At 39.2% G+C, this 170,105-nt stretch carries 151 protein-coding genes, 1 tRNA gene and 2 riboswitches (1 of these 154 cut by a window edge); of the genes, 72 read left to right on the top strand and 80 right to left on the bottom strand.

Translation table 11 applies throughout. From position 1 onward, the window contains the following. Positions 1-218: 218 nt before the first annotated feature. The gene (gene istA / locus IQ31_RS03815) at positions 219-1,796 is read left to right on the top strand and encodes an IS21 family transposase (RefSeq protein WP_232475728.1); all 1,578 of its coding nucleotides are present in this window, start codon (positions 219-221) and stop codon (positions 1,794-1,796) included. Positions 1,797-1,835: 39 nt separating this feature from the next. Beyond that, the gene (gene istB, locus IQ31_RS03810; RefSeq protein WP_120333812.1) at positions 1,836-2,552 is read left to right on the top strand and encodes an IS21-like element helper ATPase IstB; all 717 of its coding nucleotides are present in this window, start codon (positions 1,836-1,838) and stop codon (positions 2,550-2,552) included. 5 nt (positions 2,553-2,557) lie between these two features. On the opposite strand, the gene IQ31_RS03805 is transcribed toward istB, so the two are convergent. Further along, complete coding sequence (locus tag IQ31_RS03805; RefSeq protein WP_145327135.1) at positions 2,558-3,031, bottom strand: hypothetical protein; 474 nt, start codon at positions 3,029-3,031, stop codon at positions 2,558-2,560. 405 nt (positions 3,032-3,436) lie between these two features. On the opposite strand from IQ31_RS03805, the gene IQ31_RS03800 reads away from it, so the two are divergent. From IQ31_RS03800 to IQ31_RS03765, 8 genes are all read left to right on the top strand, one after another. Continuing rightward, positions 3,437-4,258: a helix-turn-helix domain-containing protein gene (locus IQ31_RS03800; RefSeq protein ID WP_145327134.1), complete on the top strand. Its 822-nt coding sequence runs from the start codon at positions 3,437-3,439 to the stop codon at positions 4,256-4,258. 77 nt (positions 4,259-4,335) lie between these two features. Next, complete coding sequence (locus IQ31_RS03795) at positions 4,336-4,935, top strand: NAD(P)H-dependent oxidoreductase (RefSeq protein WP_075993120.1); 600 nt, start codon at positions 4,336-4,338, stop codon at positions 4,933-4,935. Positions 4,936-5,162: 227 nt separating this feature from the next. Next, the gene (locus tag IQ31_RS03790; protein WP_145327133.1) at positions 5,163-6,155 is read left to right on the top strand and encodes an SDR family NAD(P)-dependent oxidoreductase; all 993 of its coding nucleotides are present in this window, start codon (positions 5,163-5,165) and stop codon (positions 6,153-6,155) included. Between the two features lie 143 nt (positions 6,156-6,298). Next, a complete protein-coding gene (locus tag IQ31_RS03785) occupies positions 6,299-7,108 on the top strand; it encodes a helix-turn-helix domain-containing protein (RefSeq protein ID WP_075993122.1) in 810 nt (269 codons plus the stop codon). A 141-nt stretch (positions 7,109-7,249) separates the two neighbouring features. After that, positions 7,250-7,717 (top strand): hypothetical protein, encoded by a 468-nt coding sequence (locus tag IQ31_RS03780; RefSeq protein ID WP_075993123.1) that lies wholly within the window; start codon positions 7,250-7,252, stop codon positions 7,715-7,717. 76 nt (positions 7,718-7,793) lie between these two features. Next, positions 7,794-8,345, top strand: coding sequence for a hypothetical protein (locus IQ31_RS03775; protein ID WP_075993124.1), 552 nt, complete (start codon positions 7,794-7,796; stop codon positions 8,343-8,345). Positions 8,346-8,609: 264 nt separating this feature from the next. Then, positions 8,610-9,158: a hypothetical protein gene (locus IQ31_RS03770; RefSeq protein WP_075993125.1), complete on the top strand. Its 549-nt coding sequence runs from the start codon at positions 8,610-8,612 to the stop codon at positions 9,156-9,158. Positions 9,159-9,182: 24 nt separating this feature from the next. Continuing rightward, positions 9,183-9,962, top strand: a complete 780-nt coding sequence (locus tag IQ31_RS03765) for a DUF4241 domain-containing protein (protein ID WP_083663668.1) — start codon at positions 9,183-9,185, stop codon at positions 9,960-9,962. 161 nt (positions 9,963-10,123) lie between these two features. Here IQ31_RS03765 and IQ31_RS03760 read toward each other — a convergent pair whose 3' ends face one another. After that, entirely contained in the window at positions 10,124-11,209 is a 1,086-nt protein-coding gene (locus IQ31_RS03760) for a DUF4274 domain-containing protein (protein ID WP_145327132.1), read from the bottom strand. A 149-nt stretch (positions 11,210-11,358) separates the two neighbouring features. Here IQ31_RS03760 and IQ31_RS03755 point away from each other — a divergent pair, with 149 nt between their 5' ends. The 5 genes from IQ31_RS03755 to IQ31_RS03735 all read left to right on the top strand — a co-directional run bounded on the left by IQ31_RS03755 (position 11,359) and on the right by IQ31_RS03735 (position 16,016). Beyond that, positions 11,359-12,036: a hypothetical protein gene (locus tag IQ31_RS03755; protein ID WP_088161933.1), complete on the top strand. Its 678-nt coding sequence runs from the start codon at positions 11,359-11,361 to the stop codon at positions 12,034-12,036. 25 nt (positions 12,037-12,061) lie between these two features. Next, positions 12,062-12,745, top strand: a complete 684-nt coding sequence (locus IQ31_RS03750) for a hypothetical protein (protein WP_075993129.1) — start codon at positions 12,062-12,064, stop codon at positions 12,743-12,745. A 263-nt stretch (positions 12,746-13,008) separates the two neighbouring features. Next, complete coding sequence (locus IQ31_RS03745) at positions 13,009-13,938, top strand: alpha/beta hydrolase (protein ID WP_088161934.1); 930 nt, start codon at positions 13,009-13,011, stop codon at positions 13,936-13,938. Positions 13,939-14,017: 79 nt separating this feature from the next. Further along, positions 14,018-14,749, top strand: coding sequence for an SMI1/KNR4 family protein (locus IQ31_RS03740; RefSeq protein ID WP_145327131.1), 732 nt, complete (start codon positions 14,018-14,020; stop codon positions 14,747-14,749). 538 nt (positions 14,750-15,287) lie between these two features. Further along, positions 15,288-16,016, top strand: a complete 729-nt coding sequence (locus IQ31_RS03735) for an MBL fold metallo-hydrolase (protein ID WP_075993132.1) — start codon at positions 15,288-15,290, stop codon at positions 16,014-16,016. A 180-nt stretch (positions 16,017-16,196) separates the two neighbouring features. Here IQ31_RS03735 and IQ31_RS03730 read toward each other — a convergent pair whose 3' ends face one another. The 3 genes from IQ31_RS03730 to IQ31_RS27835 form a co-directional block, all read right to left on the bottom strand. Then, the gene (locus IQ31_RS03730; protein ID WP_145327130.1) at positions 16,197-17,042 is read right to left on the bottom strand and encodes a GNAT family N-acetyltransferase; all 846 of its coding nucleotides are present in this window, start codon (positions 17,040-17,042) and stop codon (positions 16,197-16,199) included. Between the two features lie 131 nt (positions 17,043-17,173). Beyond that, complete coding sequence (locus tag IQ31_RS03725) at positions 17,174-17,980, bottom strand: hypothetical protein (RefSeq protein ID WP_145327129.1); 807 nt, start codon at positions 17,978-17,980, stop codon at positions 17,174-17,176. 215 nt (positions 17,981-18,195) lie between these two features. Further along, a complete protein-coding gene (locus IQ31_RS27835; protein WP_232475804.1) occupies positions 18,196-18,342 on the bottom strand; it encodes a winged helix-turn-helix transcriptional regulator in 147 nt (48 codons plus the stop codon). A 644-nt stretch (positions 18,343-18,986) separates the two neighbouring features. Here IQ31_RS27835 and IQ31_RS03715 point away from each other — a divergent pair. Together IQ31_RS03715 and IQ31_RS03710 are read left to right on the top strand one after the other, a co-directional pair. Further along, complete coding sequence (locus tag IQ31_RS03715; protein ID WP_088161977.1) at positions 18,987-19,928, top strand: hypothetical protein; 942 nt, start codon at positions 18,987-18,989, stop codon at positions 19,926-19,928. A 284-nt stretch (positions 19,929-20,212) separates the two neighbouring features. Further along, the gene (locus IQ31_RS03710; protein WP_208734102.1) at positions 20,213-23,074 is read left to right on the top strand and encodes a response regulator; all 2,862 of its coding nucleotides are present in this window, start codon (positions 20,213-20,215) and stop codon (positions 23,072-23,074) included. 336 nt (positions 23,075-23,410) lie between these two features. On the opposite strand, the gene IQ31_RS03705 is transcribed toward IQ31_RS03710, so the two are convergent. Beyond that, a complete protein-coding gene (locus IQ31_RS03705; RefSeq protein ID WP_088161979.1) occupies positions 23,411-24,232 on the bottom strand; it encodes a helix-turn-helix domain-containing protein in 822 nt (273 codons plus the stop codon). Positions 24,233-24,651: 419 nt separating this feature from the next. Then, a complete protein-coding gene (locus IQ31_RS03700) occupies positions 24,652-25,551 on the bottom strand; it encodes a helix-turn-helix domain-containing protein (RefSeq protein ID WP_088161980.1) in 900 nt (299 codons plus the stop codon). A gap of 157 nt (positions 25,552-25,708) precedes the next feature. On the opposite strand from IQ31_RS03700, the gene IQ31_RS03695 reads away from it, so the two are divergent. From IQ31_RS03695 to IQ31_RS03660, 8 genes are all read left to right on the top strand, one after another. Then, positions 25,709-26,563 (top strand): aldo/keto reductase, encoded by an 855-nt coding sequence (locus IQ31_RS03695; protein ID WP_232475549.1) that lies wholly within the window; start codon positions 25,709-25,711, stop codon positions 26,561-26,563. 20 nt (positions 26,564-26,583) lie between these two features. Further along, positions 26,584-27,567: an aldo/keto reductase gene (locus tag IQ31_RS03690; protein WP_088161981.1), complete on the top strand. Its 984-nt coding sequence runs from the start codon at positions 26,584-26,586 to the stop codon at positions 27,565-27,567. A 10-nt stretch (positions 27,568-27,577) separates the two neighbouring features. Then, positions 27,578-28,666, top strand: coding sequence for an alpha/beta hydrolase (locus IQ31_RS03685; RefSeq protein ID WP_145327128.1), 1,089 nt, complete (start codon positions 27,578-27,580; stop codon positions 28,664-28,666). A gap of 81 nt (positions 28,667-28,747) precedes the next feature. Further along, positions 28,748-29,395, top strand: a complete 648-nt coding sequence (locus IQ31_RS03680) for a flavodoxin (protein WP_088163593.1) — start codon at positions 28,748-28,750, stop codon at positions 29,393-29,395. 30 nt (positions 29,396-29,425) lie between these two features. After that, a complete protein-coding gene (locus IQ31_RS03675; protein ID WP_244294324.1) occupies positions 29,426-30,244 on the top strand; it encodes an alpha/beta hydrolase in 819 nt (272 codons plus the stop codon). 257 nt (positions 30,245-30,501) lie between these two features. Beyond that, positions 30,502-30,942 carry a nuclear transport factor 2 family protein gene (locus tag IQ31_RS03670; protein WP_145327127.1) on the top strand — a complete coding sequence of 147 codons (441 nt, stop codon included), beginning with the start codon at positions 30,502-30,504 and terminating at the stop codon, positions 30,940-30,942. A 99-nt stretch (positions 30,943-31,041) separates the two neighbouring features. Then, positions 31,042-31,770, top strand: a complete 729-nt coding sequence (locus IQ31_RS03665) for a carboxymuconolactone decarboxylase family protein (RefSeq protein ID WP_145327126.1) — start codon at positions 31,042-31,044, stop codon at positions 31,768-31,770. Between the two features lie 108 nt (positions 31,771-31,878). Next, entirely contained in the window at positions 31,879-32,361 is a 483-nt protein-coding gene (locus IQ31_RS03660) for a cupin domain-containing protein (protein ID WP_088161984.1), read from the top strand. A 196-nt stretch (positions 32,362-32,557) separates the two neighbouring features. Here IQ31_RS03660 and IQ31_RS03655 read toward each other — a convergent pair whose 3' ends face one another. The 7 genes from IQ31_RS03655 to IQ31_RS03625 form a co-directional block, all read right to left on the bottom strand. Further along, the gene (locus tag IQ31_RS03655) at positions 32,558-33,691 is read right to left on the bottom strand and encodes a hypothetical protein (RefSeq protein WP_145327125.1); all 1,134 of its coding nucleotides are present in this window, start codon (positions 33,689-33,691) and stop codon (positions 32,558-32,560) included. A 309-nt stretch (positions 33,692-34,000) separates the two neighbouring features. Next, entirely contained in the window at positions 34,001-34,840 is an 840-nt protein-coding gene (locus IQ31_RS03650; RefSeq protein ID WP_145327124.1) for an AraC family transcriptional regulator, read from the bottom strand. Between the two features lie 81 nt (positions 34,841-34,921). Continuing rightward, on the bottom strand, positions 34,922-35,623 hold the full coding sequence (locus tag IQ31_RS03645; RefSeq protein ID WP_145327123.1) for a peroxiredoxin-like family protein: 702 nt from the start codon (positions 35,621-35,623) through the stop codon (positions 34,922-34,924). 164 nt (positions 35,624-35,787) lie between these two features. Next, positions 35,788-37,086 carry a spondin domain-containing protein gene (locus IQ31_RS03640; protein ID WP_088161988.1) on the bottom strand — a complete coding sequence of 433 codons (1,299 nt, stop codon included), beginning with the start codon at positions 37,084-37,086 and terminating at the stop codon, positions 35,788-35,790. A 102-nt stretch (positions 37,087-37,188) separates the two neighbouring features. Next, entirely contained in the window at positions 37,189-37,752 is a 564-nt protein-coding gene (locus IQ31_RS03635) for a dihydrofolate reductase family protein (RefSeq protein ID WP_088161989.1), read from the bottom strand. A gap of 273 nt (positions 37,753-38,025) precedes the next feature. Then, complete coding sequence (locus IQ31_RS03630) at positions 38,026-38,238, bottom strand: PepSY-like domain-containing protein (RefSeq protein ID WP_075993143.1); 213 nt, start codon at positions 38,236-38,238, stop codon at positions 38,026-38,028. Between the two features lie 74 nt (positions 38,239-38,312). Then, complete coding sequence (locus tag IQ31_RS03625) at positions 38,313-38,894, bottom strand: hypothetical protein (RefSeq protein ID WP_088161990.1); 582 nt, start codon at positions 38,892-38,894, stop codon at positions 38,313-38,315. A 347-nt stretch (positions 38,895-39,241) separates the two neighbouring features. Here IQ31_RS03625 and IQ31_RS03620 point away from each other — a divergent pair, with 347 nt between their 5' ends. Next, on the top strand, positions 39,242-40,351 hold the full coding sequence (locus IQ31_RS03620) for a serine hydrolase domain-containing protein (protein ID WP_158638790.1): 1,110 nt from the start codon (positions 39,242-39,244) through the stop codon (positions 40,349-40,351). A gap of 68 nt (positions 40,352-40,419) precedes the next feature. On the opposite strand, the gene IQ31_RS03615 is transcribed toward IQ31_RS03620, so the two are convergent. The 6 genes from IQ31_RS03615 to IQ31_RS03590 form a co-directional block, all read right to left on the bottom strand. Further along, positions 40,420-41,190 (bottom strand): hypothetical protein, encoded by a 771-nt coding sequence (locus IQ31_RS03615; RefSeq protein ID WP_088161992.1) that lies wholly within the window; start codon positions 41,188-41,190, stop codon positions 40,420-40,422. A gap of 80 nt (positions 41,191-41,270) precedes the next feature. Then, complete coding sequence (locus IQ31_RS03610; RefSeq protein WP_088161993.1) at positions 41,271-41,738, bottom strand: SRPBCC family protein; 468 nt, start codon at positions 41,736-41,738, stop codon at positions 41,271-41,273. A gap of 180 nt (positions 41,739-41,918) precedes the next feature. Next, positions 41,919-42,557 (bottom strand): hypothetical protein, encoded by a 639-nt coding sequence (locus IQ31_RS03605; protein WP_088161994.1) that lies wholly within the window; start codon positions 42,555-42,557, stop codon positions 41,919-41,921. A 252-nt stretch (positions 42,558-42,809) separates the two neighbouring features. Further along, positions 42,810-43,238: a DinB family protein gene (locus IQ31_RS03600; protein ID WP_145327121.1), complete on the bottom strand. Its 429-nt coding sequence runs from the start codon at positions 43,236-43,238 to the stop codon at positions 42,810-42,812. A gap of 84 nt (positions 43,239-43,322) precedes the next feature. Further along, positions 43,323-43,931 (bottom strand): GrpB family protein, encoded by a 609-nt coding sequence (locus tag IQ31_RS03595; RefSeq protein WP_088161996.1) that lies wholly within the window; start codon positions 43,929-43,931, stop codon positions 43,323-43,325. Between the two features lie 138 nt (positions 43,932-44,069). Next, positions 44,070-44,960: a DMT family transporter gene (locus IQ31_RS03590; protein ID WP_145327120.1), complete on the bottom strand. Its 891-nt coding sequence runs from the start codon at positions 44,958-44,960 to the stop codon at positions 44,070-44,072. Positions 44,961-45,071: 111 nt separating this feature from the next. Here IQ31_RS03590 and IQ31_RS03585 point away from each other — a divergent pair, with 111 nt between their 5' ends. Then, positions 45,072-46,487 (top strand): aminotransferase-like domain-containing protein, encoded by a 1,416-nt coding sequence (locus tag IQ31_RS03585; RefSeq protein ID WP_145327119.1) that lies wholly within the window; start codon positions 45,072-45,074, stop codon positions 46,485-46,487. Between the two features lie 63 nt (positions 46,488-46,550). Here IQ31_RS03585 and IQ31_RS03580 read toward each other — a convergent pair whose 3' ends face one another. Further along, on the bottom strand, positions 46,551-49,187 hold the full coding sequence (locus tag IQ31_RS03580) for an alpha-L-rhamnosidase (protein ID WP_145327118.1): 2,637 nt from the start codon (positions 49,185-49,187) through the stop codon (positions 46,551-46,553). Between the two features lie 160 nt (positions 49,188-49,347). Beyond that, a riboswitch (TPP riboswitch) is annotated at positions 49,348-49,443 on the top strand. A gap of 60 nt (positions 49,444-49,503) precedes the next feature. On the opposite strand from IQ31_RS03580, the gene thiS reads away from it, so the two are divergent. From thiS to IQ31_RS03540, 8 genes are all read left to right on the top strand, one after another. Then, positions 49,504-49,710, top strand: coding sequence for a sulfur carrier protein ThiS (thiS, locus tag IQ31_RS03575; RefSeq protein ID WP_112376243.1), 207 nt, complete (start codon positions 49,504-49,506; stop codon positions 49,708-49,710). A gap of 47 nt (positions 49,711-49,757) precedes the next feature. Beyond that, positions 49,758-51,572 (top strand): phosphomethylpyrimidine synthase ThiC, encoded by a 1,815-nt coding sequence (gene thiC, locus IQ31_RS03570; RefSeq protein ID WP_145327117.1) that lies wholly within the window; start codon positions 49,758-49,760, stop codon positions 51,570-51,572. Continuing rightward, positions 51,569-52,186, top strand: a complete 618-nt coding sequence (locus tag IQ31_RS03565; protein WP_145327116.1) for a thiamine phosphate synthase — start codon at positions 51,569-51,571, stop codon at positions 52,184-52,186. Before thiC ends, IQ31_RS03565 begins: the two co-directional genes overlap by 4 nt. Continuing rightward, complete coding sequence (locus IQ31_RS03560) at positions 52,132-52,764, top strand: thiamine phosphate synthase (protein ID WP_244294322.1); 633 nt, start codon at positions 52,132-52,134, stop codon at positions 52,762-52,764. The genes IQ31_RS03565 and IQ31_RS03560 overlap by 55 nt, the downstream gene beginning before the upstream one ends. Further along, complete coding sequence (locus IQ31_RS03555; RefSeq protein ID WP_145327114.1) at positions 52,761-53,531, top strand: thiazole synthase; 771 nt, start codon at positions 52,761-52,763, stop codon at positions 53,529-53,531. The genes IQ31_RS03560 and IQ31_RS03555 overlap by 4 nt, the downstream gene beginning before the upstream one ends. A gap of 10 nt (positions 53,532-53,541) precedes the next feature. Further along, a complete protein-coding gene (gene thiH / locus IQ31_RS03550) occupies positions 53,542-54,666 on the top strand; it encodes a 2-iminoacetate synthase ThiH (RefSeq protein WP_088162005.1) in 1,125 nt (374 codons plus the stop codon). A gap of 4 nt (positions 54,667-54,670) precedes the next feature. Further along, positions 54,671-55,381: a HesA/MoeB/ThiF family protein gene (locus IQ31_RS03545; RefSeq protein WP_088162006.1), complete on the top strand. Its 711-nt coding sequence runs from the start codon at positions 54,671-54,673 to the stop codon at positions 55,379-55,381. A 146-nt stretch (positions 55,382-55,527) separates the two neighbouring features. Beyond that, positions 55,528-56,769: a YaiO family outer membrane beta-barrel protein gene (locus IQ31_RS03540; protein WP_088162007.1), complete on the top strand. Its 1,242-nt coding sequence runs from the start codon at positions 55,528-55,530 to the stop codon at positions 56,767-56,769. Here IQ31_RS03540 and IQ31_RS03535 read toward each other — a convergent pair. The 9 genes from IQ31_RS03535 to IQ31_RS03495 all read right to left on the bottom strand — a co-directional run bounded on the left by IQ31_RS03535 (position 56,766) and on the right by IQ31_RS03495 (position 70,758). After that, the gene (locus IQ31_RS03535) at positions 56,766-60,188 is read right to left on the bottom strand and encodes a sulfatase-like hydrolase/transferase (RefSeq protein WP_088162008.1); all 3,423 of its coding nucleotides are present in this window, start codon (positions 60,186-60,188) and stop codon (positions 56,766-56,768) included. The two genes, IQ31_RS03540 and IQ31_RS03535, sit on opposite strands and share 4 nt — an antisense overlap. Next, complete coding sequence (locus IQ31_RS03530; protein ID WP_145327113.1) at positions 60,182-61,249, bottom strand: hypothetical protein; 1,068 nt, start codon at positions 61,247-61,249, stop codon at positions 60,182-60,184. The genes IQ31_RS03535 and IQ31_RS03530 overlap by 7 nt, the downstream gene beginning before the upstream one ends. A 4-nt stretch (positions 61,250-61,253) precedes the next feature. Next, a complete protein-coding gene (locus IQ31_RS03525; RefSeq protein WP_088162010.1) occupies positions 61,254-61,610 on the bottom strand; it encodes a response regulator transcription factor in 357 nt (118 codons plus the stop codon). 4 nt (positions 61,611-61,614) lie between these two features. Continuing rightward, a complete protein-coding gene (locus tag IQ31_RS03520) occupies positions 61,615-65,535 on the bottom strand; it encodes a response regulator (RefSeq protein WP_145327112.1) in 3,921 nt (1,306 codons plus the stop codon). A gap of 322 nt (positions 65,536-65,857) precedes the next feature. Then, positions 65,858-67,012 (bottom strand): TIGR03364 family FAD-dependent oxidoreductase, encoded by a 1,155-nt coding sequence (locus IQ31_RS03515; protein ID WP_088162012.1) that lies wholly within the window; start codon positions 67,010-67,012, stop codon positions 65,858-65,860. Between the two features lie 32 nt (positions 67,013-67,044). Next, complete coding sequence (locus tag IQ31_RS03510) at positions 67,045-68,385, bottom strand: DUF5690 family protein (RefSeq protein ID WP_088162013.1); 1,341 nt, start codon at positions 68,383-68,385, stop codon at positions 67,045-67,047. Between the two features lie 184 nt (positions 68,386-68,569). Beyond that, a complete protein-coding gene (locus IQ31_RS03505; protein WP_075994857.1) occupies positions 68,570-69,148 on the bottom strand; it encodes a helix-turn-helix domain-containing protein in 579 nt (192 codons plus the stop codon). Between the two features lie 164 nt (positions 69,149-69,312). Continuing rightward, on the bottom strand, positions 69,313-70,137 hold the full coding sequence (locus IQ31_RS03500; protein WP_145327111.1) for a glycoside hydrolase family 16 protein: 825 nt from the start codon (positions 70,135-70,137) through the stop codon (positions 69,313-69,315). Positions 70,138-70,272: 135 nt separating this feature from the next. Next, the gene (locus IQ31_RS03495; protein ID WP_088162015.1) at positions 70,273-70,758 is read right to left on the bottom strand and encodes a nuclear transport factor 2 family protein; all 486 of its coding nucleotides are present in this window, start codon (positions 70,756-70,758) and stop codon (positions 70,273-70,275) included. Positions 70,759-71,124: 366 nt separating this feature from the next. On the opposite strand from IQ31_RS03495, the gene IQ31_RS03490 reads away from it, so the two are divergent. From IQ31_RS03490 to IQ31_RS03480, 3 genes are read left to right on the top strand one after another with little or no spacing between them, the layout of a single operon-like run. Then, complete coding sequence (locus tag IQ31_RS03490) at positions 71,125-72,051, top strand: ring-cleaving dioxygenase (protein WP_088162016.1); 927 nt, start codon at positions 71,125-71,127, stop codon at positions 72,049-72,051. Beyond that, positions 72,033-72,389 (top strand): GNAT family N-acetyltransferase, encoded by a 357-nt coding sequence (locus IQ31_RS03485; protein WP_342212502.1) that lies wholly within the window; start codon positions 72,033-72,035, stop codon positions 72,387-72,389. Before IQ31_RS03490 ends, IQ31_RS03485 begins: the two co-directional genes overlap by 19 nt. Before the next feature lie 23 nt (positions 72,390-72,412). Next, on the top strand, positions 72,413-73,030 hold the full coding sequence (locus tag IQ31_RS03480; protein WP_088162017.1) for an alpha/beta hydrolase: 618 nt from the start codon (positions 72,413-72,415) through the stop codon (positions 73,028-73,030). Positions 73,031-73,111: 81 nt separating this feature from the next. Here IQ31_RS03480 and IQ31_RS03475 read toward each other — a convergent pair whose 3' ends face one another. Then, complete coding sequence (locus IQ31_RS03475) at positions 73,112-74,395, bottom strand: Gfo/Idh/MocA family protein (RefSeq protein WP_145327110.1); 1,284 nt, start codon at positions 74,393-74,395, stop codon at positions 73,112-73,114. A gap of 563 nt (positions 74,396-74,958) precedes the next feature. Here IQ31_RS03475 and IQ31_RS03470 point away from each other — a divergent pair. Next, positions 74,959-75,150: a cold-shock protein gene (locus IQ31_RS03470; protein WP_046672944.1), complete on the top strand. Its 192-nt coding sequence runs from the start codon at positions 74,959-74,961 to the stop codon at positions 75,148-75,150. A gap of 187 nt (positions 75,151-75,337) precedes the next feature. Then, on the top strand, positions 75,338-76,462 hold the full coding sequence (locus tag IQ31_RS03465; protein WP_145327109.1) for a DEAD/DEAH box helicase: 1,125 nt from the start codon (positions 75,338-75,340) through the stop codon (positions 76,460-76,462). Between the two features lie 50 nt (positions 76,463-76,512). Here IQ31_RS03465 and IQ31_RS03460 read toward each other — a convergent pair whose 3' ends face one another. The 3 genes from IQ31_RS03460 to IQ31_RS03450 all read right to left on the bottom strand — a co-directional run bounded on the left by IQ31_RS03460 (position 76,513) and on the right by IQ31_RS03450 (position 80,409). Next, positions 76,513-78,780, bottom strand: coding sequence for a cation:proton antiporter (locus IQ31_RS03460; RefSeq protein WP_145327108.1), 2,268 nt, complete (start codon positions 78,778-78,780; stop codon positions 76,513-76,515). 176 nt (positions 78,781-78,956) lie between these two features. Then, complete coding sequence (locus IQ31_RS03455) at positions 78,957-79,679, bottom strand: LytR/AlgR family response regulator transcription factor (protein WP_075993168.1); 723 nt, start codon at positions 79,677-79,679, stop codon at positions 78,957-78,959. Beyond that, complete coding sequence (locus IQ31_RS03450; protein WP_120332790.1) at positions 79,669-80,409, bottom strand: histidine kinase; 741 nt, start codon at positions 80,407-80,409, stop codon at positions 79,669-79,671. The genes IQ31_RS03455 and IQ31_RS03450 overlap by 11 nt, the downstream gene beginning before the upstream one ends. A 304-nt stretch (positions 80,410-80,713) precedes the next feature. On the opposite strand from IQ31_RS03450, the gene IQ31_RS03445 reads away from it, so the two are divergent. Next, positions 80,714-80,932, top strand: coding sequence for a hypothetical protein (locus tag IQ31_RS03445; protein ID WP_046672939.1), 219 nt, complete (start codon positions 80,714-80,716; stop codon positions 80,930-80,932). A gap of 123 nt (positions 80,933-81,055) precedes the next feature. Here the strand turns inward: IQ31_RS03445 and IQ31_RS03440 are convergent, their stop codons facing one another. Next, a complete protein-coding gene (locus IQ31_RS03440) occupies positions 81,056-82,234 on the bottom strand; it encodes a thiolase family protein (protein WP_088162024.1) in 1,179 nt (392 codons plus the stop codon). 320 nt (positions 82,235-82,554) lie between these two features. On the opposite strand from IQ31_RS03440, the gene IQ31_RS03435 reads away from it, so the two are divergent. After that, positions 82,555-83,730, top strand: a complete 1,176-nt coding sequence (locus IQ31_RS03435; RefSeq protein WP_075993171.1) for an acyl-CoA dehydrogenase family protein — start codon at positions 82,555-82,557, stop codon at positions 83,728-83,730. Between the two features lie 30 nt (positions 83,731-83,760). Beyond that, the gene (locus IQ31_RS03430; protein ID WP_145327107.1) at positions 83,761-85,872 is read left to right on the top strand and encodes a 3-hydroxyacyl-CoA dehydrogenase NAD-binding domain-containing protein; all 2,112 of its coding nucleotides are present in this window, start codon (positions 83,761-83,763) and stop codon (positions 85,870-85,872) included. A 197-nt stretch (positions 85,873-86,069) separates the two neighbouring features. On the opposite strand, the gene IQ31_RS03425 is transcribed toward IQ31_RS03430, so the two are convergent. The 8 genes from IQ31_RS03425 to IQ31_RS03390 all read right to left on the bottom strand — a co-directional run bounded on the left by IQ31_RS03425 (position 86,070) and on the right by IQ31_RS03390 (position 95,376). Then, positions 86,070-87,521, bottom strand: coding sequence for a bifunctional 2-methylcitrate dehydratase/aconitate hydratase (locus tag IQ31_RS03425; protein WP_145327106.1), 1,452 nt, complete (start codon positions 87,519-87,521; stop codon positions 86,070-86,072). Between the two features lie 122 nt (positions 87,522-87,643). Continuing rightward, on the bottom strand, positions 87,644-88,795 hold the full coding sequence (prpC, locus tag IQ31_RS03420; RefSeq protein ID WP_145327105.1) for a bifunctional 2-methylcitrate synthase/citrate synthase: 1,152 nt from the start codon (positions 88,793-88,795) through the stop codon (positions 87,644-87,646). A gap of 10 nt (positions 88,796-88,805) precedes the next feature. Next, positions 88,806-89,681: a methylisocitrate lyase gene (gene prpB, locus IQ31_RS03415; RefSeq protein WP_145327104.1), complete on the bottom strand. Its 876-nt coding sequence runs from the start codon at positions 89,679-89,681 to the stop codon at positions 88,806-88,808. Between the two features lie 300 nt (positions 89,682-89,981). Then, positions 89,982-90,605 (bottom strand): peptide chain release factor H, encoded by a 624-nt coding sequence (prfH, locus tag IQ31_RS03410; RefSeq protein WP_145327103.1) that lies wholly within the window; start codon positions 90,603-90,605, stop codon positions 89,982-89,984. 4 nt (positions 90,606-90,609) lie between these two features. Next, positions 90,610-92,001, bottom strand: a complete 1,392-nt coding sequence (locus IQ31_RS03405; RefSeq protein ID WP_145327102.1) for an RtcB family protein — start codon at positions 91,999-92,001, stop codon at positions 90,610-90,612. Positions 92,002-92,523: 522 nt separating this feature from the next. Beyond that, a complete protein-coding gene (locus tag IQ31_RS03400; protein ID WP_088162029.1) occupies positions 92,524-93,837 on the bottom strand; it encodes a PDZ domain-containing protein in 1,314 nt (437 codons plus the stop codon). 607 nt (positions 93,838-94,444) lie between these two features. Next, positions 94,445-94,524: transfer RNA gene (locus IQ31_RS03395), tRNA-Leu, on the bottom strand. A 114-nt stretch (positions 94,525-94,638) separates the two neighbouring features. Then, a complete protein-coding gene (locus tag IQ31_RS03390) occupies positions 94,639-95,376 on the bottom strand; it encodes an SIMPL domain-containing protein (RefSeq protein ID WP_145327101.1) in 738 nt (245 codons plus the stop codon). Between the two features lie 94 nt (positions 95,377-95,470). On the opposite strand from IQ31_RS03390, the gene IQ31_RS03385 reads away from it, so the two are divergent. Together IQ31_RS03385 and IQ31_RS03380 are read left to right on the top strand one after the other, a co-directional pair. Then, positions 95,471-98,290: a S9 family peptidase gene (locus IQ31_RS03385; protein ID WP_088162031.1), complete on the top strand. Its 2,820-nt coding sequence runs from the start codon at positions 95,471-95,473 to the stop codon at positions 98,288-98,290. A 175-nt stretch (positions 98,291-98,465) separates the two neighbouring features. Continuing rightward, entirely contained in the window at positions 98,466-100,655 is a 2,190-nt protein-coding gene (locus tag IQ31_RS03380) for a glutamine synthetase III family protein (protein WP_088162032.1), read from the top strand. 106 nt (positions 100,656-100,761) lie between these two features. Here the strand turns inward: IQ31_RS03380 and IQ31_RS03375 are convergent, their stop codons facing one another. Beyond that, positions 100,762-103,212, bottom strand: coding sequence for a TonB-dependent receptor (locus IQ31_RS03375; protein ID WP_145327100.1), 2,451 nt, complete (start codon positions 103,210-103,212; stop codon positions 100,762-100,764). Between the two features lie 343 nt (positions 103,213-103,555). On the opposite strand from IQ31_RS03375, the gene IQ31_RS03370 reads away from it, so the two are divergent. From IQ31_RS03370 to IQ31_RS03355, 4 genes are all read left to right on the top strand, one after another. Next, a complete protein-coding gene (locus tag IQ31_RS03370) occupies positions 103,556-105,583 on the top strand; it encodes an FUSC family protein (RefSeq protein WP_088162034.1) in 2,028 nt (675 codons plus the stop codon). Positions 105,584-105,764: 181 nt separating this feature from the next. Then, positions 105,765-105,877: riboswitch (SAM riboswitch) on the top strand. A gap of 255 nt (positions 105,878-106,132) precedes the next feature. Then, positions 106,133-107,443 (top strand): O-acetylhomoserine aminocarboxypropyltransferase/cysteine synthase family protein, encoded by a 1,311-nt coding sequence (locus IQ31_RS03365; protein WP_088162035.1) that lies wholly within the window; start codon positions 106,133-106,135, stop codon positions 107,441-107,443. A 32-nt stretch (positions 107,444-107,475) separates the two neighbouring features. Beyond that, positions 107,476-108,519 (top strand): homoserine O-acetyltransferase family protein, encoded by a 1,044-nt coding sequence (locus tag IQ31_RS03360; RefSeq protein WP_145327099.1) that lies wholly within the window; start codon positions 107,476-107,478, stop codon positions 108,517-108,519. A gap of 37 nt (positions 108,520-108,556) precedes the next feature. Beyond that, positions 108,557-109,738 (top strand): homoserine dehydrogenase, encoded by a 1,182-nt coding sequence (locus IQ31_RS03355; RefSeq protein WP_088162037.1) that lies wholly within the window; start codon positions 108,557-108,559, stop codon positions 109,736-109,738. Positions 109,739-109,803: 65 nt separating this feature from the next. Here IQ31_RS03355 and IQ31_RS03350 read toward each other — a convergent pair whose 3' ends face one another. Continuing rightward, positions 109,804-112,134, bottom strand: a complete 2,331-nt coding sequence (locus tag IQ31_RS03350; protein WP_088162038.1) for a GH92 family glycosyl hydrolase — start codon at positions 112,132-112,134, stop codon at positions 109,804-109,806. A gap of 354 nt (positions 112,135-112,488) precedes the next feature. On the opposite strand from IQ31_RS03350, the gene IQ31_RS03345 reads away from it, so the two are divergent. After that, positions 112,489-113,820: a glucosidase family protein gene (locus IQ31_RS03345; RefSeq protein WP_198385929.1), complete on the top strand. Its 1,332-nt coding sequence runs from the start codon at positions 112,489-112,491 to the stop codon at positions 113,818-113,820. 68 nt (positions 113,821-113,888) lie between these two features. Here IQ31_RS03345 and IQ31_RS03340 read toward each other — a convergent pair whose 3' ends face one another. Next, a complete protein-coding gene (locus tag IQ31_RS03340) occupies positions 113,889-114,626 on the bottom strand; it encodes a GntR family transcriptional regulator (protein ID WP_232475551.1) in 738 nt (245 codons plus the stop codon). Positions 114,627-114,716: 90 nt separating this feature from the next. Here IQ31_RS03340 and IQ31_RS03335 point away from each other — a divergent pair, with 90 nt between their 5' ends. From IQ31_RS03335 to IQ31_RS03325, 3 genes are read left to right on the top strand one after another with little or no spacing between them, the layout of a single operon-like run. After that, a complete protein-coding gene (locus IQ31_RS03335; protein WP_088162039.1) occupies positions 114,717-116,054 on the top strand; it encodes a sugar porter family MFS transporter in 1,338 nt (445 codons plus the stop codon). 54 nt (positions 116,055-116,108) lie between these two features. Then, the gene (locus IQ31_RS03330) at positions 116,109-117,863 is read left to right on the top strand and encodes a class I mannose-6-phosphate isomerase (protein ID WP_145327098.1); all 1,755 of its coding nucleotides are present in this window, start codon (positions 116,109-116,111) and stop codon (positions 117,861-117,863) included. 30 nt (positions 117,864-117,893) lie between these two features. After that, positions 117,894-119,192: an amylo-alpha-1,6-glucosidase gene (locus IQ31_RS03325; RefSeq protein ID WP_145327097.1), complete on the top strand. Its 1,299-nt coding sequence runs from the start codon at positions 117,894-117,896 to the stop codon at positions 119,190-119,192. A gap of 348 nt (positions 119,193-119,540) precedes the next feature. Here the strand turns inward: IQ31_RS03325 and IQ31_RS03320 are convergent, their stop codons facing one another. The 4 genes from IQ31_RS03320 to IQ31_RS03305 all read right to left on the bottom strand — a co-directional run bounded on the left by IQ31_RS03320 (position 119,541) and on the right by IQ31_RS03305 (position 126,243). Further along, positions 119,541-120,953, bottom strand: coding sequence for a c-type cytochrome domain-containing protein (locus IQ31_RS03320; RefSeq protein ID WP_244294319.1), 1,413 nt, complete (start codon positions 120,951-120,953; stop codon positions 119,541-119,543). Continuing rightward, on the bottom strand, positions 120,950-121,822 hold the full coding sequence (locus tag IQ31_RS03315) for a sugar phosphate isomerase/epimerase family protein (RefSeq protein ID WP_145327096.1): 873 nt from the start codon (positions 121,820-121,822) through the stop codon (positions 120,950-120,952). The genes IQ31_RS03320 and IQ31_RS03315 overlap by 4 nt, the downstream gene beginning before the upstream one ends. A gap of 4 nt (positions 121,823-121,826) precedes the next feature. Then, positions 121,827-123,326, bottom strand: coding sequence for a DUF1501 domain-containing protein (locus IQ31_RS03310; protein ID WP_145327095.1), 1,500 nt, complete (start codon positions 123,324-123,326; stop codon positions 121,827-121,829). A gap of 160 nt (positions 123,327-123,486) precedes the next feature. Then, positions 123,487-126,243, bottom strand: a complete 2,757-nt coding sequence (locus IQ31_RS03305; protein ID WP_145327094.1) for a DUF1553 domain-containing protein — start codon at positions 126,241-126,243, stop codon at positions 123,487-123,489. Between the two features lie 518 nt (positions 126,244-126,761). On the opposite strand from IQ31_RS03305, the gene IQ31_RS27830 reads away from it, so the two are divergent. Together IQ31_RS27830 and IQ31_RS28150 are read left to right on the top strand one after the other, a co-directional pair. Then, positions 126,762-127,769 (top strand): glycoside hydrolase N-terminal domain-containing protein, encoded by a 1,008-nt coding sequence (locus IQ31_RS27830; RefSeq protein ID WP_244294316.1) that lies wholly within the window; start codon positions 126,762-126,764, stop codon positions 127,767-127,769. After that, entirely contained in the window at positions 127,729-129,000 is a 1,272-nt protein-coding gene (locus tag IQ31_RS28150; RefSeq protein WP_342212501.1) for a glycosyl hydrolase family 95 catalytic domain-containing protein, read from the top strand. Before IQ31_RS27830 ends, IQ31_RS28150 begins: the two co-directional genes overlap by 41 nt. An 87-nt stretch (positions 129,001-129,087) precedes the next feature. Here IQ31_RS28150 and IQ31_RS03295 read toward each other — a convergent pair whose 3' ends face one another. Next, positions 129,088-129,723 carry a nitroreductase family protein gene (locus IQ31_RS03295; protein ID WP_145327093.1) on the bottom strand — a complete coding sequence of 212 codons (636 nt, stop codon included), beginning with the start codon at positions 129,721-129,723 and terminating at the stop codon, positions 129,088-129,090. Positions 129,724-130,058: 335 nt separating this feature from the next. Here IQ31_RS03295 and map point away from each other — a divergent pair, with 335 nt between their 5' ends. Together map and IQ31_RS03285 are read left to right on the top strand one after the other, a co-directional pair. Next, positions 130,059-130,820, top strand: a complete 762-nt coding sequence (gene map, locus IQ31_RS03290; RefSeq protein WP_088162047.1) for a type I methionyl aminopeptidase — start codon at positions 130,059-130,061, stop codon at positions 130,818-130,820. Between the two features lie 579 nt (positions 130,821-131,399). Then, the gene (locus tag IQ31_RS03285; protein ID WP_198385930.1) at positions 131,400-132,254 is read left to right on the top strand and encodes a helix-turn-helix domain-containing protein; all 855 of its coding nucleotides are present in this window, start codon (positions 131,400-131,402) and stop codon (positions 132,252-132,254) included. Positions 132,255-132,336: 82 nt separating this feature from the next. Here the strand turns inward: IQ31_RS03285 and IQ31_RS03280 are convergent, their stop codons facing one another. Continuing rightward, positions 132,337-132,891: a cysteine hydrolase family protein gene (locus IQ31_RS03280; protein ID WP_145327092.1), complete on the bottom strand. Its 555-nt coding sequence runs from the start codon at positions 132,889-132,891 to the stop codon at positions 132,337-132,339. Positions 132,892-133,112: 221 nt separating this feature from the next. On the opposite strand from IQ31_RS03280, the gene IQ31_RS03275 reads away from it, so the two are divergent. Continuing rightward, positions 133,113-133,898: an alpha/beta fold hydrolase gene (locus IQ31_RS03275; RefSeq protein ID WP_145327091.1), complete on the top strand. Its 786-nt coding sequence runs from the start codon at positions 133,113-133,115 to the stop codon at positions 133,896-133,898. 75 nt (positions 133,899-133,973) lie between these two features. Here the strand turns inward: IQ31_RS03275 and IQ31_RS03270 are convergent, their stop codons facing one another. The 6 genes from IQ31_RS03270 to IQ31_RS03245 form a co-directional block, all read right to left on the bottom strand. Further along, on the bottom strand, positions 133,974-135,272 hold the full coding sequence (locus IQ31_RS03270) for a cryptochrome/photolyase family protein (RefSeq protein ID WP_145327090.1): 1,299 nt from the start codon (positions 135,270-135,272) through the stop codon (positions 133,974-133,976). Positions 135,273-135,431: 159 nt separating this feature from the next. Beyond that, entirely contained in the window at positions 135,432-136,487 is a 1,056-nt protein-coding gene (locus IQ31_RS03265) for an NAD(P)-dependent alcohol dehydrogenase (protein ID WP_088162051.1), read from the bottom strand. Positions 136,488-136,729: 242 nt separating this feature from the next. Continuing rightward, positions 136,730-136,960 (bottom strand): hypothetical protein, encoded by a 231-nt coding sequence (locus tag IQ31_RS03260; protein WP_046674596.1) that lies wholly within the window; start codon positions 136,958-136,960, stop codon positions 136,730-136,732. Between the two features lie 7 nt (positions 136,961-136,967). Further along, entirely contained in the window at positions 136,968-137,261 is a 294-nt protein-coding gene (locus tag IQ31_RS03255) for a hypothetical protein (RefSeq protein WP_088162052.1), read from the bottom strand. A gap of 153 nt (positions 137,262-137,414) precedes the next feature. Then, entirely contained in the window at positions 137,415-138,002 is a 588-nt protein-coding gene (locus IQ31_RS03250) for a TetR/AcrR family transcriptional regulator (protein WP_070565398.1), read from the bottom strand. 249 nt (positions 138,003-138,251) lie between these two features. Beyond that, positions 138,252-139,055, bottom strand: a complete 804-nt coding sequence (locus IQ31_RS03245; RefSeq protein ID WP_145327089.1) for an AraC family ligand binding domain-containing protein — start codon at positions 139,053-139,055, stop codon at positions 138,252-138,254. Positions 139,056-139,128: 73 nt separating this feature from the next. On the opposite strand from IQ31_RS03245, the gene IQ31_RS03240 reads away from it, so the two are divergent. Further along, positions 139,129-140,184, top strand: coding sequence for an SDR family oxidoreductase (locus IQ31_RS03240; protein ID WP_145327088.1), 1,056 nt, complete (start codon positions 139,129-139,131; stop codon positions 140,182-140,184). Positions 140,185-140,324: 140 nt separating this feature from the next. Then, positions 140,325-141,008 carry a dihydrodipicolinate reductase C-terminal domain-containing protein gene (locus IQ31_RS03235; RefSeq protein WP_145327087.1) on the top strand — a complete coding sequence of 228 codons (684 nt, stop codon included), beginning with the start codon at positions 140,325-140,327 and terminating at the stop codon, positions 141,006-141,008. Positions 141,009-141,747: 739 nt separating this feature from the next. Here the strand turns inward: IQ31_RS03235 and IQ31_RS03225 are convergent. Further along, on the bottom strand, positions 141,748-142,887 hold the full coding sequence (locus tag IQ31_RS03225; protein ID WP_088162057.1) for an acyltransferase family protein: 1,140 nt from the start codon (positions 142,885-142,887) through the stop codon (positions 141,748-141,750). Positions 142,888-142,992: 105 nt separating this feature from the next. Next, positions 142,993-143,790: a hypothetical protein gene (locus tag IQ31_RS03220; protein ID WP_158638788.1), complete on the bottom strand. Its 798-nt coding sequence runs from the start codon at positions 143,788-143,790 to the stop codon at positions 142,993-142,995. A gap of 589 nt (positions 143,791-144,379) precedes the next feature. On the opposite strand from IQ31_RS03220, the gene IQ31_RS03215 reads away from it, so the two are divergent. Both IQ31_RS03215 and IQ31_RS03210 read left to right on the top strand, forming a co-directional pair. Continuing rightward, positions 144,380-145,438, top strand: coding sequence for a transglutaminase-like domain-containing protein (locus IQ31_RS03215; protein WP_157698512.1), 1,059 nt, complete (start codon positions 144,380-144,382; stop codon positions 145,436-145,438). Between the two features lie 75 nt (positions 145,439-145,513). Then, the gene (locus tag IQ31_RS03210) at positions 145,514-145,966 is read left to right on the top strand and encodes a DUF1569 domain-containing protein (RefSeq protein ID WP_088162060.1); all 453 of its coding nucleotides are present in this window, start codon (positions 145,514-145,516) and stop codon (positions 145,964-145,966) included. A gap of 60 nt (positions 145,967-146,026) precedes the next feature. Here IQ31_RS03210 and IQ31_RS03205 read toward each other — a convergent pair whose 3' ends face one another. Further along, positions 146,027-146,473, bottom strand: coding sequence for a GNAT family N-acetyltransferase (locus IQ31_RS03205; protein ID WP_145327084.1), 447 nt, complete (start codon positions 146,471-146,473; stop codon positions 146,027-146,029). A 247-nt stretch (positions 146,474-146,720) separates the two neighbouring features. Between IQ31_RS03205 and IQ31_RS03200 the strand changes: the two genes are divergently transcribed. Then, positions 146,721-147,266 (top strand): hypothetical protein, encoded by a 546-nt coding sequence (locus tag IQ31_RS03200; RefSeq protein ID WP_088162062.1) that lies wholly within the window; start codon positions 146,721-146,723, stop codon positions 147,264-147,266. Positions 147,267-147,376: 110 nt separating this feature from the next. Here IQ31_RS03200 and IQ31_RS03195 read toward each other — a convergent pair whose 3' ends face one another. Next, the gene (locus tag IQ31_RS03195) at positions 147,377-147,580 is read right to left on the bottom strand and encodes a hypothetical protein (protein ID WP_145327083.1); all 204 of its coding nucleotides are present in this window, start codon (positions 147,578-147,580) and stop codon (positions 147,377-147,379) included. Positions 147,581-147,866: 286 nt separating this feature from the next. On the opposite strand from IQ31_RS03195, the gene IQ31_RS03190 reads away from it, so the two are divergent. Beyond that, positions 147,867-148,067 (top strand): YqaE/Pmp3 family membrane protein, encoded by a 201-nt coding sequence (locus IQ31_RS03190; RefSeq protein WP_075994862.1) that lies wholly within the window; start codon positions 147,867-147,869, stop codon positions 148,065-148,067. Positions 148,068-148,101: 34 nt separating this feature from the next. Here IQ31_RS03190 and IQ31_RS03185 read toward each other — a convergent pair whose 3' ends face one another. Beyond that, on the bottom strand, positions 148,102-148,887 hold the full coding sequence (locus IQ31_RS03185; RefSeq protein ID WP_088162063.1) for an alpha/beta fold hydrolase: 786 nt from the start codon (positions 148,885-148,887) through the stop codon (positions 148,102-148,104). A gap of 45 nt (positions 148,888-148,932) precedes the next feature. Then, on the bottom strand, positions 148,933-149,367 hold the full coding sequence (locus IQ31_RS03180) for an SRPBCC domain-containing protein (protein WP_088162064.1): 435 nt from the start codon (positions 149,365-149,367) through the stop codon (positions 148,933-148,935). A 304-nt stretch (positions 149,368-149,671) separates the two neighbouring features. Here IQ31_RS03180 and IQ31_RS03175 point away from each other — a divergent pair, with 304 nt between their 5' ends. Continuing rightward, a complete protein-coding gene (locus IQ31_RS03175) occupies positions 149,672-150,121 on the top strand; it encodes a hypothetical protein (RefSeq protein ID WP_145327082.1) in 450 nt (149 codons plus the stop codon). Position 150,122: 1 nt separating this feature from the next. Here IQ31_RS03175 and IQ31_RS03170 read toward each other — a convergent pair whose 3' ends face one another. The 6 genes from IQ31_RS03170 to IQ31_RS03150 form a co-directional block, all read right to left on the bottom strand. After that, positions 150,123-150,569: a hypothetical protein gene (locus IQ31_RS03170; protein WP_088162066.1), complete on the bottom strand. Its 447-nt coding sequence runs from the start codon at positions 150,567-150,569 to the stop codon at positions 150,123-150,125. A gap of 114 nt (positions 150,570-150,683) precedes the next feature. Further along, positions 150,684-151,886, bottom strand: coding sequence for a hypothetical protein (locus IQ31_RS03165; RefSeq protein WP_145327081.1), 1,203 nt, complete (start codon positions 151,884-151,886; stop codon positions 150,684-150,686). Positions 151,887-152,096: 210 nt separating this feature from the next. Further along, a complete protein-coding gene (locus tag IQ31_RS03160; RefSeq protein WP_088162068.1) occupies positions 152,097-152,591 on the bottom strand; it encodes a hypothetical protein in 495 nt (164 codons plus the stop codon). 21 nt (positions 152,592-152,612) lie between these two features. Then, positions 152,613-152,780: a hypothetical protein gene (locus IQ31_RS27265; protein WP_158638787.1), complete on the bottom strand. Its 168-nt coding sequence runs from the start codon at positions 152,778-152,780 to the stop codon at positions 152,613-152,615. A 10-nt stretch (positions 152,781-152,790) separates the two neighbouring features. Continuing rightward, positions 152,791-153,549, bottom strand: a complete 759-nt coding sequence (locus IQ31_RS03155; RefSeq protein ID WP_088162069.1) for a DUF1266 domain-containing protein — start codon at positions 153,547-153,549, stop codon at positions 152,791-152,793. Between the two features lie 33 nt (positions 153,550-153,582). Then, positions 153,583-154,230, bottom strand: coding sequence for a hypothetical protein (locus IQ31_RS03150; RefSeq protein WP_145327080.1), 648 nt, complete (start codon positions 154,228-154,230; stop codon positions 153,583-153,585). Between the two features lie 224 nt (positions 154,231-154,454). On the opposite strand from IQ31_RS03150, the gene IQ31_RS03145 reads away from it, so the two are divergent. From IQ31_RS03145 to IQ31_RS03130, 4 genes are all read left to right on the top strand, one after another. Beyond that, positions 154,455-154,979 (top strand): Crp/Fnr family transcriptional regulator, encoded by a 525-nt coding sequence (locus IQ31_RS03145; protein ID WP_088162071.1) that lies wholly within the window; start codon positions 154,455-154,457, stop codon positions 154,977-154,979. Between the two features lie 51 nt (positions 154,980-155,030). Further along, positions 155,031-155,588, top strand: a complete 558-nt coding sequence (locus IQ31_RS03140) for a DinB family protein (RefSeq protein ID WP_088162072.1) — start codon at positions 155,031-155,033, stop codon at positions 155,586-155,588. Between the two features lie 168 nt (positions 155,589-155,756). Next, complete coding sequence (locus tag IQ31_RS03135; RefSeq protein ID WP_088162073.1) at positions 155,757-156,383, top strand: hypothetical protein; 627 nt, start codon at positions 155,757-155,759, stop codon at positions 156,381-156,383. A 40-nt stretch (positions 156,384-156,423) separates the two neighbouring features. Further along, on the top strand, positions 156,424-157,332 hold the full coding sequence (locus tag IQ31_RS03130) for an alpha/beta fold hydrolase (protein ID WP_145327079.1): 909 nt from the start codon (positions 156,424-156,426) through the stop codon (positions 157,330-157,332). A gap of 161 nt (positions 157,333-157,493) precedes the next feature. On the opposite strand, the gene arsC is transcribed toward IQ31_RS03130, so the two are convergent. Beyond that, complete coding sequence (arsC, locus tag IQ31_RS03125; protein ID WP_088162074.1) at positions 157,494-157,844, bottom strand: arsenate reductase (glutaredoxin); 351 nt, start codon at positions 157,842-157,844, stop codon at positions 157,494-157,496. Positions 157,845-158,027: 183 nt separating this feature from the next. Between arsC and IQ31_RS03120 the strand changes: the two genes are divergently transcribed. Together IQ31_RS03120 and IQ31_RS03115 are read left to right on the top strand one after the other, a co-directional pair. Beyond that, complete coding sequence (locus IQ31_RS03120; RefSeq protein WP_088162075.1) at positions 158,028-158,936, top strand: helix-turn-helix domain-containing protein; 909 nt, start codon at positions 158,028-158,030, stop codon at positions 158,934-158,936. An 82-nt stretch (positions 158,937-159,018) separates the two neighbouring features. Beyond that, positions 159,019-160,020, top strand: coding sequence for an aldo/keto reductase (locus tag IQ31_RS03115; RefSeq protein WP_088162076.1), 1,002 nt, complete (start codon positions 159,019-159,021; stop codon positions 160,018-160,020). A gap of 128 nt (positions 160,021-160,148) precedes the next feature. Here IQ31_RS03115 and IQ31_RS03110 read toward each other — a convergent pair whose 3' ends face one another. The 9 genes from IQ31_RS03110 to IQ31_RS28045 form a co-directional block, all read right to left on the bottom strand. Next, complete coding sequence (locus IQ31_RS03110) at positions 160,149-161,885, bottom strand: HAMP domain-containing sensor histidine kinase (RefSeq protein ID WP_075993223.1); 1,737 nt, start codon at positions 161,883-161,885, stop codon at positions 160,149-160,151. Positions 161,886-161,909: 24 nt separating this feature from the next. Beyond that, on the bottom strand, positions 161,910-163,031 hold the full coding sequence (locus tag IQ31_RS03105) for a histidine kinase (protein ID WP_075993224.1): 1,122 nt from the start codon (positions 163,029-163,031) through the stop codon (positions 161,910-161,912). 62 nt (positions 163,032-163,093) lie between these two features. Continuing rightward, on the bottom strand, positions 163,094-164,179 hold the full coding sequence (locus tag IQ31_RS03100) for a porin (protein WP_088162077.1): 1,086 nt from the start codon (positions 164,177-164,179) through the stop codon (positions 163,094-163,096). A gap of 47 nt (positions 164,180-164,226) precedes the next feature. Next, positions 164,227-164,793, bottom strand: coding sequence for a K(+)-transporting ATPase subunit C (locus IQ31_RS03095; protein WP_145327078.1), 567 nt, complete (start codon positions 164,791-164,793; stop codon positions 164,227-164,229). Positions 164,794-164,818: 25 nt separating this feature from the next. Then, positions 164,819-166,828: a potassium-transporting ATPase subunit KdpB gene (gene kdpB / locus IQ31_RS03090; protein ID WP_145327077.1), complete on the bottom strand. Its 2,010-nt coding sequence runs from the start codon at positions 166,826-166,828 to the stop codon at positions 164,819-164,821. A gap of 25 nt (positions 166,829-166,853) precedes the next feature. Continuing rightward, a complete protein-coding gene (gene kdpA, locus IQ31_RS03085; RefSeq protein ID WP_075993228.1) occupies positions 166,854-168,539 on the bottom strand; it encodes a potassium-transporting ATPase subunit KdpA in 1,686 nt (561 codons plus the stop codon). Between the two features lie 141 nt (positions 168,540-168,680). Continuing rightward, the gene (locus IQ31_RS28185) at positions 168,681-168,758 is read right to left on the bottom strand and encodes a potassium-transporting ATPase subunit F (RefSeq protein ID WP_075994865.1); all 78 of its coding nucleotides are present in this window, start codon (positions 168,756-168,758) and stop codon (positions 168,681-168,683) included. After that, positions 168,759-169,136 carry a DUF7674 family protein gene (locus IQ31_RS03075; protein WP_075993229.1) on the bottom strand — a complete coding sequence of 126 codons (378 nt, stop codon included), beginning with the start codon at positions 169,134-169,136 and terminating at the stop codon, positions 168,759-168,761. Positions 169,137-169,163: 27 nt separating this feature from the next. Further along, positions 169,164-169,286: a hypothetical protein gene (locus tag IQ31_RS28045; RefSeq protein WP_257786997.1), complete on the bottom strand. Its 123-nt coding sequence runs from the start codon at positions 169,284-169,286 to the stop codon at positions 169,164-169,166. Positions 169,287-169,967: 681 nt separating this feature from the next. On the opposite strand from IQ31_RS28045, the gene IQ31_RS03070 reads away from it, so the two are divergent. Next, positions 169,968-170,105, top strand: the 5' end (the start) of a protein-coding gene (locus IQ31_RS03070; protein ID WP_075994866.1) for a 3-keto-disaccharide hydrolase. Its footprint extends 594 nt past the window's final position; only the first 138 of its 732 coding nucleotides appear in the window; its start codon is at positions 169,968-169,970; its stop codon lies off the right edge, out of view.

Here is a 170,105-nt window from a genome sequence, read left to right as displayed (position 1 = left end):
TGGATATACTTGAACAAGCTGACCCCTCAAAATTGAAATAGAATTAGGGATGCGTAGTGCGTTTAAAGCTGTTATTCAACTGCCATACTGGCTGATGTTGACCCCCTAATTTATTTTTTCAGTTCATTGCGCTGGAGCATGCTGACCCCTTAGCAAGTAGTTTTTGTTACTTAGTGATCAAACAATTCGGATCACTGATGGCTGGAAAACCAAAACGAATGAGTCAGATAAAGCAATTAATCAGATTGTACCAGAGCGGTAGCGGGATAAAAACAATCGCCCGCATCCTTGGTATGAGCAAGAATACGGTGAAGTCCTATCTCAAAAAGATGGCCGACGGCGGTTTCAATACGGAAGAACTTCTTAAACAGGAGGACCCCCTGTTGGAAAAGTCGTTCTACGCAGGGAATCCTGCTTACAAGGCAGACAAGTTTGAGTACCTAAAAAGCCGTCTTGACTATTATGAAAAAGAACTTAAGCGTACCGGAGTTACCAAGCTGCTGCTCTGGCAGGAATATATAGAAAGTGATCCCACCGGTTATAGCTATCCACAGTTCAACTATCATTTAAGGCAACAGCTTGTCTCGCGCAAGGGCAGCATGGTGCTTGAACATACCGCCGGCGATAAATTATATATTGACTTTTCCGGAAAAAAGCTCCATTATATTGACAGGTCCACTGGGGAGCTGGTCGCCTGTGAAGTATTTGTGGCCTGCCTGCCCTTTTCAGACTATGCGTTTGCAATCGCTGTACCATCTCAGCAGACCCCTGACTTTTTTTATGCACTGAGCAGCTGCCTGGAGTCTCTTGGCGGTGTACCAAAGGCCATTGTCCCCGACAATCTCAAAGCAGCGGTCATCAAGGCCGATAAATATGAGCCGGTCCTGAACCAGTCCATGGAAGACTTTGCCAATCACTACGGCACAGCTGTGGTTCCAGCACGTGCAGGCCGCCCAAAAGACAAATCATTGGTAGAAAATCAGGTAAAAATGATCTATACCCGTGTTTTTGCACCACTGAGAAACAGGCAGTTCTTTGATATCCATACGCTCAATGAAGCCATAAAGGTCTGTATGTTAAAGCACAACCAGACCCGGATGCAGCAAAAGCCATACTGCCGGGAAGAGCGGTTCTTAAGTTCCGAAAAATCAACATTGGGCGAACTTCCCAAAGAACGCTTCGAGCTGAAGAGCTACGCTGAACTCAAAGTTGGAGATAACGGACATATCTACCTGCAGCGCAATAAACACTATTACAGCGTACCCTTCGCTTATATCGGAACAAAGGTAAAGATCATTTACACACGCAATATGCTCTGGATCTATTGTCGGGGCAAACAGATTGCCTCGCACATACGCAGTTACAGGGAAAATGCGTACACCACTCTGGCGACACATTTAAAGTCCGAACATCAGGCGTATAAGAACCGCTCGCATGAAACGTACCTGACAAGGGCAAAAGCACACTCTGCGGAGTTCGCCAGACTTCTGGAGATACTCTTTGAGCGGGCGCATTATCCCGAGCAGTTATTCCGTACCTGTGACGGACTGTTCAGGCTAAAACGGGACTTCCCGGCAGAACAGTTTGACAAAGCATGTAGTTACGTACTAAAAAATAAGCTATATACCTACTACTACTTTAGGAATGTACTTGAAAATGGAACAGCAAACAGTCAGCAGGAAACTTCCGTAAAAAGCTCCCTGCCAGAGCATGCCAATATCAGGGGAAGAGGGTATTATGCAGGCAGCCAGCCGACACTGTTTGATCAGTCAAACGATGGATCCGCAATACAGTGATGAATAGAATAGAATAAAATAAACAAATAATAAAATAAGATGAATATTGAAACACAGATGAGAGCGTTGCGCTTACATGGTATGGAGCGTAACTGGAAAGCATTGAATGAAACCCGCCGCAGTACAGAACTCACCCTTTCCGAAGGACTGTCCCTATTGCTGCAGGCAGAATCAGATGAACGGGATGAAAAAAGGTTTGAGCGTCTCAAACAGAATGCCGGGTTCCGCTATCAGGCTTCCATAGAGGAAATAAACATGGTCGCTACCAGAGGTTTGGACAAGGGATTGATCACTACGCTGGCTACCGGCGAGTACATCAAAAAAGGAGATCCGATACTCATCAGCGGTGCTACGGGCTGTGGGAAGAGCTTCCTCTCTTCAGCATTGGGCCATCATGCCTGCGCACAGGGGTATAAAGTCCTGTACTTTAACCTGCAAAAACTACTTCTAAAGACTAAAATGGCCCGCCTTGAAGGTACACTGCACAAGCTGATGGACAGGATATCAAAAGCAGACCTACTTATTGTCGATGACTTCGGCCTGGTAAATCTAGACCAGCAGCAAAGGCTGGATCTGATGGAAATAATTGAAGATAGACACGCTAAGGCCTCGACAATAATTGCCAGTCAGTTACCTGTGGCCAGCTGGTATGATGTAATCGGTGAAGATACAATTGCAGACGCAATACTCGATAGACTGATCCATGGATCTTACAGAATCGAACTTAAAGGCGAAAGTCTAAGAAAAAAGAAGTAATATTGTCAGGTCATCAGTTGGACTGAAAAAAGCCTTGTTAGAGGGGTCAGTATGTCCAGCGGAGGGGTCAACTTCAACATTATATCCACCTTTTTCCCAGATTTCAATTCATTCTCTATCGCTTGAAAAAGACTGTCCACCGGAAAACTTTCATCCCGTGGCAAATTAAATTTCTGGGAAAAAGTAATTCCGTATAATTCCTTTTTATCAAAGTCGCGAAAAGAACCATCCGTTTTATTTTGCCATTTAATTTGCAAGTCATAAAAATTAAAATCCACCACTTTGCAATACTTTAGCACCATTTCGATCGCCGAAGGGATACCTGAAGCCGGAAAGATTTGATTGTGGTTGTTTACAACAGTATCAAAAAAATCGTAATTGTTGTTGTTGTTGTTGTTGTTATTATTTGTTTGAGCCTTCGCATGAAAAATAACCGCTGTGGATATTAGCATGACTAAAATAAAGTGCATCCTTTTCATAATTAACGTATTTTTGATTAATTGACCTTCCACGTGGCAGACAAAAACTTTGATGTGCGAAAGTAACAAAATGGAACAGCTTGCTTTAAAATCTTCATTGGTTATCTGATGTTTTCTCAAATATTTTGAGATATCGTTTAAAGTTTTACAATTATAGAAAAATACATTAAAAGCAAAAATTTTAGTAGCCTTTCTGTCTCAATTTTTTGTCGATTTTTATCATTATTAAGCCGCTGTGAAGGACAAATAAGAATGCACTGTTCAGATAGTCAAAAGTGGAGTTTCCGGCTTTGTCTCCCTGTGGTAGGAAAAATACTGGGCGGGTTATAAAGGAATAAAGAGCTTTTAAATAATCCAAACTATGAGGATCAAAAACATAGATTTTTCTTATATTGGTAGTTATAAATGAAACCAAAGGAAGAAACATATCGTAGTTTCAGAATTTCTGCTCCTAAAGAGTTTGAAACAGTGTTCTCTCATTTCTATTATGCTGAAAATAAGTCTGAACATACCATAACCAAAACCCTTCTCCCTTCTTTTCAAACCATTATGGTTTTTAATTTCGGAGTTCAGGCATTTTTGGTTTCCAAGCAAAAAACAAAAATTGAAGTTGACAAATGTATCGTTTTGGGACCTATTAAATCAGCATTTGAATACAGCCTTCCCCCCGATTCCATTATCCTAGTTGCTAATTTCAAGGCTGATGCATTTTATCGTTTTTTTGGCAAAGCATTTCTATCTGATCATTTGCCTGTTCACCCAGATGAAGCTATGGAAGAAAATTGTTTTACCCGTTTATGGTTTCAATTAGATAGTATTTCCGCCACAGAAGAAAAGGTAGACCATATTCTTAATTTCTGCAAACCCTATCTTAATCAGCAGAATGCCACCTCTACGCTATTGGCTAATTTCAGATCGGATACGATGAACTCCATCAAATCCATTGCTGAAGAAGCTAGACAAAGTGAAAGAAACATCCAATTGATCCATAAAAGGCACTTTGGCTTCAGTGCAAAGGAAGTGAATCGATACCATCGTTTTGTTAAAGCCATTGAATTGATTCAGCAGACAGATTTTTCTAAAGAAAAAGTCAACTGGTTTGAAATCATCGATCAATGTGGTTATTATGATCAAAGCCAGCTTATTCACGACTTTAAACATTTCATTAATCTTTCGCCTAAGAATTACCTAAAATTCCAGCAGGATATTTGCCGGGCTAATGAATAACCCGTTTCGTTTTCTTACAATTTTTGAGGTGTTCCCTATTTTACTTTTGTACTGTTCAATCAATTAAAAGTAACGGTATGAAACATCTTATTATTTACGCCCATCCCAATCAGGAAAGTCTGAATGCTCAGTTTAAACAATCTATTGAAAACGTTCTGCAACAACAGAAGCATAAAGTAATTACCAGAGACCTGTATCAACTGGGATTTGACCCTGTATTATCATTGGAAGATATGGACGGACAACGAAAAGGCTACGTTAATGAACTTATCAGACAAGAACAGGAGTATATTTCCTGGGCAGATGTGGTCACCTTTATCTATCCGATTTGGTGGACCGGCATGCCGGCCATTATGAAAGGGTATATCGACAGGGTATTCAGCTACGGGTTTGCCTATCGTTATGATCAGGGAATACAAAAAGGATTATTAGCCGGAAAACAGGCTATAATTCTCAATACCCACGGAAAATCCCACGAAGAATATACCGCTATCGGTATGGATAAAGCATTATTACTGACATCTGATAAAGGTATCTATACGTACTGCGGTTTTCAGATCAAAGAGCATCTCTTTTTTGATAAAGCTGACCGGGCCACTCCTGAAGTCGTTGAAATGTGGCTTGCTACAATCAGTAATGTATATACGATTATGGATCCTCAACTTTCTAATCATTAAAACTGATGTATTTTGCTTATGAGGATTCATGGCTTGGGAGTAATGTAACACTTGCCCAAAACATCGAAATAGAAGGCAGAATTTTGAAGATCCTGCCTTTTTTCTGCTTATATCCTGATCAAGATCCCCTGCCCTTTTGAACAAAGTTAATTAGGCCTTTTGAACAAAACAGAACACATTGATCCGTCCTAATTTTGTCTCAGTAATAACAATTAAATGTATCCAAAATGGAAAAGAATAATTATCAGGGAGCTCAACAACAACCTATAGGTTCGGGCTTCAATGTAAAATCAACGGCTAATGATGTGATTCAAAACATCGATCTTACCGGCAAAACAGCTATCGTAACAGGCGGCAACACAGGGATTGGACTGGAAACCACAAGAATACTCGCCGCAGCCGGAGCTACCGTAATTGTCGCTGCACGTGATATCGACAAAGCAAAGAAAAATCTGGAAGGAATATCCAATATTGAAATTGCAGCAATGGATCTAATGTCTCCCGCCTCTATTGATGTTTTCGCAGAAAATTTTGTCGCTTCAGGAAGACCTTTACATTTACTCATTAACAATGCAGGTATTATGTGGGTCCCTTTGCGTAGAGATGAACGGGGTATAGAATCACAACTCGCTACCAACTATTTAGCCTTGTTTCAGCTCAGCTCCAGATTATGGCTTTCCCTTAAAAAAGCCAACGGAGCGCGAGTGGTTAATGTTTCCTCTCATGGCCACTATTTCGCACCTTTTAATTTTGATGATCCTAATTTCCTGCACAGAGAATATGAAACATTACAGGGCTATGGACAATCCAAGACCGCAGTCAATCTTTTTTCAATGGAATTGGACGCTCGAGGACAATCTGTTCATATCAGAAGTTATGCGGTTCATCCCGGTTCTATCGGCGACACAGAATTGGGCAGAGAAGTCCCATTGGAGCTATTCCACAAAATGGGGTTTGTGGATGCAGACGGTAATATGTTACCCGAAGTAGCTGCATCGCTAAAAACGATCCCACAAGGAGCTGCCACAACGGTATGGTGTGCAACAAGCCCTATGCTTGATCATATTGGCGGCGTTTATTGTGAAGACGGAGATATCGCAGTAGTCTCATCAGATATTACTGTCCAAAAAGGGGTACATCCCTATTCACTGGATGAAACTAACGCCAAAAGACTTTGGAAACTCATCGAAGAGATGACAGGTATCCGTTTCAATCCATAAATCCATTTATTACTTTCAAGCATAAAAGAGAGGCAAGATGGCCCTTCTGCCTCTCTATTTTCAGCAATGAACTTTTAAACAAAGTAAATTATGTTATTTCTTATATTTACCTCATTGATTTCTTTCATAAAAAAGCAAAAATCATGGAATACCAAGCCCGATACATCACCGAAGATATAAAGCTTTCCAGCTACGAAGACCAATTTTTTAAATCGGACATTATGTTTGACCAACATATGTTGGTCTGGTTTCTTTCCGGAGAAACCAAGATTGTACAGGCTGATGCCACCTATCTATTTGGAAAAGGGGATATCTTTTTAATTCCCAGAAACCAATTGGCTACAATAATTAATTACCCTAAAGATGGCGAACCTCACAAGACGGTAGTCATGCATTTATCATTAGAAACATTAAAAAATTTTTATGCTGGTAAGACCATAGATCCCCAAGCACAAAATTCACCGAAGATTTTTTGTTTCAATAATCATCCTCTCCTAGAAAGCTGTCTAGCTTCGCTTATCCCTTATTTTGACATGAAAGATATCCCTGAGGATATTGCTGCGATTAAAATTACCGAAGCCATCAGCATTCTCAGAACCCTGGATAAAAGGATCGATCAATTACTTGCTAATTTTGAAGAACCCGGAAAGATCAACCTAGTCGATTATATGGAGAAGAATTTTATGTTCAATCTTCCGCTGGAAAAGTTTGGTTACCTCACTGGCAGAAGCCTCACAACATTTAAACGGGATTTCAAAAAAGCATTTACCATGACCCCACAACGATGGTTAACTTATAAACGTTTGGAGCTTGCCTATTATCAACTAACAGCAAAGAAAAAAAAGCCTCTGGAAGTTTGCTATGAGGTAGGCTTTGAAAACCTTTCCCATTTTTCATTCGCCTTTAAGAAGCAGTTTGGATTTGCACCAAGTCTGCTGAAAAGTATTTCCTGACGCCAATTCAATTTGAATTAATCAAAATCCATTGCTTAATCCCTACTACGCTTTTCGAGTACTGGAACAGATCCAGTTATTTCGTAAAAATTTGTATAAAACCGTTGGAACAATATTCCCATTATTCTTTATTTTTAGACTATGAGTGATTATACTATTTCGCTTGTGCCAAGAGTGTCCAGGTACGCTTTCGCTGAAATTGCTGTAGATGATATTTTAAAGTGGTTAGTTTCGAAAGATATCGTCAAAGCTGAATTATCGGAATGCACACTGGGCAACCTTGGATATGCATTTTCTGACGGTGCTCAATACATTGTATTTGAGCCTCATTTCCTTCCACACCAACTTGATGTAAATGGTCTGGAAATAACAACTGAGCGTACTATATTTAATACCGGACAAAATGGTATCGATCGTATAGTATGCCCCAATTGTACTGGAAATATTGTAGACAATGAATGGGATCTGGATCCCTGGTACCAGGGTTTTACCGATAACTTGTTGTGTCTCCGATATGCGGCACTGAAAGTGACATCCATCAATATGTTTTCGAACCACAGTCGGGATTCAGCAATCTTGGATTTACATTTTGGAACTGGCCTGAATTGAAACCTGAATTTATAGTTGAATTGCAGGAAAAGTTAAACTGTGACCTGGTAGTTGTAGGGTCCCACATTTAGTCATCATGGAAAAAGACAACAATGAAGGAAGAAGTATCATTAGAGGAAGTGGTATGCTCCATGTCAATTGGGGTGATGAAAAAAATGGATCAGTACTATTTTTTCAGGGGGAAACGATCTTATTAGGAATTTGTAATGTTCCCTTTGCTTTATACACAACAACTCGGTTTGACAGAAATACCTTGCCAAATGAACATGTTAAACACCTTGACCAGCTTGAAAAACTATTTCTAACAGGTGATTATAGCAGTAGAAGGGTAAAAGAAAACAGTCCATATGATATCCCGTTATGGATAAATGACCTTGAAAATATAAGTTTGTTGTATTTGGATCATTTTGATTTAATTGGTTTGACCAACCTAAGGATAAAAAACCTAAAAACACTGGTTCTTAAAAATGCTCATATTATTGATATTCCAAACCTTCTAATTGAGCTATTAACTTACAAAAACCTAACTCATATTGCTTATGATGCGTCTTGTATTCCATTAATCGACCAATTAAGAAAGCATCATGCTGGAGGGATTACTTTTGAGCTCTTAGATGGTTCGAGCTAAATTTATCCACCAATCTAAAAAGTGACGCTGCAAATTTGATTGCAAATGACTGATAAGCTCGATCTCTTTTTAAATGAGAAAATAAGTTAAAAAAACGCTAAGAGTTATGATCTGGGATAGCACCAAAAGTAAGACAGAAAATTTCTTAGCGATTTTTTAAAAGTTCTATTTGAAGAAGCGTATTAAGATTCTTATTAGCTACTACAATCTATTTTTTATACTTTTATCGTTAGGATTTAGAGAAATAACCGTTCACTTTCAAAGATGAAAAGGATCACGAATTCAATCACATCTTCTCATTATATACAGAGTTTTGCATTTGACCAGGTTGAGACCTATTCCCTCCAGCGCGGAGAGGAATACAATGCGGTGATCCAAATGCTAAAACCAGAACGTAATGGGTTAAAAGTGAGAAAGGAGAAACGAAACAATCTGACCGAAATCGAAGAAATTCGACTGAGCGAATTGGACAAGCTATTAGGTGTAACACAATATTTAATTGATGATACAGGGCAGTTTCATTTTTCGAGTCAAAGAATCAATACTTTTCAGTATGATAATGAGGTAGTCGGTCTACTAAAGAATATTTTACTTACGAAAACAACTGACGTGCCCAACTGGATGTGTGCCCCCATTTACAGGGATGCTATCGTACTCTATAATAGTTCGGGCGAAATTGTATCAGCACTGAATATCTGTTTAAGTTGTGAAGCAATGGCAATAGATAGCTCCAATCAGGTTGTCGCTGATTGCAGCACATATGAAATGCTCAGAAAGTTTTTTCAGGATGTTTCTCATCCTATAGAGATATGAACTAAATAAAGAAAATTATTTCCCATGCACAAAATAACAATAACAATATGTCTGATGGCCGTTGTGCTATTTTTATACATTTCAAGAAACAAAGTTCCACGTAATACTAACGATGTCATTGTACAAACAGCCAAATTTGACCTGACGGATACCATACCGAAAATAACCATTAAGGATACATCGCTCACATTCCCACAGATATTTGAGGGAAGTTTCACGAAGGCCACAAAAGTAGCGCAATTCGGTACGGAAATAACTTTTGATAAGATAGCTTTAGGAAATCTAAAGGTATCATCAGGCCAGATTATCGCAACTGATCCCGTTACCTTAAGGGATGCGGCAGCTTTTAGTGAAAATTTTCCTGTTGGAGAGTTTCCAGTCGAATTGGCAATGGCCAATATTAATGCCAATAAGGATCGAAGGGTCGCATTTGCACGCGTAAAATTCTCAGATAAGCCCATCCAAGAATGGGAGTTTGCGTTATTACCTGGAGAGACTTCTATCCCCCTCAAATCCAAAGAAATATATGGATATGGAGTAGACGCAGGACTAGGTCTTTTCGTTGATCAGGCAGCTAAGAATAGTCTGAATACGCTGCTCGGTAAAAATTGGGACATTATATTCTCCGAAAAATTCGAGGATTATTTAAATTACAGCTTTCAAAATCACAATGCCATCTTTTTCTCCACGGGGTATGGAGATGGTTTTTATGCGACTTACATCGGAAAGGACAGCGAGGGTACAATTTGTCAGCTGTTGACTGACTTTAATATTGTACTGTGGCGGAATGTTGCAGAATATTGATATTTATTATAGTCCGTAGTTTAGCTGGAGATTTCAAGCATTGAGACCATGCGATTCCGAAGCGAATTGATTGGTCATCAGTTTTCGAATCTGGAGGGTCAATGGCATCGAAATATCCAGCTAAGTCACTAAAGTCACTGTAATATTTCAATTCATAGCGATTACTCCAATGAACAATTGCTGATCAAATTTTTAATCACTTCGTTATTCAGATTTTGCTGCTGATCTGAAACAACTGAGAATGAAAATAAAACGCCGCCTTTTTCCACTAAGATGAGCCTCAGGAATTTTAAATTTCCGACATCATTTATTTTGACCTGCATGCCTTTACTGACAGCAAACCAAGTATCACTATGTTTGATGCGGGCTATCTTATCAAAATTTTCTTCAACAGCAACTATTTCAATAAAAGCCGGAATATAGAAAAACTCATTGCGCATCATTGTAGAAACATTGGTGGCCGCATTTTCCAGCTGTATTGCTTGGCTATTAAATAGAAAAAGAACCACTAGAATATCATCATTCTCAATGACAAGATCCGGCTGCATAATGACCTTTCTTAGTTTCTTTTCATTTGCTCCAAAACGGTCTTTTATAACCGAAGGAAAAGTATAACAATCTATAAAACTCTTTATCGTATTGTCCTTTACTATCCTAAAATCTCCTTCAGGTACCTTAAAAATAAAATTACATCTGTCAGTTATCAGCTTTAGAGCTTGAGATGATTTTACAGTTTTTATTGTGCCATTATAGAACTTCAGATCCCTGCGGTGAAAATTATCTGCAAATGATGTTTCGAGTTTTTTTCCCCTGGGTTTATTAAACAGAACAGCATCCTCCTTAATGTATTTTTTTAACTCTTCTACATCAAAAGATAAAGCACCAGGGTCACTAACGGGATCATAATAGAATTTTTCATGCTTGTAGAATCCATTATCTAAATGGGTAATAATAGCCTTGATCAGTTCGAAATCACCTGACCTCTCAGCATCCGTTAAATAACCTTCAACATCAGCTCTATGCAAGATCATCTTAACAGTCGAAATATCACAGTAAGGATGGGTTACAATAGCAAGTAGCAGATCATTCCCATCGTCGTAATTGTGATTTTTTGCAATAAAATCAAGTTCGATAGGTTCGTTGATTTCCTCCAACAGCTCCCTATCAAGCACATTTTCTTTAAAACTGTATTCAAAAAATGCTTTGCTTAGAAAAGCTGCTCTTTTTTCTGATATCTTATACTTCATCTACTAAAATTCTATTAAAATTTTGGCTAAAGATAGTTGGAAATTTACCGACTATTGTCGGCAAAACTATTTTACACTATTTCGTTTAAAAAGCACAACATAGTAACCAAAGTGATATATTTGCAACCTTAAACAATTAACTAATATTTATGAAATTAAAATTAGCCTATTTAATGCTTATAGCGATAGCATTTGTATCTTGTAAGAAAACAACCGAGGTAGAGATGTCTCTCTCCAATAGTGGAAAACTTACTTACAAATTAACTGACGCAAACGGTAAAGGCCTATCTAATGTAAAGATATCCTTGTTTGATCACTTGGACAGCTATTATGCAAGCAACAGTATATTAATCGATGAGCGTCGCACCGACGGAAACGGCCAAGTTGATTTTGGTGATCTAAATCCGAAAAGTTATCTAATAGTCGCTGATTCGGCAAAAGTAAACAATGTAAATTATACTGTTAGAGATTATGTTCAGGTCACCACTGGTATGACAAAGAACAAAGAGACCAAAGTGACAGACTTTTCAGGAACATTAGTCGTTAAAGTAACTTCCTATAACACGAATCAACCCGCAAAAAATATAGGTGTTCTCATCATTCCTGTTAATAACTACGAATATGAGCAATATATTTCAAAAAACTTAGCTAACGCAGAATTTAAAGGTGTGACTGGCGAAAATGGAATTGCTACATTAAAGATCGCATCTGGCAAAGATTATGTCGTCTTACTCTATAATATAACAACCTTGTCAAACCTTAACTGGGGCACAACATCCATTCAAAAAGGTATGACGATGAACTATTTTGCAGGTTTTTATCAATAATTAGCTGATAAAAAACTTTAATGATATGAAAGGCTATTTTTTTATTGTGCTCACACTGTTGATTGCAACAGTCTCCTGTCAGAAGGAGGTCGTTGTCAAACTGGCGGAAGGGGAAATTACGGGAAAACTAAACTACAAATTGACAGACGATACTGGTAAGGGATTGTCTGGTCTCAAAGTTTACATTTATAACCCTGGGAGCAAGCAAGATCCTAATTCACCGATAGATTCAGCTATTACGAGCAGTGTTGGCGAAATCAATTTTACGGATTTGTTACCTAATAATTATCAACTAAGGACAGATTCTATAAAATTAAATAACAACGATTACAGCGTCGATGAATATGTACAGATTACAGCGGGTATAGAACGTAAAAAGACAACAAAGGTAACTGATTTTTCGGGCACCCTGATAATTCAGTTACTATCGTACGAAACCCGCACCCCTATCCAAGATCAGGGAGTCGTGGCATTTCCTGTCAATAAGATCCATGTCACCTCTGATAATATCGCGGATATAGTAAAAAGCTCGACGCTGAAAGGGCTGACGGATAAAAATGGATGCGTAAGCCTAAAAGTACCAGCTAACCAAATTTTTGATTTTATTGTTCACCACAAGACATATGGTAACTATGGCTGGGGGTTTGGTTCTTACCAGGTAGCTAAGGGTAAAACGTTAAATATAACACTCTACAGCAGTTTTCTTTAACACAGTAACATTTCTTCATAACACTTACTGCCGCCTGAAAGGCAATCGACTTTTATAAAAAGAACGCTTTTGAACGAGCAGGTCAAACAGAGCCGATGTGGATCTATGCGGTGATGATTGACTTACGAAGATAAACTTACAATAAGCGTCTTGGCAAAACAGCTCCTCTTTCGTATCTTCGATACGGCTACACTACTTCGCCAAGTCGTTGCCCCATTGCCGATAATTTTATCTGAATTCATAACTGAACATAGCACCTTAAAATGAAAAAAATTTTTTTACTACTTTTTTGTACGCTAACATCAATAATTGGAAAAGCTCAAACGGAAAAGATTTACTCAAAAACATACGGAAAGAGTGAAAATCCGACAATAATTTTCATTCACGGCGGACCAAGAGGAAACTCGACACTCTTCGAGGGAACAACTGCAGAAAATTTAGCCGGAAAAGGTTTTTATGTTATCGTTTATGACAGACGTGGTGAAGGTCGTTCAATCGACACAACTGCAACATTTACTTTTCAAGAAGCAATTAGTGATTTAAATAGCATTTACGAAAAATATAACATCAAAAGAGCAAATATCATTGCTCATAGTTTTGGTGGTTTGGTTGGAACACTTTTTACAGAACAAAATCCTGAAAAAGTAAGTTCATTAATTCTTGCAGGTGCACTTTTTTCCCAACAAGAAACGTATAACCATATTTTGGAAACGACACGAAAAATCTACAAAAAAAAGAATGACACTTTAATGCTTTCCAAAATTTCTGAAATTGAAAGATTAGCTAAAAATTCGGCTGAATACAGAAAGCAATGTTATGAAATTGCAAGTATGAACAACTATTTCAAAATGCCATTTCCGACAAATGAAGCAAACCAATTGCGGGAAAATTATGAAAATAGTGAATATGGAAAAAGCAATATCCGAAATGACGACGCCCCTATTTTGTTCTATAAAAATGAAAACAAAAATAATATTGACACCAAACCTATTTTAAAAAAACTAGAAAAAGAGAATGTAAAATTATTTGCAATTTATGGTTTGCAAGACAAAATCTTTTCAGAAAAGCAATTAAGTGATATGAAGAAAATAGTTGGAAAACAGAATTTCAAGACAATTGACAATTGCTCGCATTATCCATTTGTTGACCAGCAAAACCCATTCATTGAAATAATAGAAAAGTGGATTAAATAAAAAACTACCACCAACAAGGTATTAGCAAAAAGTTAGCTGCAAGCATAACAAAACACACCAAGACAACAAAATTGAATTTATGACACCAATAGAAAGACTGACGTCCATTTTGACAGAACAATATATTTCAGAAGATGGTGACGAATATAAAGTAGAACTAAAAGAAGGTTTGACCAACCAGCAGATTGACGAATTAGTCAGACGACTGCCGACAGGACAAATTCCGCCAGAGATAAGAGAATTACTAAAATTTGCAAGCGGTTTTGAATTTTTCGGATTTGAAGAAGTCACATTTGACGGAGTAGGTCAATTTGGATTTGAAGAGTTTTTTCCTAATTCAGTTCAACTTGCGGGAGACGGACTCGGAAATTTTTGGATTTTAGATGTTGACAACAGTGGAAGTTGGGGAAGCGTGTTTTATGTGTGCCACGCCCCAGCTGTAATCGTAAAACACTCGGACAACTTAACTCAGTTTATAGAACAAATCGACGATTTTGGAAAAAATGGGAATAAGTCAAACCTTGATATTATTCACGAAAAAGTGGTTATGGATATTTGGAGCAAAGGAGATGGATTTATTGAACTTGAAAATGCAAGACAATCTAAAGACACAACTTTGAAAAACTTTGCACTATCACTTCCTGACAATTTTGTAATTGCAGACTTGAGAAACAAACAAATTCAGAGCGGATTTGCGTGGGGCAAATTCGGGCCGAACATTGACAAAGCAAAACGACACGAAACGGAATTAATTTGGGGAATTGAGAAGCCAATTAAAAAAGGATTTTTATCAAAATTATTTGGACGATAATGATATCTGACAATTTTTAGGCGTAGCCAAAGTCAGATCAAGTAGTGGTGGTTACACTCATGCTACCTGCGGTAAGTCTTGTCTTCTCTTTACCCACCCTACTTATCTATTTTAGTCATCTACGGGCTTAACAAACATAGTAAAATGGGCACAAAATGGTTACAACTAATTTTGGTTTCTACCACAATTCTTGGCATTGGCGCCACAATCTATTTATTTAATACCGTTGGAGTTATGTAACCAATAATCTGCTATTCAATCGCTGCAATTCTCTCTAGTTACTTTCTTGAGTTAGAAAAGGATGATTTGGAAAATTCAATAAACTTTCAAATCCAATAGCTTTTTAGACCATTCTTAAACATGTATTAAGGGTAAATGTTGAAAAATCAAGAATTGGGTATTCCGTCTTGAAATTTCGTTGATATCTCTACGGGAACCGTAATTAATTCAATAGAATGAGGATTTTGCTTTTGGGATGTTTAGTTTTGTTTAATACGCTTTATCGGTCAATAGCATAAGTGAGATTAAATAACAACAAATGAAAATATATCCTTTAAAAGACGGTGATTTCAGTGTAGATAAGAACAAAAATTTCACCTATCTAGAAGATACGGAAAACGATAAAAATTTAAAGATGGCGGTGCAGCCTTTTCTTATTGAAACAGCTGGCAATCTAGTGCTACTAGATGCAGGATTAGGCTGGATGGGAAACGGTATCCCAAAAATTCATAGCAACATGATAAAAGCAGGTTTCCAACCAAAAGATGTCAAGCTAGTTATGCTTTCTCATTTGCACAAAGATCACATTGACGGACTTGTGAATAGAGAGAAAAATGATTGGACGCTTAATTTTCCAAATGCCGAAGTCTATCTGCAAAAGCGTGAATATGATTTTGCGCTCTCAAAAGAAGGGAGTCCTTCTTTTGATTTGGATGTTTTGAAGTTCATTGTTGAGAATGCCAATATTGTCTGGATGGATTCTGATAAAGGAAGTATTACTTCAGAAATTGATTTCGAAGTGACTGGCGGACATACCCCTTATCATCAGGTTTTCTGGATTAAGGAAGATGGAGAAACCGCTTTTTATGGTGCAGACAATCTTCCTCAAATGGGATATCTAAACTATCAAATAGCATTTAAAACTGATTATGATGGCAAAAAAGCAATGGAAAAACGGATCATTTGGAAGCAAAGAGCACAAGAAGAACAATGGAAAATCCTGCTTTACCATGATATTGAAAATGAAATAATTAGACTTGGTAAATAGTTTCCTATTTCAAATCCTCACTCATCAACGTTAATTTTTTAGAAAAGACAATAAAAAAATCATCTGCATCGTTACCTGATATTTAAATCAACAAGTAGTTTTGCATCCCTATTAATTTCCTTTTTTTAAACAAAAAAGAAAATGGGATCGTGAGAAAAGAAAAAAGGAATCGGAAATTTGTCACAGCCTTTTGATCGTTTCATATTGCTTTCCAACTGGTTCAATATTCACGGATTTCAGAAAAGCTGTCATAGATTCACAGCTAATGTCTGTATTGATAATTTTTATAGCGTCAGTTTGCATAGTCTCTATTATATGCTGAAGCAATAGGGTACCAGCACCTTTTCTTCTGTGTTCTTTATTTACCGCCAGTTGTGTAATATCTCCTGATCCTGGCTCAAATACGCAATATCCAATCAGCTTATCCTCTGAAAAAACGCCTGTGCAAATAAAATTGTCGAAAGACCTACGAATTGATTCAATGCTATTTTGCCAGGATGGTTTAAAATCCCAAAAAGTTTCAATTTCAGTATATTCAAAAATATCTATTGGTTTTATATTAAAGGTTGAACTTTTGGCCAATAAAGTAATTGCCTCAATCTTTTGCTTAAAATAAAAGAACTTTCGGACCACAGTAAAGCCGATCTTTTTATAAACCGATACGGCACTTTTATTATGCTGCAGTACTTCCAGCAGATAATTATGGACTCCAGCCTTCTTCAGATAGGGAATCGAATAATTAAATACCGATGTGGCAAGTCCTTGTCCCTGATAATTTTTAAGAGTACCTGTCCCCGTATCATAAGCCGTTAAAACCTCATCGAAATCACCGATCCCGTTAAAGGTGAAAGATACGATAGCATCACCGTCAAAAACCCCAAAGGAAAGATCAGGCCTAAAACCGCGCCTCTTGAGCATAGCCAAGAGCTGACTTTTATCCAATTGCATTTCATATTCGGCAAAAGCTCTCTGAAATGCATAAAACAAAATTTCAGGATCTATTTTTTCCAGGGATCTAATTTCCATAATCAAAGTGGCCGACGGTAAAAATTGAAATGAAATATAAGACAATTTTTACAAACAGCTGCTTTTTAAGTAGAAATCTCCAAGCAGAAACCAGTTTAGACATTCTAAATTAATCCTGTAGTACGCAAACTTTACCTGTTTTCATAATAATCTGTACGACGGTAATAATGAATGGTCGAATTAGATTTTTTCATCCTATTATTGTAGTCTTTTCTAAACAAAAACGCGATGATTACAATGAATAAGAATAGTAATAAATAGACAAACAATATATCGTACAGCCAAGATCCCTGCAGATAAAAAGAATCGTCTGCAAGGCAAAACTTCTGCTGTTCAGTATTTTGTGGATTGTAAAACAATATGTATTCCTTATTAGTTATTATTCCATTTGCTCTATCCAGCAGTTCGGTTCGCATCTGCTCAAAACGTCGCTGGCTCACAATAGGTAAAAATGCATACTGCTTTTCCGCCTTATCTAATTTCCGCAAGTATAGCTGTCCATTGGCAGTATATCGGTGTTCGACATTTAAATAGGCGTATTTTGTCTTGCCTCTATGTATTTTAGATTCGAAGTTTATGATAGCGGGCGCTGTTGCAATCCAGCTCGGATGCGTCCGCGCAAACTCTTTACGCTCCAAAGATGGACTTACAGAAAAAACGGAAATTATTAAAACATACACTGCTGCCAACAGAACAACAAACGCTATGCGATTGCCACTTCGCATTGTTATGCGCTTTCCATTCACATTATAGCGGACTTCATCCCGACCATCTCCTTTACCTAATTTGCTAAGGATTATTTTTTGCAAAGGGAAATAAAGCAGAGAAGAGCATACCAGCGCGTAAACAAAATAACGGTAACTGTTGCCCCAGAAAACGATGACAAAGATGAAGGCAGCAGCCACAGACCATTGAAGAAATTTGCCAATTGATTTCATAACCCTTTGTTCAGATGTAAGCACTAAGCATAGCAATAACTTTTTTAGTTTATTCCGTTGCAGCTCTCTATTATTCCAAAATAAAAATAAGGTATTCGACAATACCCATGGCCCTCTATTTAAAATCCGTGAGCAGAAAATTACGATTCGCTGAACAGTGGTAAATTTTGCATACCCACCTATTCTGAAAAAGGCGACTATCCTCACCCTTTTTATCATTCTGAAATTCTTTTTAAAATTACTCTTCTCAGTCTATCTTCATTCTGGTCTCCCCAATATCCAAGTGCGGAAATTACTGGGATCAGCGTCATTCCAAAATCTGTGAGTGAATATTCTACTTTTGGTGGTACAACAGGATAAATTTTCTTGCTGATAAGTTCATGGTCTTCCAGTTCTTTCAGCTGGGTATTTAAAACCGTCTAGAGGCATCTGGTATTTTATGCTGCAATTCACTGGGGCTTTTATGCCCCTTTAAATTGACAATGGCCTAAGAACTTATAATAAAACTTAAGTATACCTCATTTTATCGCATAATATATCGTCCTATATAAGACTCATATCGTCCTGAAAGGTCTAAATCAAAATATTTCTGTCCGTAAATCATGCATGAGAAGCAAGACAGTCTAATAATTAGTATCATCAAAAAAATAGTATTTATTGATTTTTTCACAGAGAACTGTTGCATTAAGATACAAATTAGTTATGTAAATTAGCTACTTAGTTATATAGAAATACAATGGGAATTTCCTGGGTTCGTAAGCTATTATTTATGTGTATTGTATCGATAAGTATGTTATCACAGAACAACATATGAAATTGAATAACATCCTTTTTAACGAATTTTAAACGATAGTCAGCGAATTGTAAACGGTTTACACTGCAAAAATTGATATTTTTACATTTGACAATTACCAATACTTCTTAAGCAATACGGCTAGTATATCGGAAAGCTGTTGAATAGCGTTGGCCGAAATATTAAACCAACACGCTCCAACAAAATTGACTTATGAAAAAATATATGTTATCAATTATTGTTTTACTGACTTTAGCCTCTTGTAAAGGACAAGAAAGTAAGACAGAAATTTTGGATAAACTAAAATATAATGCGGACAAGAGCAACTATGGTATCCAACCGACGTTTTATTATCCTACTGAAATCTCAATAAATGATTATCCTGTAGTCAAAGGGCTTGAATTCTTTGGAAACACAATTCCAAACTTTATTGACATTGCGATCAACAAAAATGGCGAACAAGAGTTAAAAATACTAATTGACTTATCCAATTATAAAAAGCAAGGAAATCCGATTTTAAAAATTCTATTAGTCAGGTCAGCCCAAGGAATATCAATCATTTCCAATGAATCAGATTTTCCCAAAGAAAATATTTTAGTAAATTATGAATTATCAGATGATGATATTACTCAAGAAAACATTAAAAGTGGTTACTTCTTGAAAACGATAAAGTTTAATGCCAAAATTCCTGTCGAACTATCTTCCTTAAATAAATCAGTTCAATTAAAGAATTCAACAGAACTACTTGACAACCTGTATAGTGCTCTTACCAACCTGACGAAAGATTTAAATGATAAAAATAGCAATAACGTTTTGGAAATTATCCAAAACGCAGAATTTGAGGTGGCACAATTACGAGGGATGAAAAAAGAATGGATATTAAAAGAAAGAGAAGCTCTTCTATCAAATACTTTTACATTGCTACCAAAGGATAGTTGCGACGTCAAAATTTATGGAAACGGAACAATGGCAACTCTTGTGAAAAAGAATTCAGAAATAATCAAACAATCGGCAATAACTTCAAAATTTACCAAAGGTTTCCCTAGCGGTAAAGTTGTTCAATTTTATAACTTTTATTACAACATACCGAAAGGAAAGGAAGAATTAGAATTAATAAGATTTGACGGTTATGCAATAACAAAATACAAAAAATAATAAACGCTATCGGCAGAAAAGCTGTTGTTTCAGGCTAGCTAAAGTGGAATCGCATGATCTCAATAGGTGAAATCTCCAATATCAGCTATCTCGTAGAAACATGATGAAAGCCATCAAATATTACTGACTGATTAGAGATACAATTCTACTTTTTTAGTATCTTAACAGTAAACTACCGACCAATGCCAAAAAAAATTATAAGAAATCTCCAGATAGGTGTAATGCTTTCTTTGATACTACTGATTGCGGGTTCTATAGCATCTTATATTAGCATACATAACCAGATGGAGAGCAGGAAAAGCCTCTTAAAAACGAAGGAGTCTATCAGTTTAATAAAAGATATTGTAAACACGCTGTTAAATGCCGAAACAGGCAATCGGGGATATCAGCTTACCGGCCGTGAAAATTTTCTTGAACCTTTCAATAAAAGCAGGAATGAATATCCGCTGCTTGTTGCTAACAAAGATAAATTTAATCTTAACGATAAACGCCAGATTAATATCCTTCATGAACTGCTGCATACCTCAGACAGGTTGATGAAAGAATATGTCTTGTTGATTGATAATCGTACTAAGGGAATAGTAATGACTCCAGAGGAACTTGTTCAAAACAAGATGGCCATGGATAAATGCCGAATGCTCGTTCAGGAATTTGTAAAACACGAGGAAGTTCAGCTTGCCCTAAAAAATGAAGATCTGAATAACTCCACCAAACGGACCGTTTTATTCATTATCTTTTCAGCGGTTGCGGCCATTGGCGTCACCATTTTCGTTTATATTCAACTAAAATCGGACATTATGCGCCGCGATAAGTTGGAAAAAGATCTGTTTTATACGAAGGAAATGCTCGAGGAAACAAGCGCGGTTGCCCAAGTGGGAGGCTGGGAAGTCAATATAAAGAGCGGAAAGCTCACCTGGTCTCAAAGTGTACGAGAAATTCATAAAACTAACATTAATTTCCAACCAACCTTTGAAAATGCCCTTGGATTTTACGAAGGAAAAAACAGAGAGAGAATAGAATTTCTATTCAACAGAGCAGTACAACAAGGGATCTCTTTTGATGAGGAGCTACAACTTCTGCGTAATGACGGTGTCACCATCTGGGTAAGAGTAAAAGGAATTCCCGAATTTGAAAATGAAGTTTGCCACAGGGTTTTTGGAATTATTCAGAACATTGATGCCTTCAAAAAAATGTTTCTGGAAGTTGCTCAGAAGGAAGCTATGATGCAGTCCTGTGCTACAGATGTTCCTATTCCTTTGGCGATGCTTGACAAAGCCCTTAACTACGTTGCCGTCAGCAGCAGATGGCGAGATGAATTTAGTATGAATAATGTCGACCTTATCGGCAATAACCTGTTTACAATATCGCCCAATATTCCCGAAGAAAGAAAAAAGATTTACAGGAATGCGCTTTTGGGAGAAACGTACATCGACGGGGATTTTGCACTAAAGGTGGAAGGAAAAGAAGAAATTCAACATTACGATCTTAAAGTCGGACCCTGGTATCTTACAAAAGATGAGGTTGGAGGTATAATTATTTCCATACAGAATATTACAAATGCCGTAAAAATAAACGAGGAACTGAAAAATGCCAAGGAAACTGCAGATATAGCCAGCAGGGCAAAATCCGAATTCCTGGCCAATATGAGTCATGAGATCCGTACTCCCTTGAACGGAGTTATTGGTTTTTCAGACCTCCTCCTCCGGACACCACTGAATGAAACACAGACGCAATATCTAAATTACATCAATGAATCAGGGGAAAACCTCCTTAGCATCATCAATGATATACTGGATTTTTCTAAAATAGAATCCGGAAAAATGGACCTTTTGATTGAAAAAAGTGATGTGTATGATATGTTAAGCCAAGTCATCAATGTTATTCTTTATCAATCCCAGAAAAAAAACATCGAACTTCTTCTCAACGTTGAGCCTGGCCTCCCAAAAATACTTTTCATTGATGAAGTCAGATTAAAACAAATCTTGATCAATCTGTTAGGAAATGCTGTAAAATTCACAGAAAAGGGCGAGATCGAACTAAAAGTAGAGAAATTGCGCATGGATGATCATACGATTGCCTTGCGCTTCTCGGTAAGAGATACTGGAATCGGCATTCCTATAGAGAAACAGAAATATATTTTTGATGCCTTTACCCAGGAAAACAGTTCAATCAGTAAACGATTTGGCGGCACAGGACTGGGACTAACCATCTCGAACAATATCTTGGGATATATGGGAAGTCATTTGTCGCTGACCAGCGAAATGGACAGCGGTTCTGTATTTTTCTTCGATCTTGAGGTTCCTTACGAAATGTCTGAATGGAAAGAAGAGGATGAAACGACAATTAAAACTGCCTTAGTGGTGGATGATAATGAAAGCAACAGGATTATTCTTGAACACATGCTTACCTATAAAAATATCAAATCCACGTTAGCTTCTAATGGAATGGAAGCCTTGGATATCATGTTGAAAGGTGAGCGGTTCGATGTCATTCTGATGGATTATCATATGCCTATCATGTCCGGATTGGAAACAATAGAAAAAATAAAAGGCTTGTTAAATCAGCGAAAAGAAGTTGCTCCATTTATAGTACTTTCGTCTTCTTCGGAAGAATTGGATATACTTACATCGGTTAGGAAAATAGAAAATACACATTTGCTATTGAAGCCTATAAAATCACATGATCTATACAAAACCCTTAAAAAGGTAGACCGAAGTACAGTAATAGAAATTATTCAGGATCAGACTGAGAAAGATTCGCATGCATTTGCGCGAGAGTTAGACGTACTTTTGGTTGATGATAACCCAGTGAATATGGTCCTGAACAATAGGATAATGAAGTCTCTTGCTCCCAATATACTTCTAACGGAAGCAGCTAATGGTTTACAGGCTTTGGAAGAATGCAAAAAAAAGCAGTTTTCCCTTATTATTATGGATGTACAAATGCCGATCATGAGTGGTATTGAGGCAACACAACATATTAGAATGCTGTCTGCATATCAACATATACCTATCATAGGCGTTACCGCTGGAAATGTGCTGGGGGAAAAAGAAAAATGCCTTGAATCCGGAATGAATGACTTTCTTCCCAAACCGATACGGCGGGCAGACCTTCTTGAAGTACTCAAAAAATATATTAGTGTTTAGTAATTATGGCTGTTCGAATCTGAATGGTCAACGGTATCAGAATATCTACTAAGATCAAGATACAGTAGGTACCCAAATAGAACAATAACGCCCAATCCGATAAAGATTGGACGTTGTTGTTCTAAGAAAAAAGATGATCTATTTCAGTAATTCTTCGCACTATTACTTTTTTCTGAAGAATTTTATTTGTTCAAGTCTTACACTGCTTGCTCTTCGGAGTATGTTGTTTTTGGCAATTGTTCGATTGCTTTTCAATCTTTTGGCCTGTTAGGAAATAATAAAATATTTCTTCATCCCTATTGTCGATCCCTAAATGGAATAGATTAATTCATCAAACTAGATTTCAGAAGGTGTTATACCATATTGTTTTTTAAATGCAGTTGAAAAATGGGACGGGTTTTTAAAGCCTACTTCAACGTATACATTCTGCACCTTTTTACCTTCTTCTTTTAATTTGACATACGCCGATTCCAACCGCTTTTTTATCAACCATTTTTGAGGACTTAGCGTACTAATTTTTGCAAAGTCACGTTTAAATGTTGCCAGGCTTCGACCGGTATAGGCCGCAATTTGCTCCATTGTCAGATCATCCATATAGTGATCATTCAAAAATTCCAACATATCTATCTTCCAAGGATCAGCGAAATCAAATAATATCGGGAAGAAAACATCAGCGTTATTGAGTAGAGCATAAATACCTTCGAGCAGTTTCAAATGTGTCACTTCTTCCGTCGGTTTTACATTTTCCTCAAAATATGGAGTAAGCGAATTAAACAAACTCGCAATATCTGGCTTTGGTTCTATCTTAAATACATTTTTATCTGAAAATGCTTCTTGTTTAGGAAGCTTAGATTTATTCAGCCGGCTGTAAAACTCCCTTAGAACACTTCGGTTGAATGTTAATGAAATCCCCTTATACAGATCATTCCCCTTGCTATTTTTATACATCAACAAACGATGGTTACGCCGAATAAACGCACATTCTCCAGCTTTTATCTTAATTTTCTTGTTTCGATCTTCAATAATCTGTTCACCTGAATATACATACACTAATACATGTTCAGGCGCAGCATGAATACATTTTTCGCTAAAGTCTGAAAAGCAAGAAAGGAAGATACCCCAATAACTTATCGTTTTTAATTTATCAGCGTGTTCCATCGAATAATATGCTATTTTTTTCACAAAAGTAGTAAATAAGCAAAGTAAGTTCTTTACGCTGAAGCTCAATTAACATTTCTGAAAAGCTCATTTATTGCTATCCTTACGCTTCAGGGTCTATGGTTTAGGCTATAAACAGGACACTATTGAACAAATTTCAATAATGGATGCCATTGCTCTCTGGGGACCAATAATGGCACATTTTGGATTAGGTTCAAATATCCTTGTCAATTCTGACCGAGCCAGAAAAGAATTGGGATGGCGCCCTAAATATGATAACCTGTCGCAAGAAATAGCTTCTAATTGAACAGACACTGGCTCCTCCTCACTTTTGATGGTCAAGACGAAGGATATACCATAGCCTCTGCTATTCTTGTAATTTTTAAATGAGCAGAATATCAAGGCTTCTCATTTTAAAACTAATTCAGATTGACATTCCGGTACTCATTTGGGCTATAACCGACACGGTTTTTAAATAAGCGACTAAAATGCTGCGGATATTTAAAACCAAGTTCAAATGCAATTTCGTTAATAGTCTTATTCGAATCGAATATTTTTTCCTTGGCAATCTCGATTAACTTATTCTGAATATATTCCTGCGCAGTCTTCCCTGTTTCTTTCTTAACGAGGTCACCAAAATAGTTGGCAGAAAGAAATAATTGTTCAGCAAAGTAGGCCACAGTTGGCAGACCGTATTGTTGTGGTTCATCTGACTGAAAATAAGCATTCAAAATCTCTTCGAATTTTTCTATAATACCCTTATTAACATTTTCGCGCGTTATAAATTGTCTGTCATAAAACCGTTGACAATAATCTAGGAAAAGCTCGATGTTGGAGACAATGAGCTTTTTGGTATGCTTGTCGATACTATGAACCAGTTCATGCTTTATTTTGTTGAGGCAATCCATAATGACCCTCCTCTCCTGCTCGGAAAGATGAAGCGCCTCGCTAGCTGAATAGGAAAAGAACGTATAGTTGGCAATCTCCTTTGCCAACGAAGTACCATAAAGCAGCTCTGGATGAAATACCAATGCTGTCCCCTGAGGCTGGTAGAATTCCGTGCCATTCTCCCCAATGACCTGCCCCGGAGCCAAAAATATCAATGTTCCCTCTTCATAATCATAATTCTTAAGTCCATACCGGAGATCTCCGCATTTTATTTCTTTAAAAAACACGGTATAGAACTCATACCTGAGCTTTGACAGTTTACGAGGATCAGCTTTGCTCAAATCGACAACACTGACCAAAGGATGCAATGTTTCATTGTTATTGAAATTATTGTATTCGCTAATACTCTTAAAATTGATGATCTCTTCCATTTGCCTGAATGCTATGAAACAAATTTACAAAACTGAAATCCAATAATGTATTGAATCCGTAATATTGGTAGAACTATCCGTAATCCATCTACCAAAACCTTAGCCTGCAAAACCGAACTTTGTTATCATTGGATTGTATACTACATAAACGATTTTCATGATGTATAAAGTAAAACTAAATAACGGAATTGAAATGCCTATCCTTGGTTTCGGTGTTTTCCAGATAAAAGATGCCTTAGAATGCGAACGTGCTGTTATTGATGCCGTCGAAACTGGATACCGGCTAATTGATACCGCGGCCTCTTATTTGAATGAAGAAGCAGTAGGAAAAGCGATAAAAAATTGCGCTATCCAACGTGAAGAATTATTTATCACGACCAAACTGTGGGTTCAGGATACGGGATATGAGAAAACCAAGACCGCTTTTCACCGCTCGTTGGAAAGACTGCAATTGGACTATCTCGATCTGTATCTGATCCACCAACCTTATGGCGATATCTTTGGATCGTGGAAAGCGATGCAGGAACTTTATGAAGCCGGTAAAATAAGGGCTATCGGGACTGCTAATTTCCAGCCGGACAGGGTGATGGATCTCATTGTCAATAGTGGTTTCACTCCGGCTGTCAACCAGATCGAAACACATCCTTTTCAACAGCAAATTCAAAATCAAGCTTTCCTGAACGAAAATAATATCCAGACCCAATCCTGGGGTCCTTTTGCAGAGGGGAAAAACGATATTTTCCATAATAGAGTCCTTAAGTCAATAGGAGAAAATTACAATAAAACTGTTGCACAGGTCATCCTCCGATGGCTTGTGCAACGGGACATCATTGCTATCCCCAAATCTGTTCGTAAAGAAAGAATAGGCGAAAATTTCCAGCTATTCGATTTCGAACTGACAGAGAAGGAAATGGATGCCATAAGATCCCTGGACACTGGAGAAAGTCTATTTTTTGATCACCGGGACCCTAAGGTGGTCAGATCGCTGAGTGAAAGAAAACTTGATATCTAAAACATTAAATTGATACTAAAATGGAAAAAAGAAAACTGGGAAATAGTGGACTTGAAGTGTCCGCACTTGGATTAGGCTGCATGGGTTTGAGTTTTGGCTATGGTCCGGCTACGGACGAAAAAGAGGCAATTCAATTAATCCGCGCTGCTTTTGAATCTGGAATCACCTTTTTCGATACCGCTGAATGTTATGGCCCTTTTACCAATGAAACCCTACTTGGACAAGCATTGGAGCCATTCAGAGACCATGTGGTGATCGCGACTAAGTTTGGTTTCGAAGATGGCGATTCAAAAAAAGGTTTGGACAGCAGTCCTGCCAGAATCAGAAAAGTTGCTGAAGCTTCCCTCCAACGTCTGCGTACGGACCGAATCGACCTGTTCTATCAACACCGCACCGACCCCAATATCCCTATTGAAGAGGTGGCCGGAACCATCCGCGATCTGATTGCTGAAGGTAAAGTAAAACATTGGGGACTCTCTGAAGCGGGAACTGAAACGATCCGTCGAGCACATACAGAGCAGCCCCTAGCGGCATTGCAGAGCGAATACTCGCTCTTTTACCGTGAACCTGAAAATGAGATCATCCCTACACTGGAGGAGCTTGGGATCGGTTTTGTGCCCTTTAGCCCCTTGGGAAAAGGCTTCTTAACCGGCGCAATCAACGAAACGACAAAATTTGACCCGACGGATTTCCGTAACATCGTACCACGTTTCTCGGAAGAAAATCGCAAAGCGAATCAGGTTCTTGTAGATCTCCTAAAAACGATAGCAAGTGCAAAAGATGCCACTCCAGCGCAAATTGCATTAGCATGGCTGCTTGCTCAGAAACCATGGATTGCCCCAATCCCGGGAACGACAAAACTACATCGCCTGAAGGAAAATATTGACGCCATTGCTGTTCAGCTAGATACAAAGGAAATACGGGAGATCAACCAGGCTGCTTCAGCAATTACCATCCAAGGCGAACGATATCCTGCTGCTTTACAGAACAGAGTCGGTAAATAAAAAATAAGCTATGCGATTGAACAGAATAATACGAAATATTACAGCCTCTGCTGCCCTATTCATTTTATCGATGACCGTACATGCCCAGAAAAAGCAAAAGCCTTTACTCATTGATGATCAAGGTAGCTTTGCAGTTGGTGGTACTATCAAGACCGAAGCTGGGCACTTGAACGTAAATGATGCCCTGAATCCTCAAGGACAAACTTTCCATGGTGATCATGCCTACGTTTTCTATCAAAAACCGGTAAAAGCCCACAAGTATCCTTTGGTATTTCTGCATGGTGCAGGCCAATCAAAAAAAACATGGGAAACAACAGCAGATGGTAGAGAAGGTTTTCAGAACATTTTCCTCCGCCGGAAATTCTCAGTGTACCTCATCGACCAACCCAGACGTGGGGAAGCCGGAAAAAGCATGGTAGAAGCAACGATCAAGCCTATGGCAGATGAGCAGTTCTGGTTTACACAATTTCGTATAGGCAATTACCCCAACTATTTCCCGAATGTTCAGTTTCCAAAGGATAGTATAGCATTAGAACAGTTCTATAGACAGATGACACCCAATACGGGTGCTTTCGATGCAACCGTTATTACCGCAGCGGTATCCAGTCTATTTGATAAGATTAACGCCGGAATCTTGGTCACCCACTCCCAGGGCGGAGGCCCAGGTTGGCTGACCGCGATCAAAAATGATAAAGTCAAAGCGGTCGTCGCATACGAACCATACAGTGGATTTGTATTTCCAGAGGGCGAACTTCCGCCTCCCATAAAATCCGCGGGGTTGTTTGGTGAACTCAAAGGGGTTACAATCCCCCTCTCTGATTTTAAAAAGCTGACCCAAATCCCAATTGTCATTTACTATGGGGATAATATTGCCAAAGAGCCGACCAATGTATGGAACAAAGACCACTGGCGTTCGGGGCTGGAAATGGCCAGACTATGGGCCGCGGCAATTAATAAACATGGCGGAAATGCGACGGTAATCCATCTTCCTGAAGTTGGAATCACGGGAAATACTCATTTTCCTTTTTCGGATCTCAACAATTTGCAAGTTGCGGATGAACTATACAAATGGTTAAAACAAAAAGGACTGGATAAGTAATAATGGTAGTACTATCCGTAATCCGTCTACCTAAAAAGAAAGTTGATTTAGGGAACTTTGTATAAATCAAAAACGATGCAAATGAAAACTAGATATTTATATTGCCTACTACTTTGCCTGTTGTTTGCGGTAACTTCCTGTTCGGGAGCAAATGAAGCCACATTTGAAAACAAAGGTTTCCCGATAGCTCCCTGTGATTCGCTAAATAATCAGGAAGTTTTGGTCGTTTACCTATCGCGGACGAAAAATACCAAAGCTGTCGCAGAGATTATCCATCGGCAGGTAGGCGGTGATCTAGTTGGTCTTGAACTCGAAAATCCTTATCCCGCTCACTATCAAACCACCGTCGACCAGGTTGCCGAAGAAAATAAAACGGGTTATCTGCCGCCACTAAAAACGAAAATAGACAACATAGGAAAATACGACTTCATCTTTGTGGGGTTTCCAACTTGGGGGATGCAGCTCCCTCCCCCCATAAAGAGTTTTCTAAAACAGTATGATCTAGCAGGAAAGACGATTGTCCCTTTTAATACAAATGCCGGATATGGCGTTGGGAGCAGCTTTGACACGATCAAACAACTTTGTTCCAAAAGCAAAATATTGGAAGGGTTTACAACAAAAGCAGGGAAAGAACGGGACGGAATCCTCTTTGTGATATCAGGTGAAAAAGAAAAACAGCTTACCATTCAACTTGCCCAATGGCTTGAAAAACTTGGATTCACAAAATAATAAGAAGTGGAAAGCATAAAATTACAATCAATGAAACAAATCAAGTATATCATCGTAGCCATGTTTATGGCAACGGGGCTCATTACAGAAGCACAGGACAAATCAAAAAATCCATTTGGCCTTGTGTATGGTGATGCTATAAAGGAAAATGTAAAGGGAAAAGTAAATATACATCCTGTGAGCTATAAATTAAACGGAATAGCTATCGCTGCTAATGTATATACTCCGACGAATTATGACCCTTCAAAAAGATATCCTGCCATTATAGTCGCACATCCCAATGGCGGGGTCAAAGAACAAACTGCCGGTCTTTATGCACAGCGACTTGCAGAAGCGGGTTACATTACAATAGCCGCAGACGCCGCCTATCAGGGAGCCAGCGGTGGCGAACCCCGCCATACCGACAAACCCCAGTTCAGAACAGAGGATATCCATGGCATGGCAGACTATATCGCTGGTTACGCTGGTGTCGACCCGGATCGTGTCGGTGCACTCGGGATCTGCGGCGGCGGTGGTTATACCCTCAAAGCAGCACAGTCTGATAAACGGCTAAAAGCTGTTGCTACACTGAGCATGTTCAACTCTGGTGAAGTGAGACGCAACGGTTTTCAAAATTCCCAGCAAAATACAATCGAGCAACGATTGAAACAGGCATCAGATGCCCGGGCACAGGAGGCAGCAGGCGGAGAAATCAAGTATTCTGGCGTAGCTAGTATAACCGACGAAGAGATCGCCAAAACTCCAACAGATCTCTATCGGCAAGGATTTGAATATTATTATCGGACGCACGCCCATCGGAATTCAACGTTTTTATATACAACCAGCAGCTTGATGGATCTGATGACATGAGATGCGACCGATGGTATCGAACTAATCGATCAGCCCTTGTTGATGATCGCTGGAAGCAAGGCAGATACCAAGTATATGACCGATGAGGCTTTTTCAAAGGCTAAAAACGCAAAAAACAAAGCGCTCTTTTTACTAGAAGGAGCTACACACATTGAAACTTACTGGAAAAAGGAATACGTCACAAAAGCTGTAAATAAATTGGTTGAGTTTTATCACCAGAACCTTCAATAAAAAATACACTATATTTTATTATGATTATGAAAAAATTATTACTCGGCCTCTGTTTGGCCCTCTTCGGAATTCAGATCTCATTTGCACAATCGCCTGCTGATCAGGAAATCATCAAACTTTCAAAAGATAAATGGCAATGGATGGCCAACAAAAATGTCGGTACATTGGACAGCCTTTTTCATGAAAATTCAATGTTTGTCCACATGGGGGGATCCTGGGGAAAACAAAGGGAACTTAATGTCATAAAAAGTGGCGGAATCTGGTATAAAAAGGCTGATATCCATGAAGTATCAGTCAATATCATTGACAATACAGCTATCCTACTCAATAGAATCGACCTACTTGCTATCGTTGGTGGTAACGAGGTAACCAATCCCTTTATGGTTACGGAAGTCTACGTAAAACAAAATGGCACTTGGAAACTAGGATCACTGTCGTTCACCAAACTACTTACTCCTGGGAACTAATAACGATTCAACCAGTGATATCTTCGTAAAGAATGCCATCGCTAGTCTTTCTACTCCAAAAAGAGATGAAATAGAAAGAATCACTAATAGAGAATGATCATGAAGAAACAAAAGTATATTATTGCGTTATTATTCACTTTATTTTGCTTTTATTCCGTGTTATACGCAAGTCAGAATCGCGAAAATCCGCCATTAAATAACAAAAAACGTTGTCTTATTACCATTGCGGCCACCGCGGCCAAAGGTGACCTGTCAACATTAAAAGATGCACTCAACAAAGGACTCGATGCCGGACTGACAAGTAATCAGATTAAGGAAAGCATCATACAGCTCTATGCTTATGCCGGCTTTCCTCGTAGTATACGTGGATTGCAAACCCTGATGGCCGTACTTGAGGAGCGCAAGACAAAGGGCATCAATGATCCAACAGGCCCTGAAGCATCACCTATTCAAAATGACCAGCCAAAATATGATCGTGGCAAAGCGATTTTGGAACAGCTTACAGGAGTAACCGAAAAAGATCCAAAAACTGGTTATGCTGCTTTTGCTCCAACTATTGAACTATTTTTAAAGGAACATCTATTTGCTGATATTTTTGAACGGGATATTCTTACCTACGCTGAAAGAGAACTGGTAACAATCTCTGTACTAGCCAGCATAGGCGGCGTGGAACCGATGCTGAAATCGCATTTGGCAATTTGTTTAAATGTAGGTTTATCGAAAGAACAATTACAGCAGTTTATAATTATTATTAAATCTACTGTGGGCAAAAAAGAGGCTATAGTTGCACAAAAAATATTCGATGAAGTATTAGCGAATAGAAAGTAATCTAACTGCTACTATAAAATTTGCGGTCATTAAAGCGACTATAACAAAAAAATAAACGAGCCTAAAATGGGTTACTTGGGGATAAACTTTATTTAAAAATTTAAAATCATGAATTTAAACAATACAACGATACTATTTCTGACGGGAATCTTGGCAATTTCATGTACTCAACAGATCAAACCACAAAAAACTGAACAGCACAGAACGCATGATCCTATTTTTTCAAAAGGTGAAAGGATTACAAATGACAATTTCACAGGAACAGTGTGGTTAAATAATCTAGTAACCGCAGATCGGATCAATCAGAATGCTGTTGGAAGTGTGACCTTTGAGCCTGGTGTCAGGACCAAGTGGCATTCTCATCCGGCGGGACAGATTATTCTGGCATTGGATGGTGTCGGCTTCTATCAGGAAGAAGGTAAGGAAAAAATAATCCTCCGTAAAGGAGAAGTTGTAAAATGCCCAATAGATGTTCCTCATTGGCATGGCGCGAGCGCTGATTCTGCTTTTGTACAGATTGCCATTACAGGCAGGGAAAAGGGAGAAACAGTATGGCTTAAACCTGTGACAGATCAAGAGTATAACAATTAACCTAAATAAGATCTCTTTTCTCGATAGTAATATATTCATCCTTTTCGGCCTGAATAAACGAAAGTGGGCATTCAATATCGGTTAGAAAATGTATACTTAATAAGCATGTCAATTTTATAGACAAAAATTGGAAGGATCTATATGAATCAAACAAATAAGCCGGCTGTATTATAAAAAGCCGGCTTTTGAAAAGGATTTAATGATCCTGTTTACCGCTTTTGGGTGTTTTGGTAATATTGGGGATGAAAACCAAATATTCGTAACCTTTTATAATTCTTTCCAGCTCCAAATCCTCTACCTTAAGCTTCTGTTTAGAGATTGCTTGTTGCAAAGGTCTCAAATTATAAGCATACCAATTGTCATCTTTTACAACGGTTAAAAACGATTTATATTGATCCAAATCAGCCAATGTTTCACCCTCCCCCTTTCCGATGAGCATAATATGTAATGACTTCCGGTAATTTGCCTCTTCAATATTGGCAACCAGGTTACCAACATCGAATACTTCCATTAAACTCTCTCCTTTAGGCATGTGATTAGCGCCATATTTGAAAAGATTCTTCTTGTCTTTCCATTCGGGAAGCTTCTCAAAAACCAGATGTTTGATATATTGAATCCTTAAACGATGAATTCGATTTAAATATAGATCTCTGCTTAATTTTAGCGCTTCAAGCTGTTCTTTCTCAATGGCGGATAAATTGAGAGCGGTCAATGCATTTATTTTTTCTAAGCAATCATCAGAGAACAAATAGAATCTGGTGTTATTTTTTGTGTCAAAAGCAGCAGAATTAGCAATCATCTGTGTATAAATTTCTTTTGCTTTAGCACTTCTGGATTGCATACTTAATTCCGAAAAAAGCAAACGATCTGAAAATAAACTAATTTGTTCAGCGCCATAGGTTTTGACATTCTGATCTACTATGTTTTTAAATAAGTCAAACTCAGCCTCACCTTGTAAAAAAGATAAGGCAGAACCCGACTCATTGCGAAATTTGTCCAGTTCAGGAGGAGTTAAGGATTTAATTTTCTTTGATATTGTATTGACTGTATAGGGATCAATTTCCAGAATATAGTTGTCGAACTTAATATTATTGACAACCGCGTTTGTGAAATAAGGAATTTCGCTGGTGAAATGCTGCTCGCCCAATAATACGGAGTTGTTTTTTCTGATTTCATCTAGCAAAGTAGTCCATCCTTTGCCGTCAAAAGCGTTCTTATTGTTTTTTTTAAAGGTCGAATAGTTATTTTGAATTAAACTATCCATTAATGAGGTTTGTGCACGACCGAAATTGGCAATAAATAGGGTTAAAATTAGGATTTTGGTTTTCATTATCTATTTTTTGAAAGATACTCATTTAGCCCGGACAATGCTAGTTATTTTTTATATTCTAATTAACTAAAACAAAACCGTCGTATTACTTTGATTCAATCCTGATACGGGCTATAGAAAGTTTAAACATATGAAGCTTTTGACCAATGAATCGATTCCTATTTTTGAAGATTTTATAGGTCATAAGTTAGCACACAAATTGTTGAAAACAAAGAAAATTATAGGGCAGTATTTGCCGTTTTTTTATATTATTTATAGCACCTCTTATTCATGGTCAACATGACCGTCTGTATTTAAACGCAATAATGATCAAAGGTTCTTAAACGCAGAAATATTTGTTCCGGAGTACATTTTGAAAAACCGGCTAAAATGAGCAGGACTTTCAAAACCAAGTTCGTAAGCTATCTCTTTCGCTGACTTCTCGGTATAATGGAGATACCTTTTAGCCTCAAGAATTATTCTGTTGCGGATTAGAATAGATGGCGCCGACTGTTTCAACAGCGCAAATACATTGCTTAGCGTTTTTGGTGATTTGTTGAGTGCAGCGGCATAGAACCTGACTTCATGTTCCTCTTTAAAGTTACATTCCAGTAGCAACGCAAATTTTCTCACAATATCCATTCTTTCGTCGGGGAATAGCTGATAACTTTCACTTTGGAGCTTTGCTATCCTTGTGGTATTGATAATCACTCTCTTAAGAAGGGTGCGCAGCATTTCACCCTGGAAATTATCTTTTACCATCATCTCATTTGAAAACACATTCTCCAGATGAGACATTTCTTCCACAGCAGTTTCATTTAATACAATGAACATTGGATGTCGAATACCATAGAACAGAAAACCAACACAACCGACCTCAGCATCGTGGTCAACGATACAATAGAACTCCCTATTAAACTGCCAGGCAGTCAGCACATCGGGCTGTTCAAATACAAAATGTTGATTGGAAACCAAAGGAAGTATACACCTTGATGGCATCGTATAGCTGATCTCATCGATCGTCACTTTTTGTTCGCCGCCCTTATTATAAATAAATGTATTGATTGGCAGGGAATTCGCATTACGAAGTCCCCTGCCTGAAAACTGGTTGTTGTCACTGTGCATCACAAACAGTGCTGCTGTTGCGTTATCGCTATACTCCCTAATCATGTTGTCATTTACTTACGACATTTCAATACGCTTAAATTTAATCATTTTCTTGTAAGAGCCTAACGCCCACAAGCTAGAAATTTACAGATCTTCTTTAAGGCTGCTTGCAGCAGCAAGCAGCAGATTGGAGGATAATCTTTGTTTAAAATCGGGATTGATAAATTCAAAATGAATTGTTCCCTTTTGATCAAGTATAAATACTGATGGAACCGGAAGCAGCAAGTCGGTGTCTTTGCCTCCAGTTGTTTTCGGTAGCATCTCCCAGTAGTCTTTCGGAGCTTTATACGCAATCCCCATTTGTTTCGACAGTGAAAGATCTGCGTCCGATAAAAGTGTATAACTTAATTTTTCTTTCGCTACAGCTTTCATTAATCCCTCGGATTCGTCTGTACTTATGGCAATCAACTGATACCCCATTTCTTCCAAGCCGGGAAAGGCCTCTTGTAAGCCCGAAAGTTGTCTGGTACAATAAGGACACCAGCCACCGCGGTAGAAAACCAAAATGGTCGGCTTTTGGGAAATCGCTCTATTGAGATCAAACCTTTTACCTGAAACGTCTACCAATCCTGCCATCGGTATTTTTTCTCCACACAATAACGGACTGATGTCTTCCGGATTTTGCGGAATTCGATAAGGGATTTGCTTCATATCCATTTTATCTATCCTGCTGTCAGCTCTCCGCATGCTGGACCGCGCCTGCGCATTGGCTATGCTTGCGATGCAGGTCGTGAACAACAGCAGCGCAACAAACGCAGCTAATTTTGTTTTTATAGGATTTTTCATTTTATAACACGTTTATTACTTAATAAATATTGAATCGATACTTTTTGCCCGTGGAAACTCAATCGATACTTTAGCCACTGCATGTAATAGGTTGCTGATCGTCCTGTCTCTAATAAGGACAATAATAGCCACGAGATTTTCGTTCGTATAACCGGCCTCAAAAATTAGTTGATTGTTACTTTAATAATGCTAGAAATTGATGGCAGTGTGGTGAACCCATTTGGATTAGGCACTTCTCCAATTGGTTTACGTTCGGTCACAGGAGTGCCACCTAATCCTGCCTGCTCATTGCCAGCTCCGGGAAACTGATTAATCGCTGTCCCATTGTCAAACAATCCGATTGAATAGGATACATCTCCTTTTACTGTTGCATCAATTCCATTATCTTTTGTTGCAAAGAACCAATCGTTGGAAAGGCCGTACATGCTTGCAATGGCAATTCGATCTCCACTCGCTATACTTAACTGCTGTGAAACGCTACTTCCTGCCTGCGCTCCGATTTTAGGAAGTAATACTGTTGAGCTAGCCGCCGGAAGGATATACACCGCTTTTACACCGGAGAGTGTTTTAAGATAAGCCGCCAGGCCCGATGCATCACCTTTTTGCGCTAAATCTTTCAGTCCTTTACCACGGTCATTTTCACCGATTTTATATATTGGGTTTTCGATGCCTTTATATAGCACCACCAAAACTGGAGATAATGGTGTAAAAATACCTGTTTGTGTATTAATGTAATTACCCAACACGCTATTGTCTCCCATCTCCGCAATATTTGTCAAGCCATTTACACTTGGTTTTCCTACTTCAAATAATGGATTAGGATTTAACAGGTTCCCTCCCACGCTATATGAAATTGCCCAAACTCCGGGACTGAAGGGGGTCGGATTGGTCGTACCGCCCGAGACATTAGTGATTATAAGTGTAAAATTGGAATTACCTTCATAATGAAGTGTTGCTTTCATTAAAGTAGAAGCTGGAGCATAAGTATTGCCCTGTGCATCGGTTCCGTTTACTTCCGTAATAGCTCTTGGAGCAGTTTCTGTTGTTCCCGGGTGAATTACAGCTGCACCTGGCATCTGATTGATACGAGTACCATTATCCCATAATTTAATCTGTGCCGAAACATCGCCCTCAACCGGAGTTCCATTGTCCTGATACAGCTTTATGCCAGGATTTTCGGGAGCAAAAAACAAGTCATTCGACCAACCATACATCGTTGCAAAGCTCAGCGCTTGTCCTTTGGCTGCAGAAAACTTAATGGAAATTGCTTCGCCAGGCATAACCACTGGCGAAGCACCAGTGTTTTTAAAGCTACCGGACTCGACCAATAGTTTTGAATCCAATACATTTTCTATCGTAATAGTTGTCGCCGACGTTGATGGCATAGCATCATTTTTATTGCAAGCGATAATTAGCAAAGGGATTGCTGCCATAGCCCACAAAATTGAATGTTTATGTTTCATAATGAATTCTTTTTAAATTACATTACAAATGTAAATTTCATGGGAGGAGCTGTAGGTATCTGAATTTCCCGCTGTGTTGCCGATATTTCCCGAGGGAATAATTTATGAGGAAGTAGATGTTGGACTGTACTGATAGTACAGGAGGACTGAACCACTAGAGAAACACCTTGTTTTTAATAGTTTAAAAACTATTCTATCGCTTATATGTTCGAATAGTGAAAGCCCCTGTCCTACCACAACGGGATAAATGCACAATTGAAGTTCGTCGATCAAATTGAGATTCATCAGCTGGACAATTAAGCTTCGACTCCCAACCAAAATATCTCTACCGGGTTGCTGTTTCAATTTCAATATTTCATCTTTAAGCATCCCTTCGGCCAATTTTGCACTCGCCCAGTCTATATTTTTCAGGCTGTTTGAAAAAACAACTTTTGGAATTTTATCGATAGCCAATGCAAAGTCATCCATTGATTGTTCACCTGAGGGATTTTTCACAAAAGGCCGCCAATATTCCATAAGCTGATAGGTAATCCTACCATATAAAATGACATCAGCGCTATTTAACAGATGCGTATAATGAAGATGTATTTCCTCGTCGGGAATGCCTGCTGTATGATCACAAAACCCGTCAAGGGTCATATTGAATGCTGCAATTACTTTTCTCATGTCCTTCCAATAAGCTTCTTTTACACCGTAAATCTAACATTTTACACATTGAATAGGCTTTGCATAAGACAAGAAATAAACCGGGGTAATGATAGAAAAGAAAGCTAACGTTTCAAAGAATAAATAATAGCCACCGAATAAAATTGCAGGTGGAAGGAATTAAAACAAAAAAGTCAAACCACTAAAGATAATTACCGTTGAAGGGGGGAGCATAAAGCTGAGCTCCCGCCCCTTTTTTAAAATATGAAGTCTATTTCAGATCATCGAAGCAGGCTAGTCACGATCTGTTCTCACAAATTGTCCATTGAAATCGAAAATAAGAGCATCTCCACCCCTAATATCTATTCGATATGAACTGCGTTTTTTTTCGATAAACTCAACCTGATTCCCAGGATGATTTTTTATGATAAAAGTTAAAATACTCCTTCTGACATCCTGGGAAGAAAGTTTTTCACCCTTGCCGGTTACTAAATTCCAATTGACCATATGATTTAAGATTTAAAATGTTATAATAATCTAAACCTATCCATCAATTTGGGAAAGAAATGGGAATTATTTATCTATTTTCCCAATCTAAATCCAACCGTTATACCGCCCATAGGTGTAAATTCGCTTTGGCTGTCATAAAAACTCACACCTGGCCCGATACCTACATTCATCATAAAACGCTCGCCATAAGTGCGCTGTATACCCCACATTGCGCCTAAAGTTAGGGTGAAATCAGCAACATACATATTATCACTTTTCAATATGGACGGACCAGCGGCTCCAAGCACCCCAGCAATATAATTGCCGGAATTGTGTGCTATTTTTTTTCCTTTCTGAAGCCTTTTATTTAAATTATAATAATGCCGCACTTGCATATCGACCGCTGGACGAAATGCATATCCCCACTCAGAATCTTCATGATGATAATCGTTAATCGTTATCGATGTTTTACTGTATAATAAACTTCCTGATAAAGGTCCTGAAAAGCGCAATGTTGTTTTATTTCCGATCCCCATTTCGTAAGACATATTGGTCAGGATATTGTAGGCAAACTGGTGATCCTCAACTTTGGCTTCAACTGCTGTATTCGTTTGTGCAAAAGACATCGAGGCAAAAGCCACCATCATAAAGAGTGTAAAATAATTTCTTTTCATTAATAATTAATAATTTGACACCGCAAAGATATTAAAATAAATAATGTGTAAAAATCAAACTCCTATTGTCAAATCGAAGGCATTTCGCTTCAAAAATAGAACATCAATAAATACAGACTCAGTTTATTAAATAAGCTCGATGTGCTATTTCACATATTTAACCATCAAGATTATTATTTTAATTCTTATTTTCACAAGCGCAACAGGCAACGAAATCCGTTACCCCTACTGCGAAGTCGATGCATTTGCAGGTGCAGAGGCGATTGCTAGTGAAGTAGCAAAGAAATATACTTAGCAAATGCTAAGAGAGTTTTTGAGTCTGAGGCACAATGTTTAGAAAAGAACATATGAAAAAAATAGTGTTATTAAATACCTTATTTACTCCGTTGATCGGATTTGCTCAATTACAGACCGTTTTTAAACAAAAAGTAGATTCTATTTATGATAAAAATAAGGATGCTGTGGGGATTATTGTTCATGTAGAAGCACCGAAACATAATATTTCCTGGAGCTATGCAAAAGATGTAGCAGACACCAGCACGAACCAAGCGCTAGAAGACCAACAGCCTGTTTTGATTGCAAGCAACACGAAACCCTATGTCGCTGCAGCAATCCTAAGATTGGTAGAAAAAGGTGAACTTTCTATTGATCAACCAATTGCAAATTTATTATCAAAAAAAACACGTCATTTATTTGAAAGCGATGGTTATAATCTAGCGGTAATTACGATAAAGAATTTGCTCTCACACACTTCGGGAATTCAAGATTATGTAGATGAAGCTTATTTTGAATTCGTCAATCAACATCCTAAATATAAGTGGAAAAAAGACGAGCAGATCAAAAGATCCATCGATATCGGAAACCCTCAGCCTGTCGGTGAAAAATTTAGTTACGCTGATATTAATTATTTACTTCTTACCGAAATTATTGAGCAAAAAACACAGCAGCCATTCTATGCAGCCATCCGAAACTTACTTAGATACAAAGAATTAAACCTAACAAAGACATGGTTTATAAACGTAGAACAATATCCTGAAAACACCCTGCCTCTCGCCCATCAGTACGCAAGCAAGTACAACTGGGACTCGTATGCCATTGATCCTTCATGGGATCTGTACGGAGGCGGTGGGATAGCAGCGACAGCCAAAGAGGCAGCCCTATTTTTCCAATATGTATTTGACGGAAAAATCATTCAGGATAAACAACTTCTTGAAGCGATGCATACCTACGTCTTACCACCAGATAAATCTAAATACTGTTTAGGAATTTATCATTTTGACATGGGGTTCAACGCTTACTATCATGGCGGTTGGTGGGGAACAGATGTCATCTATTCACCGGAGTCTGATGCGACTATCACTGTCTTTACGCTGCAAAAAGGATTTCAGCATGTCATCAATCCATTTATCGGAAAAGAATTTCAAAAGCTATTGATTGCTGAATCAGCAATAAAATAGCAGCTGGCTACAATACTATGGAAAGCTTAAACTTTGATTGCTAAACCACTATAATTTACCAGTAAGCACTAGACAGGCAGTCGCTTACGATATTGGATATAGTATACAATTACATTTAGCAAAACAATAAGAGCCGCTATTATAGCCGCTATATATACAGTGCTATTAACTAATTTATTAGCAACTGAAATTGCTATTAAAGCCCATACAGCTACAAGTCCAAATAAGGGCATATGACGTTGCCATATCATCAATAAGTGAATGATTAATGCAATTGCAAACATGATAATAACCCATGTTGTAGCTGATAATCCAAAACCGTCCCAGCCTATCTTCGTGAGATAGGCTGCAATGTCGGCAATCAAAGCCACTGAAATCCATCCTGCATAAAGTTGAAAAGGGAACTTAAGAAATATACGCTTGCTGCGTGCAGCATGAAACACAATAGATTGTGTATGGTGAATTATCTTTAATAGCGACACAAAAAGTAAGATCATTAATAAAATAGTCAAAAAGGTATAGTCATACAACCAGGTAATGACCCATAGACTATTTGCTAGACAAGAAATCAAGAACCACCATCCGACTTTTAAAACTACTTTTTCCTTTTCGTTTGTCTGTCTGACAAAAGGACCAAAATAAATTACAAATCCAAACAACCCCAAATAAATGAGGCCCCATATGGTAAAGGCATATCCCGCGGGTGTAAATAGATTTTGATATTTAGCAGAAACCGTTGCCATGGTCTCCCCATTAAAAATTCCCGTATTGGATAGGTAATTAATAATCACCGTAATGACCAAAGCAACTCCATTGGTTATTTGATAGATTTTCTTCATTGTATACAGCATAAAATATGTTTAAAAGCTCATTTGACCTCCTTCCGCCGGTCACGTGAACTGCAATAGACTCGTTATCACTAATTCTTAGTTTGATTAAATAATTTTTCTAAAACCTGATAACGGTAATCGAAGATTTGCTCCAACTTTTTTTTAACAAAAACTCCATGCACAATTGTGCCTAGAATTCCCAAAGGCAATTCATAATCTACCCTGTCTTTCATGAGCACTCCTTTTTCATTCGGAATAAACTCATGAAAATGATTCCAATAGGCATAAGGTCCCTCTAGTTGAAAATCAGTAAAACTTTTATTCTTTTCCACTTGCGTTATTTTGGTCTTCCACTTCAGCGGAAACCGAAGGATCGGAGATACCAAATAATCAATGATCATTCCCTCAGAAATTTCTTGCCGACGAAAGTCTGAGACGACAACAAACCCCATATCTTTTGGTGTAATTTCTGAAAGATTCATGGGTGAAGAAAAAAAAGACCAAGCGGTATCCAAATCGCAGGCCAATTGTTGTTCTCTATATATTTTGTACCTCATTACCTCATCTTATTTGAACTAACTTTATTGCTTGTCAATATAACAACACTACCACAAATTAGTTTACAAATATACTATAAAAAACATTTAACGAGGCTATATTATTATCATAAAGAATAATTATATACCAATATAACGATTTAATTTAAAGCTAGCTTTTAAATATACTTTTATCGATGGTTATTTAGTGGACATATCCTTTTCTAGAGCCTTAATAAGGGCTTTCGTATAACTTTTAGAAAAATCAGCTAAGCTGGAAGGGTTGATTGTTTCAGACTGCACACTCCAAACCAGTTGTTCGGAACTAACGTCATATAGATTGCTTTCCAGATAGTACATTTTATCCGTGGTATAATATCCAGGATCGTATGCAATCGGGTACCAATGGGAGTAATAGCTCCAAAAATTACCATACCATCCAAACCTCGGATAAGGCATATAAGGTCCACTTCCCGGTACATATCGGGTTTCGCTGGTTTTGTCGATCAGGGTAACAGTAAAAATAGCATCCGCATTCAGACTGTGTACTGCTTTCATCACTAAATCTCTATTTTGACTTTCATCTTTGGTGAACGTGCGTTTAAAAACATCAGTACTTTTAATAGCCTTGTAGCCATGCATGGAAGCCGCTTCAGCCAAATTGGATTCAATGACTTCCTGTGCTTTAGCATGGTTTGTCATCGCAATAATGAATATTGTTTGGTATTGTTTTGGAGTCAGATCTCTATTTTTATAGACATCTGTTATCCTTGTGGAGGTACTACAAGCCAACAATAAGAAGCTTGAGACAATTGCGGTTAAAAATGACTTCGATTTCATATATTTTAAAAATTAGTGTCCTTTTGAAGTGTAGCAGAGAGTCTCTTCGTATTTTCGTGGGATATGCCAGTACATCGATCTATTTTGGGTAGTCTTAGCGTAAAAACTATAGAACCACCTATTAGACAACAAGTTTACACTGACAATTGTTTTGCAGTTATTAATTATAAAAGAAATACTTTAATTCTTAATTGATATTATCAAAAAGGTCCTTGAGAAGTAAGGACACCACTCATCAGGGATTAAATTTCATCATTCAGGCAAAATCTGATTTCTGTGATGCTTCAAATGCATCACATAGTCATGCATTAAAAATTCGAGGCTATGGTCATTACAAGTCCTTTGTGTCAGTTTATTCGCAATTATATGCTGAAACAAAAACAACAATTGCTCGTTTACCGATCGCCATAGATTGCATAATTTAACGGTCTCAGCATGTTGATAGTCAGCAGATGAACAGTAGGCTACCTGATCATAGTATATTTTTGGATTTTCTTCAAATTGAGCTCTTATAAACCGTCCGTAATTTACAAAAGCGCTATCGACTAAATGACCTAGAATTTCTTTTTTACTCCACTTATTTTGTCCCAATTTCATATTAAAATCGTCCTCGTTTAATTCCATAATTTGCTGGGTAAAATCATGGATAATATCCTCAAATTCTGACAAAAATGTACTCATACCTAAATCTATCTCTTATTGCACTAATTTCTTAACAATGTAATCCCTTGCCTCCACGCTATTGTGCAACGTTCCATTGTTCTACTATTTTATTGTTCCGTAAACTTTTTTGTACCATTCCACAGCTTTTGCTTCGTGCTCTTTCAAAAATTCATCTTTGGCGTCATTATAGTCGTTCCCATCTTTCCATTGCTGGAGTACCAACTTTTCTTTGATCGCCTGATACTGATCTCTTACTTCTTCATGTACACGCAGATAATCGCGAAACGCGATATGGCGCAACCAGTGTTCTGATTGCAACGGTATGCTGTGAATATGCGCTATCCGTAGCGAATGATCATGCAATCGTACTGGAATTTCATCGTCGGGTGCAATGTGCTCTGGCAACCCCAATACTTCAGGCCGATCAATTAGGGCGACAAAAAAACGTCTGTAAGGCATATCCTCATTATATTTTTCATAATATACATAGCATTTACCCTGCAACAGGAACGGAATGCGATCAAGGTCATTTTCTTCCTCAAGACCGATCAATATATCAATGATTGGTTTGGCAGACAATCCCTCAACGGCCGTACTGCCTATGTGATCTACCCTCGACCTTATAGGTTTCAACAATGCAAGAAGTTCATTTTGAATGCTGTCGAAATTCGCTTTCCATATCGGATTATAAGGTTCAAACGGTAAAATCATACGCTATTGTCTTTGTCAATACAAGATAATAGACATCATTCGATCAAATACACCTCGAACGATGCCCTAAAAGTTAAAGTTAATAAATTTATGGTTTTCCGAGAGAACCTATAAACCAGTTCTATTTTTCTAATGCATTTATTGGGCAAATTTCTTCGTCGCTACGACACAGAGGATAACACCATCTGTTACAGCAAGCATGCCAACACTGACTTGTTCATGAAGAAGCCAGGCGGCTAAAGCCAAACCAAAGAATGGCTGTAATAACTGTAACTGTCCGATAGTCGCCGTGCCACCTTGGGCAAGTCCTTTATACCAAAAAACAAAGCCAATAAACATACTGAACAAAGAAACATAGGCTAAACTAGCCCAGGCGCCCATAGGTACAGCATCAAAAGTGGATGGAAGATAGATAAAAGTAAGTGGCAACATCAGCGGCAGCGACAAAACCAGGGCCCAGGAAATGACCTGCCAACCACCCAGTGTCTTGGTCAATTTAGCGCCTTCAGCATAGCCCAAACCACAGAGAATGACCGATAAAATCATTAAAACGTCACCTAAAGGTGAGGCTGTTAGTCCTTGTGCCAGCGCATAGCCGATCACCAGTAGGCTCCCTAAAGCAGAGAACAGCCAAAAGATTGGCTTCGGACGCTCGCCACCGCGTATAATACCAAATACGGCTGTCGATACGGGCAAAATACCGATAAAAACGATAGAGTGCGCAGACGTGATGTGCTGCAGGGCTAAAGCACTCAGTAAGGGAAATCCAACGACACATCCTATTGCAACGATGCATAGCGAACCCAATTGTTTTCTTTCTGGGCGTTTTTCCTTAAAAACGATCAATGTTACCAGTGCCAATATACCTGCAATCGAAGCTCTGGCTAGCGTCACAAATACGGGGTCAAATGCTAAAACCGCCATTCGTGTTGCCGGCAACGAACCACTAAATAATACCACCCCAATAAAACCGTTTAACCAACCGCTTGCGGTATTTTCTTGTAATTTACTTATACTTAATTCTGCCATGTTTCAACCTTTTACACAAAGTTCGTCCATTACAAGAACTAAGCACAGTCACAGTTTTTGATAATTCAATGGACACAGTTACCTTTGAAGACAGATATTAATCCTTATTTTATGAAAAAAGATTATTTGTATAATGAAATAGCAGACAATATTGCGAATAAGATTAATTCAGGTGTCTTAAAAGCTGGCGAGAAACTACCTTCAGTGAGAAATCTAAGTGCTGAACACGGTATCAGTATAAATACCGCAAAAAGGATATTTTTAGAGCTTGAAGGACGTTCACTTATACGGTCCAAACCTCAGTCCGGCTACTTCGTTAGTCCTCCAAACTATTTGCAGCTTCCTTTGGCCGCAGCCAGTCAACCTATTCCAATCGCCAATAACCGAGAACCAGATCAATTAATGAATAAGGTGTATTCAACCATGGGGCGCCGGGATTTAACCTTATTTTCCATCGGTGTTCCTTCGGGAAGTCTCCTGCCTACCGCAAAATTGAAAAAAGAAATCGTTCTCGCTACACAGGAGCTCAGCGATGGTGGCACAGCATATGAGCCCTTGCAGGGCAATATAAAATTACGTCGTATGGTAGCTGTACGTTCATTGGCCTGGGGTGGAAATCTAAACGAAGATGAGGTCGTTACCACCAACGGCTGTATGAATGCGTTGGTTTTATGTCTGATGGCCTTAACCAAACCTGGAGATACACTGGCTCTTGAAAGCCCCTGCTATCCGGGTATCCTCCAACTTGCCGTTAGCCTGGGACTTAAGGTGCTGGAAATAGCCACGGACCCCATTACGGGAATAAACATTGAAGCCCTCAAAAAGCTATTGCCCGAAATCAAACTCTGCTTACTGGTTCCCAATTTTAACACCCCTTTGGGCTATTGTATGCCGGATGAGAACAAGCGGGAAATTGTATCACTGCTAGCAAAACATCATATCCCGCTGATCGAAGATGACACTTACGGCGACCTCCATTTTGGCACCCAACGCCCCAAATGTTGCAAATCTTTTGACCTAGATGGCAATGTACTCTGGTGCGGGTCAGTTTCAAAGACATTGGCTCCGGGCTTCCGTGTCGGATGGGTCGCTCCTGGAAAATACAAGGAACAGATTATCAAACTAAAACTGATCCATTCCCTATCATCTACAGCGATCATCAACGAGGCAGTGGGAAATTTTCTATTAACAGGAAAGTATGAAAATCACCTACGTAAACTCCGTAAATCATTAACAGAAAACTACCGGCAGTATGCCGCTATCATCGCGGACCATTTTCCGGAAGGTACTAAAATAAGCCGCCCACAGGGCGGACTCGCCCTATGGGTTGAATTTCCAAAACACATCGATACAGGCAAACTATACAACTATGCGCTTAAACTACAGATTAGCATTTCACCGGGAAGGATCTTCACCTTGCAGGATCAATTTCACCATTGCATGCGTCTCTGTATTGGCTTACCCTGGAGCAATGAACTCGCCTTAAAGTTAAAACAGCTTGGTAAACTCGCAAAAGCCCTCCAATAGATTATAACATAAAAGAATAAAACCAACAGTCAAGACAACGAAACAACAAGTCGGGGCCTATGCTTACTTGAGTTCCAGCACCAGCCTGTGTTTACCAGCCTCCAATTGGACGATATCGCTGCCTCTAACATTATCCGGTGGATAAAATGTTGCCGTCGCATTAGCAGGTATTTGGATATTATATACGATCATTTTATCCTTTAACTTCCATTCAGAAACAATTTTACCGTAGGGTGAATCGTAAGAAATAGAAGATTCTTTCAGTTCCTGGGGGAAGATAGGTTTTAAGAGTACATGTTTAAATCCAGGTTGTTCAGGATCTGGCAGAATCCCGCCGATAGATTTAAAAAACCAACCACCGATTTCGCCAAACATCATGTGGTTGTCTGAAATATCCCGTGTTGCTTTTAAATCCCAGTTCTCCAACAATGTTGTCGCTCCATTTACAATCCACCATCCCCAAGACGGGTAGGTATCTTGTACCGCGACCTTATAGGCTGTCGTTGCATAACCGTTATCTTTTAACGCATTCAATAATGCTTTAGCACCCAATACGCCTACATCCAAATGAAAGTTGGTCTCTTCCACTTTCTTATTCAGATTGGCTGCAACACGGGCTTTCATTTCATTGGGTACAACCCCCCAATAGAGTGGTACACTCAGTTCGGTCTGTGTTCCATTGCTATAAACACCCTTGGAAGCATCTAAAAATTTAGCGTTGATGGCCGTCTTAATTTTTTCGCTTAGCAGTTCATATTTTTGTTGATCTGCTGTGTATCCAAACAATTTGGCCGCAGCAGCCAAGATGGTCGCATCCACATAAAAATAAACAGATGAGGTCAACTCCAGATTGGACTGTGACTTCACCGGCACCCAGTCTCCACGCCCAAACGTTGTCAATCCAGACGGGCTGATTCCGTCTACATAATCGACATAGCGTTTGATATTTAGGTAGCATTCTTCTAATGCACGTGGATCTCCATAAAACTGATAGATCTGCCATGGAATGATGGCAATGGTGCTTGTCCAATCCAAACCATTTGCGGTACCGTAGCCCCATCCGCCAGTTGGAATAATATCGGGTAAGACACCATTCTCCTGTTGTTCATCACGATGATCCGCCATCCATTTTTCATAAACTGTTATCCCGTCAAAATTGTATAGAGCTGTTTCAATCGCAAGGTGCCCATCCCCTGTCCAGCCGTTCTTTTCCCGTTGCGGACAGTCTGTAGGATAGCCCATCAAATTGGACAAGTAGGCATTGTTGGTCGCTGTCCATAGTTTATTGACCAACGCTGATGATGTCTTGAGCTGTCCAATAGCAGACACATCACTATGCATAAAATAGGCGGTCACAGCCGAACTATCCAATGCAATTGCGGCACTGCTGCTAACCTCGACATAACGAAACCCTTTGTAACCGAACTTGGCCATAAACTCATCCTCGCGGCCACTTAAGGTCAATATATCGGTCTGAAAAGGCTCCTTTTCCTTATCGCCGCGATAATAAACATCAATATTGGACTGATCAAGATGCCCATCGGCCTGCAATCGCTCACCATGCTTGATACGCAGCATAGTACCCGCAGCTCCTTTCACTCTAATTTTTGTAATCCCGGCCATATTCTGGCCCATATCGAACACATAGGTACGTTGGTCTATCTTTGTCACTGATTTTGGCTTATAGGACTTTACGAGCCGAATCGGTACCATCTGTTGGGAAACGATATGCGCTGATGGCGCATTTCTATACTGAACAGCCGGCCAGGCCGAATCATCGTATTTTGGTTTATCCCAGTTAGGTATTTCCAGTCTTGCATCGTAATGCTCACCAGTGTAAATATTATTATAGGTGATTGGCCCCGAAGCAGTCTTCCACTGCTTATCCGAAACAATGGTTTCCGTCGTTCCATCTGTATAAACAATTTTCAGTTCTAAACAGAATGTTGGCCGGGCCCGCCATAGTGCTTTATCAAAGTTCCAAACGGCCATTGGTTGATGATTATACCAGCCATTCCCCAAAACAACGCCAATAGCGTTCTCTCCTTTTTGAAGCTGCTGGGTTACGTCCGTCACGACATACAACGTGCGTCGGTCAAATCGTGTATACATTGGATCCAGACGGTGGTCGCCAACGCGCTGGCCATTAATGGAAAGTTCATATAATCCCGCTGTGGCAATATACGCGCGGGCAGATTTTATCTGCTTATTTGCCTTAAATTCTCTTCTAAAATAAGGCGTTTCCCGTGCATGAATATCCTTATTGTCGCTGATCCATTTTCCTTTCCAAAGGTCCATTCCCATCATTCCTGTTTCGAAAGATGCTATTTCAGAACGTGTTGATACACCATCCTTATCCCATATTTTAACCTTCCAGTAGTACTTAGTCTGTGGCTTTAACTGTGCGCCGTTATAGGACACTAACATAGCCGAGCTGAACTGTTTGCCACTATCCCAGCTATCTTTTGTCTCTTTCAGTAATGCCAGCGAATCTTGCCCTAAAAGGATCTGATAAGCTTGTTGTACCGCACCTTTACGTTGGTCCTCAAGTCGCCAGCTAAGTCTCGGGTGAATTGCATCAATACCCAACGGATTGACCAAATGTTCGCATGTCAACTGCACGGCGCTGCAGTTGTTTTTAGGTTGGGCATAAGTGTTGCTAGCGATACACAACAGTGCTGTCAATAAAATCTTACGCATTGAAAGATACTATTCTTGGTGGTTATTAAATTGTTTTAGCTGATTCAAAAAACTAATATATCAATTATTTCCCACATATTGACCTGCACTGTCCTGTGCAATAAACCCAAGTCTGCAAAATAAAATTCTTGCAACTTTCATAAAAATAACCTTATCTTAGTCGCAACTTTAGGGGTGTCTGCTCGTGCAGGCTGAGATTTTACCCTTAGAACCTGATCCGGATCATACTGGCGTAGGGAAAAGTGAGCTGTCTACAAGGTGCATTGCTGCGCCTTTGTGTAGCCATTCCTAAAGTTTTACCAAAAAAAATTAAGGAATGGAACTTACAATAAACCATCAAATTCGATTTTTCGATCCCGCACTTACGTCACTAGAAGGCTTGTTACTTTTGGAATTATCTGGCAAAACCCAGGGCGTGGCTGTAGCCATCAACAACCAAGTCATCCCCAAAAAGGACTGGGGTACGACAACACTTAAACCTTATGATCAGATTATCTTAATCACTGCATCTCAAGGCGGATAGCCATTCCCAAAAAAATCAACCGAGTAATTCACCCAATACAGAAAAAAATGACAGCTGAAAAAATTACGCAATCGCCCTTTCCAAATGCAAAGAAAATTTTTGTATCCGGAAAACTATTTCCTATTCAAGTCGCTATGCGTCAAATCTCCTTGAGTCCAACCAAATTAACGAATGGAGAAGTAGAAATTAATCCCCCGGTAACAGTCTATGATACTTCTGGACCATATACGGATGACACCGTCCATATCGATATCCGGAAAGGCCTCCCTCGCCTTCGCGATCAGTGGATCTTAGATCGTCAGGATGTCATACAGCTGGCTAACATCAGCTCTGAATATGGACAAAAACGCCTTTCTGATCCAACGTTGGATGAACTCCGATTTGCCTATAGTCATAAACCAAAAGTAGCCTCTGCCGGCAGGAATGTCACCCAATTACATTATGCAAAGCAAGGCATCATTACGCCTGAAATGGAGTACGTTGCTATCCGTGAAAACCAACGTATCGAGCAGCTCACGGCCAGTACCCCCGGAATGGATCATCAGCATAAAGGACAGAACTTTGGTGCCAGAACACATGATAAAGTAATTACACCAGAATTTGTCCGTGAGGAAATCGCTGCCGGAAGAGCAATCATCCCCAATAATATCAATCACCCTGAAAGTGAACCCATGATTATCGGGCGCAACTTTCTTGTTAAAATTAATGCCAATATTGGCAATAGCGCTGTAAGTTCAAGTATAGAGGAAGAAGTTGAGAAAGCGGTATGGGCCTGTCGATGGGGAGCCGATACCATCATGGACCTATCCACTGGCAAAAATATTCACGAAACCCGCGAATGGATTATCCGTAACTCGCCCGTTCCAATCGGTACAGTACCGATCTATCAGGCGCTCGAAAAAGTGAAGGGAGTGGCCGAGGACCTTACCTGGGAAATATTCAAAGATACCTTGATTGAACAGGCCGAACAGGGTGTTTCGTACTTTACTATACACGCCGGCGTACTGCTTCGTTATATCCATCTCACGGCATCTCGAGTAACGGGCATTGTCTCCAGAGGAGGGTCTATCATGGCCAAATGGTGTCTTTTCCACCACAAAGAGAACTTTCTTTATACTCATTTTGAGGAGATCTGTGAGATCATGAAGCGATATGATGTTGCTTTTTCACTTGGCGATGGTCTCCGTCCAGGTGCCATTGCGGACGCCAACGATGCGGCTCAATTTGCTGAGCTCGAAACACTGGGCGAACTCACCAAGGTCGCCTGGAAACACGATGTTCAGGTGATGATCGAAGGTCCGGGTCATGTTCCTATGCAATTGATCAAAGAGAATATGGACAAGCAATTGGCCTGTTGTGACGAAGCTCCATTTTATACCTTGGGTCCCTTAACAACTGATATTGCTCCAGGTTATGACCATATCACATCAGCCATTGGAGCTGCGATGATCGGTTGGTATGGATGTGCGATGCTTTGCTATGTGACGCCCAAAGAACATTTGGGCTTACCAAATAAAAAAGATGTCAAAGACGGTGTAATCACCTATAAACTAGCTGCCCATGCGGCCGATTTAGCCAAAGGACATCCAGGTGCACAATACCGTGATAATGCCTTGAGTAAAGCGAGATTTGAATTTAGATGGGAAGATCAATTCAACCTTTCCCTGGATCCAGATACCGCACGTGAATATCATGACGAAACGTTACCGGCAGATGCGGCCAAAGTGGCTCACTTCTGCTCCATGTGCGGTCCCAAATTTTGCTCGATGAAAATTACACAGGAAATCAGAGATAGTGCCGCACAAGGAATGCTGGAAAAATCGCAGGAATTCATCGCACAAGGAAAAGAGATCTATTTATGATCATCGCTTTGACAGCAGCAGAAACGATCCCTTCTGAAAAAGGGATTATAAATGCTTTGTTCAAAGAAGGACTTGATATCCTGCATTTGCGCAAGTATCATTTTACGGACCTACAAATGTCCAGGTACGTTGAATCTATAGATTCAACGTACCTGGACAGATTGGTCCTACATTCCCACCCTCACCTATCGGCTGAGCTCGGAATCGCACGTATTCATATGAACGAAAAGAATAGAAAGGATAGATCTACAAATCAAATGCTGTCTACAGCAATCTGTTCGACATCTGTGCATGATATCGATCAATTCAATAACCTTGATGAATGTTGGGCCTATGCTTTTCTAAGTCCATTATTTCCAAGCATCTCAAAAGTGGGGTATGGAGTGTATAATGCAAGGTTGGATCAGCTCCCGTCACGCTCCAACTTTACTGTTGGTCTCATCGGTCTTGGAGGGATAAACCAAGGCAACTGTCTTATCCCGATGCAGCAAGGTGCAGATGGAATTGCCTTATATGGTACTTTATGGAAGCACCCTGATCCCGTTCAAAATTTTATAGCATGCAAACAAAAACTATGGAAAAACTCCAATATATATCGCAGGGACAAACATTAACTGAACAAAAAAATAACATACTGAAAGCGCTGGATGCGGGGGCCAAATGGATACAGATCAGATGGAAGGACGCCGATGAAAAGAGCCGCTACCTGCTTGCAGAACAGATCAAGCAAACCTGTTCCGAATTTGGTGCCAGCTGTATTATCAATGACCATCCTTTGCTTGCAGCGGCTGTAGATGCTGATGGAGTGCACTTGGGACTGGATGACTGCAGCGTCACAGCTGCCCGGAACATATTGGGGGCAGGAAAAATAATCGGCGGTACTGCCAATAGCTTTGCGGATGTAAAACAAAGAATAAGTGAACATTGTGACTATATTGGACTCGGACCATTCAACTATACCACAACAAAACAAAAACTAAGTCCCCTATTGGGGATTGCAGGATATGAAAACATCATCCGACAAGTCCACCTAGAAGACTTGCCCCCTATTCCAATATTCGCAATTGGCGGTATAAGCCAACTTGAAGATATCCAACAGCTATTAGAAATTGGAGTTTACGGTGTAGCACTCTCCGGAATCGTAACCAAGACTCCAAACATTGTTTCATCCATCAATAAAATTTTATTATGAACAACCTACATATAGCCGATCGCGTATTTGAATCCAGATTATTTCTGGGTACGGGCAAATTCGGTAATCTCACAGAAATGAGCGATGCCATTGTGGCTTCGGCCTCCCAATTGGTCACCGTTGCCCTCAAACGAATCGACCAGACCAGCTCAGACGACAGTCTCATCAGTGCACTCGACCTGGCGGCAATCGATTTGCTTCCCAATACTTCGGGAGCACGAACTGCTGAAGAAGCTGTGCTCGCAGCCCAACTTGCACGGGAGGCACTGGAAACCAACTGGGTAAAGCTGGAAATTCATCCCGACCCTCGTTATTTACTGCCCGATCCTATTGAAACCCTGCGTGCAACTGAATCGCTGGCCAAACTGGGTTTCATTGTCATGCCCTATATTCACGCAGATCCAGTACTTTGTAAAAGATTGGAAAATGCAGGTACTGCAGTTGTTATGCCTTTAGGTGCTCCTATTGGTAGTAATAAAGGGCTTCGCACACTAGACTTTCTCGAAATTATTATTGAGGAGAGTAATGTCCCTGTGGTTGTAGATGCTGGGATCGGAGCTCCATCCGATGCCGCCAAAGCCATGGAAATCGGAGCCGATGCAGTCTTGGTCAATACGGCAATTGCGGTCTCCAATAATCCGATACGTATGGCCGAAGCATTCAAAGAGGCTGTTATTGCGGGACGAAAGGCTTATGAGGCCGGTTTAGGAAAGATCGGATCAAAAGCAATCGGTTCGAGTCCCTTAACTTCATTTTTATTTGATTGATGATTCTCTTATGACAGATTTCAAAACGATTCTCGATGAATACTCCTGGAATGACGTCCACACGCAGATTTATGACGCTACCAATCAGGATGTACAACATGCGTTAGAAAAAGACCATTTAACACTCGCTGACTTTAGGGCACTCATCTCACCGGCTGCAGCACCGTATCTAGAACAAATGGCACAAAAAACACAACAAATCACGCAACGTCGCTTCGGTAAAACCATACAGCTCTATGCCCCTCTTTACCTGAGTAATGAGTGCCAAAATATCTGTACATATTGCGGTTTTAGCATGGACAATAAAATTAAACGCAAAACACTTAACAACACAGAACTATTACTGGAGGCAATGGCACTCAAAACCATGGGAATCAACCACATTTTACTCGTTAGCGGAGAAGCCAACAAAACGGTCGAGATCAATTATTTCCTAAACGCTATTCGGCTTTTAAAACCTCATTTTTCACAGATATCCATTGAGGTACAGCCGCTGGAAGAATCCGAGTACCGACTACTACAGGCCGCAGGGGTTTATGCAATTTTGGTCTATCAGGAAACCTACCATCGGGAAGTTTACAAACAATATCATCCGAAAGGAAAGAAGTCCAATTTTGACTATCGTTTGGATACGCCTGACCGTATAGGCCGGGCCGGAATCCATAAAATCGGACTGGGGGTATTACTTGGGCTAGAGGACTGGCGGGTGGACAGCTTTTTCACCGCGGCACACATTTCCTACTTGCAAAAACAATATTGGCAGACACGCTATTCCATTTCCTTTCCGCGCTTACGACCAGCCGCGGGTTCTGTTGAGCCAAATTTTCATTTGGCAGATCGTGATCTGCTGCAGTTGATCTGCGCATATCGTCTGTGGAATGAAAATTTGGAAATCTCTATTTCTACCCGAGAGAACGAAACCTTCAGAGATCATATCATACCTATTGGCGTAACCACAATGAGTGCCGCTTCAAAAACCAATCCGGGAGGCTATGTTGTCGATCCCCAAGCTTTGGAACAATTTGAAGTAAGTGATGAAAGAGATATGGAAACAATAAAAAATCAAATCCGAAAAATGGGCTATTCTCCAGTGATGAAAGACTGGGAAAGCAATTACGCGGGTATTGTACGTTAAATACATGAAAAAAGATAACATTTTTGATCGCTATAGCAGACAGATTTTTATCGAAGAGATTGGCGTTGCCGGACAACGGAAGATTATGGATGCCAAGGTATTGGTCGTTGGTGCAGGCGGACTCGGGAGTCCTGTCGTTCAATATTTAGCCGCGGCCGGTATAGGCAAACTTGGCCTGATTGATTTTGACCAGGTTGAAATCCACAATCTAAATAGACAGATCATTCATTCCGAAGATAATATAAACCAAGCAAAAACAGAAAGTGCCGCAGCCTATATACGACAGCACAATAGCACAATTGATTTTGAACCCTTTCAGGTAAAAATAGATGCTGACAACGCGCTAGCAATGCTCGCTCCCTATCATATCATTGTCGATTGCTGTGATAACTTTACGACACGCTACCTGCTTAATCATACGTGCCTACAACTCGATAAACCTTTGGTATACGGTAGCATCTATGGTTTTGAAGGGCAGCTGGCTGTCTTTAACTATCAGGGTAGTAAAAACCTATTAGATATCTTTCCAACGCCCCCCGATCCGGAGCAGGTTCCAAATTGCGATAAAAATGGGGTGCTGGGCCCCTTGCCCGGTATTATCGGCAGCATGATGGCGATGCAGGTACTTAAAATAGTAACCGGATTACCCGTAGATAGCAACCAGTTAACGGTTGTTGACACATTCCATTGGCGTTTTTCAAAACTTTCATTCTAACGATCATTTCGGAATGCATTCCGAAATGATCGTTAGAATGCTTTAAAAGAGTTCAAAAATTTATTTTAAAACAACTAGCGACAAACAAAATTTCCTAATTTTAGTTTATATATTAGCAAGCTTAAATGTCAAATTTACGATCTGGAATGAAAAAAGTAATTTATCCATTACTCTCCCTCTCTTTATTACCCTTATTTTCTGTCGCGCAAGAGACGAAACTCACCGCTGATGATCTATTTGTAAAAGCGCGAAAAGTAGCTTTTGATTCAAAAGATTATCCGCAAGCCATTCAATTATCTAAACAGGCCCTACTTCAAGCACCAGATTACACGGATATTAGCATTTTTCTCGGACGTCTTTATACCTGGTCGGATAAAATTGATTCGGCACGAACCATTTTTACAGAACTGGATAAAAAGAATACAAGTGATGAAGATTTCTTTTTAGCCTACGCCTCATTGGAATATTGGAATGATCAGACCGACAGAGCGATTGCAATTATAGACAAAGGGCTTAGCATACATCCGCGGTCTCAGGATTTACTTCTTTTAAAAGGTAAAATAAGTTATGGCAATGATCATTATGAGGCAGCCGAAAAGGCAATTAATAATTTATTGGCAATTAATCCCAAAAATACGGAAGCAAGAGCGCTGGCAAAAAATATTGAAGAATATACGGCTAAAAATGCAATCGGTCTGACGTATAATTTCGTCTATTTTGACAAACAGTTTGATCATAATTGGCACATTGTTGGATTAAGTTATAAACGGGCAACACCAATAGGATCAGTTATTTTCAGAACGAACTATGCGAATAAATTTGCAGAAAATGGCGTCCAATTTGAGATGGAGGCTTACCCACGTATTTCAAAGATATTTTACTTATATGTCGGTGCTGGATATTCCAATAATGTGGGGATTTTTGCGAAATATAGAACTGGTGTGTCTCTCTATGCCAATCTTCCGAACAGCTTTGAGGGGGAAATCGGATATCGTCAGCTTTATTTTAGTGACAACATCTGGATGTACACGGCTTCAGTCGGAAAATATTACCAAAACTTTTGGTTCAATCTGAGGACTTACCTTACACCGGGCGAAAAGAATATTTCCCAATCCTATACCGGAACAGTCCGCTATTATACAAAAGGAGCAAATGATTACTTCGGATTTAGTGCCGGAACGGGTCTGAGCCCCGAGGAAAACCGAAATAATCTATTGGACAACGCTTCCTATAAATTAAAAACATTCAAAGTAGGTGCCGAGTATAATTTCTCCGTTAAGCAAAGTAACTTATTTTCAATTTCGGGCACCTATTATAACCAAGAATTCAGGCCGAAAGAGCGAGGAAATCAATTGGACATCATCCTTGGTTATATTCGAAAATTCTAGTTCTTCTCTGTTCGATTAAAGTAATTTGTATAAACACTATCCGGAAGAAGTCGCTTTTGCGTATAAAAAAGTTTGTTCTTGCGCTTAAATAATTCAAAGCGCTTGGACAATTCTTCTTTCGCATTATCAGCAGCGGCATCTTCATTGAGCACACCATCCAGTTTATACAGTTGTCCATCGGAAAGATGGTAACTGCCTTTCACAAAATCAATCAATTGATTTTTACTCTGCATCATGGCTATACCATCTCCCTGTGTCGAAGCCCCCTTATCGAGCCCTTCACCGATCCATGTAACTTGGCTAGGAGTTTTAAGCCCAAAATTTTCACGATAGTAGGCCAATATAGTAGGCGCGACATCAAAATGGCTAACAAAATTATGAAAAGTCTTTGGCCCTTTTAAAAGTGGTGAATAAATCAACAAGGGAACATGAAAACGATCGATTTTGCTTTGCAATGGTATCTCAGGCATCGCGTGGTCTCCAGTTATGACAAAAATAGTATTCGCAAAATCTAGTCTCTTTTTATATTCTTTAAAGAACTGCTCCATCGCATCATCCAAATTCAGTACCGAAACAAGTTGGGTACGGTTCTCCAAAGCCCACTTTTTTTGTTCCGGTGTAAGGTTCAATGTTGCTATACGTTGATCAAACAATTGCTCATAATGAGCCGCATTATTAATCAAAAACGGATTGTGGGTTGATAGCGTCAAAAGCACATGGAAATAAGGGTGTTCCTGTACTTTCTGTACTTCAAGAAGTTTGCTAAAGACAGCCTGATCTTCATATCCCCAGCTCTCCCCTCCCTTTTCGGGCAATTTTTTATAAGGAGGTCCGAATGCCGCTTGGTCCATGAGCATATCTATTTTATTATAATCCATGAACTTTTTCATGAAATCGAAATTAGAATGACCACCATAGAAAAATCCAGTATTGAATCCATTACTCTTCAGAATATTAAATAAATTGAAGTTGTCTGGCAAGGTGTCTTGTTCCAGGAATCCATGTGTCGCAAAAGGCAACGAACCTGTTATGGTCGGTAAAACGGAAAATGTCCGACCCGAGGAACTCATATTATTATCCCAATACAAAGACTGTTGCTTCAATGTACCTATAAAAGGTGTAAAGTTGCCAATATAGCCATTTTCAGCACTATAGGCATGTCCTAAACCTTCGATAACAAGAATGACCAAATTAGGTACTTTCGCCGTTTTTTGCATGTATGTCCCCAGGAAATCTTTCGTATCCTCTTTTTTCAAAAAAGGAAATTTAGTATCCAACACTTTTGCATCATCATCGTCTTTATTGAACATAGCGAACATCCCGGGGTGATCATCCACGTAATTGGATAAATTAGAATCAAAAAAATAACGCCATTTACTCCGACTTGCATTGGCTACGAATTCATCTTTTTCAGCGCTACCCCCCAAAAACGAAGCCGAGGAGATGAAAAACGATATAATCCCCAAAAATAACAGTGCAATACTAGCATAGGGCTTTTTGAATGTCTGTTTATTGGCAATCCAAAGGGGAACCCAAGAAATTACGATCAATAATAAAAGTAAAGCAATATTGGTAAAACTCAACATACCGCTAGCCTCCAAAATTTGCTTCATCTCTTCCGAACTGTAATAGAACATATCAGCTCCAAGCAAATTTCTGGATTCGCCAAAATACAGAAACAAGATGAATTGCATAACGACAATAAACGAGAACGATATAACCATAAGAAGTCTCGCCCAAAAACTGCTTATGAACTGAAGCAATAAATAGCCGATTCCCAAACAGGCCAAGGCTTGAAAGATGAACAAGACGTTATCCAAAAACAGGTATTTCCCGGCATGTGACTCCGAAAGCTGAACAAATCGACGACCGTACCACCACCATTCTACACCAACGGACAACATATACAAGGCAAAAACAACCAACATAACAGGTCCTAAGCTCTGTAACGAAAGATTTAATCGCTGACCGAGGTATTTCCAAACCGACTCATTCGCATCTTTTTGTTGAAAGCCTTGTCGTGTCATTTCTCCCCAGCCATGCTGCTTTCGAAAGTAATCAACAACCCCCTGTACCCCGGCTTTAACAACAATGGGGTGAAAGTATAAAGGTTCTAGTATCGCCGTAGTTATTAGGGTGGAAAGATCTCGTTTCTTAGAATAAACCTGATGACTAACAAGATCAACCAAGATCGCATAGATCGAATACAAAATTCCGGAAGCAATCACCAATGCAAATAGCGCAAAGAAAAATGGCCAGTTGATGATTCCCAGAATAAAAAAGATTATAAAAACAATATAGCCCGTAAATTCGACAATAGGCCCCAGGAACTCAAAGAAAAACCAATAAGGCATACTGACCATACCAAAACGGCCATATTTCGGATTGAACATGAGTTTTCGATGTTTCCATAAGGTTTCCATAGTACCCCGCATCCAACGATTACGCTGTTTACGTAATACTTCTTTTGACTCGGGTACTTCGGTCCAGCACAATGGATCAGGAATGTTAACCACCTCGTAGGCTTGCTTTTGCTCCTCCATATAGCGGCGCATACGAACAACAAGCTCCATGTCTTCTCCCACCGTATTTCGGTCATACCCCCCACAAGCCAATACGATCTCCCGGTCAAAAGCGCCAAATGCCCCGGAAATAAGAATTAAACCCGAAGCCCTTGACCAAGCCATTCGACCTAAAATAAAAGCACGGATGTACTCTAAAGCCTGCGTACGCCCCAACCATGATTTTGGAAGATTAACGTCCACGACAGAACCATTCACGACATTACAGTTATTGGCCAAACGTATAACTCCGCCACAGGCTATAACGCGTTTGTCGGTCTGTTCCAAAAATGGCTTTGCTAATTTTAAAATAGCATCCTGTTCCAAAATACAGTCTACATCAATACAGACGATATAATCTCCAGAAGAAATATTAACACCGACGTTGAGCGCATCAGCCTTACCGCCATTTTCCTTGTCAACAACAATCAGCTTCTTAAACGCCGGATTTTTGCTCTTATAGATCCCTCTTATATCCTTGGTCTCAATATTTCCCTGAACAAAAAAAGACGTGGGTTCAAGTTCATAAGAGGCGATCAATTTCAAAATTGAGTCGTCTTTACTACCATCATTGACGATGATAATTTCCAGATTATGATAATATAGCGACAATAAAGAACGTACATTTTCAACGATGGTCATCCCCTCATTGTAAGCTGGAGCAATCAGACTGAATGTAGGCGCGTTGGGGTTGGTAGCAATAATACTATAGTCCGTAAACGTATTATTATGTTTGTAACGAAACACCGCTCCATAAGCGTATAGCCCTATCCAAGTATAGATAATGAATACTGCTGCCGAATAAAGCAAAAATAACCAAACTATAATTTCGTATACGATATGGGAAAACTCTAACATTTTTTCTCTTGCAATGCGTGTTTAATAATTTGTGTAAGTTCGTCGTATGTATCTTCACGTTGTGAAATTTCACGCAGATACTGTTCTTCTCCTAGCACAACGAGTACTTCTGCGGCAGAAATTTTAATTGACACTTGACTATGATTCCAAAGTTGATCCTTCAGAAAATGCTCACTTTCTCTACTTTTGGCAATTTTCATCGCTTTAAGGATTTCTATCTGAACTTCGATTGGTTGCAGATCAAAATTTTGTATAAATTGCTGAATCGTCCCACTATTCTCAATGGCCTGCAATGTCCGTATGGCTTGTATACGAACCTTCGTAGATAGATGATCCAATAGGTTAAAAACTTCCGTATAAAAAGTCATCAATCTAAATTTTCGGATCAAGCGCAACGTAAATATGACAACAGAATCATTTGAACTCTTAAGCCAGGTATCAACGTGTAACTCTGAAAGTTCCGGTATTTCATGAATAGAAAACAATAAACGTAATTGTTGCCAGTCTGATAAGGGACGATCGAAATGATCCAAAAAACCAAGCCCCTCATACCCTTTGAAAGTTACAATTGCATATTGTGCTTCTTGATATACTGCGGTACGGGAATCATTAAGCTTGGCTGTTATCTCTGGGATTGCTGATTCGACATTCATTGCAGCAAGCTCCTGAACCCCACCGGCAACCAAATAAGCTTTTCTATGCCGAAGCTTCCGCCAAGCCTCATCCTCCAATTTAAAATCATGAAACAACCTATTGATCGATTGTTTAGCTCCACCAGAAAATTTTCTATCAGAGTCAACTAATACATCTAAAAAAAGAGCTCGAAAAGACGGTTCTTTCAAATACTCCGCAAACTCCAAATCTCGATCGCTATTCTCATCGCCACCGACAATAGTCTCCATAATTTTGTACTCGATGATCTGTCGCCACGATTGCCTATTATGAAGGATTCTATAGCTATAAAAGCTGTATCCCAGTACCGTGATAATCAACAATAGTACTAAAATCAATACGATAACAATCGCCAGAATAAGCTCATGTAGCTCGATATGGTGATGCATAATTTTATTTATTTATTAGGCGTTTTATTCTAAGAATCAGTTCGTTTGGACTAAATGGCTTAACCATAAAATCAGATGCGCCTAAATCAAATGCATCAACCACGACCTCCTCTTGCCCCATACTTGATAATACGATGACAGGGATTTTCTTTCCAATACGCTTTATTGCCGAAAGAATTTCAATACCAGAAGCAAAAGGCATCATAATATCCGTTACAACTAAATCCAAATCTAGCTCATTAATCTTCTCGATGGCTTCACGGCCATTTCTGGTCAGCACCACTTCGTGTCCTTCTTTCACTAATTTGTGTTCAACAGTACGCAGTATCAATTCGTCGTCTTCCGCTATTAAAATCAACATATCATTATTTATTTAAGATTTTTGTAATTAATTCCAATCCTATATCCATTTCTTGTTCGATTGCCACAAAAGCGGTCGCGAGCTCAGTTTCAATCGTTGGGCTGGTCTCCAAGTCTTTGGTCATTTGGGCCAACTTGATCAGTCCGGCTGTCGATGAAGTTCCCCGTAACTTATGAAGGAGTTCTTTGATGCGTACAATATCGTTTGTATCAATTGCCTCCTTTAACTGATTTCTGGACCCCGTGATTTCCCGAACGACCAAATCCAGAAAAAAGGTTAAAAATGCAGGATCATCACCCGCCTGTTCTTCGAGGCGCTGCATATCCAAATGCTCATCCAAATCCTCCAGATCTGAAGCTTCGGCAGCACTAGGTTTCACCGATAACATCGCTTTTTCCAAGGCTTTGAATAAATCCTGTTGCCGAATAGGTTTAGCTAGAAAGTCAGACATCCCCGCTTCGAGACAGCGTTCTTTTTCGCCTGAAATATTACCGGCGGTAACACCGATAATAGGTGTTTCAGCATAACCTGCCATTTGCCGGATCTGTTTGGTTGCTTCGATCCCATCGACCTCGGGCATCTGAACATCCATCAAAATAAAATCAAATTGTTTTTCTTTGCAAGCATGAATGGCTTGTGCTCCGTCAGAAACTTCGGTTAAGAGTGCCCCTGGCATTATACTTGCCATCATGCGTAAATTAAGGGCCATATTAACGGCATTGTCGTCTGCCAACAGCACCTGAACGTCTTGACCGTACGGATCCGATGATAACGATAAGTTTGCATTCGCCTTTAATTGTACTGCATCCTCCCTATTCTGTTGTATCGCCCTTCTTAAAGTCGAATACAGTTCCTCGGATTTAATCGGCTTAAGTAGACAGAATGACCGCTCTTCTTGTCTAAATGCTGAAATCACCTCATGCTCTTCTGACGAAGTGTGCAACACAATCAAGGGGATACCTTCTTCCTGTTTTCTAAAGAGTTCTTTGATTTTTTCTATTGTTTCGAGGCCCGATAAGATCGGCATATGGTAGTCCATTAAAATAACATCGAAACGTTCCCCTTTCATCAACAACTGTAAGGCTTCCATGCCGTTTTCTGCGAGGACAGATTCGACGTTTTTATAGGCCAACATATGTTGCAGGATGATCCGATTATTAGCGTTGTCATCGACAACGAGGACACGATTTAAAGGTAAAGCTGTATCTTCATCCTCCATTTCTTCACATCGGACCTCGATATCAAAATAGAACGTCGACCCGACACCCTGTTCGCTTTCCAGATTCAATTTACTTCCCATGTATTTCAAGAGGTTGTTGGAGATGGTCAAACCGAGTCCCGTGCCCCCATATCGTTTACTTACCGAGCTATCTTCTTGCGTAAAGGCATCAAAGATGCGTTGTTGCTTCTCTGGCGGAATTCCTATCCCCGTATCTCTAACCGCAAAACGTAAGGTTAATTTATTCTCATCATTGCGAAGTTTACTGATCTTAAATTCGATTTCGCCTTTTTCCGTAAACTTAACTGCATTACCTAATAAATTCACCAGCACTTGCTTAATACGTGCCTCATCAATCCAAACAAAAGCCGGCAGTCCCTGCTCAATGTTCAAAAGCAGTTCGACTTCTTTTCGTTGTGCTTGATAGAGAACAACATTAATAACCTGATTGGCTACATCATATACGTTATACTTATCAACAAATAGTTCGAGTTTACCCGATTCAATTTTTGAAAAGTCTAAAATGTCATTAATAATATTGAGTAAGCTATTTCCTGATTCATTGATATAGCCGAGGTATTGGACCTGTGTATCATTTAATGGTGTTTTTAACAACAAATCGGAGAATCCGATCACACCGTTTAAAGGCGTTCGAATTTCGTGACTCATATTGGCGAGGAATTCGGACTTTGCTCTACTCGCCAGATCGGCCAGTTCCTTCGCTAACTTTAATTCATCATTTATTTTTACCGAATCCGTGATATTTTGTGTAAAAATAATGATCCCACCTATACTTCCATCAGCAAGATGCCAAGGTCTTACCTCCCAATTGAAATGTTGCGCTTCGGCAAGTCCGCCAGCCTGTATGACCTCATCCGTATTCTTATAAGGTATTCCCTCCAGCGCATCAAGGTAGATTTTTTTTCTATTTTCTGGGATATTTGGAAACATATTGAAAAAGTTACTACTTGGCGGCAAGCTTACCCCTTCGTGAAAATCTTCTAACCATTGATTACTGACCGAAATATAGTTAAAGTCTCGGTCAAACATAGCAACCGAAGCAGGAACATAATCCACAAACGCACGTAACATCGATTCTTTGCGTTCCAGCTCCAAGAATAGCGATTTACTTTGATCGATATCCTGAATAATTCCAAAAACACGCTTACACACATCGTTTTCAAATTCGGGAATACCTTTTACCCGTACCCAAATTGATTCGCCATTTTGCTTTAATAGGCGCAATTCGGTATCGTAAGGTGTTCTTGATGTAATGGCGTCTTCAAAAATTTCACGCAAAATAACCTGGCTTTCCGGCTCATAAAATCCGATTGCATGTTCAAAATCAGGTGTAAAATCAGAAGCCACACCATGAATTAGCTTCGTGGACTCGGACCAATAGACCTTGTTTTCAACTAAGTTGACCTCCCATCCGCCAACCTGAGCGACAGCATTGGTCTGCTCCAGGATCTGTTTGGTATGCAAAAGATCATTTTCAAGTCGCAATCGATCCGTCATATTCAAGGCTGTACTGACAACATAAGATCGTCCATTCTCATCCGTCTCCAACATATTGTGGTATAGCCAAGAAATATCTTCACCATCTTTTGTTTGGAGAACCATCATTCCAGAATCCTCTTTATTGCTGGCAATGCGCTTGAGATATTCTTCAACCAGACCCACATGATGAGACGGAACCAATTTCTTGAGGTTAAGTCCTTTTACCTCTTCTTTGGCATACCGCAACACCTCTCTTCCTTTTTCATTGACGGATAGAATATTACCGTCCAAATCATGCATACTCATGAGGCCAATCGCATTTTCAAAAAAGCTACGAAATCTACGTTCGGAATTCTCCAACTTGAGTTTTTCTTCGCGCTCTTTTGTTACGTTTCTGCCAAAGGCCAGAATATCATGATTTATCGGATCATATTTGAAATGCCATTCAATTTCGACAACTTGACCATTTTCTATTTTAGTCCTACTCGTAGATTGAACGCCGTACTTTGTTTCCTCAACTCGACCTAAGTCCGACACTAACTCCCTTTCAGTGTCCCCCAATAATGTAAAAATAGATTTGCCTAAACTATTCGATCTGGACAATCCCAAGACTTTACTAAATGCAGGGTTAACTTCTTTTACCTTGCGCGCCTCATCCAATACACAAATAATATTGTTCGTCAGGTGAAAAATTTCGGAGAAATAACCAGCCTGTACTTTTCGTTTTTTCCCCAATAATATTTTGGTCACCGCCTTGCCAAGCTCCTCCAACGAGTCTTTTTGTTTATCCGAAAGCTTTTTCGGATGGAAATCAATGACACAGATTGTCCCAAGAGCATCACCATCATCATCCAAAAGAGGAACTCCGGCATAAAAACGGATATTTCCTTCGCGAATCAATGGATTGGAAGACGAGCGTGAATCTTCAAAAGTATCTTCAATAACAAGGACCTCCTTACTCATTATGGTGTATTGACAGACCGTATTCTTCCTTTCAACGGTATCCAGCTCCATCCCAACGCAACTTTGAATACGTTGTGTTTCTTCTTCCATCATGGCAATTAAAGCTGCAGGACAATCTGTAATCAGACAGGCTGCCTGCGCAAAAACATCCAGCTCAGGGTCTTTCCCGAGTCCCATTAACTCATAGGACTTTAATTTTTCTATCCTTCTTAACTCATTTTCAGGAAAAACATTATTTGCCATTCACTTCTAATATTTAGATCTGGTTTATTGTGACCGTGAAGTTAATAAAAACATTATTTAACGCCTAAACAATAAGGAAATATTGATCAGATAATGTTTTATAAAGAACAAACAACTGGTCAATTAGTTGATGCAATAAAAAGATTTACCAGACATCCTCTTCATAATTTAGTTATTTACTAATTGAATTTTATAAAGCTTGACCTTATTAAGAAAGACAAACTGTACGTTTTAGGAAGTCTGTACAAACTGATCAAATAAATAGCTTAAAAACGAAAGAGCCCCGCTAGATGTGATAGCGGGGCTCTTCAATATGTCTAAATTAAAAAAGTTTTTCAATACTCTGTTCGGCATAGCCAGCACTTGCTGTCATTCCTTTCCCTCCAATACCGGTTCTAACATGTATTCTTGGGCTAACGTCGATTTCAAGAATATGATCTTTGTGCTGCGAATAATAACCTGCCCAAGAAGATGAAATCCAGGTACGGTCCATTGGCATGATACGGTTGGCTTCCGCAATCATCAATTCATTGATATAGGAGCTTACTGAGAAGCCCAGTTCATCCAGTCTGTTTCCCGTTGCATATTCATGCGAATCACCGATAATAATACTACCATCCGTGGCCTGTTTAAATAGGATATGAATTCCATAATTGCGCAGCTCCTGGTAGTAATCAGGCATTGGAATTGTTTGAAACGAAGGGCAATATTCTTCAAAACTCTCGTATCGACGAATGGTCAACCCAGTTAAGATATTCCCAGGAAGATAAATATGAGCCAAAGGCTTTGTACGCATCATTTGCAGCTTGCTAATTTCAAGCCCGCTATTATCAAACAAGGAACGATATAAAATTTTAAACTCGTATCCATTACAGATAAGCAATTTCTTCCCTTCAAAGTTTTCTAGCGTACTGCTCGTGACAACAACAGCATTATTTTTATCCTCGCAGGCCACAATTGTCGTATCGTATTTCAACGTATAGTCCACAAACTTATTTTGCATATAAATATGCAGCTGTCTAATCATTGACTCGGGCTCTACACTGAGTTCCTGCGGAAAAAAGATAGCCTCTTTAACATAATCAGCATTCATTACGGGATATTGCAATAGAACTTGCTCCTTTGACCAAAGTTCATGATCATATCCTTTTCCCTGATAGTGCTTAGATAGCTCGTGAAGCACCTGAACTTCATCACTATCCGAAGCAATATAGATGCTGCCGTTATTTCTAACGGATATATCCATCTCTTTCTGAATAGACTGATATATTTCAAGTCCTCGCACACCATAATCAAACCATTCGCCTGCCATCCCCGATGGCACTACCTGTCCGAAATTACGAACAGTAGATCCCACGGGGAAATTATCTTTTTCGAGTTGGAGCACGCGTAATCCCATTTGTAACGCATGATAGGCATGAAAGGTCCCTAAAATCCCACCCCCAACAATAATTAAATCATATGTATTTGTTTTCATCTTTATAAATAGAATATCATAAAAAAGTATAGTTAACTAATTTGCACTTCTCCTTTTGTGGTATGCCAAGGAGCCAACAACTCATCATCACTTCCTTTCATCTGTTCTTTTTTTCGAATAAAATAGAGTAGAGAGAAGATACCCAAAATAGCTCCGATAATAGAGGCTAAAAAGACCAATTGAATAAAGTAATTCCCCCAAGTGACAGAATTTGGCATAAATTCTTTGTTTACCAATATCAGAAAACTACCCAAATAACCGATTGAGTCAGCCATATACATAACAAAGCCGATGTTACTTTTCATACGATATGTTGCGATCATTCGCTCAAAAAATATCGCATTGTAAGGGATGTATGCCATATACAAGCCCAAACCGACGAGCAACATCCAACTTAAACCGTCAATCCATTGTTTTGTAAACAAATAGGTAGAAATACCTGCAGTCAGAAAACCTATAATGATCATATAGTGGATCAACTTAAATGCTTTAAGATTATTTTTAACCATGATTAGACAACTTACCAGCAGCAGTACAATCAAGGAGATAGTCCCATCAACTTTTGCAAAAATGCCCGCCCCCTTCACATGTAACATCTGCCAGATTTCAACCTCAAAATTATCGCGTACATCACGTAAAATAGTAAGCATCGTATAAACGATAATAGTCAAAACGATACCCGGCATAAAGGTTTTAAAAAAGTGTTTTCGCATTTTACTATCCATCGCAATGCGCTCCGTCCGGAGCTTCTTGTCTTCTTCTGTTGGCCCTGGAGCATTTTCCAATACCCATACACACAAAACAAAGGGCAGAAAAAACAGTAAACCCGTCAAAAATGGCATCCAAAACTCGTTAACATGAAAAGAAGACATCAACCACCGCCCAACCGTTTTTATCAGTCCTGACGCGAAAATCAAGCTCACAGACATCACTGCCCCCATAATCTCTGTAAACCGCCTTCCTTCTAAATAACTAAATACCAAACCCCAAACCATTCCCAATGGAAAACCATTGATAAAAAGAAAGACAACATTCCAAGGTCTCGGACAAACTGCAAATGCCAAAAGACCTATCCATGAAATACAAATCAAACCGATCAAATACCGCCCTCTACTACGCTGTTTACTTTCAGAGATAAATTTAATGCCATAAAACTTGGACAACAAATACCCCAGCATTTGAATGACCACCATACAGACTTTATAATCGACACCAAAAATAGTATCATTTGCAAAAGCAGATGCCGTAAATGACTTTCTAAATGAATACATACTCGTATAACATAAAAATGCTGTAACAGCCAGAACAATAGCCACAGATTTCTCATCCAGTCTATTTATGCGTCTTTTTATTCGTTGGTTTAACTCCATCATTTAAACTTGTTAACAGACCTCATTGTCCGCAATCAAAAGTAAATTTTGGAAATTAACACAAGACTAAACTTTTGTTAAGTATTTATAAACAAATATAAGCATCCCTTTGCGATACGAAAAGTATAAAATAAAAAAAGCATCACTGAATGATTCAATGATGCCCTGACAATTAACATGTTATCCTCTATTTCTTATTTTCAAAAAAGTATACAATTAGCATGACGGCCTTTTCACTTCCAACATTACGCGGTGTATGTGACAATCGGCCATTAAAAAAGATCGAATCGCCCTCTTCTAAGCTAATTTTTTGATCATTGAAGATGTACTCAACCTGCCCGCTAATGATATATTTATATTCATAAGCTTCGGTCTCAACCATTGGTCGTTGTGCATCCGGAAGCAACTCCAAAAGAACAATGTCCATGGTCGAACTATCCATCGCAGATGTAAAAATCCTTTTATAATGGAAACCAATAGCCGACTCTTTTTCAAACGGACTATAAGTATCTTTTTTCCGAACGACCACGGGGCCTGAATCCAATTCAGAATTAAAATCTTTAAAAAACTCATTAAGATCAATATTCAGTGCATTGATGATATTAATCAATACCAGTAGGGAGGGTATTGTTCTGTTATTTTCAATCTGCGAAATAAGTCCCTTGCTTACCCCCGCTCTATCAGCAACTTCCTGTATGGTAATTCCTTTTTCTTTTCGAATTTCCTTAATCTTATTGCTAATCTTGAATATCGTATTATCTTCCATAATTTGGCCAAAAGTAAACATTTTTCCTATGTCGTGTATATTAAGTTTTTGTCACCTAATCATAGGTCACCTCTAAAATTAGGATATTTAACTGTTATCAGAAAACTGCAGTTCATTAATAGGCGATTTTTTTCGTCTCTTATCCCTCTCAGAATTGGTAAGCACTATTGGTAAACTTTAACCCAGTGAACACGCATCTCAACAGGCAGTTGGTCTTGATTTACCTCACCAACCCAGCTCCCGCCCAACTGTTGATCAATCAATAGATAAAAGGGCTGATCATAAGGCCACTGAGAAGGATCTACCCCATTAACTCTTGGATAAGTAAAGGTGTCAACACCATTCAACTGAAATACGATACGATCGGGATACCAGCTTATACCATATGTATTGTACTCTTCTGATTTGATCGAAGCGGTACCAAAATGTTTGGGATTCTCCTTTTGCCCCAGATCTAAGGTATAGTATGAATGTGTTGTCTGGTAAATGATATGATCAAAATTAAGATGTTCCATAATATCAATTTCACCATTTCTCGGATACTTCCCATACTTATCTAACTCCGCCAGCATCCACATGGCAGGCCATGCCCCTTTTGCACTTCCAAGTTTAGCTCGGATTTCTATGCGTCCGTACTGAAAAGCAAACTTTCCCTTACTCCATATCCCACCTGTCAAAAATAGTCTTGAATCTTTATTTTTGTCTGTATTTTTTATTCCTTTAAGAATTAACTCACCATTTTCCCATCCAAAACAGGCATCATCCATACTCATATGCCGGTTCCAATCAGCTCCTCCCGCTGGAATCCGGGACCATTTACTACTATCTAGCTTAGGGGAATTAAAGTGCTCTTCCCATACTAGCTTCCATTCCTTAACCTCTCGATCTTTCTTTTGAACATATACATACGGATGATCTTTCGGACGATAATGCACACTACATGCAGAAAACAACAGATAAAAATAACTTAGGCCGAAGACTCTTTTCATGATTAACATTAATGGTTTGCGAAAAAAATGAGTTAGGCCTAAATTTAGACATAATTTACCATACCTGATAGATTCCCGAACAATTAAGAGGGACTAAAACGCAGAGGAAAAAGGAAATGCGATTTATTGCTATCCCTAAAACATAGGATGTGCGTTTGCTGCATTTTTAGGCACATCTTGCTGTGCATCCCAATGCTCCACAATTTTACCTTTTTCCAGCCTGAATATATCAATAGTCGATTTAAGACTACCATCTGGATTCTTATTCTTTAGGTGTATGAAGACCAAATCTCCATCCGAAGCAATGTGTTGCACATCAATCCTTGTTTTAGGTTGTCCTTCAAACCATTTCGCTGCAGCGAGCTTAAATGCTGCCGCTCCATCCGCAACAGAGGGATTATGTTGGATATACTGAGGGGAAATGTACTTATCAACTGCAGAGACATCCTTATCACCAAACATTTGCTGATAAAAATCTAAAACGATTCTTTTATTCTCTTTGTTTTCGTCAAGTTGTTTTTGTGCAGCCTCCTTTGATTCATTTGTCTGCGGCTGCTGACAACCCAGCGTTAGCAATAAAACAGAGAAAGTGATGACCTTAACCATTGTTCTATTTTTCATCTTTAAATCTATTTTTAATTGAAGTCTTCAATTCCCACCTCATATTAGTACAATCCAATTTACCTAAATTATACAATATATAACGCTTTTATCTGAGTTCATTTACACTATTAAATAGTGGCATGATAATTGGATTTGATGTTGTAGTATAATATTCAGAAATATACATTTCATAAATTTAGGTTAATAATTGGTTAGGTTAAACACCTGAAGTCCCCAACTTCAGGTGTTTTTTTATATATTTTCGAAAATCACTATTCCCTAAAAAACAAAAATGTCAATTATAGCTTTTATTAATCTAGTTCAATAAAATTCCCTGTTGGTCGGCGTAACTTTACATTAGTTAAGAAAATAAAATTATCAGATATGGAAAATAAAATATTAGGGTTACACCACATTACTGCGATAGCAGACAACGCAAAGCGAAATCTCGATTTTTACACGAAAGTACTGGGTGTACGCCTTGTCAAAAAAACAGTTAATTTCGACGACCCTGGCACCTACCACTTCTACTTCGGCAATGAACAGGGGGACCCCGGAACGATCCTCACTTTTTTCCCATGGGAAGGTATCGGAAAAGGTACCGCAGGAGCAGGAATGGCGACTCATATTGGCTATGCCGTACCTCAAGGGAGTTTGGATTTTTGGAAAAATCGCTTAGGGGAACATCAGATTAGTTTACAGGAAAGTGAAATTTTTGGAGAGAAGCTAATTTCATTTAATGATCCTGATGGATTGCAGCTTCAGTTTATTGAAACGAAAGATAATAGAAAGGCATGGACAACGACTGACATCAATAGCGAACATGCACTAAAAGGCTTCCATAATATCACGCTTTCTTTAAAAGAAGCAGATCCGACGCTAAAAGTATTGACCGATATTTTGGGTTATTCGCTCCAACAACAGCATGATAATCGTTATAGGTTAACAACGGATAGCATTGATACGGCTAATAGCGTTGACATAATAGCGGATAAAAATCTACCATACGGCAAAAATGCAGCCGGTACAAACCATCATGTCGCATTTCGGGTAAAGGACGACAATGTTTTGATGGAGTATCGTGAAAAGGTACTTTCAGCAGGGCTAGATATCACACCAAAAATAGATCGAGATTACTTTTTCTCACTCTATTTTCGTGAACCTGGTGGTGTCTTATTTGAAATCGCGACAGACAATCCCGGATTTACGGTAGACGAACCACTATCCAGCTTAGGATCGGCACTCAAATTGCCGAAGCAATATGAAAACTACCGTTCGCAGATTGAACAGACATTGCCAAAAATCGATTAATTAAATTATATAAACATCATTATACAAACGAGGAAATTATGGAAAGAACTGAAATTGTATTAGACAAAAATCAACGTGGAGAGCTTCAATTATTCTCCGATGAACGCAAAGCAGGTTTGATGAGTATCGCTATCATTGACGGTAATCTCGTTGTTTACCATACAGAGGTGGACGAAGCCTATGAGGGAAGAGGATTTGCAAAAATACTACTCGAGAAATTGGTATCTCATGCGCGCGAAAACAACATGAAAATTGTTCCATTATGTCCTTATGTAAATGCGCAGTTTCATCGTCATCCAGAACTATATCAAGACGTTTGGTTTAAAAAAACGGTATAAACTACCCTACATGAAAGCATAAAATGAGTCATTCAATAAATATTAAAACAGCTGGTAAAAATTTAGAACAGGCAGAAAAAGCCATTGTCATGATCCATGGTCGTGGGGGGAGTGCAGAAGACATCCTTGGCATGTCATCCTATCTTCATGTCGATAATTTTGCACTACTTGCACCGCAGGCAGAAAATCACACTTGGTACCCCTATTCTTTTATTGCTCCCGTACATGAGAACGAGCCCTGGTTGAGTTCCGCAATTGATCTGATCGATCATACAGTTAAACTAGCTTTAGACAATGGGATCCTCGCCGAAAATATCTATTTTTTTGGTTTTTCTCAGGGTGCCTGTTTAACACTAGAATATCTTGCACGGCATGGGCAGCGCTATGGTGGCGCTATAGCAATTATTGGCGGAGTAATAGGCGAAGAAATTAACAGGGATAATTACACCGGTGACTTCGCACAAACGCCTATTTTTATTGGCACTAGCAATCCTGATTTCCATGTTCCTCTTGAACGCGTTGAAGCTACAGTATCCATATTAGCACAAATGAATGCCAATGTAAAGCTCATGGTATATCAAAACGCGGGGCACTCCATCAATCGCGAGGAGATCGATCTTGCAAATGAATTTGTTCTTTAAGAAATAAAGGAGTGAATAATCAGTAAGGAATAATCCATTGGTTGTTGATTATAATAATTAATCAACAACCAATTTTAAGCATTATACTTTTGGGTATTTATAGCCGTTATGATAAACCGAAGCTAAGTATTTATTTGCTTTCTGATCGGTAAAATGCTGTTTATCTTTATCCCAATAGAGTTTTTGTCCAGTTCTGAATGCTATATTTCCGAGCTGAGAAAAGATGGCAATGTGTGCCCCCACTTCAATTGGTGCATGAAGTACTTGTGGATTACGTTGGCGAATGGATGCTACAAAATTTTCCATATGTTTGTCCAGTCCGTTATCTAAAGAAGGTTGGATAGAGACCGCTTCCATCCTTCCTTTTTCTGGAATGACCTCCCAGCCCGACCTGTTCAAGACCAGCGTACCATTGTTACCAATAAATGCGACACCGTGATTGCGGTTATAAGGTCCGAGATCAATTCCTTTGGCATGTTCCCATTGAATATTGAAGCCATCAAACTCGTACACAGCAGTCATCGTATCAGGTGTTTGGCCTGCATCGTCCGGGAACGCAAACTTACCTCCTGAGGCCATAATAGATTTTGGATTAGAAACCTTCATCCCAAGTAAAGCATAATCCAACATATGCACACCCCAATCTGTCATCAAACCTCCTGCATAGTCCCAAAACCATCGAAAATTAAAATGGAATCGATTCGAATTAAATGGTCTTTTTTGTGCCGGACCTAGCCATTCCGTATAATGTACACCTGCAGGAACCGGTTCATCGGGCACGATGGGAATAGCACTTTTCCACCCTTGATAAGACCAAGCTTTTACCAATCTTATTTTGCCCAATTTACCGGAATGAACAAAATCAATGGCGTCCTTAAAATGTTGCTGACTTCTTTGCCATTGCCCGACTTGTACAATAGCCTTATTCTTTTTTGCTGCCTGAACCATTAATTGACATTCAACAATGGAGTTACCGATGGGCTTTTCGACATATACATGCTTTCCAGCATTTACGGCATCTACCAGTTGCAGGCAATGCCAATGATCCGGAGTTGCAATAATGACCGCATCCACAATCGAGCTATTGAGCATCTTCTTATAATCTACAAACGTTTCGACCTGTATATTTCTTTTTTGAAGTTCTTCTGCTCTCTTTTTAAGAATATTTTCATCCACATCACAAAGAGCAGTACACACCAAGCCATCATTCTTTAACAATGCATTCAAATCAGACCAGCCCATACCATTTACACCAATTAATCCAACCCGGATGGATCGATCTAAAAAGTTTGAACCTTTAGCATTTAAGAAAAATGACGATGCAGCTAAAACAGTGGACGTTTTGATAAAATCTTTTCTATTCATTGGATATTGGTTTAAGTTTTGTTTTTACTGGATATCATCTAAATTGTCAAAACGAACAGAATACATATGCTTAGATGAATGCCCTAAATAAGAATGCTTTCTTTATTATTAAAAACAAATTGCTTCGATGAAAATACAAAAATGAATCTAGGTGCTCGCAAAAAGCATTGTAAAATATATATAGACAAACCTAGCGTACCCCTATCAAAAAATGGTCGAGTTAGAATCACTCGACCATACATCTACCTATGAAAAACATGCCCTTGGGAGGGGCGGTTGAAGTTACTACTAATTTCACTAAGAACAAACATTTAGAAAAAATATTTATCTAAATAATTAATAATACCATTAACAACAGCATCATGAGTTGACCATGTTACATTGGTTGGCGAGATCGTGTTTTATTATACATTTTTGTTCGATAAATTCCTCCTTCTAACGCTGTTTCAATCAACATCTCGTTCAAAAAAACGCTCAGTTACACAACCCATTTTATAATTCATTAAAAAAAATAAAAGATTAATCATTTATTATGCCTACCTTGCCGCACTTAATTAAAAATAATGAATACAGGTAAAATTAAATTTTTCAATGAAACTAAAGGTTTTGGTTTTATTACACCAGAGGATGGTAGTGCAGATGTTTTCGTACACGTTTCTGCGCTTAAAAACCAAGTATCTGAAGGCGACGTTGTTACTTATGATGTAGAAAGAACTCCAAAGGGGATCAGCGCTACAAATGTAAAATTGGCGTAATCCAAAAAATACACTTTCTTGTTAATGGGGTAATTCTTAATGACTTATCCCATTTCTTTTTCCTATTCTTCCTTTACAATTTTTTAGCAATCTTTTACTTTTCCGTTGAAGACTTTTAGTTTTCAAATAAAAAGCATAAAAAGGATTCTCAAAGGTTTTATTTAAGACAAATTCGAACATACTATTTATGGAATTTAAACAACTCAGTTTAATCGCTCCGCTTTTAAAAGCAATAACAGAAACAGGCTATACACACCCTACTGCAATTCAACAAAAAGCCATTCCAATTGTATTGCAAGGAAACGATCTTATTGGCTGTGCACAAACGGGAACCGGTAAAACGGCCGCTTTTGCACTTCCGCTTTTACAACGTCTTGAAGAAACTAAGACATCAGGTAAACTCGTTCCCATTAGAGCTTTGATTCTTACACCAACACGTGAACTAGCCATTCAAATTGGAGACAATATCAACTTATACCGAAAATATCTAAAACTAAACTATTGCACTATTTTTGGTGGAGTAAGCCAAGAAAAGCAAGTTAAAGAAATTAAAAAAGGTATTGATATTCTTGTTGCTACCCCAGGCCGCTTACTGGATTTAATGAATCAAAAGATAGTTTCTCTAGATAAAATCGAGATCTTGATATTAGACGAGGCGGACAACATGCTGGACATGGGCTTTATTCATGACATCAAGAAGATCCTCGCCAAGGTTCCTTCAAAGCGACAGACATTATTCTTCTCGGCGACAATGCCTCCTAATATCCGTAAATTCGCGCATGGCATATTACACAAGCCTATTGAAGTTGACGTCACCCCGGTAAGCTCAACAGCCGAGAAAGTAAATCAATCTGTATTTTTTGTTGAAAAGAAGGAGAAGATCAAATTATTGACGAGCATATTAAAAAAGCTGAAGCATGAGCGCACCATTGTATTCTCCCGAACAAAACACGGAGCGGATAAAATCGTCAAGTTGCTTGCAAAAAATGGCTTGAGAGCAGCGGCCATTCACGGAAATAAATCGCAAAATGCAAGACAAAAAGCTTTAGGTGAATTTAAGGACAGTCATCTTAAAATTTTGATCGCTACCGATATTGCAGCAAGAGGAATCGATATCGAACAACTACCGCTTGTGATTAATTATGATCTCCCAAATGTACCGGAAACCTATGTTCATCGCATTGGTAGAACAGGAAGAGCTGGTCAGGAAGGAAAAGCCATCTCTTTTTGCGATGTAGAAGAAAGACCGTATTTGGCTGATATCGAAAAATTGATCGGACTAAAAATCAAGATAGAAAAGATCAATAATTAGATCTTGATAACACCTTAAGTAAAAGCCCCTAGGGGCTTTTTACGTTTTATTTATGGTTTGCGATCCGCCATCAACAGTGTAGATGGCGTAAAAGGAAGCCAATGTACTTTTTTATTGACAATTTTGTTCCAGCTGGGCAGGCTGATCAACATTAAGTCATGGTCCCGCCAGGTATCACTGTTTAACTCTTTTTCCGTTATTGTGAGATGGTTGGGAACAAGTTGTTCCAATTGCCTCAATTTCTCCTTGAAGCTTTCATTGGTTTTCAGCACTTGATTCAGATCCCACACGATGATCTGAGCATCCGAATGCTGAATAAGGCGCTGTATGATTTCACATAGAAATTCATCATTTTTCAAAACAACAGGAACGATCACTCGCTTCGCCTTCACAAAGTCTTTATCAATTAAAATGCCTACCATTGCATTCACTTTGGCGTTGATCTGCTGATTTCTATCAAATGTCGTAAAGGGAGACTCGGCATTTGTAACCGTATGGAATAACTTTTCAGGATTTACAATCCGCGTAGTAAAATCTAAAAATCGCCCCAATAAACTCCCCTCATAGATGGATTCGCTGACACCCAAAAGTAATAAATCCTGATCGCGTTCATTGGAAGTTTGAACAATCTCACTATCGATATCACTAGAAATTTTAAATACTGTCTGAATAGGCTGTTCGAGTTGCTGAGCGACCTGCTTGATTTCACGAAAACTATCCAGTTCCTGGGTTTCCACCTCATAATGATGTAATTCGTTTGAAGGTTCAATATGTAATGCAGTAATCTCAGCATTCTTTTTCGATTTCAACGTTAAAGCATCCGCTAGATACAGTAGCGAAATCCCAGTATTACTTTTCGCAAAAGACAATAGAATCTTAAATTTCGATTTATCCTGGATATCTTCCTGCAATAAACTCTTCTTTGGTCGATAGAGAAAATTGATAAGATCTAAGGATGGCCCTGTCATAAAGGTGGTCACTAAGGCCATAACGACCATCATCGAAAATAATTCAGCACTTAAAACGCCAAGATCGTATCCAATATTGAGGACGATAAGTTCCATCAAACCCCGCGTATTCATTAACGCGCCGATACTCAAACTATCTTTCCAGCTTTGACCGACAAAACGCGCCGCCAACGTACTACCTGCAAATTTCCCAATAACCGCGACCAAAATAATACCAATGGTAATCATCCATAACTGAGGATCATTAAGTAGACCGATCTGCGTACGCAGTCCAGTATAGACAAAAAATAAAGGCAACAATAACAAAGTAGAGACATCTTCGATTTTTTCGATGAATGCTGTTCGGAATCGACTTCCTTCGGGCATGATTGCTCCCGCCATAAATGCACCAAAAAGTGCATGGATACCGATTACTTCGGTTGCATAAGCAGACAATAACAGCACAATAAAGAAAATAGCAACAACAGGTTTACTCAAAGCTTCCTTACTACCTTTCACCTCTCCTACGCGCATCAAAAATGGGCGCACGATCTTAATCATAATGAGCACATAAGCAACAGCAAGCCCTATTGTATACAACGCACTGGCAAAATCACCGGCTTTGACGATTGCAATTACGACAGCGAGTATACACCAAGCCGTAATGTCGTCTGCAGCCGCGCAGGTAATCGCCATTGCACCTAGCTTACTTTTTTGCAATCCTCTTTCTTGTATAATTCTGGCAAGGACAGGAAATGCTGTGATACTCATGGAAATACCAATAAACAAGCTATAGGATAGAAACTCTACATTTGTAGGTGGATGGAATAGGTATAAAAAATAAGCCAATGAAATTCCCAACGTAAATGGGATCACAATGCTTGCATGAGAAATGACAACAGCATCATGCGCTTTATTTCGCAGCACATTCAGATCCAGCTCCATTCCAATGATAAACATAAATAAGATTAGCCCAATTTGACTCAAAAACTGCAAATTACTGAGCGATTCTACAGGAAAAAGTGTATGCGAAAATTCAGGAAAATAGAGCCCCAGCAATGATGGTCCCAATATGATACCTGCGAGCATCTCTCCGATTACCACAGGCTGCTTAATCTTAATGCAAATCCAGCCCATAATACGTGCCGCGATAATGATCGTCACGATTTGAGCCAATAATATCGCTAGCGGATGCTGCAGACTATGAAATAAAGTTGATGTAAAATCCTTCCAGGCACCTTGACTTGTTTTCTCCCCACGCAGTAGTTCTGGAGCCTCTAGCTGTGCCCCCAAATGAATCACCCAATACATCACCCCAAGTAATGTACCAACTAAAACTACATAGAAAATTGTATTCTTATATTTCCTCATCTTCAATAGCAATTAAAATAAATATAATGACAATAGCATACTAAGTCCCAACCAATATTCTCTAAACAAGGAGGGATAAAATACAGTCTCAACAAAAATATAATTCTGTAAGAGTTTTAGTGCTTTTCAGCTGCTAGGTGGAAGGAAATATGTAATGAAACAAAAAAAAAATGTAATCAACTGAATTTCTCGAAAAACATTTTCTTGTACGATTCCCCCAAATTAAACAAAAGAGGCATATCTTGTTCGTCAAACAAGTTGCTTGTTATTTGATCAGCGGAGAAAAATTTAACGATCTTGGTTGCAATGATCTCTTTTTTATTGATGCGTATAAAGTCATGCTCAGGCAAAATCTCCATCAACTTATCGAAGCTTATATTTTTCAACAAAATGAACGAACCATCAGCCAAATAAACTGTTTTATCACGGCTGTCTACTTCAGCTATTTGAACATAGTTAATCTGATCGAAATACAATACCGTTTTTCCTTTATTCGTATTAAACTGTGCAAACGAGACAATTTCAGCTTTATTATTGATTATTTGTTCTACTTTCATAATGGCCTGCTGAAGACGTTGCAGAGATATTGGTTTACGCATGTAATCTACAGCATTAATATCAAAAGCATCGCTCGCATATTGTTTATATGCGGTAGAAAACACAATCGGAAAATCCTTGAGTTCTCTGGCTACATCAAATCCATTAAATTCCGGCATTTCAATATCCAGAATACAAAAATCAAAACTTAGTGAACGGTATTCTCTCAACAATGCTGCTGGTTCATTAAAGGTTTTCACCACCTCTACCCCTGGAATTTGCTCACAGAGCATTTTCAAGAACCTCAAGCTTGGTATTTCATCATCCAGAAGAACACATTTCAAACTTCTTTCAATCCGCATACAATCTGATTTGAAGGTGGGCACTATATACATCATTTTCTACAAACCTGCGCAGTTGATGTCTACCTGGATAATACAACATGAGCCGCTCTTCCAACGTTTTGCTGCCTATTCCACTTTTGGCCTTTTGTAGGGGCGAACGTTTTGAAATTCGATTGCTCACAATGAGCTCCAGCAAACCATTCTTAAAGGTCAGCATGATAGAAATAAAAGAATCAGGGCCATGGAAATCTGCATGTTTAAATGCGTTTTCAATTAAATCCACAGACATCAAAGGGACCAATGAAGGTGTATTCAACAAGGAACTATTTAGTTCATCAATATCAAACTTAACGCGTATATCAAATAAGGGACTCAGTTTTACCTTATTAATCTCAATGAGATTACGCGCAAACTCAATCTCTGCTTTAGGTGAAACGAGTTCATCTTCACTTTCATACAAAACGTAGTCCAATACCATAGCCAACTTATCCATGGTGTAATAGGTTTGATAGGCATGTGAAAGTATTCCGTTCAATGAATTTTTAAGCAAGTGGGGATTTAATTGGGCCCGATGGAAATCGTCAATCTTCTGATTGTCCATACGATTAAAAAGCTCCTTTTGTCGTTTATTTTCTACCTCAAGTTTCCTATATTTTTGTCTTAACAAGAGGTACAAACCCGATATTAAAGCAACAATTGCCAGCAATAACAGGATGATTATATTCGAGGTCTCAGTCGTCATGTTCATTTCAAACTTACTTAAAATTTCTATACCAATGAAAACGTCGTATTAGAAAATCCGAAATCCACATATAGACTTGTTCGATTACAATAAAATGAAATCCGGTGTTTTAAAGGCAATCTAACGACTATAAAATTTCCATATATTTATTACAAAAATTAACAGTTTCATTACAATTTAGTCATTTCAAAGCATTAATTTAAGATTATTATCCTTATATTGAGACTATTGTAATTAGCCGATCAAATGATTGTCTACGCTATTTTGGTTAAACCCGCCTGATTTTTAATCAGGCCTAATATGAAACACTATGGAAAAGCTCATTTTCGAAACTAATGCACAACATCCCAGTCTTGTAGACAAAATCAAACAAGCTGTTGAAAAACTGAATGGCATCCACGAATGGAAGATCGACTTGGATTCTATTTATAATCTGTTAACCATAGAAGGCATTCGACTCAACCCAACGGAAATCGAATCAGAACTGGCGCTCCATGGAGTCGAGGCAAGCCGTCTATATGAGGAGTAGAAGTACGACCTTGTATAGCAAATAAAATAAGTTTCCAGGAAGCTATGTGGTTAAAAACACCCGAATTCAATAAGCGTGAGCTTCTTCCAGATAAAATTAAAGCAATCTTATCTGGAAGAAGCATCAAATCTTTTTAATAATCATTGCAGAGGCACCACCGCCACCATTGCATATCGCTGCCAGCCCTACTGATCCCCCCTCCTGTCTTAAGATGCTGCTTAGTGTTACAACAATTCTAGCGCCCGAACATCCCAATGGGTGCCCCAAAGATACCGCTCCTCCATAAACATTTACTTTGTTCATGGGTAAACCCAAAATTTGTGCATTCACCAAAGCCACCACGGAAAAAGCTTCATTATATTCAAAATAATCAATGTCTTCTAGTGTCAATCCCGCTTTTTTTAACACCTTTTCCGTGGCTACACTTGGTGTAGTCGTAAACCATTCCGGAGCCTGTTCAGCATCAGCATAAGCAATAATCTCTGCTAAGGGGACAAGTCCAAGTTCTTCCAATTTCTCGCCAGATATGAGCAGCACCGCAGCAGCCCCATCACTTATTGTCGATGCATTTGCGGCAGTTACAGTCCCCTCTTTTTTAAAGGCAGGCTTAAGCTCGGGTATCTTATCAAAATTGACCTGCGAAAACTCTTCGTCGCGCGAAACGACGACATCTCCTTTACGACTTTGTATCGTTATAGGTTGAACCTCGTTTAAAAACTTATTTTTTTGCCAAGCGTCCAGGCTTCTTTTATAGGAACTTATCGCATAAGCATCCTGTTCTTCACGGCCAATATGATATTTCTCGGCACACAACTCTGCAAACATTCCCATTGCATCATTCGAATAAGCATCGCTCAAACCATCACGTTGTAAACCATCAACCAGACTCTGAGCTCCAAATTTGGCTCCCCAACGCATACTATTCGTATAATATGGCACCCTACTCATGCTCTCCATCCCACCAGCAATCACTATATCAGCATCTCCCAATAGAATGCTTTGCGCAGCAACAGCTATTGCTTTCATTCCACTAGCACATACTTTATTAAGGGTCGTTGCAGCGGTATGATCCGACAAACCTGCTAACCGGGCTACCTGCCGGGCAGGCGCTTGTCCCAAATCAGCTTGCAAAACAGCACCAATAATAATCTCATCCACTATATCGCGGGAAATACCCGCCTCATCAACTACAGCCCCAACAACCTGGGCCGCAAGACTTGGCGCCGAAATAGATGACAAGGCACCACCAAAACTTCCAATTGGTGTGCGTTTCGCTGCAACGATAAATACACTCTTTGACATGATATAAAAAGTTTATAATTGTTCTGCTAAAATTTTGAGGGCTTATTGCTAGCATATCCCCAACAACCCTTCCTAATCTTAAAGATAAAAAATATAACAGATAACCCACAACAAGTCGGTTTTATTTTTTTTATCAAAACAGAATAAATAGAAAAAAAATAATGCAAAAACTTCCCTACTTAACCAATTGAACGAAAAATAAAGAATAAAAATTTGCAAAAAGCCAAGGCTTTTCGTTAAATTCGTTTAGATAACATCCTACTAGATGGTCATTCAAAAGACCGCCTTACATAAGATAACCAAAAGCAAGATAAACGATTATGCAGACAATCAAGTTTACAGCTGAGCATCAGATTTTTCGCGATACACTTCGCGCATTTATTCGAAAAGAAATTACACCTTACGTCGATGATTGGGAAAAACGGGGTGAGATCGACCGAAATGTGTGGAAGAAAATGGGTGATATGGGATTGATGGGACTCAATTATCCAGAAGTGTATGGTGGACTAGAGCTTGATTTTTATTATTCCTTGATACTCTGCGAAGAATTATCGTATTGTTTTTCTGGAGGATTTACCATTTCCGCACTTGTCATTCAGTTTATGTCGGCTCCATACCTACTGAAATATGGATCAGAAGATCTGAAAATACGCTATCTTAAACCAGTTATTGCCGGTGATATGGTCAGTGCTGTTGCTATTACTGAACCCGGGGCTGGTTCTGACGTAAAGCAGATCAAAACAACAGCTGTCCGGGATGGCGATTTTTATATTGTCAATGGATCTAAAACATTTATTACCAACGGTTATTACGGTGATTTCTTCATTACAGCAGTCAAAACTGCTTCTGATCAGGGAACAAAGGGTATAAGCTTATTACTTATTGACAGAAATGCAACTGGGGTCTCGTCAAGCAAAATCAATAAACTAGGCTGGCACGCCTCTGATACCGCCGAGCTAGGGTTTAATAACGTACGAGTCCCTATTTCTCATCTCATCGGCATGGAGGGAGAAGGATTTCGCTATTTAATGGATGGACTTCAATTGGAAAGGCTTACCGCAGCTATCCATAGTCTCGCTACCGCAGAATCCGCATTTCAGTATACACTTGATTATATCGCACAACGTGAAGCCTTTGGAAAAAAAATCCAGGAATTTCAAACAATACGGCACCGAATCGCACAAATGGCAGCAGATATCGCTACCACGAAAGCCTTTGTCTACCATTGTTGTGATCTCCAGGACCAAAACGAATATGCAGTCCAAGAATGTTCCATAGCGAAGCTACAAGCAAGTGAGCTCGCCGTCAATGTCGTAAACCAATGTCTCCAATTATTTGGTGGTTATGGGTTTACAGAAGATTATAAAATCGCACGTTTATATCGCGATGTCCGTGTCGGCACCATTATCGGGGGAACCTCAGAAATCATGCTTGAAATTATCGCGAAAATGACAATAGATCATGTGACTTATCAATCAGGAAAGTCCAAACAATAGAACGCTTTTTAAAAATTATCACCAAGTACAATGGATGAAAATAAATCTTATATGACCCACACGCTCTTTCGTGTAGAACAGGATAATCATCACATCATTACAATCCATCCGCTATCGACAGCAGCTCCCGAGCAATTGGATATTATAGACTATCTCACGCAATTTGTTGATTTGGTTACGTTCATTCTCGAACAGGAAGATACCATAGGTGTCGTATACAGCTGCCCGATTCAAGACAAAGAAATCGAATATACGCAATTATTTGAGCAGTTTTCTTCAAGCCGCTCAAGACCTTCTGACTTATACAAGCTTACATCAAAAGTATTGCATTGGGAAACGTTTAAAAAACCCATTGTATCTATTATTTCAGACAATTGTACAGCTATTGCCCTAGCGACCATGCTATGGTCTAATTGTCGTATCGCCTCCGAAAAACTTCAGTTTGGCTTTCCGGAGAGTAAGTATGGCTTGTTTACAGCTTTTGGTACAACGATCTATTTACCAGCATTGATAGGTACTGAAAATGCCCTAAATCTGCTGACAAAAAGCAAACTTCTGAGCAGTGAAGAAGCGTATAAACTTGGGTTAATCAATGAATTGGCGCAGAAGCCCAGCGACAGCCTATCATTAGCAATAAACTGGATACTTAATCTACCCACTACCAATGCTGGCCATCACACAGAACAAACTGACGAACTGAATCCTGAAGCAATTCTTGCTATCCAAAAAAAAGCACGCGGTTTGTACCCCGGCACAAACGCAGTTATTGAATTATTAAGAAAAAACCCGTCATCTACAGCGGTTGAAGCTAGTGAAAGAGAAGCAATTTTATACCTGGAAGTCTTCAATTGCCCCGAACCACTCAGCATGGTCCGTACACTTCACTATGCTGTCAAATTGGCAAAATCACCCGATAGAATAAAACATCTCGACAACTATAAGTTAAATAAAATAGGTGTACTAGGTGCTGGGATGATGGGCTCGGGGATTGCTTATGAGGCCGCCCGAGCAGGAATAGAAGTTGCTTTAAAAGACGTTACACTTCCCCAAGCCGAACGGGGCAAAGCCTATTCTAGCCATGTTTGTGAAAAATCATTGGCTTTAGGGGCCATGAACCCATCACAACGGGAGCAATTGCTTGCACGCATAAAACCAACTGACCAAGTCGATGACCTTAATGGATCTGACTGCATTATAGAAGCTGTATTTGAAGATTTCCACCTAAAAGCTGAGGTCACAAAAGAAAGCCTACCCTATTTAAACCAAAATGGCTTTTTCGCTACAAATACCACTTCATTGCCTATTACTGAGCTTGCTAAAGCAAGCAATGATCCTAAAAAATTTATAGGAATGCATTTCTTTTCGCCTGTTGACCGCATGCCCCTTGTCGAAATCATCTGCGGTAAACAAACCGAGCAAAAAACCTTAGAGAAAGCACTTATCACAGCTTTACGCCTCAATAAAATTCCAATAGTCGTGCAGGATGGTCCGGGTTTTTTCACCTCGCGTATTTTCTTCAATTATTTACTCGAAGGTATTACAATGGTACTGGAAGGCATCTCACCGACACTGGTCGAAGAGGAAGCGATGGCTGCAGGATTTGCCGTGGGCCCATTGGCAGTATTGGATGAGATATCATTGGAATTGATGCTACACGTTTATGATCAATTACCCGGTCTGCATGCCAGCCAAAAACGCGCATATACCTACCTCAAAGGAATGGTCGATCAGGAACGAAAAGGAAAAAAATCGGGCGCTGGATTTTACGATTATGACGTTGAAACCAAAAAGAAAACCATTTGGAAAAACCCTGTAATTGCATCTGCAAAGGAAAATGTAACACCTTCAATTATCCGGAAACGTTTGTTGCATGTCATGGCATTGGATAGCTATCGATGTCTCGCAGAAGGCGTACTCAACCAACCCATCGATGGCGATATTGGTTCTATTTTAGGTGTAGGGTATGCATCCTATACAGGTGGAGTATTTGGACATATCGACCGTACAACGCTTCCTACTTTCATTGCTGAATGCGAAGACTTTCAGGCCAAAGGTGAGCAATGGGATATACCAGAATCTTTAAGAGAACTGGCAAAAAAGAATTTCAAATTTTACAGTGATTTTGACTCAAATTGGCGATAGATTAGTCAATCTATGTTCTTTCGTCTAAAGAAGCGTACATAAGCTGTTTAAGTGCACTAAAGTATCAGGTAATCATAAAAACAACAAAACAAAAGGTTGCGACCTTAAAAAGAATATTCGGTATAGTTAACGCTGTAATAGAAACGAAAGCAGGGGTGACAAAACAAATAGTTTGATCACCCCGCCTCTCTATATCATTAGCGCACAAACAGATCCATCAGCTGCGAGACATCCTGTTCGAGAAAAGTATCGTAGTCCAAAGTAACTGTAAGTATTTCCTTTTGCTGTTTTTCAGAAAATACCCGAGCAAGATTTGTTTTGTATTTTTCGATTAATTTAGGAATTCCCTCCGCCCTCCTTCTTGGATGACCTATCGGATATTCAACGACCAATTCAGGCAATATTGTACCGTCAACCAGTTCTATTGTCAAAGCATTTGATATGGCACGTTTCTGTGGGTCGTGATAGTCAGCGGTGAATTGAGCATCTTCCACGCAGGAGATCTTATCGCGCAGTACATCAATTCTTGGATCCGAAGCGATATAATTTTCATAGTCATCAGCCGTCAAACGTCCAAAGATTAGAGGCACAGCAACCATATATTGGATACAATGATCGCGGTCGGCAGGATTATGCAAAGGCCCCTTTTTATCAATAATCCGGATAGCCGCTTCATGTGTACGAATGGTTACACGGGCGATATCTGAACTGCTTTTTCCAAATTCTTTCAGTTGTTGATGAAGTTGCATAGCCGCTTCGGCAGCTGTCTGTGCATGGAATTCTGCGGGAAATGAAATTTTGAAGAGAATATTTTCCATCACATAAGATCCATATCCCCGCTGAAACTTAAATGGATTCCCCTTAAAAGACACATCATAAAATCCCCATATTGGTGCTGTCAAAACAGATGGATAGCCCATTTCTCCAGTTTTTGCGATCAAGGCCAATCGGACAGCACGCGAAGTTGCATCGCCGGCTGCCCAAGATTTTCGGCTGCCGGTATTTGGCGCATGCCGATAAGTCCGTAGGGCTTGTCCATCAACAAAAGCCAAAGAAACCGCGTTGAGCAGCTCTTCTCTTGTGAGGCCAATGAGCCTACCTACGACCGCTGTTGAAGCTACCTTCACCAAAATAACATGGTCTAGCCCCACTTTATTAAACGAGTTTTCAAGTGCTAAGACACCTTGTATCTCATGGGCCATAATCATTGCCTCAAGAACCGTCCTAGCTTTCAGCGGTTTTTGCCCATTCGCAATATTCGTTCGGCTCAACCAATCTGCCACTGCTAAAATTCCCCCTAGATTATCGGATGGATGTCCCCATTCCGCTGCCAGCCAGGTATCATTAAAATCCAACCATCGAACAATCGTGCCGATATTGAATGCTGCCTGAACGGGATCCAATTGAAAATCTGTACCCGGCACCCGAGCACCGTTCGGCACAATGGTCCCGGCCACAACTGGCCCCAACAATTTGGTGCAGGCAGGATAGGTCAATGCTTCCAAGCCGCAGCCAATGGTGTCAAGAAAGCAGTAAAACGCCGTATTCCAAGCGACCTTTCCCTCAATTTTATAATTTAGGACATAGTCCACAATGTCCACTAAAACCTGATCCGGTTGTGGTCTTTCATTTGATATTGCTGAACTCATTCGTGTATTTCGTATAAGACTCTCGTTCTATTTATTAATATATTTCGTTTTTTCCTGCGCTAAGTTCTTCCTCAAAGCCCTCTGTTCAAAAGCACCTTTTAACGCCTTTTCCCGATCCAAAATTACCGTTCGGAAAGAGGTACAAACGGTCTGTCCTCAGGACCAACATAGTTTGCACTTGGTCGGATAATTTTTCCATCCTGACGTTGTTCGAAAACATGCGCTGACCAGCCTGTAATACGCGAGAGGACAAATAACGGGGTAAACATCTCTGTTGGAATGCCCATAATATGATAGGACACCGCAGAATACCAGTCCAGGTTCGGAAACATTTTCTTTTCTTCCCACATGACTTTTTCCAACCGCTCAGCGATCAGGTAGAGCGTCATGTCGCCCGCTTCTTCCGACAGCTCTTTTGCCACTTGTTTTATCACTTGATTTCTTGGATCCGAGATTGTGTATACAGGATGGCCAAAACCAATAATGACTTCTTTGTTTGCCAGTCGCTTCCGGATATCCGCTTCCGCCTCATCAGCATTTGCATAACGACTCTGAATTTCGAAAGCAACCTCATTGGCTCCGCCATGCTTAGGTCCACGTAGCGCACCTATCGCACCAGCGATGCAAGAATACATGTCTGATCCTGTACCAGCAATTACCCGAGCTGTGAATGTAGATGCATTAAACTCATGTTCGGCATATAAATTGAGTGAAATCTGCATCGCTCTTACCCAAGAAGACGATGGCGATTTTCCGTGTAGCAGATGCAAAAAATGCCCACCCAACGTTGCATCCGATGTCTCTACCTGCACCTCACGTCCATGCTGACTAAAATGATACCAGTACAGCAGTGCTGAGGCCATTGAAGCCATCAGGCGAGTTGCAATGTCACGGGCACCAGCAATGGGATGACTGTCTTTCTCGGGCGAAACACTGCCGAAAAAAGAAACATAAGTCCGTAAAACATCCATGGCATGTGCCGTCGATGGCAACTGCTTGAGGACCTGTTGAACAGTAATAGGCAGACCACGTTGACTGATCAGCTGACTTTGATAAGTGACGAGCTGGGCCTGTGTTGGTAGACTTCCATAAATAAGTAAATAAGCGACCTCTTCAAAACTTGCCTGATGCGCCAGATCTAAAATATCATAACCCCTATAATGCAGATCATTACCACTTTTTCCGACAGTGCTCAAAGCCGTATTGCCAGCTGCTACACCAGAGAGTGCTACACTTTTTTTGGGCTTAAAACCTGTGCTGTTTGTCTCTTCCATCTGAATATAATTATTTGTTAAACAATTGATCCAATCGATTTTCATAGGCATAATAATCGATACTTCTGTATAACTCTTCTCTCGTCTGCATGTCGTCGATTACATTAAGCTGCCCACCGTCTTCCCGAATGTGACGATAAACAGTTGTAGCCGCTTTATTAGCGGCGCGGAAAGCAGATAGTGGATAAAGGACAATAGAAACATCGGCTTGACGTAGTTCATTCAGGCTAAACAACGGTGTTTGTCCAAATTCGGTGATATTCGCCAAAATGGGAAGGCCAGTTGCCGCACTAAATTGAACGTATTGCTCCAAATGATGTACTGCTTCAGCAAAAATAAAGTCCGCTCCAGCTTCTTTATAAGCCACCGCTCTTTCCAAAGCAAGTTCAAGGCCTTCAGAAGCAAGTGCATCCGTACGTGCACCAATGGCAAAATGCTCGTCCGTTCGTGCATCCACGGCCGCCTTTAGGCGGTCAACCATTTCAGATCGCGAGACGAGCTCTTTCCCAGGCCGGTGACCACAACGTTTAGCCCCCACCTGATCCTCCATGTGAACTGCCGCCGCGCCCACTTTAATTAAAGACTTTATTGTACGTGCCACATTGAATGCCGAAGGACCGAAGCCAGTATCAATATCCACCAGCAAAGGAAGCTTACACACATTTGTAATGCGATCCACATCAATCAAAACATCCTGAAGTGTTGTAATCCCAAGATCTGGAATTCCAAGTGAACCTGCCGCAACACCGCCTCCAGAAAGATAAATAGCTTTAAAACCAGCCTGCTCAGCCAAAAGCGCATGATTAGCATTAATCGCTCCAACAATTTGTAATGGTTTTTCATTCTTGATCGCTTCCTTAAAAAGGAAGCCCGGGGATTTTATCATAATATCGAATTTGAAATTCCAAGCCCTATAGCCTTCTCTAGATACAGGCTACAGCGACTACTTAAGTTTACTTAGTCTGAAGAACTCATTTTTAGGCCCTTCCTCTTAAAGATAGGAATTATCAATGCAATAAAACAAATTATTTTCTACATTCAAGGTAAATCACAGAAGAAAATACGGCTAAAAAACAAAACCAGCATATCCCCAAATTCAAGGGGCCTTGAACTTATGGTTCAAAGCCCCTATCAAAACCCAATTGACTTCATGGATTGCCAATTAGGATCCAATGCTCAAGAAATACTATTTTTCGACAAAATTACGTCCAACAAAGACCCGTTTCGCCTGTCCGCGCGTCACCTCGATTTGGTTTTTCCATTTTTGTTCTTTGGCCGTATTTAACTCAACGCTTTCCAAATCCCGCAGACGTGCAGCCAAGCGCAGCATTGCGATCTCTTTATTCTGCAATTGTGATCTCGTATCCATCACCTGAACACTTATGCCTGTCGGAGCATGCGTCGCTCTAACGCCAGAACTTACTTTATTGACATGCTGTCCACCTGCACCGCTACTTCGCATCGTTTGGAAATATACATCCTTCACATCCAACACCTTTTCCTTTTTACCCGGATGATACGTTTTAACTTCGACAAACCAATTCTTCCGTTTGTGTAAAGGACGAAAAGGGCTTTTACACACCCAGCAGATTGTACCAATCCAATGATCAATCAATTGATCCATATCTTTTCCTCTCAATCTGACAATCAACGAACAAGGAAGTCCATCCACTTCTTCTGTTTCTATTTCCGTGACCTCAACTCCTACTCTACTACATTCAGAAGAGATTCTGTCGACTACCAACCTAACGGCCATATTACATTCCTTAGGACCTCGTCCCGAAGAAATTTGTAAATACCTTTCATTCATAACCTTATTTGTCCATACGTACAATCTTCGGACTGAACGTTCCGAGAACAGTTACCAACTCCTGCTGTAATTTCATCACCCGATGAATATCTTTATACGCACGTGGTGATTCATCCAATGCGCCGCCAATCAATTCCACACCATGTGCTTCCAGATCTTTCAGCATAGCGCTTTTTGTCAAATTATTTTTGCAGGCAGATCTCGACATGACACGCCCAGCTCCATGGGATGCAGACTGTAAACTTAAGGGGTTTCCCGTTCCCTCCACAATGAACCCTGGCGCTGTCATCGAGCCGGGAATCACCCCCAGCACGCCCTTGCCTGCAGGTGTTGCTCCCTTCCGATGAACAATGCATTCCTCCCCATTCACGAATTCCTTCCATGCGAAATTATGATGATTTTCGATCGTTACCACGGGATTACCGCCAAGTGCTTTCGCCAAACGTCGGTGGATGTCTGCATGACAGGCCTGGGCATACTCTCCAGCCAAATTCATTGCCATCCAGTATTCTTGTCCTTCTTGGCTTGCTAAATCCAACCAGGCCAAATGTTGGACATGACGCGGTAATGGACATTGTTGCGCCGCAAGGCTTGTGTAATGCTTAGCGATATTTGTCCCCAAGCCTCGAGAGCCACTATGGGATAAAATCCCCACATACTGTCCTGGATTTATCCCCCATTCCTCCCGCACGGTTTGAAGCTCAACAATGCCCAATTCGACAAAGTGATTTCCACTACCGGAAGTCCCAAATTGTCTGTAAGCTTTACCCAACAGGGATTTTAATAGTGGGATTTCCTGAAATTCAGTTCTACTGAAAACAACATGGTCATGCTTATCACGATGTGTGTCATTTAAACCAAATTTGGTATTTTCCTTCAATATATTTTTCAGTTGGAATTCCCTTCCTTTGAAATAACTACCCGGTAAATCAAATATCGATAGGCTCATCCGACAACCGATATCTACTCCTACACCATAGGGTATAACGGCATTTTCTGTGGCCAGTACTCCGCCGATGGGAAGTCCGTACCCTGTATGTGCATCCGGCATCAGTGCACCTTGCCTTGAAATAGGCAATCTCAGTGCATCATACAACTGTCTTTTTGCCTGCTCATCAATTTCATTTTCACCAAATATGCTAAATGGAGCACAATGTGAATGAAGCTCCTGCATGCGTACTTCAACAGGTTTAACAAGTCCTTCAGAGACCTTTCCCCATATTTTATGCCCCATAAATCGCTCCGGAGCTTCTATCAACTCAGTAAGTTCAAGAAGAATGGTTTCTTTATTTTCCTTCTTTCGATACCTTGTGATCAGCCCTAAAGCTGTATTAACTATATTATTTTGTGGAAAACCTATTTTTACTAGATCTTTTCCCGCTAATTTACTTCCCATTTTTATAAAAAATATAAATAATTAGCCATCAATTTCCTCTTGGAAATCGGCAGCATTGTTGAAAAAATTTCGGGAATATTCTTTTGGGGATTACGATTCTATTAAGCATTTTTTCTTAATGCACAGTCAATTACTCCTATAGAGTCGAACGCACCTGTTTTTCAAAAACGCTGCAGCCCTGAAGAGCTTTGACTATCTAAATAGAAACGAAAATCCGGAAAATTAAAAAGCCCGAATGAACTTCGGCTTTTTCATCTGTATAAATTAGTTTTTCAAAAGAAGTAAAGCGACCTGTTATTCACTCCAGCGGATTGAAGAGACACGATGCACTCCTATTTCGAAAAATATCTTAAATAAAACGAAAAGCACGAAGATTGCTTTCGACAAATCCATTTGCCTTAAAAGCTTGCTGTGTTATTATTCTAGCGACCAACATATCTTTTCGTGTTTAAATTATTAAAATATTATTATCAAGTGCAAATATAAGTAAGTTCAGTTTAAAATAGCAAAATTAGCAAAAATTTAATCCGAGTTAAATGGAAGCGGATCCTTTAACACAAATTTAAAGTCGAGTGTCTTCTCGCCTCTGGTCACTCGAAAATGCATTTCCTTTCCCTCTTCTGATTTAAAAAGATTGTGAATTGACTCCAGGGAAAATGACGATGCAGCTCTACCATTGATCCGTACAACCTTATCTCCGGGTATTAGTCCTGCGATTGCCGCAGGCGAACCATCACGAACAGTCGCAATTTTGTACATATTTCGAAGTACAAAGCGATACTGTACGCTGTTACCCATTCTTACCTCTGTACCGCCATCTTTTTGCAGAACGACAGGTATTTCTTCTTTTTCGTATTTAATACCATCATGTATAATCTCCAAACCACTCATATTCAAATAATAAAAGCGATCAAAATCTTTATTCTTATGAAGATATATCGACTTGTTGGGATAATCGAATACGACCTTAAATCGGCGTAACAACTCGTTTCCAATGGAACCTATTCTTTCGCTCACAAATGTTGCATGCTGTAACGAACTCAATTCAGGATAGGCTACCAGGGGATAGTTCATTGTAAACGGCCCAAGTTCGAGCGATCGGATTCGATTTCTTTTTCCATAAATCTCACCGTTAAACCCCTGCCCAATGTAGTCATCAATAAATGGAGGCTTAATATCAAAATTATTTAACTTTGAAGGAATTAGCATTAAGGCATCGCTATTTCCCATATCAATCAATACGCGACCATCAATAGAAACACTCCCCTGTTTAAAAGCAACCGCAGTATAGGGACGACTATTTAAAATATCCAGCGGCAAACGCTGCATCTTGTCAAGTCCCTTGGGCCGGTTAGCCTTGGCATATAAGGTAATACGATGTTTTTGAAAATCCATTTCTATCATTTGGTTTTCAAAAAAGCGACTTCCCATAATTCCATTAACTTCTACTCCTATCCGGGTAGAGATATCAATATGCGCATTTTGAAGAATATAGATCGGTTGGTCTAAATCTTCATATACCCCAGCAATATTCACCTGATTATGTATGGATAAATAGCCATCCAACCCCTCTTCCCTGCCCAATCCCTGAAATTTATTAACAAAAACAGCGCTATCAATTGACTTTAATGTTTCGCCAAATATCATGGTTTCTTTAACCCCCGTATCCAACAGGAAGTTCATCATATATCCATTTACCTGTACAGGTATAATCACCAGGTTATGTACGAAAAGAAAAGGAATTTTAACATTCTTTTTCCCGTTTAAGACAAACCCTACTTGCCCATGAGTAATGAAAAAACACAGCAGTGCCAGCGATAAAAAAACTGTTTTCATCCAAGTTTATATTTGGTATTTCCAATTTAAACAAGAATATTCAGATTAAAGAACGTTTATAAAAAAAAGCCCATCTTATTACCAATTCTACGGTAGTCAATTTATCTTTCTTATGTACAAGTCTGGGTCAAGATTACACCTTCGTTACCGTTTCTGTGCTATTTTATTGCTGTTTTATTGCTGTTTTATCGTTAAAATACCAAAGAATAAACAAAGAAATACCAAAGAAACACCAAAGAAACGGCAAACGAATACCGAGGAAGGTCTAATGAAAGTAGCTACAATAAGCGAAGAAACACCAAAGAACAAGCAATAGCTGCAGCAACTTAGAATCAAGTAGTGACCAAATTAGATCTTAAGACAGTGCTTATTCAGTGCTTGCTCAGTGATTGTTCAGTGATTATTCAGTACAAATTGAATAAGCACTGACTGATCACTGTCTAAAGATTGATTGAAAATTGTTATTAGATATAAGTTGATATTAGGATGTATCTGTTTTAGTACCTACCTTGATTAGCCATAATCCGGAACTTGAGGCGATCTTCAGGTCAGATGCAGCATAGACGAACAAAAAAAGCCTCTTTACAGTAAGTAAAGAGGCTTTTAGTACCCGGAGCCGGAGTCGAACCGGCACGGTTTCCCACTGGTGTTTGAGACCAGCGCGTCTACCAATTCCGCCATCCGGGCATATCCGTTTGGGATGATGCAAAAGTAGGTTTTTTATTGAAAAGGAGAAAACTTTTTGAACAAATTTTCAATGAAAACCAATATAGAACTGAAATTCAGTCGAATAATTTTTCATTAGTTACTCAAAAAACTTGCTTTAACCGTGATATTAGCTGTTTTTTTTCTTGAGGTTGTATTAAATGCACCGCCAGAAGAGTACTCTTCGTTGTCGTTTTGTCCTGTTATCTGAAAAATTCCGAGATCGGCCTTTACCAGATTACCTAATCCGGCATTCGATTCCTTTGCAATATTTTCTGCACGTTGATGTGCATTTTTTGAAGCCTGTGAAATAAGTTCTAATTTCAGATCCTCTAGCTTGGAGTAATAATAATTGGGGGTGCTGGAGCTAAGTTCTATCCCTTTGGAAATTAATGTCGATATTTCTCGTGACGCATTGTCCACTTTATTTAAGTCTTTGGATTCGACACTTACGGCCTGCGATAATGTATAACCGGAAAAAGTATTATAACCATTCCCCTTTCCATCTGTATGATATTCGAAATCTTTGGCAATATTAACGGCCTCGAAACGGATTTCGTCGGCTTTAACCCCTTGTTGCACTAAAAAATCCCGCACCAAATCACGATCTGTGGCCAGTTGTGCTGAAGCAGCACTCAATTCATAATTCTTTCGGCTAAAAGTAGCACTCCAGTTGACTAGATCAGATTCGAAATCTTTTTTGGCATTACCATTAACAGTGATTGTCTGCGTCGATTTAAACTTATAACGATAAGCTGTACCCAATATCCAGGTGCCAAGCAAGAGCACAGCGCCCATTATAATCGAAATAATAACAGCGGATGATGATTTCATAACCAGTTTTTTATGTTTACGTAACAATGAATATACCAAAAAATCGATGTTTATTTATTTTTTATGAATAAATTGCGACAAAAAGGTTTAAAATATGAATAAGAAAAGTATCTGTATTCCATTTTGTTTTCTGGCAGCATTCGCTGCCCATGCACAAAAGAAACCATTGGATCATACGGTATATGATAGTTGGCAAAGCGTATCATCGCCCTATATCAGTAAATCGGGAAAATTTGTCCTGTTCCAGGTCGTTCCACAAGAAGGCGATAATAAGCTTTTTCTAAAAACCAAAGAAAACAAAGAACTCATTCAAATTCCCCGTGGATATAATGGAAAACTGACAGATACCGAAAACCATCTGCTAAGTTTGGTCAAAGCGCCATTTGCCGTAACCCGAGAAGCCAAAATCAAAAAGAAGAAAGCCGAAGAACTCCCAAAAGATTCATTGGCGATCTACAATTTAACAACTTCATCCCTTGTCAAATTTGCGCAGGTAAAATCCTACAAAATTGCCGATCAAAACAACAATTTCGTCTCTTTTCTTTTCGACAAGGAAATAAATGAGAAATCTGAAACAAAAGCGGTTAATGATGCCACATCAGCAAAGAAAAGCAGCGATAAAAAGAAAAAAACGGTTGCAACGCTTGCTTTATATGATTTAAATTCCGGTGATTCGGTACAATTTTCATCCGTAGATCAATACGAATGGAATAAAAACGGATCAAAAATTGTTTTTTCAAAAAAAACGGATTCGAAAGATAGCCTGTCAAAAGAATCTGGAGTCTACCTCTACGAAATAGCAACTAAAAAGCTTAAAAAAATATCAAATGGAAAAGGCAATTATAAAAATTTCAAATTTGATGAATCAGGCAATCAGCTCGCTTATCTAGGGGATCTCTCCAATGAAAAGGCATTGCTGAAAAATTATAATTTATATTACTATTCAAATGGTATAGATACAGCCCAATATCTTGCAACAAAAACCAGCAATGGTATACCTAAAAACTGGGCTGTTAGCGGGGATGGGGATATCCGTTTCAGCAAAAATGGAGAGAAGTTATTTTTCGGCATAGCACCAATACCGCGTGTTAAAGACACCACTTTGGTTGATTTTGAGCATGCTAAAGTAGACGTTTGGAACTGGCAAGACGATTATTTACAACCCATGCAGTTGGTAAATTTAAAGAAAGACCTTGCAAGAAACTTCTTAGCGGTCACTTACCCCAAATACAACCGTAACATTATCCCCCTGACGGATCAAACATTCAACTCCACCGCACTTACACCGGACGGAAATGAAGAGTATATCTTAGCGCGTACTGATTTTGGCAAGCGCATCGCAAGCCAATGGGAAGGTAGAACAAGAGATGACATCTATCTGGTTTCGACAAAAACAGGAAATAAAGAGTTAATCCTTTCAGACTTTTCGGGAAATGCAATCTTAAGTCCTGACGCAAAATACATCGTATATTTCGACCAAGATAAAGGAACCTGGAATTCCTATCAGGTTAGTTCAAAGAAAAAGACAGTTCTAAACGACGGTATACCTGCGTCCTTTGCGGACGAAGAAAATGATATGCCTACCTCAGCACAAGGATACGGCATGGCAGCATGGAGCCCAGACTTTAAAGGGATTTACGTCAATTCGAGATATGATATCTGGTATTTTAACTTGGACGGTTCCAGCAAATCCATCTTGACGAACGGCTATGGAGCTGCATCACAGACAACTTTCCGCTACTTGCCTTTAAAAAGAGAAGAGGATCGCGAACAAGCCACTACACTTGACTATAAAAAGGGTGGTTTTCTAACGTCTTTTGACAATAAAACCAAAGAGTCTGGTTTCTACCAGTTCAAGGGACAGCATAGCGATCCTAAAAGTCTTTTGGTAGAGGCAAAAGCGTTCAAGAATATCAGCTCTTCTGCAGATCAACAAACGATCCTGTACAGTAAAGAGGATTATATGAATTCACCGAATATCTATACCAATACCATCAAGTTCAAAGACGAATTACAGCTATCCAATATTAACCCCCAACAGGCTAATTACAATTGGGGTACAGCAGAACTTGTTCATTGGACAACGCCTGAAGGAAATCAGGCTGAGGGAATTCTTTATAAACCAGAAAATTTTGATCCTGCAAAAAAATATCCCATTATAGCTTATTTCTATGAAAAGCTTTCCGATGGATTATATACATATCAACCTCCTGCTCCTACGCCATCACGTTTGAACATCCCCTATTTTGTAAGTAACGAATACCTTGTATTTGCACCAAATATAAGCTACAAAACAGGTCACCCTGGTCAATCAGCTGAAGAATACATCAATTCGGGGATGAAATACCTCGCTCAGAATGCATGGGTTGATAGTACGAAGATGGGAATACAGGGTCAAAGTTGGGGCGGCTATCAAGTTGCTCACCTCATTACACGGACCAATATGTATGCTGCAGCTTGGACTGGTGCTCCTGTTGTCAACATGACATCTGCCTATGGCGGAATACGCTGGCAGACCGGTATGTCGCGTCAATTCCAATACGAACATACACAGAGCCGCATCGGAAAAACGCTATGGGAAGCTCCGGAACTGTACATCGAAAATTCACCTTTATTCCATTTAGATAAAGTTAAAACTCCTGTTGTCATTATGGCCAATGACAATGACGGGGCCGTGCCATGGTATCAAGGCATTGAAATGTTTACTGCATTGCGCCGATTAAACAAACCCGTATGGATGCTGAATTATAATGGTGATGAGCATAACCTCATACTCCGACAAAACCGCAAGGATATACAAATTCGCGAGCAGCAATTCTTCGATCATTTCCTAAAAGGTGCCCCCGCCCCTGCCTGGATGAAGAAAGGAGTACCTGCCACCGAAAAAGGAATAGACTGGGGATTTGAATTATAACACAAAACAATAAAAAAGGTGTGATTTATATAAATCACACCTTTTTTATTAGCTAAAAACCATAATTTTTGAATTATTTCACAAAAAACATCAAAAAAAATTTCAGTTTTCAATAAAAACACAATATTTTTGAAAAACAAAATCAACAAAACTGTAATTTAACTACAAAATACAAATGTCGAACCTAAGATTCAAAGCAGTAGAAGCAGCAGGCTCACGCCAAATTGCTTCATTTGAAAAAGTTGAAACTAAAAAAGCAACTGACATCTACGGAAAGAATGTTTTTTCCGTAAACAAAATGAAAGACTACCTTCCTAAAAATTCATACAAGGAGTTAGTTGCATCCATTGAAGAGGGACAGATTATTTCAAGAGATTTGGCGGAACACATTTCACAGGCCATGAAAACTTGGGCACTTAACCACGGCGTTTCTCACTACACACACTGGTTTCAACCGCTAACAGGTTCGACTGCTGAAAAACATGATGCTTTTTTTGAGCCAGACGAAAACGGTGAAGCAATTGAAAAATTTACAGCTGACGCATTAGTTCAACAAGAGCCCGATGCATCTTCTTTCCCAAATGGTGGTATCCGTAACACCTTCGAAGCTAGAGGTTATACAGCTTGGGATCCATCTTCTCCTGCCTTCATTTACGAAACAGGCGCTGGTAAAACATTATGTATTCCAACAGTTTTTGTTTCCTATACTGGTGAATCATTAGACTATAAAGCTCCTTTATTGAAAGCGATCAACGCAGTAGATAAAGCTGCAACAGATGTTGCTCAATATTTTGATAAATCGGTCACTAAAGTAAACGCTTCTCTTGGTATCGAACAAGAGTATTTCTTGGTTGACCTTTCCTTATATAATGCTCGCCCAGATCTTCAGTTAACTGGCCGTACGTTATTTGGCCATATGTCGGCAAAAGGCCAACAATTGGAAGACCACTATTTTGGTGCGATTCCAGAGCGTGTATTAGCTTACATGGTGGATTTGGAAAATGAAGCTTTAAAATTAGGTATTCCTTTAAAGACTCGTCACAACGAAGTTGCACCTTCTCAATTTGAATGTGCTCCAATGTACGAAGAAATCAACTTGGCTATCGATCACAACCAATTGTTGATGAATGTCATGGAACAAGTTGCTTTAAGACACAACTTCAAAGTATTGTTGCATGAAAAACCATACTCCGGTGTCAACGGATCTGGTAAACACAACAACTGGTCTTTAATCACAAATACCGGTGTAAATTTATTATCTCCTGGAAAAACGCCTAAAAACAATTTGATGTTCTTGACTTTCTTTGTCAACACCATTAAAGCTGTTTATGAATATGCTGATTTGATGCGCGCTTCTATCGCTAGTGCAAGCAACGATCACCGCCTAGGTGCAAATGAGGCTCCACCAGCAATTATTTCAATTTTCTTAGGCTCTCAATTGGATGAGCTTTTGGAAGAAGTTGAATCTGCTCGTGTTGCTAAAAAAGTAAAAGCAGAGGCAAACTTATGGCATGGTATCCCTAAAGTTCCTGAGTTAAAATTGGACAATACAGACCGGAACCGTACCTCACCATTTGCTTTTACTGGTAACAAGTTTGAATTCCGTGCTGTTGGTTCTTCTGCAAACTCTGCTTTACCGATGACTGTGTTGAATGCAATCGTTGCAGCACAATTGATCGAGTTCAAAACGGAAGTAGATAAACAAATCAAAAAAGGCATTAAAAAGGATCTTGCGATCTTAAATGTTGTCCGCAAATACATCAAAGATTCAAAAGCAATCCGTTTCGAAGGCAATGGATATAGCGAAGAGTGGGAAAAAGAAGCTGAGGCACGTGGTCTTTCTAACATCAAATCTACGCCTAAAGCATTAGATGTTTATGTAAAAGAAGAATCTTTAGCCCTGTTTGAATCACTAGGTATTTATACTAAACGTGAATCAGAAGCTCGCCACGAAATCTTGCTTGAAAACTTCTATAAAAAATTACAAATTGAGGCGCGTGTCATCGAAGAGATGGTTAACAACCAAATTGCTCCTGCATGTTTCATTTATCAAAACGAATTGATTGAAAATGTCAAAGGATTGAAAGACCTTGGTCTAGCGCAGGCGGCGTTCAGCTCTCAATTGAACTTTGTAGAACGTATTTCAACACACGTAAATACCATTCTGGAGCAAGCTGAAGCAATGCGTCAGGAACGTAAAAAAGCAAACCAAATTGATGACGTACGTGAAAGATCAATCGCTTACGATGAATCGGTTAAACCATATTTCGATGTGATCCGTTATCATGTCAACAAATTGGAGAAAATTGTTGATGACAAAAAATGGCCTCTTCCAAAATTGAGAGAGATCTTATTTTTAAGTTAAGATAACTTCCCTAAAACAAAAAGAGCCTGCGATATCGCAGGCTCTTTTTGTTTTAGGGAAACCTTCGCTATCTCTCGCTCCTTCTCTCCCCATACAACAGTAGCTCCTATTTTTTTAATCGATTATCTTCATCATTATTACCAGCCTTCTTATTGACTGACTTAATATTCATATTACCAAAACGATAAGAAACTGACAATCGGATAACCCGACTATCATATCCATTTCGTATACGATAGTATCCATTTTCCTGATAACTCGACAATCTGCGCTGACCTCTTGTATTCAACACATCATTTACAGCCAACTTCACATTCAATTTTTTGTCGAGAAATGTTTTTCCAGCCCCTAGATCGATACCATAGTAAGACTGAAAACTAAATACCCCATAAACTGCTGGCGAAAAATAATTGGCTGTCAGCTCCAGATTTGTTGTTTCCCCAATTCGAATATCATGATTGGAACTTACCTGGAAAGATAACTTTTCCAATTGGCGTTGCGCTCCGGAGTGCTCATCAAAACTAAACTTATTATAAAAAGCGCTGGCATTGTTAGAAATACTCCACCATTTAAAAAGCTTAACTGGTATATTGACATTCATGTTGTAATAATCAAAATAAGCCAGGTTTCGGTCTGTCTGTGCAATAGCTTTGGTCTCCGAATTGCTTTCTATGACCTGGGTGATGGCATCGTTGGTCCTCTTGTAGCCCAAACTCAATAAATAGCGATCTTTAAAAGTATAATTTACTTCATACGAATTAGTATATTGTGGATTTAAATAAGGGTTGCCATACTGATACGTGTATTGATCCAAATAATACACAAAGGGATTCAATGACCCATAATCAGGGCGGTCAATACGCCTGCTATAACTCGCACCAAGCTTGTGATTATCATTAATCTGTTGCTGTACAAATATTGATGGGAAAAAATCGGTATAGGTCCGTTTTGTTTGTTGCCCTAGCGTAACTGAATTTCCCAGGGAGCTCGTATTTTCAACACGCAGTCCAGTTTGTACCGAAAACTTTCCGAACGATTTATTTAGGCTGAAATAAGCTGCAGCTATATTTTCATTATACAAAAACTGATTACTTTGACCATTATTTGGCACAAACTCGCCTTGCTGATACTGATCTTCATACAACAAATTATTATCTGTTTTTACGCGGCTATATTTTAGGCCCGCCTCAAGTTTCGTCGTTTTATTAAAAGGATGCGCAAAATCGGTTTTAAAAACTAATATTTTTGTCTTAGAAAGCATATCATTCCGGAAAATATTCGGTGATTTAAATTCCGCCCAATTTGCGTCCAAAAAACGGTTTCCAACAGTGCTATTGTCATTATTTTTCGAATATGAATAATCCCCATTAATGGTCAATTCAGTCCCTAAGGTATCAAATGTCTTTTTATAGTTAAGATTATAAGTGAGGTAATGGTATTTAAAATCTGACAAATTGCTTCCTAATACAATCGAATCAAGCTTTCCTTTTTGAGAGGCGATCAGATTGCTTCCCTCGCGTGTTGAATGGCCATTACTTACGTTACCGTTAACCACAAATCCAATAACCTCCTCTTTCCCCAGGTTAAAATCTGCCGCAAATTTGAAATTATGGCCTCGATAACGGAATTTCGAATAAGAATCCGAATTAAAAAAAGTCGTCCCGGTTTTGGTATCTACAGCCCTATCGATATCTAAATCATTAAATCCTAAGGCATTTGCGTAGTTATAAGAAGAAAATAAGTTTACCCAATTGTTACGATGGTTTATTAGAAAGCCACCATCCGCCTTTGTATATTTACCTTGCCCTAAATTGAGGTTTAAACTAACATTACTTCCAAATTGCGTATTCTTCTTTGTCTTAATATTAATGATTCCTGCATTCCCTGCGGCATCATATTTTGCGGGTGGATTGGTCAGTACTTCGATCGACGCTATTGCATTGGAAGCCGTATTTTCCAATAATCGCGATATTTCATCAGCAGAAAGATAAGTAGGCTTACCATCAATCATGATAATCACATTACTTTTTCCACGTAGATTGATCTTTTTGTTGTCTAAAGTTACTCCTGGAACCTTTTGCAGGAGCTCCAATGCGTTATTCCCTGTTGCCAAAATACTGTTTTCGACATTGAGGACAACTTTATCGAGATGACTTTCAATCAATGGCTTCTTACCGATCACCTGTGCCTCACTCAACACTTTACTTTCCATTTGTAAACGAATCGTATCCAGCACCTTGAGATCTCCCGTACTTACAACCATTTCAGCAGAACGATAAATAGCATACCCTACCGTGGACACCTGTAGGCTATACTTGCCCTCGGGAATCGCAGATAACACAATTTCTCCATTTTCGTTGGATAAAGTTCCTTTTAACAAGATATCATTGGGCTTCCGAAATAGTGAAATATTTGCAGCCACAATAGGCTGGTTGTCTTGTCCAACAACGACTGTACGTAATCTTCCGCCGTCAGACTGTGCTGAAACGGGTCCGGCAATAGAAAACAGGAATAAAATAAGAGAAAATAAGAGCAATTTAATTTTTTGTGGTTTCATAATGTAATTTCTTTAGGCTATCGATTAGATAGTCAACTTCATAATAATGACAACAAACCTCGTGTATTCATTACACGTTGACTAGTAGAAATAGATAGATCGTCCGATTCACTCGGTAGACAACCAAATAACATCGGTAAACCATATCCCTCACTGATCGATGCTAAAGCCGATACAATCATCCCAGCTAATCTTGAATCTCCAAAAAGCACAGCGCAAGAAAAGCACATCGAATCAAAATAAAAATTCAAAAAATAAACAAAAATCAAAACAAATAAATTGTATACAAAAAATATTAAGCATAATATTTGTATTTTTACACAGAAAATTAGTAAACTGATTAATGAGCACTGTATCATTGAAGAAAAGATTCTACCGTATTTATATCCTTATGATACGATTTATGCATGGCGAGCATTCTGGAGACGCATTACGTAATGTTTCCATCAGCATCTTGCCAAGTTTAGCGATCTACTTATTGGGAGCGCAAGCGAGCACGGCAATTGGAATCGGTGTCGGATCGTTATTAACAACACTCACAGATCCTCCTGGAAACAGAAAGGATAAACTTTCTTCTGCTCTCGTATGTATTCCCACCTTTTTCGTTGCATCATTGTTTACAGCGATTGTATTTCCGTATCATTGGCCCTTGGTTATATTGCTAGCGGCGGCCGGTTTTATATGTACGTTATACGGTATTTTTGGAGCTCGTTATGCTGCAATTGGAAACATGACATTGATTCTCATGAGTTTTGTGATCGGAATGGCCCCGCAACACCCCCTTGCAGTTAGTTTACAGATTACAACAGGATCCATTATATATTACTTTTTTAGCCTTTTACAGGCCTATATACAACCTTATCGCTCGCTAAAACATGCGATGGCCAATGGTTTTCATGGATTATCCCAATTTCTATTGATACGATCCCAGTCTTACGATCCCGATATTCCTTTGAATATAACGTACAGTCGCGTAGGCAAAATTCATGGCCAGATCAGCGAACAGCAGGAACAAATCAGGTCCCTTCTTTTTCGAGAAAAAAAAATCATAAGCCAACAGTGGCATAAAAGCAATTATTGGCTCAGTCAAGTTTATGGGTTAATTGACCTCCATGAGTTAATTATTGCACTTGATCACGACTATGATGCGATTCGCAAAAACCTTGCAGACACGGGCAGCCTCCCTTTAATCCGTCAAACAATCAAATTATTAGCTTTAGAAATTGATAGCTTTTCACAACCTAACAAGAGGTTTCGGTATGCACATCAATTATATCACAATAACTTTAAAATTAATGCCCTCTTACAGGATTTAAAAGAAATTCAAGAAGAGCAGGCCGGTCAAGCAAAAAGTATATTATATTCGATCATAAGCAACATCGAAGCAATTATTGAAGTGCTCAACCGAATTCAGGTGGCTTTTTATCAAAATCAGGAAATCCAGGATAAGATTGACAGCAGTGAGTACCAACAATTTATCAATCGACCTTTGCGCAATCTTGCTGATCTAAAAAGTAAACTCCATCTGAATAACCCGCTTTTTCGATTTGCCGTTCGGATGGCTCTTCTTTTTGGAACAGGCGCATTGATCGGTATTTTATTTTTAGATTTTAAATATACCTATTGGATCTTACTGACGATCGCTATTGTTGCCAGACCAGCATTTTCAATGACAAAAAAGCGTAATATAGAGCGTATTGTAGGCACATTCTCGGGTATAATCGTTGGCATATTCTGCTTAATTGCTATTCATTTTCTCCCGGCTCTTCTTACCATAGCTGCATTAGGTCTTTTCGGATTCTTTTTATTCAATCGATCTAATTATATGGTCAGTGTCATCTTTATTACCTTGGGAATTGTGATTGCACTCAATTTGTTTGAAGGCAATATCAATCTCATTTTAGGCAGCCGAATGCTTTTTACACTTATTGGAGCATTCTTGGCTATAGCAGGTTATTTCTTGATCCCTGTACGCCAGAGCACAGGCATGGTTCAGCTGGCAAAAGAGGTATCTCTTTACAACGAACATTATTTCCAGATCATCAATAACCGTCTGTCGGACGAGAGACAAAGTTCGTTTGATATACGGCTGGCTCGCAAAAAAGCGCAGACTGCCATGGCCCTGTTTTCAGACGCTATCAATCAAATGAAAAAAGAACCCGAACACAAATGGATGGATTGGTCACATATACACCATTTTCAGGCACTCTCTTATCAGGTCAACTCCCATTTGGTGGGTCTTTCGCTATCGTTAAGCAAAAAGACGAATCGCCACCTGACGTATGATATCCATAGTAGAATTGATGCACTTAAACCTCTTTTAACAGATTTAAATCAAATTGCAGAACGGATCAACTTAAAGAAATCATAATACCCGATTGGCAGTTACTTATCAAGTTTCATCGAACAATATGCGATCCGATCCGTATGTTATTCAAAATTCCTTTAACTAAAAAACAGCTTTTCTTTTGCTTTAATAAAAAAAGAGTTTATATTTGTATCGTCTTCGAAAGAAGATTTCTAATCAACACCTCCCTTAATCAGTAGGTCTTGATTTATAAAGAAGTGGCGAGAGACTGGCTCAATGACCCACTGGCAACCTTCAATTTGTTTGAAAAGGTGCCAATTCCTGTCCAAAACAATATCGTTTTGGAGCATATAAATAACATAAGACAATGATTATTAAACTACTGAAGTCCATTAAAAATTCAGGTTCAACACAAGTGAGCCGCACGATAAGCGAAAGTGTAAGCCATCATACAACTGTATTGATGCGAATGCGTATGCATATGCACTTCCACGCTTGTTAAGAATCATTTCCTTTTTCTTGGATAAAGATTTAACAGACCCTTCAAGGAGGTGTGTATGCTTCTCTTTTTACTTAGCAATTTCTTTTTGAACCCTTAAAATCTGATATATTATGTCTTCAAACAAAAATTTAAAATTCGAAACTCTTCAGGTTCACGCTGGCCAAGTCGCTGACCCTACTACGGGATCTAGAGCAGTTCCTATATATCAAACAACATCTTTTGTATTTGAAAATGCCGAACACGGCGCAAACTTATTTGCATTAAAGCAGTTCGGCAATATTTATACACGGATTATGAATCCTACCACGGATGTTTTCGAACAACGTATTGCGGCACTGGAAGGTGGAGTCGCGGCTGTTGCTGTCGCATCTGGCCAGGCGGCACAGTTTATTGCATTAAATAATATCTTGGAAAGTGGTGACAATTTTGTTGCCGGATCCAACTTATACGGCGGTACATTCAACCAGTTTAAAGTTTCTTTTAAACGTCTGGGCATCGAAGCTCGATTTGCAACGGACGCCGAGGCAGATAAAATTGAAGCCCTCATTGATGATAAAACAAAGGCCATCTATGTTGAAACAATTGGAAACCCAAGTTTCAATATTCCAGACTTTGAGAAAATTGCTGCAGTAGCAAAAAAATATGACTTACCGTTAATCGTCGATAATACTTTTGGAGCTGGGGGATATTTATTTAAACCTTTGGAGTATGGTGCGAATGTGGTGGTTGAATCGGCTACTAAATGGATCGGTGGACATGGTACAAGCATAGGTGGTGTCATCGTCGACGGCGGAAACTACAATTGGGGCAATGGAAAATACCCTCAATTTTCCGAACCATCTGAAGGCTATCATGGCTTAGTTTTTTCCGAAGTTTTCGGTGAAGGCGGACCGTTTGGAAATATTCAATTTGCCATTCGGGCACGTGTGGAAGGGCTTCGGGATTTCGGACCAGCACTCTCCCCTTTCAATTCATTCTTATTACTACAAGGACTTGAAACCCTGTCTTTGCGGGTGCAACGCCATGTAGACAACACTTTAGAGATAGCTAAATGGCTTGAGGCGCATCCACAGGTAGAAAAAGTAAACTATCCGGGCTTAAAAAGCTCTCCGAGCTTCGCTAACGCACAAAAATACCTTAAAAATGGCTATGGTGCAGTGCTTTCTTTCCAACTCAAAGGTGACGCAGCACAAAAGGCCAATAGCTTTATCGACAGCTTAGAATTGATCAGTCACCTGGCCAATGTTGGCGATACGAAGTCATTGATTATCCATCCAGCAGCGACTACTCACCAACAATTGAGTGATGAAGATCAAGCCAATGCTGGAGTATTCAAAGGTTTATTACGTCTTTCTGTAGGAATAGAACATATTGATGACATCAAAGCTGATTTACAACAAGCTTTTGATAAAATTAAATAATCAGATTTTTTCGGCTTAAACTTAAACGTAAAATGAGTAAGCATATTTATCTGCACCCGGAGCCTTTTGTATTTGAAAATGGAAGAGAGCTTACTGATTTACAAATCAGTTATGAAACATTTGGCAAACCCAACGCTGATCGCAGTAATGTGATCTGGGTTTGCCATGCACTAACGGCCAATGCAGATGTACTGGATTGGTGGTCAGGTCTTTTTGGAACAGGTGAATTATTTGATTCAAACGATTATTATATTATCTGCGCCAATGTCATAGGATCAGCATATAATAGCAGTAATCCGCTATCTGTAAACCCAGCTACTGGACAGCCTTACTACCTATCTTTTCCTGAATTTACAGTAAGAGATTTGATCAAAGCACATCAATTTCTTGCAGACCACCTGGATATCAAACAAATAGAGCTCCTTATTGGGGGCTCATTGGGCGGTCAACAAGCATTGGAATGGGCCGTATCACGCAGTATAGCCATCAACCATCTAATCGTCGTTGGAACAAATGCCGTCCATTCACCATGGGGTATTGCATTCAATGAAAGTCAACGTCTTGCCATTACTACTGATCGAACCTTTTATGCGAATCATCCCGATGGCGGAGCTAAGGGTTTAAAAGTTGCACGCGCTATGGCACTGTTGTCTTACCGCAACTATACAACGTATGCCAACACACAAAAGGAGGATGATAACGAAAAACTCGATCATTATAAAGCATCCTCCTATCAAAACTATCAGGGTGAAAAATTGGTAAAACGCTATAATGCGTACAGCTATTACTTCCTAACCAAAGCAATGGACAGCCATAATTTAGGTCGTGGAAGAAAATCTATCGAATCCGCTTTAGCGAGCATCGACTGTCCAACTTTAGTGCTGAGCGTCAATACAGATTTGTTGTTTCCTCCACAAGAGCAACAATTCATCGCTCAACATATTCCGAATGCCCACTATCAGGAGATCGAATCTACTTATGGCCACGATGGGTTTTTGATCGAAACAAAAAAACTCACGAAAATCATCAGCAGCTTTCTGCGGGAACAAAAAGAATACATCAACGAATTAGTATAAGAGAATAAATAATATATAAGAGAATTTAAGAAGAGATATGAGTAATAAATTAACAATAGGGATGTTTGGGTTTGGTGTAGTAGGCCAAGGTCTTTACGATATCATCAAAACCAAAAATCTTAATCTGGAAATCAAAAAATTTGTCATTAAAAACGGAGATAAAAAGCGCTCGCTACCAGCAGATCTATTTTCTACCGATGCCGAAACAATTTTAGGTGACCCAGAAATTAATACTGTTGTCGAACTAATAGATGATGCCGAAGCAGCCTATCAACTAACTGTTCGTGCCTTGAAATCGGGAAAAAATGTGGTATCTGCCAATAAAAAAATGATTGCCAGCCATTTGGAAGAGCTGGTTGATATTCAACATGAATACGGCACCAGTTTATTGTACGAAGGTGCCGTTTGCGGAAGTATTCCCATTATACGGAATTTAGAAGAGTACTATGACAATGAATTACTTCATTCTGTCAGCGGTATTTTTAATGGATCTTCCAACTATATTTTATCTAAAGTTTTCAATGAAAACCAGCAATATACAGATGCTTTAAAGAAAGCGCAAGAACTTGGTTTTGCAGAGACAGATCCTACCCTTGATGTAGGTGGATTTGACCCAAAATTTAAAGTATGTATTGTTGCTTCCCATGCGTACGGGATCTATGTCAAACCAGACGATGTCTTTAATATTGGTATTGACAAATTGGGACAGCAAGATATTCGTTTTGCTAAAGAAAAGAACCTCAAGATCAAATTGATACCAACAGCAAAAGAAATCGACGGCAACAAAGTTGTACTTTATGTATTACCACGCCTAGTAGGCAAAGACAGCATGCTCTATAATGTAGAAAATGAGAACAATGGTGTATTGGTAAAAGCGGCCTTTGCAGACGAACAATTTTTCTATGGTAAAGGAGCCGGTGGCCACCCTACGGGTTCTGCTGTACTATCGGATATCGCTGCCCTGCGCTATGGATACCGTTATGAATATAAAAAACATTTAGAATCCAGCACATTAAATTATAGCCAAGATTATTTAATTAAGGTTTATTTGAGATACACCGATGATACGCTGATTGAAAAGTTAAATTTCAGTGAAATCACAGAACGATATTACGCACCAGATTTCAAATATGTCATAGGACATATTAATCTTCAACAAATCGCAGCTCACAAAGCCGATTTGGATCAAGAGGGCAATTTTATTGCTGAAATCGCGTAGGCAATCAACAAACCAACCTACCTTGAAAATAGCCCCGAATGGGGCTATTTTTTTATTGCTTAAATTTAGTTGCCTTTCAACTTGACATCTAAAATCCCACCTTCTACCAGGCGTTCAAAAGGAAGCTGCCAACCTTTCCACAGGCGGTTATTCAACCGAACCTGATCAACAATATAACTATTGGGTTGCTCCTTCTTCACCTGAATGATAAATTTATTTTTTCTTAATTTCTCCGGTAATTGTATCGTTACCCGATCGAAAAGTGGCGAGCCAATCTGAAGCGCGGGCTTCTCGGTGGTGAGACTTCGCACATCGAATAGACCGATACTCGACAAGACATACCATGCTCCAAGCTGTCCTTGGTCTTCGTCTTGTCCGTAGCCATAGCCATGTATTGCATCATTACCATAAAACTCATTGCAAATTGCCCGTACCCATTTCTGACTTAAATCAGGTCTACCAGAAAAATAGAACAGCCAGGAGATATGCAGGTTCGGTTGATTACCATGATTATAAAGACTTTCAATCCCTGCGAAAGCGTCAATTTGTGTACCGCCTCCAAACACATTCTTCTGCGACACCGTAAAAATACTATCCAACCGTTGATTAAACAGGTCCTTTCCAACCAGTTTAACCAATTCCTGTGGGACATGCGGAACATAGAAGGTATACTGCCAAGCATTTCCCTCCTGAAATCCACGCCATGGTTCATACGGGTTAAAGTTTGAAATAAATCGTCCAGTACTATCCTTTGGTCGCATAAACTTCGTCGTGGTATCGTACAGATTGCGCCATCCATCGGATAATTCCTGAAATTTAATGTAGTCTTTTTGATGCCCCAATGATTTTGCAAATTGTGCGGCGGCAGCAGCAGAAAAAGCATATTCCAAGGTATGCGAAGCACCAAAAGGAGATCCATTGGTCATTAATTCGGGACTACCATTATCATCTTTTATATAGGGTGAATAGCCCTTGCGAACGAAAACTCCTACATCTAATTTTCCTGCCCCAGGCAGGCGGTCCTTCGCTTCCAATTCATTTTTACGCACCGCAGCATAGGCAAGATTCAGATCATAGTCACGAATACCCACATTATACGCCGATGCAATTGCCAAACCTGTGAAATTAGTTCCCACACCGGAAACGTATTTACTGTTGGCAATACCGTCTCCTAACCAACCTGCATCGCGATAAACCAACAATTGACTCTGAATCCAGTCGTTGTAATAGTCCGGATAAGCAATGGACCACAACTGTGTCAAATTCCAAAATGCACCCCAGATCGCATCGGTATTATAATGATGATGAATAGGTTGCCCTTGTTTATTTAAGGTAATCTGCCCTACCGAGCCATCATTTTTGGGATATGCACCATTGACGTCGCTTGCAAGCCCACGACCAAGTAAAGCATGATACAATCCAGTATAAAATTTAATGCGGTCGTCCACTTTGCCCCCTTCCACCAAAATTCTTCCCAGTTCACTATTCCAGGTTTGCAAGGCATTTTTCTTTGCCGCATCAAACGACATATCTTTTGCTTCTTTAAGCAAATTCAGCTGCGCATTTTCCACAGATGTATAAGACAAACCGGTCTTGACTTCGATAGATTCCCCTACCTGGGTATCAAATTTCAGGAACAAGCCAGCCCCTTTTCCCTTTATACGACTATGTTGATCGAAAGTCGTGGAATCTCTAAATGTCCCAAAAGATTTAGGCTGTTTGTTTATCTCCGCGAAGAAAAACATCTTAACTTGAGCACCCTGCTGATATTTTTGTACGTATACAGGGTTGGTAACCACATATCCCCAGACGTGCTGTTTGTCATAATTCACTTCAGCATCAACGACCGGACCACTTTCCCCCATAACATGGCCAATATCGAAAATAAGGTTGGCTTCTTCAGTTTTTGGAAAAGTATACCGATGAAAACCGACGCGCTTGGTCGCAGTGAGCTCCGCAAGTATATTATAATCTTTTAACTTGACGCGGTAATAGCCAGAAGTAGCAAACTCATCTTTCTTATCGAAAGCAGAACGATAGCCGCTTTGTGGACGATCAAGGTGACCAGGGGTTGTCTTCAATTTTCCAACGGATGGTGCAAATACCACTCCACCTACCTGGAATTCGTGAAAATTAGCGAATCCTTCTATTGACCCATGCCTATCATCGTACCCCACAGCTTCCCAGCCTGACTTGTTCCCATAGCTTCCATTTGTGCTCGGAGCGAGCTTAGCCATTCCAAAAGGCACTGCTGCTGGTGTATAAAAGAAATACCGGCTATGGACGGATCCGATATTAGGTTTTACAAAAACGGTCAAATCTGTTTTCTGCTGTGCAAAAACAGCTGCCGTACTAACAAATAAACTACAAAAATAATAAATGATACGCTTTACCATTGTTCTCAATTAGGTTCTACAGCAAACTTACAAAAAAATAGAGTATGTATAAACATGAACTCCATTTTCTTACTCAATTTAACTACGAAAAAAGAGGGCCCACAACACCTAAATTTGTAAAATTTTAAATACTAATCAAATAAAGCGTTATCAAAGCTTAAATACTGACATTTTTCCATAACTTTGATTGTACATACATACTAAAATATAACCAGTAAATAAATTCAAAAAAAATACACATCAGACGGCTGATCTTCGATCAAAACCCTGAAGTAGATGAAAATTAACCCTGAAATAGATACAAATTATTGACAGATACACTTGTCAAGCCTAATTAATTACAATAAAACCACAATGAAAAAAAACACCCCATTTTTTAGTCTAATACTTCTGTTACTGGGAACCCAACTATCAGCACAACAAACAAAACCCGACGGTATAACTCAACTTAAGTTGGCAAAAAGCATTCTAGCGGATCAAAACTTAAAATATGTCGACAGTCTTGCCCGCGAGGTCATCAAAGAAGGTTTCAATGCTGGAAGTGGCTACTCACAGATTTGGGCCAGGGATCTCAATACATTTATTGAAACCGCCTTGGAAGAGCGGTCCCAAGCGGACATTAGGGGGGCCATTTTAGTATTCTTTCAGATGCAACAGCCCAATGGTGAAATGGTAGACGGCTATGTCCTTAAGAAGGATTTTACCTGGCACGATGACACACCTTATTATTCAGAAAATGCGCCCGGCCATGTTGGATTTAAAAATACAGTAGAAACAGACCAGGAAACGTCACTCATCCAACTGCTCGGTAAATATATCCGGAACACAAAGGATTACAGTATCCTGGAGGAGAATATTGGTGGAATTTCCGTCAAAGATCGAATCCAACTCATGTTGGATTATTTGAAAAGAGAACGGTTCAACCACAAGTATCAATTGCTTTGGGGTGCGATGACCGCAGATTGGGGAGATGTACAACCCAACGATAGCTTTGGTTGTGACTGGAATGAGCTCTCCAATGAGGCGATCGATATTTATGATAATGCGATGTTTATTATTGCATTGCAGACATTGATTGATATTCAGCCCAACTCTCCGAAGGTGACAGAATGGAAGGGATTAAAAAAGAGTCTCGAAACAAACAGTAGACGTCATTTATGGGATAAAAAAAAACAAAAATTCATCCCTCATATCTACCCTAAGACATCTCCTATCCCAAAAGGATTTGATGAAAATACGATTCATTATCATGGGGGCACCGCCATCGCGATAGAAGCCGGGTTACTTTCCCTTTCAGAAATAAAAACAGTTAATACGCAAATGCTGGAAAACGTGCGGTTATCTGGCATGCCGAGTATTGGATTGACCTTATACCCGACCTATCCGGTTGGATTTTTCATCGGAGGAATGGCTCAGCCTTACCAATACCAAAATGGTGGTGATTGGACTTGGTTCGGCGGACGGATGATCCAGCAACTCGTTTCAAACGGTTTTTATCAAGAAGCCTATGCAGAACTTCAACCGATGATCGATCGGGTTGTGAAAAACAAAGGATTTTACGAATGGTATGGTCAAAATAACGTCCCTAGCGGATCAGGAAAATTCAAAGGTTCAGCAGGAGTGCTCAGTAAAGCAATAGCGCTCTTAGAAAACTGGGCAGAAACTACCGTAGAAAAGAATCATTAAAAGAAAAGAATAAATAAATGAGCTATTCACACATCCTATTATCCATTCAAAAAGGATGTGTGAATCACTTAATAATCTCTTCTGCTTTCAACAGTATAGGTAAAACTTTCCGCACGGTAGAACCCTAAATTATATTCAATTGGCTTTCCAGATTGGTCAAATACAAACCGCTTGCGGGACAAAATAGGATCACCGATATTAATCTCCAATTTATCCGCTATAAATTTATTTGCAGCCATTGCATCCAGTTCTTCCTGAGAAAGATCTGCAACGACATGATAATCGGCTTCTAAGATTTCATATAGAGGCCGCTTAAAATCTTCATCGCCGTTTAAACCTATACGTGGATGGAAATAAGAGATAAAATAAACAAATGGGTCATCTTTCTTTCCTCTCAGACGTTCTAGTTTTAACAGCTTCTGATCCTCATCTACATTAAAAAACTTCGAAACAGCTTTATCCGGAACAACCCAGCTGACGTGAAGTTCAAAATTCTTCACCTCAATCCCACGATTTTTCATCTCTTGTGAGAAACTCAACCAATTTTTGGATTTTGAACTGAATTTAGAACTAGCCACCTTCGTTCCTATCCCCTTCTTTCTAATTAGCAGCTCCTCATATACCAGTTTATTGATCGCTAAACGCAAAGTAGAACGGGAAATTGCCAATCTTTTTGCTAATTCAATTTCATTGGGTAATAATTTCCCCTCTATATATTCAGGCTGCTTAATTAATTCGCGTAACAAATTCTCAGCTTGTATATGCAGCGGAACAGGACTTTTATGATCTATTTTTAAATTCATCATTTGGATTGCTTGTGCTAAAATAAGATTTTTTGCATAATTAAAAAAATAGACATATGTTTGTATGTATATACATACTAATATAAACCGCAGATGTCAAAGAGATTTATCATCATTTTATGTATCGTTTCACTTGGAGGACTCCTTTTCGGTTTCGATATGGCTGTAATTGCCGGTGCTTTGCCGTTGGTGAAGCAATTTTTCGGGCTATCTCCTGCTCAAGAGGGCGTTTTTGTCAGTTCAGCTTTGCTAGGCTGTATTGTTGGTGTATTTTTCACAGGACCATTAACAGATAAATACGGCCGAAAACCAGCCTTTGTTACTGCGGCCCTGCTTTTTTTATTCTCAGCAATTGGCTGTGGATTCAGTCCTTCTTACAGCATATTGATTGCGAGTAGAAGCATTGGGGGCCTGGGTGTTGGGATAGCCTCAATTGTTGTGCCCTTATATCTCGCGGAAATATCGCCAAGCAAATTTAGAGGAAGATCAGTCACCTGTTACCAGCTCGCTATTACATTCGGTATCTTATTTGCCTATATCAGCAATTACCTGATTCTTGAATATACCTCCGCCCAGCAAAATGAACTGTGGCGAACTATGTTTTTAGTTGGCGCAATACCGGCTTTATTGTTATGCATTGGAGTTTACTTTATTCCTGAAAGTCCGCGTTGGCTTTCTAAAAATGGACGAGACACTGAAGTTGCAGCGATCAGTGCCACATTAGGACTATCGGATATGCAAGAGGTCAGCCATGTTTCCTCGAAAGGAAATCTACGTGATCTGTTCTCTCCTATTTATCGCAAGGCCTTTCTATTGGGCTTATTCCTCCCTTTATTTTCACAGCTCAGTGGAATCAACGCAATTGTTTATTATGGTCCGAGCATATTGCTTGAATCAGGTATTTCATTAAACAATTCCTATCATGCCCAGTTATTCTTTGGAGCCGCCAATGTGCTATTTACTTTCTTCGCAATCTGGAAGGTTGATAATTGGGGCAGACGTCCCTTATATCTTTTGGGAACTGTGGGTGCTACCGTGAGTTTGCTGGTTACTGGTTATCTTTTTAATCAAGGTCAAGTCAATAATATCGCATTGATTATCGCGATACTTTCATTCTTATTTTTCTTTGCTTTTTCCATTGGCCCACTAAAATTTGTCGTCGCAGCCGAAATTTTCCCTAATGCCATCCGGGCTCGTGCCATGGGTATCAGTATTATGGTGATGTGGATTTCCGATGCGATCGTGGGGCAACTAACGCCTATTCTTCTCGCTTCCTGGGGCGCCCGCTATACGTTCTGGTTGTTTGCATTTTTCTGTGCCATCGCATTCCTTGTTGTACTTGGATTTCTTCCAGAAACGAAGGGCAAACCTTTGGAGGAGATCGAAAAATTCTGGATTGAAAAACACAACAAAAAATCAACAAACAAGTAAGCAAAAAGCTATTTACTTCAACATCATTCATTTGCAATAAAAAATTACATCAATATGTATTCTAATACTCAAACAAAACCTTTTCAGTACGAAATCGCACCGACGTTTCCAGTTCAAGGATCCTTATCAAATTCTTACCAAGATCTTGTTGCACATCTCATTACACATAATATACATAGCATTGATGGTTTTGTAGGTGTTAACTGGGGCACAATCATCCCCAACCTAAAGCAAGAATTTGAAAAACAGGGCATAGCCACACGATTTATTGCGATGGATTCTGCCTTAAAATCGGAATCAGCCATCCAGGATATTGTCTCCCCCTACCTAGGCGGCAAAGACCCATTGTTCGGAAAAAAGGCCGGGATTCAGCTCATTGAATACTTTGATACTAAAAAGCTAACGGATTTTCAAACAATATTAGCGAACTCCAATTCAAAACAAGGTGAATATACCATCTTTTATGGTCCTGGCGCATCATTAGTCGATACGTCTAGTCAACTGATGTTTATTGATCTGCCCAAAAATGTGCTTATTCAACGCATGCGGGCGGGCGAAGCTTTAAATTTAGGCTGTTCAACACAAACCAATCAAAAGGAAACCTATAAGCGTTATTATTTTGTCGACTGGGAAATATTGAACCGACATAAAAGATCCATCTTGTCCCGTGTCGAAATTCTTGCCGATCAACAATCATCACACAACTTACCATGGATTACAGGGAAAGATCTACACAATACTTTGCAAGCCATGTCCAAAAATTACTTCCGCGTACGACCAACTTTTGAACCCGGAGTATGGGGTGGACAATGGATGAAAGAGCACCTTACAGGCATCGATCAGGATGTCAAAAACTATGCGTGGTCCTTCGAAATGATTGTCCCAGAAAATGGTATTTTGCTCGAAGCAGATGGACATACTCTCGAAATTTCATTCGATCAATTGATGTTTCAAGAAAGTGCCAATGTACTCGGTCATGCACAGCAACGTTTCGATGTTGAATTCCCAATACGCTTCAATTTCCTGGATACCTTTGATGGCGGCAACCTATCCATTCAATGTCACCCCAGTCCAGCTTATGCAAAAGCAGAATTTGGAGAAAACTTCACACAGGACGAATCATATTATATCGTTGATAGAAAAGAAGACGCGCAAGTGTATCTGGGCTTTCAGCAAACAATTGATGCAGACAAATTTCGCTCAGCTTTAGAAGAGAGCTTCCATAGCGGAATAGCTATGGATATCGAGCAATACGTTCAAAAATTCGAATCCAAGAAACACCAGTTATATTTGATTCCACATGGTACCGTACATTCTTCCGGCGTGAACAATCTCGTACTCGAAATCAGTGCAACACCTTATAATTATACCTTTAAAATGTACGACTGGGTGCGTCCCGATTTAGATGGGAAACCACGTCCATTAAATATCGATAGAGCATTCGCTAACCTCAATTTTAGCCGGAAAGGTGATGTCGTAAAAAACACACTGCTATCTCAGCCCAGTGAAAAAGTCCTTGATGCGCAAACAACAAGAATACATTTGCCAACGCATGAAGATCATTTCTACGATGTTTTTAGATACGAATTCGATCAGAATGTTTCGATTGAAACGCAGGGACAGTGTCATATCATGATGCTTGTCGAGGGCGAGGCAATTGAGCTGACGACAGCAAATGGCATGAAAAGGGTCTTCCATTATGCCGAGACTTTTGCCGTTCCTGCTGCTGCTGGGTCCTATACATTGCGTAATTTAGGAAACGGTAAGGCCAAGGTTATCCAATCTTTTGTCAAAGAATCCAAATGTTAATCAAACCATTTATTATAAACAAACAGCACAATGAGAACTATATTTTTTGCATTATCTTCATCGCTCCTATTACTGTCCTGCCAAAACGCGGGCAGTAAAGTTTCTACGAACAATTTACAAGACAGCATCCAAAAAGATAGCAGTTTCCATATTGTCAAAGATATGGCTACGAACATCATCAAAAGCGGATTCAATGCGGGGGATGGATACAGTGAGGTATGGATTAGAGATTACAACACATTTATCACCTTAGCAACAAAAGTACATCCCCATGAACAGATCAAAGATCAATTGGCTTTGTTCTTTAAACTACAAGGTTCTGATGGTAATATTGCCGACGGTTTTGTCAAAAAGTCCAGCTTAAAAAATGGCGTATCGGACTATTACACAATCACCAGCTCCTTGGCTCCTGATTATGCTGCACATAAAAACACCGTTGAAACAGACCAGGAATCTTCTTTAATTCAAGCGGTACACAAATATATCGTTGCTACTAAAGACAAAGCTTTTCTCAATGAAAAAATTGGTGATGCAACTGTAAAGGATCGCATGGAACATGCTTTGCAATTTTTATTGGACAAACGTTATAATGATACTTATGGTTTACTTTGGGGTGCAACCACGGTTGATTGGGGCGACGTTCAACCCGAGCATGACTGGGGTGTACATCTAGATGAAAATTCGCATATTGCTTTGGACATCTACGACAATGCGATGTTTTTGATCGCCCTTGACAACTACATGGATCTACTTCCTGAGAAAAAAGAAAAATGGGGAAAAATCAGAGCTTCCATAGCAAGTAACACCATGAAACACCTTTGGGATGAAAAGAACCAAAAGTTTATTCCCCATATTTATATCAAAGGCTCTCCATTTTCGGCTGATTTTGATGAAAATCAAATCTATTATCATGGAGGAACAGCTATCGCTATTGAGGCAAATTTACTCAGCAAAGAGCAAATAAAAGTTTCATTGGATAAAATGATTAAAAATGTAAAAGACGCTGGTGCGGCAACAATTGGACTCACCGTGTACCCAACTTATCCTGCAGGTTCATTTAAAAACAAGGGCATGTATCCGTATGGTTATCAAAATGGTGGGGACTGGACCTGGTTCGGTGGGCGTATGATTCAGCAGCTCGTTAAAAATGGTTTTCAACAGGAAGCTTATGAGCAAATACAGCCGATGCTTGCCCGTGTTATCAAAAATAAAGGTTTTTATGAATGGTACACAAAAGATAATAAACCAGAAGGTTCAGGAACTTTTAGAGGTGAAGCAGGCGTGCTTTACGATGCTATCGAATTACTAGAACATGCTGGCACGAAATAAAAACAGCTTATCGCGATGTAAAAAGAGCAGCAGGAAATTTCCTGCTGCTCTTTTTTCTGAAAGTGTCTAATCTTATTGGCCAGAAAGAACCTTCAGTTTGCTTTCATTGCTGTTGGTGTCTACGAAGTCATGAAGGTTTTATTTGAAATCGTCACCTTAGCATTCCTATTTTATATTACGCTAAAGCCTTTTCCGCATTCTCCTTTGTATACTCGTTTCCTATCCGCTAAAATATCCTGTTTATTTTCCTTAAATTACTTGTCTATGTCGCCAAGTTGTTAAATTGTACAAGAGCATTCCATTTGGATCGCGGATTTTCATCGTGTAGCCGCCAGGTCCAATAACAGCTCAAAACCTGATTGTATCGGTTTCAATAAAAGGCAAACTATAATTACCAGTATCTGCCTTAATCTTAGCATTCAACTGCTTTATTGCAGCGACTTCCTGATTTAGCGTCTTATAGAGATAGAGGTTCTTTAAACTCGGAAGCTCGTTCAGTTTTGATAGACCTTTTGATGTAACTTTTGTGCCTGTCAGATTCAAGTACGTTAATTTTGACAGGCCTTTCAGCTGGCTCAATCCAGCATCGGAAATTTTTGTATTTTCCAGATGTAGACGGGAAAGAATTGGCATTGCCGAAAGTGTTGAAAAAGCAAGATCTGTAACAGCCGTATTTCCTAATTTCAGCTGTACAATATTATCCTTAATGGCCAACAACTCCTGTAGGTCCTTGTCATTAAATTGAGGATAATTAATCGCATTAACCAACACGAAGTTATTATCTCTTGCAACTTGGATGATCTTAATCCCCTTAGCCTGCCAAGCATCAACTTTATCTTTTGGCAAAGAAGGTGCTGCTGGTAGATCAGCATACAATACAGCAGACTCCTCTTTTTCTCCTGTTTCCAATTTTTTCAACAAATGAGCTATTTCCTCCGTTTGTGGTATTTCATGCACTTTTTTATCAAAATTGGCTCCTTGATCAATCCACCAGGCAATCAATTTTATCTGATCAGCAGTTATCGGTGTACGGCCTTTAGGGGGCATACGTTTCTTATGTCCCTCGGGCAACACCAATCGGGCATATAATTCACTCTTTTTCGAATCATTTGCATTTAGTACTGTACCGTTCTCTCCTCCTTTTAACAAATTCTCTTTTGTATCCAATGCCAGCCCCCCTTCCTGCTTTCTTTGCCCGTGGCAGCTTTGACAACGCTGTTTTAGAATAGGTTGAATAATTCCCTTATAGGCTTCTGCTTCCTGCGCATTTTGAACGATAAAAACCTCCTCTTTATCTTCTTCCGCTTTAAACAGCTTTTTAAGTGCTACTGGCATCGCTTCCACAAAGTAACCCTTTCCATGTGTCAGTGTTCCACCGTAGTGTCCGGTCACCCCAATTAAGAGCACCAGGATGAAAAAAAGCCAAAAGCGAAATGCACCAGAAGATTCTTTACGATAAAGAAACCAAAGCCATAAACCACTGATAGCCACGGCAATTCCCAGCCACTTGTGATAGCTCAGGACATCCTCCTCATAACCTCCATTTCGTGAAAGCAGATAACCCGATAAAGCAGCTACTATAGCAGCGATAGTCCCTAGGAATAAGGAGAGCTTAATAGCAGGCAAATACATATCACCGCCTTTAAACCGAGTCCTAATTGCCATAACAAAAGCCAACAATAATATGCCGATCGGTAAATGGACCAAAAGCGGGTGAAATAGTCCCAAAAAGCCCAATAATTCATCAAAGAAAACTATCATTCTTTATATCTGTCTTTGAGTAAATGCAACATATAAACATTGATTGACCATTGATCGGCCACCGGTTGTTGTGTAAATGGTAATGTGGGTAAATAACCCGCTGGACCAAACTCGGTCGTTATGGTCAATAACTTCATGCCATTTTCCTTGTGCTTAGCAACAACTTTATCCCACCAGGTCAAATGTTGCGCAACAATACTCTTCCATTCAGGAGCCGCAGGGTCATTGACTTGCGGTCCTTCAGGATGCCCAATTCGTGCATGAATGTGCTCCGTTCTGGAAAGCGCTTTTGTTACAGCCTCGGGCTGATCAGAAAGCATTGATTCGTGCACATTGCACCAATGCGAGATATCCAATGCAAGTTGTAAGGTCGGAATCTTCTCTAAATATTCCTTTGTCACATGAGCTGCAAAACTAAATCTTCCGCGATGAGTCTCATGATAAACGGGGATATGGTACTTATTTTTAGCTGCATCAGCAAGCTCAATCAATGTTTTATTCTGCTCAAACGAGTAATAATCTTTACCTGTATGGCAATTGATATAATCGGGTTTCAGCTGTGCTGCTTCATCCAAATTACGCTTAAAACTTTGTTTATATTCCTCGTAAGTTCCGCCTGATCCGCCTGAAAGCAATCCTAAACTCAATCCATATTTATGTAATGCATCAATCATCTCCTTGCGCTCATTTGGACTACCAGGCAACCAGGATTCAACACCATCGTAACCAGCATTTTTCACCCGGAGACAGAACGCATCCCAGGAATCGCTATTTCCCCAATTGGTGCAATAATATTTAATGTGTAACTGCTGGGCAGTCATGGATAGAAAACTGCTCATAAATAAAATTAATACTAGAAATTGTTTCATATTTTTAAATTATAGCTTGAATAAGTTCACCCTCCACATCTGTCAATCGGAATGGCCTTCCTTGAAAATCGTAAGTAAATTTCTCATGATCAAAACCCAAAAGGTGGAGCATAGTCGCATGGACATCGTGTACAGAACTGCGCCCCTCTACCCCCGCGAACCCGATATCATCGGTTTGACCGTAACTTATGCCATTACGAACTCCCCCGCCTGCCATCCAGATGGTATAGGCGTCTGTATGATGATCGCGTCCCAGGAATGGCATATCGCTGTTGTCCCTATTTTCTTGCATCGGTGTACGTCCAAATTCCCCTCCCCACACGACTAGTGTTTCTTCCAGCAAACCACGTTGTTTTAGATCCATAATCAATGCGGTCATTGGTCGATCTATCTCCCGGCATTTATTTTTAAAGCCAAGATCAATCGAATCTGCGGGATTTGTACCGTGACTGTCCCAACCCCAATCAAATAACTGAACGAATCGTACCCCCTGTTCTACGAGTTTCCGAGCCAAGAGGCAATTATTGGCAAACGATTCTTTACCCGGCTCAGTTCCGTACAATTCGTGAATATAAGCAGGTTCATTATTGATGTCCATCACTTCAGGAACTGCAACCTGCATTTTATAAGCCATCTCATATTGTGCAATCCGCGACAAGGTTTCTGGGTCTCTAAAGGTATCGTATTCTGTTTTGTTGACGTTATTTATGGCATCAATCAAATCACGCTTCATATCCCTTCCCATCCCTTCAGGATCGGCAATATATAATACGGGATCACCTTTTGAACGACATTGAACGCCCTGGTATACCGATGGTAAAAATCCACTTCCCCAGACACTTTTTCCTGCATCCGGTGTTTTACCTCCCGATGTTAACACAACAAATCCGGGTAAATTGCTATTTTCAGATCCCAGGCCATAAGTTACCCATGAACCAATGCTTGGCCGGCCGAGACGGGCACTTCCCGTATGCATAAACAATTGCGCTGGACCGTGATTGAACTGATCGGTATGCACGGCCTTCAGAAAACTCACTTCATCAACAACTTTACTAAAGTGAGGCAAATGATCTGATACCCAAGCTCCACTTGCTCCATACTGTTTAAAAGTAGCCTGTGGCCCCAACATTTTTGGAACCCCACGAATAAAGGCAAATTTCTTTCCTGCGAGTAAGGACTCCGGGCAAGGTTGATTATGTAATTTCTGCAATGCAGGCTTGTAATCAAATAACTCCAATTGCGACGGAGCACCGGCCATATGCAGATAAATTACACTTTTAGCCTTACCTGGGAAATGAGGAGGTTTGGGTACCAGCGGATTGAGAGCATTCAGATCCAACTTTTCTGCTGATTTTGACTGTCCCCATCCATTACAACTCGTCAGCAAACTACCCAAAGCAATACCTCCGATACCTGCCACACAATCCTTTAGGAAATGTCTTCTTGTGACAGCCTGCAATTCAAATTGTTGCGCTTCTTTTATTAGCTTATTTAGATCTTTCATCTGACTATCATTACATATGAACGGGCTGTGTCGCTAAATTTTTAGTCTGCAGCTTTAGCTCATTTCGGTTTATATTCTTATTATTTCATAGTCCTTAACCTTCTTAACAAAAGACTTCGTTTTCATACGAAAGCCCTTATTCAGAAGTTTCAGTCCATATTTATGATTTCGTTAAAAATTCGTCCAGATTCAACACGGCATTGGCAACAAGCATGTAGGCAGCTTTTGAAGGCAGGACCTTTACATTGCTTTTTGCTAAATCTTCATTCAAAAATTTGGCTGTCGAATCAGGCTTTTTGCTGAAATCAATCAACGCTTTTTGATAAAGATGTTCCAGCTCTTTGAGTTTCTTTTCATCGGCATCCTTCAACATTGCACGTTTATAACCGACACGGATACCATTTCTAAGGTTTCCATTTCCCTCCTTTTCCATAATAGCCCCCAAATGTTTAGCCGCTTCGAGGTAAACAGGATCGTTTAATGTAGCGAGCGCTTGTAGCGGTGTATTGGTACGGATACGGTCGACCAAACAAACCTCCCGACTAGAAGCATCGAAAGAAACAAAGGAAGGATAAGGACTCGTACGCTTTAAAAACGTATAGATGCCTCTTCGGTATTGATCTTCTCCAGCACTTTTCACCCAGGACTCACCGCTATATACAGTCATCCATACCCCATCCGGTTGGTATGGCATTACACTTGGTCCGTACATTTTATTGCTGAGCAATCCACTTACGGCTAAAGCCTGATCACGAATCTGTTCGGCAGATAATCTAAAGCGAGGTCCCCTTGCCAAATAATAATTCTGTGGATCCATTTCAAAATTGGAATTGTTCAAGCTAGAGGACTGCTTATAAGTTCCGGATAATACCATCTCGCGGATCAATTTTTTTATACTCCACTTTTTGGTATTCATCAGATCTAGGGCAAGATAATCTAGTAATTCTCGGTGAATCGGTGGAATACTCTGTGTGCCCATATCTCCCAATGGTTCAACAAGCCCCCGACCAAATAGTTGAGCCCATACGCGATTAACTAAAGTTCGCGCTGTCAATGGGTTTTCCTTGCTGACAATCCACTGCGCAAAACCCAAGCGATTGCGTTGAGCCCCCTTAGGGAAACTATTCAGTGATGCCGGAACCGTGGGCTGCACTTCCGCACCTAGCGACAGGCGGTTACCGCGTATAAATACATTGGTCTTACGATGCATGTCTTTGGGATTTTCAATCATGATTGGTACCCCCTCAGGTTGCATATTGACCAACTGGAGAAAAGTCTTTTGAAAATTCATATTATCCAGTGACTTTTCATGTGCAAAGTTCTCGCGAAATGCAAACCATTCAATCATGCAGATCGGCTGTCCATGAGCGACAGATGGATTCTTGAAAACCAGATATAAGTCATGTACACCACGAGTCGCACTTATGGGAGACTGAATAACCTGTCTTCCATTCGTACTCGGCAAATCAATAACGGCAAGTATTGGTCCGCTAAGTTTATCCAAGTGAATTTCCAATTTTCCACCTACCGCACCTGTCCAGAAATTCATGAAGAATTGCTGTTTATTATCCAGGTTTATTGCCCTTAATCGAGCCGATCCTCCAGTTCGCACCCCCAACCATTTCGTATCATAAAGCGCACCATCTACTATTTGGTCGCTGTAATGCGCATGGACTTTGGGCTCAAGGGTGTGAAGGAATAGATCTGTTGATTTTACCAAGCTTGCATTTCCTGTCGTCGACAACCACCTCTTTATACTGTCAATTCGCTTTTCATCCTGTGTAGTATAAAAACGCAGTTTAGGATGATCACCTTGGGTATCTTCATCTCTGGTGTTGTTAAAAAAAGCTAACGATTTATAATATTCTTCAAATTTAAACGGATCATAAGTATGACTATGACATTGCACGCATTCGAAGGTCGTACTCAACCATACTTGATAAGTTGTATTTAAACGATCCAAAACCGCAGCCATCCGAAATTCCTCGCTATCGGTCCCGCCTTCATCATTATTCATGGTATTGCGATGGAAGGCGGTTGCGATAAGCTGATCCTTGGTTGGCTCCGGCAGCAAATCCCCGGCAAGCTGTTCAATCGTAAATTCATCATAAGGCATGTCCTTGTTTAAGGCCTTGATGACCCAGTCCCGATAAGTCCATATCGTGCGCGAGCCATCCTTTTCGTAGCCCTTCGTATCGGCATATCGTGCCATATCCAACCACCAACTCGCCCACTTTTCGCCATATTTCTGAGAAGCCAACAGACTGTCTACCCGCCGGGTATAAGCATCATCACGCTGGTCTGCTTCAAAGGCTTGAATCTCCGCCAACGAGGGTGGGATACCAATTAGATCCAAATACACTCTTCGGAGCAACAATGCTTTATCGGCTTCATCTGCAAAGGACAATTTCTTCTCCTTCATCTTATCCAAAACAAAAAAATCTATCGTATTGTTCACCCCTTTGGGCTTTACACCAAATATACTGAGCAACGAAAAAGGTTTAGGGACCTCCGTTTCCTTAGGTGTTGTATAGGCCCAATGCTCTCCCCACTTAGCTCCTTCATCGATCCATCTTTTGAGTATATCAATTTCATCGTCATTCAGTTTAGGGGCATTGTAAGGCATACGCAATTCAGGATCATCGGAAATCAGTCTCTTTACCAGTTCACTGTGTTCGCCATCGCCACGAATAATTGCTGATTTGCCTGACTCGGCTTTGGCGAATGCCTCATTTTCAAAAAGAAAACTTAAACCACCATTTTTTTTAACCCCACCATGGCACGTGATACAATGTTTATTCAATATCGGTTTAACATCAGCGCTAAAATCAACTGGCTCTTTTTTTCCAAAAGTCAAAATGCTTGTACCAATAAGCACAAGCGCCAATAATATTAGCACCAAAATCTTTTTTTTCATAGCCTGGGGATATATCTATTCTGTATTATTTTAGGTTTATGCACTAAACGAAATGAATAATGATTATTTTCTTCGTTAAGTGGAGCCGAAACTATTCCATAAATGTGCTCGTTTCGAGTAGGATAAAATTAGAGAACAACACTGGATTATACTAAAACTAGATTAACAGAAACATAAACAATATTACCCCTTGCCCTTGCGAGATTTTCTGGACACTATAGACCCACCTGCTCAAAAGGTTGATTTAAGACAGCATAACGTACTTTCCTTGGTTAAACAGCAGACAATAAAACAACACTTTTGCGACATATTTATTCGAATCAAAAAGTATAACAATTTCGATACGAATTAACTTTTTTAGTTTTCTGCACTGCATACAACCACCGCTAAATCTGCTATTAAAATGATTTCAACAGGCTCAAGGGCATCGCATAGATAAAATAGTATGCAAAAAAGTAACAATAGTGTCAGTATCTCCCCTTCCAGAGTTTTAAATTTACAAGCTAACCCTTTCAATTATGAAATATCTTTATTTAATACTCTTCTGTTCGTTTACAGTGTTCTCTTTCGGTCAACCGACACCGGACAACAACCTCCATTTCGATCAGTTAGCTTCGCGGTGGGATGAAGCCATTCCGTTGGGAAATGGTCAATTGGGTGCACTGATTTGGAAAAAAGATAATACGATTCGATTTTCACTTGATCGCGCAGATCTATGGGATGAAAGAAAGTCCTTTGCAATAGAAAACCACAATTTCAATTGGGTCCAACAACAAATAAAAAACAACAGCTATGGCATTGTACAAGAGTGGGGAGACGCTCCTTACGATAGATCCCCCTATCCCACCAAGCTTCCAGCAGCGTCGCTGTTCTTTGACTTAGCGAAATTTGGCCCTGTCGTTTCGAACGTACTTGACCTGGAACAGGCCACCAATATTCTTAAATTCAAAGATGGTCGGATATTAAGAACCTTCATACACGCCTATAAACCCTTTGGCTATTTTGAAATTACAGGAAACAATGTGAGTGAACTTGTTCCTCAATTAATTCCCCATCAATATGAAAATAGCGCAAACAAAGATGAAAACAAAAGCGTTGTAGAAGGTCAAGATTTAGCAAGATTAGGATATAAGCAAGGAAATATAACCAGAACCAGCAATTACGAAGTGCTGCACCAAAAAACTTATGACAATCATTTTTTTGAAGTTGTATTGAGATGGGAAAAAATATCAGCTAAAAAACTGATTGGATATTGGACAATCGTCAACGATCAAAGGGCAAACCCTTCTGAACTTTCCCTCAAAAAATACACCGAAGAACAAGTAAGCCATTTGCATTGGTGGTCAAACTATTGGTCCAAATCAAGTATAACTATTCCTGAAAAAAATCTTGAAAAGCAATATTATCTTGATATGTACAAGCTCGGTGCTGTCGCAAGAGAAGGCGCTCCAGCAATTACGCTTCAGGCCGTCTGGACGGCAGATAATGGTGGCCTCCCCCCCTTGGAAAGGAGACTTTCACAATGACCTTAACACCCAATTGAGCTATTGGCCAGCCTATTCGGGGAATAGATTAGCCGAAGCCAAAAGCTATACAGATTGGCTCTGGAAGATCCGCAAAAAAAACCGCGACTTTACAAAGCAATATTTCGGTGTCGATGGGCTGAATGTACCCGGTGTCCTTACTTTAAATGGAGACCCTATGGGTGGATGGATTCAGTATTCTCTTTCTCCTACGATTGGTGCATGGGCGGCCCAACATTTTTATTGGCAATGGAAATATAGTATGGATAAAACCTTTCTAAGAGAACAAGCCTATCCCTATATCATTGAGTCTGCGACTTACCTTAAGAATATAACCACATTAAAAAATGGACTCCGTTACCTGCCTTTGAGTAGCAGTCCCGAATACAACGACAATAGTGTATCAGCGTGGTTTGACAACTGGACCAATTTCGACCTTAGCTTAGCGCATTTTCTATTCCAGGCTGCTACTGAGGTGAGCACAGCAATGGGAAAACCGCAAGAAGCGCAAGCTTGGTTAAAATGTAAGGCCCAACTACCTCATTATGCGACGGATAAAACCGGACTACAAGTTGCTGTAAATCTTCCAATGAAACATTCCCATCGGCATATGTCTCCCTATATGGCAATTTATCCATTGGATTTATTAGACATCAATAATCCGCAGGAAAAAGAGCTCATCGAAAGTTCCCTAGATCATATTGAAAAACTGGGTACCCGTGCGTGGGTAGGTTATTCCTTTGCATGGATGGCTTGTTTACACGCGCGAGCTAAACAAGGAAAGGAAGCCGTTAGCAATCTTCAAAAATTTGCACAGAACTTTTGTTCCACCAATTCCTTTCATCTGAATGGCGACCAGAAAGGTGGGCAATATTCAGACTTTACGTATCGACCATTTACGTTGGAAGGCAACTTTGCATTTGCGCAAGGAATACACGAATTGCTTATTCAGAGCAAGAATAACTATGTAGAAATCTTTCCAGCCTTACCTGCTGAATGGGCAACAGCATCTTTCAAAAATTTAAGAACGATGGGCGGATTTATCGTAAGCGCTGAGAAAAAAGGAGATAAAATCGTTATGCTGAAAATAACTGCGACCGAAGATGGTACCTTTCGAATTTTTGAACCCAAGACGCTCATGCATGTCAGTACGAAAAAGACCTTACAGAAAGATAACACCATACAATATGTGAAACTAAAAAAGGGGCAAACAGTAAACTTATGTAGTCTATAAAGACGGTCCCTATGTAAGTTGGAGGCAACTATAAAAAAAGCGTTTCAACCAAGTGTTGAAACGCTTTTTTTAATACTGTTCTGCAATTTATGCGAGTTCAATCAAAAATTCCTCTTTCGGAAGTCTAAATTTTTTCAGCTTCAGCAACCAATCTTGTTCTTCCATCCGATAGCCTAAAGGAAGCATAACTGCACTCTTCAATCCCAGTTTATCTAAACCAAGAAGTTCATCCAATTCGGCATTTGAAAAACCCTCCATTGGAGTTGCATCAACGCCTAATTCTGCAGCCTGAGCAATTGCCAGACCAAAAGCAATATAGGCTTGTTTAGCCGCATGGGCTGCTTGTTGCTCACCGGATAGGCTCGATAACTGTGCTTTCAATCTATTTTTATACTCGTCAGTGGTGTCTAAAGGTAAACCTCTCAACGCATTCATCTTGTCGAAGGTATTATCAATACGTTCGTCCGTATAGCTATCCCATCCAGCGAAGACCAATAAATGTGAGCTATCAGCAACAATTTGTTGCCCCCAAGCCACAGGTACAATTTTTTCTTTTAATTCCTGATTCGTAATCACAATCACACGGAACTGTTGAAGTCCAGACGAGCTCGGAGCCATACGTGCTGCCTCCAAAATCTTATCCACATCTTCCTGAGCGACCTTTCTTGTAGGGTCGTATTTTTTTGTGGCATAACGCCATGCTAGGGTATCTAATAAAGCCATTTTATTCTAATTTAAATGATCAATAGCAACATCATAAAGTTATGTAAAGATACATAAAAAAATAAATGTCTAAACATCAAAACAAAGGACTAAAACAATAAAAACTAGGACAAAAACACAATGCTTTTCGGCATTTGTTACTAGACTTTTAATGCCCAAACACAGTATATTTACTTGTAATCGCAAGCAAATGCCTATTTTATTCAAATTTATTAAGACCTTTGTACTGGTTTATATCCGATTAAAACAAAATGACCTTTAATCATTGTTCCCGGTAGTTATAAATAACAAAATAAAAAACAGAGCTCACCTGCTCCACAATAAAAACATCAGCGATGTCTATAACGAATGAAACAGAACTAACAGGCATACAAAAAGCGAGCGATGCCGTTGCCATCACCTTAAAAGCTATGATAGCACATGCTCAAGTGGGTATGTCCACGAAAGAGCTTGACGAATATGGAGCCGAAATATTAAAAAGCATGGGTGCAAATTCTGCTCCTGCTCTTACCTATGGTTTCCCGGGCTACACCTGTATCAGTATAAACAACGAGTTTTGCCACGGAATACCTACCGCGGAAAGGCTACTACAAGAAGGTGATTTGATCAATATCGATGTATCTGCCGAACTGGATGGGTATTGGGCTGATAATGGTTGTTCTTTTGTTATAGGAAAGGACATATTTCAACACGAAAAATTGGTAAAAGCATCAAAAGAAATTCTTCAAAAAGCAATCAATAATATTCGTGGTGGTGTGAAAATAGCCGATATTGGGCATCTAATAGAAACTGAAGCGAAAAAAAGAGGCTATAAAGTCATCAAGAACCTTGGCGGACATGGTGTAGGAAAAAGTCTGCATGAGGAACCCGATGAATTGCTTAACTATAAAAATCGCTTCGACCAACGAAGATTTCGAAAAAATACCGTTGTTGCTATTGAAACCTTTATTTCAACGACCTCCACATACGCGACCGAACTCAACGACGGCTGGACAATGGTTGGGGACAAAGGTGGATTCATGGCGCAACATGAACATACAATTCTCATTACCGATGGCGCTCCTGTTATATTAACGGCACAGAATGCAATTTACTAAGCAGGAATAAGAAGACACCTATAGGTCTTTTCGAACAAGTTATTGAAAGCTGTCGAAAAGACCTATTTTCTTTAAAACAAGACTTCAAGCTTGCGGTGGCGTACATAGTCCCTTCATCTCAGAACTAGAGGTTGTTATAAAAATTAAGGGGCCTCTCATAACGAGAAAACCCCCAAATAATATATTTTTATGGCTAAATAATTTTTGTCGATACCAAAGACTAATCTTACTGGATAAATGGCTACGGCAGTAAATGTAGCGTATTCTTCCCAACAAAAAAGTGATGAAAATCACTTTTACCAAAAATTTTATTTCCATTTTCAAAATTCAGCTTCTCTCATAACATCCCCCCCAACTCATCTATTCTCCATGAACTGTTCTGATTACTGTTTTGATTACTGTTTTGAAAAATACCCAATAACAGAAAACCTTTTTACCATTCAAACACTTCGCCTCCAATCCTTATTCCCTGCTTAGTTGCGGCAATGAACATGAGACTAAAACGGTACGATAATATTTGTATTTAGGCTGGTGTAACGTATAAAGTTTAGTATTTTTGGTTCATTAAAGTAATCTAGATTGAGAACAATAAAATTCCATAAGGGTGAATGCGGTGTTGAGTTTTTGTTGAATGTGCTCAATGAAAAAGAAACGGATTATACACATCAAGATACTTACCATAAAGATTTTTTTGAAATTCTATTTTTCAAAAAAGCCAAAGGTAGATTAATATTGGGGCAAGAGATCCTCTCCTTGTCCGACAATTCAATCATCTTTATTTCGGCTTTTCAAAAACATACCTGGGAACTGGATCCAGAACACCTTGAATTTACAACATTGATTTTTCAGGAAGACTTTTTGAATGATTTCTTTTCAGATAAACTATTCACATATAAACTATTATATTTCTACCAGCTTAGTTATGTTCCCCAAATTATAGCAGATGACACACATATGTCAAAATTCTGTGGTCTTCTTGCCGAAATTAAACTTGAACTTATCGAAACCCAAGCAGATAGTGCCCATATTATCCGTTCTTTACTTTATTACCTATTGCAGACTTTAAACCGAAAATATGCCCGCTTGAATAAGCTGCCAAACCAAAAAGCGGAAAATAACTTCGCCTATCAATTTAAAGAACTTATGGAACAGTTCATTCGGGAAAAACAACGGGTAAACGAATATGCGACACTCATGGGAATAAGTAGGATTACGTTAAATCAGGCCGTTAAAGCACAGTTTAATACCACAGCGACACACCTACTTCGGCAGCGTTTACTATTCGAGATTCAGGACCTTCTTATCCATTCTGACCATTCCGTTAATCAAATTGCTTTTGACCTTAACTTTTCAGAACCCAATCATTTAATGCGGTTTTTCAAAACTCAAACTGGAAAAACCATTGGTGCATTTATTCAGGAATTCAAAAAATAGATGTTGAATTACATATACAAATTGACGTTATGAAAATCGAGCCGTGCAGATCGGCAACCACATGGCCCAACTTTCATTGAAATCAATGGCGTTCCAAGTACGTCTCGGTGTCCTGAACCTCCGCATAAAAGAATGCCAATGCAGCGAGAAAGGCATGCTGAACCTCCAGTGTACCAACTACTAAGCCATTGATCTCAAGATCGCGCGTCGCACAGGCATCATCAATTACCGTACATGGAAAGCCCAAATCGACAGCAGCACGTACCGTGGCATCAATACACATATGGGTCATCATGCCTACGACAACAAGTTCCTCGATCTTATTTTTGCGAAGGTAATCCAATAATTCTGTCTCTCTAAAGCTGTTGGGAAAATGTTTACGTATGACAAGCTCATTTGGCATTGGACTTACGCTTTCATGAATTTCGGCAGCTCTTGTACCATCAATAAAGAATGGCATTGCTTTGGGATCTGAAGAAATATGTTGGATATGAACCACTGGCAATTTTCTTCGCCTAAATTGGTCGATCACTCTTCTTGCATTCTTACCTGCTTTCAACGGATCGACAAGTTCCATTCCGCCATCTTCAAAATACTCATTTTGAATATCAATGACTATTAACGCGCTATTGCTCATCTATTTTATGAATTAAGTTTACACAAAATTAAGGTGGACATGGCGGCGATGAACTACCAATAAATCACCAAATACTACCATTTTGATAAGAGCGACAAGATGGGATCAACTAGGAAGTGATGTAAATGTTTTACATAATTTCGATCAAAAAATCACCAACAAAAGCTAACTTCGCTGCATATACAGATCACAGAGAGGTGATAATTGCAATAATAGATAGCATGGCATTGAAAGAATTACAACACAGCAAAATATATGGCGCAGATAACGGTGGCACTCCATTAATTGTTCTGCATGGGCTTTTTGGTATGGCAGACAACTGGGGATCCTTTGGTCGTAGTTTCGGAGAGAAAAGACAGGTACATTTACTCGATCTTCGTAATCACGGACGAAGTTTCCATAGTGAAGATATGTCGGTGGAAGTTATGGTAGAAGATCTGCTGGCCTATATAACATCCATTGGAGCAGATAAAGTCCTCCTATTGGGCCATTCTTTGGGCGGAAAAGTAGCGATGCAATTTGCTATTGATCATCCCGGAAAAATTGAAAAACTGATCATCGCTGATATAGCCCCAAAAGCTTATCCGCCAAATCACGAGGATATCTTCGATGCGCTATCTGCTGTGGATATCACAACACTGGATAACAGGAAAGATGTACAAGTAAAGATTGAACACTATTTGAGTGATCCGGGAGTTATCCAATTTTTATTGAAAAATGTATATATCAGAGAAGATCGGAAATTAGATTGGCGCTTTAATCTGGATGTTTTAAAAAATAAATATACGGAGTTCATCACTGTCGGGGTAAAATCGGGAATATTCAACGGTCCCACATTATTTCTACCTGGAGAGAAATCAAGATATATATTACCTGAAGATAAAATTAAGATCAGGGAACAATTTCCTAATGCCGTGTTTAAAACAATTCCCAATGCCGGTCACTGGGTTCAAGCCGAAAATCCACAGGCATTTGACGCATTTGTTGCCGAGTTTTTAGATCAATAAAATTAGATACATTGAATGTCCGCTCCTACTTGTTGGTCCTTAAAACCGCTCGTAAGGAGCAGACATTCAATACCATTATTTCAACGCCTTTGCGTAGGTCTTTATCGCACGATCACGGGCAAACTGATGGTCAACAATAGGCTTACAATAGTCTAAAGTGTTTAATTCAGGAACCCATTGTTTTATATATTCCTGATTTTTATCGAACTTCTCAGCCTGGAGCGTCGGATTAAAAACCCTAAAATACGGGGCTGCGTCACAACCACTGCCTGCGGCCCATTGCCAGTTACCATTGTTGGCTGACAGCTCATAATCATTTAGTTTTTGTGCAAAGTAGGCCTCCCCCCATCTCCAGTCAATCAAAAGATGCTTACAAAGAAAACTGGCTACGACCATTCGTACGCGATTGTGCATATAACCCGAACTATTCAATTGGCGCATACCCGCATCGACCATAGGATATCCGGTCTCTCCGTTGCACCATTGCTGGAATTCAACTTCGTCGTTTCGCCATTGTATGGCATCGTATTGCTTTCTAAAGGACTCCGTAACAACATGTGGATAGTGATAGAGTATCTGCATAAAAAATTCACGCCAGATCAATTCAGACAACCAGGTCGCATTGTGTTTTAAAGCAAAAGTAACACATTGACGAACACTGATTGTTCCAAAACGAAGTGCGATCCCCAATTTGGTTGTGCCCATTAATGCCGGATAATCGCGGGTGGTATCATAATGGTCAATAATCGTCGCATTCAGCTCTGGTTCTTCAAAAATAAGGTCAGTCTCCAAAAATCCTAAATTCGCCAAAGAAATAATCTGCTGATGGTTCTGCTGAAAGAAAAATCCCGTTGTGTAGGTATTGGAAAGATGGTCCTCAGGACGTAATTTCTCCCGCCATTTTTTTGCATACGGCGTATAAACCGTATAGGGTGTTCCATCATTCTTTAAAATATCTCCTTTATCGAAAATAACCTGATCTTTCACAGCTTTGAAAGGAATTCCCATAGCTGTACAAAGCTCGAAAATCTCTTTGTCCCGACGAATTGCTTTCGGTTCATAATCCCGATTACAATAGATTCCCTGCACATCGAATTTTTCAATCAACTCCCTGTAGATAGCGATAGGTTTACCATAGAACGTATTCAAAGTTGCTCCACTTTCTCCGAGTATGGTATTTATACGGATTAAAGCCTGATGGATGTAATGAAGACGTCGATCCCTCCTATCCTCCAATTGCATTAGAATATCCTCGTCAAATATGAATATAGGCAATACAGGATAGCCCGAAGCTAAGGCGCGAGTAAGCCCAGCATTATCATCCAGACGTAGATCCCGACGAAACCAAAACACAATAATTTTATTTTTTTCCATAAAAACGACCAATAGTTGACTTCACTACCCCATATTAACAATTTTAAAGGGTAAAAGGTTAGCTCAATAATTAGGTGAAAATACCTATATAAACAAACTGAACCATCAAAGGTACTCGAAATTCCCCTTGATGGTTCAGCATTGAATAATTTTCTTGTGCTAGTTTTTCAAACTCGCCATGTCAATAACAAACCTGTATTTAACATCGCTTTTCAATAGTCTATCATAGGCATGATTGATATCCTGCATTTTAATCAGCTCTATATCGGATATAATATTGTGTTTACCACAAAAATCAAGCATCTCCTGTGTTTCGGCTATCCCTCCGATCATAGAACCTGAAAAACTCTTACGTGTTGGAATCAGACTAAAAGGAGCCACAGGAAGTGGATGCTCCGGAGCACCAACGAGAGTCAAAGAACCATCTCGTTTCAATAAACTTAAATAGGCATTGATATCATGTTGTGCCGAAACACAGTCCAAAATGAAATGTAATGTTCCTGCATGTTCCTTCATTTGTTCTACATCAGTTGACAAGATCACTTCGTCAGCACCCAAACGTTTGGCGTCATCAACTTTAGAAGCAGACGTTGTAATAACAACGACCTGCGCTCCCATTGCTTTCGCGATTTTGACTCCCATGTGTCCCAAGCCACCGATACCCACTATACCAACTTTTTTTCCTGGTCCCACATTCCAATGCCTCAAAGGTGAATAAGTGGTAATTCCAGCACATAATAAAGGTGCTGTCGCTGCGAGATCCAAATTTTCAGGAATGTGGAGCACAAAATCCTGATCTACTACAACACGTTCAGAATAACCACCAAATGTCTGTTTATTAAGGTGCTTATCGTGTCCGTTGTATGTTTGGATATTTCCATTTTCACAATACTGTTCCAATCCTTCCTTACAACTTTCACATTCGCGACAACTATCGACCATACAGCCTACGCCGGCCAAATCACCAACTTTAAACTTGGTTACAGCGGATCCAACTTTAGTAATTCGACCCACAATTTCATGACCGGGTACATTCGGATAAACGGTTCCGCCCCATTCATTTCGCGCTGTATGTAAATCCGAATGGCAAACTCCACAAAATAAGATATCAATCTCGACATCTTTATCCGTCACTTCACGGCGTTCAATATCCATCTGTTTTAGATCAGCCGTTGGTGCGCTTGTTCCAAAAGCTCTAATTGAAAATGTACTCATACTTGATAAAATTGTTGTTTTCTGTTTTAAATAAATGCATAAAATTCCTATGATGCAACACAGATTCCATCCGCACGATAAAATTAACCAATGGATGTGAAAAATGTTTTGAAGGAACGATATCAAAAGTAAAAAGTAACTTTCAGAATGATTTTGCTATAAAGCTCAAATTGATATTTCTTTACGGCTCATCGTATCATGCCTGAACATCTCTAATAGGCTAGCTTTGTAAATCGGAAAACCTAATCAGTATCCTCGACCTGTACAAATTGCATTGCCAAGCCCTGCTTCTGGCATATATTCAGAATAGAAAATTCCAATCGGGTGCTAATCCGAAGGACAAGCAAAAATTGCTGGTCATCCAACAATAAATCAATATTTTTTATCTCCGGGAAACTTTGATAGAGAAAATGATAAATCTCGCTGGCTTTCCACTTCAGCTTACGAGATAAAGAATAAACAACTTTATACATATTTAGATTATTTCAAAATTTTAACGGCAATTTGTTGTAATGGGTGGTTCAAAAAACGCATCTGTTTCAGTTCCTCAAAATCTCGGGCTAGTCGAACCTTTTTATTTTCATTTTCCAGCGCAAGAGCTAGGCTATCCAAGCGCTCCACATCGTTGTGTATTAATAAATAACAATCAATATCTGGATCCAACAATCCCATCATTTCAGGGCGGATTGTTTCCTCTGTCTCCACCATGACCAAAACGCATCTTTCTGATGCAAAGCTATTTACCGACTTTCCTACTTTCGCATTTAACACCATAGTTGTAATCCTGTTTATTGTCTGTATAAAAAGAATCGACCAATCAAAATAGACATATTTTGTATTTTTGTCGAAACAAGCTTCAAAAAAAAGAACAATAAATCTACATCCTTACTGTTCAAAATAATTACTTCGCGCTACACTGCCTAATTGTTAGCGCAACCCCTTAACACATATACTTGTCAACCAGGAAAGCCTAGCTTCAAAATCTGGAAAACGATCAAAAAGTAAAACTTCCTGCTCAAAACAACGTGATGTTGTCACTAACATTTCGGATAAAAACAGGATATCCTTTTCCTCTAAGGCCTGAATTTCTTCTTTCCTAACGGCTAATTCAATCATTTCACGAATCAACTTAATCTCGTCGTCCAGCATATAACGTGTTTTCGAAACCATCAAGGCTGGATCGGATTTCATATCTTCGAATGCGAGATGAAAACGTTTCGTAATTAAATTAATCTGACGTAGTTTTGCTTGTAAAAAACCGACTAAATTATCTTCCAGTGAAGCGTCCCTGTTATAAGTTTTACTCGCGACCTCAAACACTTGCTGACATAGATACTCAGCAATTGCATCAAAGACATCCATTTTACTGGTAAAATAGTAATATAAGGTGCTCCGCCCCTTTCCACAAGCTTTTGAAATATCCTGCATAGAAACCCTTGCAAATCCATATGTTTCAAACACTTTCATGGATGATAAGATAATTTCCTCTTTAATATTTTCCTGTTGACCTGTCATTACTCGACAAATCTACAAAAAATGTCGAAAAATCAACTCCCCCAGCCAAATTTTTTCGCTAGGCGTTATTGGCGCCATTTTCCTAATCCAGCAATAGAATTCGCTCCACAGGTTCAATTTTATTCATTTCTGTAGGGTTAGGTGGTAAAAGGTTCATACCGTTTCTCCATATTTTTATTGCATTTTTATCTTCTACGGGATAAATATTATAGATTAAATTTGATTTCAATGCTTTTCGATGGAAATGGGCTACGTTTTATGTATAATCTTCGTCAGGTGACTTACATCGGTCAGCCCAAATTCAACAGCAATTTCCTTTAAGGTAACTCTTCCTGTTGCTATTCTTTGACGTATCAATGTACTGCGGTAGTTTTGAATATAGTCCCGTAAGGTAATTCCCGCCTGACGTTTAAAATAAATACCGAGATAATCGTTAGCAATGTTAAAGTGCTCCGCCATCATTTGTATCCGCAGACAGTTGGGATCGTAAATATTTTTATGAATATAGCAAAACATAGCCTGCAGATCGCGACTTTTGGTACTACTACTACGCAATTCAGGCATATTTCGCTGCAGAACATGTGCAATGCTGAATAATTGCAACCAAATAAGTTCCTGATTTCCGATTTGATCTTTCTTAAATAAAAGGAGTATATCAAAGATCTGTTCTATCACCATCTTATCTTCCCCCGCTAATTGAAACCCCATCTGATGGGTTTCTCTACTTTTTATGATATATTCCAGCTGTTGTATTGCGGGCGTAGCACCCGAAGTGTCACGACCAAGGTAGGCGTCGGTAAATTTAAGATAAACAAAATGTGTGAGTTGTTCGATTTCAAAATAATGCTGATCATCTGGCCCAAGTAGAAAGATCGTTCCTGCCCCGTAGGGAAATGAATGTCCATTAACGATATGTCGTCCTGAACCCTCCCGAATAAAAATAAACTCGTAATGATTGTGATTGTGTTCAGGATGGTTCCATTCGAGCATCTTAAATCCTGAAATAAGCACCGGTTCAAACTGACGATAACGTTTCATTTCAGAAATATACATAATTATGTTGGATTTTTACATTAAACCCCACTAGGCTTCCAACTAACTTTGGCTTTATAAATAATAGACAAAGATGAAGACTAGAAAAAACACAGCTTTAGTTGTGGGTGCCAATGGCGTCATAGGCAACAATCTCATAGACTACCTTGAAAAGACGGAAGAATGGGAAATTATAGGTTTATCAAGACGAACAAATGCCGATCGGAATAAGGTGCGTTTTATCGCTGTAGATTTATTAGATATAGCCGATTGTATCAAAAAACTAGGCAACTTGGATGCAGGGACTCATATTTACTATGTTGCATATCAGGATAGACCGACCTGGGCTGAGCTGGTAGAGCCCAATATGAGAATGCTAAGCAATGTTTTGACTGTGGTGGAACCAATAGCAAGTAATCTTCAACACATCAGCTTAATGCAGGGGTATAAAGTATACGGTGCTCATTTGGGCCCTTTCAAGACACCGGCCAAAGAATCAGATGCCGGACATATGCCGCCTGAATTCAATACCAGTCAACAGCAATACCTCGAACAACTGCAAAAAGGTAAGAAATGGACTTGGTCGGCGATCCGTCCGTCCGTTGTTGGTGGAACGGCTCCCAATAATCCGATGAATCTAGCGTTGCTCATTGCTGTATATGCATCTATCTCAAAAGAACTCGGTATTCCGCTTCGGTTTCCAGGAAAAATTGGCGCTTTTCAGACATTGATGGAAATGACCGATTCAACACTATTAGCCAAAGCAACGGTATGGGCCTCGACCAATCCACAAGCGGCCAATCAAGCCTTCAACATTAACAATGGCGATCTCTTCCGCTGGAAGGAACTATGGCCCAAATTAGCAGCCTATTTTGATATGCAAAGTGCTGACCCGATCCCGCTATCACTCGAAACGATGATGGCAGATAAGGAACCTGTATGGCAAAAATTAAAAGAAAAGCATGCATTAAGCTATAACTATGCGCAGGTTTCAGCTTGGACTTTTGGCGACTTTGTCTTTTCTTGGGATTATGATTTTTTTGCCGACGGCACAAAGGCGAGACGACTCGGCTTCCATGAATTTATCGATACTGAACAAATGTTTTATCAACTCTTTGACGAAATGCGTGAAAAAAGAATAATTCCGTAATAGCAAAGACTAAATTTTACAGTCTATTTTTGTAACTTACCTCACTCAAGCACAACCTTTACTTCTTTACAAATTCATCCGGTATCTTTTTATCGATTCACAGTTAAAAGGATAGCGGATGGTGTGATAAAACAAGCAATATGAATACAAAAAAAGCCTTTGTAGTAGGATCAGGAAAACTGGCAAACGCAATATTGGAAGCCGATTATTCCATTCCCTGTGTAGAAATTTCACCTTGGCAACCATCCATTACAACGACGTCTCCATCTATTGTTATACATGCCGGATCGGGCCGGGAGTTACAAGATTGTCTTGATTTTTGCGCACGTACGGGCTCGGTATTAATTGAACTTTCGACGGGCCTAGAGACCGAAAAGCTCGAGACTGCTTTTCCACTTATCATTTGCCCGAATACCTCCATACTTTTGCTAAAAACGCTCCATATGCTTCAACAATTTGGTCATAATTTCAAAGACTATGAAATATCTATTATGGAGTCTCATCAGGCCTCCAAGAATACTGAACCAGGTACAGCTTATCATATCGCCAACTCTTTACATGTCGCTCATGAACGTGTTGTCTCTATTCGCGATGCGAAAACACAAGCTTATAAAATAAATATTCCCGTTGCCTACTTAGAGAAACATGCCTACCATCAGATTGTGATCAAAGATAAAAATGATGAAATTAAAATTGAGACCAAGGTCCTCGGACATGATTCCTATTCAAATGGTGTCAAAAAAATTCTTGAAGCATGTGTCAAGAATAAATTGGACAATAGAAGGTATACTGTGTTGGATTTGGTAGCTATGGGGCTACTTTAGTTAAAACTTTCAATTTAGAAAGTAGGTTTCTATAAGAGGAGTAAAAGAAAATCCATTTGGTTTTCTTCGAAGCCACAACAATTTATAAAATGGGATTTGGGGCCAATTTTTTCATTGTTTTTATTTTTCTACCACTGCTGGTAATTTTAATGTTATGCGGAATTTTCACAGAAAGACGCTTCTTTGGTTACGCAATTTTATCTCTCATCGGTGGCGCAATTCTACTTTTTTCTTTGTCTCAACTTTTTCAATGGATAGCTAGCCCAAAAATCTTAAAAAAAGAAGATTATTATGGGACTTATCATATAAAACGTGACCTATTCCCAGGAAAACAAACTGACTGGCAATATGATAGCCATAATTTTATCATAAAGGATAACGATTCGATTTATTTCAACGTCGTAAGCGCAGGTAAAATATCCAAAGTTTACAAGGGCAAGATCGAAACAGTAAGTCCTTATGAATCCGCACGCTTAAAGCTGTGTATGGACTCTCCCACTCATCATATTCTTGCGTCAGATCCAACGGTGTACCGAAGTCCTTTAGGCTTTTATTTGGTATTTTATTCGTCGAAATATAACAACGTTTTTTTTGAAAAAGACTGACATTCAAGCGTTATTTAACATGACAAGATATTTTCTTTATGTACAGGTCACTGTCCTACGTAATATGCATAAAAAAACACCATAAATTGGTGTTTTTTTATTTTATAATGAATATAGGATTAGTTTGCCGGTGGCTATTTCCCTTTTGATCTTAGAAATCGTTTTGACAGATATCGCCGTACGGGTATATCGTATAACTTCAAACAGCCGTATGCAAGCACAATACTTCCGATCACAACAGCTGCTGCTCCTGGCAGAGATTCTTCAAAACTCAGATTTTCATTCTTGACCCAAGCATAGTATAGATAAATAAAGGGATAATGTACCATATACAAAGGATAGGATATATCGCCTAAAAACTTGCAAAGCCAACTTGTAATACCGCTTTCTCCCTTGCCAGATGCTCCTAAAACAACAAGCAAAGGGAAAACAACAACACAACATAACGTGTCGTACAGACCATTCATCCATAAATGCTCAGCCCCGCCAATGCGCGGCATAGCCAAAAGAGGTACTAAGATCAAACTACAAATCCAAAATGCCCCCTTGATCTGTAAAGATTTAAATATCCTCGATAGAAACAGGCCCGCTGTAAAAGAAAATAAAAGACGAAGTGAACCTGCCGTAAATTCTGTTCCTGTGAGTGAAAAACCAGCACATATATCTCCCAAGGGTCCCAATATCGCAAATGCAGCCAAACCTATTCCGAATAAAATAACGAGTCCGGCTAATGCTTTGGTCGAAAATCTTCGAATGACCAATGCATACAGGATATTACCGATGTATTCAAAAAACAACGACCAGCTTGGTCCATTTAATGGAAACATCTCCCCAAGCCCTCTCACCTCATGTCCAGGAATCGCAGGAATTAACAAAGCATTCAATAGGGTTGCGATTGCCAGCGAAGAAAATGTCACTTTTGTCACATCCCAAACAGAACAACCCTGAAAATAGAACATAACTGCTCCAATGATCGCTCCCATAACAACCATCGGATGTAAACGTATTATTCTTCGTTTTATAAATTCTTTTGTTGTCATCGTCTTCCAGCGATCATCATAAGCATAGCCCACGACAAACCCTGAAAGCATAAAGAAAAAGTCGACCGCCAAATAACCATGATTAATTCGCTGATCTAAATGGCTTGTTGCAAAGGCTTCAAAAATATGAAAGCAAACCACGGTAATAGCTGCGACCCCACGTAACCCATCAAGTACAGCATAGTGTGGTTTGGTATCTGCATAGGCGGAAGTCGGTATTTGAGTATCTGACATAAAAATAAAACGATTTGATTGATTTTTTTACAAGGAAGTAAATATAAACAAATTCGCTTATGCAGGTTTGTAACAAGTTTGACGGTTACCAATTATCTACATCTGTCATTTGATAATGGGAATATAATCCGGTAAGTAAACCTGCTCTTTTTGCATATTTTGGATGTAAATTTTAGAATAAATTTCCAAACGGATATCGGTGATGTCTGTAGTCGTCGGCTTGTCGTCTTCATCTTCTCCAAACGAAAAAATCTGTTCTTCCCTTCTATTTTTTTTATGCAAAAAATAGTAAAAGTCTTTATTTTCCCAACCTTTTATACCACTTCCCGCATCATCTTGAAGCTTCAATTTTGTAAACGTCTTCTGTAGATAGTTGTAGATATTTTGAAAATCATCTTTATTTTTTGAAGTCTTCAGTGCATATAGATAAGCAAATTCACCATTTTTATCCTCCGCCACAGTCAAGGCTGGAAAAGAAATTCCGTTTAATATCGCTACGGTATCTTTTTCTTCATTATAAGAAACAGTTGTATAACGATAACCGAAATCTTTAACTGGCTTTAATTTCCGTGTTCCCCAAGCTGCGGTAGATTCGATATAAAATAATGTTGGCAGACTCCCTTCTGAATTAAAAATAGCAAGCGTATCCTTTTTAAATATGGCGGTTTCAAAGACTTCTTTCAACTCTTTCTTATCCATACTTTTAACGTCCGCATGCAGCAACTCTTCGCTCCTTTTTATTTTGGGGCCATAAAATTTGGATGCATTAAAGGTCCTATCCAATTTTTCAAGTATCACCCGATCCGGATTTTGCGATTGACAGGAATACAGCATACCAGATAAAAGGATCAGACAGCATACACTATAATATAGAAAATGAAACGGCTTCATCGGAATTGTCATTCAAATTATTTTTTGGGTTATGATCTTTACTTCGACGTAAAGATCTTCAAACTAAAATAAATTTGTATTCATTTGCAAATGAAATTGTGCGGGATTAACACCTTTTGACTTTTTAGAAGTGCAGCGCAATCCAAAAGTACATCGTCGTACTTCGTTCGCGTTGGGTCCACGTTGAGTCCACCTTAATAAAGGGCTGTCACTCCAAGAGAATGTCGGATTCATCTCGGATTCACAGGGACTGTGATACGGCTCTGTCCCAATGCAGGCAGCTATCGGGCTAGAACAGAGGCTCACAGGCTGTCAAAGAAGAAATTATGCAAATTGGGCTTCTAAGTTACGAGCCAGACTATAAAACGTATTTTTGCATATAAAAATCAATTTATCTATGTTTGAAATATACAAATCGTATTAATTTAAATAGATAAAGAACAAGCAAGCGTATATTATTATGTTCAAAAAGGTATTTTCTTTAGTTTTCTGCTGTTTATCTACAGCCATTTTTTTCAAAGCATCTGCACAAGATTTCAAGCTTTCCTCTTTACCAAGTCAGTATCAAAAACCGGTCAAAAACGCACTAAAAGCTGCCGGCATGAATCGTAATGAATTGGAGAAAGTACTAGAGAAACTGCCCAAAGAAATGCGTGAAGGCGCGGCTTTTCTCATAGCTTATATGCCTAAAAATGACTTAACGACGATTAAGAGTGATCATCTTATCCATAATATTGAAAAGGCTTACCAGGCAAAATCAACATTTTCCTGGGCAAAGGAAATTCCAGATTCTATTTTTCTAAATGAGGTATTGCCCTATCGTGTATTTTCTGAAGATCTAGACGACTGGCGTGGTGATTTCTACGATCGTTTCTCAAAATATGTAACAAATAGCAAAACGATAAAAGATGCCGTTGTAGCCATAAATAAGAATATCAGAGATGAAGTAAAAGTCGATTACAATACCCAACGAAAAAAAGCTGATCAAAATCCATCTGAATCGATAAGCCAAGGGATGGCATCTTGTACCGGATTATCCATTTTACTGATCGATGCATTGCGATCAGTAGGTATACCGGCCCGGATTGCAGGTACACCAAACTGGCATGACAATCGTGGTAACCACAGTTGGGTCGAGGTATGGATTAATGGTAAATGGTATTTTACTGAATATTATCCGGACAAAGACCTAAATTACAGCTGGTTTTTGGCCGACGCAGGAAAAGCCGATCCGAATAGCAAGGAACATTCCATTTATGCGGCTTCCTACAAACCGGCAGCTACCTCATTCCCAGCATGGAGCGAAACAGAAGTATATGCAGATAATGTTTCCCAGCGCTATATTGATCTATTCAATCAGCAATATAGCCAACAATTGAACGACAAATCTTACACCCGTCTAAACGTAACCATGTATCTCAGTAACGATCAATGTCAACCGGAAGGCAGAACAAAATGCAATGTAGATATCTTTCAAGGAAATGATCAAATTGGCGGTGGTTCGACCGCAACTAAACTGCAGGATGCGAATGATTATTTAACATTTATCGTGAAAAAAAATCAGTCTTATACCTTGAGGTACAGCAATAAAAATGGGCCCACCGAAAAGAAAGTAACTGTAAAAGATGAGCCTTTAAATGTGATATTATACTTCAATTAATATAGATTATTATTTCGTACGTTATCATCCCCAACCAAAGTTCCAGCAACCTGAAAACCAATTAGCATTTAAATTATGAAAAATATTTTTGACAAAACAGTGAGTGATGAAGTGATAGCACGGATTCAAAATCTTAATCCAGACAGCAGTGCCCAATGGGGTAAAATGACTGTCGATCAAATGTTAGCCCACTGCAACGTGACCTATGAATTAATCTATGAAGACAAGCATACTAAGCCTACTGGATTAAAGAAACTACTACTAAAATGGTTTGTAAAGAATCTGGTGGTCAATGAAAAACCTTATAAGAGAAATAACCCTACTGCTACAGAGTTTCTGGTAACATCCAGACGTGATTTCGAGATCGAGCAACGTAGGTTAATCGATTACATTAGAAAAACGCTGGAATTGGGCGAAAATTATTTTGATGGGAAGGAGTCCCATTCTTTCGGCAAGCTGAAAAGCTGGGAGTGGAACAACATGTTTTATAAACACCTGGATCATCATTTGACACAATTTGCCGTCTAATTAATCTCAGTTGCCAACTGGATCGCCAGGCGCAGAAGTGCCCTGACGATCCAGTTAAGGTTATCGCCACCAATGATAATAGTTATGCATGCCGTCGTATTCAAATCCACACCTCGGATAAACACTATTACCGATAACATTTGTTTTCTCGGTCTCAAGCATCAGACCACAAGCTCCAGTCTCTTCACACCAGACTTTACTACGATCTATAAGCCGAACCGAAAGACCTTTACTCCGGTGATCAGGATGCACAAATAGATCACTCAACAACCACTGTCGCTGCAATTTAGTATAATGAAACAATTTATAAAGCTGAACAAAACCAACAGCTTGTTCGCCCTGAATTGCCAAAAAGATTTCTGACTCTCCGTACAAAAATCGCTCCCTCAAAAATTCTTTGGCTTTTTCCAAATCCGATTCCTGTCTGTAGAAAATCCGATAAAGATTGAATAACGCTGCTGCTTGATCAAGATCCTCAAGACTTGCCTTTCTAATGTTATAATTCATTTCATTAAATAGTTTGATTTATAGTGCAAATGTATCGCAACTCTTTCGTGTCGACCTCATCCAGATAGCAGATGTACAGTGGTCCAATCTTCCGTAACATGGATTTCGATGCGACCAATAAACAAGTTCATAATAATTTCAAAAACAGACTTCATGCCTTTATAACAACAGTTGTCGAATTATAAATGCTTTTGAACGAATTGTAAGTCTTCTGTACGGTCAATTTATAAGGTCCCTATATTTAGATATGAAAAGGAGAAAATTAGCAGCCACAGACAGTGAAACCTTTATTAATTATTACCTACCTAATTGGCGATCCATTATCATCGGTAGTATCTTGATTTTAATGGGGATATCTACATGTTTCATCGCTTATCATCCGAATGATTCATTTAAAGAGAATTTCAGTGCTATGGTACTTGACTTTAAAGATGTATTTCGCTTTTTAGTCTCATTATTTATGCTGTTGCTCCACTTATCTTTTATTATCGGCGGCTGCCTTCTTCTAAAGAGCAGCAGGAAGATCATCCGAGCCCGAACAGATAAAAAAGGATTGTATTTTAAACGGATTAAAAAGAAGACCGGGAGTATGTGGGCTTTAGCAGATTTGGATGCGCTGGTATTCGTGCCCTACATTCAAATCGTTAATATCCGTATTATTGAAAGCAATTGGTTGGGTCCTAGACTTGAGCTTGAGACTTTTCAAGGTAAAGAAATCCTTACCATGTTGAACGTATTAAGCCGAAAACAAAAAGAGCAAATTTGCCAAACCGTGAAAGAATATGGTATTTAATGGAGATGTGGTCTGCTCTCCCCTGTTTAAACAAGTAAAGTTTACTAAAATCAGAAAAAACTGATTCTAGTAAACTTTTACTTTAAACGATTTGCGGGTATAATTTATAATCAATCGTTGGGCAACAACTGATCGACATATTCTCTGATCTCTTGGGGTAACATAAGATAAACCGATGTTTTCAGATTTGCTTTACTTGGTTCCCCATCGATGAAAATATTCTTAAATCCATCATTGAGCCATTTCCCCTCATCCTCTAGATATCCACGATATTTGCTGTCTAAATTTTCAATAATACTATTGTTGTTTCCCATGTTTTCCGTCATTTATTCTATGTAATCTGCATCTAAAATATTCGACAGGGGAACATCAACATTGGTGCCACACCTCCTTAAAATTTTAAAATTCATCTGTCGGAAGGCATATTTTAAGTTTTCTTAACATTTACCTATTCTACCAACACAAAACTACTACACATTAATTATCAACACATTACAACCAAACAAAAAAATAACTTAATTTGCTTTAATTGATATTATTCGCGATTTTTAATGGTGAATACCGTACTTTTGTATTTTAATGTTTATAACCCTATTATTTATGATATTAATAGCAGTCTTACTTCCTTGGTTATCGTTTTTCTTACGCGGTAAGATTCTAAGTGGCATTCTCTGTTTGATCCTACAGATGACCATACTGGGTTGGATACCCGCAGCCATTTGGGCGGTTGCATCTCGTGTTGACGGAAAAAACGAACAGCGCATACGTAAGATGGAACGTAATATGCGTAATTATCGATAAACCTTTGGCGCGAACTTATTCGATTGAACAGGTTTCAATTGGGTGCCAAAAAATGCTGTATTTGTCCTAGTGTAAAATCGATCAATTGGTCATTTACATCGCCATTAAAATCAGCCATCATATAGTTCCCATGATTAGCCGGTAAAATAAGCAGTCGGGCATGAGGAATCTGCTGTTGCATGGCAGCTAGATGTGTCGTTTTTACAACATCTTGGTCTCCCCCTATCAAAAATACCGGGCAGGTCAAAAGCCTTAAGGATTCCGTTTCGAAGTCTTTAAAGTTTATCATGCGCTGGCTATCTTTTTCATACATATTTCGAAATTTCTCCGGATCTGGATTCAGCTTCATAAAGTTCTCTTTGAGAAAAGGTGGTATATCGTTAATTGTTGAAGCTTCCATACTTTCAAAAAAACCATCTAAAAGTCCCTCTCTTTTGGTATTTCCCGATGCTGCAATCAGCTTTTCCACCTTGTCCGGATACATCGTCGCAAATTTCAAAACTGTTGTCGCTCCATTACTAAAGCCAAAAAATGATGCTTTTGCGATAGAAAAGAAGTCAAGAACAGCCGAAATATCTTTCGCATCCTGCTCGAAGGTTTCGGGGGTGGTTCTGTGTTCGGATCTTCCATGATTTTGCAGGTCTATCACAATCAACTGGTACTGATCATGCAATCTTTTTATTGTCTCTTCAAAATCAGAGAATCCAGAGGAACCTCCGCCATGAATCAATACTAAAGGCCTTCCTGTGCCGAATATTTCGTAGTAAAGTTTTATTCCATTAGCAGGTGCATAACCGCTTTTCGATTCTATTTCACGCATAATTTATTCTATAAAGTCTATATTTCTGTCAGTAGCAACACGCTTCTACAACGATTTGTTTTCTATAAATTTTTTAAAACTTAGCAAGACCCCATCGGTAAAAGACTGTTGTAGGTCCAAAGGTGTAAACGTATCAGGTTCGAAAGTTTCCCGGATAATCGTATTGTTATCAATCGCTTGAAATTCAACAACACACGTTCTCCCTCCACTGGTACTTTCAATATACTCCATCCAAATAATCTCATCGTATACTCCTACATAATCAAATCCCTCGCGGCTATTTTTTTGTTCCATTCTAAAATTAAACATCCCGCCCTCTCTAAAATCAATATGAACAGCAGGACAGTGCCAATCGTCAAATGGAATATTCCATTGCATAATTGCATCAGCATCATTCCAGTATTTCCAAACATCGGCTAGTTGTTTTTCAACTAAAATAACCGAAACCAAATTTTTGACAGGACGATCTTTATGTTTCATAGGATGTTTTAAATGATAAGAATACTTTTGTCTATCTACATTGGTTTAAAATCATTCCGTCCAATGTTCTGATACAAAAGATCACATTGCGCGGCACCACAATATTAATAAACTATACAGAAATTCGACTTGTCCTATGACAATATTGACTTACGCTGCACACATTTTTCTGCGATACCGCGGAGCTGCACCTATAGCTAAGGAAAGGATGAAAGCCTACCGTAAAAGGTCGATTAAAGAATAAACAGACGACTGTGGTATATTTATTGTGTGAATATCATGAAATATATAAAAACCGATTCAAATGAGAAAACTAGCATTTATAGTCATGAGCCTTGTTACTTTTACATCTTGTAACAATGCCCCCAAGAACAGCGAATCCAAAGAAACAGCTGGCCAAGGTAAGGAAGAAGCAACTCCATCGATCGGCGGCAGCAAGGATGAGCACGGTTGTTTAGTCGCGGCAGGACAAACTTGGAGTGAGATCAAACAAGGATGTATCCAGGTATTCAATGTTGGCTTACGCCTAAATCCAACGGAGAAAGAAGAAGGAAAAGCTGTCATTAGTGCCTTTGTTGTCCTTAGCGAGGATAAATCAAAGCTAGAATTATTTTTACCTGATGACAGTAAAAAAACCATTATCCTGGATAAAGTCGAAAACGACATTTACCAAAAGGATAACTATAAATATGATGCTAAAAAATCAGCGCTTTACGTGAATAATACGATCAAGTACACAGGTGATGTTGAGTAGCCTAGAAAGATTGAACTATTGGCACAATTTGTACTACATAAGGCCCTGAGTAATGATTCCCTATCATTTTATTCTCATTCACCGTAATATGATATTGGCCAACATCTTTAAATCTATAGGCAAGCTCTTGGCCAAAGGGGCCATCAGCCGAACCATCGGGCATAAAAAGCTGACTAATTCGTACATTGGCTGTATCCGTGGGAGTTTTTATTTTGATAAGAACCGAATCCGCCTGATGGACTGAAATGAAAATAGTATCCGTTTTCCCTGATACCATACTCATTTCCTTAGATCTGCCACCACCAAAAAAGGTTACGTTAGAAGGTAAATCCTGTGCCTTGTGCTTAGATTCATTTGTACTGGACTGTGGCGGGCGCTGAGGTAATTGACAAGCTCCATACAGAAAAACTACCAACACATTCATGATCAATAATTGTAATTTACCCATAACGTTTTACTTAGGATAACAAAAGCTATTAAAATACGGTTTTAGTTACGCCAACTTTTTCTATACAAATCAAACGTTGATACTGGATTCTTTATACCCCTACCACTTTATCGGTTATCTCGTTTTATGAACTTCCTCCAGCATTTCAGTAATACACTGCATGAATAATTCATGGCCTTTCACGGGGTCATAAATGAACCCATGGCCACCAGCCTTCAGTGTCCGAAGATGCCAAGCCGGTGATTTTCGGCTAGCGTAGACAGCACTGATCTTCGCTATTGGATAGATGGTATCGTCAGCCGTGTGAAAAGAATATATTGGTCTATCGCTGTGTAGCCGTTCCCAATCGATCGGCTCAATAACGAGTTCACAATCGGCAGATAATGTGAAGAAGGCACTAAATGGTGTATTACTTTGAGCGGCAAACCAATAAACGGCTGTACCACCATTAGACATTCCACCAAGGTAAATTTCTTTGCTATTCAGTAAATAGTTTAGTTTGACTTCTTCGGTAATTGCTAACACCTGTTGAAAGGCAGAACGTTGTCGTACCCAACCGTACGATTTTTTTCCAAATGGATAAATTACAACAAATCCCAAATGATCTGCCAATTTAAAAATCGGCTCATCCGCTACACTTGGGTCCTCGAACTGGAACTCAGTGACACTTGAGACACCACCATGTAAGTAGACGATAGCTCTTACGTTGTTTTTATCTTTAAGCTCCGCAGGTAGATAGACCAAATATGGTACAAGACTATCGCCCATTTGATTCCAATATAAAACAAAGCCTGATTTGACCACCTCACCTGCCCCCCTTGAACTATTATGTTGAATCTTTTTTAACCACTCACGTTTAGCCTCAGCTTGTCGCTTTTTCAACTGCGCTACCTGTGTTGATAGCCGATCCAATTGATTTTGATAGGCAATTTGTTTTTTTAAATTTTGAAATTCCTCGGCCGATGAAAAATACCGGTACTCATCATCAGTTATTCCAAGTCCCAGCTTAATTCCTTCCTCAAACCACGCTATTGCCAAGTCCACACTGTCTACATTCGCCGCTGCCACCATCGCGTTGGCGTAATCATATTTTCCTATCGAATCTTTCTGTATAAAAGCAGCTTTAAAATCGTTCAGAGCAGCTTGGTAGCGCTTGTCCTTCAAATTTTTCCCCGCACTTTCCATTAATAATGAATAGGATGACATATTAGCCAAACGCATCTTCGCTTGTGGAATCTGAGACTGAGACCTCCCAATTGCAATTACGAAACAAAACACAAACACAAGAGAACCAGCATTAATTAACGTACTCATCATCTGAAAGTCTTTATAAAATCTCAATCATAAAAATTAAATGTCGAACCAAAGTAATCTAATTAGATCTCGAACACGAATTGTTCAAACGTCTTAAATATAGATGGCAATAGGGACTTCTCTTAATCTATTTCGGTGAAACAAAGAAAATCATCGGTGAATAATCATCTGATGGGGATAAGCGAAGGCACACCTAATTTCCTAATTCATAAGTTACATCGTCCACAAACTCCATTTTGATTTAATTGCATGTGGATTTAGTTCCCGTATTTTTTGATAAAAAACATAGAAATTTCTATTCCAGAGGGAATAGTTATGCGTAAAACTGAAAATGGACTGTCCCTTACTATCCAATTGAACGACAACTTGCCAGATATAGTGATTATTAATTTGAGTCGATGTCCTACGAAGTTCAATGATATCCACTAACCTAAAGGATCTACCTGCCCCGCCTCTTCGACCGACAGCGTAGAAATAATTTTCATCAAAAAAATAATCTTCGTCACTTAACAGATTATCTTCTATACCAAATAGAAAGGGTCGTGACGACAGTTTTCTTAATTTATCTGTTTCAAAATGATCATTCATCTCATAGCTTTTTTTAACACCGTATATATAATTTTTAGTTACATTTTTCTTATAGACTTGTGTCAACACGACAACGATCAACACACAACTGATAACCAAAACAATGCCTTTAAAATTCATTTATTCCAATAAAAAAGGAAATTAACTGACACAAATTACATAGAACGTAGGAATTCCCCCTTCATCTTTCTCGATAGCATCTAATCTTTCGAGATAGCTATGGTCGCGGATTTCTTTCTGAGCGATTTGTTGTTCCAATTGATAGCGCAAATCCAAAGCCGTAAAATGTAGTGGATGTGAAGGCCACATGAGACAACACTCAGACGGAATGATTACCATTCCACCATGCGACATTATTCCAAGGACTTCCTTTCTTTTCTTTAAGATACCCAATATACCTTTTCAAGTAAGATTTCCCAATTTTACTGTTTAACCCAACTTGATCTTCTCCTTCCATAAAATGATCGGAAAATAGCAACCAATCACTAAAATGCTTTTTCGCATATACTGACAACTTTTTGAGAACATCTAATGCCACAGGTTTTGATAGATATCCAACGTCCGTTGCGGATGTCGTAATATGACTTGCTACAGCAACAACAAAGGCATTCACCCCTACTTTGGAGATATCCCAAACGGCTGTATCGATTTTGCCGTTTTTTTCTTCCAATGCGGTCCCTGTCTTTTCTATTCCAAGTAAGGTAAAATATGAGCTCAACATTTCAAGACAGCTGTCTGTATCTGTTATACCAAAATCTCTTTTTAATAATTTGATAAAATCACTTCTATATTGATCAATTTTGGGATAATTTCCAAATTGATATAAGTGAATCGGATAATTTCCATCATCTCCTGTACTTCCGAATACCGTAAACCAGTCCCCAAAAACAATGACTCTAAATGCGGCTCCTAATGCATTACCAAACTGTTCTTCATAAGGAATATCCAGAAGTATATTGTTATCAATTGCTAAACTATCCTCCCTTTTTTTCTCTTCGGCTTTCAAAGTCAGTTCATCTTTGGCTTCATGCACACCTTCCTTTGCCGCATTCAATAATTCTCTTAAAAATTTAAACATAACGGTATTGATATTAACTACTTAAAAGAAATCTTACTTACTATATTTTGCTACAAGCGCATAATCATAGGGGATACTCATGGACAAGTCGCGTGCTTGCCAAATATCTCCTTCAGACGCCTGGTAAAAATCATAGGCATTTTTCAAGAAATTTTCACCGTTTGGAGCCTCCACCCAACTTTTCTTCTCTCGATTGTAAAGTAAAATCATACAACTCACGCAACGATAATTACCTGCTGTTTTTGGGTTTTCAAAACAAGTTCCAACTTTAATATTAATCTTCTGATTGATTATCACATCGGTCAATTTACGATCCGTGAGATGAATTAATGCGATTTGTGCATCCTCATGATCCGGTGGTAACTTCGCTATTACTAATCGTCCAAAATCTGTCTTTCTAATTTTTTCGATTTCTAAAGCCCTAAATTCTGGCGATATGCGATTTGTATCAATCGGGTATAGATCATCTTCTACAGCTGCCACTTCAGTCGTCGTTACTTCGGTAGCCCCAGCGGCAAGTAGCTGTTTATTGTTTTCATAATTTTCCCAATCTGCTGTATCGTAGGTAACCCACTGCTGTATCTTATAGAGCAAGGTTTCCCTCTTATTGACTTTGATAAAAAACGCCGCTATTAAAAATGAAACCAGCAAAATGAACAGGATAACAAGGACTCTTTTCACACTAAAATTATTTAATTAAGTATTTAAATCTGTAAAATCGTGAAAACATATTCCATGTTTTCATTTAATACCGTAAATCTGCACATAATTATTCAACCGGTAAATCTGGAACCCATATTAGGTCAAAACTTGGCGATATTTGTAGCTCAATAATCAATATTTGAAAACAGCAATACAATCGCTAATTTCGAAGACCTTTAATGATTCAATTAAATCCAACGTGTATGCATAAGCTGTTAGATCTCATATCACCTCGCATCTTTAAAAAAGAAATTTCTTTTAGGAGGAACGAATACATTAAAATGAATGGTTCGATTGATTCAAAGATTTATTTCATAAAAAAAGGCAGCATCAAAATCTCTATTTTTCAGGAAGATCATGAACAGATTATTCGCTTTGGATATGATGGAGATCTCATTGTAGCTATGGATTCTTTTATTCATGGTAGCTACTCGGATTATGCAATTCAGGCAATAAAGAAAACAGATATGCTAATCGCCGAGAAGGAAGATTTTATGAATTTTATCTATTCCACTTCAGAAAACACAAATTTATATATAACTATCTTGGAACAGTTGGTGTTACAGCAGCTTGAAAGAGAACGAGATCTATTGCTGGACTCCCCAAAAAACAGGTATGAAAGACTCATTAAACGAAATCCTAGATTATTTCAACTAATTCCTAATAAGCATATCGCCAATTATCTTAGAATGAGTCCCGAAACTTTATCAAGAATCAGTAAATCTTGAGTTAAATCAATTTTTTTCCAATTTATTTTCGAGTATTTTATCAAAAAAAAGATGAAATGTAAATCATTAGAACTACTTGATCAACTGGAAAAGCAAGTACAAGAACATATGTCATTTGTCAATTCCCTAGAAGCCCTTTCTCAGGAGACATTACGTAAAAGACCTCATGAAGGGTCCTGGAATATCCTCGAATGCATACAGCACCTGAATCTGTACGGAAGTTTCTATTTACCTGAAATCACAAAAAAAATATCCGAAAGCAATCTTGGCCACAATGTTGATTTCAAAAGCGGTTTTTTAGGAAACTATTTTGCTAATTCTATTTTACCAAATGATAAGGAAAAAAAGATCAAAACTTTTCGAAAAATGGATCCCAGAAATCTTATGCAGAGCGCCGAACCGATTCCAGTTTTTTTAGAACAGCAAAATAGACTACTTCATCTACTCGATAAGGCAAGGTCAAAAGATTTAACTAAAATTCGCATTAGGCTATCTTTCAGCAACTGGATACAGCTCCGTTTAGGAGATATATTTCGCTTTATTATTCATCACAATACCAGGCATATTGTACAAATAAAGAATATCTTATCGTTAACTACAACACATTAAAATAGGGTCCTAAAGAAGCCCACGCCATATACACCAAAAGCATGTGGGCTTACCGACAAATAATATTGACTAACCGAGGTAAACCCTATATTGACCGAATAGCACTATCATGATACATGATTATGTATTTATTTTAGACAGGATCAGATAACCAATAAAATAAAAACAATGCATAGAATTATAGGAATATGGATCGTCTTCTTGATTTGCTTTTCTCAAAATAGTATTGGACAAGTAAAAGATTCAAACTATTTTCTCGAAAAAGATAATACTAAGGTACCGCCGCAGGCCAACATTTTACCGCTACAAAATTTCAACTTCCACGTCAAACCCTATCAGGCTTTAGGAACCAAAGTGATCGTAGATTCATTATCGCTCGGAGCAGATAATTATATCATTTATACATTTAGCGTAACCAAATCTCCTCATGACAAGGAATATTATTCTTTCTGCAATATTGTCGTTAAATTAACCCCGCAGGAGTCTATGATGACTTTAGCTCAAACGAATAAAATTTACGCTGGAAATGTCTCAAGAAACCACCCCGACTATTTTGGTCAGGGCACTTTAATACGGGATGATTATCGTATTGATTTTATAGCATTTACGCAAGAAAACCATGATATTAGCGTAATTAACACTAAAATTTACAACCTTTCAAAAGGTAGAACCATATTGTTGGAACAAGATACCTTCCACCAATTTATGCTAAATGATTACCAATTTTCGGACATTGGACTACAATCAACCAATGACCTTAAAGAACATATTGCAGGACTAATAAATAAACGGTAAACGCGAAAATTCATCCTTTCATTTGAACTTTAAAATAAATATGAAAACCTGGACGATCATGCTATTCTTCGTTTCCATTGGGGGCATACAAACGTATGCGCAGGAAACGGCTAATATTAAAGGTATACGAACATCCTATTGGGTAAAGGGGTTGGAAAAAAGAAAAGCCAACGAGCCAATCGTCATTTTTGAAAGTGGCATCGGCATGAGCGGGAACAATTTTTCCGTCCTTTTTCCCAAATTAATGAGTAATATACCGTATTTCAGTTATGACAGAAATGGCTTAGGAAATTCGGATCCTGATCCATCCTTAAAATCTGACCAAGATGTCGTGGACAAATTACATTTAATCCTATCCGCTTTAGAAATTAAACCGCCCTATTTACTCGTCGGGCATTCGCTGGGCGGAGCTTTTGTTAGGCTGTTTACAGCTAAATATCCGGATGAAATTGCCGGCTTAGTCCTCATCGATCCTACCGATTTTATGTTAACAGAAACAGAAGACGCAATTGCTACTGAAACATCAAATAGCCAGATAGGTTACCAACAACTCTGGGTAAAAATGCTTTCAGATATGATAAACGACAAAAACCTTGGTGAGGGTGTAAAATTGGAAATGAAAAGAGAGCTGGCAGTCAGCGAAAAACATTTTTTTAAAGAATATGCCGATTTACCGCTTCTAAAAAATATCCCTGTTACCGTATTCATCGCCTACAATCGACCTATCGAGCGATATGAAAAAGAAATGAACAGTAAATTGGGAATAAATGATAGATTTTGGTTTGATGCCTATGACCAGCTTCGAATCAAACACTATGCAAATCTAATCAAACAAAATAACAATTGTGAACTGATTCTTTTACCAGGATACAGCCATGGGATACACCAACAAGACCCTGATAAAGTCGGTGTAAGCATAAATAGCCTCTTTAAAAAAATAACCCACTAAATCATGTCGATTAAAATAATATCATAGGAGATATCTTTAACCGTTCAAAAAAAAGCCAAAATTAGTGATTAGAAAAAAAATTTAAGTACATCCAACACGGCTGCAGCTATATTCAAAAAATGTTTCATACAACGGAAAACACAACAATCAAGCCAGCATCATCACTTAGCACCAATGAGTGCTAAAACTTTTTCGATAGGTCGACCAATTACTGCTACACCGTCCTTTACAACGATAGGGCGCTCAATCAAGATCGGATACTCCAGCATCACATCGATCCATTGCTCATCTGTCAAGTGAAGATTTTGGAATTTTTCCTGAAAGACCGGTTCTCCTTTTCTGATAAGTTCCAAAGGTTTTAAAGCAAGTTGACCCAATAATTCAATCAATTGGCCTCTCGTCGGAACATCGTTTAAGTACTCCTGTACTTCTATATCCACAGCTTGATGCTGTAGCAGCTCCAATGCATTACAACTCTTACTACAATTTTTATTATGATAAATTTTAATCATGGTCGCAATATGTAAAGGATATCCTTGTGATAAAAAATCAATTATTGGATACCCTCAAAAATAGTAACAAAATCACAAACAGTTCAAATAAAATGCCATTGGCTAACTAAATATTCGAATTCATTTTCGAGAAACTGATCCGTTTATGACGTAGGATTGTTTCTCTTTTTTTAATTTAGTAATATGAAATCAGCCGAAAGTGTGACAGATTTTTACAAAAGGCAACCAGGTTTAACTCATCTGGATTTGCCGCTAAATAATACGGGAATTGGGCATTTCAATGTTTTCAGCAGGGAATCCTGTACTGTCGTCTCTCCGTACAATCGCCGCGATTTTTATAAAACCTCCCTTATCATAGGGCGTGGAAAACTATATTACGCAGATAAGTGGATACAAATCGATAGACCTGCCATGTTATTTGCGAATCCGGTTGTTCCATATGCTTGGGAACCCGAATCCTCAGAACAATCCGGATGGTATTGTGTATTTACAGAAGAATTTATACAGCATAGTGAACGGATAGAAAGTCTAAAAGACTCTCCCCTGTTCAAGATAGGTAGCAATCCGATTTATTTTCCGGATGAAACACAATTAGCAGAAATTTCTACAATCTTCCAAAAGATGATGGTTGAAATGAACTCGAGCTATATCCATAAAGATGATATGTTGCGAAGTTATCTACATCTTCTAATTCATGAAACGATGAAATCGAGTCCCGCAGCGAGTTTTGGATCATATACCAATGCATCGACCAGGGTATCGGGACTATTTCTTGAGCTGTTAGAAAGACAATTTCCAATCAATACCTTTCAACTTAGCCTGCAATTGAAAAGCCCAGCAGATTATGCGCATGCGCTTTCGGTTCATATCAATCACCTCAATAGGTCGGTAAAAGAAGCCACAGGCAAAACCACCAGTACACATATTGCAAACCGTGTGGTCCAAGAAGCCAAAGCTTTGTTGCTGCATACCAATTGGAATGTATCGGATATTGCCTACAGCCTAGGATTTGAATATCCATCCTATTTTACCAATTTCTTCAAAAAGCAAACCGGGATGTCTCCAAACCAAGTCCGAAGCAATACTGTTTGAATTGTATAACAATCTGTTTGATTGTCTTAACTCGCTTCGTTTGTTCCATATGTACTTTTGTATTGAACAAAATGTAATCATTATGAAATATAGAAATCTTGGAACAACAAATGAAAAACTCTCTGCGATTGGATTAGGTTGTATGGGAATGAGCTTTGCTTACGGACCTACGGACGAAAAAGAGAGCATTGCAACATTGGAAAGAGCATTGGACCTCGGCATTAATTTTTGGGATACCGCGGATATGTACGGCAACGGTGCCAATGAGGAACTTATTTCAAAAGTGCTTGTTCCCAACCGTGACAAAGTTTTTATTGCAACAAAATTTGGATTTCGCTTTAAAGATGAAATAGCAGGTCCAAGTGGTACGGCAAACACCTATTTCGATGGCTCGCCCGAATGGATAAAATTAGCGGTAGAAAAAAGTTTAAAACGCCTTGGAATCGATACCATAGATCTTTATTATGCGCACCGCGTAGACCCCAATATTCCTATCGAAGAGACCGTAGGCGCTATGGCAGAATTGGTTAAAGAAGGAAAAGTGAGGTATTTGGGTTTAAGCGAAGCATCTCCCGCATCAATCATTAAAGCAAATACCGTACACCCTATAGCTGCTTTACAGAGCGAATATTCGCTCCTTACACGTGATGTAGAACAAGAAATCTTACATACCGTAAGGAAATTGGGGATAAGTTTAATTCCTTATGCGCCTCTAGCGCGTGGATTATTTTCCAATTCTTTAAATTTAGAAGATCTTGCTTCGGACGACTTTAGAAGAACCTTACCTCGAAATCAAGGTGAACATGCATTGAACAATGCACATTTAGTCGCCAACTTCTCCCTAGTGGCAAAAGATAAAAACTGTAGTCCAATACAACTCGCTTTAGCCTGGGTACTGGCACAGGGAAATGACATCATTCCTATTCCAGGAACTAAAAAAAGAAAATACCTGGAGGAAAATGTTGGTGCCCTTGATGTACAATTATCGAATGATGATTTAAAAAAAATAGATGAAATACTTCTTAAATACCCCAATATCGGAGCACGATACAGTGAAGGTGCTATGGCTTTAGTCAACCATTAATCCATTTTTGAGATTATAAGTGGCTTGCCGGCGCCACTTATAATCTCAAAAATTGTTCTCCTCTCATCCGTCCTTATTATGTTGTCATAATGTGCTGTATGAACAGATACGAATCGTTTAATATGGTATTAATTATCGGAAATCGCAGTACGCAATGAAAAATAGAAAGAACTTCCTGCGCCATAATCACTTTCAACACCAATTTCGCCACCTTGCGCTTCTATAAACTCCTTACTAATACTTAAACCAAGTCCTGTTCCACCCTTTTTTGACCCTGGCACACGGAAGTAACGCGCAAATATTTTATCCAGATATTTCGGCTCGATCCCTTGCCCACTGTCGGTAACGATAAATTTTGTTTTAAGTTCGCTGTTTTCCACTGCGATACGAATAAGCGAATCCTCATGGGAGTAACGTATTGCATTGGAAAGAAAATTTGTAAGAACCCAGGCCGTTTTCTCATTGTCAGCAAATATAGCTTTCACATTAGGTCCTACCTCGATAACAAAGTGGATATTTTTTTGATTCGCAGCAAATTGATTTGCCATGATAGCATATTCAATAATAGGCTGTATTTCTGTCGTATGTAAGTTAATTTGAATAGAACCACTTTCAACCTGCGTCATATTTAACAGTTCACCGGTTATTTGAAGCAAGCGGTTAGAATCATCTTTTATTCCATTTAACAACGTGAGCTGCTCGGTATTCAGATGACCTATTTGCTCGTTTTCCAACAATTGAACCCCCATCTGAATCGCCGCAATAGGTGTTTTGAACTCGTGCGAAACAGTACCGATGAAGTTTGTTTTTGCAAGATCAAGTTCCTTAAATGGCGTAATATTCTTTAGGATAACCACCTGCCCGATAAACTTTGGCTCAAGTTCACCCGTAGGCAAAACATTGATATCGATAACATCTTTTTCAAAATAGCTTTCTCTATCATCTGCATAAATTTTAACAGCATTTTTTTCACGTTTTTCTACAGGAAGAAAAAGATCTTTAAAAATATCCTTAGCAAGATCATTTTCATCTGAAACCGCTAAAGCAGATCTTCCGAGAAGTTGATCTTTATGTAGATTTGTGATGCGAAGTGCTTCCTCGTTGACAAAAATGACACGTCGCTCTTCGTCGAAGCCTATCACCGGATCATGCATATGATCAACAAGAGACTCAATTCGTCTTTTTTCCTTTAAAATTTTTTCAAGTTTACTTTCAGCGTATTCTTCAAGTTTCTCTGCCATGGAATTAAATGAAGCGACGAGTTCGGCAAACTCACCTCCGCTCTGCACCTGAATACGCTCTTTGTAGTTCTGTCCTGCAATCTGTCGAATACTCGCTGTCAATTTTGCAATGGGGTCAGCTATATTGGACGGCAAATTGACCAGCAATATAAAAGCAATGATAAAACAGAGCGCCCCGGCAAATGAAATGACCAAAATTGCATGTTCGGCGGTGCGATCCGCAATAATACTCTTCCGAGAAATTGCCGTCATATTTTGTTCCATTAACAAGGCAATATCCTTTCTGATAGACGAGACAATAGTAACATCTAAGGGCTTATCTCGCAGTTTTAAAAAATGTTTGGCAATTGCGTTTGTTGTTTGCTGCTCTCCGACTTCGGTAACATTTTTCCGTTGTTTGTCAAGATTAATCTGGAAATTATTAAAAGCAGCTTTTTCAACAGGAATTTCCTCCAATGCCAATAACATATTCTTGGCGTACAGCAGCGTATTGTAGTTCGCTGTCAGTATATTTGCGGTATCCTTTTTTAACCGGTTTACATACCAACCACTTAGTGCGGCAAGTAGAAAGATCATGAGAAAAAGTGATCCTACACCAAAGGTAAGTTTCGTTTTTATTTTCATCTTATTCACAATTTGTCTTTATCATTAAGACAATATAATCAGGTCGATGTCTTCGGTCGACAGTTGTGCCAGCAGTTTGCTAAATGTATCCTTAGCAAGTAACATCCTTAAAAGAGATAATCGTGGTTTTCCAATGCAAACTGTGGTGATCTTGCGGAGCTCGCACAAAGCGATGATCTCTTTTGCCACACTGTGACTTTCTACTTTGATAATTTCTCCACCAAGTTCTGTCGCCAGTTTAAAGTTATTGATCAGGTGTCGTTGTTTGTTTAAGGCTATCCGATCTCCGCGCTCTTTTGGCAACTGTACATAGAGCAAAAACCAACTGCTATTATAATATCCTGCTAAACGTGCTGTTTTTCGGATGACGTTTTTTGCTTTTATTTCATTAGAACTTATACAAGCCAGGAAACGCTCCTTTCGCACCCATCGTTGGGGTTGAACTTCAATCTCTACTTTGCGTTGAACCTGGGAGGCAACTTCCTTCAAAGCCATTTCACGCAATTGTAAGATATGTTCGCTTTTAAAGAAGTTTTGAAGCGCTGCCTGAATTTTTGACGCGTCATAGATCTTGCCCTCTTTTAGGCGAATGATAAGCTCTTCTGCAGTAAGGTCAATATTAACGACTTCATCTGCGGAATCAATAACACTATCGGGAACACGTTCTTGTACTTCAACACCTGTAATCGCTTTGACCTCTTCGTTTAAACTCTCAATATGCTGGATATTAACAGCGCTGATCACATTAATCCCCGCTTCAAGAATCTCCATAACATCCTGCCACCTTTTGGTATTTTTACTGCCTTCAATATTTGTATGTGCCAACTCATCGATAATAACAACCTCGGGATGTGAATTCAAGACAGCATAAAGGTCCAGTTCCTCCAACTGTTTGCCTTTGTAAAAAAGATGGCGTCGGGCGATAAGGGGTAGACCGTCGAGCAATTGATGTGTTTCCTTCCGATTATGTGTCTCAATATAGCCAATACGCACATCGATTCCTCCCTGTAAAAGGGTATGTGCATCCTGTAACATACGGTATGTTTTTCCTACGCCTGCACTCATACCGATATAAAGTTTGAAGCGACCTCTTCTCGATTTCCGAATAAGGTCCAAAAAGTGTTCAGCGCTTTTCCTCTCTTCCATTTTTATTGCCTTTCATTTCAGAAGGTTCCTGCCGATCCAACACACGGCAGGAACGATTGTTTTTAAAAACTAACGGTAAGTGCTGTTACAGCCGTTACACTATTTTTCACCAACTTATTTGTCCGATCAAGGAAAATAGCATCTTTATTCGTGAGATTACGTAGTTCCGTACGCCAAAGAACATTGGGAAGAATGGCATAATCTGCATTTAAAGAATAGCCAAACGTTTGAAAACCTTGCTCTGTAGTCGTAGAAACGATCACACCATGCTTATCGTTGTAATATTCTCCTCTTGCTGTTAAGCTAAATTTTTCGGTCGTCGCGTATCGTGCAATTAACACTGGGGTGTACCATACATTGTACTTCGAACTACCTTTTGCTTTTTGTTCAGCTCCAATATCAAATCCGAATGTGATTCCCAGCTTTTCGTTCATTTGATAAATTGCATATAGGTTATGAAAATAGCGCATCTGTCTGACGCTATCCGCTTTATCACTGCCTATAAAAGAACCACTATTGATGGTCCATTTATCTGTCGGTTTATAGACCAATTGATGCCCAAATGCTGGTAAACTGCTACCATCTACACGTTGAATCCGCTGCCATCCGTTTAAAATCAGCCCACTTAAAAATAGTTTTCCCGATGCGGATGTATAGGATATTTTTGCTCCTGTTTCAAAATAAGGTGAATTATCCGCAAAAATACTCCTTGTTACAGTCCAATTATCCTTTCCTATAGCACTTTCAAAGCCCAAATGGGAAGAAAATATGCCAGCATCGATCCATAAATTATGTTTTTTCGAGATACGTATACCGGCGTTCGCTTCGTAAATATTTTTTAAGACTCCGGGTTCCGCACCGTAGTTGGCATTCATATATGTACCAACACCTAAAGCAAGATTTGCACGGGTATTTGTTGTTTCGTATGCAGCTTTTAAAAGTGCCAAGTTTATGTTTACTTCATTCGTCCTATTGTGACTATATACAAAGCCTGGACGTGTATTTCCAAGTGGATTGTTAAAGTCCCGAAGGTAATATGCTTCAAGGTAACCACTGATAGACAATCGGGTATTTTGAGTCGTATCTTGCTGTGCAAATAATTGTGTTGCCCCTGCGAGTAAACAGGCCAACATCGCTAGTTTTTTCATGTAAATTGTTCTTATAAAATGTATATCGATAACCCTTTAGGTCAATTTTATTTTTCAACCATCTTGTCCAAAGCAATATTTAGTTCAAGGACATTGATTTTGCGAGGTCCAAACATATTCCATAAAGGCGTCTGAACGTGGGCATCAACAAGAGACTGTAGGCTATTTACCGATATACCTCTCGCTTTCGCAACACGATCAATTTGTATTTTTGCGGCCTCGATGGAGATATCTGGATCCAAACCACTACCACTGGCTGTAACAATGTCTACCGGTACCTGTTCGCGTTTTACAGTAGGATTGTGAACTAAGAAAGTATCGATACGGGCCCTAACTTCCGAAAGATATTCCCCATTAGAGGGTCCTTTGTTACTTCCACCCGATCCAGCAGCATTATAACCAACAGCTGAAGGACGCGACGAGAAGTAATCATCCCGCGTAAAGGCCTGTCCAATATTTCTGTAATACTTTTGCCCATTGTACTCAAGCATTTCCCCTTTTCCATGATTGGGTGCTATTTGAGCTATTGCCCATACGAGGGCTGGATATACCACTGAGAGCAGGAGCATTAAAACAATTGTAATCTTTATTGCCGGATATATATGAGTTTTCATCTTTGCTTTTATTATTAAAAATGTATTAGATAAATAGGGAAACCAGTAGGTCTATGACCTTGATACCAATAAATGGAACGAGTACTCCACCAAGTCCAAAAACAAGCAGATTTCTCCGTAACAGTGCGCTTGCACCTATAGGTTTGTATGCGACTCCTTTCAATGCCAAAGGAATCAGTAATGGGATAATAATTGCGTTAAAGATGACAGCTGATAGTATGGCACTTTGTGGACTACTGAGCTGCATAATGTTTAAACCTTGAAGTGCGGGTATTGCTGCAATAAACAAGGCCGGAATGATAGCAAAATATTTGGCGACATCGTTTGCAATACTAAACGTCGTTAGCGTACCTCTGGTCATCAACAATTGTTTGCCTATCTCCACAACCTCTATCAATTTGGTTGGATCATTGTCGAGATCGACCATATTTCCGGCCTCTTTTGCAGCTTGTGTACCGCTGTTCATCGCTACACCAACATCGGCTTGTGCAAGTGCCGGAGCATCGTTTGTACCATCCCCCATCATGGCGACCAATCGTCCATCAAGCTGTTCTTTTTTGATATAGTTCATCTTGTCTTCAGGTTTCGCTTCGGCTATGAAATCATCCACTCCAGCTTTTTCCGCAATATATTTGGCCGTCAACGGATTGTCTCCCGTCACCATAACAGTCTTGATACCCATTTTTCGCAACCTTTCAAAGCGTTCATGAATTCCGGGTTTTATCACATCCTGCAATTCTATGACACCGAGAACCTGTTCATTCTCTGCAACGACCAATGGGGTTCCCCCATTTTGAGAGATAAGCTTTACGCGTTCATCTATTTCCTGAGGGAACAGATTTCCAGCCTTTACAATGATATTCCGAATAGCATCTGTTGCACCTTTACGAATACGTGTCTGTGCAAAGTCTATTCCTGAGCTACGGGTCTCAGCGGTAAACTTAATGAATACAGGGTTTTCGATCTTATAGCTCGATGGGTCGACACCAGCCAATTCAACAATTGATTTCCCTTCCGGTGTTTCATCCGCCATGGAGCTCAATGTGGCTGCACGTACCAGAGCTTCCTTCAGGACGCCATCTGCGGGGTAAAAATTTGTCGCCTTACGATTTCCGATCGTAATAGTTCCAGTTTTATCAAGCAACAAGACATCAATATCTCCTGCCGTTTCAACTGCCTTGCCACTTTTTGTTATGACATTTGCACGAAGTGCACGATCCATTCCCGCGATACCAATTGCCGATAAAAGACCTCCTATTGTTGTTGGAATCAAACAGACAAAAAGTGAAATAAACGAAGCAATGGTGATACCAACATTGGCATAATCCGCAAATGGTTTTAAGGTCACCGTTACGATAATAAATACAAGTGTAAAACCTGCCAGAAGGATTGTTAATGCAATCTCATTAGGTGTTTTTTTGCGGCTTGCCCCTTCAACCAATGCGATCATCTTATCCAAAAAGCTCTCCCCCGGTTCTGTCGTTACCTGCACGAGAATTCGATCGGACAAAACCTTGGTACCACCGGTAACTGAACTTTTATCACCTCCAGCCTCGCGGATCACCGGTGCTGATTCTCCGGTAATTGCACTCTCATCTATGGTTGCCAATCCCTCAATAATCTCCCCATCCAATGGAATTACATCTCCCGCCTGGCAAACAAAAACATCATCTTTTTTCAGTTGAGCGGACGAAACTACCCGACCATCACGCAGGGTTGCTGGAGTTTCCTCCCTAGTTTTCCGAAGACTATCTGCTTGCGCCTTACCGCGGGCTTCGGCAATTGCCTCAGCAAAATTTCCAAACAATAAGGTTAAAAATAGAATAAGAAATACCGTAAAATTATAACCAAGTGTACCTTGTGATTTTTCCCCAGTCATTATCCAAAGACAAACGACGGCCATAATCAGCGTCCCGATTTCCACGGTAAACATCACTGGATTACGGAACATTATTTTAGGATTTAGCTTCACGAAAGATTGCTTTAAAGCTTGTTGTACAAGTTCTTTCTGAAACAATGTTTGTTGATCGCTCATTTTTAGAATTCTTTAATTTTAAGTACTACATGGAAAAATATTCCGCAATTGGACCCAATGCCAACGCAGGGAAGAAAGAGAGTGCTGCAATAATCGCGATCACAGCGAATACCATTAAACCGAATGTACTTGTATCTGTTTTTAGCGTTCCCTCACCCTCAGGTATAAATTTTTTCTCAGCCAATAATCCCGCAATAGCAATTGGGCCTATAATCGGTATAAAGCGGCCGAGTAACAATACGATACCTGTCGAAATGTTCCACCAAATTGTATTATCTCCAAGACCTTCAAACCCGCTACCATTGTTAGCTGCGGATGAAGTATATTCGTATAATATTTCACTAAAACCATGAAATCCAGGGTTATTCAATGTAGAAGCACCTTGGGCTGGAAACGCTGTAGCAAGTGCTGTACCGACAAGGATTAGAAAAGGATGGGCAAGAGCAACAATCATAGCAATTTTCATTTCCCGCGCTTCAACTTTCTTACCCATAAACTCTGGTGTGCGCCCTACCATCAAGCCACTAATGAAAACGGCGAGTATAATAAAAATGAAGAAATTGAGTATTCCCGCGCCTACACCGCCATAAAAAGCATTCACCATCATCGCTATAAGTTCGTTCATACCAGATAAGGGCATGTAACTATCATGCATAGAATTGACGGAACCCGTCGAAATCATCGTTGTAACAATACTCCAAAACCCCGATGCCGCTGCACCAATACGTATTTCCTTTCCCTCCATGGCGCCCATAGACGTGTCAATACCCATCTGTGCGATCGCTGGATTTCCAGCCATCTCCATTTTTATATTTGGTATTGTCAGGATGATAAACCCAATGGTCATCACACCAAACATCATCCATGAAAATTTACGCTTGCGAATAAAAAAGCCGAATGCAAATATCATCGCCATCGGGATAATAAACTGGGCAATCATTTCCACCATATTGGTCAAATAATTGGGATTTTCAAATGGATGCGCACTGTTCGCACCGAAAAAACCACCTCCATTTGTACCAAGATGTTTAATTGGGACAAAGGCAGCTACTGGTCCTCGGCTTACCTGTACGGTATCTCCAGCGACAGTAATCATGCTGTCCTTACCTTCGAAAGTCATCGGCATGCCTTGGAATACGAAGATGGCAGCAACCAAGACAGAGATAGGCAGTAAAATCCGGGTGCAAGACTTCACAAAGAAATCGTAAAAATTGCCCAATTGTGTTGTTGTCTTATCCCTAAAAGCTTTGAAAATAACCACTGCAGCAGCCATTCCCACGCCTGCGGTAACGAATTGAAGAAACATGAGCCAAATTTGTCCTAGATAGCTCACTCCTGATTCACCGGAATAGTGCTGGAGATTACAGTTGACCAAAAAAGATATACTGGTATTAAAGGCCAAATCAGCAGTCATTCCAGGATTCCCATCTGGATTTAAAGGCAAATGTCCCATATTCATCAGGATAGCCATGCTCAATAGGAACCACAGTAGATTAATTGTCAAAAGAGCAACGAGGTGCTGTTTCCAAGTCATCTGGAGGCTAGGATTAATTCCTGTCACCCGATAAAAAAATCGTTCCAATGGTTGAAACAATGGATCTAACCAGGTTTTTTCATTGCCATATACCTTAGCTATATATTTCCCAAGGGGAAGTCCGAGTAGTAATGTTACGATGAACATCACTATGATTCCAAGAATCTCTGTATTCATTTCTTTAGTTGATTTGTATAAAAAGTGTATCATGACCGATCGTCATCTAACCTCAAGCTCTTCTTTTCGCTATGTAACACGAAAAGAACTGACTGAAAGCGGGATTTCATCGCCGACGATAGAGAATGAGTAATCTTGTTATTAAAATTTTTCTGGCTTTAGAAGTACATAACAGATATATGCAAAAACCAGTAGTGCTACAATAAATAAAGCTGTCATTTACTTTGATATTAATAGATTATGAATTTGTTGTCCTTTAAGGACCTCTAAAAATGGTATTGGTAGCTGAGCTTCGATTACCGCCCATGCATTGACCGAACTGATGCGCCGAAGACCTCCTAAAGATCTTACAAAGAGATTTTCCAGAATGTATTTGACATAATGGTTTCCTCGCCCATAAATCATTCCGAGGAAATGAATATGCTGGCAAATTTTGTCCGTACTTTGCAATATAATTAAGCTCCGAAGGTGATTAATAACGGCCTGTAGGGCTCCTGCAAAATTGTGCTTCCGCAATAAGAAATTAATCTCTGATCGGATTTCCTTATAATGGAGCGCCATATACAAACCTGCACCGTATTGATTTAATTTTTTCATGTTGTGCGTAAAACTATACTTCAAAATCTAACCGATATAGAGTTGAAAAATCATTGCAATAATCAACACCACTACTATGATCTTCGCTATACGGTCTCCCGATAAATTATGTGCGGAACTTCTGCCTTTATTTTCTTGCTTCTCTTTCATATTATTTCTTTCATATTTTGCCGAAAAAATCGACCATTTTATAGAATAACCAGAAGAACAAAATTCCAGTTATGACGAGTATGATTGTTATTACCATTGTTAAATTTTATTAGTGAATCGCGATTTCATTTTGTTAAACTCAATTACATACCAGCAGCTTTACCGATCGTCCCTCTCGGAGGACTCTTGCCACATACTTTTCTTTTCCGTCCTGTTTTCATATTTACATTCATTTGTCCCAATAAGCCAAACAATGTTCCACTATGCCATAAAACATCATAACACACTGTTATTCAGATGTTATAAAAAATAAGCCACAAAATAGCATTGGCGAATCCTATCATTTTGATAAGGTTATTTTATCAAAATGAGAATGACTATGCTGAAAATGTGATCAAATCATTATAATGTGTAACTTGTCATTTATACTTGAAAGGTGACCAAAAAACATAGAGGGCTTGAACCAGTCTATTCTATAAAATGACGGAAAAGAATGTTTTAAAAATTCATAAATGAATAGGAGAATAGGTGAACCTCCGAATGAGTATTAGCAGAAGTACTATGTAACAAATTTGCAAAGTAACATGAAATTATCGCCAAAAGTTCATATTAAAAATTATTTTAGGGGATACATATTAAATGGGAAAACTTATTAAAGAGACACTTATACAAATAAAAACAATGATAAACTTAAACCTTTTCAAAAAAATCATCTTATCGGTCTTTATGGGCTGTATTTTACTCTCCTGTCAAAATGAAAAAAGCAGTCCGAATACATTAACAGAAGAAGAGCAAAGTAACGGCTGGCAACTTCTATTT

The organism is Sphingobacterium siyangense, from assembly GCF_007830445.1.
GTDB lineage: Bacteria > Bacteroidota > Bacteroidia > Sphingobacteriales > Sphingobacteriaceae > Sphingobacterium > Sphingobacterium siyangense.
The sequence above is the reverse complement of the archived record's forward strand: the minus strand, read 5'-3'. Positions and strand labels throughout refer to the sequence as shown.

Excerpts from the sequence above, each read along its gene's own strand:
- IQ31_RS03770 (WP_075993125.1), top strand. The coding sequence starts at position 8,610 with ATGAAAAGGATCACGAATTCAATCACATCTTCTCATTATATACAGAGT.
- IQ31_RS03655 (WP_145327125.1), bottom strand. The coding sequence starts at position 33,691 with ATGAAAACCAAAATCCTAATTTTAACCCTATTTATTGCCAATTTCGGT.
- IQ31_RS03795 (WP_075993120.1), top strand. The coding sequence starts at position 4,336 with ATGAAACATCTTATTATTTACGCCCATCCCAATCAGGAAAGTCTGAAT.
- IQ31_RS03110 (WP_075993223.1), bottom strand. The coding sequence starts at position 161,885 with ATGAAAATAAAAACGAAACTTACCTTTGGTGTAGGATCACTTTTTCTC.
- IQ31_RS03555 (WP_145327114.1), top strand. The coding sequence starts at position 52,761 with ATGAACAACCTACATATAGCCGATCGCGTATTTGAATCCAGATTATTT.
- IQ31_RS03650 (WP_145327124.1), bottom strand. The coding sequence starts at position 34,840 with ATGATTAGGGAGTATAGCGATAACGCAACAGCAGCACTGTTTGTGATG.
- IQ31_RS03390 (WP_145327101.1), bottom strand. The coding sequence starts at position 95,376 with ATGAAATCATCATCCGCTGTTATTATTTCGATTATAATGGGCGCTGTG.
- IQ31_RS03295 (WP_145327093.1), bottom strand. The coding sequence starts at position 129,723 with ATGGCTTTATTAGATACCCTAGCATGGCGTTATGCCACAAAAAAATAC.
- IQ31_RS03490 (WP_088162016.1), top strand. The coding sequence starts at position 71,125 with ATGGAAAATAAAATATTAGGGTTACACCACATTACTGCGATAGCAGAC.
- IQ31_RS03380 (WP_088162032.1), top strand. The coding sequence starts at position 98,466 with ATGTCGAACCTAAGATTCAAAGCAGTAGAAGCAGCAGGCTCACGCCAA.
- IQ31_RS03615 (WP_088161992.1), bottom strand. The coding sequence starts at position 41,190 with ATGAAGAAAATCTATCAAATAACCAATGGAGTTGCTTTGGTCATTACG.
- IQ31_RS03560 (WP_244294322.1), top strand. The coding sequence starts at position 52,132 with ATGCAAACAAAAACTATGGAAAAACTCCAATATATATCGCAGGGACAA.
- IQ31_RS03625 (WP_088161990.1), bottom strand. The coding sequence starts at position 38,894 with ATGAAAAGAAATTATTTTACACTCTTTATGATGGTGGCTTTTGCCTCG.
- IQ31_RS27830 (WP_244294316.1), top strand. The coding sequence starts at position 126,762 with ATGAAATATCTTTATTTAATACTCTTCTGTTCGTTTACAGTGTTCTCT.
- IQ31_RS03715 (WP_088161977.1), top strand. The coding sequence starts at position 18,987 with ATGAAAAAATATATGTTATCAATTATTGTTTTACTGACTTTAGCCTCT.
- IQ31_RS03620 (WP_158638790.1), top strand. The coding sequence starts at position 39,242 with ATGAAAAAAATAGTGTTATTAAATACCTTATTTACTCCGTTGATCGGA.
- IQ31_RS03800 (WP_145327134.1), top strand. The coding sequence starts at position 3,437 with ATGAAACCAAAGGAAGAAACATATCGTAGTTTCAGAATTTCTGCTCCT.
- IQ31_RS03140 (WP_088162072.1), top strand. The coding sequence starts at position 155,031 with ATGAAATGTAAATCATTAGAACTACTTGATCAACTGGAAAAGCAAGTA.
- IQ31_RS03265 (WP_088162051.1), bottom strand. The coding sequence starts at position 136,487 with ATGAGTACATTTTCAATTAGAGCTTTTGGAACAAGCGCACCAACGGCT.
- IQ31_RS03660 (WP_088161984.1), top strand. The coding sequence starts at position 31,879 with ATGAATTTAAACAATACAACGATACTATTTCTGACGGGAATCTTGGCA.
- IQ31_RS03710 (WP_208734102.1), top strand. The coding sequence starts at position 20,213 with ATGGAGAGCAGGAAAAGCCTCTTAAAAACGAAGGAGTCTATCAGTTTA.
- IQ31_RS03180 (WP_088162064.1), bottom strand. The coding sequence starts at position 149,367 with ATGAAACATAAAGATCGTCCTGTCAAAAATTTGGTTTCGGTTATTTTA.
- thiS (WP_112376243.1), top strand. The coding sequence starts at position 49,504 with ATGGAACTTACAATAAACCATCAAATTCGATTTTTCGATCCCGCACTT.
- IQ31_RS03630 (WP_075993143.1), bottom strand. The coding sequence starts at position 38,238 with ATGGTCAATTGGAATTTAGTAACCGGCAAGGGTGAAAAACTTTCTTCC.
- IQ31_RS03245 (WP_145327089.1), bottom strand. The coding sequence starts at position 139,055 with ATGTATATTTCTGAAATGAAACGTTATCGTCAGTTTGAACCGGTGCTT.
- IQ31_RS03115 (WP_088162076.1), top strand. The coding sequence starts at position 159,019 with ATGAAATATAGAAATCTTGGAACAACAAATGAAAAACTCTCTGCGATT.
- IQ31_RS03780 (WP_075993123.1), top strand. The coding sequence starts at position 7,250 with ATGAGTGATTATACTATTTCGCTTGTGCCAAGAGTGTCCAGGTACGCT.
- IQ31_RS03790 (WP_145327133.1), top strand. The coding sequence starts at position 5,163 with ATGGAAAAGAATAATTATCAGGGAGCTCAACAACAACCTATAGGTTCG.
- IQ31_RS03435 (WP_075993171.1), top strand. The coding sequence starts at position 82,555 with ATGCAGACAATCAAGTTTACAGCTGAGCATCAGATTTTTCGCGATACA.
- istA (WP_232475728.1), top strand. The coding sequence starts at position 219 with ATGAGTCAGATAAAGCAATTAATCAGATTGTACCAGAGCGGTAGCGGG.
- IQ31_RS03135 (WP_088162073.1), top strand. The coding sequence starts at position 155,757 with ATGCATAGAATTATAGGAATATGGATCGTCTTCTTGATTTGCTTTTCT.
- IQ31_RS03700 (WP_088161980.1), bottom strand. The coding sequence starts at position 25,551 with ATGGAAGAGATCATCAATTTTAAGAGTATTAGCGAATACAATAATTTC.
- IQ31_RS03515 (WP_088162012.1), bottom strand. The coding sequence starts at position 67,012 with ATGAAAACAAATACATATGATTTAATTATTGTTGGGGGTGGGATTTTA.
- IQ31_RS03665 (WP_145327126.1), top strand. The coding sequence starts at position 31,042 with ATGAAGAAACAAAAGTATATTATTGCGTTATTATTCACTTTATTTTGC.
- IQ31_RS03370 (WP_088162034.1), top strand. The coding sequence starts at position 103,556 with ATGAGCACTGTATCATTGAAGAAAAGATTCTACCGTATTTATATCCTT.
- IQ31_RS03225 (WP_088162057.1), bottom strand. The coding sequence starts at position 142,887 with ATGTCAGATACTCAAATACCGACTTCCGCCTATGCAGATACCAAACCA.
- IQ31_RS03105 (WP_075993224.1), bottom strand. The coding sequence starts at position 163,031 with ATGGAAGAGAGGAAAAGCGCTGAACACTTTTTGGACCTTATTCGGAAA.
- IQ31_RS03260 (WP_046674596.1), bottom strand. The coding sequence starts at position 136,960 with ATGTATAAAGTTGTTTATTCTTTATCTCGTAAGCTGAAGTGGAAAGCC.
- IQ31_RS03590 (WP_145327120.1), bottom strand. The coding sequence starts at position 44,960 with ATGGCAGAATTAAGTATAAGTAAATTACAAGAAAATACCGCAAGCGGT.
- IQ31_RS03540 (WP_088162007.1), top strand. The coding sequence starts at position 55,528 with ATGAAAAAAGTAATTTATCCATTACTCTCCCTCTCTTTATTACCCTTA.
- IQ31_RS03730 (WP_145327130.1), bottom strand. The coding sequence starts at position 17,042 with ATGGAAATTAGATCCCTGGAAAAAATAGATCCTGAAATTTTGTTTTAT.
- IQ31_RS03535 (WP_088162008.1), bottom strand. The coding sequence starts at position 60,188 with ATGTTAGAGTTTTCCCATATCGTATACGAAATTATAGTTTGGTTATTT.
- IQ31_RS03510 (WP_088162013.1), bottom strand. The coding sequence starts at position 68,385 with ATGATGGAGTTAAACCAACGAATAAAAAGACGCATAAATAGACTGGAT.
- IQ31_RS03330 (WP_145327098.1), top strand. The coding sequence starts at position 116,109 with ATGTATTCTAATACTCAAACAAAACCTTTTCAGTACGAAATCGCACCG.
- IQ31_RS03270 (WP_145327090.1), bottom strand. The coding sequence starts at position 135,272 with ATGGAAAAAAATAAAATTATTGTGTTTTGGTTTCGTCGGGATCTACGT.
- IQ31_RS03530 (WP_145327113.1), bottom strand. The coding sequence starts at position 61,249 with ATGCATCACCATATCGAGCTACATGAGCTTATTCTGGCGATTGTTATC.
- IQ31_RS03190 (WP_075994862.1), top strand. The coding sequence starts at position 147,867 with ATGATATTAATAGCAGTCTTACTTCCTTGGTTATCGTTTTTCTTACGC.
- IQ31_RS03740 (WP_145327131.1), top strand. The coding sequence starts at position 14,018 with ATGACACCAATAGAAAGACTGACGTCCATTTTGACAGAACAATATATT.
- IQ31_RS28150 (WP_342212501.1), top strand. The coding sequence starts at position 127,729 with ATGGTGGCCTCCCCCCCTTGGAAAGGAGACTTTCACAATGACCTTAAC.
- IQ31_RS03255 (WP_088162052.1), bottom strand. The coding sequence starts at position 137,261 with ATGGTGTTAAATGCGAAAGTAGGAAAGTCGGTAAATAGCTTTGCATCA.
- IQ31_RS03215 (WP_157698512.1), top strand. The coding sequence starts at position 144,380 with ATGAATCGTAATGAATTGGAGAAAGTACTAGAGAAACTGCCCAAAGAA.
- IQ31_RS03755 (WP_088161933.1), top strand. The coding sequence starts at position 11,359 with ATGAAATTAAAATTAGCCTATTTAATGCTTATAGCGATAGCATTTGTA.
- prpB (WP_145327104.1), bottom strand. The coding sequence starts at position 89,681 with ATGATAAAATCCCCGGGCTTCCTTTTTAAGGAAGCGATCAAGAATGAA.
- IQ31_RS03200 (WP_088162062.1), top strand. The coding sequence starts at position 146,721 with ATGAAAAGGAGAAAATTAGCAGCCACAGACAGTGAAACCTTTATTAAT.
- IQ31_RS03305 (WP_145327094.1), bottom strand. The coding sequence starts at position 126,243 with ATGAAAAAAAAGATTTTGGTGCTAATATTATTGGCGCTTGTGCTTATT.
- IQ31_RS03520 (WP_145327112.1), bottom strand. The coding sequence starts at position 65,535 with ATGGCAAATAATGTTTTTCCTGAAAATGAGTTAAGAAGGATAGAAAAA.
- IQ31_RS03385 (WP_088162031.1), top strand. The coding sequence starts at position 95,471 with ATGAATAAGAAAAGTATCTGTATTCCATTTTGTTTTCTGGCAGCATTC.
- istB (WP_120333812.1), top strand. The coding sequence starts at position 1,836 with ATGAATATTGAAACACAGATGAGAGCGTTGCGCTTACATGGTATGGAG.
- IQ31_RS03095 (WP_145327078.1), bottom strand. The coding sequence starts at position 164,793 with ATGAAAACTCATATATATCCGGCAATAAAGATTACAATTGTTTTAATG.
- IQ31_RS03690 (WP_088161981.1), top strand. The coding sequence starts at position 26,584 with ATGGAAAAAAGAAAACTGGGAAATAGTGGACTTGAAGTGTCCGCACTT.
- thiH (WP_088162005.1), top strand. The coding sequence starts at position 53,542 with ATGACAGATTTCAAAACGATTCTCGATGAATACTCCTGGAATGACGTC.
- IQ31_RS03785 (WP_075993122.1), top strand. The coding sequence starts at position 6,299 with ATGGAATACCAAGCCCGATACATCACCGAAGATATAAAGCTTTCCAGC.
- IQ31_RS03355 (WP_088162037.1), top strand. The coding sequence starts at position 108,557 with ATGAGTAATAAATTAACAATAGGGATGTTTGGGTTTGGTGTAGTAGGC.
- IQ31_RS03775 (WP_075993124.1), top strand. The coding sequence starts at position 7,794 with ATGGAAAAAGACAACAATGAAGGAAGAAGTATCATTAGAGGAAGTGGT.
- map (WP_088162047.1), top strand. The coding sequence starts at position 130,059 with ATGTCTATAACGAATGAAACAGAACTAACAGGCATACAAAAAGCGAGC.
- IQ31_RS03345 (WP_198385929.1), top strand. The coding sequence starts at position 112,489 with ATGAAAAAAAACACCCCATTTTTTAGTCTAATACTTCTGTTACTGGGA.
- prfH (WP_145327103.1), bottom strand. The coding sequence starts at position 90,605 with ATGAATGAAAGGTATTTACAAATTTCTTCGGGACGAGGTCCTAAGGAA.
- IQ31_RS03320 (WP_244294319.1), bottom strand. The coding sequence starts at position 120,953 with ATGATAGTTTTCTTTGATGAATTATTGGGCTTTTTGGGACTATTTCAC.
- IQ31_RS03165 (WP_145327081.1), bottom strand. The coding sequence starts at position 151,886 with ATGATGAGTACGTTAATTAATGCTGGTTCTCTTGTGTTTGTGTTTTGT.
- IQ31_RS03605 (WP_088161994.1), bottom strand. The coding sequence starts at position 42,557 with ATGAAATCGAAGTCATTTTTAACCGCAATTGTCTCAAGCTTCTTATTG.
- IQ31_RS27265 (WP_158638787.1), bottom strand. The coding sequence starts at position 152,780 with ATGTGGCCTTCACATCCACTACATTTTACGGCTTTGGATTTGCGCTAT.
- IQ31_RS03475 (WP_145327110.1), bottom strand. The coding sequence starts at position 74,395 with ATGAATAGAAAAGATTTTATCAAAACGTCCACTGTTTTAGCTGCATCG.
- IQ31_RS03610 (WP_088161993.1), bottom strand. The coding sequence starts at position 41,738 with ATGAGGTACAAAATATATAGAGAACAACAATTGGCCTGCGATTTGGAT.
- IQ31_RS03675 (WP_244294324.1), top strand. The coding sequence starts at position 29,426 with ATGAAACAAATCAAGTATATCATCGTAGCCATGTTTATGGCAACGGGG.
- kdpB (WP_145327077.1), bottom strand. The coding sequence starts at position 166,828 with ATGAGCGATCAACAAACATTGTTTCAGAAAGAACTTGTACAACAAGCT.
- IQ31_RS03635 (WP_088161989.1), bottom strand. The coding sequence starts at position 37,752 with ATGAGAAAAGTAATTGCAGCATTCAATATGACCCTTGACGGGTTTTGT.
- IQ31_RS03545 (WP_088162006.1), top strand. The coding sequence starts at position 54,671 with ATGAAAAAAGATAACATTTTTGATCGCTATAGCAGACAGATTTTTATC.
- IQ31_RS03335 (WP_088162039.1), top strand. The coding sequence starts at position 114,717 with ATGTCAAAGAGATTTATCATCATTTTATGTATCGTTTCACTTGGAGGA.
- IQ31_RS03120 (WP_088162075.1), top strand. The coding sequence starts at position 158,028 with ATGAAATCAGCCGAAAGTGTGACAGATTTTTACAAAAGGCAACCAGGT.
- IQ31_RS03250 (WP_070565398.1), bottom strand. The coding sequence starts at position 138,002 with ATGACAGGTCAACAGGAAAATATTAAAGAGGAAATTATCTTATCATCC.
- IQ31_RS03240 (WP_145327088.1), top strand. The coding sequence starts at position 139,129 with ATGAAGACTAGAAAAAACACAGCTTTAGTTGTGGGTGCCAATGGCGTC.
- IQ31_RS03445 (WP_046672939.1), top strand. The coding sequence starts at position 80,714 with ATGGAAAAGCTCATTTTCGAAACTAATGCACAACATCCCAGTCTTGTA.
- IQ31_RS03750 (WP_075993129.1), top strand. The coding sequence starts at position 12,062 with ATGAAAGGCTATTTTTTTATTGTGCTCACACTGTTGATTGCAACAGTC.
- IQ31_RS03210 (WP_088162060.1), top strand. The coding sequence starts at position 145,514 with ATGAAAAATATTTTTGACAAAACAGTGAGTGATGAAGTGATAGCACGG.
- IQ31_RS03645 (WP_145327123.1), bottom strand. The coding sequence starts at position 35,623 with ATGAAAAATCCTATAAAAACAAAATTAGCTGCGTTTGTTGCGCTGCTG.
- IQ31_RS03430 (WP_145327107.1), top strand. The coding sequence starts at position 83,761 with ATGGATGAAAATAAATCTTATATGACCCACACGCTCTTTCGTGTAGAA.
- IQ31_RS03480 (WP_088162017.1), top strand. The coding sequence starts at position 72,413 with ATGAGTCATTCAATAAATATTAAAACAGCTGGTAAAAATTTAGAACAG.
- IQ31_RS03280 (WP_145327092.1), bottom strand. The coding sequence starts at position 132,891 with ATGAGCAATAGCGCGTTAATAGTCATTGATATTCAAAATGAGTATTTT.
- IQ31_RS03160 (WP_088162068.1), bottom strand. The coding sequence starts at position 152,591 with ATGAATTTTAAAGGCATTGTTTTGGTTATCAGTTGTGTGTTGATCGTT.
- IQ31_RS03805 (WP_145327135.1), bottom strand. The coding sequence starts at position 3,031 with ATGAAAAGGATGCACTTTATTTTAGTCATGCTAATATCCACAGCGGTT.
- thiC (WP_145327117.1), top strand. The coding sequence starts at position 49,758 with ATGACAGCTGAAAAAATTACGCAATCGCCCTTTCCAAATGCAAAGAAA.
- IQ31_RS03195 (WP_145327083.1), bottom strand. The coding sequence starts at position 147,580 with ATGGGAAACAACAATAGTATTATTGAAAATTTAGACAGCAAATATCGT.
- kdpA (WP_075993228.1), bottom strand. The coding sequence starts at position 168,539 with ATGAATACAGAGATTCTTGGAATCATAGTGATGTTCATCGTAACATTA.
- IQ31_RS03220 (WP_158638788.1), bottom strand. The coding sequence starts at position 143,790 with ATGACAATTCCGATGAAGCCGTTTCATTTTCTATATTATAGTGTATGC.
- IQ31_RS03600 (WP_145327121.1), bottom strand. The coding sequence starts at position 43,238 with ATGAGTACATTTTTGTCAGAATTTGAGGATATTATCCATGATTTTACC.
- IQ31_RS03350 (WP_088162038.1), bottom strand. The coding sequence starts at position 112,134 with ATGGTAAAGCGTATCATTTATTATTTTTGTAGTTTATTTGTTAGTACG.
- IQ31_RS03175 (WP_145327082.1), top strand. The coding sequence starts at position 149,672 with ATGAGAAAACTAGCATTTATAGTCATGAGCCTTGTTACTTTTACATCT.
- IQ31_RS03500 (WP_145327111.1), bottom strand. The coding sequence starts at position 70,137 with ATGAAAAGAGTCTTCGGCCTAAGTTATTTTTATCTGTTGTTTTCTGCA.
- IQ31_RS03315 (WP_145327096.1), bottom strand. The coding sequence starts at position 121,822 with ATGAAACAATTTCTAGTATTAATTTTATTTATGAGCAGTTTTCTATCC.
- IQ31_RS03705 (WP_088161979.1), bottom strand. The coding sequence starts at position 24,232 with ATGGAACACGCTGATAAATTAAAAACGATAAGTTATTGGGGTATCTTC.
- IQ31_RS03595 (WP_088161996.1), bottom strand. The coding sequence starts at position 43,931 with ATGATTTTACCGTTTGAACCTTATAATCCGATATGGAAAGCGAATTTC.
- IQ31_RS28045 (WP_257786997.1), bottom strand. The coding sequence starts at position 169,286 with ATGAAAGAGAAGCAAGAAAATAAAGGCAGAAGTTCCGCACATAATTTA.
- IQ31_RS03310 (WP_145327095.1), bottom strand. The coding sequence starts at position 123,326 with ATGAAAGATCTAAATAAGCTAATAAAAGAAGCGCAACAATTTGAATTG.
- IQ31_RS03460 (WP_145327108.1), bottom strand. The coding sequence starts at position 78,780 with ATGAGGAAATATAAGAATACAATTTTCTATGTAGTTTTAGTTGGTACA.
- IQ31_RS03725 (WP_145327129.1), bottom strand. The coding sequence starts at position 17,980 with ATGAAATCAATTGGCAAATTTCTTCAATGGTCTGTGGCTGCTGCCTTC.
- IQ31_RS03205 (WP_145327084.1), bottom strand. The coding sequence starts at position 146,473 with ATGAATTATAACATTAGAAAGGCAAGTCTTGAGGATCTTGATCAAGCA.
- IQ31_RS03440 (WP_088162024.1), bottom strand. The coding sequence starts at position 82,234 with ATGTCAAAGAGTGTATTTATCGTTGCAGCGAAACGCACACCAATTGGA.
- IQ31_RS03760 (WP_145327132.1), bottom strand. The coding sequence starts at position 11,209 with ATGAAGTATAAGATATCAGAAAAAAGAGCAGCTTTTCTAAGCAAAGCA.
- IQ31_RS03745 (WP_088161934.1), top strand. The coding sequence starts at position 13,009 with ATGAAAAAAATTTTTTTACTACTTTTTTGTACGCTAACATCAATAATT.
- IQ31_RS03325 (WP_145327097.1), top strand. The coding sequence starts at position 117,894 with ATGAGAACTATATTTTTTGCATTATCTTCATCGCTCCTATTACTGTCC.
- IQ31_RS03375 (WP_145327100.1), bottom strand. The coding sequence starts at position 103,212 with ATGAAACCACAAAAAATTAAATTGCTCTTATTTTCTCTTATTTTATTC.
- IQ31_RS03170 (WP_088162066.1), bottom strand. The coding sequence starts at position 150,569 with ATGGGTAAATTACAATTATTGATCATGAATGTGTTGGTAGTTTTTCTG.
- IQ31_RS03640 (WP_088161988.1), bottom strand. The coding sequence starts at position 37,086 with ATGAAACATAAACATTCAATTTTGTGGGCTATGGCAGCAATCCCTTTG.
- IQ31_RS03685 (WP_145327128.1), top strand. The coding sequence starts at position 27,578 with ATGCGATTGAACAGAATAATACGAAATATTACAGCCTCTGCTGCCCTA.
- arsC (WP_088162074.1), bottom strand. The coding sequence starts at position 157,844 with ATGATTAAAATTTATCATAATAAAAATTGTAGTAAGAGTTGTAATGCA.
- IQ31_RS03155 (WP_088162069.1), bottom strand. The coding sequence starts at position 153,549 with ATGTTTAAATTTTTAAGAGAATTATTGAATGCGGCAAAGGAAGGTGTG.
- IQ31_RS03365 (WP_088162035.1), top strand. The coding sequence starts at position 106,133 with ATGTCTTCAAACAAAAATTTAAAATTCGAAACTCTTCAGGTTCACGCT.
- IQ31_RS03450 (WP_120332790.1), bottom strand. The coding sequence starts at position 80,409 with ATGAACATGACGACTGAGACCTCGAATATAATCATCCTGTTATTGCTG.
- IQ31_RS03400 (WP_088162029.1), bottom strand. The coding sequence starts at position 93,837 with ATGAAAACAGTTTTTTTATCGCTGGCACTGCTGTGTTTTTTCATTACT.
- prpC (WP_145327105.1), bottom strand. The coding sequence starts at position 88,795 with ATGGAAGAGACAAACAGCACAGGTTTTAAGCCCAAAAAAAGTGTAGCA.
- IQ31_RS03075 (WP_075993229.1), bottom strand. The coding sequence starts at position 169,136 with ATGAAAAAATTAAATCAATACGGTGCAGGTTTGTATATGGCGCTCCAT.
- IQ31_RS03360 (WP_145327099.1), top strand. The coding sequence starts at position 107,476 with ATGAGTAAGCATATTTATCTGCACCCGGAGCCTTTTGTATTTGAAAAT.
- IQ31_RS03565 (WP_145327116.1), top strand. The coding sequence starts at position 51,569 with ATGATCATCGCTTTGACAGCAGCAGAAACGATCCCTTCTGAAAAAGGG.
- IQ31_RS03405 (WP_145327102.1), bottom strand. The coding sequence starts at position 92,001 with ATGGGAAGTAAATTAGCGGGAAAAGATCTAGTAAAAATAGGTTTTCCA.
- IQ31_RS03185 (WP_088162063.1), bottom strand. The coding sequence starts at position 148,887 with ATGCGTGAAATAGAATCGAAAAGCGGTTATGCACCTGCTAATGGAATA.
- IQ31_RS03340 (WP_232475551.1), bottom strand. The coding sequence starts at position 114,626 with ATGATGAATTTAAAAATAGATCATAAAAGTCCTGTTCCGCTGCATATA.
- IQ31_RS03525 (WP_088162010.1), bottom strand. The coding sequence starts at position 61,610 with ATGTTGATTTTAATAGCGGAAGACGACGAATTGATACTGCGTACTGTT.
- IQ31_RS03735 (WP_075993132.1), top strand. The coding sequence starts at position 15,288 with ATGAAAATATATCCTTTAAAAGACGGTGATTTCAGTGTAGATAAGAAC.
- IQ31_RS03145 (WP_088162071.1), top strand. The coding sequence starts at position 154,455 with ATGCATAAGCTGTTAGATCTCATATCACCTCGCATCTTTAAAAAAGAA.
- IQ31_RS03465 (WP_145327109.1), top strand. The coding sequence starts at position 75,338 with ATGGAATTTAAACAACTCAGTTTAATCGCTCCGCTTTTAAAAGCAATA.
- IQ31_RS03470 (WP_046672944.1), top strand. The coding sequence starts at position 74,959 with ATGAATACAGGTAAAATTAAATTTTTCAATGAAACTAAAGGTTTTGGT.
- IQ31_RS03505 (WP_075994857.1), bottom strand. The coding sequence starts at position 69,148 with ATGGAAGATAATACGATATTCAAGATTAGCAATAAGATTAAGGAAATT.
- IQ31_RS03455 (WP_075993168.1), bottom strand. The coding sequence starts at position 79,679 with ATGCGGATTGAAAGAAGTTTGAAATGTGTTCTTCTGGATGATGAAATA.
- IQ31_RS03765 (WP_083663668.1), top strand. The coding sequence starts at position 9,183 with ATGCACAAAATAACAATAACAATATGTCTGATGGCCGTTGTGCTATTT.
- IQ31_RS28185 (WP_075994865.1), bottom strand. The coding sequence starts at position 168,758 with ATGACAGCTTTATTTATTGTAGCACTACTGGTTTTTGCATATATCTGT.
- IQ31_RS03680 (WP_088163593.1), top strand. The coding sequence starts at position 28,748 with ATGAAAACTAGATATTTATATTGCCTACTACTTTGCCTGTTGTTTGCG.
- IQ31_RS03695 (WP_232475549.1), top strand. The coding sequence starts at position 25,709 with ATGATGTATAAAGTAAAACTAAATAACGGAATTGAAATGCCTATCCTT.
- IQ31_RS03580 (WP_145327118.1), bottom strand. The coding sequence starts at position 49,187 with ATGCGTAAGATTTTATTGACAGCACTGTTGTGTATCGCTAGCAACACT.
- IQ31_RS03130 (WP_145327079.1), top strand. The coding sequence starts at position 156,424 with ATGAAAACCTGGACGATCATGCTATTCTTCGTTTCCATTGGGGGCATA.
- IQ31_RS03275 (WP_145327091.1), top strand. The coding sequence starts at position 133,113 with ATGGCATTGAAAGAATTACAACACAGCAAAATATATGGCGCAGATAAC.
- IQ31_RS03495 (WP_088162015.1), bottom strand. The coding sequence starts at position 70,758 with ATGAAAAATAGAACAATGGTTAAGGTCATCACTTTCTCTGTTTTATTG.
- IQ31_RS03235 (WP_145327087.1), top strand. The coding sequence starts at position 140,325 with ATGAATACAAAAAAAGCCTTTGTAGTAGGATCAGGAAAACTGGCAAAC.
- IQ31_RS03585 (WP_145327119.1), top strand. The coding sequence starts at position 45,072 with ATGAAAAAAGATTATTTGTATAATGAAATAGCAGACAATATTGCGAAT.
- IQ31_RS03100 (WP_088162077.1), bottom strand. The coding sequence starts at position 164,179 with ATGAAAAAACTAGCGATGTTGGCCTGTTTACTCGCAGGGGCAACACAA.
- IQ31_RS03425 (WP_145327106.1), bottom strand. The coding sequence starts at position 87,521 with ATGAGTTCAGCAATATCAAATGAAAGACCACAACCGGATCAGGTTTTA.
- IQ31_RS03670 (WP_145327127.1), top strand. The coding sequence starts at position 30,502 with ATGAAAAAATTATTACTCGGCCTCTGTTTGGCCCTCTTCGGAATTCAG.